Annotated in this window: 223 protein-coding genes, 7 tRNA genes and 1 riboswitch (2 of these 231 running past the window's edge); of the genes, 131 read left to right on the plus strand and 99 right to left on the minus strand. The window is 48.7% G+C overall.

Going from position 1 to position 229392, the window contains the following annotated elements:
• Nucleotides 1-512 carry the 5' portion of an AraC family transcriptional regulator gene (locus tag K9N75_RS02320; RefSeq protein WP_224452193.1) on the minus strand. Its footprint begins 349 nt before the window's first position, so the window shows 512 of its 861 coding nt (coding positions 1-512); its start codon is at nucleotides 510-512; the stop codon falls past the left edge of the window.
• A gap of 226 nt (nucleotides 513-738) precedes the next feature.
• Here K9N75_RS02320 and K9N75_RS02325 point away from each other — a divergent pair, with 226 nt between their 5' ends.
• The 3 genes from K9N75_RS02325 to K9N75_RS02335 are packed head-to-tail and all read left to right on the plus strand — an operon-like array spanning nucleotide 739 to nucleotide 5154.
• The gene (locus K9N75_RS02325; protein ID WP_224452194.1) at nucleotides 739-2568 is read left to right on the plus strand and encodes a DUF2264 domain-containing protein; all 1830 of its coding nucleotides are present in this window, start codon (nucleotides 739-741) and stop codon (nucleotides 2566-2568) included.
• A 46-nt stretch (nucleotides 2569-2614) separates the two neighbouring features.
• Nucleotides 2615-3904 carry an oligosaccharide MFS transporter gene (locus K9N75_RS02330; RefSeq protein WP_224452195.1) on the plus strand — a complete coding sequence of 430 codons (1290 nt, stop codon included), beginning with the start codon at nucleotides 2615-2617 and terminating at the stop codon, nucleotides 3902-3904.
• Between the two features lie 59 nt (nucleotides 3905-3963).
• Complete coding sequence (locus tag K9N75_RS02335; RefSeq protein WP_064575210.1) at nucleotides 3964-5154, plus strand: glycoside hydrolase family 88 protein; 1191 nt, start codon at nucleotides 3964-3966, stop codon at nucleotides 5152-5154.
• 44 nt (nucleotides 5155-5198) lie between these two features.
• On the opposite strand, the gene dhaM is transcribed toward K9N75_RS02335, so the two are convergent.
• The 4 genes from dhaM to K9N75_RS02355 all read right to left on the minus strand — a co-directional run bounded on the left by dhaM (nucleotide 5199) and on the right by K9N75_RS02355 (nucleotide 9613).
• Nucleotides 5199-6674 carry a dihydroxyacetone kinase phosphoryl donor subunit DhaM gene (gene dhaM / locus K9N75_RS02340; protein ID WP_224452196.1) on the minus strand — a complete coding sequence of 492 codons (1476 nt, stop codon included), beginning with the start codon at nucleotides 6672-6674 and terminating at the stop codon, nucleotides 5199-5201.
• 34 nt (nucleotides 6675-6708) lie between these two features.
• Nucleotides 6709-7338 (minus strand): dihydroxyacetone kinase subunit DhaL, encoded by a 630-nt coding sequence (dhaL, locus tag K9N75_RS02345; RefSeq protein ID WP_004093526.1) that lies wholly within the window; start codon nucleotides 7336-7338, stop codon nucleotides 6709-6711.
• A 1-nt stretch (nucleotide 7339) separates the two neighbouring features.
• Nucleotides 7340-8410 (minus strand): dihydroxyacetone kinase subunit DhaK, encoded by a 1071-nt coding sequence (gene dhaK, locus K9N75_RS02350; protein WP_008814815.1) that lies wholly within the window; start codon nucleotides 8408-8410, stop codon nucleotides 7340-7342.
• 102 nt (nucleotides 8411-8512) lie between these two features.
• Nucleotides 8513-9613, minus strand: coding sequence for a glycerol dehydrogenase (locus tag K9N75_RS02355; protein ID WP_004093530.1), 1101 nt, complete (start codon nucleotides 9611-9613; stop codon nucleotides 8513-8515).
• A 517-nt stretch (nucleotides 9614-10130) separates the two neighbouring features.
• Here K9N75_RS02355 and K9N75_RS02360 point away from each other — a divergent pair.
• Nucleotides 10131-10814: a DUF1190 family protein gene (locus tag K9N75_RS02360; RefSeq protein ID WP_004093532.1), complete on the plus strand. Its 684-nt coding sequence runs from the start codon at nucleotides 10131-10133 to the stop codon at nucleotides 10812-10814.
• A 2-nt stretch (nucleotides 10815-10816) separates the two neighbouring features.
• The gene (locus tag K9N75_RS02365; RefSeq protein WP_224452197.1) at nucleotides 10817-11977 is read left to right on the plus strand and encodes a glutathionylspermidine synthase family protein; all 1161 of its coding nucleotides are present in this window, start codon (nucleotides 10817-10819) and stop codon (nucleotides 11975-11977) included.
• Nucleotides 11978-12056: 79 nt separating this feature from the next.
• On the opposite strand, the gene cadA is transcribed toward K9N75_RS02365, so the two are convergent.
• Both cadA and cadB read right to left on the minus strand, forming a co-directional pair.
• The gene (gene cadA / locus K9N75_RS02370; protein ID WP_008814817.1) at nucleotides 12057-14276 is read right to left on the minus strand and encodes a lysine decarboxylase; all 2220 of its coding nucleotides are present in this window, start codon (nucleotides 14274-14276) and stop codon (nucleotides 12057-12059) included.
• 90 nt (nucleotides 14277-14366) lie between these two features.
• The gene (cadB, locus tag K9N75_RS02375; protein WP_008814818.1) at nucleotides 14367-15692 is read right to left on the minus strand and encodes a cadaverine/lysine antiporter; all 1326 of its coding nucleotides are present in this window, start codon (nucleotides 15690-15692) and stop codon (nucleotides 14367-14369) included.
• Between the two features lie 814 nt (nucleotides 15693-16506).
• On the opposite strand from cadB, the gene K9N75_RS02380 reads away from it, so the two are divergent.
• The 8 genes from K9N75_RS02380 (at nucleotide 16507) to ruvX (ending at nucleotide 21892) form a co-directional block, all read left to right on the plus strand.
• A complete protein-coding gene (locus K9N75_RS02380; RefSeq protein WP_130962071.1) occupies nucleotides 16507-16740 on the plus strand; it encodes a hypothetical protein in 234 nt (77 codons plus the stop codon).
• 102 nt (nucleotides 16741-16842) lie between these two features.
• Complete coding sequence (locus K9N75_RS02385; protein WP_008814820.1) at nucleotides 16843-17340, plus strand: hypothetical protein; 498 nt, start codon at nucleotides 16843-16845, stop codon at nucleotides 17338-17340.
• A 233-nt stretch (nucleotides 17341-17573) separates the two neighbouring features.
• On the plus strand, nucleotides 17574-18107 hold the full coding sequence (locus K9N75_RS02390) for a SprT family zinc-dependent metalloprotease (RefSeq protein WP_039187826.1): 534 nt from the start codon (nucleotides 17574-17576) through the stop codon (nucleotides 18105-18107).
• Between the two features lie 128 nt (nucleotides 18108-18235).
• Nucleotides 18236-18946, plus strand: coding sequence for a deoxyribonuclease I (endA, locus tag K9N75_RS02395; RefSeq protein WP_064575201.1), 711 nt, complete (start codon nucleotides 18236-18238; stop codon nucleotides 18944-18946).
• Between the two features lie 123 nt (nucleotides 18947-19069).
• The gene (gene rsmE / locus K9N75_RS02400; RefSeq protein ID WP_008814823.1) at nucleotides 19070-19801 is read left to right on the plus strand and encodes a 16S rRNA (uracil(1498)-N(3))-methyltransferase; all 732 of its coding nucleotides are present in this window, start codon (nucleotides 19070-19072) and stop codon (nucleotides 19799-19801) included.
• Between the two features lie 9 nt (nucleotides 19802-19810).
• The gene (gene gshB, locus K9N75_RS02405; protein WP_008814824.1) at nucleotides 19811-20764 is read left to right on the plus strand and encodes a glutathione synthase; all 954 of its coding nucleotides are present in this window, start codon (nucleotides 19811-19813) and stop codon (nucleotides 20762-20764) included.
• A gap of 142 nt (nucleotides 20765-20906) precedes the next feature.
• Nucleotides 20907-21470 (plus strand): YqgE/AlgH family protein, encoded by a 564-nt coding sequence (locus K9N75_RS02410; protein ID WP_039188014.1) that lies wholly within the window; start codon nucleotides 20907-20909, stop codon nucleotides 21468-21470.
• A complete protein-coding gene (ruvX, locus tag K9N75_RS02415) occupies nucleotides 21470-21892 on the plus strand; it encodes a Holliday junction resolvase RuvX (protein ID WP_008814826.1) in 423 nt (140 codons plus the stop codon). Before K9N75_RS02410 ends, ruvX begins: the two co-directional genes overlap by 1 nt.
• Before the next feature lie 35 nt (nucleotides 21893-21927).
• On the opposite strand, the gene K9N75_RS02420 is transcribed toward ruvX, so the two are convergent.
• Nucleotides 21928-22953, minus strand: a complete 1026-nt coding sequence (locus K9N75_RS02420) for a type IV pilus twitching motility protein PilT (RefSeq protein ID WP_008814827.1) — start codon at nucleotides 22951-22953, stop codon at nucleotides 21928-21930.
• A 22-nt stretch (nucleotides 22954-22975) separates the two neighbouring features.
• Between K9N75_RS02420 and K9N75_RS02425 the strand changes: the two genes are divergently transcribed.
• From K9N75_RS02425 to hemW, 5 genes are all read left to right on the plus strand, one after another.
• On the plus strand, nucleotides 22976-23689 hold the full coding sequence (locus tag K9N75_RS02425; protein ID WP_061059268.1) for a YggS family pyridoxal phosphate-dependent enzyme: 714 nt from the start codon (nucleotides 22976-22978) through the stop codon (nucleotides 23687-23689).
• A gap of 66 nt (nucleotides 23690-23755) precedes the next feature.
• Nucleotides 23756-24310, plus strand: a complete 555-nt coding sequence (locus tag K9N75_RS02430) for a YggT family protein (protein ID WP_004093560.1) — start codon at nucleotides 23756-23758, stop codon at nucleotides 24308-24310.
• Nucleotides 24311-24315: 5 nt separating this feature from the next.
• Nucleotides 24316-24615: a DUF167 family protein YggU gene (gene yggU, locus K9N75_RS02435; RefSeq protein WP_008814829.1), complete on the plus strand. Its 300-nt coding sequence runs from the start codon at nucleotides 24316-24318 to the stop codon at nucleotides 24613-24615.
• A 52-nt stretch (nucleotides 24616-24667) separates the two neighbouring features.
• Nucleotides 24668-25261 (plus strand): RdgB/HAM1 family non-canonical purine NTP pyrophosphatase, encoded by a 594-nt coding sequence (gene rdgB / locus K9N75_RS02440; protein ID WP_008814830.1) that lies wholly within the window; start codon nucleotides 24668-24670, stop codon nucleotides 25259-25261.
• A complete protein-coding gene (hemW, locus tag K9N75_RS02445; RefSeq protein WP_008814831.1) occupies nucleotides 25254-26384 on the plus strand; it encodes a radical SAM family heme chaperone HemW in 1131 nt (376 codons plus the stop codon). The genes rdgB and hemW overlap by 8 nt, the downstream gene beginning before the upstream one ends.
• A gap of 92 nt (nucleotides 26385-26476) precedes the next feature.
• Here hemW and epmB read toward each other — a convergent pair whose 3' ends face one another.
• Nucleotides 26477-27511 carry an EF-P beta-lysylation protein EpmB gene (gene epmB / locus K9N75_RS02450; protein ID WP_096080024.1) on the minus strand — a complete coding sequence of 345 codons (1035 nt, stop codon included), beginning with the start codon at nucleotides 27509-27511 and terminating at the stop codon, nucleotides 26477-26479.
• Nucleotides 27512-27555: 44 nt separating this feature from the next.
• Here epmB and efp point away from each other — a divergent pair, with 44 nt between their 5' ends.
• The 4 genes from efp to sugE all read left to right on the plus strand — a co-directional run bounded on the left by efp (nucleotide 27556) and on the right by sugE (nucleotide 29066).
• Entirely contained in the window at nucleotides 27556-28122 is a 567-nt protein-coding gene (gene efp / locus K9N75_RS02455) for an elongation factor P (protein WP_004093570.1), read from the plus strand.
• 88 nt (nucleotides 28123-28210) lie between these two features.
• Nucleotides 28211-28342: an entericidin A/B family lipoprotein gene (locus tag K9N75_RS02460; RefSeq protein ID WP_008814833.1), complete on the plus strand. Its 132-nt coding sequence runs from the start codon at nucleotides 28211-28213 to the stop codon at nucleotides 28340-28342.
• 96 nt (nucleotides 28343-28438) lie between these two features.
• The gene (locus K9N75_RS02465; RefSeq protein ID WP_008814834.1) at nucleotides 28439-28570 is read left to right on the plus strand and encodes an entericidin A/B family lipoprotein; all 132 of its coding nucleotides are present in this window, start codon (nucleotides 28439-28441) and stop codon (nucleotides 28568-28570) included.
• 178 nt (nucleotides 28571-28748) lie between these two features.
• Nucleotides 28749-29066, plus strand: coding sequence for a quaternary ammonium compound efflux SMR transporter SugE (gene sugE, locus K9N75_RS02470; protein WP_004093577.1), 318 nt, complete (start codon nucleotides 28749-28751; stop codon nucleotides 29064-29066).
• Nucleotides 29067-29095: 29 nt separating this feature from the next.
• Here the strand turns inward: sugE and blc are convergent, their stop codons facing one another.
• The 5 genes from blc to frdA form a co-directional block, all read right to left on the minus strand.
• The gene (gene blc, locus K9N75_RS02475; protein ID WP_175320120.1) at nucleotides 29096-29644 is read right to left on the minus strand and encodes an outer membrane lipoprotein Blc; all 549 of its coding nucleotides are present in this window, start codon (nucleotides 29642-29644) and stop codon (nucleotides 29096-29098) included.
• A 110-nt stretch (nucleotides 29645-29754) separates the two neighbouring features.
• A complete protein-coding gene (gene frdD / locus K9N75_RS02480) occupies nucleotides 29755-30111 on the minus strand; it encodes a fumarate reductase subunit FrdD (RefSeq protein ID WP_130954379.1) in 357 nt (118 codons plus the stop codon).
• Nucleotides 30112-30128: 17 nt separating this feature from the next.
• Nucleotides 30129-30527, minus strand: coding sequence for a fumarate reductase subunit FrdC (gene frdC, locus K9N75_RS02485; RefSeq protein WP_008814836.1), 399 nt, complete (start codon nucleotides 30525-30527; stop codon nucleotides 30129-30131).
• Nucleotides 30528-30541: 14 nt separating this feature from the next.
• Nucleotides 30542-31276 (minus strand): succinate dehydrogenase/fumarate reductase iron-sulfur subunit, encoded by a 735-nt coding sequence (locus tag K9N75_RS02490; protein ID WP_004093586.1) that lies wholly within the window; start codon nucleotides 31274-31276, stop codon nucleotides 30542-30544.
• Nucleotides 31269-33068 (minus strand): fumarate reductase (quinol) flavoprotein subunit, encoded by a 1800-nt coding sequence (gene frdA / locus K9N75_RS02495; protein WP_004093588.1) that lies wholly within the window; start codon nucleotides 33066-33068, stop codon nucleotides 31269-31271. Before frdA ends, K9N75_RS02490 begins: the two co-directional genes overlap by 8 nt.
• A 413-nt stretch (nucleotides 33069-33481) precedes the next feature.
• Here frdA and epmA point away from each other — a divergent pair, with 413 nt between their 5' ends.
• Nucleotides 33482-34459: an elongation factor P--(R)-beta-lysine ligase gene (epmA, locus tag K9N75_RS02500; protein ID WP_008814837.1), complete on the plus strand. Its 978-nt coding sequence runs from the start codon at nucleotides 33482-33484 to the stop codon at nucleotides 34457-34459.
• A gap of 331 nt (nucleotides 34460-34790) precedes the next feature.
• On the opposite strand, the gene mscM is transcribed toward epmA, so the two are convergent.
• The 3 genes from mscM to rsgA all read right to left on the minus strand — a co-directional run bounded on the left by mscM (nucleotide 34791) and on the right by rsgA (nucleotide 40449).
• Nucleotides 34791-38108 (minus strand): miniconductance mechanosensitive channel MscM, encoded by a 3318-nt coding sequence (gene mscM / locus K9N75_RS02505; protein ID WP_039187840.1) that lies wholly within the window; start codon nucleotides 38106-38108, stop codon nucleotides 34791-34793.
• 112 nt (nucleotides 38109-38220) lie between these two features.
• Nucleotides 38221-39165 carry an archaetidylserine decarboxylase gene (gene asd, locus K9N75_RS02510; protein WP_224452583.1) on the minus strand — a complete coding sequence of 315 codons (945 nt, stop codon included), beginning with the start codon at nucleotides 39163-39165 and terminating at the stop codon, nucleotides 38221-38223.
• Between the two features lie 246 nt (nucleotides 39166-39411).
• Entirely contained in the window at nucleotides 39412-40449 is a 1038-nt protein-coding gene (gene rsgA, locus K9N75_RS02515; RefSeq protein WP_224452198.1) for a small ribosomal subunit biogenesis GTPase RsgA, read from the minus strand.
• Nucleotides 40450-40686: 237 nt separating this feature from the next.
• Here rsgA and orn point away from each other — a divergent pair, with 237 nt between their 5' ends.
• From orn to K9N75_RS02535, 4 genes are all read left to right on the plus strand, one after another.
• Nucleotides 40687-41232 carry an oligoribonuclease gene (gene orn / locus K9N75_RS02520; RefSeq protein WP_008814841.1) on the plus strand — a complete coding sequence of 182 codons (546 nt, stop codon included), beginning with the start codon at nucleotides 40687-40689 and terminating at the stop codon, nucleotides 41230-41232.
• A 291-nt stretch (nucleotides 41233-41523) separates the two neighbouring features.
• A tRNA-Gly gene (locus tag K9N75_RS02525) sits at nucleotides 41524-41599 on the plus strand.
• Nucleotides 41600-41654: 55 nt separating this feature from the next.
• Nucleotides 41655-41730: transfer RNA gene (locus tag K9N75_RS02530), tRNA-Gly, on the plus strand.
• A gap of 59 nt (nucleotides 41731-41789) precedes the next feature.
• Nucleotides 41790-41865 (plus strand) — tRNA-Gly (locus K9N75_RS02535).
• Nucleotides 41866-42174: 309 nt separating this feature from the next.
• On the opposite strand, the gene queG is transcribed toward K9N75_RS02535, so the two are convergent.
• The gene (gene queG / locus K9N75_RS02540) at nucleotides 42175-43320 is read right to left on the minus strand and encodes a tRNA epoxyqueuosine(34) reductase QueG (RefSeq protein ID WP_061059262.1); all 1146 of its coding nucleotides are present in this window, start codon (nucleotides 43318-43320) and stop codon (nucleotides 42175-42177) included.
• Here queG and nnr point away from each other — a divergent pair.
• The 15 genes from nnr (at nucleotide 43319) to K9N75_RS02615 (ending at nucleotide 62139) form a co-directional block, all read left to right on the plus strand.
• A complete protein-coding gene (nnr, locus tag K9N75_RS02545) occupies nucleotides 43319-44827 on the plus strand; it encodes a bifunctional ADP-dependent NAD(P)H-hydrate dehydratase/NAD(P)H-hydrate epimerase (RefSeq protein ID WP_130962075.1) in 1509 nt (502 codons plus the stop codon). The two genes, queG and nnr, sit on opposite strands and share 2 nt — an antisense overlap.
• A 91-nt stretch (nucleotides 44828-44918) precedes the next feature.
• Nucleotides 44919-45389: a tRNA (adenosine(37)-N6)-threonylcarbamoyltransferase complex ATPase subunit type 1 TsaE gene (tsaE, locus tag K9N75_RS02550; protein WP_130995712.1), complete on the plus strand. Its 471-nt coding sequence runs from the start codon at nucleotides 44919-44921 to the stop codon at nucleotides 45387-45389.
• A gap of 3 nt (nucleotides 45390-45392) precedes the next feature.
• Entirely contained in the window at nucleotides 45393-47159 is a 1767-nt protein-coding gene (amiB, locus tag K9N75_RS02555; RefSeq protein ID WP_096080019.1) for an N-acetylmuramoyl-L-alanine amidase AmiB, read from the plus strand.
• A gap of 54 nt (nucleotides 47160-47213) precedes the next feature.
• Entirely contained in the window at nucleotides 47214-49130 is a 1917-nt protein-coding gene (gene mutL / locus K9N75_RS02560) for a DNA mismatch repair endonuclease MutL (protein ID WP_130974381.1), read from the plus strand.
• A gap of 23 nt (nucleotides 49131-49153) precedes the next feature.
• Complete coding sequence (gene miaA, locus K9N75_RS02565; protein WP_008814847.1) at nucleotides 49154-50104, plus strand: tRNA (adenosine(37)-N6)-dimethylallyltransferase MiaA; 951 nt, start codon at nucleotides 49154-49156, stop codon at nucleotides 50102-50104.
• A gap of 230 nt (nucleotides 50105-50334) precedes the next feature.
• Nucleotides 50335-50640: an RNA chaperone Hfq gene (hfq, locus tag K9N75_RS02570; RefSeq protein WP_004093606.1), complete on the plus strand. Its 306-nt coding sequence runs from the start codon at nucleotides 50335-50337 to the stop codon at nucleotides 50638-50640.
• Nucleotides 50641-50738: 98 nt separating this feature from the next.
• Nucleotides 50739-52019: a ribosome rescue GTPase HflX gene (gene hflX, locus K9N75_RS02575; RefSeq protein WP_004093608.1), complete on the plus strand. Its 1281-nt coding sequence runs from the start codon at nucleotides 50739-50741 to the stop codon at nucleotides 52017-52019.
• Between the two features lie 70 nt (nucleotides 52020-52089).
• Nucleotides 52090-53349: an FtsH protease activity modulator HflK gene (hflK, locus tag K9N75_RS02580; protein ID WP_008814848.1), complete on the plus strand. Its 1260-nt coding sequence runs from the start codon at nucleotides 52090-52092 to the stop codon at nucleotides 53347-53349.
• 3 nt (nucleotides 53350-53352) lie between these two features.
• Nucleotides 53353-54351 (plus strand): protease modulator HflC, encoded by a 999-nt coding sequence (gene hflC, locus K9N75_RS02585; protein WP_004093612.1) that lies wholly within the window; start codon nucleotides 53353-53355, stop codon nucleotides 54349-54351.
• 128 nt (nucleotides 54352-54479) lie between these two features.
• On the plus strand, nucleotides 54480-54680 hold the full coding sequence (locus K9N75_RS02590) for a DUF2065 domain-containing protein (protein ID WP_016361118.1): 201 nt from the start codon (nucleotides 54480-54482) through the stop codon (nucleotides 54678-54680).
• A gap of 98 nt (nucleotides 54681-54778) precedes the next feature.
• Nucleotides 54779-56077 carry an adenylosuccinate synthase gene (locus K9N75_RS02595; protein ID WP_004093621.1) on the plus strand — a complete coding sequence of 433 codons (1299 nt, stop codon included), beginning with the start codon at nucleotides 54779-54781 and terminating at the stop codon, nucleotides 56075-56077.
• Nucleotides 56078-56472: 395 nt separating this feature from the next.
• Nucleotides 56473-56898, plus strand: a complete 426-nt coding sequence (gene nsrR / locus K9N75_RS02600) for a nitric oxide-sensing transcriptional repressor NsrR (RefSeq protein ID WP_008814850.1) — start codon at nucleotides 56473-56475, stop codon at nucleotides 56896-56898.
• 41 nt (nucleotides 56899-56939) lie between these two features.
• Nucleotides 56940-59492, plus strand: coding sequence for a ribonuclease R (rnr, locus tag K9N75_RS02605; protein ID WP_224452199.1), 2553 nt, complete (start codon nucleotides 56940-56942; stop codon nucleotides 59490-59492).
• 119 nt (nucleotides 59493-59611) lie between these two features.
• Nucleotides 59612-60346, plus strand: coding sequence for a 23S rRNA (guanosine(2251)-2'-O)-methyltransferase RlmB (gene rlmB, locus K9N75_RS02610; protein WP_061059257.1), 735 nt, complete (start codon nucleotides 59612-59614; stop codon nucleotides 60344-60346).
• A gap of 158 nt (nucleotides 60347-60504) precedes the next feature.
• A complete protein-coding gene (locus K9N75_RS02615) occupies nucleotides 60505-62139 on the plus strand; it encodes an isovaleryl-CoA dehydrogenase (protein ID WP_224452200.1) in 1635 nt (544 codons plus the stop codon).
• A gap of 10 nt (nucleotides 62140-62149) precedes the next feature.
• Here the strand turns inward: K9N75_RS02615 and K9N75_RS02620 are convergent, their stop codons facing one another.
• Together K9N75_RS02620 and bsmA are read right to left on the minus strand one after the other, a co-directional pair.
• On the minus strand, nucleotides 62150-62425 hold the full coding sequence (locus K9N75_RS02620) for a YdgH/BhsA/McbA family protein (protein ID WP_008814853.1): 276 nt from the start codon (nucleotides 62423-62425) through the stop codon (nucleotides 62150-62152).
• Nucleotides 62426-62597: 172 nt separating this feature from the next.
• Complete coding sequence (gene bsmA / locus K9N75_RS02625) at nucleotides 62598-62906, minus strand: biofilm peroxide resistance protein BsmA (RefSeq protein ID WP_004093636.1); 309 nt, start codon at nucleotides 62904-62906, stop codon at nucleotides 62598-62600.
• Between the two features lie 179 nt (nucleotides 62907-63085).
• Here bsmA and yjfP point away from each other — a divergent pair, with 179 nt between their 5' ends.
• Nucleotides 63086-63835: an esterase gene (gene yjfP, locus K9N75_RS02630; RefSeq protein WP_039187853.1), complete on the plus strand. Its 750-nt coding sequence runs from the start codon at nucleotides 63086-63088 to the stop codon at nucleotides 63833-63835.
• Nucleotides 63836-63983: 148 nt separating this feature from the next.
• Here the strand turns inward: yjfP and K9N75_RS02635 are convergent, their stop codons facing one another.
• A complete protein-coding gene (locus K9N75_RS02635) occupies nucleotides 63984-64259 on the minus strand; it encodes a YdgH/BhsA/McbA family protein (RefSeq protein WP_004093640.1) in 276 nt (91 codons plus the stop codon).
• A gap of 376 nt (nucleotides 64260-64635) precedes the next feature.
• On the opposite strand from K9N75_RS02635, the gene rpsF reads away from it, so the two are divergent.
• The 5 genes from rpsF (at nucleotide 64636) to K9N75_RS02660 (ending at nucleotide 66574) form a co-directional block, all read left to right on the plus strand.
• Nucleotides 64636-65034, plus strand: a complete 399-nt coding sequence (rpsF, locus tag K9N75_RS02640) for a 30S ribosomal protein S6 (RefSeq protein WP_004093642.1) — start codon at nucleotides 64636-64638, stop codon at nucleotides 65032-65034.
• A gap of 8 nt (nucleotides 65035-65042) precedes the next feature.
• Nucleotides 65043-65360, plus strand: coding sequence for a primosomal replication protein N (gene priB / locus K9N75_RS02645; protein WP_008814855.1), 318 nt, complete (start codon nucleotides 65043-65045; stop codon nucleotides 65358-65360).
• A 4-nt stretch (nucleotides 65361-65364) separates the two neighbouring features.
• Nucleotides 65365-65592 carry a 30S ribosomal protein S18 gene (gene rpsR, locus K9N75_RS02650; RefSeq protein ID WP_000135199.1) on the plus strand — a complete coding sequence of 76 codons (228 nt, stop codon included), beginning with the start codon at nucleotides 65365-65367 and terminating at the stop codon, nucleotides 65590-65592.
• Between the two features lie 39 nt (nucleotides 65593-65631).
• A complete protein-coding gene (gene rplI, locus K9N75_RS02655) occupies nucleotides 65632-66081 on the plus strand; it encodes a 50S ribosomal protein L9 (RefSeq protein ID WP_004093647.1) in 450 nt (149 codons plus the stop codon).
• Nucleotides 66082-66211: 130 nt separating this feature from the next.
• Nucleotides 66212-66574, plus strand: a complete 363-nt coding sequence (locus K9N75_RS02660) for a DUF488 domain-containing protein (protein WP_008814856.1) — start codon at nucleotides 66212-66214, stop codon at nucleotides 66572-66574.
• On the opposite strand, the gene K9N75_RS02665 is transcribed toward K9N75_RS02660, so the two are convergent.
• Nucleotides 66571-67263 (minus strand): OapA family protein, encoded by a 693-nt coding sequence (locus K9N75_RS02665; protein ID WP_224452201.1) that lies wholly within the window; start codon nucleotides 67261-67263, stop codon nucleotides 66571-66573. The genes K9N75_RS02660 and K9N75_RS02665 overlap by 4 nt on opposite strands.
• Nucleotides 67264-67510: 247 nt before the next feature.
• Here K9N75_RS02665 and bamJ point away from each other — a divergent pair, with 247 nt between their 5' ends.
• The gene (gene bamJ / locus K9N75_RS02670; protein WP_004093653.1) at nucleotides 67511-68131 is read left to right on the plus strand and encodes a BamJ family beta-barrel-assembly machinery protein; all 621 of its coding nucleotides are present in this window, start codon (nucleotides 67511-67513) and stop codon (nucleotides 68129-68131) included.
• A 294-nt stretch (nucleotides 68132-68425) separates the two neighbouring features.
• On the opposite strand, the gene ytfE is transcribed toward bamJ, so the two are convergent.
• Complete coding sequence (gene ytfE, locus K9N75_RS02675) at nucleotides 68426-69097, minus strand: iron-sulfur cluster repair protein YtfE (protein WP_224452202.1); 672 nt, start codon at nucleotides 69095-69097, stop codon at nucleotides 68426-68428.
• A 130-nt stretch (nucleotides 69098-69227) separates the two neighbouring features.
• Between ytfE and K9N75_RS02680 the strand changes: the two genes are divergently transcribed.
• Complete coding sequence (locus K9N75_RS02680) at nucleotides 69228-70031, plus strand: aminoglycoside phosphotransferase family protein (protein ID WP_224452203.1); 804 nt, start codon at nucleotides 69228-69230, stop codon at nucleotides 70029-70031.
• Between the two features lie 32 nt (nucleotides 70032-70063).
• Here the strand turns inward: K9N75_RS02680 and K9N75_RS02685 are convergent, their stop codons facing one another.
• Nucleotides 70064-72025, minus strand: coding sequence for a bifunctional 2',3'-cyclic-nucleotide 2'-phosphodiesterase/3'-nucleotidase (locus K9N75_RS02685; protein ID WP_375374040.1), 1962 nt, complete (start codon nucleotides 72023-72025; stop codon nucleotides 70064-70066).
• 237 nt (nucleotides 72026-72262) lie between these two features.
• On the opposite strand from K9N75_RS02685, the gene cysQ reads away from it, so the two are divergent.
• Nucleotides 72263-73003: a 3'(2'),5'-bisphosphate nucleotidase CysQ gene (cysQ, locus tag K9N75_RS02690; RefSeq protein ID WP_114445299.1), complete on the plus strand. Its 741-nt coding sequence runs from the start codon at nucleotides 72263-72265 to the stop codon at nucleotides 73001-73003.
• Between the two features lie 4 nt (nucleotides 73004-73007).
• Here cysQ and K9N75_RS02695 read toward each other — a convergent pair whose 3' ends face one another.
• Nucleotides 73008-73565 carry a YtfJ family protein gene (locus K9N75_RS02695; RefSeq protein WP_008814862.1) on the minus strand — a complete coding sequence of 186 codons (558 nt, stop codon included), beginning with the start codon at nucleotides 73563-73565 and terminating at the stop codon, nucleotides 73008-73010.
• Between the two features lie 331 nt (nucleotides 73566-73896).
• On the opposite strand from K9N75_RS02695, the gene K9N75_RS02700 reads away from it, so the two are divergent.
• Nucleotides 73897-74103, plus strand: coding sequence for a stringent response modulator YtfK (locus K9N75_RS02700; RefSeq protein ID WP_004093669.1), 207 nt, complete (start codon nucleotides 73897-73899; stop codon nucleotides 74101-74103).
• 119 nt (nucleotides 74104-74222) lie between these two features.
• On the opposite strand, the gene paeA is transcribed toward K9N75_RS02700, so the two are convergent.
• Entirely contained in the window at nucleotides 74223-75569 is a 1347-nt protein-coding gene (gene paeA / locus K9N75_RS02705; protein WP_004093671.1) for a polyamine export protein PaeA, read from the minus strand.
• A gap of 253 nt (nucleotides 75570-75822) precedes the next feature.
• Nucleotides 75823-76452 (minus strand): peptide-methionine (S)-S-oxide reductase MsrA, encoded by a 630-nt coding sequence (msrA, locus tag K9N75_RS02710; protein ID WP_224452584.1) that lies wholly within the window; start codon nucleotides 76450-76452, stop codon nucleotides 75823-75825.
• A 263-nt stretch (nucleotides 76453-76715) separates the two neighbouring features.
• On the opposite strand from msrA, the gene tamA reads away from it, so the two are divergent.
• From tamA to K9N75_RS02725, 3 genes are read left to right on the plus strand one after another with little or no spacing between them, the layout of a single operon-like run.
• The gene (gene tamA, locus K9N75_RS02715) at nucleotides 76716-78452 is read left to right on the plus strand and encodes an autotransporter assembly complex protein TamA (RefSeq protein ID WP_224452205.1); all 1737 of its coding nucleotides are present in this window, start codon (nucleotides 76716-76718) and stop codon (nucleotides 78450-78452) included.
• Nucleotides 78449-82378 carry an autotransporter assembly complex protein TamB gene (tamB, locus tag K9N75_RS02720; protein ID WP_224452206.1) on the plus strand — a complete coding sequence of 1310 codons (3930 nt, stop codon included), beginning with the start codon at nucleotides 78449-78451 and terminating at the stop codon, nucleotides 82376-82378. The genes tamA and tamB overlap by 4 nt, the downstream gene beginning before the upstream one ends.
• Nucleotides 82378-82731, plus strand: coding sequence for a gamma-glutamylcyclotransferase family protein (locus K9N75_RS02725; protein ID WP_004093677.1), 354 nt, complete (start codon nucleotides 82378-82380; stop codon nucleotides 82729-82731). The genes tamB and K9N75_RS02725 overlap by 1 nt, the downstream gene beginning before the upstream one ends.
• Before the next feature lie 75 nt (nucleotides 82732-82806).
• On the opposite strand, the gene ppa is transcribed toward K9N75_RS02725, so the two are convergent.
• Both ppa and fbp read right to left on the minus strand, forming a co-directional pair.
• Nucleotides 82807-83337 carry an inorganic diphosphatase gene (gene ppa / locus K9N75_RS02730; RefSeq protein ID WP_004093679.1) on the minus strand — a complete coding sequence of 177 codons (531 nt, stop codon included), beginning with the start codon at nucleotides 83335-83337 and terminating at the stop codon, nucleotides 82807-82809.
• Nucleotides 83338-83609: 272 nt separating this feature from the next.
• Nucleotides 83610-84614 carry a class 1 fructose-bisphosphatase gene (gene fbp, locus K9N75_RS02735; protein WP_004093680.1) on the minus strand — a complete coding sequence of 335 codons (1005 nt, stop codon included), beginning with the start codon at nucleotides 84612-84614 and terminating at the stop codon, nucleotides 83610-83612.
• A 168-nt stretch (nucleotides 84615-84782) separates the two neighbouring features.
• On the opposite strand from fbp, the gene mpl reads away from it, so the two are divergent.
• On the plus strand, nucleotides 84783-86162 hold the full coding sequence (mpl, locus tag K9N75_RS02740; RefSeq protein WP_039187866.1) for a UDP-N-acetylmuramate:L-alanyl-gamma-D-glutamyl-meso-diaminopimelate ligase: 1380 nt from the start codon (nucleotides 84783-84785) through the stop codon (nucleotides 86160-86162).
• Nucleotides 86163-86356: 194 nt separating this feature from the next.
• On the opposite strand, the gene yhcN (K9N75_RS02745) is transcribed toward mpl, so the two are convergent.
• The 3 genes from yhcN (K9N75_RS02745) to argR all read right to left on the minus strand — a co-directional run bounded on the left by yhcN (K9N75_RS02745) (nucleotide 86357) and on the right by argR (nucleotide 87920).
• Nucleotides 86357-86620, minus strand: a complete 264-nt coding sequence (gene yhcN, locus K9N75_RS02745) for a peroxide/acid stress response protein YhcN (protein ID WP_004093682.1) — start codon at nucleotides 86618-86620, stop codon at nucleotides 86357-86359.
• Nucleotides 86621-86755: 135 nt separating this feature from the next.
• Nucleotides 86756-87019, minus strand: coding sequence for a peroxide/acid stress response protein YhcN (yhcN, locus tag K9N75_RS02750; protein WP_004093683.1), 264 nt, complete (start codon nucleotides 87017-87019; stop codon nucleotides 86756-86758).
• 430 nt (nucleotides 87020-87449) lie between these two features.
• Nucleotides 87450-87920 (minus strand): transcriptional regulator ArgR, encoded by a 471-nt coding sequence (argR, locus tag K9N75_RS02755; RefSeq protein ID WP_008814867.1) that lies wholly within the window; start codon nucleotides 87918-87920, stop codon nucleotides 87450-87452.
• A gap of 467 nt (nucleotides 87921-88387) precedes the next feature.
• Here argR and mdh point away from each other — a divergent pair, with 467 nt between their 5' ends.
• Nucleotides 88388-89326 (plus strand): malate dehydrogenase, encoded by a 939-nt coding sequence (mdh, locus tag K9N75_RS02760; RefSeq protein WP_008814868.1) that lies wholly within the window; start codon nucleotides 88388-88390, stop codon nucleotides 89324-89326.
• A 63-nt stretch (nucleotides 89327-89389) separates the two neighbouring features.
• Here mdh and K9N75_RS02765 read toward each other — a convergent pair whose 3' ends face one another.
• The gene (locus K9N75_RS02765; protein WP_008814869.1) at nucleotides 89390-89689 is read right to left on the minus strand and encodes a helix-turn-helix domain-containing protein; all 300 of its coding nucleotides are present in this window, start codon (nucleotides 89687-89689) and stop codon (nucleotides 89390-89392) included.
• A gap of 209 nt (nucleotides 89690-89898) precedes the next feature.
• A complete protein-coding gene (ispB, locus tag K9N75_RS02770) occupies nucleotides 89899-90870 on the minus strand; it encodes an octaprenyl diphosphate synthase (RefSeq protein ID WP_008814870.1) in 972 nt (323 codons plus the stop codon).
• 259 nt (nucleotides 90871-91129) lie between these two features.
• On the opposite strand from ispB, the gene rplU reads away from it, so the two are divergent.
• The 4 genes from rplU (at nucleotide 91130) to cgtA (ending at nucleotide 93993) form a co-directional block, all read left to right on the plus strand.
• Nucleotides 91130-91441 (plus strand): 50S ribosomal protein L21, encoded by a 312-nt coding sequence (rplU, locus tag K9N75_RS02775; RefSeq protein ID WP_004093692.1) that lies wholly within the window; start codon nucleotides 91130-91132, stop codon nucleotides 91439-91441.
• A gap of 18 nt (nucleotides 91442-91459) precedes the next feature.
• Complete coding sequence (gene rpmA / locus K9N75_RS02780) at nucleotides 91460-91717, plus strand: 50S ribosomal protein L27 (protein WP_004093693.1); 258 nt, start codon at nucleotides 91460-91462, stop codon at nucleotides 91715-91717.
• Nucleotides 91718-91806: 89 nt separating this feature from the next.
• Nucleotides 91807-92748 carry a DMT family transporter gene (locus K9N75_RS02785; protein WP_008814871.1) on the plus strand — a complete coding sequence of 314 codons (942 nt, stop codon included), beginning with the start codon at nucleotides 91807-91809 and terminating at the stop codon, nucleotides 92746-92748.
• A 66-nt stretch (nucleotides 92749-92814) separates the two neighbouring features.
• Complete coding sequence (gene cgtA, locus K9N75_RS02790) at nucleotides 92815-93993, plus strand: Obg family GTPase CgtA (RefSeq protein ID WP_004093695.1); 1179 nt, start codon at nucleotides 92815-92817, stop codon at nucleotides 93991-93993.
• A 104-nt stretch (nucleotides 93994-94097) separates the two neighbouring features.
• On the opposite strand, the gene pmrB is transcribed toward cgtA, so the two are convergent.
• From pmrB to dacB, 3 genes are read right to left on the minus strand one after another with little or no spacing between them, the layout of a single operon-like run.
• Complete coding sequence (gene pmrB / locus K9N75_RS02795) at nucleotides 94098-95171, minus strand: two-component system sensor histidine kinase PmrB (RefSeq protein WP_039187871.1); 1074 nt, start codon at nucleotides 95169-95171, stop codon at nucleotides 94098-94100.
• Nucleotides 95168-95830, minus strand: coding sequence for a two-component system response regulator PmrA (gene pmrA, locus K9N75_RS02800; protein WP_061059247.1), 663 nt, complete (start codon nucleotides 95828-95830; stop codon nucleotides 95168-95170). The genes pmrB and pmrA overlap by 4 nt, the downstream gene beginning before the upstream one ends.
• A 45-nt stretch (nucleotides 95831-95875) precedes the next feature.
• A complete protein-coding gene (dacB, locus tag K9N75_RS02805) occupies nucleotides 95876-97309 on the minus strand; it encodes a serine-type D-Ala-D-Ala carboxypeptidase (RefSeq protein ID WP_064575319.1) in 1434 nt (477 codons plus the stop codon).
• A 278-nt stretch (nucleotides 97310-97587) separates the two neighbouring features.
• On the opposite strand from dacB, the gene greA reads away from it, so the two are divergent.
• Nucleotides 97588-98064: a transcription elongation factor GreA gene (greA, locus tag K9N75_RS02810; RefSeq protein ID WP_004093704.1), complete on the plus strand. Its 477-nt coding sequence runs from the start codon at nucleotides 97588-97590 to the stop codon at nucleotides 98062-98064.
• Nucleotides 98065-98203: 139 nt separating this feature from the next.
• On the opposite strand, the gene yhbY is transcribed toward greA, so the two are convergent.
• Nucleotides 98204-98497 carry a ribosome assembly RNA-binding protein YhbY gene (gene yhbY / locus K9N75_RS02815; RefSeq protein ID WP_004093705.1) on the minus strand — a complete coding sequence of 98 codons (294 nt, stop codon included), beginning with the start codon at nucleotides 98495-98497 and terminating at the stop codon, nucleotides 98204-98206.
• Nucleotides 98498-98637: 140 nt separating this feature from the next.
• Between yhbY and rlmE the strand changes: the two genes are divergently transcribed.
• The 19 genes from rlmE (at nucleotide 98638) to yedF (ending at nucleotide 118397) form a co-directional block, all read left to right on the plus strand.
• A complete protein-coding gene (rlmE, locus tag K9N75_RS02820; RefSeq protein ID WP_008814875.1) occupies nucleotides 98638-99264 on the plus strand; it encodes a 23S rRNA (uridine(2552)-2'-O)-methyltransferase RlmE in 627 nt (208 codons plus the stop codon).
• Between the two features lie 56 nt (nucleotides 99265-99320).
• Nucleotides 99321-101267 (plus strand): ATP-dependent zinc metalloprotease FtsH, encoded by a 1947-nt coding sequence (ftsH, locus tag K9N75_RS02825; RefSeq protein ID WP_008814876.1) that lies wholly within the window; start codon nucleotides 99321-99323, stop codon nucleotides 101265-101267.
• Between the two features lie 110 nt (nucleotides 101268-101377).
• Nucleotides 101378-102211: a dihydropteroate synthase gene (gene folP, locus K9N75_RS02830; protein WP_008814877.1), complete on the plus strand. Its 834-nt coding sequence runs from the start codon at nucleotides 101378-101380 to the stop codon at nucleotides 102209-102211.
• A 7-nt stretch (nucleotides 102212-102218) separates the two neighbouring features.
• Entirely contained in the window at nucleotides 102219-103556 is a 1338-nt protein-coding gene (gene glmM, locus K9N75_RS02835; protein WP_004093709.1) for a phosphoglucosamine mutase, read from the plus strand.
• 221 nt (nucleotides 103557-103777) lie between these two features.
• Nucleotides 103778-104113, plus strand: a complete 336-nt coding sequence (gene secG, locus K9N75_RS02840; protein ID WP_224452207.1) for a preprotein translocase subunit SecG — start codon at nucleotides 103778-103780, stop codon at nucleotides 104111-104113.
• A gap of 127 nt (nucleotides 104114-104240) precedes the next feature.
• Nucleotides 104241-104327, plus strand: a tRNA-Leu gene (locus K9N75_RS02845).
• A 56-nt stretch (nucleotides 104328-104383) separates the two neighbouring features.
• Nucleotides 104384-104460, plus strand: a tRNA-Met gene (locus tag K9N75_RS02850).
• Nucleotides 104461-104675: 215 nt separating this feature from the next.
• Nucleotides 104676-105128 (plus strand): ribosome maturation factor RimP, encoded by a 453-nt coding sequence (gene rimP, locus K9N75_RS02855; protein ID WP_071603080.1) that lies wholly within the window; start codon nucleotides 104676-104678, stop codon nucleotides 105126-105128.
• A gap of 21 nt (nucleotides 105129-105149) precedes the next feature.
• Entirely contained in the window at nucleotides 105150-106637 is a 1488-nt protein-coding gene (nusA, locus tag K9N75_RS02860; RefSeq protein WP_004093713.1) for a transcription termination factor NusA, read from the plus strand.
• A 24-nt stretch (nucleotides 106638-106661) separates the two neighbouring features.
• Nucleotides 106662-109364 carry a translation initiation factor IF-2 gene (gene infB / locus K9N75_RS02865; protein WP_004093714.1) on the plus strand — a complete coding sequence of 901 codons (2703 nt, stop codon included), beginning with the start codon at nucleotides 106662-106664 and terminating at the stop codon, nucleotides 109362-109364.
• A 72-nt stretch (nucleotides 109365-109436) separates the two neighbouring features.
• On the plus strand, nucleotides 109437-109847 hold the full coding sequence (gene rbfA, locus K9N75_RS02870; RefSeq protein ID WP_004093715.1) for a 30S ribosome-binding factor RbfA: 411 nt from the start codon (nucleotides 109437-109439) through the stop codon (nucleotides 109845-109847).
• A complete protein-coding gene (gene truB, locus K9N75_RS02875; RefSeq protein ID WP_039187876.1) occupies nucleotides 109847-110797 on the plus strand; it encodes a tRNA pseudouridine(55) synthase TruB in 951 nt (316 codons plus the stop codon). The genes rbfA and truB overlap by 1 nt, the downstream gene beginning before the upstream one ends.
• A 128-nt stretch (nucleotides 110798-110925) precedes the next feature.
• On the plus strand, nucleotides 110926-111195 hold the full coding sequence (gene rpsO / locus K9N75_RS02880; protein WP_004093717.1) for a 30S ribosomal protein S15: 270 nt from the start codon (nucleotides 110926-110928) through the stop codon (nucleotides 111193-111195).
• A gap of 335 nt (nucleotides 111196-111530) precedes the next feature.
• A complete protein-coding gene (gene pnp, locus K9N75_RS02885) occupies nucleotides 111531-113645 on the plus strand; it encodes a polyribonucleotide nucleotidyltransferase (protein ID WP_008814882.1) in 2115 nt (704 codons plus the stop codon).
• A gap of 123 nt (nucleotides 113646-113768) precedes the next feature.
• Nucleotides 113769-114653 (plus strand): lipoprotein NlpI, encoded by an 885-nt coding sequence (gene nlpI / locus K9N75_RS02890; RefSeq protein ID WP_008814883.1) that lies wholly within the window; start codon nucleotides 113769-113771, stop codon nucleotides 114651-114653.
• Nucleotides 114654-114757: 104 nt separating this feature from the next.
• Nucleotides 114758-114832, plus strand: a complete 75-nt coding sequence (gene yrbN, locus K9N75_RS22805; RefSeq protein ID WP_102961607.1) for a protein YrbN — start codon at nucleotides 114758-114760, stop codon at nucleotides 114830-114832.
• Entirely contained in the window at nucleotides 114825-116735 is a 1911-nt protein-coding gene (locus K9N75_RS02900; RefSeq protein ID WP_008814884.1) for a DEAD/DEAH family ATP-dependent RNA helicase, read from the plus strand. The genes yrbN and K9N75_RS02900 overlap by 8 nt, the downstream gene beginning before the upstream one ends.
• Nucleotides 116736-116949: 214 nt before the next feature.
• A complete protein-coding gene (yedE, locus tag K9N75_RS02905; RefSeq protein WP_224452208.1) occupies nucleotides 116950-118161 on the plus strand; it encodes a selenium metabolism membrane protein YedE/FdhT in 1212 nt (403 codons plus the stop codon).
• Nucleotides 118158-118397 (plus strand): sulfurtransferase-like selenium metabolism protein YedF, encoded by a 240-nt coding sequence (yedF, locus tag K9N75_RS02910; RefSeq protein ID WP_008814886.1) that lies wholly within the window; start codon nucleotides 118158-118160, stop codon nucleotides 118395-118397. Before yedE ends, yedF begins: the two co-directional genes overlap by 4 nt.
• A gap of 30 nt (nucleotides 118398-118427) precedes the next feature.
• Here the strand turns inward: yedF and K9N75_RS02915 are convergent, their stop codons facing one another.
• Nucleotides 118428-119450 carry a luciferase-like monooxygenase gene (locus tag K9N75_RS02915; RefSeq protein WP_224452209.1) on the minus strand — a complete coding sequence of 341 codons (1023 nt, stop codon included), beginning with the start codon at nucleotides 119448-119450 and terminating at the stop codon, nucleotides 118428-118430.
• Between the two features lie 630 nt (nucleotides 119451-120080).
• Here K9N75_RS02915 and K9N75_RS02920 point away from each other — a divergent pair.
• Nucleotides 120081-121406: an SLC5/6 family protein gene (locus K9N75_RS02920; protein WP_224452210.1), complete on the plus strand. Its 1326-nt coding sequence runs from the start codon at nucleotides 120081-120083 to the stop codon at nucleotides 121404-121406.
• 76 nt (nucleotides 121407-121482) lie between these two features.
• The gene (locus K9N75_RS02925) at nucleotides 121483-122799 is read left to right on the plus strand and encodes an L-cysteine desulfidase family protein (RefSeq protein WP_174705381.1); all 1317 of its coding nucleotides are present in this window, start codon (nucleotides 121483-121485) and stop codon (nucleotides 122797-122799) included.
• Nucleotides 122800-122865: 66 nt separating this feature from the next.
• Here K9N75_RS02925 and K9N75_RS02930 read toward each other — a convergent pair whose 3' ends face one another.
• Together K9N75_RS02930 and ubiU are read right to left on the minus strand one after the other, a co-directional pair.
• Nucleotides 122866-123744: a U32 family peptidase gene (locus K9N75_RS02930; protein WP_008814890.1), complete on the minus strand. Its 879-nt coding sequence runs from the start codon at nucleotides 123742-123744 to the stop codon at nucleotides 122866-122868.
• 11 nt (nucleotides 123745-123755) lie between these two features.
• Nucleotides 123756-124751 (minus strand): ubiquinone anaerobic biosynthesis protein UbiU, encoded by a 996-nt coding sequence (ubiU, locus tag K9N75_RS02935; RefSeq protein ID WP_008814891.1) that lies wholly within the window; start codon nucleotides 124749-124751, stop codon nucleotides 123756-123758.
• 302 nt (nucleotides 124752-125053) lie between these two features.
• Between ubiU and ubiT the strand changes: the two genes are divergently transcribed.
• Both ubiT and K9N75_RS02945 read left to right on the plus strand, forming a co-directional pair.
• Complete coding sequence (ubiT, locus tag K9N75_RS02940) at nucleotides 125054-125575, plus strand: ubiquinone anaerobic biosynthesis accessory factor UbiT (RefSeq protein ID WP_008814892.1); 522 nt, start codon at nucleotides 125054-125056, stop codon at nucleotides 125573-125575.
• Nucleotides 125569-126087 (plus strand): GNAT family N-acetyltransferase, encoded by a 519-nt coding sequence (locus K9N75_RS02945; RefSeq protein WP_064575168.1) that lies wholly within the window; start codon nucleotides 125569-125571, stop codon nucleotides 126085-126087. Before ubiT ends, K9N75_RS02945 begins: the two co-directional genes overlap by 7 nt.
• An 80-nt stretch (nucleotides 126088-126167) precedes the next feature.
• Here the strand turns inward: K9N75_RS02945 and K9N75_RS02950 are convergent, their stop codons facing one another.
• The 4 genes from K9N75_RS02950 to K9N75_RS02965 form a co-directional block, all read right to left on the minus strand.
• The gene (locus K9N75_RS02950; protein ID WP_064575166.1) at nucleotides 126168-127475 is read right to left on the minus strand and encodes a cytosine permease; all 1308 of its coding nucleotides are present in this window, start codon (nucleotides 127473-127475) and stop codon (nucleotides 126168-126170) included.
• Between the two features lie 81 nt (nucleotides 127476-127556).
• Nucleotides 127557-128246, minus strand: coding sequence for a helix-turn-helix transcriptional regulator (locus tag K9N75_RS02955; RefSeq protein ID WP_004093744.1), 690 nt, complete (start codon nucleotides 128244-128246; stop codon nucleotides 127557-127559).
• A gap of 25 nt (nucleotides 128247-128271) precedes the next feature.
• On the minus strand, nucleotides 128272-128682 hold the full coding sequence (locus tag K9N75_RS02960) for a GNAT family N-acetyltransferase (RefSeq protein ID WP_008814895.1): 411 nt from the start codon (nucleotides 128680-128682) through the stop codon (nucleotides 128272-128274).
• Between the two features lie 330 nt (nucleotides 128683-129012).
• Nucleotides 129013-129387, minus strand: a complete 375-nt coding sequence (locus K9N75_RS02965) for a GIY-YIG nuclease family protein (protein ID WP_008814896.1) — start codon at nucleotides 129385-129387, stop codon at nucleotides 129013-129015.
• A gap of 68 nt (nucleotides 129388-129455) precedes the next feature.
• Here K9N75_RS02965 and K9N75_RS02970 point away from each other — a divergent pair, with 68 nt between their 5' ends.
• On the plus strand, nucleotides 129456-129890 hold the full coding sequence (locus K9N75_RS02970) for a YhbP family protein (protein ID WP_008814897.1): 435 nt from the start codon (nucleotides 129456-129458) through the stop codon (nucleotides 129888-129890).
• Nucleotides 129891-130012: 122 nt separating this feature from the next.
• The gene (locus tag K9N75_RS02975; RefSeq protein ID WP_004093761.1) at nucleotides 130013-130642 is read left to right on the plus strand and encodes an NAD(P)H-binding protein; all 630 of its coding nucleotides are present in this window, start codon (nucleotides 130013-130015) and stop codon (nucleotides 130640-130642) included.
• Here the strand turns inward: K9N75_RS02975 and phnP are convergent.
• The 14 genes from phnP to phnC form a co-directional block, all read right to left on the minus strand.
• A complete protein-coding gene (gene phnP / locus K9N75_RS02980; RefSeq protein ID WP_130995723.1) occupies nucleotides 130627-131415 on the minus strand; it encodes a phosphonate metabolism protein PhnP in 789 nt (262 codons plus the stop codon). The two genes, K9N75_RS02975 and phnP, sit on opposite strands and share 16 nt — an antisense overlap.
• Nucleotides 131416-131417: 2 nt before the next feature.
• The gene (gene phnO, locus K9N75_RS02985) at nucleotides 131418-131861 is read right to left on the minus strand and encodes an aminoalkylphosphonate N-acetyltransferase (protein WP_224452211.1); all 444 of its coding nucleotides are present in this window, start codon (nucleotides 131859-131861) and stop codon (nucleotides 131418-131420) included.
• 15 nt (nucleotides 131862-131876) lie between these two features.
• A complete protein-coding gene (gene phnN, locus K9N75_RS02990; RefSeq protein WP_061059241.1) occupies nucleotides 131877-132440 on the minus strand; it encodes a ribose 1,5-bisphosphokinase in 564 nt (187 codons plus the stop codon).
• Nucleotides 132440-133576 (minus strand): alpha-D-ribose 1-methylphosphonate 5-triphosphate diphosphatase, encoded by a 1137-nt coding sequence (gene phnM / locus K9N75_RS02995; protein ID WP_061059240.1) that lies wholly within the window; start codon nucleotides 133574-133576, stop codon nucleotides 132440-132442. The genes phnN and phnM overlap by 1 nt, the downstream gene beginning before the upstream one ends.
• A 12-nt stretch (nucleotides 133577-133588) precedes the next feature.
• On the minus strand, nucleotides 133589-134278 hold the full coding sequence (phnL, locus tag K9N75_RS03000; RefSeq protein WP_064575160.1) for a phosphonate C-P lyase system protein PhnL: 690 nt from the start codon (nucleotides 134276-134278) through the stop codon (nucleotides 133589-133591).
• 9 nt (nucleotides 134279-134287) lie between these two features.
• Complete coding sequence (phnK, locus tag K9N75_RS03005) at nucleotides 134288-135094, minus strand: phosphonate C-P lyase system protein PhnK (RefSeq protein ID WP_008814903.1); 807 nt, start codon at nucleotides 135092-135094, stop codon at nucleotides 134288-134290.
• Nucleotides 135091-135939, minus strand: coding sequence for an alpha-D-ribose 1-methylphosphonate 5-phosphate C-P-lyase PhnJ (locus K9N75_RS03010; protein WP_008814904.1), 849 nt, complete (start codon nucleotides 135937-135939; stop codon nucleotides 135091-135093). Before K9N75_RS03010 ends, phnK begins: the two co-directional genes overlap by 4 nt.
• Nucleotides 135932-137017 carry a carbon-phosphorus lyase complex subunit gene (locus tag K9N75_RS03015; RefSeq protein WP_039187897.1) on the minus strand — a complete coding sequence of 362 codons (1086 nt, stop codon included), beginning with the start codon at nucleotides 137015-137017 and terminating at the stop codon, nucleotides 135932-135934. The genes K9N75_RS03010 and K9N75_RS03015 overlap by 8 nt, the downstream gene beginning before the upstream one ends.
• Nucleotides 137001-137600, minus strand: coding sequence for a phosphonate C-P lyase system protein PhnH (gene phnH / locus K9N75_RS03020; RefSeq protein ID WP_114444967.1), 600 nt, complete (start codon nucleotides 137598-137600; stop codon nucleotides 137001-137003). Before phnH ends, K9N75_RS03015 begins: the two co-directional genes overlap by 17 nt.
• Nucleotides 137600-138073 (minus strand): phosphonate C-P lyase system protein PhnG, encoded by a 474-nt coding sequence (phnG, locus tag K9N75_RS03025; RefSeq protein ID WP_008814907.1) that lies wholly within the window; start codon nucleotides 138071-138073, stop codon nucleotides 137600-137602. The genes phnH and phnG overlap by 1 nt, the downstream gene beginning before the upstream one ends.
• Nucleotides 138074-138799, minus strand: a complete 726-nt coding sequence (gene phnF, locus K9N75_RS03030; RefSeq protein ID WP_004093784.1) for a phosphonate metabolism transcriptional regulator PhnF — start codon at nucleotides 138797-138799, stop codon at nucleotides 138074-138076.
• Nucleotides 138800-138817: 18 nt separating this feature from the next.
• Nucleotides 138818-139612 (minus strand): phosphonate ABC transporter, permease protein PhnE, encoded by a 795-nt coding sequence (gene phnE / locus K9N75_RS03035; RefSeq protein ID WP_008814908.1) that lies wholly within the window; start codon nucleotides 139610-139612, stop codon nucleotides 138818-138820.
• 83 nt (nucleotides 139613-139695) lie between these two features.
• Nucleotides 139696-140712, minus strand: coding sequence for a phosphonate ABC transporter substrate-binding protein (gene phnD / locus K9N75_RS03040; RefSeq protein WP_096079999.1), 1017 nt, complete (start codon nucleotides 140710-140712; stop codon nucleotides 139696-139698).
• Between the two features lie 35 nt (nucleotides 140713-140747).
• Nucleotides 140748-141551 carry a phosphonate ABC transporter ATP-binding protein gene (phnC, locus tag K9N75_RS03045; protein WP_004093798.1) on the minus strand — a complete coding sequence of 268 codons (804 nt, stop codon included), beginning with the start codon at nucleotides 141549-141551 and terminating at the stop codon, nucleotides 140748-140750.
• A gap of 132 nt (nucleotides 141552-141683) precedes the next feature.
• Between phnC and K9N75_RS03050 the strand changes: the two genes are divergently transcribed.
• Nucleotides 141684-141821, plus strand: coding sequence for a hypothetical protein (locus tag K9N75_RS03050; protein ID WP_193763741.1), 138 nt, complete (start codon nucleotides 141684-141686; stop codon nucleotides 141819-141821).
• On the opposite strand, the gene nrdG is transcribed toward K9N75_RS03050, so the two are convergent.
• The 3 genes from nrdG to K9N75_RS03065 all read right to left on the minus strand — a co-directional run bounded on the left by nrdG (nucleotide 141813) and on the right by K9N75_RS03065 (nucleotide 145689).
• Nucleotides 141813-142277: an anaerobic ribonucleoside-triphosphate reductase-activating protein gene (gene nrdG, locus K9N75_RS03055; RefSeq protein ID WP_020303460.1), complete on the minus strand. Its 465-nt coding sequence runs from the start codon at nucleotides 142275-142277 to the stop codon at nucleotides 141813-141815. The two genes, K9N75_RS03050 and nrdG, sit on opposite strands and share 9 nt — an antisense overlap.
• 188 nt (nucleotides 142278-142465) lie before the next feature.
• Nucleotides 142466-144604, minus strand: coding sequence for an anaerobic ribonucleoside-triphosphate reductase (gene nrdD / locus K9N75_RS03060; protein WP_039187898.1), 2139 nt, complete (start codon nucleotides 144602-144604; stop codon nucleotides 142466-142468).
• A gap of 392 nt (nucleotides 144605-144996) precedes the next feature.
• Nucleotides 144997-145689 (minus strand): pirin family protein, encoded by a 693-nt coding sequence (locus K9N75_RS03065; RefSeq protein WP_061059235.1) that lies wholly within the window; start codon nucleotides 145687-145689, stop codon nucleotides 144997-144999.
• 110 nt (nucleotides 145690-145799) lie between these two features.
• Here K9N75_RS03065 and K9N75_RS03070 point away from each other — a divergent pair, with 110 nt between their 5' ends.
• A complete protein-coding gene (locus K9N75_RS03070; RefSeq protein ID WP_008814912.1) occupies nucleotides 145800-146693 on the plus strand; it encodes a LysR family transcriptional regulator in 894 nt (297 codons plus the stop codon).
• A gap of 29 nt (nucleotides 146694-146722) precedes the next feature.
• Nucleotides 146723-147574 (plus strand): DMT family transporter, encoded by an 852-nt coding sequence (locus K9N75_RS03075; protein WP_008814913.1) that lies wholly within the window; start codon nucleotides 146723-146725, stop codon nucleotides 147572-147574.
• A gap of 48 nt (nucleotides 147575-147622) precedes the next feature.
• Here K9N75_RS03075 and sstT read toward each other — a convergent pair whose 3' ends face one another.
• The 3 genes from sstT to K9N75_RS03090 all read right to left on the minus strand — a co-directional run bounded on the left by sstT (nucleotide 147623) and on the right by K9N75_RS03090 (nucleotide 151317).
• Nucleotides 147623-148864, minus strand: a complete 1242-nt coding sequence (gene sstT / locus K9N75_RS03080) for a serine/threonine transporter SstT (RefSeq protein WP_008814914.1) — start codon at nucleotides 148862-148864, stop codon at nucleotides 147623-147625.
• A gap of 349 nt (nucleotides 148865-149213) precedes the next feature.
• Nucleotides 149214-150182: a TerC family protein gene (locus K9N75_RS03085; RefSeq protein WP_039188024.1), complete on the minus strand. Its 969-nt coding sequence runs from the start codon at nucleotides 150180-150182 to the stop codon at nucleotides 149214-149216.
• A gap of 412 nt (nucleotides 150183-150594) precedes the next feature.
• Nucleotides 150595-151317 (minus strand): glutamine amidotransferase, encoded by a 723-nt coding sequence (locus K9N75_RS03090; RefSeq protein ID WP_008814916.1) that lies wholly within the window; start codon nucleotides 151315-151317, stop codon nucleotides 150595-150597.
• A gap of 181 nt (nucleotides 151318-151498) precedes the next feature.
• Between K9N75_RS03090 and K9N75_RS03095 the strand changes: the two genes are divergently transcribed.
• The gene (locus K9N75_RS03095; protein WP_008814917.1) at nucleotides 151499-152422 is read left to right on the plus strand and encodes a DMT family transporter; all 924 of its coding nucleotides are present in this window, start codon (nucleotides 151499-151501) and stop codon (nucleotides 152420-152422) included.
• Between the two features lie 41 nt (nucleotides 152423-152463).
• On the opposite strand, the gene K9N75_RS03100 is transcribed toward K9N75_RS03095, so the two are convergent.
• Nucleotides 152464-153501: a Gfo/Idh/MocA family protein gene (locus K9N75_RS03100; RefSeq protein ID WP_008814918.1), complete on the minus strand. Its 1038-nt coding sequence runs from the start codon at nucleotides 153499-153501 to the stop codon at nucleotides 152464-152466.
• Nucleotides 153502-153593: 92 nt separating this feature from the next.
• Nucleotides 153594-154097, minus strand: coding sequence for a M48 metallopeptidase family protein (locus tag K9N75_RS03105; RefSeq protein WP_039187900.1), 504 nt, complete (start codon nucleotides 154095-154097; stop codon nucleotides 153594-153596).
• Between the two features lie 158 nt (nucleotides 154098-154255).
• Here K9N75_RS03105 and rlmG point away from each other — a divergent pair, with 158 nt between their 5' ends.
• Nucleotides 154256-155422 (plus strand): 23S rRNA (guanine(1835)-N(2))-methyltransferase RlmG, encoded by a 1167-nt coding sequence (gene rlmG / locus K9N75_RS03110; protein WP_008814920.1) that lies wholly within the window; start codon nucleotides 154256-154258, stop codon nucleotides 155420-155422.
• A 153-nt stretch (nucleotides 155423-155575) separates the two neighbouring features.
• On the plus strand, nucleotides 155576-156739 hold the full coding sequence (locus K9N75_RS03115; RefSeq protein ID WP_039187903.1) for a pyridoxal phosphate-dependent aminotransferase: 1164 nt from the start codon (nucleotides 155576-155578) through the stop codon (nucleotides 156737-156739).
• 591 nt (nucleotides 156740-157330) lie between these two features.
• On the opposite strand, the gene qseC is transcribed toward K9N75_RS03115, so the two are convergent.
• Together qseC and qseB are read right to left on the minus strand one after the other, a co-directional pair.
• Nucleotides 157331-158689: a quorum sensing histidine kinase QseC gene (gene qseC / locus K9N75_RS03120; RefSeq protein ID WP_039187905.1), complete on the minus strand. Its 1359-nt coding sequence runs from the start codon at nucleotides 158687-158689 to the stop codon at nucleotides 157331-157333.
• Nucleotides 158686-159348 (minus strand): quorum sensing response regulator transcription factor QseB, encoded by a 663-nt coding sequence (gene qseB, locus K9N75_RS03125; protein ID WP_039187907.1) that lies wholly within the window; start codon nucleotides 159346-159348, stop codon nucleotides 158686-158688. The genes qseC and qseB overlap by 4 nt, the downstream gene beginning before the upstream one ends.
• Nucleotides 159349-159575: 227 nt before the next feature.
• Between qseB and K9N75_RS03130 the strand changes: the two genes are divergently transcribed.
• Entirely contained in the window at nucleotides 159576-159983 is a 408-nt protein-coding gene (locus K9N75_RS03130; RefSeq protein ID WP_008814924.1) for a YgiW/YdeI family stress tolerance OB fold protein, read from the plus strand.
• A 54-nt stretch (nucleotides 159984-160037) separates the two neighbouring features.
• On the opposite strand, the gene K9N75_RS03135 is transcribed toward K9N75_RS03130, so the two are convergent.
• Nucleotides 160038-162059, minus strand: a complete 2022-nt coding sequence (locus K9N75_RS03135) for an oxidoreductase (protein ID WP_224452212.1) — start codon at nucleotides 162057-162059, stop codon at nucleotides 160038-160040.
• A 198-nt stretch (nucleotides 162060-162257) separates the two neighbouring features.
• Between K9N75_RS03135 and K9N75_RS03140 the strand changes: the two genes are divergently transcribed.
• Nucleotides 162258-162788 carry an isochorismatase family protein gene (locus K9N75_RS03140; RefSeq protein WP_061059231.1) on the plus strand — a complete coding sequence of 177 codons (531 nt, stop codon included), beginning with the start codon at nucleotides 162258-162260 and terminating at the stop codon, nucleotides 162786-162788.
• 87 nt (nucleotides 162789-162875) lie between these two features.
• On the opposite strand, the gene K9N75_RS03145 is transcribed toward K9N75_RS03140, so the two are convergent.
• A tRNA-Ile gene (locus K9N75_RS03145) sits at nucleotides 162876-162951 on the minus strand.
• Between the two features lie 139 nt (nucleotides 162952-163090).
• Here K9N75_RS03145 and mug point away from each other — a divergent pair.
• A complete protein-coding gene (mug, locus tag K9N75_RS03150) occupies nucleotides 163091-163585 on the plus strand; it encodes a G/U mismatch-specific DNA glycosylase (protein WP_008814957.1) in 495 nt (164 codons plus the stop codon).
• Between the two features lie 67 nt (nucleotides 163586-163652).
• On the opposite strand, the gene rpoD is transcribed toward mug, so the two are convergent.
• The 3 genes from rpoD to rpsU form a co-directional block, all read right to left on the minus strand.
• Nucleotides 163653-165485 (minus strand): RNA polymerase sigma factor RpoD, encoded by a 1833-nt coding sequence (gene rpoD / locus K9N75_RS03155; RefSeq protein ID WP_004846659.1) that lies wholly within the window; start codon nucleotides 165483-165485, stop codon nucleotides 163653-163655.
• A 268-nt stretch (nucleotides 165486-165753) separates the two neighbouring features.
• Nucleotides 165754-167502, minus strand: coding sequence for a DNA primase (gene dnaG, locus K9N75_RS03160; protein WP_004846663.1), 1749 nt, complete (start codon nucleotides 167500-167502; stop codon nucleotides 165754-165756).
• 215 nt (nucleotides 167503-167717) lie between these two features.
• On the minus strand, nucleotides 167718-167933 hold the full coding sequence (gene rpsU, locus K9N75_RS03165; RefSeq protein ID WP_001144069.1) for a 30S ribosomal protein S21: 216 nt from the start codon (nucleotides 167931-167933) through the stop codon (nucleotides 167718-167720).
• 280 nt (nucleotides 167934-168213) lie between these two features.
• On the opposite strand from rpsU, the gene tsaD reads away from it, so the two are divergent.
• Nucleotides 168214-169227 (plus strand): tRNA (adenosine(37)-N6)-threonylcarbamoyltransferase complex transferase subunit TsaD, encoded by a 1014-nt coding sequence (gene tsaD / locus K9N75_RS03170; RefSeq protein ID WP_224452213.1) that lies wholly within the window; start codon nucleotides 168214-168216, stop codon nucleotides 169225-169227.
• A gap of 57 nt (nucleotides 169228-169284) precedes the next feature.
• Here tsaD and plsY read toward each other — a convergent pair whose 3' ends face one another.
• Nucleotides 169285-169944 (minus strand): glycerol-3-phosphate 1-O-acyltransferase PlsY, encoded by a 660-nt coding sequence (plsY, locus tag K9N75_RS03175; RefSeq protein WP_008814960.1) that lies wholly within the window; start codon nucleotides 169942-169944, stop codon nucleotides 169285-169287.
• A 153-nt stretch (nucleotides 169945-170097) separates the two neighbouring features.
• Between plsY and folB the strand changes: the two genes are divergently transcribed.
• Both folB and bacA read left to right on the plus strand, forming a co-directional pair.
• On the plus strand, nucleotides 170098-170454 hold the full coding sequence (gene folB, locus K9N75_RS03180) for a bifunctional dihydroneopterin aldolase/7,8-dihydroneopterin epimerase (protein ID WP_004846669.1): 357 nt from the start codon (nucleotides 170098-170100) through the stop codon (nucleotides 170452-170454).
• A gap of 137 nt (nucleotides 170455-170591) precedes the next feature.
• Nucleotides 170592-171410: an undecaprenyl-diphosphate phosphatase gene (bacA, locus tag K9N75_RS03185; RefSeq protein WP_020303470.1), complete on the plus strand. Its 819-nt coding sequence runs from the start codon at nucleotides 170592-170594 to the stop codon at nucleotides 171408-171410.
• A gap of 63 nt (nucleotides 171411-171473) precedes the next feature.
• Here bacA and K9N75_RS03190 read toward each other — a convergent pair whose 3' ends face one another.
• The 4 genes from K9N75_RS03190 to K9N75_RS03205 all read right to left on the minus strand — a co-directional run bounded on the left by K9N75_RS03190 (nucleotide 171474) and on the right by K9N75_RS03205 (nucleotide 175732).
• Nucleotides 171474-172724 (minus strand): multifunctional CCA addition/repair protein, encoded by a 1251-nt coding sequence (locus K9N75_RS03190; RefSeq protein ID WP_114445133.1) that lies wholly within the window; start codon nucleotides 172722-172724, stop codon nucleotides 171474-171476.
• Nucleotides 172725-172895: 171 nt separating this feature from the next.
• Nucleotides 172896-173513 (minus strand): TIGR04211 family SH3 domain-containing protein, encoded by a 618-nt coding sequence (locus K9N75_RS03195; RefSeq protein ID WP_004846672.1) that lies wholly within the window; start codon nucleotides 173511-173513, stop codon nucleotides 172896-172898.
• 220 nt (nucleotides 173514-173733) lie between these two features.
• Entirely contained in the window at nucleotides 173734-174999 is a 1266-nt protein-coding gene (locus K9N75_RS03200) for an inorganic phosphate transporter (protein ID WP_004846673.1), read from the minus strand.
• Nucleotides 175000-175051: 52 nt separating this feature from the next.
• Nucleotides 175052-175732, minus strand: coding sequence for a TIGR00153 family protein (locus K9N75_RS03205; protein WP_008814963.1), 681 nt, complete (start codon nucleotides 175730-175732; stop codon nucleotides 175052-175054).
• A 159-nt stretch (nucleotides 175733-175891) separates the two neighbouring features.
• Between K9N75_RS03205 and K9N75_RS03210 the strand changes: the two genes are divergently transcribed.
• From K9N75_RS03210 to K9N75_RS03225, 4 genes are all read left to right on the plus strand, one after another.
• Entirely contained in the window at nucleotides 175892-177196 is a 1305-nt protein-coding gene (locus K9N75_RS03210) for a CYTH domain-containing protein (protein ID WP_199372258.1), read from the plus strand.
• Nucleotides 177197-177320: 124 nt separating this feature from the next.
• A complete protein-coding gene (gene glnE / locus K9N75_RS03215) occupies nucleotides 177321-180164 on the plus strand; it encodes a bifunctional [glutamate--ammonia ligase]-adenylyl-L-tyrosine phosphorylase/[glutamate--ammonia-ligase] adenylyltransferase (protein WP_224452214.1) in 2844 nt (947 codons plus the stop codon).
• Nucleotides 180165-180249: 85 nt separating this feature from the next.
• Nucleotides 180250-180495 (plus strand): type II toxin-antitoxin system CcdA family antitoxin, encoded by a 246-nt coding sequence (locus K9N75_RS03220; protein WP_008814966.1) that lies wholly within the window; start codon nucleotides 180250-180252, stop codon nucleotides 180493-180495.
• On the plus strand, nucleotides 180495-180815 hold the full coding sequence (locus K9N75_RS03225) for a CcdB family protein (RefSeq protein WP_008814967.1): 321 nt from the start codon (nucleotides 180495-180497) through the stop codon (nucleotides 180813-180815). Before K9N75_RS03220 ends, K9N75_RS03225 begins: the two co-directional genes overlap by 1 nt.
• Before the next feature lie 57 nt (nucleotides 180816-180872).
• Here the strand turns inward: K9N75_RS03225 and K9N75_RS03230 are convergent, their stop codons facing one another.
• Nucleotides 180873-181802, minus strand: a complete 930-nt coding sequence (locus K9N75_RS03230) for a Kdo(2)-lipid IV(A) acyltransferase (RefSeq protein ID WP_039187937.1) — start codon at nucleotides 181800-181802, stop codon at nucleotides 180873-180875.
• Between the two features lie 107 nt (nucleotides 181803-181909).
• Here K9N75_RS03230 and hldE point away from each other — a divergent pair, with 107 nt between their 5' ends.
• On the plus strand, nucleotides 181910-183340 hold the full coding sequence (gene hldE, locus K9N75_RS03235) for a bifunctional D-glycero-beta-D-manno-heptose-7-phosphate kinase/D-glycero-beta-D-manno-heptose 1-phosphate adenylyltransferase HldE (RefSeq protein WP_008814969.1): 1431 nt from the start codon (nucleotides 181910-181912) through the stop codon (nucleotides 183338-183340).
• A gap of 30 nt (nucleotides 183341-183370) precedes the next feature.
• Nucleotides 183371-184615 carry an L-methionine/branched-chain amino acid transporter gene (gene yjeH, locus K9N75_RS03240; RefSeq protein ID WP_224452215.1) on the plus strand — a complete coding sequence of 415 codons (1245 nt, stop codon included), beginning with the start codon at nucleotides 183371-183373 and terminating at the stop codon, nucleotides 184613-184615.
• Between the two features lie 91 nt (nucleotides 184616-184706).
• Here the strand turns inward: yjeH and ubiK are convergent, their stop codons facing one another.
• Nucleotides 184707-184982 carry a ubiquinone biosynthesis accessory factor UbiK gene (ubiK, locus tag K9N75_RS03245; RefSeq protein WP_008814971.1) on the minus strand — a complete coding sequence of 92 codons (276 nt, stop codon included), beginning with the start codon at nucleotides 184980-184982 and terminating at the stop codon, nucleotides 184707-184709.
• A gap of 206 nt (nucleotides 184983-185188) precedes the next feature.
• Nucleotides 185189-185368: riboswitch (FMN riboswitch) on the plus strand.
• 119 nt (nucleotides 185369-185487) lie between these two features.
• On the opposite strand from ubiK, the gene ribB reads away from it, so the two are divergent.
• Nucleotides 185488-186141, plus strand: coding sequence for a 3,4-dihydroxy-2-butanone-4-phosphate synthase (ribB, locus tag K9N75_RS03250; RefSeq protein ID WP_004846689.1), 654 nt, complete (start codon nucleotides 185488-185490; stop codon nucleotides 186139-186141).
• A gap of 61 nt (nucleotides 186142-186202) precedes the next feature.
• On the opposite strand, the gene zupT is transcribed toward ribB, so the two are convergent.
• Nucleotides 186203-186976 carry a zinc transporter ZupT gene (gene zupT, locus K9N75_RS03255; protein ID WP_008814972.1) on the minus strand — a complete coding sequence of 258 codons (774 nt, stop codon included), beginning with the start codon at nucleotides 186974-186976 and terminating at the stop codon, nucleotides 186203-186205.
• 252 nt (nucleotides 186977-187228) lie between these two features.
• Here zupT and ygiD point away from each other — a divergent pair, with 252 nt between their 5' ends.
• Nucleotides 187229-188014, plus strand: coding sequence for a 4,5-DOPA-extradiol-dioxygenase (gene ygiD / locus K9N75_RS03260; protein WP_061059226.1), 786 nt, complete (start codon nucleotides 187229-187231; stop codon nucleotides 188012-188014).
• Between the two features lie 115 nt (nucleotides 188015-188129).
• On the opposite strand, the gene K9N75_RS03265 is transcribed toward ygiD, so the two are convergent.
• The 9 genes from K9N75_RS03265 to K9N75_RS03305 all read right to left on the minus strand — a co-directional run bounded on the left by K9N75_RS03265 (nucleotide 188130) and on the right by K9N75_RS03305 (nucleotide 199287).
• Nucleotides 188130-189350, minus strand: a complete 1221-nt coding sequence (locus K9N75_RS03265) for an MFS transporter (RefSeq protein ID WP_224452216.1) — start codon at nucleotides 189348-189350, stop codon at nucleotides 188130-188132.
• 231 nt (nucleotides 189351-189581) lie between these two features.
• Complete coding sequence (locus K9N75_RS03270) at nucleotides 189582-191417, minus strand: IucA/IucC family protein (RefSeq protein WP_166712920.1); 1836 nt, start codon at nucleotides 191415-191417, stop codon at nucleotides 189582-189584.
• A complete protein-coding gene (locus tag K9N75_RS03275) occupies nucleotides 191414-192016 on the minus strand; it encodes a GNAT family N-acetyltransferase (protein WP_215757910.1) in 603 nt (200 codons plus the stop codon). Before K9N75_RS03275 ends, K9N75_RS03270 begins: the two co-directional genes overlap by 4 nt.
• Entirely contained in the window at nucleotides 192013-193353 is a 1341-nt protein-coding gene (locus tag K9N75_RS03280) for a lysine N(6)-hydroxylase/L-ornithine N(5)-oxygenase family protein (protein ID WP_008814977.1), read from the minus strand. The genes K9N75_RS03275 and K9N75_RS03280 overlap by 4 nt, the downstream gene beginning before the upstream one ends.
• A gap of 189 nt (nucleotides 193354-193542) precedes the next feature.
• Entirely contained in the window at nucleotides 193543-195717 is a 2175-nt protein-coding gene (locus K9N75_RS03285; RefSeq protein ID WP_008814978.1) for a TonB-dependent siderophore receptor, read from the minus strand.
• A 456-nt stretch (nucleotides 195718-196173) separates the two neighbouring features.
• On the minus strand, nucleotides 196174-196551 hold the full coding sequence (locus K9N75_RS03290) for a DUF805 domain-containing protein (RefSeq protein WP_008814979.1): 378 nt from the start codon (nucleotides 196549-196551) through the stop codon (nucleotides 196174-196176).
• Nucleotides 196552-196657: 106 nt separating this feature from the next.
• On the minus strand, nucleotides 196658-197047 hold the full coding sequence (locus K9N75_RS03295) for a DUF805 domain-containing protein (RefSeq protein WP_130954737.1): 390 nt from the start codon (nucleotides 197045-197047) through the stop codon (nucleotides 196658-196660).
• A gap of 113 nt (nucleotides 197048-197160) precedes the next feature.
• Entirely contained in the window at nucleotides 197161-197952 is a 792-nt protein-coding gene (gene fhuF / locus K9N75_RS03300; RefSeq protein ID WP_114445140.1) for a siderophore-iron reductase FhuF, read from the minus strand.
• A 270-nt stretch (nucleotides 197953-198222) separates the two neighbouring features.
• Nucleotides 198223-199287 (minus strand): GGDEF domain-containing protein, encoded by a 1065-nt coding sequence (locus K9N75_RS03305; RefSeq protein WP_008814982.1) that lies wholly within the window; start codon nucleotides 199285-199287, stop codon nucleotides 198223-198225.
• A 300-nt stretch (nucleotides 199288-199587) separates the two neighbouring features.
• On the opposite strand from K9N75_RS03305, the gene K9N75_RS03310 reads away from it, so the two are divergent.
• Nucleotides 199588-199878, plus strand: a complete 291-nt coding sequence (locus K9N75_RS03310; RefSeq protein ID WP_039187953.1) for a DUF1435 family protein — start codon at nucleotides 199588-199590, stop codon at nucleotides 199876-199878.
• A gap of 103 nt (nucleotides 199879-199981) precedes the next feature.
• Here the strand turns inward: K9N75_RS03310 and K9N75_RS03315 are convergent.
• Nucleotides 199982-200068: transfer RNA gene (locus K9N75_RS03315), tRNA-Leu, on the minus strand.
• Nucleotides 200069-200307: 239 nt separating this feature from the next.
• Nucleotides 200308-201348: a 16S rRNA (guanine(1207)-N(2))-methyltransferase RsmC gene (rsmC, locus tag K9N75_RS03320; protein WP_008814984.1), complete on the minus strand. Its 1041-nt coding sequence runs from the start codon at nucleotides 201346-201348 to the stop codon at nucleotides 200308-200310.
• Nucleotides 201349-201556: 208 nt separating this feature from the next.
• Between rsmC and K9N75_RS03325 the strand changes: the two genes are divergently transcribed.
• The 8 genes from K9N75_RS03325 (at nucleotide 201557) to K9N75_RS03365 (ending at nucleotide 209410) form a co-directional block, all read left to right on the plus strand.
• Nucleotides 201557-201967, plus strand: a complete 411-nt coding sequence (locus tag K9N75_RS03325) for a DNA polymerase III subunit psi (protein ID WP_004846719.1) — start codon at nucleotides 201557-201559, stop codon at nucleotides 201965-201967.
• The gene (gene rimI, locus K9N75_RS03330; protein ID WP_008814985.1) at nucleotides 201936-202403 is read left to right on the plus strand and encodes a ribosomal protein S18-alanine N-acetyltransferase; all 468 of its coding nucleotides are present in this window, start codon (nucleotides 201936-201938) and stop codon (nucleotides 202401-202403) included. Before K9N75_RS03325 ends, rimI begins: the two co-directional genes overlap by 32 nt.
• Nucleotides 202404-202562: 159 nt before the next feature.
• A complete protein-coding gene (gene prfC, locus K9N75_RS03335) occupies nucleotides 202563-204152 on the plus strand; it encodes a peptide chain release factor 3 (RefSeq protein ID WP_004846728.1) in 1590 nt (529 codons plus the stop codon).
• 524 nt (nucleotides 204153-204676) lie between these two features.
• Nucleotides 204677-205291, plus strand: a complete 615-nt coding sequence (gene osmY / locus K9N75_RS03340) for a molecular chaperone OsmY (protein WP_004846732.1) — start codon at nucleotides 204677-204679, stop codon at nucleotides 205289-205291.
• A gap of 127 nt (nucleotides 205292-205418) precedes the next feature.
• On the plus strand, nucleotides 205419-205580 hold the full coding sequence (locus K9N75_RS03345; RefSeq protein WP_004846733.1) for a DUF1328 domain-containing protein: 162 nt from the start codon (nucleotides 205419-205421) through the stop codon (nucleotides 205578-205580).
• Between the two features lie 310 nt (nucleotides 205581-205890).
• On the plus strand, nucleotides 205891-207105 hold the full coding sequence (locus K9N75_RS03355) for a patatin-like phospholipase family protein (RefSeq protein WP_008814986.1): 1215 nt from the start codon (nucleotides 205891-205893) through the stop codon (nucleotides 207103-207105).
• Nucleotides 207102-207917 carry a TatD family hydrolase gene (locus K9N75_RS03360; protein ID WP_020303473.1) on the plus strand — a complete coding sequence of 272 codons (816 nt, stop codon included), beginning with the start codon at nucleotides 207102-207104 and terminating at the stop codon, nucleotides 207915-207917. The genes K9N75_RS03355 and K9N75_RS03360 overlap by 4 nt, the downstream gene beginning before the upstream one ends.
• 227 nt (nucleotides 207918-208144) lie before the next feature.
• Nucleotides 208145-209410, plus strand: coding sequence for a NupC/NupG family nucleoside CNT transporter (locus tag K9N75_RS03365; protein WP_172635526.1), 1266 nt, complete (start codon nucleotides 208145-208147; stop codon nucleotides 209408-209410).
• Nucleotides 209411-209452: 42 nt separating this feature from the next.
• Here the strand turns inward: K9N75_RS03365 and K9N75_RS03370 are convergent, their stop codons facing one another.
• From K9N75_RS03370 to uxaC, 4 genes are all read right to left on the minus strand, one after another.
• The gene (locus K9N75_RS03370; protein WP_008814988.1) at nucleotides 209453-209986 is read right to left on the minus strand and encodes a YgjV family protein; all 534 of its coding nucleotides are present in this window, start codon (nucleotides 209984-209986) and stop codon (nucleotides 209453-209455) included.
• Nucleotides 209987-210093: 107 nt separating this feature from the next.
• Nucleotides 210094-211584, minus strand: coding sequence for a UxaA family hydrolase (locus K9N75_RS03375; RefSeq protein WP_224452585.1), 1491 nt, complete (start codon nucleotides 211582-211584; stop codon nucleotides 210094-210096).
• A gap of 27 nt (nucleotides 211585-211611) precedes the next feature.
• Nucleotides 211612-213087: a tagaturonate reductase gene (locus tag K9N75_RS03380; protein ID WP_039187956.1), complete on the minus strand. Its 1476-nt coding sequence runs from the start codon at nucleotides 213085-213087 to the stop codon at nucleotides 211612-211614.
• 109 nt (nucleotides 213088-213196) lie between these two features.
• Nucleotides 213197-214606, minus strand: coding sequence for a glucuronate isomerase (uxaC, locus tag K9N75_RS03385; RefSeq protein ID WP_039187957.1), 1410 nt, complete (start codon nucleotides 214604-214606; stop codon nucleotides 213197-213199).
• 628 nt (nucleotides 214607-215234) lie between these two features.
• On the opposite strand from uxaC, the gene K9N75_RS03390 reads away from it, so the two are divergent.
• The 12 genes from K9N75_RS03390 to K9N75_RS03445 all read left to right on the plus strand — a co-directional run bounded on the left by K9N75_RS03390 (nucleotide 215235) and on the right by K9N75_RS03445 (nucleotide 223780).
• Entirely contained in the window at nucleotides 215235-216530 is a 1296-nt protein-coding gene (locus K9N75_RS03390; protein ID WP_004846755.1) for an MFS transporter, read from the plus strand.
• Between the two features lie 185 nt (nucleotides 216531-216715).
• Nucleotides 216716-217489 (plus strand): transcriptional regulator ExuR, encoded by a 774-nt coding sequence (gene exuR, locus K9N75_RS03395; protein ID WP_008814992.1) that lies wholly within the window; start codon nucleotides 216716-216718, stop codon nucleotides 217487-217489.
• A 364-nt stretch (nucleotides 217490-217853) separates the two neighbouring features.
• Nucleotides 217854-218249, plus strand: coding sequence for a fluoride efflux transporter CrcB (gene crcB / locus K9N75_RS03400; protein WP_008814993.1), 396 nt, complete (start codon nucleotides 217854-217856; stop codon nucleotides 218247-218249).
• A 258-nt stretch (nucleotides 218250-218507) separates the two neighbouring features.
• Nucleotides 218508-219002 (plus strand): hypothetical protein, encoded by a 495-nt coding sequence (locus K9N75_RS03405; protein WP_224452217.1) that lies wholly within the window; start codon nucleotides 218508-218510, stop codon nucleotides 219000-219002.
• A 92-nt stretch (nucleotides 219003-219094) separates the two neighbouring features.
• Complete coding sequence (locus tag K9N75_RS03410; protein ID WP_008814995.1) at nucleotides 219095-219772, plus strand: DedA family protein; 678 nt, start codon at nucleotides 219095-219097, stop codon at nucleotides 219770-219772.
• A gap of 1 nt (nucleotide 219773) precedes the next feature.
• Nucleotides 219774-220175, plus strand: a complete 402-nt coding sequence (gene mzrA, locus K9N75_RS03415) for an EnvZ/OmpR regulon moderator MzrA (protein ID WP_004846770.1) — start codon at nucleotides 219774-219776, stop codon at nucleotides 220173-220175.
• A 263-nt stretch (nucleotides 220176-220438) separates the two neighbouring features.
• Entirely contained in the window at nucleotides 220439-220828 is a 390-nt protein-coding gene (locus tag K9N75_RS03420; RefSeq protein ID WP_008814996.1) for a DUF1090 domain-containing protein, read from the plus strand.
• A gap of 136 nt (nucleotides 220829-220964) precedes the next feature.
• Entirely contained in the window at nucleotides 220965-221270 is a 306-nt protein-coding gene (locus K9N75_RS03425; protein ID WP_004846778.1) for an ElaB/YgaM/YqjD family protein, read from the plus strand.
• Entirely contained in the window at nucleotides 221270-221671 is a 402-nt protein-coding gene (locus K9N75_RS03430) for a phage holin family protein (RefSeq protein WP_008814997.1), read from the plus strand. Before K9N75_RS03425 ends, K9N75_RS03430 begins: the two co-directional genes overlap by 1 nt.
• Nucleotides 221668-221961 (plus strand): YqjK-like family protein, encoded by a 294-nt coding sequence (locus K9N75_RS03435; RefSeq protein ID WP_008814998.1) that lies wholly within the window; start codon nucleotides 221668-221670, stop codon nucleotides 221959-221961. Before K9N75_RS03430 ends, K9N75_RS03435 begins: the two co-directional genes overlap by 4 nt.
• A 301-nt stretch (nucleotides 221962-222262) precedes the next feature.
• Entirely contained in the window at nucleotides 222263-222658 is a 396-nt protein-coding gene (locus K9N75_RS03440; RefSeq protein WP_004846785.1) for a DoxX family protein, read from the plus strand.
• Nucleotides 222659-222793: 135 nt separating this feature from the next.
• Nucleotides 222794-223780, plus strand: coding sequence for a glutathione S-transferase family protein (locus tag K9N75_RS03445; RefSeq protein ID WP_064575103.1), 987 nt, complete (start codon nucleotides 222794-222796; stop codon nucleotides 223778-223780).
• 261 nt (nucleotides 223781-224041) lie between these two features.
• Here K9N75_RS03445 and K9N75_RS03450 read toward each other — a convergent pair whose 3' ends face one another.
• Both K9N75_RS03450 and K9N75_RS03455 read right to left on the minus strand, forming a co-directional pair.
• Nucleotides 224042-224905, minus strand: coding sequence for a YjjW family glycine radical enzyme activase (locus K9N75_RS03450; protein WP_224452218.1), 864 nt, complete (start codon nucleotides 224903-224905; stop codon nucleotides 224042-224044).
• Nucleotides 224877-226439: a YjjI family glycine radical enzyme gene (locus K9N75_RS03455; RefSeq protein WP_114444302.1), complete on the minus strand. Its 1563-nt coding sequence runs from the start codon at nucleotides 226437-226439 to the stop codon at nucleotides 224877-224879. The genes K9N75_RS03450 and K9N75_RS03455 overlap by 29 nt, the downstream gene beginning before the upstream one ends.
• Nucleotides 226440-226884: 445 nt before the next feature.
• On the opposite strand from K9N75_RS03455, the gene deoC reads away from it, so the two are divergent.
• The 3 genes from deoC to deoB form a co-directional block, all read left to right on the plus strand.
• On the plus strand, nucleotides 226885-227664 hold the full coding sequence (gene deoC, locus K9N75_RS03460; protein ID WP_004846795.1) for a deoxyribose-phosphate aldolase: 780 nt from the start codon (nucleotides 226885-226887) through the stop codon (nucleotides 227662-227664).
• A 232-nt stretch (nucleotides 227665-227896) separates the two neighbouring features.
• On the plus strand, nucleotides 227897-229219 hold the full coding sequence (gene deoA / locus K9N75_RS03465) for a thymidine phosphorylase (RefSeq protein WP_039187962.1): 1323 nt from the start codon (nucleotides 227897-227899) through the stop codon (nucleotides 229217-229219).
• A gap of 108 nt (nucleotides 229220-229327) precedes the next feature.
• Nucleotides 229328-229392: the beginning of a phosphopentomutase gene (gene deoB, locus K9N75_RS03470; RefSeq protein WP_008815003.1), read on the plus strand. The gene runs 1159 nt beyond the window's last position; only the first 65 of its 1224 coding nucleotides appear in the window; the start codon lies at nucleotides 229328-229330; the stop codon falls past the right edge of the window.

Genomic DNA, 229392 nt, shown 5'->3' on the forward strand with positions numbered 1-229392 from the left:
GGATGAGTGGCCATGCTTTCCGGTAGCAACTCTAACATCTGCATTAAAAGTAGAGAGAGCTCGGCGAGTTGATGGCTTTGTTGTGGTTCACGTTGATCAAACTGCGCAAGCAACCGTTCCATAAAGTCAGCATCGGCTTCCAGATCGTAAACCTGAGTCAGCCCTTGTGAGTTGCAAATATGACGAAAGTGCTCTTGCTGGCGAGGAAAAGGGGCGAGGAAGCTTTCCACTATGGTGTGATCCACATGGATCGTCGTTCGGTGGTAGATATTACGATCGTCCTGCTCAACATGAACTTTGTGTAATCGAAAAGGAGGGAATATAAAAAGTCTTCCCGGTTTTGCCGTGTACTGCTGATTATCGACAATCACAATGCCGTAGCCCTGACTGACGAATAACAACTCTAGGCACTGATGCCAATGGTAGTAGTTAGCACTCATGTTATGCATACGGTTAAACGATACAAAACGTTCATTCAGAGTAATACGTTCGAGAAGATCTTGCTGCTTCATGCTTTGCCACCATGACAACAGATTATAATTTTTAGCGTTTATTTTGTAATTTAGCGCATTAATGAGCTTATTTATCAATCGGAATTTAATAATGATGATAAAAGTGTGAGCATCATAACAATTCAACCTAATGTCTAGCGTCTACTATTCCTGTCACGCAATATTAAACATAACTGTTAATTCTATAATCCTCTAACTGAGGTAAAAAATAGAGCGAGACCATATCGTGCAACCAACTAATATCACGTTAAATCCAAGTTTAGAAAATAAGAATGATACTGAGTTAGCGCTAAAAGAAATGGTTGCTGCACTTTCACCTTTAATGCAGGTAGAGCAAAGTGGTTTAGATATTGCGAATACCACAACGCATTACGGCGCTGAAATTGCTAAAATGGAAGGTTTCTCTCGCGTTTTATGGGGGTTATTTCCATTAATTCACGGTGGTGGTAATTGTGAACAGTGGGAGTTTTTCATTCAAGGTATTCGTTGTGGTACTGATCCTAATCATCCAGCCTATTGGGGGGATATTAGTGACTACGATCAGCGATGTGTTGAAATGGCGGTCTATGGTCTTGGTCTTGCGCTATTAAATAAAAAACTGTTGTCTTATTTCACCTCAAAGGAACAAGAGAATATCTATCTTTGGTTGAACCAAAGTGCGGAGGCAGAAATACCCGATAATAACTGGAATTATTTTCCTATATTAGTCCAGGTTGGTTTTTTGAAGGCAGGATTACCGTTTAATAAAGATGCTGTGGAAAAAAGGTTTTCCAGTATGGAGGCCTACTATATTGGTAATGGTTGGTACTCCGATGGACCAGATCGTCCTCGTGATTACTATATTTCCATGGGCTTTCATTATTATGGTTTGCTTTATGCAAAGATGATGGAAAAAGAGGATCCGCAGCGCTCACAAGAACTGCGTCAGCGAGCTACCCTGTTTGCTCAGGATTTCATTTGGATGTTTGCACGGGATGGTTCTGCGGTGCCTTTTGGTCGTAGTCTCAGTTATCGATTTGCAGAGGCCGCATTCTGGAGCGCGGCGGCATTTTCTGATCTCAATGTTTTAGATAAAGGAACAATTAAGGGGCTTATTTTACGTCATCTGCGTTGGTGGATGAAGCAACCGATCTTTGATCGTGATGGCATCCTTAGTATCGGTTATGCCTATCCTAATCTGATTATGGCTGAGGATTATAATGCTCCGGGCTCACCATATTGGGCATTCAAACTCTTTCTTATTTTAGCGTTGCCTGATTCAGATGCCTTTTGGCAAGAGGCTGAGAAACCATTACCTACGATGAACGGCGGTCATGTGATTCACGAGGCCGCACAAATATTGACTCATAACGATGATTCTCGCCATGTGTGGATGACAACTTCCGGCCAGCGCGAATTGAATAATTTTGTGAATACGGATGCAAAATATACCAAGTTTGCCTATTCCAATCGCTTCGGCTTCACGCTCGATCGCGGTCGATATGGGCTAAGCCATGCGGGTTGTGACAGCGCCTTATTGCTGAGTGAATGTGATGGTTACTATCGTTCTCGACGCGTTTGTGATGCGATATTGACTCATGATGACTTTATTTATAGTCGTTGGCAGGCATGGCCTGACGTAAGTGTAGAAACGTGGCTGATTCCGGTTAATCATTGGCAAGTCCGAGTTCATCACATTATTAATGAACGCCATCTAGAAGCCATTGACGGAGGGTTTGCACTTAAATACCGTCCTCTTCCGAAGGTGAAAACTGAAGACGATCGGGTACAAATAACCACCGATGACGATTTCTGCATCCTACGTTCATTCTCCCGTGGAAGCGCGGCTGACACGGTAATAACTCCGCCGAATAGTCATATTCTCTTTGCGGATCGAGCAATAATTCCGGTATTGAGAACGAGTTTGGAACGTGGAGAACATTGGTTGATGAGTGCCATAGGGGCTTTCCCATCAGAGGAATATAAAAGTGAAATTAACGTGCGTTTAGAGAAGCATCATTTATCTATTACGGTTAATGGTGAAAACAAAATAATATTACTTACGGTCATAAATTAAAAACTCGCGTTTAACGTTCCGTTTGCCAATTTCTCAGGAGATGGCCATGAAAAGTATTTCTGAAATTAATCGCGGTGCTTATTACCGCATAAGCACTTTCATTTTTCTTTATTTCTTTACATGGTCATCTAGCTTTGGTTTGTATGCATTATGGCTGAGTCAAAAGGTTGGGCTAGATAGCGTAACTATTGGTAGTGTTTTTGCAATTAATGGTGTTTTTGCCGTGATATTAAAACCGATATACGGTTATATCATGGATAAAATTGGTATGAGTAAAAAACTACTCTATTTTGTAATCGTTATTTCGGCATGTATGGCTCCCTTTTTTGTTTACCTATATCTGCCTCTGTTATTGACTCATACTTTTGTTGGGATTGTTGTGGGGGCTCTCTATCTAAGTTTAGGTTGGTATGCGGGTGTAGCGGCGTCAGAGTCTTATGCAGATCGTTTCAGTCGACTATACAAAATGGAATTTGGCCAAATAAGGATGTGGGGCTCTCTCGGTTGGGCATTAGCTGCATCGGTGTCTGGCATATTATTTAACCTTACGCCAACTTATAACTTTATGGTGAGTAGTATCACTTCATTATTGATGTTGTTGGTGATGGTTAGTTTGAAAATTAGCGATGAAAAGTTAAAAAATAATAACGTTATTTCCAATGATAAAATTGTTTTTTCTGACGTTATTGCGCTCTTAAAAAACCATAAATTCTGGATGTTTTGTCTTTACGTTGCGGGCGTTGCATGGATGATGTTTATTGCTGAACAACAGTTTCCTCGCTACTTCGTTTCTTTTTTTGCCAGTAAAGAGCAGGGCAATGCCATGTATGGCTATTTGAGCACTGCCCAATCCGGTACCGAATTTTTGATGATGATGGTGATCCCGTGGGTGGTGAATCGTTATGGCGCTAAGAAAACGCTTCTAATGACGGGATGTGTTATCGGGGCGCGACTGATTGCCTCGGGGCTAACTAGCGATCCCATCATGATCTCTTTCATTAAGCCTCTCTATGGACTGGAAATCTCTATGCTGCTGATTTCAGTGTTCAAATATATCGCTGAGCATTTCGATAAGCGCGTTAATGCCACCATGTATTTGCTCGGCTATCAGGCCATGATTTACGTCGGCTCCATCGTTGTTGCCCCGCCAGCAGGCTACCTGTATGACCGCATTGGTTTTGAGCACACCTATTTATTAATGGGCTCTTGCGCTCTGGTATTCACGTTAATTTCCGCCTTTACCTTGTCGGAATGTCATTGCAGCCGTTCTAAACCGACGATTTTGCCTGAGCCTAGTACCGCAGAGACTGACGCTATTCACGGTTCAAAGGCGTAGCCTTTTTACCTCAGCACTTGAATGATTTAGGGCTATCGATAACTTAAGGGAGATAACTGGTGTTAATTAATCTTATTAAAGAGCCCTTGCGGCCAATAGAGTTAAATCGGATTGATCGCGCTGCGCTCAAGCACCAATTACAGCTGGCTCAGAGTTGCGTTCTGCAAAAGCTGTCGCATAATCTCCATGCTTTCGGTGACAAATTCCCCGCAGAAACCTGTGAGAAAGGACGCTATAAGCTGACTGAAAACGAGGAATGGACAACCAGTTTTTGGACGGGACAACTTTGGTTGGCGTGGGAGCTGAGTGGTCGTGAAGAATTTCGGCTAGCGGCAGAAAAACAAGTGCGTTCTTTTGGACATAGAATCACTCATCGCATAGATACCGACACTCACGATCTTGGTTTTCTCTATACGCTCTCTTGTGTGAGTGCGTGGCGATTGACCGGTAATCGTGATGCTCGCTGCTTTGCTTTGCATGCGGCAGAGGCTCTGCTTGAGCGCTATAGCTCCACGGCGCAGATCATTCAAGCATGGGGAGATCTTAACGATCCAGATCAGCATGGACGTATGATCATCGACTGCAATATGAATTTGCCGCTGCTGTACTGGGCGAGTGAGCAGACGGGGGATCCACGTTTTGCGGCAGCCGCGCAGGCCCATGCGCATCAAGCGGCGAAATATATTATTCGGCCAGACGCTTCGACCTATCACACATACTATATGGATACCGTCAGCGGGGAGCCTCGTTATGGCAATACCCATCAAGGCTATGCGGATGACTCTTGTTGGTCGCGAGGGCAGGCATGGGGAATCTACGGTTTTTTGCTGACTTATCACTACACAGGGGAGTCTGAGTTCGTTGAGATCTCACGTCGTTTAGCACATTACTTCTTGAATCGCTTACCGGAGGATGATGTATGCCATTGGGATCTGGCACTGCTTGGTACAGATCAGTATCGCGATAGTTCGGCTGCTGCGATTGCTGTCTGCGGGTTGCTGGAGCTGCTTGAGACGTTACCGGTTCTCGATCCTGAGCGTGCTTATTATGAAGAAATGGCGCTGAGGATTTTATCTTCATTGACGCAAAATTATTTAGCGGGTGATGAAGACCAAACCGATGGCCTATTGAAGCATTCGGTCTATCACCTCAGCGGAGGGAAGGGGATTGATGAGTGCTGCAGTTGGGGGGACTATTTTTATCTCGAAGCGTTGGTGCGAGCAACGCGAGTTTGGAAGATGTATTGGTAAGACGGTAGGAATCGTGGCGGGGAGAGAACCCCGCCGGATGAATATTAATGGCCCAAAATGACTTCGCCGCGTGCCGCATTCAGGGTGATTTTTTGCCCTTCCTGTGCTCGTTTCAGGCTATCGCCAACGCCGACAATCATTGGGATACCTAGCGCATTAGCTAAAATAGCGGAATGGGACAGCGCATTTCCCTGAGAGAGCACGATACCTTGCACCAGACGACGGTCTAACATAATGGTATCTGAGGGCATGAGCTCGCGAGCGAGAAGAATAGACGGAACGCTCGGGTTTTGAATTTCCTGTGTTTCACCGGCCAGATGAAGCAGGGTACGCTGCAAGATATCTCGAACGTCGAGCTCACGCGCCTGCAAATATTCATCATCTAGCTCACGGTAAGCATCTGCCATCTCGGTGAGCTCCGTTTGCCAAGCGATTTCTGCGCTGCACAAACTGCTGGCGATGCGGCTAAACGCTGAATTTTGCAAGTCGGGATCGTCAATTAACATGCTGTGTGCACCGAAGATCCCTGCGTGCTGTTTGCCGAGCAGTTGATTTGTGCGATCCGCGAGTCGGCTAAGATCTTGCAAGGTTTTGGCGATCGCCTGACGCAGCCGTTGTTGTTCAATCTCAATTCGATCGGATAAGATCTGGCGGTCGGGCACTTCGACATCTTGCGTGGGTAGCACAAACGCGGGAGCGCTGACCTGAGTATCCATAACGGATTTACCCTGTAATATTTGCCCTGCGTTTGTATCAGGCGCGATCGTATCAGGCGCGATGTTTTCACCAAAATTGCTTTCTGCGAGTTGTTTAAATGCGGCTAAGGCTTCTTCGGCCTGTGAACCTTTGGCAACTAAGCGGATCTCATCGTCTTTGCGTATCTGCAATAAAGCTAGCTGGTTAAGACTACGAGGATCGGCATGGCGGTTGCCTTTGACGCTATCCAGCTTGTATAAAACCAACTCAGCGTCAAATGAAGCCATCGCCGTTGCTAGCTTAGCGGCAGGGCGAACATGCAATCCATTGGGATTGTTAATTTTCCAGCTAACGCCACGCTCGTCGCTACGTAGCGTGGGTGACTCACTGGTCATTTCTTTTGCTTGTGGTTCTTTCTCGCCGAGCTGTGCTTTTTTTGCCTGCAATGCCGACTGGGCTTCACGTTCCACCTCTGCTAATGAAGCCCCTGCTGAAGCGGCAACCACCGCCGCCAAAGTTCCTTCAACGATGGGGGCAGAGCAGGCTTTCACTCTAGCGCTCATTTCAGGATCGAGCAGTTCTAGCGCGGTTTCGGTGCTTAACAATGCGCTTCCGAGATCCATCATGATCAATACGCCTGAAGGATCGAATACTTCTTCGATTGCCTGCATCACTTTAATGGCATCGGTCCCGATGGGATGATCGGGATCGTCTACCCCAGCGGCGACGACCAGACGGCAGCCGTTTTGCGTCATCTGAGCGGCCAGCTCAGCGACGCCATCGGCCAGTTTGGCACTGTGCGAGACTACAACGATGTTGACCATACTTTATCCCTAGAGCAGTGAACGGAATACACGACTAATGTGTGACTTCAGCCAAGGTTTGCATCATCAGCCACGCTGAAGTCGCACCAGGGTCTTGATGGCCAATACTGCGTTCGCCTAAATAGCTAGCGCGACCTTTACGAGCCTGCATGGTAATCGTGCCTTCGAGTGCCTGACGCGCCGCATCAACGGCCAGATCCAAAGCCTGTGGTACTGACAGATCTTTTTGACTAGAGGCTTCCAGCGATGCCACTACTGGCCACCAAACGTCGCACATGGTTTTGTCATTCGGTTCTGCTTTGCCGCGGCTAACGACACCTTCAACACCCTCTTTGAGCATTTGGGTCAGCTCACTCAGTGATAAACTTTGTTTGGCCGCGGTGCTTTGTGATGCACGAATAAAGAAGGTACCGAAGAGGGGGCCGCTGGCTCCTCCTACGCTAGAAAGCAGCGTCATCCCGGTGTTTTTCAAGATAAAGCCAATGTCTTTGTCTGCGAACGATGGCAGCTTCTCCACGACTTTATTGAAGCCACGGTTCATATTGAGACCGTGGTCGGCATCACCGATTTCAGTATCGAGCTGAGTCAGAAAGTCTTTTTGTTCGGCAAAAACTTCGCCGCAGCGCATGAGCCAGTTAACAATTTGTTGTTTAGTCAATGACATATTACATTCCCCAACGCAAAGCCGGTGTATTGACGGGCGCATCCCACAGGGATAGCGTTTCAGTGTCAGCTTTCAGAAGCGTGATTGAGATACCCTGCATATCGAGTGATGTGCAGTAAGAGCCTACTAATTTACGTTCGATGGTGATGCCAAACTCAGTGCAACAGTGTTGCAGGCGATGATATACACCATAGAGTTCAGAAAGCGGTGTTGCTCCCAGATTGTTGACCAATGCAATGACGCGGTCGCCTTTTTGCAGGGGGTGTTTAGGCTGTGTTTGTTCTTTCCACTCACCAGCCTTACGGTCCCAAGAGCGCAACGTGCGCTGATATTTTCCGTGTGCAATCAGGGTTGCAAACATCTCGTCAACGGTTTGGTTGAGCGTGGTAAATTCACGACGCTCAATACCCGGCTCACCGTGGATGCCGACGCCGAATTCCATAACATTTTCAGGCAGTACAAAAGAGGGCTTACCGGCCGCAGGAACGGTACATGCCTGAAGTGCGATGCCGATAGAGTGGCCTTCGTTATTGAGTTTATGTCCGAGCTCGACCAACTGGTCGAGTGAGTCACCGCGCGCAGCGGCTGCCCCGAGTAATTTTTCAATCAATACGGTGTTTGCTACGCCACGACGCCCAGCGGTATATAAGCTATCCTTTACGGCAACGTCATCGTCAACCAGAATGGTTCCTACCTGAGTGCCACTGTCGTGCAGTAATTCCGCCGCAGTTTCAAAATTCAAAACGTCGCCAGTATAATTTTTGATGATCATCAAAACGCCTTTGCCACCGTCAATAGCTTGGCCGCATTCGAACATCTGATCGGGTGTGGGCGACGTGAAGATTTCCCCCGGACATGCTCCATCCAGCATACCTTCCCCGATAAAGCCGCAGTGCATGGGCTCATGACCGCTGCCGCCGCCGGACAGTATTCCGACCTTGCCTACCACTGGCGCATCGGCGCGAGTCACAAACACGGGCTCTTGGTGTAGCGTTAATTCAGGATGGGCTTCCACCAATCCAAGAATTTGTTCCTGCAAAACGGTTTCGACTTGGTTGATTAGCTTTTTCATTAAAAAAGGCTCCGAAGAAATCTGTGTTTGATAGACCCTTCCCTGAAAATCAAACAGGGAAGGGGTTGCGGTCGTTCACTTTGATTTACGTGGACCAGTGATTTACTTCAGCCAAGCTTGGCCCAAGCGGTCTGCCGCGAGAATGGCAGCGAATACCTGTTCTGGAGTGACTTTGAACGGCATGTTATGGATGGTTTCGCCTTCGGCACAGCTCGCTTTAGCAACAGCCATGATTTTCTCTTCCAGCTTATCGTCGGCTTTCACGCCCATCTCTTTCAGCGTAACCGGCAAACCAACCTGCAAGCAGAAGTCGAGGACGGTTTCGATCTGTTCGCTGCTGCTGTTTTGCAGAACTAACTGGGTCAGGGTACCGAACGCCACTTTTTCGCCGTGGTACAGGTGGTGGCACTCTTCTAACACGGTAAAACCGTTGTGGATGGCGTGAGCAGCCGCTAAACCTGAGCTCTCAAAACCGATGCCGCTCAGATAGGTGTTGGCTTCAACGATGCGTTCTACTGCCGTGGTCGCCACGCCAGCTTCAACCGCGAGCTTGGCTTTATAACCTTCCTCAAGCAGTGTTTCGTAGCACAGACGCGCCAGCGTGACCGCCGCAAGCGTGGATTCACCACCGGCCATGCTAATAGCATGCGCATCGTAGCAAGCTTGGGCTTCGAAATAGGTAGAGAGCGCATCACCCATACCGGCCACCAATAAACGCACAGGCGCTTTGGCGATAATAGCCGTATCCATAATCACCATGTCTGGGTTGGTTGGATACATCAGATATTCTTCGAACTCGCCCTCTTCACTATAGATGACAGAAAGGGCACTCGTCGGCGCATCGGTAGATGCAATGGTTGGAACCACGATTACCGGCAGTTTTTGATAGAACGCGATAGCTTTTGCGGTATCTAGTGTTTTCCCCCCACCAATACCGATGACGCCTTTGCAGCCATGTTTTTTCAGCTCAGCAATCAGGCGGTTAATTTCTTTATGGCTGCATTCGCCGCCGAACAGGGCGAAATGACTTTCTACTTCGTGCTGCTTTAAGCTGCTGCCGACCGTGTCGCCAGCCAGTTTCATGACAAAATCATCGGCAATGACGAAGTAGTTATTTGCCAGCATTTTGGCGTACTGACCGATAGACTGCAGCGCGTTTGCACCTTGAATATATTTGGATGGAGATTGGATTACTTTCAACATAATAAAGCTCCTCAATAAATCACTAAGCAATCGGATTAGAACTTAAGCGCGTAGCTTCCATACTTCGGAAGCGGGATATTTATTGGTGCTGTTATTTCTCTGTTGATGACTATACGGCGAAAAAAAGAACAAAAAACAAAGCGGATTTACGTTTCATATTGAAACGCATAGTGAGGGATGTTGTTTCGAAATGGAACGATAAAAAGGACGGAAAGCGAGAAAGAGAGACCTATCGCACATTCCTCTTTCAGGCTGTGTAAATCACGCGATGAATAGGCGGTTACGCTTTAAATTTAATCAGCTTTAACCTATGCTAACGGGTATCTGGGGCACATAGGCACAATTTTTGTATACCCTTCTTATTTGAGACTGTTCCTGCGTTGGTGGCTTACGCTCATCCGAATCGCTTATTGAGGTAAGCTTGTCGGGGGTTACTCCATTGCCGCCTTGACGCCGTTCCAGCTCATTTGGGTATGTATAAAGTAAGCAGGCCTGTGAAATAAGAGGAAATCCACAAATGAAACGGACTAAGAATATTAACCGCGCTGCTTTCCGCAAGAGCTGGCGTTTTGCGCCAGTAGCGATTGCGGTGAGCGCCGTGTTTATGCTGGCAGGCTGCGAGAAGACGGATGAGACGGTTTCTCTGTATCAAAACGCAGATGACTGCAGCAATGCGAATCCTTCCATGAGCGCGCAGTGTAAAGAGTCATATCAAAACGCACTGAAAGAAGCTGAAAAAACGGCACCAAAATACGCATCGCGTGAAGACTGTATTGCTGAGTTTGGCGAAGGCCAGTGTACTCAGGCACCCGCTCAGGCAGGTATGGCTCCTAGCACTAACGGCGAAACTCAGGCTCAGCCACAACAGAGCGGCAGCTTCTGGATGCCTCTGATGGCGGGTTACATGATGGGTCGTATGATGGGCGGCGGCGCTTATAACCAACAGCCGCTGTTTAGCTCTAAATCAGCAACCAGCCCGGCTAATGGCAAATTTGTGGATGCGACCGGTAAGAGCTATGGCCCTGCCACCGCAGGCGGACGCACTATGAACGTGCCAAAAACCGCGATGGCACCAAAGCCAGCCACAACTTCAACCGTTACCCGCGGTGGATTTGGTGAGAGCGTTGCAAAACAGAGCGCGATGCAGCGTAGCAGCGCCGCGACCAGCAGTAAATCTGGCACCCGTAGCATGGGTGGCTAAGCATGAAACGTGTACCTATTAGTGAGCGTCCGGACTGGCGCGAAAAAGCCACTGAGTATGGTTTCCAATTTCACACTATGTATGGCGAGCCCTACTGGTGTGAGGATGCGTTCTACCAGTTCAGCCTAGCGCAGGTGGAAGAGCTGGAAGAAACCACAGCGGAACTCCATCAGATGTGTTTGAAAGTGGTCGAGAAGGTGATCGCCAGCGATGAGCTGATGACTAAATTCCAGATCCCTAAGCATGTTTGGGAGTTTGTGCGTAGTGCTTGGCGTACCCAGCAGCCTTCTCTTTATTCGCGTCTGGATTTGGCCTACGACGGTGTTAATCCGGCTAAGCTGCTGGAGAACAACGCGGACACGCCGACATCTTTATATGAATCGGCCTTCTTCCAATGGATCTGGCTGGAAGATCAGATAGCTGCTGGCAAACTGCCGCAGGACGCTGACCAGTTTAATAGTCTGCAAGAGAAACTGATCGAGCGTTTTGCCGAGCTGAAAGAGGCTCATGGTTTTGGCCTACTGCATATGGCTTGCTGTCAGGATACTGATGAAGATCGCGGCACGGTGCAATATTTGCAGGATTGTGCGCATGAAGCAGGCTTAGCGACCGAGTTTGTCTTTATTGAAGATATTGGCTTAGGTGAGCGTGGTCAGTTCACGGATACGCAGGATCAGGTGATTAGCAACCTGTTTAAACTGTACCCGTGGGAATTCATGATGCGCGAGATTTTCTCTACCAAGCTGGAAGACGCCGGTGTGCGTTGGTTAGAACCCGCGTGGAAGAGCATTATCTCCAATAAAGCGTTGTTGCCGATGCTGTGGGAAATGTTCCCTAACCATCCTAACCTGTTACCGGCCTATTTTGCCGATGGCAATCAGCCCGAGCTGGATCATTATGTGGTTAAGCCGTTGTTCTCCCGTGAAGGTGCCAATATTCGCATTGTGGAGAATGGCAAGGAAGTGGCTAGTGTCGATGGCCCTTACGGTGAGGAAGGCATGATCATTCAGCAATTCCATCCGTTGCCTAAATTCGGTGACAGCTATGTGCTGATTGGTAGCTGGCTGGTCAACGATCAGCCTGCGGGAATGGGTATCCGTGAAGATCACAGCCTGATCACCCAAGATCTGTCGCGTTATTATCCGCATGTAATTGTAGATTAATGCTGAATTAGCAGTTGTCTCACGATACACGATGAAGAAACCCGCCATAAATGGCGGGTTTTTTTACATCTTCAAACGGTTATTTTTTCTTAGCGGCCGAAGGTTTTTTCCCCGGTGCCTTTTTCACCGTATCACTCGGTTTATCACCGGGCTCATCCGCGCCTTCTTTCAATACTACCACCATGTATTTACCGGTGCTTCCATCGCGATGGACGCCGTGGATATCGGTTTCAAAGCCTGGGTAGTGTGCGCCAATTTCACACAGCATTTGCAGGAAACTCAGTACTGGGCGGCTCTCTTTTGTGAGCATTTCCCCTGGCATAACCACCGGAACGCCCGGAGGATACGGTAGGATCATATTCGCACTGACTTTACCTAGCATGTCATCAAGCGCACAGGGTTCGATGTTGCCGCGTACTTCCTCTTGGAATGCGTCGTGCGGCGTCATCACCAACTGCGGTAATACTTCAAAGGCTCGGTACATGAGATCGGGCAAATTATGATGTTTTACCAGTGCATGGATGCCCTGTGCCAACTCCTGAATCCGCATCTCTTTATAGAAATCCGGTGCCTCGTTATACAACGATGGTAAAACGTTCTTCACCCGAAGATTGAGATCGTATACGCGTTTGAAGTCGGTCAGTGCACGCAGCAGGCTGAGCGCTTTGGTTTTGTCGATCCCGATGCTGAATAGGAACAGCAGGTTATATGGCCCCGTTTTTTCCACGATAATACCGTGTTCGTCCAAGTATTTGGAAACGATCGATGCAGGGATCCCTTCATCCTCTAATGTGCCGTTCGGGCTAAGCCCTGGAGTTAATAGGGTAACTTTGATGGGATCAAGATACATATGATCGCTGTCGATATTCGGGAACCCGTGCCATTCATTGCGCGGGTTCAGCGGCCAGCATGCGACTTCGTCGATATTGTCCGGCTGCCAAACATCAAAGAACCAACCATCGGATTCGGCACGCAGGCGGCGGATCTCTTTACGGAAGCGAATTGCTCGCTCAATTGAGCCATTGATCAAACGCTTACCTGCATTACCTCTCATCATGGCCGCTGCGGTTTCCGTTGATGCAACGATACCGTAATGCGGTGAAGTGGAGGTATGCATCATATAGGCTTCGTTAAACGTCTCTTCGTTAATTTCGCCCTTCACGTGGATCATTGAAGCTTGCGAGAACGCCGCTAGCAGTTTATGCGTGGACTGTGTTTCATAAATGATTTTGCCTGGAACACGTTCACCGCTCATCCCCGCTTTGCCTTGGTAAATCGGATGGAAGTTGGTATAGGGAACCCAAGCGGAGTCGAAGTGAATCGACTTAACATCCAGCGTTTTTTTAATGTACTCGGTATTGTAGAACAGGCCATCGTAAGTGGAGTTGGTTATCACAGCATGCACGGGCCACGTTGCGTTTGGCGTGTTTTTCACTTTTTCTTCAATGCTGGCACGGGTGAATTCGCTTTGTGGAATACCGCCGAGAATGCCGTAGGCGTTACGCGTTGGGCGCAGATACACCGGAACCACGTTGCTCATCATCATTAGATGGGTCAAAGATTTATGGCAGTTACGGTCAATCAGAATGGTGGCACCGGCGGGCGAGGAGTACATACCGACGATTTTATTGGCTGTTGAAGTGCCGTTGGTGACGATATAGCTGCGATCGGCATTAAACGTACGTGCAATGTACTCTTCTGCATCACGATGTGGCCCACTGTGATCGAGCAGCGACCCCAGTTCAGATACGGAGATCGAAATATCTGAACGCATAGTATTTTCGCCAAAGAAATCGTAGAACAGACTGCCGACGGGGCTTTTATCGAAGGCGGTGCCGCCCATGTGTCCGGGGGTACAGAACGTGTATTTCTCTTCTTTAACGTATTTGAACAGCGCTTTAGTTAACGGCGGCAGAATGGTGTCGATATATTGATCCGTACTCTGGCGAATCTTGGTCGCAATATCCTGTGCGCTGCCTAGCGCATATTCAAAGAAGCGAACATTCAGGCGAAGATCGCTCATGTTAACGTCAAGCGTCGAGTAAGTGTTTGCGAATGCGTAAATAGGGAGCAGCTTGTTGAGTTCGCTGATTTCAGCGCTTAACTCAAGATTGTATTTATCCCAATCGAAAATAACGCCGCACAGGCGAGAGTTGTTTTCAATAAGCTTCAGAAGATCACTACGGTCTTTTGGATAGGCGATACGGAATCCTTCCTTTTCCAATTCTTGATGCAGTTCGCGCAGTGGTTCTTCCTTAAAATAAGCGCTTAAGTCGTTCATGATGGCAATGATATTCATGCAAAACTCTCCAGACTTCTGTGGGCTGGGTTATTAACACCGAAGGCGCGAAGGCCTTCGGTATCATGTATTAGCAAATTTAGATCTTAGTTAGGATTGGCCACCGGTGGTTGCGCTGGCTTCTTTATCACGCCCCATTTTACGTGAGTAGAACATCAGGATAATCAGGCTGATGATGAAGGTACCGGCGAGTTCGAACGAGTTGGCGCCCATCAGGGCGATAAAGCAGAACACGCATCCCAACACTGAAGCAATCAGGCTCAGGATGTTTTTCAGGTTTGCACCGTCAAAGCGAATCAGGTCGATACAGGAGTAGAAGTACGGCAGCATGGTCAGCAAGACGGCAATCCCTGTCAGCTCACCGAACAGATCTGAGGCTTTACCGCCGCTGGCATTCATCACGGTGATCAGAATCATCAGCACCGTCATTTTTATGGCTGCTAAGAATAGCCCCTTGCGCGGAATACCATCTTTATCCATTTCGCCATACACTTTCGGGAAGTTCCCATCGTGGGCAGCACGAGCGCCGGCTTGACCAACCAGCATCATCCATGAGCCTAATGATGTTAAGCAGGCAAAGGCGGTAAATGCAGAAACAACTGGGCCAGCCCAGCTACCGACCATCGTCGAGGCGCTGACGGCAAACGGAGCGCCGGATGCTGCCATCTGAGAGGCGGGATACATACCGGCAATCACCTGTGTTGCGGCGATGTAGACAATACCGGCAAGGAATGTCCCCAGCATCGTTGCGATAGGAACGTTACGTTTTGGGTTTTCTACCATACCGGTACTTACCGCCGCAGACTCAACGCCGATAAAGGCCCACAGACATAACAGAATACTTTTAATGACGGCGTGATAATCGGTACCGCCCGAGGTATTCCAGTTAGCTTGATAGGTTCCCATATCAAACCAGTACCAGCCCGCGATACCTGTACCGATAACGGGAATGAGTACGAGAACCAGACCTATGGTGGTTAAACGACTAACCCATGCGCCACCGAGCATATTGACGAAGGTAAAAATCCAGACAATCGCGATACAGGCGATACCGGCGGGTATCGGGCTGTTAAACATAGGGAAAAAGGTAGAAAGATACGATACGGCGGTAATACCTATCGCAAGGTTACCAATCCAGTTTGCATGGTAATAGAGTACCCCGGTTTGAAAACCGAAGGCCGGACCGATTTCACCCGCGTAGGCGATAGGACCACCTTCCTGAGGGTTTTTGGTTGCTAATCTGGCGTAAACATAAGCTAATGAAATTGCACCAATTAGTGCAACGATCCAACCAATAATAGCGATAGACCCTAAGCTTGCGAGGTTAGCGGGTAGTAATGCTATGCCGCTTCCCATCATATTACCGGCAACGACACCAGTACAGGCAATGAGGCCAATTTTCTTTGCAGATGCCATAAACTGCCACTCCCATAAGAATATTAAGCTCGACAAATAGACGTAATCTTATTGCGTCAATTGCTTAGCAATACACACCACGAAAATAAGTATAGGTAATAATCAATATTTTGCTTTAGTGAGTATCATTTTTGATGGCGGCTTTTTATTCAAAAAAATCAGCAAGCTATATGCTATTAGCATATGTATGATTTTATTAAAAATAATATTTCATGGTCATTATGGGAATGTTTTATCGTAATGATAAATATGAATTTAATTATTTTGAGTGGTTTTATGTAAGTATTAATATAATTGTTATATTACATAGCTGTCTGTGCATGATGGGGCATGATTGGTCGTCTTTCAGTCCGCTGCCACAGTATCACCTTCATTGTTATAGCGCTGGCACCTGCGTGACTTCTCAGCATTGCTTGTCGAGGTTGTATCTCGGGTGAACACGTTTTGAGCTGTCATGCTGATGATTCTTGGAGTGAACGTTTCGCCGTGTTAACAATAATTAATATATGAGATAAGTTGTCAGCAAGAAAGAAATAAATATGATTTATTCTACATCGGTGGGTAGGTAGATGAGGCGGTTATACGGCCGTAGATTTTCAGGAAGATTAAAAATAGAGTGGATAGTTATTTTTAATACGATATGAATTACCCTTAATATATATGTAATAGTTATTTGTAATGGGAAAGCATGCTATTTATAGTTGTTTTTATTTTATTAAAGCCTAATATTGCTGCAGGCGTTTTGGTCGATGGATATAATTACGGTATATATTTTCTTTAATAGAAAATCAACATGGATGTATAGGTGATATGAATGGCGAAGTTTTTAAGGAATTCTCTGATAGGTATTCTTTCATTATCCGTTGTTGGGTGTGCAAATTTCAGCGGAGACGATTTTAAAACCTTAGGGGCATTGGTCCTTATCGTGGGTGTTGTTGCTGCCATTGCGGTAAGTGACTCAGGTGATGATAGTAATTATGATAGTAGTGATAGCTATGACCATCATGATTATCATCACGATGATAAACATCACCATCATGAACATTGATAATATTTATTATGACTCTGTCTTGCAGGTATATTGATTATGAAAACGTCTGCAAATCAGTCAGCTATGCCTGTAATTTAATTGTGGTACATAGGAGAACGAATGACGAAGGATCTTGTTATTTTATTGCTGTTGGCTAGCGTGTCTTTGAAGGCAGGTGCCGTTCTTCCTTCTGATTTTTATCAGACAGAAGCGGGTAAGGTATTTTCTGCATTATTAAAAAATGATAGAAAAAATTTCGACAGCGGAAATAAAACTGTTTTTAAATGGTCTAAGGATATAGATGAAAATACGTTAATGAGCAATGCGTTGTCGGGACGTAAGTCTGTTGAAATATATGCAATATACAGTGTGATTAATAATCATCCTGATACTTTTTCCTTTGAAAATTTTAGACAGAAAAAAACAAGTAAAATGGATATGTTGAAAAATTTCTCAAATAAGTTCGCCGAAGATGTTTCCGCTATTTGCGGCCGCTATTTTAAAGATAGCAAAGCATTTTCGATGCCCAGTATATCTTCAACTGAGTGTGATGCACGTGTTTCAAATCTACAACAAAGAGTTGAAGCCGCATCAGAAATAAAAAGCGCTCAACGTTAATGATCTCATCGTAATAAAGATGTAATTGGTTAGATTCTCAACCCTATTGGCTGGAGCAGACATTTAACGATGAAAGGCTTCAAAGATATCTACAAGATAATGTTCAGATATTCTTTAGTGTTTAATGTTTTTACTGATTGGTGCAATGATGCATAGGCGCTGTGTGACCCTGCGTCATTGTCTCAAAACTATGGGGCTTGCGAGCGACTCTTTCTCTGATTATCCTAATACGCATGACACAACGCGCTCTTGTTTCCCGAAGACTTCCTATTGCTTTACAGCAGGCTGTCATGCAGTGCTTACGTAATGCGTTGGCTCGAGCAAATGCACAGCTAAAAACTCAATATCCTGAACCCAAAATCAGCTACCAACAGCGTGGCACCACTGCGGGAACCGCATGGCTGCAAGATTGGGAGATTCGTCTAAATCCAGTCTTATTACTAGAGAATGGTCAGGCGTTTATTGATGAAGTGGTGCCACATGAGTTGGCACATCTTTTGGTCTATAAACAGTTTGGTAAGGTTTCCCCTCATGGCCGTGAATGGCAGTGGATGATGGGGCATGTTTTGGGTATCGAACCGCGTCGTACCCATAAATTCGGCGTGGAGTCAGTGAGTGGTAAGACTTACCCTTATCGCTGTGCCTGCCAACTGCATCAGCTGACCGTGCGTCGTCATAATAAAGTGATGCGCAAGGAGTCAGAATATCGCTGTCGACAATGTGGTCAAGTTTTGAGTTTCAGCCCCGGAACGATTGCTGAGCGTTAAAGCTTTCCTAAAATGTGCAATAAACATCCAAATCTTCATTTATTAACAATTTAATCTCTTCAAAGTTTGCGTGACTAAGGCGGATTGTCTACCCTGCGGCCTTTCCGTTTTTATGTTGTTTTTGGAATATGCTTCGCAAATTTTATTACGCGCTGACGTTATCGACGCTTCTGGCTTACCCGTTTTCGGGGCAGGCACAAAAAATTAATAATTTCACTCAAGCAAAAGCGGCTGCGGTTAAGGTTAATCAAGACGCACCCGGTTCGTTCTACTGTGGCTGCAAGATTGAATGGCAGGGGAAAAAAGGTATTCCCGACCTTGAAAGTTGTGGCTATCAGCCGCGTAAAAACCTGAACCGTGCCTCACGCATTGAATGGGAGCACGTTGTACCGGCATGGCAGTTTGGTCATCAAATGCAGTGCTGGCAGGATGGGGGGCGAAAAAACTGCGCCAAAATTCCCCAGTACGTGAAAATTGAAACTGATTTACATAATTTACAGCCTGCCGTGGGAGAGGTTAACGGTGACCGCAACAACTTTATGTATAGTCAATGGCGCGGTGGAGAAGGGCAGTATGGCCAATGTCCGATGAAAGTTGATTTCAAAAACAAGCAGGCGGAGCCACCCGCCCGTGCTCGTGGTGCTATTGCTAGAACCTATTTTTATATGCGTGACCAGTACAATATTAGGTTGTCGAAACAGCAAACTCAGCTATTTGATGTATGGAATCGGCAATATCCAGTCACGAAGTGGGAGTGTCTGCGTGACCAGCGGATTGCAAACATGCAGGGGAATCATAACCCTTATGTCCAGCAAGCCTGCGAGAATCTTAAAGGCTGAGTTTTAACGGTTTGACGTGATGATTAGCATTGTCGCTACTCCAGCCTTTATAATCCCGTATATCTTTTTTAGCAGCGCTGCGTTGCGGCGCTTATCTCGTCATTCATAAGGATGAGCCATTTCATGCGTATCCCTCGTATTTATCACCCTGAACGCCTTGAGGCGCCTTGCGAAATAGACCTGAGTGAGGAGGCTGCCAATCACGTGGGTCGAGTTCTACGCATGAGCGAAGGCCATGAGATTCAACTGTTTGACGGTAGCAATCAGGTTTTCGTGGCACATATTGTTGCGGCCAGTAAAAAAAACGTGCGTGTGAAGGTGCAGTCAGGTGTGCTTGAAGATCGTGAATCCCCGCTGCATCTGCATTTAGGACAGGTAATTTCCCGCGGTGAGAAGATGGAGTTCACTATTCAAAAATCCATTGAATTGGGGGCTAGCATTATTACTCCGCTGATTTCCGAGCGTTGTGGCGTTAAGTTAGACGCTGAACGTATGGCGAAAAAGTTGGGGCAATGGCAGAAAATTGCTATTGCAGCGTGCGAGCAGTGTGGACGTAACGTGATCCCTGAAATTCGCCCGACGATGCTTTTGGAGCAATGGTGCGCTGAACAGGATGATTCTCTGAAGCTGAATTTGCATCCACGCGCCAATGCGAGTATCAACACATTACCGCTTCCTGTTGAACGCGTTCGTCTGCTGATAGGGCCAGAAGGTGGATTATCGGCCGATGAAATTGCTATGACCGCAGGTTACCAATTTACTGATATTCTGTTAGGACCTCGTGTATTACGCACTGAGACCACCGCGCTGACAGCCATAACCGCACTTCAGGTTCGCTTTGGCGATTTAGGCTAGGAGAAAAGAATGATTAAGCTTGGCATTGTGATGGACCCGATTTCTTCCATCAATATCAAAAAAGACACCAGCTTTGCGATGCTGCTAGAAGCACAGCGCCGTGGCTATGAGTTGCACTACATGGAAATGAACGATCTCTACATGTATGTCGGCGAAGGGCGCGCGCGTACTCAGTTGCTGAGCGTGAAGGAAGATAAAGCGGGCTGGTATGAGTTCCACGGCGAACAGGATATTGCTCTGTCCGATCTCGACGTCATCTTAATGCGTAAAGATCCTCCGTTTGATACCGAGTTTATTTATGCTACTTATATCCTTGAGCGCGCTGAAGATAAAGGGACGCTCATTGTCAACAAGCCGCAAAGTCTGCGTGATTGCAACGAAAAGCTGTTTACCGCGTGGTTTGCCGATCTAACGCCGGACACGTTGGTGACGCGTAAAGCCGAGCACATTCGTGAGTTCTATGCCAAGCACGGTGACATCATTCTTAAACCGTTAGACGGTATGGGTGGTGCATCTATTTTCCGTGTGAAAGCAGAAGATCCTAACCTGTCTGTCATTATCGAAACGCTCACAGAACATAGTAGTCGCTTCTGCATGGCGCAGAATTTCCTGCCAGCGATTAAAGATGGTGACAAACGTGTTCTGGTGGTTGATGGTGAGCCGGTCCCATACTGTTTGGCTCGTATTCCTAAGAGCGGAGAGACTCGTGGTAACTTGGCCGCGGGTGGCCGTGGTGAAGCGCGCCCACTGACAGAAAGTGACTGGGCTATTGCTCGCAAAGTCGCCCCAGTACTGAAAGAAAAAGGCCTGATCTTTGTTGGTTTAGATATCATTGGCGATCGCTTGACAGAGATTAACGTTACTAGCCCGACCTGCGCTCGCGAGATTGAAGCTGCCTTCCCTGATGTGTCTGTGACCGGCATGTTGATGGATGCGATTGAAACTCGTATTAGTAAGAAATAGTTTTTCCTCCTGTGAGTCTGCTCGCGATATGTTTGAGCGAGCAGACAGATAGGGGGCTTCTCCCGTGACATCCAGCCAAAAAATTCGCATACTGAAAATTCAGTCATCACATAAACAAATACAGCGAGTTGAAGCCATTACGATGAATTTAGCGCATCATTTTCTTATAGCAATGCCTTCTATGCAGGACAGCCGCTTCAAGCGCACCGTTCTCTATGTGTGTGAGCACAATAGTGAAGGCGCAATGGGTTTAGTCATTAACAAACCGTTGGAACAGCTCACTCTGGAAACACTATTGGAAAAGCTAAAAATCACGCCAGAGCCGAGAGATACAAAAATTCGTTTGGATAAGCCGGTGATGTACGGTGGTCCATTGGCCGAAGATCGCGGCTTTGTATTGCATACTCCACAACCTGATTTTGGTTCCAGCGTCGCCATTTCTGCTGAGTGTATGATGACGACTTCACGCGATGTCCTAGAAACGCTTGGCACGAAAGATCAACCCAAGGATGTTCTGGTTACATTAGGTTATTGCAGTTGGGATGCGGGTCAATTGGAGCAAGAACTGTTAGATAATGCTTGGCTTACCGTTGAGGCTGACGCCAATCTGTTATTCCACACACCAATCTCAGAACGCTGGGTTAACGCGGCTAAAAAGCTGGGCGTAGACATTCGCAATATGGCCACTTCAGCAGGACATGCTTGATGGGTAACAGAACTATTATCGCTTTCGATTTTGGAACAAAAAGTATTGGTGCGGCCATCGGGCAGGAAGTCACCGGTACCGCACGCCCATTGGCTTCGTTTAAAGCCAATGAGGGATCGCCAGACTGGTCGAAAATAGAGAAAATGTTAAAAGAGTGGCAGCCGGATCTTGTTGTTGTCGGCCTACCACTCAATATGGATGGCACGGAACAGCCTGTCACCGCTCAAGCACGTAAGTTTGCCAACCGGATTCATGGTCGTTTTGGGGTGCAAGTTGCTTTGCATGATGAACGCCTTAGTACCGTAGAAGCTCGTGCCCATCTTTTTGCTGGTGGAGGCTATCGTGCCTTGGACAAAGGCAGCGTAGACGCCGCTTCAGCGGTGATCATTTTGGAAAGCTGGTTTGAACAACAGGTTGTCTAAAACTGATTAATGAGAGTATCGGCAAGGCAGGATAATTAGCCTGTCTTGTCAGGTGTTATCTTCCTATTTTTATACAGTTTCCCCTCGTTTTCTAAGTGGGTAAGATGCTGCTCGAAGCTTTGCATGCCTTGCCGCTGGCCGGTTTGAAGAATAGAGGCAATCTGGTGGGCTTTATCTTCGCGGATTAAATTGCTCACCGCGGACGTATTCAGCAGCAGCTCAAAAGCGGCGACCCTGCCGCCACCCTGTTTGGGCAAAAGCTGCTGTGCTAAAACGGCTCGGAGGCTTCCTGCAATTTGTGTGCGTACAAAGTTTTTTTCTTCGGCTGGAAAAACATCAATTAGGCGTTCTACCGCTTGTGCTGCACCTCGAGTGTGTAACGTTGCCAATACTAGATGCCCTGTTTCAGCCGCTGTGAGAGCCAGACGAATGGATTCTGCGTCGCGTAATTCACCGAGCAAAATGACATCAGGATCCTCTCGCAGTGCGGCACGCAATGCGTGGTGAAAGTTAATCACGTGGCTGCCGATTTCGCGCTGTTGGATAAGCGATTTGGACGGCGTGTGAATAAACTCCAGCGGATCTTCGAGCGTAATAATATGCCATGGCTGATGATGATTAATTTCATTAAGCATGGCTGCTAGCGTGGTTGATTTCCCACTGCCGGTCGCACCGCAAACCAGTATCAACCCTGATCCTTGGGCAAGCTGCTCTTGAAGCACCTCTGGCGTAGCGAGAGACGCTAACGTGGGGACTGTGCTGGGAATGAGCCGCAGCGCTAGTGAAGGGCCATGTAATTGTTGGAAAGCATTGACTCTGAGCCGAGTGCCCCCATTTAGATTTAAGGCGAAATCAACCTGATGTTGTTGTCGCCATACAACGTCAGCTTCAGAGGGAAGGTTCATTGTAAGCCATGACTCGATTTCGCGAGAGGTTATCGCCTCAGTTCCTAGCGTTTGTAATGCGCCATCGATACGCAAAACGGGTGGATATCCGGTGCAAAGATGCAGATCTGATGCGTTTTGCTTTACACTACGGGCCAATAAATCACAAAAATCCATTTAACCTCCTGAGCCAAAAATTATGAACAGCAATATCCAACAAAATTTAGAGGCCGTCAGGAGCCGTATCAGCGCTGCGGCTCAGGATTGCGGCAGGTCTCCAGAAGAAGTTACTTTGCTTGCAGTCAGTAAAACCAAGCCTGTGAGCGATATCGAAGAAACAATCGCGGCAGGACAGCGCGCTTTTGGTGAGAATTACGTGCAAGAAGGCGTTAGCAAGATCCAGTATTTTGCTCAGACTCCGCATGCAGACGAGCTAGAATGGCACTTTATCGGCCCACTTCAGTCGAATAAAAGCCGTTTGGTCGCGGAGCATTTTGATTGGATTCATACCGTCGATCGTGTGAAAATTGCTCAACGCCTGAGCGAACAGCGTCCTGCAGATAAAGCTGCACTCAACGTGCTGATCCAAATTAATATCAGCGATGAGAGCAGTAAATCGGGCATTGACCTGGAAGCGTTAGATGCACTTGCTGCTCAGGTTGCTGAAATGCCGAATTTGCGTCTGCGTGGCCTGATGGCGATCCCTGCACCAGAAGAAGATCCTGTGAAACAGAAAGCGGTGTTTGATCGGATGGAACAGGCGTTTTTAGCGCTTAAAAAGCAGTACCCGCATATTGATACGCTGTCGATGGGGATGACTCACGATATGGCGGCGGCGATTACCGCCGGTAGCACGATGGTGCGCATCGGAACGGCAATTTTTGGCGCACGTGATTACGGCACAAATACATAATAATTATCAGTTAATGTACTGATTCTTTTTTCTTTACCTTACCATTTAACGGATAAAGGGTTTTTCATGCTGACACTGACTTTCTTGGTCAAAACCGTCATTGACCTCTACGTCATGATTTTATTGTTGCGTATCTGGATGCAATGGGCACGCACCGACTTTTACAATCCGCTGTCACAGTTTATCGTGAAAGTTACGCAGCCGATCGTTGGGCCGCTACGTCGAGTGATTCCGTCCTTGGGGCCGATTGATTCTTCTTCGCTGCTGGTGGCGTTCTTACTTATGACCATCAAGTATCCGCTGCTATTACTGATCCAAAGCGGAGAAATTTCTCTAAGCCCATATAACCTTCTATTTGGCCTGATTTCAGTAATTAAATCAGCAGGGTATCTGGTGTTCTGGGTCATTATCATTCGTTCGATCATGAGCTGGATCAGCCAAGGCCGTAGCCCAATGGATTATGTGCTGTTACAACTGACTGAGCCGTTGATGGCACCGGTACGCCGCATTATTCCTGCGATGGGCGGTTTAGACTTCTCTGCTATGGTGGTGATTTTAGTGCTGTACATGCTGAATTATCTGGGTATGGATCTGTTAGGGCAGCTCTGGTTCCTGCTGTGATCGCGATGAGTACAGATGCTGTAAAGTATGAGAAAGAAGCGCTGGTTTTGCGGCTGTATATTCAGCCTAAAGCCAGCCGTGACCAGATTGTTGGGCTACACGGTGATGAGCTAAAAGTCGCCATCACCGCACCACCGGTAGATGGGCAGGCAAATGCGCATTTGCAAAAGTTTATCGCCAAACAGTTTCGGGTTGCGAAAAGTCAGGTGGTGATTGAAAAGGGGGAGCTGGGGCGCCATAAGCAAGTGCGCATCAGTCAGCCTCAACAAATCCCAGAGGTTGTCTCAGCGCTACGCTCTCAGTAACCCTCTCCTACCGGCAGGCTTTGGCCTGCCGGTGCTATATATAGGATTTATCATGCAAAAAATTGTATTAGCAACTGGAAACGCGGGCAAAGTACGCGAGCTCGCAAGCTTGCTGGCTGATTTCGGTTTAGATGTTGTGGCCCAGACCGAGCTGGGTGTGGATTCTGCTGAGGAAACGGGGCTGACCTTCATTGAGAATGCGATTCTGAAAGCACGCCACGCCGCGCAAATCACAGGACTCCCTGCGATTGCCGATGACTCTGGACTTGCTGTTGATGTGCTGGGTGGGGCTCCGGGGATTTATTCTGCGCGTTATGCGGGTGAAGAGGCGAGCGATCGTCAAAATCTCGAGAAACTGCTGGATGCGCTGAAAGATGTGCCTGCAGATCAACGCCAAGCTAAGTTCCACTGTGTGCTGGTTTACTTACGCCATGCAGAAGACCCAACGCCGCTGGTGTGTCATGGGAGCTGGGCGGGTGAAATCAGCTTCGCGCCATCAGGCGACGGTGGTTTTGGTTACGATCCTATTTTCCACGTGCCTGAACTGGGCTGTTCTGCTGCGCAACTGACTAAAGAGCAGAAAATTGCGGTTTCGCATCGTGGGCAGGCATTGAAGCTGTTGCTGGAAGCCATGCGTAATGCTTAAGCTTCCCCCGCTCAGTCTCTATATTCACATCCCGTGGTGTGTGCAGAAATGCCCATACTGCGATTTCAATTCTCATGCTCAAAAAGGAGATATCCCGTCTACGGAATATGTCGACCATCTGTTGGCCGATTTGGACGCTGACGTGGCATTCACTTCTGGGCGTGAAATTGGCACCATCTTTATTGGTGGTGGAACTCCAAGTTTGTTGAGCGCAGAAGGTATGCAGCGCTTGATGGATGGTGTGCGTGCGCGTTTGCCTTTGGCACCAAATGCCGAGGTGACCATGGAGGCGAATCCGGGAACGGTTGAGGCCGATCGCTTCAGCGCCTACCAAAGAGCCGGCATCAATCGTATATCCATCGGTGTGCAAAGCTTTAGCGCGGAGAAGTTAACACGGTTAGGCCGCATACATGGGCCAGAAGAAGCTAAGCGAGCGGCACATCTGGCGCAAGGATTAGGGCTACGCAGTTTTAATCTTGATCTGATGCATGGTTTACCCGATCAGTCGCTGGATGAAGCGCTGGATGATTTACGGCAGGCTATTGAGCTTAATCCTCCACACCTATCATGGTATCAACTGACGATTGAGCCAAATACGCTATTTGGTTCGCGTCCTCCAAAATTGCCAGATGATGACGCGCTGTGGGATATTTTCCAGCGAGGTGACGAACTGCTGCGTGCTGCAGGATATCAGCAGTATGAAACGTCGGCCTATGCCAAACCCGGTTACCAGTGTCATCACAATCTGAATTATTGGCGTTTTGGCGACTATCTTGGCATTGGCTGTGGCGCTCATGGCAAGATTACGTTTGAGGATGGCCGTATTCTACGTACCGCGAAAACGCGTCATCCGCGTGGATATATGCAGGGGCGCTATCTGGATAAGCAGCATGAAGTGGGAAATGACGATCGTCCGTTCGAATTCTTTATGAACCGCTTTAGATTGCTTGAACCAACGCCGCGCGCGGAATTCCAGCTGTATACCGGACTTGGTGAAGCGGTTATTCGTGCTCAGCTCGACGAAGCGCTGTCACAGAATTATATAGTAGAAACCGATGAATATTGGCAAATCACCGAGCACGGCAAGCTGTTTTTAAACTCGCTGTTGGAGCTATTTTTATAGAGCAGCTGTTTTTGTAGAGCAGATTGTCGCGTTATCGATTCTGTGAGTTCCCCCATCGAGCCCTTACCGGGATTAGATGGGGGATATCAGAATCAACGCTGACGTAAGCCTAAATCAATCGGGGTTTTACTCGGCTCACCGCCGATTTCTCGCGTAAGTTTCGGCACCATATAGCCAGAAACCTTTGTCATCAACTCTCGCATAATCACGCGTGCCTCATCGTCAGACACCATGAAATGTGCTGCGCCCTGAACTTTATCGAGCACATGCAGGTAATAAGGCATAATTCCTGCGTCAAACAGCGCGTTGCTGAGCGCCGCAAGCGTATCCGCATTATCATTCACGCCGCGCAGTAGTACACCCTGATTAAGCAACGTTACACCCGCATGTTTTAGCCTCGTCATGGCATCGCACAATTCGCGATCGATTTCGTTGGCATGATTAATGTGCGTGACAAGTAGGATCTGAAGATGTGACTGCGAGAAGCGTTTTGTCAGTGTTTCGGTAATGCGTGCAGGGATGACGACTGGCAAACGACTGTGGATACGCAAGCGTTTGATGTGGGGAATCGCTTCGATTTCGTCGAGTAACCAAGCTAGCTCGTGGTCTTTTGCCATCAAAGGGTCGCCACCGGAAAAAATTATTTCATCCAGTTCTGGCTGTTGGCGAATATAATCTAGTGCCTGCCGCCAGTTAGCCTTATTGCCCTGATTATCTTGATAGGGAAAGTGACGGCGGAAGCAATAACGGCAGTTAACCGCACAGCCGCCTTTGACCAATAGCAGGGCTCGGTTAATATACTTGTGCAGCAGTCCCGGCACGGCAATGGCATCATCTTGCTCCTCCAGTGGGTCGGTCGAATAGCCTGGCGTTGTAATAAATTCGCTGGCGGAAGTCATGACCTGAAGTAGGAGAGGATCGTTGGGGTCGCCCTTTTTCATGCGTCGCGCAAAGGCGTAAGGAACGCGCAGGGCGAAAAGACGCCGCGCATCGTGGCCTTTTTGCCATTCAGGGCTGTCGGAAAGTGCTAAATATTCAAGCAATTCTGCCGGTTCAGTAATAACATCGGCAAGTTGTTGCAGCCAATCTTCTCTAGACTGCGTATTTTGAGTTACAATATGTGCCATTTTTTTGGCTAAGCTACCAGTTATAAATAATTCAGAGGGCCTTTATGGCGACTTATTCTAGCAACGATTTCCGTCCCGGTCTTAAAATCATGTTCGAAGGCGAGCCTTATGCTGTAGAAAGCAGTGAGTTCGTTAAACCAGGTAAAGGCCAAGCCTTTGCTCGCGTGAAAATGCGTCGCCTGCTGACCGGCACCCGTGTTGAAAAAACCTTTAAATCTACTGACTCCGCAGAAGGCGCGGACGTTGTCGATCTGAACCTGACTTACCTGTACAACGACGGTGAGTTCTATCATTTCATGAACAACGAAACCTTCGAGCAGCTGGCTGCCGATGAGAAAGCGATTGGCGATAATGCTAAATGGCTTCTGGATCAGGCTGAGTGCATTGTTACTCTGTGGAATGGCCGTCCAATTCAGGTTACTCCTCCAAACTTCGTAGAGCTGGAAATCGTTGATACCGATCCAGGTCTGAAAGGCGATACCGCGGGTACCGGCGGTAAGCCTGCAACCCTGAGCACTGGCGCAGTGGTTAAAGTTCCATTGTTCGTACAGATCGGCGAAGTGATCAAAGTTGACACCCGCTCTGGCGAATACGTTTCTCGCGTTAAGTAATTGCGAAAACGGCTAATTTGCTTTAAAAAACCGCGTATGACGCGGTTTTTTTTTGCCTGAAAGGCTCGTTTGAGGAACGGTAATAAGCATGATGAAGAAAATAATTATGTTGGCTTTGATGGTGGTGGCGTTCGCAGCGCTCAGCGGCTGCAATACCGCGCGCGGTTTTGGTGAGGATGTACAACATCTTGGTGGCGCGATTTCTCGTGTAGCCAGCTAATCAATTAAGATAAATGATGAATTTTTCTCCCGTGCTGGATTTCTTGTCTATGCTTAAAAGGCATTATTTTTAAAATCGCAGATAAGGAAAATAGCAATGATTAAGAAAAGCATCGCATTAGTATGTTCTCTGTTAGTTCTTGCCGCTCTGGCTGGCTGTAATACCACTCGTGGTGCCGGTGAAGACGTTGAAGCGGGTGGTCAGGCAATTCAGCGCGCTGCGCAATAGTTCTCTTTGCCATTCCGATAAGGGCGTTGTCGTGCAGTCTGCGCCCTGATCCTATCAGTCTTAACTTTTATGCAAAAACATCGTATCCTAATTCCGCTTTACCATTCCAAAAACTACGCAGGACGACCTGTGTACGTATCATAATTCGGGGACGACCCCATCGTTGTGGATAAATCGCATGTCTTGGATCATTCTGATGGTCGCTGGCCTCTTAGAAGTTGTCTGGGCCATCGGCCTAAAATATACCCATGGTTTTTCTCGTCTAACGCCCAGCATTATTACTATCGCTGCAATGATAGTGAGTATGCTGTTATTGGCGCATGCGATGAAAACACTGCCAGCAGGTACAGCCTATGCTGTGTGGACCGGTATTGGCGCGGTGGGGGCGGCCATTATGGGTATCGTATTGTTGGGCGAATCAGCCAGTCTGCCACGCATCCTCAGCCTGTGCCTGATCGTGATTGGCATTCTTGGTCTGAAGTTTAGCAGTCACTAATCGGCAACTGTGATGGTCATAGCTCGCCTCTAGCGAGGCGAGTTCATATCGATAGGGGATTGATTTACCCAAATCAGATCCTGTGTTTTAAATCCATATTTCTGTGCCGTTGCTAATAACCGTTGTTTCACCGCATCATCTAGCGTTGGCGTGCGTGAAAGTATCCACAGGTAATTTTTATTGGGGCCACAAATCAACGCATAGCGATACTGTTTATCAAGTTCGATGACGTTATAGCCGCCGTAGAATGGGCCGAAGAAGGAAACCTTAAGCGAGGCAATGTTTGGCGTTTGAGTGAAATAGGCCTTACCGATGCTCTCTTTCCACTGCTTTTTCTCAACGTCGTATCCGCGATTAACCACTTTGACTCCGCCATCGCTACGCATGCTGTAGTGCGCTGTGACGTGGTCTAATCCTTTCTCGAAAGGGTGGTTTAAGCGGGCAATTTCGTACCAGTGACCTAGATATTCTGGCAGTTGAAAATCGCTGATAACGGTGACGTCAGACGGGGGTTTAGTGCTGCAGCCTACGGAAAGCAGAGCGGTAACAATGGCGGCAAAACGTGACCAACGGGACATAAACGCTCCTTTTCAAATGGATACCGTTTAAGTGTAGACCCGATAGAGGCAATCTCACCAATAAAAAAGCCTCCTATAAGGAGGCTTTCATAGTACGTTGTAGTGGCAACTTACAGCGTGAATACGCCGATCAGCGCAACAACGCTTAAGATCGCAGCCAAACCGTAGAATACCCATTTACCTGCTGGTACATGGATTTTCAGGTCATGCATCATGTGATGCAAACGGTGCAAGCCACACCACAGTGGCAGAATGATCATCAACAGCCAGAAAATACGGCCGATGAATGTCTGACTGAAGTTCAGTGCGCGTTCGAAGGTCAGCGCGTCAGGGAACCAGCCTAGAGGCAGCATGATGCCAACAATCAGGATAACTACAGGCGCAACGATTGCACCCCACATACCGCCTGCACCAAATAGCCCCCAGAAAACCGGCTCGTCAGAACGTTTGTATACTTTATTATTCACAATGTTCTCCTTTACGGTTATAGCAGGGTAACGGCCAAAATGACCACGGTTACGATGATGGTCACTACCCACAGGGCTTTGATCACCGGACCTGGGCCCATTTTCGAGTCACCAACCACGATATTGGCCGCTTTGGGTGCAAGTTCAAACCAGGTTTTGGTATGAAGTGCTGCCAGTAGCAGAGAGATGATGTTCAGGATCAGCACCAGTGGATTCTGCAAGAAGGCCACAAAGCTTTCCCAACCAGCAGCGCCATCTTTCATGGAAAAAATCCCATAAATCAGCACGATGCTGAACCATACGTTGCCGAGAGCTGAGCTCTCACGCAGCATATAGAACTTGTAGAAACCCAGCTTCTGCCACCAGTTTGCCTGCATACCGCGCACATAAGGTTTGCGTTTAGTTGAAGTCGTCATTGATTCATCCTCCCTTATTGCGGTTTCAGCATCGCGATCATGAAGTCTTTCGCACTTTCAACTTTACCCTGCTGGATAGCAGCGGCTGGGTCGACGTGTTTCGGACAAACTTCTGAGCAGTAACCGACGAATGTACATGTCCAAACACCGTTATCGGAGTTCAGTACAGGCATACGCTCTTTCTGCCCGTGATCGCGGGTGTCCAGATTGTAACGGTGTGCCAGAGTGATAGCGGCTGGGCCGATGAACTCAGGATTCAGACCAAACTGTGGGCAGGCTGCATAGCACAGACCACAGTTAATGCAGCCGGAGAACTGATGGTATTTTTCCATCTGAGCTGGAGTCTGCAGGTTGGTGCCGTCTTCTGGTTTGCGGTTGTTGCCGATGATGTAAGGCTTAATCGCTTCTAAGCTTTCGATAAAGTGGGTCATATCGACCACTAAATCACGCTCGATCGGGAAGTTGCCCAATGCTTCAACGCGCATACCGGTTGGGTAGTCACGCAGGAAGGTTTTACAAGCCAGCTTAGGCACGCGGTCAACCATCATGCCGCAAGAGCCGCAGATTGCCATACGGCAAGACCAGCGGTAAGACAGGTCGGCAGCCAGATTATCTTTGATGTAGCCTAACGCATCCAGCAGGGAAGTCGTTTCGTCATACGGGACGTCATACGTCACGAAATGCGGTTCGGCATCCTGTTCTGGGTTATAGCGCATGACTTCCATTTTCAAGATTTTCATCTCAGCCATTCGCTTGCTCCTTATTCTTTGCATCCTGAGCGTCTGCTTCAGCACCGTAAACACGTTTTGCTGGTTGCAGCTTGGTAATTTTCACATCGCTGTATTCAATTCGTGGGGCAAGGCCGTCAGCGCTTTTGAAGGTCAGAGTGTGTTTCAGGAAGTTAACGTCATCACGTTCGGTGCAACCTTCATCCAGACGCTGGTGTGCGCCACGAGATTCTTTACGGTTGATTGCCGAGTGAGCCATACATTCAGCAACGTTCAGGCCGTGACCCAGTTCGATGGTGTACAGCAGATCGGTGTTAAAGACGCTTGAGTTATCAGTGATTTTGACGCGTTTGAAACGTTCTTTCAGTTCGGCCAATTTATCAACGGTTTTCTGCATCAGCTCAGTGGTACGGTAGATACCACAGCCTTCTTCCATTGACATGCCCATCTCGTCACGGATTTTCGCCCAGCTTTCAGTACCTTCCTGATTAGCCAGCGCGTGTAGACGTGCTTCAACGTCTTTAGCCTGTGCATCGAGCGCACTGCCGTTAGCCGGAGTGGCTTCCTGCGAACGCTGAACTGCGTGTTCGCCCGCAACGCGGCCAAATACCACCAGCTCTGCCAGAGAGTTAGAGCCCAAACGGTTTGCACCGTGCAGACCAACAGAAGAACATTCACCTACGGCGAACAGACCCTGAATACGCGTTTCGCAGTTTTGGTTGGTTTCGATACCACCCATGGTGTAGTGAGCGGTAGGGCGCACTGGGATGGGCTCTTTAACTGGGTCAACGCCAACGTAAGCTTTCGACAGCTCACAGATGAACGGCAGACGCTCCAACAGTTTTTTCTCACCCAAATGACGCAGATCCAGATAAACAACGTCGCCGCGCGGAGTAGAAATTGTGCGGCCTGCACGCCATTCGTGCCAGAAGGCTTGCGAAACTTTGTCGCGTGGACCCAATTCCATGTATTTATTTTTTGGTTCGCCCAGTGGCGTCTCAGGACCCATTCCGTAGTCCTGCAGATAGCGGTAGCCATCTTTGTTGACCAGAATACCACCTTCACCACGGCAGCCTTCGGTCATCAGGATACCTGAGCCTGGCAAGCCAGTTGGGTGGTACTGAACAAATTCCATATCACGTAAAGGAACACCGTGATCCAACGCCATGCCCATACCGTCACCGGTCACGATGCCGCCGTTCGTGTTATAGCGATAGACACGGCCAGCGCCGCCAGTTGCCATAACGACCGCGTTGGCGCGGATCTGAACTAATGTACCTTCCATCATATTCATCGCGACTAGGCCGCGCGCTTTGCCTTCGTCGACCAGAATGTCGAGAACGAAGTGCTCATCAAAGCGTTGAATCTGTGGATATTTTAAAGAGGTTTGGAAAAGAGTGTGCAGCATATGGAAGCCGGTTTTATCCGCGGCGAACCAAGTACGCTCAATCTTCATGCCGCCGAAACGACGCACGTTGACGGAGCCATCTGGTTTACGGCTCCAAGGGCAACCCCATTGCTCAAGTTGAGCCATTTCGCGAGGGCAATTATGGACGAAATGATCGACCACATCCTGTTCGCAAAGCCAGTCACCACCGGCAACGGTATCGTTGAAGTGGTAATCAAAAGAGTCGTGAGCCTGAGTAACGGCTGCTGATCCACCTTCTGCGGCCACGGTGTGACTACGCATTGGGTATACTTTAGAGATAAGCGCGATCTTCAGTTGAGGGTTGGCTTCCGCTGCTGCAATTGCTGCACGTAAACCAGCACCCCCTGCCCCGACGATGGCAAGGTCTGCGTTAAAGGTTTGCACTGCATTCCTCCGGGTGATCAATTGTCAATATCAATTAAAATGAATAACCATTCCAAATGTCGTACTACAGAGAGGTTTAGCAGAGTTTCTGACATTTGTTCTCTTTAATACGCACAGGGAATGGCTAAGATTTATAAATTCGAGTGATGAAAGTATACCTAATACGAAGTAGTGGAAACTTGATGTGATCGATTGTTTTGCTGTTTTTCCCTACTGACTGTAGTACAAAAACGTGATCTCAACGCTATTTTTCCCTGAGTCAGTGGTTTTTATGTATTTTATGTTCTTTTTATCCAATAAAGAGCAGTTAATAGTTTGGCATTGAAGTTATTAGCTCACTAACCGAGCGCTATTTGTTTGCCTGCGGCGATACGAGTAGACTGCACATCCTGTTTTATAGCGGAGTAATTATCATGAGCGAAACGGCAAGCTGGCAGCCTAGTGCTCCAATCGCCAATTTGTTGAAGCGCGCGACAATAATGTCCACCATCCGTCGATTCTTTTCAGACCGCGGTGTTTTGGAAGTTGATACGCCAGCGATGAGTCAAGCAACGGTAACGGATATTCATCTTGTTCCATTCCAAACTCATTTTGTGGGGCCTGGGGCGGCACAGGGTATGACGCTGTACATGATGACGAGCCCGGAATATCACATGAAGCGCCTGCTGGCTGCCGGTAGTGGCCCTATTTATCAGTTGGGAAAAAGCTTCCGTAATGAGGAGTCTGGCCGTCACCACAATCCAGAGTTCAGCATGTTGGAGTGGTATCGCCCACACTACGATATGTATCGTTTGATGAATGAAGTGGACGATCTTCTACAACAGGTATTGGAATGTGATAGCGCAGAAACGCTTTCCTACCAACAGGCGTTTATTCGTCATCTGGATGTCGATCCGCTGTCTGCCGACAAAATCCAACTGCGTGAAGTGGCAGCAAAGCTCGATCTGAGTAACGTAGCCGATCAGGAAGAAGATCGTGATACGCTGCTGCAACTGCTATTCACCTTCGGCGTGGAACCGAATATTGGCCGTGATAAGCCAACGTTTGTTTATCATTTTCCAGCGTCTCAGGCCTCTTTAGCGCAAATCAGTACTGAAGATCATCGTGTCGCCGAGCGCTTTGAGGTGTATTACAAAGGCATTGAGCTGGCCAATGGTTTCCATGAGCTCACCGATGCTCGCGAACAGCGTATGCGTTTCGAGCAAGACAATCGTAAACGTGCTGCACTGGGCTTGCCACAGCATCCTCTGGATGAAAACCTGCTGGCTGCATTGGAGCATGGTTTACCCGATTGTTCTGGTGTCGCGTTGGGCGTAGATCGTTTGATTATGCTGGCGCTGAAGGCCGAGCGATTGAGTGAGGTGATAGCGTTTCCGGTGGATAGGGCGTAGGTCATTTTTGGCTGAGCGCCGCCGCCTTGTATCTAGAATCTTTTATGTGATAGCAGTGAAAGATTTCGTCCGCCCGTGATCATATGCGTTTCCATGAAACCGCTGGCATAGGCGTTCGAGAAGAGGTTGCCAGCGCGCAACCTCTTCACTCTCGCGCTTTTTACCGAGTCGTTTGGCCGACTGTTCTCGGAGCGCACGTCCTATGGGCCCTTAATCTGCCACCAGCATCCCTGCTGGCGGAGTTTGGGGCGCCCTGGATAGGCGAACGAAACCTTACACCTTCATGACATATACGACAGACGGAATTTCTGGATAATCGAGCCATAAAAAACTATAACCCTCCAGTCGTAAACGTTCTTCTCATACTGTTACGTGACTGCCGCAACGTATCGGTACTGACTTGGAACGGTGGGAATGGCAGTTTGAGATCGTGCTGCTGGAAGCCAGCCAAGATCAACTGATGGATCTCGTGGCGCAGTGGCATACGGTGCGCCATTTCAGCGGCGTAAATACGCAGCTCGAAAATTTGGATTCCTTGCTGTATATCCACAAGATAAGCTTCTGGCGCAGGCGTATCGAGTACCAACGAGCATTTTGATGCCGCCTCAAGTAAAACATCAGTCACTTCTTGGCTATTGGCGCTCGCTTCGGCAGGAACGGTGAGCACCACGCGGGTTACTGCATCGCTTAACGACCAGTTAATGAACTGCTCGGTGATAAACGCCTTGTTCGGTACGATGATCTCTTTACGGTCCCAATCCGAAATCGTTGTCGCACGCGTATTGATCTTGGTCACTGAGCCGGTGAGATCGCGGATGGTCACCGTATCGCCAATACGGATCGGCTTTTCAAACAGAATGATCAAGCCAGAGGCAAAGTTAGCGACGATCTCCTGCAAGCCGAAGCCCAAGCCTAGGGTCAGCGCGGCGACGAGCCATTGTAATTTGGCCCATTCAATTCCCAGCATAGAGAAACCAATCAGACCACCAAACAGCAACAGCAGATATTTGGTGATAGTGGTAATGGCGTATCCGGTACCTGGAGTTAAATCTAGGTGTTGCAGTAGGCCGAGTTCCAACAGCGCGGGCAGATTTTTAACCAACTGTACGGTAACAATCATTACCAGTATGGCAATAAGCACAGCGCCTAAGGTGATAGGCTGGATGCTTTCCACCCCTTTTGCCGAAGACGTCACATCCCATAGGCTAATGTTTTCTAGAAATGCAAAAGCAGAATGCAATTCAGACCACAGCCAGATGAGTGACACTAACGCCACCATGGTCAGAATTGAACGGACTAAGCGCAGAGACTGTGCGCTGATGGCATCAAGATCGACGACGGGTTCTTCAATATCCTGACTGCCTTCCACGCTGTGCGGCGTGGACTCCTCTTCGCCTTTAGTTCGTTTTTCAAGACGCTCTGCACGGCGCTGTTTGGCGCGTTCGAAAGCGATGCGGCGACGCTGAATCAGCATCCAACGGCGAATGATGTAGTACACCACGAGCAAAATAAACCATATCGCAACCGAGCTCTCTAAGCGGGCTAATAAAATCTGTGCGGTGTTGAAATAGCCAAACAGTGAGGCAAAAGCGGCGACTAACGGAGCACAGAGTAAAATCCACCACAGTGCGTGGTTGATCAGATTCTCACCGTCGCCCTGCTTATTCAGATAGAGCGGAATACCTGCTCGTTTCAGGCTAGTGGTTAGCAGGCTGAGAGCCACGCAGAGCATGATAAAACAGGCTCGCCCTAGCGATCCGGCAAAGGCTCGATCGTCCATATTGTCAAAAGTGACCAAGGCCATCAGTAGCGGCACGATCAACCAGATAGACATTCGGTAGTAACGCATTGCGCGCTTAACCTGCTGTTCTTCCCAACGGAAGTGGGCAATGAACAATCCGTTTGGATGGGCGAATGCAGCGCTGATCATAAATGCCCACAGCACGGGGAGTGCGGCGGTTACGCCATCACCGATTGCCACAGCCATTGGATAAGGCCATGCATTTTGCAGTCCATAACCTAAGGCTGCCCAGAGAACAGGGAGCGGTAATGCGACCAGTATCGACCAGAAAACGGTGCGCAGAGTGAGCGAAATGTGGTCTTGGGTGACTTTGCCTACCTTGCTGCTCGCACGTTCCATGAATGCCTGATAGTGGCGGCGAGAATAGAAGCTAAAACCCACCAGCAGCAGGGCACCAAACAGCGGTAACAGGGTTTCCTTAGAGGTCAGCATCATCAAAAACGCTTTGCTGAGCTGCGATAGGGTATCAAGCGACAATAGCCGATTCAGGCTCTGAATTACGTCTAACGGCGCGGCAACGCTAAGAGGATCGACGTCAGCCGCCCAGAAGAGATAGCGGTGGGTTGCATCCTTGATCTCTGTGAGCGCATCGATGAGCTGCGTGTTGGCAACTTTAAGCTTGGTCAGCTCTAAGATTTGTGAATCGCAGCCAGAGAGAAGCGAGTTGAGCAATTCGCGCTGGGTGGTGAGCTGTGGCTGTAGCAGGCGTTGCTGCGCAGCGGTTAAAGGCTTACCGTCGTTTTGCTTATAGTCGGCAACGGGTTCGATTTTGTTGAGTAGGTTTTCAAAGTGCAGTCGCTGTACACGCAGTTTTGCCATGTCACCGTCAAGTTGCTGAGGTTTAGGCATATCTGGCAGACGAGCGACCTGCGCACGTAGCGTTTCACCCAATGCGGTTGAAACTCCTAGCCACTGAGCCTGTTCACGGATGGTGCTGAGCGCCTGACGAACCTGAATCGTTTGTGTTGCAGCGATACGTTGCTGGCTGGCAATGTCATCCATGCGAGCCGCTTGTTGATTCAAAGCGCGCGATAGTTCTTGGTTTATTTTTAGTTGTTCAGCGATAGATCGCGGGAGATCACCGCTTTGTTCTACCAGTTGCTGAGTGCGTTCCAGTGCCTGTTCTGCTTCACGTTGACGCTGAGAGTTGAGGGTGTTGCGTAAATCTTGCAGCTGAAGATCGAGCCGCTCGTGGCGCTTGCGTAATACATCGGCTTGCAGACGTGCGAGCTCTTGACGATTGTTCGCTGAAAGCTGCTCAAGTTCTAATTCATCTACCAGCGCCTTACGTGCGGCTACTTCGGCCTGTAGTTGATTAGATTGAGCCTGCGATAGCGGGGTGCTGGTGGTGGTCAGATTTTGTAACCGACGTTCTGCTTCGGTTAAGTCTTTACGGGCCGTTGCCTGCTTTTGTGGAACCTGACCGAGTGAGTCACTGATTTCACGTGATCGATCCAACTCTTGCTGTAACTGTCGAGAAACTTCCAGCAGTTGGCTGCTAATTTGCAGAATTTGCTGCTCCGCTTCATTGGCCGGTATGGCGGATGCTGGCAGTGGCGGCGTACTTTCATCGCTAAGCTGTTGGCGCAGTTCACGCGTCAGCTTAGGGAAGTCGCTGATGGACTTTTGGTATTGTTGGGTGCGCTGCGCTGATTCTTTACTTTCGTTGAGCCAATTGAGGGCGCTCTGTAGCGTCTCAACAATTTCAGCCTGATTTGGGGCGTTTTTGTTGTTCTCGGCCTGTTTTAATTCTTGGGCGAGCTGTTTTTCATTCAGCGCTGCGTTCGCGCCGAGCGGAAGGGATAACATCAGTAACCCGGTTATCAACAATTTGGTAATCAGGCGCATAGCTCTTCCTTCCTTTTGGCGAACGTTTCTCTGATTAACCCTTTTGAAAAAAGAGTTAAAGACGGGAAAGATGGCAAGTACTGATAATTCAGTAGCTTGCCACTAAAGCGTTTTACTCGGCGGCAGGTGTTTCCGGCTGCACTTTGGGTTCTACTTCCGACTCTTCCTGCATGATCACTGATTCAGTTGGCACCGCAGTTACGCTATGCGCAAACTCAGCGCCCATCAGGGTATTAGAACCGCTGGTAAGCGTTGGCGTGAACTGGACACGGTTAGCTGCAAACAGGTTGATCACCGTGGACCCCAGTTTAAAGCGACCCATTTCTTCACCTTTTTTCAGGGCTACAGCACCTTCGCCAGCGGTTGGGTAAGTCCAACGCTGAATGATACCTTCGCGGGTCACGTTAACGGTTCCAGACCATACGGTTTCGATACTGCCGACGATCGTTGCACCGACCAAAATCTGTGCCATAGGGCCAAAATCGGTATCGAAAATACAGATCAGGCGCTCGTTACGAGCAAACAGATTAGGAACGTTAGCCGCCGTAAGCGGATTAACGGAAAAGAGATCGCCGGGCACGTAAATCATTTCACGCAGTACACCATCGCATGGCATATGAACGCGGTGATAATCACGTGGCGACAGATAGGTGGTCGCAAACTGGCCATCTTTGAACTCTTCGGCTAGCAGGTAGTTACCTGCTAAAAGTGCCTCAAGGGAGTAGTCATGGCCTTTCGCCTGCAAAATTTTACCTTGTTCAATTTTGCCTAACTGACTAATTGCGCCATCGGCTGGCAATACTAAGCCGTCAGCGTGATCGGCAACTGGGCGCACACCATTACGCAGCGGGCGAACAAAGAATTCGTTAAATGTTTTGTAGTGCTCAGGGTTTGGATAGAGCGCTTCTTTCATATTTACTTTGTAATAGGCGACAAAGGCTTTGATGACCGCCTGAGTTAGCCAGCCGGCCTGTTTGTTCGCGCCCCAACCAGCGAGACGAGTTAAGCCCTGCTTAGGCAGTAAATATTGAAGTTTAATTTTAATGCTATCGAGCACGTTAGCCTCTTCCAATAGGTCAGTGTTCGGGCGGCTCATGAAAAAAGTATGCGCCGTCGAAATACATTCTCAAAAATTGGTTTGCTTTTTAACATTTCGCATATGGTTTTTCCACCTTATAAAAAACGGTGGATAACCTACTACTAAAGCAAAACCGTGACGTTTTTGTGGTGACTCAAGTCACATAGAAACCGCGCCAGATGGGCGCGGTTGGCTATCGATAAATTAAAAATTCATCAATACACGCTAGTCTTCGTTAAAGAAATTTTTACGCGTTTTTACCTGAGACATACTTTCCAGAATGCGGTGATAATTATCAAAGCGTTCTTCAGCAATCTCTCCCTTCTCGGCCGCTTCACGTAGTGCACAGCCCGGATCGTTGTCGTGTTTGCAATCGCGGAATTTACAGCCGCCCAGATATTTGCGGAACTCGATGAAACCCAACGTAACCTGTTCTGGATCGAGATGCCATAGTCCAAATTCTCGAATTCCAGGCGAGTCAATAATATCGCCGCCCTGTGGGAAGTGATACAGGCGTGCAGCCGTTGTCGTGTGCTGGCCTAAACCCGAGTTATCTGACACCGCGCCAACGAGAATTGGATTGAGCTCAGGTAGAAGGGCGTTTAGCAAGCTGGATTTACCCACGCCGGATTGGCCAGCAAAAATACTGATTCGGTCGGTAAGCGCATCCTGTAATTCGACGATGCCTTCCTGAGTTTGGCTTGAAACCATCAGCACGCGATAGCCAATATGGCGATAGATATCCATCGCCTCTTCGACAAACTCACGTCCTGCTTCATCAAGCAGGTCGATTTTATTGAGCACGATTAAGGGCTCAATTTCTAGGGTTTCGCAGGCCACCAGATAGCGGTCAATGATGTTCAGAGACAGCTCGGGCAAAATAGCCGAAACAATCACGATTTGGTCAATGTTGGCCGCGATAGGCTTTAAGCCGTCATAAAAATCAGGGCGAGTTAGCATCGACGTGCGTTCATGCACGGCTTCAACAATGCCTTTTACGCCAGGTTGAGCACCAGAACGCCACACAACGCGGTCGCCAGTGACCAGTGAACGGATAGTTCGACGGATGTTGCAGCGATGCTGAGTGCCATCGGTGGCTTCAACGTCGGCATGTTTGCCGAATCGGCTGACAACGATCCCTTCTTGTGGCTCGCCAAACAGGGAGTCATCCAGTTCTGGTTTATTATCAGTTTTGGTCAGGCGACGCTGATGGTTTGCCTGAACCCGTCGTTGTTGGCCTTTCGATAGTTTGTTTTTACTCACTGCGCCTCACTCATTTGTTTGAACGAACTCGACGTTAGTCTGAAGCTACGCCGCTTTGGGTAAGCATTCAAACCTATACCCGTCATACTTCAAGTTGCATGTGCGTTACCGCTTTCCTGCCACTTGAATCATTTAGGGTGTACATCAAAAACGAATCTGCAATTGACGACCATCGCTCGTTGTCGCCAAAAAGACTATGATACACGCTATTGATGAATAAGAAGAGCCGAGGCCGAAATGAGTGGAAGTGAAACGAATTTAATCTGGATCGATTTGGAAATGACGGGGCTAAACCCTGAAGTCGATCGCATCATTGAAATCGCAACGCTAGTGACCGATGCCAATTTGAATATTCTGGCCGAGGGGCCGGTTATTGCGGTACATCAATCGGATGAACAGCTTGCGTTGATGGATGAATGGAACGTTCGTACTCACACTGGCAGCGGTTTGGTGGAACGCGTCAAAGCCAGTACTTTTGATGAAGCGACTGCTGCGCAAAAAACCATTGAGTTCTTGCAGCAGTGGGTTCCTGCGGGTGTCTCTCCCATTTGTGGTAACAGTGTTGGCCAAGATCGTCGTTTTCTATTCCGCTATATGCCTGAGTTAGAACAGTACTTTCACTATCGTTATCTCGACGTCAGCACCTTGAAAGAGCTGGCGCGCCGCTGGAAGCCGGAAATCCTCGCTGGCTTCAAAAAGCAGGGAACTCATCAGGCGCTGGATGACATTCGCGAATCTGTCGCTGAACTTGCTTATTACCGTGAGCATTTTATTCAGCTTTAAACCATGAAGTATCGGGGGTGGTAGCGAAGTCTAATGGCTTGCTTTCACCTCGGTATTTTCACCAGCATTTAAGGAATTGTTGTTTTTTATCCGGATGTTGGCGATAATTCGCCCTCATTGCCGCTTTTATCGGCAAACGAACGAAAATTAAAAATTTTTCTGGTTAGGGGCTTGCAGGGGAAAGAATTTCTCGTATAATGCGCTCCCCGTACCGATACGGATTTACGAGTTCTTCGAATATCGTTTTATCCAGCGTGAAAACGAAAAGTTTGGTACGAAAAGCACGACAATGCGGGAATAGCTCAGTTGGTAGAGCACGACCTTGCCAAGGTCGGGGTCGCGAGTTCGAGTCTCGTTTCCCGCTCCAAATTTAGAAGGTCGCTCTTGCGGCTGAATGAAAAAAGCAGCACCGATACCAAGTTGCGGGAATAGCTCAGTTGGTAGAGCACGACCTTGCCAAGGTCGGGGTCGCGAGTTCGAGTCTCGTTTCCCGCTCCAATTTCAAACGCCGTTATTACTGACCCAGTAGTAAGGTGTCGATGTTAAAAGCATCATATGCGGGAATAGCTCAGTTGGTAGAGCACGACCTTGCCAAGGTCGGGGTCGCGAGTTCGAGTCTCGTTTCCCGCTCCAATTTTCTTCTAAAAAAATTCTCAATTCAGAAACGCCTTTCTTAGGGCATTTTCTTATTTGTCACAGACTGAATAAATTTCATGAACAGAGTTATCCACAGGTCAACCTGTGAATCTTTGTCGTACCTTCCTAGAACCAGAACAAGACCATTAAACCAACTGATTGATTTTAAATAATTAATTTAAAGTTAAAAATGCAGTATGGATCACTTGCACTTTGTCTTGCCGTTGAATATCCAAATAATTTTATTTTTATACACAGGGAAGGGTGACAAAATTTAACGCTGAGAATTTCACGTTTATCAGTGGGTCATGCGTCTCTTGGTAGACCTTTTTCTACTGCCCTTATCAGACGCTTCTGCTGGCTAGTCTGGATTTCAATGGCGTTTTCCCCACGTTTTTCCAACTGCTGTTTCACCGCCCATACGATATGTTCATCTAAAACGTCAGACATCCCTAAACGAGATTCAAGTAGTGGGATGATTTGCGCTTCGTAAGGGGCATTGCCTAATGCCACACTGATGTTACGTAACCAGCGTAAATGTCCAATACGACGAATGGCCGAGCCCTCGGTAATTTTCAGAAAGGTAGGCTCGTCCCACTGGAATAGCTCGATGAGCTTCGGGGTATGTAATTTTTGTCGTGGGCTGAAATCGTCTTCATTGGTTAGCTGAGAGAAACGGTTCCAAGGGCAGATCATTTGGCAGTCATCGCACCCATAGATCCTGTTGCCCATGAGCGGGCGAAATTCTTCCGGTATGGCGCTTTCCAATTCAATGGTGAGATAAGATATGCAGCGGCGCGCATCTACCACGTAAGGTTCGACGATAGCTCCCGTCGGGCATGTCGTCATGCAGGCAACGCAACGGCCACACTGTTCTTCCAGAGGCTTATCGACTGGTAGAGGAAGATCGATTAGCAACTCGCCCAAAAAGAACCATGAACCGGCTTCCTGATTTAAAATTAGTGAGTGCTTGCCAACCCAACCGATTCCCGCCTTTGCGGCCAATGGGCGTTCTAATATCGGTGCTGAGTCGACAAATGGGCGAAAGTTTATGTCTATGCCTTCACAATATTCTTGGATCATCTCCCCCAGTCGCTTAAGGCGATTACGCAGCAATTTGTGGTAATCACGCCCCAACGCATAACGACTAATGTAGCCTAACTGCGGGTTTTTTAAGGTTTTAGCAAAGAAAGCATGAGCGGGTAAGTAGTTCATGCGCACGCTTATTACGCGCAGTGTTCCGGGCTGTAGCTCATGAGGGCGCGCGCGCATCATGCCATGACGCTCCATCCAAGCCATTTCTCCGTGGTACTGCTTATCGAGCCATGCTTTTAGGCGTGGTTCCTCCACAGACAAGTCTGTGTCGCAAATCCCAACCTGCTGGAATCCTAGCGATTGCCCCCATTGCTTGATATGTTGGGCTAACTGATTGAGATCGAGGGGGTGTGTCATGACGGGCCATTATCGGAAACAGTTCAGTTCCAGTTTATCATACTCTGCTTATCCTGCGGATAGCGTCCGTCGCCTTGAGCAGCGTGCGGTATCTGAGCTGGGGCTTTCTTTGTATCAGCTAATGGAACGTGCTGGTTACGCCGCTTTTCAGCGAGCACGACAATATTTTCCGACAACGCGGCGCTGGTTGGTGTTATGTGGTCATGGTAATAACGGCGGCGACGGTTATGTCGTTGCGCGCTTAGCCCGACAGTCTGGCATTCAGGTTACGCTTATTGCGGTTGAACATTCGAAAGCATTACCGTATGAAGCACAGCAGGCTCAGGATGCATGGGTGGGTGCTGGAGGGCAGATCTTCGGTTCTACGTCTGATTTTCCTGAGGATGCTGACCTTATTATTGATGGCTTATTAGGTATTGGATTAAATGCGGCGCCGCGGGAGCCTTATGCCTCTCTAATTTTGTCCGCCAATGCGCACCCAGCGCCAATTCTGGCGCTAGATATTCCCTCTGGCTTAAATGCGGATACAGGACAGGCTGCTGGTGCGGTAATCCATGCGCAACACACGCAGACCTTTATTGTCTGTAAGCCAGGGTTGCTCACGGGGCAAGCCCGTGATTATGTTGGTAAACTGCATTGTGATGCGCTGGGATTGTCAGATTGGCTCGAAAAACAGAATGCGCCGATTGCGCGGCTAGATGCTAGCTTGCTGAATACGTGGCTACATCCACGACGTCCTTGTTCGCACAAAGGCGATAATGGTCGACTCGTTTTGATCGGCGGCGATCGCGGTATGGCGGGGGCTATACGTATGGCCGGAGAAGCCGCGTTGCGTAGCGGTGCTGGATTGGTGCGAGTACTCACTCACATTGAGCATGTATCACCTTTATTAACTGCGCGTCCTGAAATGATGGTGCAGGAGCTCACTGACGAGTCTGTTAACGCCGCATTGGATTGGGCTGATGTGATCGTCATTGGTCCTGGTTTGGGGCAGTCGGAGTGGGCTCTTGATGCAGTCAAGGCGCTGCAGCGTTTTGATAAACCGATGCTGTGGGATGCTGATGCACTTAATCTTTTAGCGAAATCTCCGAATGTAAACCCTCTGCGAGTGCTAACTCCGCATCCCGGAGAAGCTGCTCGCCTGCTGAATTGTAGCGTGGCCGATATTGAGCTAGACAGAGTGAAGGCAGCCACCCGTATTCAGCAAAAAATGGGTGGTGTTGTCGTTCTAAAAGGTGCTGGAACGCTGATGGTCAGCGAGAATAAGGTCTCCATTGCCGATGTTGGCAACCCAGGAATGGGAACCGGTGGGATGGGCGACGTTTTGTCTGGTATTATCGGAGGTTTGCTGGCACAAAAGCTTCCGCTGTATGATGCAGCCTGCGCAGGTTGTGTGGTGCATGGTGCTGCTGCCGATGAAATTGCGAAAGCATTTGGCGAGCGAGGTCTACTGGCGACGGATCTGTTTGTTGCTATCAGACGATATGTGAATCCTGATTGGGCTTGAAAGGCCAAATTCCAGCCAGCCTCGAATTGTTATTGACGTACACTGATCCTAAAGAAAAACCTTAATAAAGAACCAGTAAGAAATAACTATTATGAAAAACATCGTACTTTCTCTGCCGGATGAAACGGCAACCATCGCATTGGGTACTTCACTGGCTGCAGCTTGTGATAGTGCGACCGTTATTTACTTATATGGTGATCTAGGTGCAGGTAAAACCACCTTTAGCCGAGGTTTTTTGCAGGCGTTAGGCCACAAGGGTAACGTTAAGAGCCCAACGTACACGTTGGTCGAGCCTTATGCACTCACGCCAATGAACGTTTACCATTTTGATCTTTATCGCTTGGCCGATCCGGAAGAACTCGAATTTATGGGGATCCGCGACTATTTTGATGAGAACGCGATTTGCTTAGTGGAATGGCCACAGCAGGGCGAAGGTTTTTTACCCAAACCCGATCTTAGCCTGCATATTTCCTATCAGGGTGAAGGCCGCGAAGCCACGATTGACGCACACACGCCGCATGGTGAGTTGATTTTGACACGATTGAACGGGCAACAAGGGTAGTCGATGATGCGCATGTGGAAGCGAATCTGTACGGTAACGTGGTTAGGAATGGTGGGACTGCTGCTTTCTGGTGTGGTTAATTCGGCGCAGCTCACAAATATTCAGGTTTCGAATGGAAAAAATGAAGCGCGCGTAACGCTGAGTTTCAACGGACAACCCACTTACACTTATTCTTCTCAGCCTAGCTCAAATAGGGTGTTGGTGAATATCACTGAAACCAAGAAAATCACCAGTGGGTTGCCCATGACTTTCAGCGGTGAGAATATGCTGAGCCGCATTCGTGCGGGTAATGTCTCCGGCGATAACACCGTTCAGTTAATTTTTGATGTGACACGCAAAACGAAAGTGAGCGCGTCTAATCAGGGGCAAATCGTTGTCTTTACGCTGCAATATGATGCACCGGTGGCTGCACCTAAACCGGTCTTTACTCAGCCGCGTACCTCCACTTCTCATAGCGCTGCGCGTAGTGCTCCTGCGACAACGTCCAGTACAAAAGGCGCTAACCCGTTTAATCCAACTAAACCGACCGTAGTGACTACGACAGAAACACCGGCGGTACCGGTTTCACGCCGTAATACACGCTATGATGGTTCCAAAATTGTGGTTGCCATCGATGCTGGCCATGGTGGACAAGATCCGGGAGCCATTGGCGGTAACGGGCTGCGTGAAAAGAATGTCACGTTGGCGATTGCCAAGCGCTTGCAAAACTTAATGGATGCCGACCCGATATTTCAACCGGTTCTAACCCGTACCGGAGACTATTTTATCTCGGTGATGGGACGTTCTGACGTCGCGCGTAAGCAGCAGGCTAACCTGCTAATTTCTATCCATGCGGATGCAGCACCAAACCGAAGTGCGACCGGATCGTCGGTTTGGGTATTGTCGAACCGTCGTGCAAATAGCGAAATGGCGGGCTGGCTAGAGCAGCATGAAAAACAGTCTGAATTGCTTGGCGGTGCGGGGGATGTGTTAGCTAATAGCGGCGATGATAAATATTTGAGTCAGGCGGTTCTTGATTTGCAGTTTGGTCACTCACAGCGAGTGGGCTATGACGTGGCGGTACAGGTTATTCGCCAAATGCAGTCAATTGGTAACCTACATAAACGCCGCCCTGAGCATGCCAGCTTGGGAGTTTTGCGCTCCCCGGATATTCCTTCACTTTTGGTTGAAACTGGGTTTATCAGTAATGCCGGTGAAGAACGCTTGTTAGGCAGCGCCGCCTATCAGGAGAAAATCGCGCAGGCTATCTATAAGGGGGTGCGAAACTATTTCGTAACGCATCCATTGCAAAACGGCCCAAAGGTCGAAAACCGGCCGCAGAGATTAGTGTCGGCCGGTAGCTCCAACCCAGTAACAGAGCCTCAGCGTGTTGTCAGTAATAACCGTACGTCGAATAGCAGCACCAGCGCTGGAGCAACGCAAATTCACGTGGTGAAACGCGGTGAGACGTTGCTAGGTATTGCAAACCGCTATGGCACCACAATGACCAAGTTGATGCAGCAGAATAGCCTGAAGAAAGAGGGCGTTTGGGTTGGTCAGAAGTTAAAAGTACCGGCAGGTAGCAACATTGCCGCTACGGCGACGTCAACGGCAAAAAGCAAGACCGCGAGCAGCAAGCCAAAACGTGTTACACATACGGTCAAGCGCGGCGATACCTTAACCAAGATAGCCGCGAGTTATGGGGTTAGTATGAGTAAAATACAGCAGGCGAATAAAATGAAATCCGGCGAAGTTCAGATTGGGCAAACGTTGGTGATCCCGCAGGCTTAAACTCGACTTGATCCTGTACTTTGTTATTTAGGTTCTGTAAACCAAGGAAATCATATGCCGATTCAGGTTTTACCTCCGCAGCTTGCCAACCAGATCGCCGCTGGTGAAGTGGTGGAACGCCCTGCTTCGGTGGTTAAAGAGCTGGTTGAAAATAGCTTAGATGCCGGAGCTACACGTATCGATATTGAGATAGAACGCGGAGGCGCTAAGCTAATCCGTATTCGCGATAACGGCTGCGGTATTAACAAAGACGAACTGGCATTAGCATTAGCGCGCCATGCGACGAGCAAAATCACCTCGTTAGATGACCTTGAGGCGATCATGAGTCTGGGATTTCGCGGTGAAGCGCTGGCAAGCGTCAGTTCGGTGTCGCGTTTAACCATGACTTCACGCACCGCGGAGCAGAATGAGGCCTGGCAGGCCTATGCTGAAGGTCGTGACATGGCGGTAACGGTCAAGCCTGCGGCTCATCCGGTTGGTACTACGGTTGAAGTGTTGGATCTTTTCTACAACACTCCCGCGCGCCGCAAATTTATGCGCACTGAGAAAACGGAGTTTGGGCATATTGATGAAGTCGTGCGACGCATTGCATTGGCTCGATTTGATGTGACTATCCAGCTTCACCACAACGGGAAAATGATACGCCAGTACCGTGCGGTGAAAGAAGATGGGCAAAAAGATCGCCGTCTTGGCTCAATTTGCGGTACGGCCTTTATTCAGCATGCGCTAGAGATTAAATGGGAACATGGCGATCTGGCTATTCACGGCTGGGTCGCCGATCCTGTAGGTTCCCGTCAACTGACCGAAATGCAGTATAGCTATGTAAATGGCCGCATGATGCGGGATAAGCTCATTACGCACGCTATCCGGCAGGCATATCAGGATCAGTTGCAAGACGATCAACAGCCTGCTTACGTATTGTATTTGACCGTTGATCCGCATCAGGTTGATGTGAATGTCCATCCGGCCAAGCATGAAGTTCGTTTTCATCAGGCGCGCTTAGTCCATGATTTTATTTATCAGGCTGTTATTTCTGTTCTGCAACAGTCTGAACAACCGGCTTTACCTGAAGTGGCAGCGGACGAGGCTCCACGCTGGGAACCCGAAAATCGAGTGGCTGCAGGCGTGAATCAGTTCAGTAAAACCCCGTTACGCGAGGCCTCTCCGGCATACGGTCACTCTTCAACCCAAGGGCAGGCGTCTGATAAGAAAAAGCCAAGTGACAACCGCCATTTCTCCAGCGGCGATGGCTATCAGAAGCGAGAAGGGCAGCTCTATCAACGTTTGATGCAGGTACCCGAAAAGCGGATGCCTCAATCACAGGAGATACAGAGTAGCAGCGAGCTTTTCCCCGTCGTGAACCCGCGCAAGCCTGAACTGTTTCCACAGCCAGCGCCTGCGTTGTTTGAACACGGTGAGAGTAGTTTCGGTCGTGTTCTCACTATCTGTGAGCAGCATTTTGCTTTGCTTGAGCGTCAACACGGCATAGCGCTATTGAACTTGGATGCGGCAGAAATAGAATTGCGTCGGGTACAGCTATTGCCTGGAACAGAAGGTTTGCGACCACAGCCGCTGCTGATCCCCGTCAAACTCACGCTGAGCGCCGATGAAATTAAAGGCGTGCAAAGCTGTAGCGAGAGGCTTAAACACTTAGGCATTGATTTGGTGCTTGAGCGTCAGCGAGTGACATTACGCGCCGTACCTTTGCCGCTACGCCATCAAAATTTACCCCAGCTGATTCCCGCATTTCTGAGCTTTTTGGCCGAGCAGCCTAACGCCGAATCAGAGACGATCAGCAAGTGGCTCGCCAGCCATCTGATCACTGAACGTGAGCAATGGACTGTTTCTCAAGCGATTCAACTGTTGGCTGAGCTTGAACGACTCTGTCCTGAGTTGGTAAAGTCGCCGCCTTCCGCACTACTGCACCCTGTAGATTTAAAGCCGGCGATGGTTTCGTTGCAGGCCGATTGATTAAGAGCTGAATAAGATATTTTATGACTAACAACGCCAACCATATTTACCCCCCAGCCATTTTTATTATGGGGCCTACGGCGTCAGGAAAAACGGCGTTAGCGATGGCGCTACGTCAACGATTTCCTGTTGAACTTATTAGCGTTGACTCTGCTCTAATCTACCGTGGAATGGATATTGGTACTGCCAAACCGACTGCTAAAGAATTAGCTGAGGCTCCGCATCGATTGATCGATATTCGCGATCCTGCGCAAAGTTATTCTGCCGCTGATTTTCGTGCTGATGCGCTGCGTGAAATGGCATCCATTACCGCAGAGGGAAAAATTCCCCTGCTTGTTGGTGGAACCATGCTTTACTTTAAAGCATTGCTTGAAGGACTTTCGCCCTTGCCTGCGGCGAATCCACAGATTCGTGAGCAGATAGAAAAGCAGGCGCAAGAGCTGGGCTGGGATGCGTTGCATCGCCAATTGCAGCAGGTTGATCCGGTCGCTGCGGCTAGGATTCATCCAAATGATCCACAGAGACTGAGTCGTGCACTGGAAGTTTTTCTCATTTCGGGTAAAACTTTAACTGAACTGACTAAAATTTCAGGTGAAACGCTACCCTACAATGTGCATCAGTTTGCGATTGCACCTGCAACTCGCGAACAGTTACACCAGCGGATCGCCCTGCGTTTTGAGCAGATGATGGCTTCGGGTTTTGAAGCCGAAGCCAGAAAACTGTTTGAGCGTGGTGATTTGCACACAGACTTACCTTCTGTACGCTGTGTCGGTTATCGCCAGATGTGGTCATATTTTGAAGGCGAAATCGATTACGATGAAATGGTCTACCGTGGAATTTGTGCGACGCGTCAGTTGGCTAAACGTCAGATGACTTGGTTGCGCGGTTGGGAGTCAGTGCAGTGGCTAGATAGTGACAAACCTGCACAGGCTCTGGAAAGTGTGGCACAGGTTGTTAGTGCATCGCTTGATTGATTGTGTACAATTGAGGTGATTGGGCCGTAATTAGGCCGATGGGTACTTGAATCAGGGAGATTCGTGCTCCATATACTCATCATAGTTCCAGTTTCAGGTGTATTGCTTGGCGCTAGAATATTGAGAGTAAAGTACTCAGTGCGCAAATTTTTACGCAGTTTATTTTGATTAGAACCACTAGGGTTCTTAGTAACATACAACAAACAACTAGCAAATAAGGAAAAGATAGAATGGCTAAGGGGCAATCTTTACAAGACCCGTTCCTGAACGCACTGCGTCGTGAACGTGTCCCAGTTTCAATCTATTTGGTGAATGGTATTAAGCTGCAAGGCCAGATTGAGTCTTTTGATCAGTTTGTCATTCTGTTGAAAAACACTGTTAGCCAGATGGTTTATAAGCACGCAATTTCTACCGTTGTTCCGTCTCGTCCGGTTTCTCATCATAGCAATAATCCGGGAACTGGCGGCAGCAGCAACTACCACGGTAGCAATCAGGCGCCTTCACAGTCGTCTCAGGACAGCGATGACGCTGAATAAGCCGCATCGTTTGTTATCTCAGTCGGAGAGTGTTGATGATCGTTTGTCATTGATGCTCTCCGTTCTCATCGGTCCGATCCGTTTGAGAGGTTTCACGTTTGTTTGACCGTTACGAAGCCGGCGAGCAGGCCGTATTGGTTCACGTCTATTTCTCCCAAGAAAGAGATATTGAAGATCTCAGAGAGTTTGAGTCCCTGGTCTCCTCAGCGGGCGTTGAAGCATTGCGCGTTGTTACCGGCAGCCGCAAGGCCCCGCATCCTAAATATTTTGTTGGCGAAGGCAAAGCTGAAGAAATCGCTCAGGCGGTTCAGGAAACAGGTGCCTCCGTCGTCCTTTTTGATCATGCCTTATCTGCTGCTCAAGAACGCAATCTGGAAAAATTATGCCAGTGTCGTGTTATTGATCGCACCGGCCTGATCCTCGACATTTTTGCCCAGCGTGCGCGTACCCATGAAGGTAAGTTGCAGGTTGAGCTTGCCCAGTTACGCCATTTGGCCACGCGTTTAGTGCGGGGCTGGACTCACCTTGAACGTCAAAAAGGTGGGATTGGTTTGCGTGGACCGGGGGAGACCCAGCTTGAAACAGACCGCCGCTTATTGCGCGATCGCATCAGCTTGATTTTGTCTCGTCTTGAGCGTGTTGAAAAACAACGCGATCAAGGACGCCGTGCGCGTAGTCGCGCAGATGTTCCAACGGTGTCACTGGTGGGTTACACCAATGCTGGAAAATCAACGCTGTTTAACCATATTACTAAGGCAGATGTGTATGCTGCCGACCAACTGTTTGCTACGCTTGATCCGACGCTGCGTCGTATTGAAGTGGCCGACGTCGGTACAACGGTTTTAGCCGATACAGTCGGGTTTATTCGCCATTTGCCACACGATTTGGTGGCTGCTTTTAAAGCAACGTTGCAAGAAACTCGTCAAGCATCGCTTTTATTGCACATAATTGATGCATCTGATGCGCGTGTTGATGAAAATATTGACGCGGTGAATACTGTATTAGCAGAAATCGAAGCAGATGAAATTCCTGTACTGCTTGTGATGAACAAAATTGATATGCTGGATGAGTTCGAGCCGCGTATCGATAGGAACGATGAGAATTTACCTGTGCGGGTTTGGGTTTCGGCACAAACCGGGGTAGGAATTGATTTGTTGTTCCAAGCGTTGACCGAACGCTTGAGCGGTGAGATTGCTAGCTTCGAGCTGCGATTGCCGCCTGCGGCAGGACGTTTACGTAGCCGTTTTTACCAGCTTCAGGCGATAGAAAAAGAGTGGGTTGAGGAAGATGGCAGTATTGGATTACAAATCCGCCTCCCAATTGTGGAGTGGCATCGACTCTGTAAACGTGAACATGAATTACTAAAGTATATTATTTAGTAACACTTGGTTAATATCACTTACTCAAATGAGTCTGAAGAACACCAATCATTGAAGAATGGAGCGAAACATGGCGTGGAATCAGCCCGGTAATAACGGACAGGACCGCGACCCGTGGGGGGGCAGCAAGAATGATGGCGGCAACTCCGGCGGAAACAACAATAATGGTAACAACAATAATCGAGGTGGCCGCGATCAGGGGCCGCCAGATCTAGATGATATCTTCCGTAAACTGAGCAAAAAGCTGGGTGGACTGGGCGGTAAAGGCACGGGTTCCAGCAATTCAGGTAATCCACGCGCACCTATGGGTGGCAAAGTGGTTGGCCTTGCTGTCGCAGCCGTTGTTGTCATCTGGGCCGCAAGTGGTTTCTATACCATTAAAGAAGCCGAACGTGGCGTCGTGACACGTTTTGGTAAATTCAGTCACTTGGTGCAGCCAGGTTTGAACTGGAAACCGACTTTTGTTGATGAAGTGACCCCGGTAAACGTCGAATCCGTGCGTGAACTGGCGGCGTCTGGCGTGATGCTGACTTCTGATGAAAACGTGGTACGCGTTGAGATGAACGTGCAGTACCGTGTGACTAATCCAGAAGAGTACCTGTTTAACGTCACCAATGCGGATGATAGCCTGCGTCAGGCAACTGATAGCGCGCTGCGTGCAGTCATTGGTAAATACTCGATGGATAAAATCCTGACTGAAGGCCGTACCATTATTCGTACGGATACTCAGAAAGTGTTGGATGAAACCATCAAGCCTTACAAAATGGGGCTCACCGTGCTGGACGTAAACTTCCAGGCTGCGCGTCCGCCTGAAGAAGTTAGAGCTGCCTTTGACAAGGCGATTGCTGCACGTGAAAAAGAACAGCAGTCGATCCGTGAAGCTGAAGGTTACGTCAACAAAGTTCAGCCAGAAGCTAACGGTAAAGCGCAGCGTATTCTTGAAGATGCCAAAGCTTATAAAGATAAAACTATTTTAGAAGCTCAAGGTGATGTCGGCCGTTTAGCGCTGTTGCTGCCAGAATATAAAGCGTCTCCACAGATTACCCGCGAGCGTTTGTATCTGGAAACGATGGAGCACGTGCTGGAGAATTCTCGTAAAGTGCTGATTGATGATAAGAGCAATAACCTGATGGTATTGCCACTAGATCAACTGATGCGCGGCGGTAAATCTGGCACAACGACCACGCCGAGTACCGATATGGATAGTGCAAGTCCGGCACCATCTGTAACCAAGCCATCAAGTAACGTAGATTTAAGCGGCGATAGTGTGATGGACCAGCGCCGAGCGAATGCTCAGCGTAATGATACCAATCGTCAGGGAGGAGAATAACTAATGCGTAAGTCTCTGTTACTAATTCTCATCGTTATTCTGGTGGTATTGTACTCATCGCTGTTTGTGGTTAACGAAGGCCAGCGCGGCATCATACTGCGCTTTGGTAAAGTGGTACGTGATGATGAAAATAAACCTCTGGTGTATGCACCGGGTCTTCATCTGAAAGTGCCATTTATCGAATCAGTCAAAATGCTGGATGCCCGTATCCAAACTATGGATAACCAAGCTGATCGTTTCGTGACCAAAGAAAAGAAAGACCTGATTATTGACTCTTATATCAAGTGGCGTATCAGCGATTTCAGCCGTTACTATCTGGCCACCGGCGGTGGCGATGTTCTGCAGGCCGAAGTGCTGCTGAAACGTAAATTTAGTGACCGTCTGCGTTCTGAGATCGGCCGTCTGGATATCAAAGATATCGTTACAGATTCCCGCGGTAAGCTGATGGAAGATGTGCGTGAGGCTCTGAATACGGGGTCAGTTGATGATGCAGGCAGCGAAGCAGATAATGCGATTGCTAATGCAGCAGCTCGGGTTGCGCGCGAAACCAATGGTAAACAACCAGAGGTTAACCCAAACAGTATGGCTGCTCTGGGTATTGAAGTTATCGACGTGCGTATTAAGCAGATCAACCTGCCAGCCGAAGTTTCAGATGCAATTTATAACCGTATGCGTGCAGAACGTGAAGCTGTAGCTCTGCGCTACATTTCACAAGGTCGGGAAGAAGCTGAGAAACTGCGTGCAACAGCTGACTATGAAGTCACTCGTACACTGGCAGAAGCAGAGCGTCAGGGGCGTATTACTCGTGGTGAAGGTGATGCGGTTGCGGCGAAACTGTTTGCTGACGCATTTAGTCAGGATCCAGACTTCTTTGCCTTTATTCGTAGTCTGAAAGCTTACGAAAACAGCTTTAAAAATGGTCAAGACGTTATGGTTCTGCGCCCAGACAGTGATTTCTTCAAATACATGAAGTCACCAAACGGTAATGCTGCTGCCAAATAATGTTTGCCTGAGTGACTCTGAATAAAAGAACGTTTTTAGAAACAGAGCGCTCAATATTGATGAGAAGGCCCGTTCAGCGGGCCTTTTTTTTGCTCGTTTTTTGATTTTGCCGACGTTCAGAGAGAGATATGAACTCTACAATTTGGATGGCTTTAGGGTTGGTTTTGATCGTGGAAGGGTTAGGTCCAATGCTTTTTCCACGCATTTGGCGGCGCATGATTGCAACGATGGCTCAATTACCTGACGGCGTTTTACGGCGTTATGGTGGAGGTCTAGTGGTTGCAGGCCTAGTTATATACTACATGTTGCGTAGCCGTATGGGTGGCTAAAGGCGTAAGACATTTTTTGCGCAATCGTGTGCTAAAAAGTGCTGAAAGCTCCTAAATGTGATGGTAGAATCCATTTTTAACAACGTGGTGATAGTGAAATGGGTAAGAATGTCGTCGTACTAGGCACCCAATGGGGTGACGAAGGTAAGGGCAAGGTCGTAGACCTATTAACCGAAAGGGCCAAGTATGTTGTGCGCTACCAGGGCGGTCACAATGCAGGTCATACACTAGTCATTAACGGTGAAAAAACCGTTCTTCATTTGATTCCGTCAGGAATTCTGCGCGAAAACGTAACCAGCATTATTGCAAACGGTGTGGTATTAGCACCTGACGCTCTGATGCGTGAAATGACCGAACTGGAAGCCCGTGGCATCCCTGTTCGCGAACGTCTGTTACTCTCCGAAGCTTGTCCTCTGATCCTGCCATATCATGTGGCTTTGGATAACGCGCGCGAAAAAGCACGCGGTGCGAAAGCTATCGGTACAACTGGTCGTGGTATCGGGCCTGCGTATGAAGATAAAGTCGCTCGTCGCGGTCTACGCGTTGGCGATCTGTTCAACAAAGAAACCTTTGCAGTTAAGCTGAAAGAGATTATGGAATACCATAATTTTCAACTGGTTAACTATTACAAAGTTGAGGCTGTTGACTATCAGACCGTGCTGGATGAAGTTATGGCTGTTGCCGACATCATCACTGCTATGGTGGTTGACGTTGCTGATCTGCTGAACAAAGCTCACAAGAAAGGTGAGTTTGTGATGTTTGAAGGCGCACAGGGTACTCTGCTGGATATCGATCACGGCACCTATCCATATGTGACTTCTTCCAACACCACTGCTGGTGGCGTAGCTACCGGTTCTGGCGTAGGTCCACGCTGTGTTGATTACGTTCTGGGTATTGTAAAAGCTTACTCTACTCGCGTAGGTGCAGGTCCGTTCCCAACTGAACTGTTTGATGAAGTCGGTGAATTCCTGTGTACTAAAGGCAACGAATTCGGTGCAACTACCGGTCGTCGTCGTCGTACCGGCTGGTTGGACGCTGTTGCTGTTCGCCGTGCCGTAGAGCTGAACTCTCTGTCTGGCTTCTGCATGACCAAACTGGACGTGCTGGACGGCTTAGACGAAGTGAAGATCTGTGTAGGTTATCGTATGCCGGATGGTCGTGAAATTGACACCACTCCGCTGGCCGCTGAAGGCTGGGAAGGCATCGAGCCAATCTACGAAGTGATGCCAGGTTGGAAAGAAACCACCTTCGGCGTGAAAGAGCACAGTAAATTGCCTCAGGCGGCACTGAACTACATCAAACGTGTAGAAGAAGTGACCGGTGTTCCAGTTGATATCATTTCTACTGGTCCTGACCGTGAAGAGACGATGATTCTGCGCGATCCGTTCGACGCATAATCGTTAGCATCGTGCTGTCTCTTGATGAACCGGGCTCTGCCCGGTTTATTACTTTTAGCCCCTTCCGACTTGAAATTTGGCGCTTAGACGCCAAATATCCCGAGAAATATACTCTTCATGCTATACCCGTCATACTTGAAGTTGCATCGGCGTTGGCTGCGTTCGTTCACCCGAATCACTGACTAGAGTAAGCTCATCGTGATTTTCTCGCTTGCCGCCTTGATGCAGCTCCAATTATTTTGGCTTAAATAGCTAGTCGCTTTTGCTGTGGCTGGTTTATTATCCAAATAGATAGATCTGTTTTTGGGATGAATCCCCGAAATTGATCTCTATGATTAATTCGTTTTTATGCTGGGTTATCGTGAGATAACGCCAAGCTAGACTCAGAGGTCGCCGTGCAGTTAACAAGTTTTACTGATTTTGGTTTACGGGCGCTAATTTACATGGCATCCCTGCCCGCCGATCAGATGACAAACATCACCCAAGTCACCGATGTTTACGGCGTATCTCGCAACCATATGGTTAAAATTATTAATCAGCTGAGTCGTGCCGGCTTTGTCACCGCCGTTCGAGGTAAGAACGGAGGCATTCGTTTAGGACGAGCAGCGAAAGATATTCGTATTGGTGATGTGGTGAGAGAGCTTGAGCCCTTAACGCTAGTTAACTGCTCTCACGAGTTTTGCCATATCACGACAGCCTGCCGCTTGAAGCAAGTTCTGCAAAAAGCCACGCAGGCTTTTCTGGCCGAGTTGGATCAATGCACTCTGGCCGATTTAATTGAAGAAAACTCACCGCTTTATAAGTTGCTGCTGGTTGAATAATCAATTCAGCGGCAATTGCTGATGACTACGGAGGAACCGCAATGTCACAAGATCCTTTCCAGGAACGCGAAGCAGAGAAGTACGCCTCACCGATCCCAAGCCGCGAGTTTATCCTGACGCATCTGTCGCAGCACACCACGCCCGTTAGCCGTGAGGAGATCGCGCGTGAACTAAATCTGACCAGCGAAGAGGATTTAGAAGCTCTGCGACGCCGTCTGAGAGCGATGGAACGCGACGGACAGCTCATCTTCACCCGACGTCAGTGCTATGCGCTGCCAGAACGTCTTGATTTGAAGAAGGGAACCGTTATTGGCCATCGTGATGGCTACGGTTTCATTCGCATTGAAGGAAGCAAAGATCGTGACGATCTCTACCTCTCTTCAGAACAGATGAAGCTTTGCATTCACGGCGACGTCGTGCTGGCACAGGTTGTTGGTACCGACCGAAAAGGGCGTCGCGAAGCTCGCATCGTACGTGTGCTTGAGCCTAAGCAGAGCCAAATTGTTGGCCGCTATTTCACTGATGCTGGCGTTGGTTTTGTTGTGCCAGATGATAGCCGCCTAAGTTTTGATATATTGATCCCGCCTGACTCGATTGCCGGTGCTCGCATGGGGTATGTGGTCGTTGTCGAACTGACGCAACGCCCAACGCGTCGTACTAAAGCCGTGGGGAAAATTGTTGAGGTCCTAGGCGACAATATGGGCACCAGCATGGCGGTGGATATCGCTCTGCGTACCCATGAAATCCCACATACTTGGCCTGAACAAGTGGAGAAGCAGGTCGCTGATTTAAGCGAGCAGGTGCCTGAAGCGGCGAAAAAAGGTCGTGTTGATCTGCGTGATTTGCCGTTGGTGACTATCGATGGCGAAGATGCCCGTGACTTTGATGACGCGGTTTACTGTGAGAAAAAACGCGGTGGTGGTTGGCGTTTATGGGTAGCGATTGCTGACGTAAGCTACTACGTGCGCCCAAATACCGCTCTGGATCATGAAGCGCGTAGCCGTGGTAACTCGGTTTACTTCCCGTCGCAGGTTGTCCCTATGCTGCCGGAAGTGCTGTCGAACGGCTTATGTTCGCTAAACCCACAGGTCGATCGTCTGTGCATGGTGTGTGAGATGACCGTTTCTGCAACAGGTCGCCTGACGTCGTTTAAATTCTACGAAGCGGTGATGAGCTCACATGCTCGTCTGACTTACACTAAAGTCGCGCATATTCTGGCGGGGGATGAGGACCTGCGTGAGCACTATCGTCCGTTGGTTAAACCGCTGGAAGAGTTGCACAACCTTTACAAAGTACTGGATCATGCACGCGAAGTGCGTGGCGGTATTGCGTTTGAGACCGAAGAAGCCAAGTTCATCTTCAACGCTGAACGACGCATCGAGCGTATTGAACCCACCGTACGTAACGACGCGCATAAGCTGATTGAAGAGTGCATGATTTTGGCGAATATTGCCGCTGCACGTTTTGTAGAGAAAAACGAAGAACCGGCTTTGTACCGTATCCATGACCGTCCAAGCGACGATCATTTGACCTCGCTGCGTAGCGTGCTGGGCGAGCTGGGTCTAACGTTGGGCGGCGGTATGAAGCCTGAGCCAAAAGATTATGCCGATCTGATGGATGAAATTGCCGATCGCCCTGACCACGAAATGCTGCAAACGATGTTGCTGCGTTCCATGAAGCAGGCGGTATATGATCCAGAAAACCGTGGTCACTTTGGTTTAGCTCTGTCGGCGTATGCCCACTTTACCTCTCCGATCCGCCGTTATCCGGACCTTAGCCTACATCGTGCTATCAAGTATCTGTTGGCGAAAGAACACGGTGGCGACCATGCTGGTTGGACTAAAACCGGCGGTTGGCACTACAACGAAGAGCAGATGCTGCAACTGGGTGAACACTGCTCTATGACAGAGCGCCGTGCGGATGAAGCCACCCGTAACGTAGCTGATTGGCTGAAGTGTGACTTCATGCAGGATCATGTCGGAGAAACCTTCACCGGTATTATCTCTAGCGTGACCGGTTTTGGCTTCTTTGTGCGTCTGGACGACTTGTTCATTGATGGCTTGGTGCATGTGTCCGCGCTGGACAACGACTATTATCGTTTCGACAATGTAGGACAGCGACTGATAGGTGAATCTTCCGGTCAAACCTATCGCTTAGGCGACAAGGTGGAAATCCGCGTCGACGCTGTGCATATGGACGAGCGTAAGATTGATTTTGTTCTGCTTTCTAGCACGCGCACTCCGCGTGGTGCAGGTAAAACCGAGAAAGATCGCGCTAAACGTACTCTAAGAGAAGACAAAGCGCCTTCTCGTGGGCCGCGCCGCGGTGGTAAGATGCCTGCTAATTTCGAACCGGATAGTGCATTCCGTAAAGATAAAGACGGTAAGCCCGCGAGAGCGGGTAAAGCGGGCACAGGGAAAAAGGATAAATCAGTGAAAATTGATAAATCCGGCAAACCTGCCAAGCCGGCGAAAAATGCCAAAGATAAAGATCTGACTAGCACTAAGCCAAAAGCTAAAAAAGTTTCGGCGAAAACCAAGAAAATTGCGGCGGCAACCAAGGCCAAACGTGCTGGGAAAAAAGCTGCAGAGTGATAGTTTGATTTAAATAACAGGCAGTAATGCTTCACTATTTACTGCCTAAAGTTAAATTCCCGCCTGTGCCTGTGCGAAAGCTCGGACACAGGCGGCTGACGTTATAGCGTTTTAAAATTATGAGCGAAATGATTTACGGTATTCACGCAGTTCAAGCGCTGCTTGAACGCGATCCACAGCGTTTTCTTGAAGTCTTTGTGATGAAGGGACGCGAAGATCGTCGCTTGATGCCATTGATTGCAGAACTTGAGCAGATGGGCATCGTCATCCAGGTGGCAAACCGTCAGTGGCTGGATGAGAAAGTGGAAGGCGCAGTGCATCAGGGCATTATCGCTCGTGTGCGCGAAGGGCGTCAGTATCAGGAAAATGATTTACCTGCGTTGCTGGAAAATCTGGATAAGCCGCCATTCCTATTGATTCTGGACGGCGTAACCGATCCGCACAATTTGGGCGCCTGTTTGCGTAGCGCGGACGCCGCAGGTGTGCATGCGGTTATTGTGCCACGCGATCGCTCCGCACAGCTAAATGCAACTGCCAAGAAGGTCGCCTGTGGTGCCGCGGAAACTGTTCCGTTGATCCGTGTGACTAACTTGGCGCGTACTATGCGCTTCCTGCAAGAGCAAAATGTCTGGATCGTTGGCACTGCGGGTGAAGCAGATCATAATCTATATCAAAGCAAAATGACTGGCCCAATGGCGCTAGTGATGGGCGCTGAAGGTGATGGCATGCGTCGTTTGACTCGTGAACATTGCGATGAGCTGATCAGCATTCCGATGGCGGGGAGCGTTTCTTCTCTGAACGTTTCTGTTGCGACCGGTATCTGTTTGTTCGAGGCTGTGCGTCAGCGCGGATAGTTTTTCAGTGCTGAAAACTACGCGAGTTTTTGTAAGGGTGGCTGTGGCCACCTTTTTTTATGAATTTCTTTTGTGAAGTGACTACCAGCAAAAACAGCCTAAGCGATCATACTTAGAGACCTAGCCCTGTTGGTGGGGCGACGTTAGGGACTATGACTATGACGTGGCAAACGCATACGGTTTTTAATCAACCCAATCCCCTAAGTAACAGTAATCTTTATCTTTCCGATACCCCTTTGCAAGAGGCCGTTGTCCGCGAGCAGGCGGGATGGGATAGCGCTTTACTCAGCGCCGTTGGTCTGCAACTTGGATCTGCCGAGTCACTCGAACTTGGTCGGATGGCGAACGCCAATCCACCAGAGCTTTTACGATATGACGCAGCTGGTCGCCGTGTGGATGAGGTGCGTTTCCATCCATCGTGGCATATGTTGATGCAGGGACTGACAGAAAATCGGGTGCATAACTTACCTTGGCAAAACAATGCGGTTAGCGGATCTTTCGCCGCACGCGCAGCGCGTTTTTTACTGCATAGTCAGGTTGAGGCTGGCACGCTGTGCCCGATAACCATGACATTTGGTGCTATCCCGCTGCTGCAAAAATGCCTGCCTACGTCAATGAATGGCTGGCTGATGGGATTGGCATCCAATCGTTATGATCCACACTCACTGCCCGCTGAGCAGAAAAAGGGTTTGCTGATTGGGATGGGAATGACGGAAAAACAAGGCGGTTCAGATGTCCTCACCAACACGACACAGGCAATCGCTCTGGAAGGTCAGGGGAGTGGCAAGCCTTACCGTCTAGTCGGGCATAAATGGTTCTTCTCCGTACCTCAAAGTGATGCTCACCTAATTTTGGCTCAGGCCAGCGGTGGTATTTCCTGCTTTTTTGTTCCTCGTATTCTTCCTGATGGAACGCGTAACGCGATTCGCATCGAAAGGCTGAAAGAGAAGTTGGGTAATCGCTCAAATGCCAGCGCTGAAGTTGAATTTCAGGATGCCACTGGTTGGCTATTGGGCGATGAGGGTGATGGTGTACGTCTGATATTACAGATGGGAAGTGCGACTCGTTTTGATTGCGCGCTCGGCAGCCACGGTCTGATGCGTAGAGCTTTCACCGTTGCTTTTTATCATGCCTTACAACGGCAAGCATTTGGCAAATCATTGGCAGAGCAGCCGCTGATGCGTCAGGTATTCGCTAAAATGGCACTCAGGCTAGAAGGGCAAACCTCGCTGTTATTTAGGCTCTGCCGCTCTTTAGAGATGCCTGATGTCCAAGGCGAAAGGCTGTTTGGTCGTTTGATGACGCCTGCGGCCAAATTTGCTGTTTGTAAGCAAGGTATCCCCTTTGTTGCTGAGGCGATGGAGGCTTTAGGAGGTATAGGTTATTGCGAAGAAAGTGAACTGCCTCGTCTGTATCGAGAAATTCCGGTGAACAGTATTTGGGAGGGTTCTGGCAATATCATGTGCTTAGACGTATTAAGGGTATGGCGTAAAAATCCGCACATGGAGGAGATGCTGAGTCTGGAGCTGGCTGACGTAAAAGGACAGAACGTGTTATTGGATAAAGCTTGGCGAAATTTGCTCAAGCGACTGCATAATCCAAGTGAAGCAGAAGCTCGAATCATCAGCGATGAGTTATTTAATATTAATGCAGCGGCACAACTGCTGCGCTTTGCGCCTACAGAGGTGGCAGAGGCGTGGTGTCAGCAATATCACTCATCTGATGGTGCAAGGGTGATCGATAATCGAACTCAGGATCTTTTGTTACAGCGCGCGATGGGACTTGGCTGCTAGAAGCCCCACGTTAACTATAGAGTGCCGCTGTGACATGCCAAGTATGCTGCGGCATATTTTCGTCCATGCTCAGGATGCGGTAGTAGCTCGCTCCTTGCTCATCGGCTTTTAGTGCAATGAGGCGCTCGACATCGTGAGGTTCGCCCACAACCCCTTGTACTGAGATCACGCCGACTTGGTTTAGCCCTGTGGTGAGATCGGCATTCACGTTTTCCGCGGATTGAGCGGTTGCGCTGATTAAGCCAATAGAAAGCAGCAGGGTAGTGAGTACAGGGGATCTATTCATCAGCGAACTCCTTATGCTTATTTCATCATCCAGATTAAAATATTAAGGTGTGTTAACGTCTCCATAACACCGTGATCATAAAAAAAAGTCTACGCACTTTGCCTAATAATGAGACAGAACGCGTAGACTTTTATCGATACCGTGTAAAATTTGTTAAATAAAACCTGCAGTTTTATTTATATAAAATGGCTTGAGCGTACCACTGTCCCGGCACGCCGGTTTCATCCACCATGATCACGTAATAGTAAGTTGCACCAGCTTCATCGGCTTGTTTTTGCAGTACTTCTTGAGCATTCATTGGACTGCCATATACCTGAGCACTTATTGTCCTCATGCGTGTTAGCGTGCTGGTTTGATCGCGACGAATTTCCTGTGCGTGTGAGCTCGGCGCTGGTGGTGGAACGGGTTTGCTGTTCATCACGCCACAGGCGGTTAAAAACAGCGTAAAGAGGATTACGAGGGAAAGTTTAATTTTTTTCATCCTGATGGCCTGCGGTAGTTAGGCAAGTCTTTCAATTGTATCCTGTATGACGCGGAAATGACCAGTAAGCACGCGGGAATTCATCAGTAGTTCATAACTTAGAACCAGAAGTGATTGTTTCTGCTCAGCCTCCGGCTCATTATTTGTCACTTAATCGCAAAACTCGGGAGGATAAAAGAATGATTGAGATGTTTGATGAAGTGGTCGATGGGCTTCCTGTTTTGCATGCCGCGCCGGCGGGTAAGCAGGGGAAGCCTTTACCAACTCTCTTTTTCTATCATGGTTTTACCTCTTCTAAAGAAGTGTATTCCTATTTTGGTTATGCATTTGCGAAGGCGGGTTTTCGCGTTATTTTGCCTGAGGCCAATTTGCACGGTTCGCGTTTTAACGGCGACGAGGCATACCGTATGGCTCATTTCTGGAACATTCTTAGATCAAACATAGATGAACTGCCTGCCATTTATCAGCATTATCAGCGGCAGGGTTTAATCTTGGACGATCGGGTTGGCGTGTGCGGTGCATCCTTGGGAGGAATGACGACGCTGGGAGCAAAGGTGCGCTATCCGTGGATTCAGGCCGCAGCATCATTTATGGGCTCGGGTTATTTCGAATCCTTGTCACAAACGCTCTTCCCGCCGTTTGACGTAAAAACCGTTGAAGATCGCCAACGACTTAGCGCTGAGCTGGGCTTTTTAGCCGAATATGACGTTAGTCACCAGTTGGAAAAATTGGCAGATAAGCCATTACTTATTTGGCATGGTTTGGCTGATGATTTGGTGCCAGCCGAGGAGAGTCGGCGTTTAATTCGCGATCTGGCGGAACACCGTTTGCTGGAACATATTCGCTTTGAAACGGAAGCCTCCATTGGGCATAAAATTACGGTTTCTGCCTTAGATGTGGGCGTGCAGTTTTTCTCTCGCCATCTATAAGTATAAGGTGAAAAAAAGCCCCGTATGATGGGTGTCATAAGGGGCAACGTAGCGATGTTTTCGTTGTTATTATTGGCAGGGTTGTCACAATTTTTGCTGGGTTTTTCTCTGGTGTGGCACGCGTCGTTTGTTCTAATAGAAACCTATTTTAGCGGAACAGAGCTGCGCTGACGTGCATCTGACCGTTGCTTTCAGGCTCATGCATTACAATCACTTGATAATATTTTGCGCCTTGAGCGACAGCTTCCTGCTGTAGTTGCGGTAGCGCTTCCTGCACGTTTTGTACGTCATGGTTTACGCTGACAACTGCGTATTGATTGGCAATCAGCGAGTTTGCCTGACGGCCTGTAATCTCAGTTGCTGCGAGTGCGTTGGTGGCGGCAAACAGGGTTAATGTCGTCACGAGGGCGATGATAGATTTCATCGGATTCTCCTCAATCTTATTGATATACGTTGAATAACTTTTCGTAAAGCACGTGTGATGTGAACAGCATTATCCGTTGCCGATATAACTAGTTTAGTCCTCATTTATTCAATTGATAGCTACATTTTTTGCTCTATAAATTCAAAAAAACTGAATGTCTTTAACCATAAATGCGGGATACCTGATCCAGCTCACTCGAGCTATAAATCTAGACCTGACTTATTCTCGACAATAATTTCACCAATTGCCTTGAGTTTCCTACCCCACGCAAGTATGATTACGCGTCATTTTTCAGCCGCACACAAACACGTTCCTTGCCTCCATGGGCCGCGGCTGACCCTATCAGGAGGCTGAATAATCCGTAAGGAGCAATTCGATGCGTCATTACGAAATCGTTTTTATGGTCCATCCTGACCAGAGCGAACAGGTTCCGGGCATGATCGAGCGTTACAGTGCAACCATCACTAACGCTGCTGGTCAGATTCACCGTCTGGAAGACTGGGGCCGCCGTCAGCTGGCTTACCCGATCAACAAACTGCACAAAGCCCACTACGTTCTGCTGAACGTTGAAGCTCCGCAGGAAGCGATCGATGAGCTGGAAACTAACTTCCGCTTCAACGACGCCGTTATCCGTAGCATGGTTATGCGTACTAAACACGCGGTAACCGAAGCTTCACCAATGGTTAAAGCGAAAGACGAACGTCGTGGCGATCGCCGCGAAGACTTCGCTAACGAAACCGCTGATGATGCTGATGCTGGGGATTCTGAAGAGTAATTGCTGCAATGACCTCAAATCGTCTGGTTTTGACTGGCACAGTGTGCAAAGTTCCCATTCGAAAGGTCAGTCCCTCTGGGATCCCGCACTGTCAGTTTGTGCTTGAGCACAGGTCGATACAGCAGGAAGCCGGATTTAGCCGACAAGCATGGTGCAGAATGCCTGTGATTGTTAGCGGACAAGCATTTCAAGCAACTACCCACAGATTAACGGTCGGCAGTATGCTAACGGTTCAAGGTTTCATTAGTAGCCATCAAGGCCGCAATGGTTTGACCAAGTTAGTGTTACATGCCGAGCAGATTGAATTGATAGATTCTGGAGACTAGCCATATGGCACGTTATTTCCGTCGTCGCAAGTTCTGCCGTTTCACCGCGGAAGGCGTTCAAGAGATTGACTATAAAGATATCGCTACGCTGAAAAACTACATCACCGAAAGCGGTAAGATTGTACCAAGCCGTATCACCGGTACCCGTGCGAAGTACCAGCGTCAGCTGGCTCGTGCTATCAAGCGCGCACGTTACCTTTCTCTGCTGCCATATACTGATCGTCATCAGTAATCGGCTGCTGTCCATTAACGACTTTAAGAGGATAAGGTAATGCAAGTTATTCTGCTTGATAAAGTAGCAAACCTGGGTAGCCTGGGTGATCAGGTTAACGTTAAAGCAGGTTACGCACGTAACTTCTTGGTTCCACAGGGCAAAGCTGTTCCTGCAACTAAGAAAAACATCGAGTTCTTCGAAGCACGCCGTGCTGAACTGGAAGCCAAACTGGCTGACGTTCTGGCAGCTGCTGAAGCTCGTGCTGCTAAGATCAACGAACTGGGTGCTGTAACCATCGCTTCTAAAGCGGGTGACGAAGGCAAACTGTTTGGTTCAATCGGTACTCGTGACATCGCTGATGCAATTACTGCAGCCGGTGTTCAGGTAGCGAAAAGCGAAGTTCGCCTGCCGAATGGCGTTCTGCGTACTGTTGGTGATCACGAAGTTCACTTCCAAGTACACAGCGACGTATTCGCACAGCTGAATGTCGTTGTAGTTGCAGAGTAATAGCTGAAAAGCTGTTAACGATGTAACTCGTCAAAGCGCCGGCCTTGTGCCGGCGTTTTGCATTCTATTCTGGTTATCCCCAAATAGAAAAACGGCGTAGACTATGATGAGTTCTGTTCAGGAGGATCTCATGTCAGCCGTTATCCATGTAGCTCGCGTTTATGATGCCCACCCCCCATATCCCGCCAATACATTTCTGACCGATCGCCTATGGCCCCGTGGTATTTCCAAGGCTCGTCTTGAGGGCGTTGAGTGGCTTAAAACCGTTGCACCCAGCAGCGATCTTCGCCATGCGTTTCACGAACAACGGGTGTCTTGGGATGAGTTTGGTGTTTTATATCGCGCTGAGCTTGACGCTAATGATGCCAGAGATGCTTTGCTCGCCATTTTAAAACGTGGCGAACCACTCACGCTGCTGTACGGTAGTCGAGATGAGCAGCACAATCAGGCCATTGTGCTGCGTGAATATCTGTTGGAAAGAGTGAAATCTTAGCGAATACGGCGGAAGCTGCCATCAGCCTCGCGACGGAACTCAATTTGCTCGTTGCTAATGGTTTTAATTTTTAACGCAATCACTTGTCCTTGCGCATTATGCTGAATCTCAACGTCCTGTCCCGCTTTTAAATTGCTCAGTGGTTTATCGTTGCCTTCAACCTGTGCCATCGCAAAGACATCATTGACATTCAATTGGTTGTCGCGGAAAAGCTGAGCCAAGGTTTGCCCTGCTTGAATATGATACTCCTGCCAGCCATTTTGCTCGGCTTGGCTCGTATTCTCTACTCGCGGCGGTGGAGGAGCGTCATTGTTATCCATACCCGCTTGCATAGGGACTTCGTTTTCCTGCTGTGGTTCAGGTGAATAACGTAAGTCTTGGGGATCTGAATAAGGCCAGAGAAGTGACAGCAGAAGTACCACTGTGGCGACAATCACCCAGCGGCGGTGGAAAGGGGGTAAAGGCTCCATCCAATCGAAACGGTCAGGCATATGCCACAGGTTATAGAGATGCTGTGTAACGACTTTCAGCTTATCTGACAGTTTGGAAGACATAGGACGCTCCGTTTCCTGATCCTGCGGCTCCAGTAGTGCTGGGGAGTTCCGCTGACGTAGGTTGAGCCATGTACGCAACATGGGTTGATAAACCCTCGTACTTCTTCTTCTTCTTCTGGGCGTGATTCTGCCCATGATGACCTCTCTTGATGGTGCCTTAGTCGTTAGCGTAGAGAAAATCGACGCGAAATGACAGGTTAATACTCTGAAAATGAATATATACAGAACGGGTGTAATAACCTGCATTTATCTTATCAAGTAAATGAACTGTTATTGTTTCTTTTTACTCGACAAAAGTCATCCTTCTGGATGCAAGATTTTACCCTAGGCTCAAGCGCTGCTATGCTTCGCCTTCTACATTTTAAAGATTAAAGGAAACACCATGTCGACCCCTTCTTTTGACAGTATAGAAGCGCAAGCAAGTTATGGGATTGGTCTGCAAGTCGGCCAGCAGCTGAATGAGTCTGGTCTGGAAGGTTTACAGCCTGAAGCCCTGTTGGCAGGCCTGCGTGATGCGATGGAGGGGAATGCTCCGGCGGTTCCTGTTGAAGCCGTTCATCGTGCGCTGCGTGAGATCCACGAGCGTGCTGATGCGGTACGTCGTGAACAGCAGAAAGGTTTAGCGGAAGCGGGTCAGAAATTCTTGGAAGAGAATGCCAAGAATGATGATGTCACCGTTACTGAATCTGGCCTGCAGTTCAAAGTGCTAGAAAAAGGCGAAGGTACTATTCCGGCTCGTCAGGATCAGGTGCGTGTTCACTATACGGGGCGTTTAGTTGACGGTACCGTATTTGATAGTTCTGTTGAACGTGGCCAGCCTGCTGAGTTCCCAGTTAATGGCGTGATCCCTGGCTGGATTGAAGCACTGACCATGATGCCAGTCGGTTCAAAATGGCAGCTGTATATCCCGCATAACTTAGCTTATGGGGAACGCGGCGCAGGTGCAGCAATCCCGCCATACAGCGCATTGGTATTTGACGTTGAATTGCTGGAAATCCTGTAAGTCAGGCGATTAAGCAGCGTTGAATAAGACGAAAGCCGGCATTTGCCTAAGGCTGATTGTTTAAGAGATTGAGATATTCGGGGCTAGCACACCGTGGGGCGGTTATGGAACACATTCATGTGTTCCCCCCTAAGGGGCAACGCTAAAGCGTTGTTCAACTTTGCTCCCTGCAAAGTTGTCGGCAGCTAAAGCTGCTACGACCCCATCGGTGTACTTCCCCTAAAATCGTGCTTAAGTAACCAGTATTAGGTATTTTCCGGCTTTTTGCTTTTTTTAAACGGTAGGGCAATGGTTTCATTCGCCACGCAGCGCGCGTGGGAATAGCAGGTTATTCTCGAGGCTGATGTGTTCCATCAGATCGCTAATGAATTCATTAATGCCTGCATACAGTGCCTGCCAGGTATTGCATGCACCTTCAGGTGGAACGACGTTGTTTGTCAGGAATTTGATCACTTCTAACTGTTCTCCAGCCTCATCATGCTCGCTTTCCATTACCGAAATGGGGCCACCGGCTTGAGCCCCCATATCCTGTTCAATCAGTGGGAATAAAATACGTTCTTCCTTCATCATATGCTGGCTGAGATCTTGGTAGATAAGGTTCAGCTGTTTAGCTAAGCCTTTTGGGCAGGCAGGTTTTTCAGCGTGCACTCGTTCAACCTTTTCGGCCATAAGAATCAGTTCAGGCAGTTGTTCGCGGTGGCGATCGTGATAGCGCTTAACGATAAATGGCGTAATTTCTGCTAGCGGTGTATTCCGCCAGTCGTGCGCGGTTTCATTATTTAGTTCATTTTTTAGGTTTTCCAGCGCAGCCTCGAGTTCATCGACATTGAGGTTTTTCTTGGTCGCCACACGTAGCAGCGTTTGTTTGCCACCGCAGCAAAAGTCCATGTCATGCTGGCGGAACAGAAGGGTGGCGCGTGGAATGGTAATTGCTAATTCGCCCAGTGATAAATCGCGTAGTGCCATGATGAACTTCCTCTGAGTACCTAAAATTTATAAAATGCATTTTAAATGCACTTTATAAAATAAGCCATAACTCTTTGGGGGTTGTTCTGGGTTTTGCAATACTGATACAAACTTTAGGTGAGGAGTTTAGATGTTTACCCACTGGCTAACATTGTGGAATTTGCAGGTCGATGGCGAGCTGATTAAGACACATAACGCTCAACTCTTGCCGGTATTATGTGATGGCGCACCTCTGATGTTGAAACTGGCAGGGGTAGAAGAGGAGCGCCGCGGTGCTGAACTGATGCAGTGGTGGGACGGAGACGGCGCGGCTCAAGTGGTGGCGCGGCAGGATGACGCTTTGCTGATGGAGCGTGCATGTGGTACGCAAAACCTGATGAGCATGGTTAATAATGGCCAAGACGATGAGGCAAGCGAAATTATTTGCCGCGTGATATCTCGTTTGCATCGTGCTCGAACATACCAAGCGCCGCCATTGGAAACGTTATCCCAGCGTTTCGGCGCATTGCGCATTGCCGTGCTACAAAGCCACGATCCGCTGTTGTCTCTCTGTGGAGTAATGGCTGAGCAGCTACTTTCAGACCCCCTTGAGGAAGTGGTGCTGCACGGTGATATTCATCATGGCAATATTTTGAATTTCGAAGCGCGTGGCTGGTTGGCAATCGATCCCAAAGGTTTATACGGTGAACGCGGCTATGACTATGCCAACTTATTTTGCAATCCAGAGCTATCAATCGCGACGAAGCGGCCACGATTTTTACGCCGATTAGAGGTGGTGACCCAAACGGCAAAAATCGAAAAACAGCGATTGTTGATGTGGATTATGGCTCATGCCGGTTTGTCTGCCGCGTGGTTCTTAGAAGACGATGATTTGGATTTATTTGCCGGCAGAATGGCTATTGCTAAGCTAGCGGCAGATGAAATGGGTTGCTAAAAGCCCCCACTAGAGTGTAGTGGGGGCTGAGGTTATTTCTGTAGGTTAATCTGATAAAGCGCAAAGCCTAAGTTATCTTGCCCTTTGTTTGTCAGCGGATACTGAGCATTTTCAGTGATAAATTTGCTGGCTTTTTCACTTGGCGAAGTTTCAAAGCGGATGTCTAACGGCGTTTGGCTGCGAATTTTCGCCAACCGCCAGTTGTTGTCGACCTGTGGTGTTACCGCACCATGTTTTTTAGTTTCTGCGCGAATGTAATCAGCCAGCACCGCACGGTTTTCATCGGGTGACGCGAATGCAATATGCTGGTCACCGGTGCCTGCAAATTTCCCGCCGTAGGCGCGATAGTTGTTGGTTGCGATTAGGAACTGGGCGTTAGGAACAATAGGTTTGCCATTGAACGTAAGGCCTTTGATGCGCTCTGATTTTGGATTAATTAAGGTACATTCGCCGTCATAGCGAGCAGGTTGGCTGACATCCACCTGATAATTCACACCATCGATAATGTCGAAGTTATAGGTGCGGAAACCATCCCAGTTGATGAGCTCCTGCGGCTTATTACTGTTGACGTCGATTTGGTTGTATTGCCCAGCAGAGCACTCTAGCCACTCTTTCACATCGGCACCGCTGGCTTTTACCACCACCAGCGTATTTGGATATAAGTATAGATCGGCGGCATTACGGAAGGTCAGTTGGCCTTTTTCAACTTCAACATAGCTAGCTGGATCGTTTTTACGGCCACCGACTTTAAAGGGTGCAGCGGCCGATAGCACAGGAATATCGGCTAAATCGGGATCGCCCTGAATATAGTGTTCCACATAGGCGCGTTGGGCATTATTGACGATTTGCACCGTAGGATCGTCTTGAATCAGCGCCAGATAGCTATACATATTGCCGTTGGATTTGCCGATAGGTTGGCTGACAAAATCACGAGTGCCCTTGTGATCTTCTTTTAGTACTTTAATTAAAGAGGCATCCTCGGCGGCTAACGATTTTTTATTCGCCAGATCGTAAATCGGGCGTGCCTGTGCTTTGGCATCTTCAACGGTCCATTTGCCTTGATCGTTGTTGATGACCAGATCGACCAAACCTAAATGATCTCCCCACTGCCCAGGCATCACAGCCGGAATACCGTTAAGTGTCCCTTTATCAAGATTGACGCCTTTGATATCAGCAAAATCTTTGCTTGGGAACACGGCATGGGAGTGGCCAAACATGATGGCATTGATGTCAGGTATCTGACTTAAATAGTAAACCGAGTTTTCTGCCATAACTTGATAGGGCAGACTGGATAAGCCTGAATGGGGAATAGCGACAATCAGGTTAGCGCCTTCTTTTTTCATCTTTGGCACATACTTGCGAGCGGTTTCTGTGATGTCATTCACCTTCACTTTGCCAGCCAGATTAGCTTTATCCCATGTCATGATCTGCGGTGGTACAAAACCAATGTAGCCGATGCGTAGCGTATGCATTTTCCCATCGCGGTCTTTTACCTGCTTTTCTGCGATTAGATAAGGTTTCCAGATTGGCTCACCGGTTTTTGCATCAACCACGTTGGCATTGATATAAGGGAATTTTGCGCCAGCTTGAGCTTTCTTCAAATAATCCAATCCATAGTTAAACTCGTGGTTACCGATGTTTCCTACCGTGTAATCCAGCGTGTTCATGGCTTTATAAACTGGATGCACTTCTCCCTTTTCTAATCCCTTTGACGCCATATAGTCACCCAAAGGACTCCCTTGAATCAGGTCACCGTTATCAACCAAAACACTGTTGGTGGCTTCATGGCGAGCGTCGTTGATAAGGCTTGCGGTGCGCACTAGGCCGAACTTTTCAGTTGGCTGATCTTTGTAATAATCGAAATCCATCATATTGCTGTGCAAATCGCTGGTTTCGAGGATACGTAAATCAACGGTGGCAGCCTGTACCGAGCCGGCAATGAGTAACGCTACCAGCGAGTAAGAGAAGGGACGAGCGGACATGGTAATCTCCATGAGTGTATTTATGACAAGCATCGCAACTAAACGTGTAATTTCGATGAAGGTATTCCCAGAACTGTGAACTCTGCCAGATAAAGAAAGGGGTGTCCGTGGGGGAGTTCACAGATGAGGGCGCGGTTATTGGGGGATGAGATTTTGTACGTGAGTATATAGGTAGCGTAAGTGAAAGATGGCTATTCACCGCAAAAAAAACTAGTCTTCTAGAAGAAGCCGTTGTTTAAAGAGGTAAATATGTTAGAGCAAATTTCCCGACTGGCGCGTGAGGCCGGAGAGGCAATAATGGCGGTCTATCAAGACGATAAACCTCTTAATGTTGAGCATAAATCTGATGATTCACCGGTCACGGCAGCTGACCTTGCTGCACACAGAGTGATCCGCGATGGGCTGTTGCAGCTAACGCCAGATATCCCTTTGTTGTCTGAAGAAGATCCTCCGTCGTGGGACATTCGTCAGCATTGGCAGCGTTATTGGCTGGTTGATCCTTTAGATGGTACCAAAGAGTTCATTAACCGAAACGGTGAGTTCACCGTGAATATTGCGTTGATTGAAAACGGTATTCCGGTGATGGGCGTGGTGTATGCTCCGGTCAATGACGTGTTGTATAGCGCAGAGCACGATAAAGCATGGAAAGAAGAGAAGGGCGTTCGTGAGCAAATTCATGTGAGCAATGCTATACCCCCGCTGGTGGTGGTGAGTCGCTCGCATGCGGATGATGAGCTAAGAGACTATTTAGCGCAGCTGGGCGATCATCAAACGGTTGCTGTTGGCTCATCACTTAAATTCTGTTTGGTTGCAGAAGGTAAGGCTCAGCTTTATCCACGATTTGGACCCACTAACGTCTGGGATACCGCTGCTGGGCATGCTGTCGCGCGGGCTGCAGGCGCGAAAATTCATGACTGGCAGGGTAAGACGCTGGATTATACCCCGGCAGAATCCTTCCTGAACCCGGGGTTCCGTGTTTCTATATTTTAGTTTTTTAAGAACCTAACAGTTGATGCAGCAGGGCTATGACCTGCTGCACTTCCTGCGGTGTTAATGCGCCATCTTTCGCAAATTTCACGTTTCCTTGTTTATCTAACACCACGATAGCGGAGCCTTTCGGCTGTAGATCCCATGCCTTTTTAGCGGCACCAGTGTCATCAACGATAAACTGTGACCAAGGGAATTCTTTCTTACTACTTTCTATGCTGCTACGAACAAACGGCCCAGTGCCGATGATGGCGTCGTCGGTATTCACAATGGTGGTCGTTTGGTATTTATCATGCGGCAAACCCGCTTTTTTGATGGCTTCAATCAGTGGGTCATTCATGTCTTTGGCAGACGTACGACCGGCAATATGCTGGATAACGCGAACCTTTCCACCAAGCTGAGCTGAATTCCAGTTTTTGTAGCTAAACTCGTTGTTTTGATAATTGAGTTCGCCACGGTCACTGATACCCACTGGTGCGACGCGCTGATTCTGCTGAAAGTTGTGCGCGGATACTGACATGGATAACAGTAGCAGAGGAAGAAGATAGTGTTTTTGTAGTTTCATGCAGGCTCTCTAAATAAACAGTCAGAGTGATCGTGTCAAAAGCATAGATTGTGATCGGAGGTCTGTCCTGTTTTGATGTGTTAGTGAAAGTTTTATTCTGTAAGGCCAAAACCCCATTTTTTGCGTGATTATTTCATGCTGAGTATGACTTTTTGCATACCATTCTGTCAGCTGAGGTAAATATAGTGAAAAATAGCGCTTAATGGGAACCCAAAGTTGTGAATAGGGTCTATATTTATAGTCCATTACGCGGATAGGGTGAGTGCAGCCGTTTTGGCTGAGTGAATTTTTATACCCTGCCGCATGTCATTACCGGGAGGTAAACACAACAATGAAAATCTTCCAACGCTACAATCCGCTTCTTGTTGCCAAGTATGTGAAAACCCTGTTTCGTGGACGGTTATACATCAAGGATGTCGGTGCTTTCGAGTTTGATATGGGGAAGGTTCTTCCTCCGAAAGTGCGAGACAAACGCCATCTCAGTGCGATGTCTGAGATTAATCGTCAGGTAACGCGACTGCAGGCCGAAATGGCATAGGCAGATTGGGAAGAGCTCCCAGCAGTGTTAGTCCAGAGTAAAAATGATAACGGCCCTTACGGGCCGTTTGTGTTTATGTTGTATCGCGGATTTAAGCGGTCAGCGAAGCACTGTGGTTACTAGGGATTAGCTTCTTTGGCTTTCTCTAGATCGCCTGCGGCATCAGGAATAATAGGCGCAGGGCGTTCGGTCAAACGTGTAACCAGCAATTGGTCGATCTTATAGCTATCAATATCAACCACTTCGAACTTATAGCCAGCGTATTTAACGTAGTCAGTACGTTTTGGAATTTTGCGCAGCATGTACATCATGAAACCACCGATGGTTTCATAATTGCTGTTTTGCGGGAATTCTTCGATGTCCAGTACGCGCATGACGTCGTCAATTGGCGTAACACCTTCAACGAGCCAAGAGTTTTCATCACGGGCAATAATCTGTTCTTCTTGGCCTTGGCCAACCAGATCGCCCATCAGCGTGGTCATGACGTCGTTCAGCGTGATGATACCGACCACCAGCGCGTATTCGTTGAGGATAATAGCGAAGTCTTCACCGGCGGTTTTAAAGCTTTCCAGCCCTTCAGATAGGGTCAACGTATCTGGGATGATAAGCACGTTGCGGATTTGCACACCGCTGCTCAGTACCAGACTCTGGTTACCCAGTACTCGGTTAAGCAGGTCTTTCGAGTCAACGTAGCCAACCACATGATCGATTGCGCCATCACAGACCAAGAACTTGGAGTGAGGATGGGTAGAAACTTTCTCTTTAATGCTCTCTTCACTTTCGCTGAGGTCGAAGTAAATGATGCTTTCACGCGGCGTCATAGAAGAAGGAACCGTGCGCGATTCCAACTCAAATACGTTTTCGATGATTTCGTGTTCCTGCTTACGCAGTACGCCCGCAAGCGCACCAGCCTCAACGACGGCATAGATATCGTCGGAGGTAATGTCGTCTTTGCGCACCATCGGCAGTTTAAACAAGCGGAAGATCATATTGGCAAGGCCGTTAAAGAACCACACCAAAGGTCTAAATATCAATAGGCAGAAGCGCATCGGGTTGACGATCCGAACGGCGACCGTTTCAGGGGCGATCATACCGATGCGTTTCGGTGTTAGGTCGGCAAATAAGATAAAGCAACTGGTGACCAACACGAATGAACAAACAAAGCTGACCTGTTCCGAAATTTCTGGCGACATAAAGCGGTCAAACAGAATGCGGAAAGTGGGAGAGAATGCAGCGTCACCGACGATACCACCAAGGATAGCAACGGCGTTTAGCCCGATTTGAACTACGGTGAAGAAGTAACCTGGCTGTTCTTGTAATGCAATGACACGAGATGCGTTGATATCACCTTCGTCAGCCATTGTTTTCAGTTTCATCTTGCGAGAGGCGGCCAGTGAAATTTCCGAGATGGAAAAAAAGGCGCTTATCGCGATTAATATCAGGATCAGTAAAATACTGTTTAACATAATTTATCCGCTTCGACCGGTGTTGGTTCCGGGGAATAGAGAAGGGCAGTGATTAATAGAAATTTAACAAAATACGACATAGTCTTTGCGTACTACATCGCGCACTAACTACTAGTAATAGGGCCACATTTCTGTGACCCACGTCTAGTATAGCAGCAGCCATGAGAAACCAGCTAGCGATTAAAAGGTGCTCACTTCGTCATAAACCATTGCTATTAGCCAATTTTAATGGCGAAACGAGCGACCTTCAATCCTAAAGCTGAGGTGGCAAGCAGACGCCAATGCCACCCAAACCGCAGTAGCCATGCGGGTTTTTATACAAATATTGCTGGTGTTCATCCTCAGCATAGTAGAACGGTTTGGCGGCACTGATTTCTGTCGTAATTTCACGAGAATCGTTGGCTTCACGCATCGCTTTCTGGAAGCGCGCTTCGCTGGTTAACGCTTCAGCTTGTTGTTGAGGCGTTAACACAAAGATCGCAGAACGATATTGGCTACCAATATCATTTCCTTGGCGATCCCCTTGCGCCGGATCGTGGTTCTCCCAGAAGAGCTCAAGCAGTTTTGCGTAGCTAATGATTTTTGGGTCGAAAACGATGCGAACGGCTTCAGCGTGTCCGGTTTGGCCTGAGCAGATTTCACGGTATGTTGGATTAGGGGTAAAACCACCGCTATAGCCTGCAGCGGTGCTATAAACCCCCTGTTGTTGCCAAAATAGGCGTTCTACGCCCCAGAAGCATCCCATCGCGAAAATGGCTGTTTCCATACCTTCCGGTACTTCTGTCATCGAATGACCATTGACTGCATGTGTTTTTGCGATGGGCATTGGCGTGTTTCGGCCAGGTAATGCCTGTTCAGCAGTCAGAGTTTGAGTGTGGTGAATTGTGTTTGCCACAGGTGGCTCCTGTCTTAGATTTATACATCACGTTGTGGTTATATCTATAGCTTTAGTGATTGCACGTTTGTAATCAATTCGGTCATTAGTTGTATCTCATACTTACTTTGCGCACAATATGCCTAATTATTGCAACCATGTACTAATGGCAATGCAAACTAGTGCAATTGCACATTTTTGAGTTCCGTCAGATAGCAGTCCCCCTGACAGGCGGAATGTTTTACAGGTAGGGTTAAACGTTAGGAGTTCGCGTGCCACGATTTCGTGTCTTTGGCTTTATATGCCTATTTTTGGCATCCCCATTGGCCAATGCAGCGCAAGTTCGCTTAAAGGTTGAAGGTTTAAGCGGGTCGCTCGAACAGAACGTACGGGCCAGTCTTTCCACCATCGAAAGCGATGAAGTCAGCAATGATGGCCGTTTTCGCGCCCGTGTTGATGAGTCTATCCGTCGTGGGCTGAAAGCGCTCGGCTATTATCAACCGACAATTGAATTTGATTTTCAGGATCGTAAACCGCCTGAGCGTCCGCTATTGATCGCGAAAGTGAAGGCGGGTGAGCCTGTGCTTATTGCTGGCGTTGATGTGAAAATCCAAGGACAGGCGAAGGATGATGAAGCGTATAAAGAGCTTTTGAAAACCGGTGAGCCTAAAATTGGCACCGTGCTTAACCACGGCACCTACGATAGCTTTAAAAATTCGCTGACGTCTATCGCGCTGCGACGAGGTTATTTCGATGCCACAATGCCAGTACACCAACTCGGCGTGATTGAAGATGAGCGCAAAGCATTTTGGGATATCGATTTTGACAGCGGTAAACGTTACCGCTTTGGTGATGTAACTTTCGAAGGATCGCAGATCCGCGAAGAGTATCTGCGCAATTTGGTGCCTTTCAAACAGGGTGAATATTATACGTCCGAGGAGATGGCTGAGTTTAGCCGTCGCTTGTCAGCGACTAACTGGTTTAACTCGGTGGTCGTTTCTCCAGATTTCAAACAGGTTACGTCAGAAAAAGAGCTGCCGTTAGACGCAGTGCTTTCACCAAAGGTGCGTAATACCGTAGAGCTCGGTGGCGGCTATGCCACCGATGTCGGCCCGCGCGTACAGGCAACGTGGAAGCGACCGTGGATAAACTCTTATGGCCACAGTTTTGAGACCTCGCTTAACCTTTCTGCCCCTGAACAAACAGCTGATTTCAGTTATAAAATTCCTCTGCTGAAGAATCCAATCGAGCAATATTATCTGTTGCAGGGCGGATTTAAGCGAACCGATCTCAACGATACCGAAGAAGATACCACGACGTTGAACGTGGCGAGATATTGGGAGCTTTCGAGCGGTTGGCAGCGTTCGGTTAACCTGCGTTGGAGCCTTAACCACTTTACTCAGGGCGAAGTTACCAACAATACCATGCTGCTCTATCCAGGGATCATGTTAAACCGAACCCGCTCGCGTGGTGGGTTGATGCCGGTGTGGGGAGATAGCCAACGTTATTCATTTGATGTTTCTGATACCACGTGGGGATCGGACGTCGATTTTGCTGTAGTGCAGGCGCAACAGGTTTGGATCCGCACCTTAGTCGAAAAACATCGCTTTGTTGTACGCGGTAACGTGGGGTGGATTGAAACCAACGACTTTGAAAAAGTTCCACCTAACCTGCGTTTCTTCGCCGGTGGCGATCGCAGCATTCGTGGCTATAAATACAAATCCATTTCGCCGGAAGATAGCTCTGGCAAGCTGACCGGTGCCTCTAAGCTGGCGACGGGCTCATTAGAATATCAATATAACGTCACTGGTAAATGGTGGGGTGCCACCTTTGTGGACTCTGGTGAAGCGGTGAACGATATCAAACGTAGTAATTTCTACACCGGTGCCGGTGTTGGCGTACGTTGGGAATCTCCGGTGGGGCCCATCAAGCTAGACTTTGGGGTACCGGTGGGTGACAAAGACAACCACGACCTACAGTTTTACATCGGATTGGGGCCTGAACTATGAGACGTGTTATCAAATTCAGCCTGAGTTTTCTGCTGGTTGTTGTGCTACTGGTGGTTGGTCTGATAGGAACAGTCATCAGCACACCGGGTCTTCATTTTGTTATTAACAGTGCGGCGCGTTGGGTGCCGGGATTAGATATCGCGGGAGTGACCGGTGGCTGGCGTAATCTAACGTTAACCGGTGTTTCCTATCAGATGCCGGGCGTGAAAGTGAAGGCCGGAGAATTCCATCTAGCGGTTGATGTAGGGTGTCTGAAAAAGAGTGAGCTGTGTCTGAATGCGCTGACGGCGAATCAGATCGATGTTGCTATCAACACTCAAGAACTCGCACCGTCAGAACTCGCTCCAGAAGAAACTAACAGTGAACCGCTGACCGAGCTGAAAGCACCTTATCCGGTCGCGATTCGTTTACTGCGGATCAATAACGTGCATGTTACCGTCGATGATACCGCCATTTCACTGGATGAGTTTCGCACTGGTGCTGAATGGCGAGATCGCGGCCTGACGCTGTTGCCGACTCATATTCAATCTCTGCTGGTGGCGTTACCGAAAACGCCTGCCACCCCGGTGCAGGATCAGGTTGTTGCCGTTGCTATCAAAGATAAGCCGGTCACTCAGGCTGCCATGGATGCGGCGTCCGAGAGTGCCAAACAGGCGGCGAGTGATGCTGCGGAGCACGTGGCGAAACAGGTCGTCAAGCCAGAGCAGGCTAAGGCTGATGCACAGAAAGAGGTTCAGGCTGAAGCGGAAAAGGCGGCGCCCGAGAAACCGTTAGGAGAAGTGCTGGCGGAGCTATTTGCTAAACCGCTACTTCCGGATCTGCCTGAACTGCGTTTGCCATTGGATCTTACCGTTAAGCGTATTTCCGGTGACCAACTGCGTGTTACCGGTGATAGCGACATTGTGGTGAATACATTGTTGGTGAGAGCCGTCACTAAAGACAGTGCGCTGCGTTTACATACGCTTGAGGTTCGCTCGCCGCAGGGTAATGTGTCGATGCATGGTCAGGCGACATTGAGCGATCAATGGCCGATGGATTTCCGTCTGAATGCGGATTTGAACGTTGATCCCGTCAAGGGAGAAAAGTTGAAGTTAGGTATTAAAGGTAACCTGCGCGATGTATTGACGCTTGATGCGAATCTCTCTGGTCCGTTGAAAGCCACGCTGGCGGCTGAAACTCAGTTGGCTAAGGCTGGTCTACCTCTGGCACTGACCTTAGAAAGCCCAGGAGTACAGTGGCCGCTGACGGGAGCCTCTGAATATCAGGCAAAAAATATCCGAGTGCGCCTGAACGGTAGCGGAAAAGCCTATGCGCTATCAATGCGTACGGATGTTAGTGGCAATGAGCTCCCAGCAGCTAAAATTACGCTGGATGGTAAAGGTACCGACCAGCAGTTTAATTTGAACCGCCTACGTGTTGCCGCGTTACAGGGGAATACCGATTTATCGGCGTTGGTTGATTGGAGTAAGGCGATTAGCTGGAAAAGCAAGCTAACCTTAGACGGCATCAATACCGCGAAACAATGGCCTGAGTGGCCCGCGAAGCTGAATGGCAAGATTGAAACTCAGGGGAGTCTGTACGGTGGCAATTGGCAGCTACGCGTGCCAGTGCTTCAGCTTGCGGGCAACGTGAAGCAAAATCAGGTCGATGTACGTGGCAACTTGACGGGAAATCAGGCAGGGCAGTGGAAAATCCCTGAAATGCATATCGGTCTGGGGCGTAACAAGATTGATATCACCGGCGAGCTGTCAGATAAATGGGCATTGGATGCGGTTATCGATGCTCCTCGTCTGGATGGTAACCTGCCTGGGTTGGCGGGAACCGCAAAAGGTACGCTGAAACTGCGTGGCAATCTTAAGGCGCCTCAGGTACTCGCCGATCTCACCGCGTCAGGTTTGCAGTGGCAAACGCTGACGATCAACCGCATTAAGCTTGACGGCGATGTTCGCTCCGCTGAACAAATTGAAGGTAATTTGAATGTGCGTGTCGAACAGCTTAAACAGGATGATTTCCTGATTAGCTTACTCACACTGGACGCTAAGGGCAGCGAGAAGCAGCACCAACTACAGTTGAAAATCAATGGCGATCCCATTTCGGGGCAGTTAGCGCTGAAAGGTAGCTTCGATCGGGCTACAGAACGTTGGCAGGGAACGTTAAACGATACACGTTTTGATACTCCGGTAGGGGAGTGGCGTTTAACGCGCCCAATTGCCCTCGACTATCTCAATGCCCAGCAAAAAATTAGCGTTGGCCCTCACTGTTGGCTGAACCCGAATGCCGAAGTTTGCGTGCCTAAGACCATAGAAGCGGGAGCCAGTGGTAATGCCAGCGTTGTGCTTAACCGTTTTGATTTGGCAATGATTAAACCGTTCTTAGGCCCAGACACTGCGCTAAACGGCGTGTTTACCGGTCGCGCGGATGTGAGCTGGAAAGAGGGGGAAGCATTACCTGAAGCAAAAGTGACTCTGAGTGGTAAAGGGGTCAAGGTTCAACAGGTCGTGCAGGGGAACCCACTTCCTATTGCTTTTGATACGTTGAATTTGAACGCCGCGCTGAATCATGGTCGTGCTCAGCTTGATTGGCTGATAAAGATTGCCGGTAACGGCCAGTTAGACGGTAATGTGCAGGTTGCGGATCCTCAGGGGCGGAGAAATCTGTCGGGGAACGTTAATATCAAGAACATTTCGTTGGCGATGTTGAATCCAGCATTGATGTCCGGCGAAAAAGCACAGGGTATGCTTAACGCGGCTCTCCGTTTAGGCGGTAATGCGCAACAGCCACAAATTTATGGTCGTATGGCGCTGGATAAGGTGGATATTGACGGTCAGTTTATGCCGTTTGATATTACCGACGGTAATTTGGCTGTGAACTTTGAAGGAATGAGCTCAGCGCTGCAAGGGGTGATTAAAACGTCTCGCGGGCAGCTAAATCTCACCGGTAACGCCGATTGGCGCGTAATTGATGCATGGCGAGCGCAGATTGCAGTGAAAGGAGATCGTGTTCGCGTAACGGTACCGCCGATGGTGCGTTTGGATGTCTCACCGGATATTGTGTTCGAAGCAACGCCGAAAATGTTTGCTCTGAATGGTTCAGTGGCCATTCCATGGGCTCGCATCACGGTGCAGGAATTACCGGAGAGTGCGGTCTCAGTCTCTTCGGATGAGGTGATGCTGAATAACGATCGTCAGCCGATCAAACCAGCAACGGCGTCTATTCCGATCAATAGCAACCTAAACATCAGTATTGGGCCGAATGTTCGCTTGGATGCGTTTGGTCTGAAGGCGAGATTGCAGGGTGATCTGAAGATGGTGCAGGATGAGCACGGACTTGGTTTGAACGGTCAGGTGAACATCCCTGAAGGGCGTTTTGCGGCTTATGGACAGGATTTGTTGATTCGTAAAGGGGAACTTATCTTCTCCGGACCGCCAGAACAACCGCTGCTCAATATTGAGGCGATTCGTAATCCAGACGCTACGGAAGATGATGTTACTGCCGGTGTTCGTGTCACAGGGCTTGCCGATCAGCCGAAACTAGAAGTATTCTCAGATCCTGCCATGTCACAACAGATGGCTTTGTCTTATCTGCTGCGTGGTCAGGGATTAGAAAGTTCGGGAACGGACAGTAATGCGATGACTTCAATGCTGATTGGTATGGGGGTCGCGCAAAGTGGGAAGCTGGTGGGTAAAATCGGCGAAACATTTGGCGTAAGCAATTTATCTCTGGATGCTCAGGGCGTTGGGGACAGCTCACAGGTTGTGGTGAGTGGTTATGTACTACCAGGATTACAGGTAAAATATGGGGTAGGGATATTTGATTCGTTGGCAACGCTGACGCTACGTTATCGCCTGATGCCTAAATTATATCTGGAAGCGGTGTCTGGACTCGACCAGGCACTCGATTTGCTCTATCAGTTTGAGTTTGAGTGATGCGAATTATTGTATACGGAAGTCTACGTCGTAAGCAGGGTAACAGTCACTGGATGACTAACGCTATGCTGCTAGGTGAACATGAGCTCGAAGGCTACGAGATGTACGATCTCGGGCATTATCCAGCGGTAGTGCCTGGCGAAGGCAAAGTCTTTTGCGAGGTTTATCGCATTACCTCTTCTATCTTAGCCGAGCTAGATGACTTAAAAAGCAACAGCAAGGACTATCGTAGAGAGCTAATCAAAACGCCATTTGGCAGCGCATGGATCTATATCTATCTATACTCGGTAGAAGGTTTACCGCGTATTAAATGCGGTGATTGGCTGAAGCGTGGTCAGGAGTGCGACGAGTAAAGCGTCGCTTTCCGACCAGAAAGACATAAAAAAACACCGCCATCAGGCGGTGTTTTTTCGTGCGGAGAAAAACAATTATTTGTTTTTAGCGCGCTCGAAAGAGGCAACGATTTCAGCTTTAGCCGCTTCAGCGTTGTCCCAGCCTTCAACTTTAACCCACTTGCCTTTTTCCAGATCTTTGTAGTGTTCAAAGAAGTGGGAGATTTGGGCACGCAGCAGTTCAGGCAGATCGTTCACATCTTTGACGTGATCGTATTCTTTGGTCATTTTGCTGTGTGGAACAGCAACCAACTTCGCATCTTCACCTGCTTCGTCAGTCATTTTCAGCACGCCAACTGGGCGGCAACGAATAACTGAGCCAGGCTGCAGTGGGTACGGAGTTGGAACCAAAACGTCAACCGGGTCGCCGTCCAGAGACAGAGTGTGGTTGATGTAGCCGTAGTTGCAAGGGTAGAACATGGCAGTAGACATGAAACGGTCAACGAACAGGCAGCCGGTTTCTTTGTCTACTTCATATTTGATTGGATCAGCGTTAGCTGGAATTTCGATAACTACGTAGATATCTTCTGGCAGGTCTTTGCCAGCAGGGACATTAATCAAGCTCATGTCGGTTTCCTTTAATCAAACCAGAAATGGAGTGACGGCTATTATAGCGGTCACTCCACAAATGAACAGCCTATACCCATCATACTTGAAGTTGCATCTGTGTTGGCTGCATTCGCTCACCCTAATCACTTACTCAAGTAAGCTCATCGGGACTCACTCATTTGCCGCCTTGATGCAACTCCAATTATTTGGGGTATATACCCGCCATACTTCAAGCTGTAGGTCGCGTCGCGAGCCTAATGTCACTTAAAACCAAACGGGTACTGGCAGGATTATGCGTCTGGGAAATCACTCATGAAGCGCTCAGCGTCTTCAACCATTGAACTGGTACCAACGAAGAACGGTGCACGTTGATGCAGTTTTTCAGGTGCGATGTCCAGAATACGGCGGAAACCATCGGTCGCTTTACCCCCTGCTTGCTCAGCTAAGAACGCCATAGGATTGCATTCATACAGCAAACGCAGCTTGCCACTTGGATGGCTTGCAGTGCTTGGGTAGATATAAATGCCGCCTTTGAGCAGGTTGCGGTGGAAGTCGGCAACCAAAGACCCAATATAGCGAGAGGTGTAAGGACGCTGTGTGGCTTCGTCTTGTTCTTGGCAATATTTGATGTATTTCTTCACACCGAGAGGGAATTTAATGTAGTTCCCTTCGTTGATAGAGTACATATTGCCTTTTTCAGGGAAGCGTACGCGTTCATGCGACAGGCAGAAAACACCGAGCGATGGATCGTAGGTAAAGGCGTGAACCCCGTTACCAGTGGTGTACACTAGCATCGTTGAAGAACCATACACCACGTATCCTGCGGCAACCTGACGATTTCCCGGTTGCAGGAAATCCTCTTCAGTCACCGGTTGTCCGATGGGCGTAATACGGCGATAGATTGAGAAAATCGTACCTACCGAAACGTTTACGTCGATGTTAGAAGAGCCATCCAATGGATCCATCAAAACCACATACTTACCATTGTTGGCACGGTCGCCTTCAAAGATGACAATATCGTCTTCTTCTTCTGATGCGATACCAGCGACCTCGCCGCGCGCTTTTAAGGCGGCCTTGAGTTTTTCGTTGGCATAGAGATCCAGCTTCATCTGAACCTCACCCTGCACGTTTTCCGCACCACTTGCACCGAGAATATCCACTAAGCCCGCTTTGTTGATATCGCGGTGAATAATCTTGGCACCCAGTTTAATTGCGGAGAGGAGAGCGGTTAGTTCGCCAGTAGCGTGTGGAAAATCTTGCTGCTTTTCGACGATAAACTCGCCTAAAGTTTTCATGACACATTCCCTGATTCTGCGAAGGAGTAGCGATTTATTTACAAACCGCCAACGTTTTCGCAGCTATTCTAGCCAATGTATAAAGTGATTCCTAGGTAATTCCATTTCGCGTCAGCCGTTCTCAGCGTTAGAATGTGAACTGACTCGATGTAATCAACTGGAAACGATATGCGCATTCATATTCTTGGAATCTGCGGCACATTTATGGGCGGCCTTGCTTTGCTGGCTCGGACGTTAGGACATGAAGTGACGGGTTCTGATGCCAATGTTTATCCGCCGATGAGCACGCTACTAGAAAAAGAAGGGATCACGCTGATGGAAGGATACGATCCTTCACATTTGGATCCTGCACCTGACTTGGTGATCATTGGTAACGCGATGACGCGTGGTAACCCTTGTGTTGAAATGATTTTGGAGCAGGGAATTCCATACGTTTCTGGTCCACAGTGGCTGCATGATGAAGTATTGCGTCATCGCTGGGTGATTGCGGTTGCGGGAACGCACGGTAAAACCACCACCGCGGGTATGGTCACATGGATTCTGGAAGAGTGCGGTTATGAGCCAGGCTTCGTGATTGGTGGTGTGCCAGGTAACTTTGATGTTTCAGCTCGGATGGGCAATAGCCCATTCTTCGTGATTGAAGCCGACGAGTATGACTGTGCCTTCTTCGATAAACGATCCAAGTTTGTGCATTACTGCCCGCGCACATTGATCCTCAATAATCTTGAGTTCGATCATGCCGATATCTTTGACGATCTTAAGGCCATCCAGAAACAGTTTCATCATCTGGTTCGTCTGGTGCCAGGTAAAGGCCGCATTATTTCACCCGCCAGCGACGCAAACCTGAAGCAAGTCATGGCTATGGGGTGCTGGAGTGAGCAAGAGCTTAGTGGAGAAGATGGAACGTGGAATGCACGTAAGCTGAATCCAGATGCTAGCCATTTCGAAGTGCTGTTGGATGGCGATGTGGTGGGAGAGGTAAACTGGGGGTTAGTTGGCGAACACAATATGCATAATGGTTTAATGGCGATTGCGGCAGCTCGTCATGTCGGTGTATTGCCCGCGGATGCCTGTCGTGCTTTGGATTCCTTCATCAATGCCCGTCGTCGTTTAGAGCTACGCGGTGAAGCCTTTGGTGTAAAAGTTTATGATGACTTTGCCCACCATCCGACGGCAATTTTGGCAACGCTTTCTGCTTTGCGCAGCAAAGTAGGTGGAACCGCACGTATTTTAGCCGTGCTGGAACCTCGCTCTAATACCATGAAAATGGGCGTATCCAAAAACGATCTGGCTCCGGCACTGGGGCGAGCGGATGAGGTCTTTTTGTTCCAGCCTCACCACATTCCTTGGTTAGTGACTGAAGTAGCCGAAGCCTGCGTTCAGCCGGCTCATTGGAGTGCGGATATTGACGTATTGGTCGATATGATTGCGAAAACGGCTCAGCCTGGTGATTATATTTTGGTCATGAGTAACGGCGGCTTTGAGGGCATTCATAGCAAGCTGTTGAAGGCGCTAGAACACAAACAAGAGATTAGCGAGCAAGAATAAAATCATTCTATTGCTTTCGCTGATGTAAAAAGCCGTGGCTCTGCCCACGGCTTTTTTGTCTTTGGTGAGGGCAAAAAAAAGCCTTCGCAAGCGAAGGCAATGGGGTTCGTCTGGTTAGACGAGGGTATTAGTCAACGAGCTCAAGTTAGACACAGGAAACGTTGACCTTATGATGAAACGGTTAGAGCAATTAATTAGCGATAGATCTCTGCGGTAGCGTGGTAGTTACCATCGATACGAGCTTCAATAATGTGATAAGCAGTAGCTCCCTTTGCGTCGGCTTTATCAGAAAGCTGTGCTTTGATATCAGAAGGTGAACCATCAATACCGCTGGTGGTAATGGTGCCTAATGACTGCATAGAGGAAGCCTGCTCTGCGCTGATGGACTGTGCAGCAAATGCACCAAAAGAAACCATTGAAAGAAGGCCTAAAGCAGCGACGGTAGTTTTAATTTTCATGATTATTTTCCTGTTCTATTTCTGCCGCAGTACTTCGATCTTAGATTCAATGACGATTTTCTTTTTGGTCACTGCGGTTGTTAACGATTTTGACTGGCGAAGCTTTATGCTTCGTCTTGCAGGTGAAGCGGAATCTTATTTATAGATTTCAGCGGTTGCGTGGAATGAACCTTCATTACGCGCTTCAACGACACGATAGGCAGTTGCGCCTTGTGCATCCGCTTTGGCTGATAATGCTGCTCTGATATCGCTAGGTGCAGCGCTGACACCGCTAACACTGATAGTGCCGATAGGCTGCATGTTAGAGGCTTGAGCGTTATCGACTAGCTGAGCGGCGAATGCACCGAAAGAAAGAGATGAGAGAATAGCCAGAGCTGCGATAGAAGTTTTAATTTTCATGATGTATGCCTCAGAGATTATCTTATTTAGTTATTGAACTGTGATTCATGTCACGAAAAGAAGTGTACACCTAGTAACTATAAAAATTAATAGCTAGCTAATTGTTTTTTAGGTTTATTTGTTTGGTATTCACGTAGTAAATATATTCAATTGGAATAAAAACAGAGTGAATTTTGTTCTTTTTGGCTTAAATACTAATAAGATCAATAAAATGACATCATGTTGCAAAACGTGCGGAACATGGAGTTTACCCCCTGTCGCAGTACGTATGTTGACTGAAAAGACCATCATTATCATTAGGTGCAGAGTATTGTGCCGTACACATACGCTAAACTAGCAGAAAGGAGAGATCAGCTGAGCCAGAGGGGGGGAGAGGGAAATCAGGTAGGAAATGAATAGGCCCGACAAATAATCAGGCCAGAGAGTGGGCTTAAAGCTCTTGATCGAATAGTGACAAGATAGCGTCGTGCAGCTGTTCTACTGAAAAACCTTTGGCTGGCGTGGTGAAAATTGTGTCATCGCCTGCAATGGTTCCCAGAATGCCTTCTGATTTGCCTAATGAGTCTAATAAACGTGCAATCAACTGTGCTGCGCCTGGGCTGGTATGGATGACAACCACTGAATCGTTGTAATCGACGTCGAGCACGAGATTTTTCAGAGGGCTGCTGGTCGTTGGGACGCCAAGTTCAGCAGGCAGACAATACACCATCTCCATCTTTGCATTTCGCGTGCGCACTGCACCAAATTTGGTCAGCATACGAGATACTTTGGATTGGTTGATATTCTCAAAGCCTTCATCTTGCAGTGCCTGCACGATCTCACCCTGAGAGCTAAATTTCTCTTCCTTGAGTAGCGCCTTGAATGCCTTGATCAAGTCTTCTTGTTTTGTTGGAGTTCGCATTCTTCACCGTAGAAATAGAAATAGAGAACATTATTATGCGCAATAATGAATTTTTATGCAATTTAAGTGCAAAAAATATTAAGTCGGCCATTAAGAAATCAAACCGGCAAGGGCGTGATTTTATCACCTTGCTCATAAAATGAATATGTTAGTCGAATCTGTGACTAAGTCTTCATCATTGGTAAATGGTTTGTTATTAAAATGATGTTGTTGTGATGTAAAGGAAGGGTGTAATGTAACGGCCGGGTAATCAGCTGTGATAAGTGCGCAACGAATTCCTACTTTGTAACCCTATGCCTTTCATGCATAAGCTATTTTTTATTATAAACCTTGCAGTAGGACATGGAATTAGTGCGTCATATCCCAATCTTTGTGTTAACAGATTGTTTTTTAAGACATGATGGACTAAGGTGCGCGGTAATGCATTCACGGCACTCTTAAATTAAAGATAAATCAAGGAGTATAGAATGAAAGTTGCAGTTCTCGGCGCAGCCGGCGGTATTGGTCAGGCTCTCGCCCTTCTTCTTAAAACTCAGCTTCCTTCAGGTTCAGAACTCTCTCTTTATGACATTGCGCCGGTGACTCCGGGCGTTGCTGTCGATCTCAGCCACATCCCTACAGCAGTTAAAATCAAAGGTTTCAGCGGTGAAGATGCGCGTCCAGCATTGGAAGGCGCAGATATCGTGTTGATTTCTGCGGGTGTTGCACGTAAGCCGGGTATGGATCGTTCTGACCTGTTTAACGTAAACGCAGGTATCGTACGCAATCTGATTGAACAGGTAGCGAGTACTTGTCCGAAAGCCTGTATCGGTATTATCACTAACCCAGTTAACACGACAGTAGCAATCGCTGCTGAAGTGCTGAAAAAAGCGGGTGTGTACAATAAAGATAAGCTGTTCGGTATTTCTACATTGGACGTTATCCGCTCCAATACCTTTGTTGCCGAGCTGAAAGGTAAGAACCCAGCAGAAGTCGAAGTACCTGTAATTGGCGGTCACTCTGGTGTGACAATCCTGCCTCTGTTGTCTCAGATCCCAGGTGTGACCTTCTCCGAACAGGAAGTTGCCGATCTGACTAAGCGTATCCAGAATGCAGGCACTGAAGTTGTTGAAGCTAAAGCCGGTGGCGGGTCTGCTACGTTGTCTATGGGGCAGGCTGCCGCACGTTTTGGTCTTTCTCTGGTTCGCGCTATGCAGGGTGAAAGCAACGTTGTTGAATGTGCTTATGTTGAAGGTGATGGCAAATATGCTCGCTTCTTTGCACAGCCTCTGCTGTTGGGGAAAGAAGGGATCGTTGAACGTAAATCCATCGGATCTTTAAGTGCTTTTGAACAAAAAGCACTGGAAGGTATGCTGGAAGTTCTGCATAAAGATATCGAGCTAGGCGAAAACTTCGTTAACAAGTGATTGTTAATAGAAAACGGGTGGTTATAAACACCCGTTAATTTAGCTTAAATCTAACCGCTGACCTTAATCGTCAGCGGTTTTGTTTTTATTCGATCTTCGTGCACGCATGAGTAGCTGTCTATCAATAGGCTGATGAGTGGCGACATCATAATAGCGGCTTGGCCATATCTCAGAGGGATGAATACCTAGCGCTTGAGCAATAATAAATTCGCCTTTAGGCCAAGGACGCGTTAATGCATTAGAGAGCGTGGTGCTAGAAAGCCCTGAGGCTCTTGATAGTCCACTGAGCGTAATTTTCCGTTTGTGCAATGCAGCAATAATATCTGCGTGATGCCAATCTTCATGGCATTGACTCTCTGTCATAATCCATTCCTTTGCGATGACACATTTACAGGGTAAGAAAAATAAGGCTTGTATACATCGCTACTATCTAAAAACACTCTTTAAATTTCAATTAATTTCCAATTACTTCAATAATAAGAAAGCCATTATTTATGGCTTATTTATTGTTTTATATGTTCTTTAAAAGAAAAAGAGCCTTTCGGCTCTTCATTTATTTCTAAAAATAAGAATTAGAATTTTCGATCGACCGCCATATTAGCCAGCCCAATAAGCGCTTCTTTATAAGGCGATTCCGGCAAGACATCTAATGCTGAAATTGCTTTATCAGCTTCTTCTTCGGCTCGCTGACGGGTATAAGTCAGCGAGCCGACTTCATGCATGGTTTCGAGAACGGGTTCAAGCAAATGACGCCCATTGCCTTCTTCAATAGCTTTACGAATCATGGCTGAGCGTTCTGGAGAGCCGTTCTGCATAGCGTGAAGCAGGGGTAATGTTGGTTTACCCTCGTTCAGGTCATCACCCGTATTTTTACCCAGTGTCTTTCCATCAGCATCATAATCCAACAGATCATCGATCAGTTGGAAAGCAGTGCCGAGATAACGCCCATAGTCTTGCAGAGCGATTTCCTGCTCATGTGTGGCACCCGCCAAGATCGCTGATGATTGAGCTGCTGCTTCAAACAAACGGGCCGTTTTACTGTAAATGACTCGCATGTAGTTTTCTTCAGTGATGTTCGGATCATTGACGTTCATCAACTGCAAAACTTCACCTTCAGCGATAACGTTGGTGGCCTCAGACATCAGTTCCAGCACTCGCAATGACTGCAGGCTGGTCATCATCTGGAATGATCGTGTATAGATAAAATCACCGACTAATACGCTCGCAGCGTTACCAAAAGCCGCGTTAGCGGTGGCTTTGCCCCGACGCATATCGGATTCATCAACCACGTCATCGTGCAGCAAGGTTGCTGTATGAATAAATTCAATCAACGCTGCTACGGTGATGTGTTTATCACCCGTATAATTTAATGCTCTAGCCGACAACACGGCGATCATCGGGCGAATCCGTTTACCTCCACCGCTGATAATGTAGTAGCCCAACTGATTGATTAAGCTCACTTCAGAGTTCAGTTGCTGAAGAATCGTTGCGTTCACATCCGCCATATCCTGCGCGGTTAACTCAGTAATTTGTTCTAGGTTCATTGTATTAATTCAACTGTGTTTCCATTTTCCGCCGGGCGAAAGCCCGCATGCAGGCTGTCACAAGCCACCAACTATAGTATGATTGTACTTGAAAAACGTATTAGATAAACGGCGCGAAGAGAACTGTGTTTTTTTTCTTCTTTTCTCCCGATTCTACCCTTGTCTTCTGAATGATTTTTGCGTAGAATTCGCGCCCTATTGTGAATATTTATAGCGCGTATTGGGCAACGAACCATGCGTGCGGAAATGCGGAGTTTATATGTACGCGGTTTTCCAAAGTGGTGGTAAACAACACCGAGTAAGCGAAGGTCAGACTATTCGCCTGGAAAAGCTGGACATCGCAACTGGTGAAACTGTTGAGTTTGACCAGATCCTGATGGTCGCTAATGGCGAAGACATCAAGATTGGCGTTCCATTTGTTTCTGGTGGCAAAGTTAAGGCTGAAATCGTTGCTCACGGTCGTGGCGAGAAAGTAACTATCGTTAAGTTCCGTCGTCGTAAGCATCATCGTAAGCAGCAGGGTCATCGTCAGTGGTTCACTGATGTTAAGATCACCGGCATCAGCGCTTAATTCTAGGAGAGCAGATTAATGGCACATAAAAAGGCTGGCGGCTCGACTCGTAACGGTCGCGATTCAGAAGCTAAACGTCTGGGCGTAAAACGCTTTGGCGGCGAAGCAGTATTGGCAGGTAGCATCATCGTTCGTCAACGTGGTACTAAATTCCACGCTGGCAACAACGTAGGTTGCGGCCGTGACCACACTCTGTTTGCTTTGGCTGACGGTAAAGTCAAGTTCGAAGTTAAAGGCCCGAAAAACCGTAAGTTCATCAGCATCGTTGCTGAATAAGTTTTTCGCGTCTAAATAGATGTAAGGCCCCGCAATAATCTTGCGGGGCTTTTTTACGTTTAGGGCCAAATAGGCCAAGGATGCTGAGTATGGAAAGCAATCAGAACGTCAGGGTGGGAATATGCCTTGCTCTCACAACGGCGATTTTCTGGGGTGCATTGCCTATTGCAATGAAGCAGGTTCTACAGGTGATGGAGCCTTATACCATTGTCTGGTATCGCTTTTTAATCGCATCAGTTGGATTGTTTTTCATTCTTTATTCTCGTAAGCAATTACCACCGATGCGTGTATTCAAGCATCGACGTTGGTTGGTCCTGCTCATTATTGCGACCTTTGGCTTATTAGGTAACTTCGTTCTGTTCAGCAGTTCGTTGCAGTATTTAAGTCCTACGGCGTCTCAGGTAATAGGGCAGCTATCTCCTGTTGGGATGATGTTTGCCAGTGTTTTGATTTTAAAAGAAAAAATGCGCATCACTCAGGTGATTGGCGCATGTATGCTGATTACTGGACTGCTGTTGTTCTTTAACGTCAGCTTGAAAGAAATATTTACTCAACTGACGGCATATACTCTGGGTGTGATCTTAGGGGTGGGAGCCGCAACGGTTTGGGTAAGCTATGGTGTCGCTCAGAAAGTGCTGTTACGGCGATTAGCATCACAACAGATCCTTTGGCTGTTGTACACTTTATGTGCGATATGTTTATTTCCGTTGGCGAAGCCTGCGGTGATTTTTCAGCTGGATGGCTGGCAGTTAGCCTGCTTGATATTTTGTGGGGCCAATACGTTAATTGGTTATGGCGCGCTGGCTGAAGCTATGGCGCGCTGGCAGGCAGCTCAGGTCAGTGCGGTGGTGACGTTAACCCCGCTGTTTACCCTGATGTTCTCTGACTTGTTAGCTTTGGTATGGCCAGATCTGTTCCTTTCCCCATCGCTTAATACGGTGGGCTATATTGGAGCATTTGTGGTGGTAGCCGGAGCGATGTTTTCCGCGGTGGGTCACCGTTGGTGGCCGCGTCGGGCCGAACAAAACTAGCTTACAGCTTACACAGCTAGGTTGCTCAGCTTAAGCAGCCCGGTAAATGATTTACGGAGACAGTAAATGAAATTTGTAGATGAAGCAGCGATTCACATCGAAGCCGGTGATGGCGGCAATGGCTGCGTCAGCTTCCGTCGTGAAAAATATATTCCGCGTGGCGGCCCAGACGGTGGCGATGGCGGTGATGGCGGTGATGTTTATTTGCTTGCCGATGAAAACTTAAATACTTTGATTGACTACCGCTTTGAGAAATCTTTCCGTGCCGAGCGCGGTCAGAATGGCCAAAGCCGTGACTGTACTGGTAAACGCGGTAATGACATCACGATTAAAGTGCCAGTGGGAACACGTGTTGTCGATCTAGACACCGGTGAAGTGCTGGGCGATATGACTCGCCATGCTCAAAAGCTGATGGTGGGTAAAGGCGGCTGGCATGGACTGGGCAATACCCGATTCAAGTCATCAGTAAACCGTGCTCCGCGTCAAAAGACGATGGGGACCAAAGGTGACAAGCGCGATCTGAAGCTTGAACTGCTGCTGCTGGCCGATGTGGGCATGCTGGGGCTGCCGAATGCGGGTAAATCTACCTTCATCCGTGCTGTATCTGCAGCAAAACCGAAAGTTGCTGATTATCCATTTACCACGCTGGTTCCAAGCCTTGGCGTTGTGCGTATGGATCATGAGAAGAGCTTTGTGGTTGCAGACATCCCAGGCTTGATTGAAGGCGCATCAGAAGGTGCAGGCCTTGGCATTCGTTTCCTTAAGCATTTGGAACGCTGCCGTGTACTGCTTCATCTCATCGACTTGGCGCCAATTGACGAAAGCGATCCTATTGAGAACGCGAAAGTCATTATCAATGAACTTGGACAGTACAGCGAAAAACTGTCTCAGAAGCCACGCTGGTTAGTGTTCAATAAGATCGACATCCTTGATCCTGAAGAAGCTAAACAGCGCGCACAGGCGATTGCAGATGCACTGGGCTGGGAAGATAAACATTATCTGATTTCTGCGGCTAACCGTGAAGGTGTGAACGCTTTGTGCTGGGACGTCATGCACTTCCTAGATACGCAGCCACGCGATGCTGAAGTGGAAGAAGAGAAAGAAAAAGCTAAGAAAGCTGAGTTCATGTGGGATGACTATCATCGTGAACAGTTGGAACAGGCAGAAGCCGAAGCTGACGAAGACTGGGATGATGATTGGGATGAAGATGACGACGAAGGTGTCGAAATTATTTATCAGAAATAATCCTGCATTATCTTAACGATATTGTTTGAAAAACATACGTTGAAGAATAGCAAAAGGCTGCCGATGGCAGCCTTTTTAATGCATTTAGCTAAGTGTAAGTTCGGCTAAAACTTGGCTAAAACATTGTGCGGTAGCCAGCAGCTGGCGATAAGACCTGAACCGGCTGCGCTATCGACGTTTTTCAGCGTAAGTTTTCCCTGATGTAGCTGAATAATTCTAATGATGATATTGAGCCCCAAGCCACTGCCTCCATATCGCTGATCCATACGGCGGAACGCCTGAGTCAGCTCGCCTGCTTTGGATTCATCAATACCAGGGCCTTGATCGATCACCCGTAATTCAACGCCTTTTTCATTACATAATGCCACGATGCGAATAGTCGAATTTTCCGGGCTATAGCGGTGAGCATTTTCAACAAGATTACGTAGCATCAGACGAATGAGTACCGCATCGCCGAGCACCTCAGCCCTAGCCGGTATATCTATTTCAAGCCTCTGGTTCCGTAACTTCAGCATTTCGACCAGTTCCACCTCTAGTGGTGGAATGACATCTTTACTAATATCAATGGTTTGGTAGTGCCCGCTGGCGAAGTTTTGCCCTGCTCGAGACAGCATAAGCAATTGTTCAACCGTATGCATCAGTTGATCAATTCGCGTCACTAGCGCTCGAGCTTCGGCAACACCACTTTGCTCCAATAATTCTAGATGCAGCCGAATTCCCGCCAATGGCGTGCGTAGCTCGTGGGCCGCATCTGCAGTAAATAATCGCTCTTGTTGGATGGTATGGCTAAGCCGACTGAATAGCTGGTTCAGTGTGCCGGTAACGGCAGCAATTTCCAGCATATTGCTATCGAGTGTGATGGGCGTGAGATTGTCAGCAGAACGTTTATCCAGCCTCTGTTGCAGCTTGTTAAGCGGGCGGATAATCCAACTGATGGCGATAGCGGACAAAATAAGCGTAAAAGACATCATGACGAGGGAAGGAACCAGCAGTGATGCAATCGCTTCGCGGATCTCTTTTTCGACATGTGCGTCGCGCGCTCTCGCGCTCAGGGTTTCGTTCACTAGAAAGCTGATTTGCTCGCGGCTTTCGTGCCAGAGCCAAAGTGCGCTTGCCAACTGGGTGATTAGCAAAATAAGCGCGAGCATGATTAGCAAACTACGCCGCATGCTGATCATAGCTGGCTTTCCAAACGGTAGCCTACGCTACGTACCGTTTTAATCCGTTCTTTGCCTAGCTTTCGGCGCAGGTTATGAATATGCACTTCGAGCGTATTTGAACTTAAATCATCCTGCCAAGAATAGAGATCTTGCTGCAATATCTCGCGGTTTACCGTCTGACCTGCACGCATCATTAGACGAGAAAGCAATGCAAATTCTTTGGGGGTGAGTTCAATTTGGCTTCCGTCAAACAAAACCTGCTGGGTTGAAAGGTTGAGAATAATATTCTCAACCTGTAACAGATTATCGCTATGTCCTTGAAAACGGCGGATGAGTGCTCTGACACGCGCTTGCAGTTCGACTAATGCAAAAGGTTTAACCAGATAGTCATCTGCGCCAGCATCCAGCCCCTCAACGCGATCTTCTATAGCATCACGAGCGGTGAGCACTAACACCGGTATATCAACTCCGCTGCGTCGCCATTGGCGTAGCAGTGACGCGCCATCCAGATCGGGTAACCCTAAGTCTAGAATGATCAGGCTATATTGCCCAACCTGCTGCAAGCTTTTGGCCTGTGCAGCCGTAGATGCGCAATCACAGGCGTAGCTTTCGTTGCCAAGGGCTTTTGCAAGCCCCTGCTGGATCAGCTCATCATCTTCAACAATCAGTATCTTCATAGACTTTATTCTATACGTTCGGTATGGCCTGTTGAGTTAGAGAGATTAATTATTTTGGTATATGTCTCTATAAAGCCTGCTTTCGAAACGAACCAATGGAGCACGACGGATTTTTTGATCCTGTGGCGGAACCGCATATCCAGAAAGATATTGAACAAACGCCATTCGCTGCCCGCTGGCCGTAGTGATAAAACCAGCCAGATTATATACCCCTTGCAGGGAGCCGGTCTTCGCTGAGACTTTACCGTCCACGCCCGCTTCATGCAGACCGCCACGATACTGCAAGGTACCATCGTGGCCTGCTAATGGCAGCATTGAGATGATATTCAACTGCTGATCGTTTTGCGCAATGTACTGTAAAACCTGCATCATAGTTGCGGGCGAAATCAGGTTATGGCGGGATAAGCCTGAGCCATCAACAAGAATGGTATTGCCAAGATTAATACCCGCTTTCTGGCGCAAAATTTGGCGAACAGAATCAGCGCCAGCTCGCCATGTGCCAGGAACACCTAAACGTTCGTGGCCAATAGTGCGGAATATTGTATCGGCAATCATGTTGTCAGATTTTTTTAGCATTGTGCGCAACAGGCTGCTCAGCGGTGCTGACTGGGTCTGAGCGAGAATTGTTGCTGCGGTATTGGGTGTGGTCTGGCGGCGTAGGTTACCGTCGATTTGAATCTCGGCCTGACGCAGTTCGTCTTTGACAATAGCACCTGCATAACTCGCGCCGTCTTGAATAGCAAAGGCGAGCGGAAGAGGCTCAGAACGCTGAGTTAGGCAACCCGTGACGGTAAAGCGATTTAGCTCGCCGGGTACCACGTCAAGCTCACAATATTGAGCATCGGGCGAGCCTTTGGCCAGCGTGCGTACTTCGCTAAACATATGTACTGGATAGTAGGACGCGACACGAATAAACGCGTTATCACCGGCTTTAGGCGCGCTATACAGTGAGATAGAGAAACAGTTACGATCGACAATTGCTGCGGCCGGTGGGGCACTGAAACACTGAGTCATGTCATTCCATGGCCAGCCCGGCGCTTTATCGTGGCTAGCAAATACGGATGTGTCGATGAGAATGTCACCCGTAATTTCATTAATGCCCTGTTTTTTCAGTGCGGTAACCATGTTACGAATATGCTGGCGTCGCAGTGTTGGATCGCCGCCGAAGCGTACAATCAAATCACCCTTTAGTTTGCCATCACTGATTGAACCACGTGTTTCCATTGTGGTAGAAAAGCGGTAATCGGGACCGAGCTGAAGCAATGCAGCCAGTGCAGTGATGACTTTTTGCGTACTGGCAGGCAGCGCCATTTGCTGCCCATGAAAGTCAATGGCAGGCGTTGGCGAGCCTATTTTTTGAACCAAAAGGGCTAAGTTGGCGCCATCTGGTAAATATTGAGTGTAATCTTGGACGGGTGCAGCTTGAGTACTAAAAGCTAAGGCACAAGCCAATCCACTGATAATTCGTGAAAATTGCATAATCCCAGGATAACTGCAGAGTAACGTGACTGTCATACTACGGTGCATCTAGGGTTAAAGTAAACGATGATACTTACTGAACTCTACGTTAAAATACCCGTCAAAATGCAAAACCGATCTTAACTTGGGTTTTTTAGCCCGAGTTAGTATTTTTTTATTCAACGCCAAGGGTGAGGGACGCATTTTGCGAACCTGTGATCCGATCGCTTCCTGTCATCATGAGATGACGTCAGGATGAGGGCGACTTAAGCAGAATAGATTTCAAGGTGACTAATATTATGAATCAGATTCCGATGACGTTGCGTGGCGCAGAAAAACTGCGCGAAGAGTTGGAGTACTTGAAGGGTACTCGCCGTCCGCAAATTATTGCTGACATTGCCGATGCCCGTGAGCACGGTGACCTGAAAGAGAATGCTGAATATCACGCAGCTCGTGAACAGCAAGGTTTTTGTGAAGGTCGTATTCAGGAAATCGAAGCGAAACTTTCTAATGCAAACGTGATTGACGTTACCAAGATCCCAAATACTGGCCGCGTAATTTTTGGTTGCACCGTAAGCGTTGAAAACCTCGATACTGAAGATAAACAAACTTATTCTATCGTTGGTGATGATGAGGCAGATTTTAAACAAAATCGCATCTCAGTAAATTCGCCAATTGCGCGTGGCCTGATTGGTAAAGAGCAGGGCGATATCGTCGTGATTAAGACGCCAGGCGGCGAAGTTGAATTCGAAATTCTGAAAGTCGAATACATCTGATTTTTATGAAAATTGCTGAGAATTTGCACAACCAGCAATGACTTTTGTAAAGATAAGAAAAAGGCCGCATCGCGGCCTTTCTATTAGGGTGAGAAAGCATCTCAATTTGTGCTATATCTTTTCTTTATACGAAAAGGTATTAACGCGGTAAACTGATCTTGCGTTCTTGGCTTGGACGGTAAATGACTAATACGTTACCGATTAGCTGTACTTGACACGCACCAGTTTCTCGGACGATGGCGTCAGCAATCAAGGTCTTGGTATCGCGCTCTTCAGCGGCAATTTTCACCTTGATGAGTTCATGATGCGCTAGCGCCTGTTCAATTTCAGCGAGAACACCTTCGGTCAAACCGTTGTTGCCTAATTGCACAACAGGTTTAAGCGGATGGGCCAAGCTTTTTAGGTGCTGTTTTTGCTTGTTATTCAGATTCATCGTCTTTTTTGCTTAGGTTGGGATTGAAAACGGTACATTCTACCGCCATCTCCAGTGTATCACCAAATCGGTCTTACATTGTCATGGACACTCCGAAGCAGCTAGGTGGATGAAACTGTTGTTTAGAGAGTTAATATCAGATGGGTAAAAAACGTTCCGCCAGCTCAAACCGCTGGATGCACGAACACTTTAGTGACAAATATGTAATTCAGGCACAGAAAAAGGGACTTCGTTCTCGTGCTTGGTTTAAACTTGATGAAATACAAAGCACTGACAAGCTATTTAAACCGGGAATGACCGTCGTTGATCTCGGCGCTGCGCCAGGAGGGTGGTCACAGTATGTGGTCACGCAAATCGGAAACAGCGGGCGGGTGATTGCTTGCGATATTCTGCCTATGGATCCTATCGTTGGTGTCGATTTCCTTCAGGGCGATTTTCGTGATGAATTAGTTCTCAAAGCGCTGACCGATCGCGTGGGCGAGGACAAAGTGCAGGTTGTGATGTCAGATATGGCTCCCAACATGAGTGGTACGCCATCGGTAGATATCCCGCGTTCAATGTATCTGGTTGAATTAGCACTGGAAATGGCGAAGGATGTCTTAGCTCCTGGCGGCAGTTTTTTAGTGAAAGTGTTTCAGGGAGAGGGCTTTGACGAGTATCTTACGCAGATTCGCTCCCTGTTTACGAAGGTTAAGATTCGTAAGCCTGATGCGTCCCGAGCACGTTCGCGGGAAGTATACATCGTAGCGACAGGGCGGAAACTATAGTACCCTGATGCTTATTGTTAACACAGTTGTAATATGAGGTTAATCCCTTGAGTGACATGGCGAAAAACCTAATCCTCTGGCTGGTCATCGCAGTAGTGCTGATGTCCGTGTTCCAGAGCTTTGGGCCCAGCGAATCGAATAGCCGTAGGGTGGATTACTCTACGTTCCTAACTGAGGTTAATCAGGATCAGGTGCGTGAGGTCCGTATCAATGGACGTGAAATTAACGTTACCAAGAAAGACAGTGGTAAATACACAACCTATATTCCGGTTAACGATCCTAAACTGCTGGATTCTTTGTTAACTAAGAATGTGAAAGTTGTTGGTGAACCACCAGAAGAACCAAGTTTCTTGGCGACTATTTTTATCTCTTGGTTCCCAATGTTGTTGCTGATTGGGGTCTGGATCTTCTTTATGCGTCAGATGCAGGGCGGCGGTGGCAAAGGTGCTATGTCGTTCGGTAAGAGCAAGGCTCGTATGCTGACCGAAGATCAGATTAAAACCACTTTTGCCGACGTCGCTGGTTGTGACGAAGCAAAAGAAGAAGTTGCAGAATTAGTTGAATATCTGCGTGATCCAAGCCGTTTCCAGAAACTGGGTGGTAAGATCCCGAAAGGCATCCTGATGGTGGGGCCTCCAGGTACAGGTAAGACCTTGCTGGCTAAAGCTATTGCCGGTGAAGCTAAAGTGCCATTCTTTACTATTTCAGGTTCTGACTTTGTTGAAATGTTCGTCGGTGTGGGTGCATCCCGTGTCCGTGACATGTTTGAGCAGGCGAAGAAAGCCGCTCCATGTATCATCTTCATTGATGAAATTGACGCCGTAGGCCGTCAGCGTGGTGCAGGTTTAGGCGGTGGTCATGATGAACGTGAGCAGACGCTGAACCAGATGTTGGTTGAAATGGATGGCTTCGAAGGTAACGAAGGTATCATCGTTATCGCCGCGACTAACCGTCCTGACGTGCTGGATCCCGCGTTACTGCGCCCAGGCCGTTTTGACCGTCAGGTTGTGGTTGGGTTACCCGATGTCCGTGGCCGTGAACAGATTCTCAAGGTTCATATGCGTCGTGTGCCATTGGCAACTGACATTGATGCTTCCGTTATTGCTCGTGGTACACCTGGTTTCTCCGGTGCGGATCTGGCGAACTTGGTCAACGAAGCCGCTCTGTTTGCAGCTCGTACCAATAAACGTGTGGTATCTATGGTCGAGTTTGAAAAGGCCAAAGATAAGATCATGATGGGCGCAGAGCGTCGTTCAATGGTCATGACCGAAGAGCAGAAAGAATCTACTGCGTATCATGAAGCAGGCCATGCGATTATCGGTCGACTGGTTCCTGAGCATGATCCAGTACACAAAGTCACTATTATCCCACGTGGTCGTGCGTTGGGTGTGACCTTCTTCCTGCCACAGGGCGACGCAATTAGTTATAGCCGCCAGAAGCTGGAAAGTATGATTTCCGTTGCTTACGGTGGACGCTTGGCTGAAGAGCTGATTTACGGCGTTGAAAATGTTTCTACTGGTGCATCACAGGACATCAAACAGGCAACGACCATTGCCCGTAACATGGTGACCCAATGGGGCTTCTCAGAGAAACTGGGTCCATTGCTGTATGCGGAAGAAGAAGGCGAAGTGTTCTTGGGCCGTTCAGTCTCCAAGACTAAACACATGTCTGATGAAACCGCCCGCATCATCGATCAGGAAGTGAAAGCATTAATTGAACGTAACTACGCACGTACCCGTCAGTTACTGGAAGAAAATATGGATATCATGCATGCAATGAAAGATGCATTGATGAAATATGAAACAATTGATGCTCCACAGGTTGATGACTTGATGGCTCGCCGTGAAGTTCGTCCGCCGGCTGGTTGGGAAGAGGATCAAAACAACCGTTCAGACAACAACGGTGGTGCTCCTCAGGCGCCAGTGAATAAGCCAGCAGAAGAGCAGTTGAATACGCCTTCTTCTGACGACAACATTACGACTGGCAACACTGGCGAAAAATAATTGCCGTGTACCGAGTACATAGTGTGCTGCTAGACAAACCCCGACTTGCTCGGGGTTTTTTTTTGCGTTCAAATACCGCATCAAAATAAAAAATAACATATGGAGACGGCATGCAGCTGAAGGCGCAAGGATTAACTCTGGATTTGACCTATCCGCAGGTAATGGGAATTCTTAACGTAACGCCGGACTCTTTTTCCGACGGGGGTAAACACAATGGTCGCGATGCCGCTCTGCGCCATGCTGAGGCCATGATTAGCGCTGGTGCAACGATTATTGACGTCGGCGGCGAGTCTACTCGGCCGGGGGCTGCGGAGGTGAGTACTGAAGAAGAGCTCGACCGCGTAGTGCCCACTGTTGAGCTGATTGCCCGTTATTTTGACGTTTGGATCTCAGTGGATACGTCCAAGGCTGAAGTGATTACCGCAAGTGCAAATGCTGGGGCTACGCTAATTAATGATATCCGCTCACTCAGCGAGCCTGGCGCGCTAGAGGCGGCGGCTCAGTCGGGTCTGCCGGTGTGCCTGATGCATATGCAGGGCGATCCCAAGACCATGCAGCATAAACCCGTTTATACCGATGTCGTGGCTGAAGTGGATAGCTATCTGGCCTCTCAGATTGAGCGATGCATGGCGGCTGGCATTGATAAAAGCCGCCTGTTGCTTGATCCTGGTTTTGGTTTTGGCAAGAATCTAGAGCATAATTACCAACTTCTGGCTCACCTTGCACATTTCCACCATTTTGGTTTACCGCTTCTCGTCGGCATGTCTCGTAAATCAATGGTTGGTCAGCTTCTGAAAGTCGGCCCGACACAGCGTGTAGCGGGAAGTCTGGCGTGTGCAGTGATTGCCGCAATGCAAGGGGCCCATATTATTCGGGTCCATGATGTTAAAGAGACGGTTGAGGCGATGCGTGTCGTCGAAGCTACACTTTCAGCTAAGGGATAAAAGATTTATGAGCGAGCGCAAATATTTTGGTACGGACGGGATTCGCGGAAAAGTGGGTGACTGCCCGATTACTCCTGATTTTGTGTTAAAGCTCGGCTGGGCTGCGGGTAAAGTTTTGGCTCGACACGGTTCGCGTAAAATTATTATTGGTAAAGATACGCGCATTTCCGGCTATATGCTGGAGTCTGCGCTAGAGGCTGGCCTCGCTGCTGCGGGTTTATCTGCGTCTTTTACCGGTCCAATGCCAACGCCTGCGGTGGCTTATTTGACGCGTACCTTCCGCGCCGAAGCCGGTATTGTTATCTCAGCGTCGCATAATCCTTATTATGATAATGGCATTAAATTTTTCTCCATTGATGGCACTAAGCTGCCAGACGAAGTTGAAGAAGCGATTGAAGCAGAAATGGAGAAACCGCTGACCTGCGTAGAATCTGCCGAGTTAGGTAAAGCTAACCGCATCGTTGATGCGGCGGGGCGCTATATCGAGTTCTGTAAGAGTACTTTCCCTACAGAGCTGAGTTTGAGTGGTCTGAAGATTGTTGTTGATTGTGCTAACGGCGCGACCTATCACATTGCGCCAAGCGTGCTGCGTGAACTGGGTGCAACGGTAATTGCCATCGGCTGTGAGCCTGATGGGATGAATATCAACAAAGAGTGTGGCGCCACGGATGTTCGCCAGCTTCAGGCTCGCGTACTGGCAGAAAAAGCGGATGTGGGCTTGGCCTTTGATGGTGATGGCGACCGTGTGATGATGGTTGACCATCTGGGTAACAAAGTAGACGGTGACCAGATTCTATATCTGACCGCCCGAGAAAACCTGCGTCAGGGCAATCTGCGCGGTGGTGCTGTAGGCACGCTGATGAGCAATATGGGCTTGGAGCTGGCGCTTAAGCAGCTGGGAATCCCTTTTGCACGTGCAAAAGTGGGCGACCGTTACGTGCTGGAAATGATGGCGGCGAAAGGCTGGCGTTTAGGTGCTGAAAACTCAGGTCATGTGATTATTCTTGATAAAACAACGACTGGTGATGGCATCGTTGCTGGCCTACAGGTACTGGCCGCAATCGTACGCAATCACATGACATTGCACGATTTGTGTAGCGGTATGAAGTTGCTGCCTCAGGTGCTGGTGAATGTCCGTTTCTCAGGTAATCACGATCCTCTACAGGCGGAAAGCGTTAAAGCGGTGACCGCGCAGGTTGAAGCGCAGCTCAACGGTCGTGGTCGCGTGCTCTTGCGTAAATCAGGCACCGAGCCGTTGATTCGCGTCATGGTTGAAGGCGAAGATGACGCGCAGGTCACAGAAATGGCAAATCGTATTGCCGACGCAGTAAAAGCGGCTGGATAAGCGCGGTACAATAAAATCGCATCGGGTTATGCGATGAAAAACCAGTGAAACTTAATGTTTTGCTGGTTTTTTCTTCAATCGAACTACGCATCATAAATTGCTCTTGCACGGCTTGGCAGCATTGGGTAGTATTCACACCCGCTTCAGTAGACTTATTTTCGTCTGCTTTAATGGTTGAAGCTTTTGGCTGCGGAAACCCCGCAAGGAAAACAGGTACGACTATGTATGAAGCTCTTTTAGTAATTTTCCTGCTGGTGTCTATTGGCTTAGTTGCCATGGTTATGCTGCAGCAAGGTAAAGGTGCTGATATGGGCGCTTCATTCGGCGCTGGCGCATCTGCAACTTTGTTCGGTTCCAATGGCTCGGGTAACTTCATGACCCGTACGACAGCTGTCTTAGCGACACTGTTCTTTGTACTGAGTCTGGTTTTGGGTAACCTGAGCGGTCAGCAAGGCAAGAAAGGCAGTGAGTGGGAAAATCTGGGTACGCCAGTGAAAACTGAGCAGCCTGCTGTACCAGCAGCTCCGGCAGCCCCAAGTAGCGATATCCCACACTAATCGCACTCGCTTGAAGCCAGCAGTAACCAAGAAGTACAGAATTAAGCAGTAAAGTTTTTAAAATCGATATTTTAAGAACTGTTGTAAAAGGTGATAAGTTTTGAATACGGCTTATCACTTTCGAAATGCCGAGGTGGTGGAATTGGTAGACACGCTACCTTGAGGTGGTAGTGCCCAATAGGGCTTACGGGTTCAAGTCCCGTCCTCGGTACCAATCCTAGATAACTTGTTTTTTCAACGTTATTAGAGTAGTATTCGCCACGATTCGGACGCGGGGTGGAGCAGCCTGGTAGCTCGTCGGGCTCATAACCCGAAGGTCGTCGGTTCAAATCCGGCCCCCGCAACCACTTTCCTAAAGTATCTTTTTTCAAATATACTGTTTACGTTCAGCCAACGACTCAAACGGGTATTTTGAAAAAAATATTGTCAGAAAGCGGCACTGAATTCGTTCGGCAGTATATAGGGTCCAGTTGCATAAAGCCCCGATTTTTCGGGGTTTTTTGTTATCTGACAACAGAATCACTGGGCTATTTAGCCCTTTTTTTATGTCTTGGGGGTGGGCTTGTCCACATTAGAGCAAAAATTGACAGAGATGATTTCGGCGCCGGTTGAGGCATTAGGCTTCGAATTGGTAGGTATTGAGTTCATCCGCAGTCACCATTCAACGCTACGTATCTATATTGATAGTGACGAAGGGATCAATGTTGATGATTGTGCTGATGTCAGCCACCAGGTCAGTGCCGTTCTTGACGTCGAAGATCCAATTACGGTTGCATATAACCTGGAAGTTTCATCTCCTGGCCTTGATCGTCCAATGTTTACCGCTGATCACTACGTTCGTTTTATGGGCGAAGAGGTTTCACTGGTATTACGTATGGCGGTGCAGAATCGTCGCAAATGGCAGGGTATTATTAAAGCTGTCGAAGGCGAGATGATCACGGTTACTGTAGATGGAAAAGACGAAGTGTTCGCGCTGAGCAACATCCAGAAAGCGAACCTGGTACCCCACTTTTAAAGTTTGGATGAGGCCACTAGGATGAACAAAGAAATTCTGGCTGTTGTTGAGGCAGTTTCCAACGAAAAATCGCTTCCTCGCGAAAAAATTTTTGAAGCACTGGAAACTGCACTGGCGACTGCCACCAAGAAGAAATACGAACAAGAAATCGACGTTCGTGTTTGCATCGATCGCAAAACTGGCGATTTCGATACTTTCCGTCGCTGGGTTATCGTTGATGAAGTTACTCAACCAACCCGCGAGATTACTCTTGATGCCGCTCAGTTTGAAGATCCTGCTCTGCAACTAGGTGAATACGTTGAAGATCAGATTGAGTCTGTCACCTTTGACCGTATTACCACTCAGACTGCAAAACAGGTTATCGTACAGAAAGTACGCGAAGCCGAGCGCGCTATGGTGGTTGATGCATTCCGTCAGCACCAAGGCGAGATCGTCACTGGTGTCGTTAAGAAAGTAAGTCGCGACAACATCTCATTGGATCTGGGCAGCAATGCCGAAGCCGTTATTGGTCGTGAAGACATGCTTCCGCGTGAAAACTTCCGTCCAGGCGACCGCATCCGCGGTGTGCTGTATGACGTGCGTCCAGAGGCTCGTGGTGCTCAGCTGTTTGTGAGCCGTTCACGCCCAGAAATGCTGGTTGAGTTGTTCCGCATTGAAGTGCCGGAAATCGGCGAAGAAGTCATCGAGATTAAAGCCGCAGCCCGCGATCCGGGTTCACGTGCGAAAATTGCGGTGAAAACCAACGATAAACGTATTGACCCGGTAGGGGCGTGTGTGGGTATGCGCGGTGCGCGTGTTCAGGCCGTTTCTAGCGAACTGGGTGGCGAACGTATCGACATCGTATTGTGGGATGATAATCCAGCACAGTTCGTTATCAATGCTATGGCGCCAGCCGACGTGGCTTCCATTGTTGTGGATGAAGACAAACACACTATGGACATCGCGGTTGAAGCAAGCAATCTGGCTCAGGCAATTGGGCGTAATGGTCAAAACGTTCGTCTGGCGGCTCAATTGAGCGGCTGGGAATTGAACGTCATGACCGTTGATGATCTTCAGGCTAAACATCAGGCTGAAGCTCACGCAGCTATCGATACATTCACCAAATATCTCGATATTGATGAAGACTTCGCAACCTTATTGGTTGAAGAAGGCTTCTCTACTCTGGAAGAACTGGCCTACGTTCCTGAACAGGAATTGTTAGCCATTGACGGTCTGGATGAAGATACGGTAGACGCTTTGCGCGAGCGCGCAAAAAATGCGTTAACCACTCTGGCGTTAGCTCAGGAAGAAAGCCTGGGCGATCAGAAACCGGCTGAAGATCTGCTGGCTCTGGAAGGTCTGGACCGTGGTATCGCCTTTAAAATGGCCGCTCGTGGGGTTTGTACGCTGGAAGATCTTGCCGAGCAGGGCATCGACGATCTGGCGGATATTGAAGGCCTGAATAGTGAGAAGGCTGGCGAGCTGATTATGGCCGCGCGCAATATCTGCTGGTTTGGCGATAGTGAATAATGAACTGTAGCGGGAAGGAACAGCATGACAGAAGTAACCGTAAAATCACTGGCAGCAGAGATACAGACTTCCGTTGATCGCCTGGTACAGCAATTAGCTGATGCAGGGATCAAGAAGTCAGAAAATGATTCTGTGAGCCCACAGGAAAGAGAAACATTATTAGCTCATTTAAATCGTGAGCATGGCAGCGCATCAGGTAAACTGACGCTGCAGCGTAAAACACGCAGCACATTGAATGTTCCAAGCACTGGCGGAAAAAGCAAAGCCGTGCAAATCGAGGTCCGCAAAAAGCGCACTTATGTAAAAGGCGATGCGGCAGCTGAACAGGCTGAAGCAGAAGCACAGGCACAGCGTGAAGCGGAAGAGCAGGCTCGTCGTGAGACTGAAGAAAAAGCAAAACGTGAAGCAGAAGAAAAAGCGAAACGTATTGCTGAAGATCAGGCGAAACGTAACCTGGAAGAGCAAGCCAAACGTGAGGCCGCTGATAAAGCTAAGCGTGGCGCAGCGGAAAGTGAAAAAGTGACGAATCAAAATACCGACGAAAAAACCAAAGCTGCGCATGCTGAAAAAGCGCGCCGCGAAGCCGAAGCTGCTGCACTGAAACGCAAAGCCGAAGAAGAAGCTCTGCGTAAGCTTGAAGAAGACGCTAAGCGTGTTTCTGAAGAAGCTCGCAAAATGGCAGAAGCTAACGAAGGCAAAGCGCCTGAAGCTGAAACAACAGAAGATGCTTCTGACTACCACGTAACCACTTCTCATCATGCTCGCGAAGCAGAAGATGAAAACGACCGTCAGGTTGAAGCAGGGCGCGCTCGTGCACGTACCGCAACTAAAGCGACCAAGCAGAAGAAAGGCAATAAGCTGTCTGAATCTAAAGCCGATCGCGAAGAAGCACGTGCCCAGACCCGTGGTGGTAAAGGCAAACGTAAGCCAAGTACTCTGCAGCAAGGCTTCAACAAGCCTGCTCAAGCGGTAAACCGTGACGTCATCATTGGCGAAACCATTACCGTTGCTGAACTGGCTAACAAAATGGCTGTTAAAGGTTCCCAAGTCATCAAAGCAATGATGAAGATGGGCGCTATGGCTACCATTAATCAGGTCATCGATCAGGAAACTGCTCAGATGGTTGCTGAGGAAATGGGCCACAAAGTTATCCTGCGTCGTGAGAACGAGCTGGAAGAAGCCGTAATGAGTGACCGTGATACCGGTGCTGCAGCAGAGCCTCGTGCTCCAGTAGTGACCATCATGGGGCACGTTGACCACGGTAAAACTTCTCTGCTGGACTACATCCGCTCCACGAAAGTGGCATCGGGCGAAGCCGGTGGTATTACTCAGCATATCGGTGCGTACCACGTACAAACTGACAATGGCATGATCACCTTCCTGGATACCCCAGGTCACGCCGCATTTACTTCAATGCGTGCTCGTGGTGCTCAGGCAACGGATATCGTTGTTCTGGTTGTTGCGGCTGACGATGGCGTGATGCCACAGACTATCGAAGCAATCCAGCATGCTAAAGCGGCAAAAGTGCCGGTTGTTGTTGCTGTGAACAAAATCGATAAGCCTGAAGCAGACATGGATCGCGTTAAAAACGAACTGTCTCAGTATGGCGTTATGCCAGAAGAGTGGGGCGGTGAGTCTCAGTTCATCCCTGTGTCTGCTAAAGCAGGTACGGGTATTGATGATCTGTTGGACGCAATCCTGTTGCAGGCAGAAGTTCTGGAGTTAAAAGCGGTTCGCAGCGGTATGGCGAGCGGCGTAGTTATCGAATCCTTCTTGGATAAAGGCCGTGGTCCGGTTGCCACCGTTCTGGTTCAAGAAGGTACTCTGAACAAGGGCGATATCGTTCTGTGTGGCTTCGAATATGGCCGCGTACGTGCGATGCGTGACGAAATGGGCCGTGAAGTGACCTCAGCAGGTCCTTCTATTCCTGTGGAAATTCTGGGTCTGTCCAGCGTTCCAGCCGCCGGTGATGAAGCTACCGTTGTTCGTGATGAGAAGAAAGCTCGCGAAGTTGCTCTGTATCGTCAGGGTAAATTCCGTGAAGTTAAACTGGCTCGTCAGCAGAAATCTAAACTGGAAAACATGTTTGCTAACATGAGCGAAGGTGAAGTTTCTGAACTGAACATCGTACTGAAATCTGACGTACAGGGGTCTTGCGAGGCGATTTCTGATGCCTTGTTAGGTCTGTCTACCGATGAAGTGAAAGTGAAAATTGTTGGTTCCGGCGTGGGCGGCATCACTGAAACTGATGCGACCTTGGCCGCTGCATCTAACGCGATCATTCTTGGCTTTAACGTCCGTGCCGATGCTTCTGCTCGCCGCGTGATTGAAGCTGAAAGCTTGGATCTGCGTTACTACTCCGTCATCTATAATCTGATCGATGAAGTTAAGCAGGCAATGAGCGGTATGCTGGCTCCTGAATATCGTCAAGAAATCATCGGCCTGGCTGAAGTTCGTGACGTGTTCAAATCGCCTAAATTCGGTGCGATTGCCGGTTGTATGGTTACTGAAGGCGTGGTTAAACGTCATAACCCAATCCGTGTACTGCGTGATAACGTGGTTATCTATGAAGGTGAGCTGGAATCTCTGCGCCGCTTCAAAGATGACGTTAACGAAGTTCGTAACGGCATGGAATGTGGTATCGGTGTTAAGAACTACAACGACGTTCGCTCTGGCGATATGATCGAAGTATTCGAAATCATCGAAGTTAAGCGTACCATCGAGTAATTAAGTAAGCGCCTAGCTTATAATATCTTTGGGGGGCTTAATGCCCCCCGATTCGTCTTGGAGGACGCCATAATGGCAAAAGAATTCAGCCGTACTCAGCGTGTATCTCAAGAGATGCAGAAAGAGATTGCGATCATTTTGCAACGCGAAGTTAAAGACCCGCGCATTGGTATGGTGACGGTTTCTGGCGTTGAAGTTTCTCGCGATCTGGCTTATGCCAAAGTGTTTGTCACATTTTTGAATGACAGCGATCCGAACGCGGTTAGAGTTGGACTGAAAGCGCTGCATGAAGCTTCTGGTTTCATCCGTATGCTGATTGGCAAAGCAATGCGCCTGCGCGTTGTTCCTGAGTTGACTTTCTCGTACGACAACTCGTTGGTTGAAGGTATGCGTATGTCCAACCTCGTCACCAGCGTTGTGAAAAATGACGAAGAGCGTCGTGCTGCATCAGGTAACGCTTCAGGTAACACTGAGGAGGAATAATGTCACGACCTCGCCGTCGCGGCCGTGATATTAACGGCGTTCTGTTATTAGACAAGCACCAAGGTCTATCTTCAAATGACGTTTTGCAAAAAGTAAAACGCATCTATAACGCCAACAAGGCAGGACATACCGGTGCGCTAGATCCTTTAGCGACCGGCATGCTGCCTATTTGTTTGGGCGAATCGACCAAGTTTTCCCAATTCTTGCTGGATGCTGATAAACGCTATCGCGTTATTGCTCGTTTAGGGCAAAGAACGAACACCTCTGATGCCGATGGCGAAGTGGTTCAGGAACGTCCTGTTGAGTTTTCACAGGAACAACTGGATGCGGCGCTGGAGCAGTTCCGAGGTGATAGCCAGCAAGTACCATCGATGTATTCTGCACTGAAATATCAGGGTAAGCCCCTATACGAGTATGCACGTCAGGGCATTGAAGTCCCTCGTGAAGCTCGTGATATTACCGTCTATGAGTTGCAGTTTATCCGTTGGGAAAATGATGAGTTAGAGTTAGAGATTCATTGCTCTAAAGGCACCTATATCCGAACTATTATTGACGATTTGGGTGAGGTTTTAGGCTGTGGTGCGCACGTTATCTATTTACGTCGTGTGCAGGTTTCTAACTATCCGTCAGAGCGCATGGTGACTTTGGAACAACTACAGCAAATGGTTGCCGCAGCCGAAGAGGCCGGCATTGAACCTAAGACGGTTCTTGACCCGCTGTTGTTGCCGATGGATACCGCGGCGTCTCATCTGCCGGAAATAAATCTTACCGATGTTGTTGCCGCTTATGTTCTACAAGGACAGCCGGTGCAGGTGCAAGGTTTGCCTGCTGAAGGTATGGTGCGCATCAACGTTGGCGAGAAACGTCGATTTATCGGCGTTGGCGAAGTGGATGACCAAGGACGCTTGGCACCACGTCGCTTAGTTGTAGAAGAGCGCGTTCCTGAGTAACGAGTCATCAGGTGCTTTGTTGCGATCTTTTTGCGCTCAGAGTAGAATAGCGCGGCTTATGTATTAGGCAGCTGAATTAGAGATCGGCGCCTGCTTTTTTAATCGTTTTATGAATTTGGAGTTCTATAATGTCTCTAAGTGTTGAAGCTAAAGCTCAAATCGTTGCTGACTTCGGTCGTGACGCTAACGACAGCGGTTCCACCGAAGTTCAGGTTGCTCTGTTAACTGCACAGATCAACCACCTGCAAGGTCACTTCGCTGAACACAAAAAAGATCACCACAGCCGTCGTGGTCTGCTGCGTATGGTTTCCCAGCGTCGTAAGCTGCTGGATTACCTGAAGCGTAAAGATGTAGCTCGCTACACCAGCCTGATTGAACGTCTGGGTCTGCGTCGCTAGTCCAAACGATTTTCAGAAGTAAAGGGGCCTAGATTGGCCCCTTTCTTCTAGGAAGCAATCACAAATAAGGTTAATGTACTGTCATTAACCAAATTACGGCTGCTAAAATCGTTGTGGTTAAAGAAAGAAGCGTTAAAAATAGAGTCGATTGGCTCTTGTTGATAACGTCTGCCGTTTGACGATCCTTTTTGCAGATGTTCGCGCGGCTAATGCAAGTCTCTGGAGTGCCAGTGATTTCCATTAGTCGCGAGAATGCAACGAAGTGATCGAAGGCAAATAATGAGGAGTAGCGCTGCGTATGGCGTTACTGAACTTACAAAGATAAGGAAAATACTTTGCTGAATCCTATCGTTCGCAAATTCCAGTACGGTCAGAATACCGTAACTCTGGAAACTGGCATGATGGCTCGCCAAGCCACTGCTGCTGTCATGGTTACCATGGACGACACCGCGGTATTCGTTACCGTTGTTGGCGCTAAAAAAGCTAAAGAAGGCCAGAGCTTCTTCCCTCTGACCGTTAACTATCAGGAGCGTACCTACGCTGCTGGTCGTTTCCCAGGTGGTTTCTTCCGCCGTGAAGGCCGTCCTGGTGAAGGCGAAACTCTGATTGCGCGTCTGATTGACCGCCCAATTCGCCCACTGTTCCCAGAAGGCTTCCTGAACGAAGTTCAGGTTGTCGCTACCGTTGTTTCCGTAAACCCGCAGGTTAGCCCAGACATCGTTGCGATGATCGGTGCTTCTGCTGCCCTGAGCCTGTCCGGTATTCCGTTCAATGGCCCAATAGGCGCAGCTCGCGTTGGTTACATCAACGACCAGTATGTGCTGAACCCAACGACCGATGAGCTGCAAGAAAGCAAGCTGGATCTGGTTGTTGCAGGTACCGAAGGCGCAGTGCTGATGGTTGAATCCGAAGCTCAGCTGCTGAGCGAAGACCAGATGCTGGGTGCCGTTGTATTCGGTCACGAACAGCAGCAGGTTGTTATTGAAAACATCAAGGCGCTGGCTGCAGAAGCGGGCAAACCTCGTTGGGAATGGACTGCACCTGCGGTTAACGAAGCCCTGCATGCACGTGTTGCTGCACTGGCTGAAGCTCGTATCGGTGATGCATATCACATCACTGAAAAACAGGCTCGCTACGCTCAGATTGACCAGATTAAAGCTGACGTTATCGCTGCGCTGCAGGCTGAAGACGAATCTCTGAACGCGGGCGAAATCGCAGACGTTCTGGGTTCACTGGAGAAAAATGTCGTACGTAGCCGTGTGCTGCGTGGCGAGCCACGTATCGATGGCCGTGAAAAAGACATGATCCGTGGCCTTGATGTGCGTACCGGTGTCCTGCCGCGTACCCACGGTTCTGCACTGTTCACCCGTGGTGAAACTCAGGCTCTGGTGACCGCAACTCTGGGTACAGAACGTGATGCTCAGAACATTGATGGTTTAACTGGCGAGCAGACTGACCGCTTCCTGCTACACTATAACTTCCCTCCGTATTCCGTAGGGGAAACCGGCATGATGGGTTCACCTAAGCGTCGTGAAATTGGTCACGGTCGTTTGGCGAAGCGCGGCGTGTTGGCTGTAATGCCTAAGCAAGACGAATTCCCGTACACTGTTCGTGTGGTTTCTGAAATCACCGAATCTAACGGCTCTTCTTCAATGGCTTCCGTTTGTGGTGCTTCTTTAGCACTGATGGACGCAGGTGTTCCGATCAAAGCTGCCGTTGCCGGTATCGCGATGGGGCTGGTTAAAGAAGACGAAAACTTCGTCGTACTGTCTGACATTCTGGGTGACGAAGATCATCTGGGCGACATGGACTTCAAAGTTGCGGGTAGCCGCGAAGGTATCACTGCTCTGCAGATGGATATTAAGATTGAAGGCATCACCCGCGAAATTATGCAGGTGGCCCTGAATCAGGCTAAGGGTGCACGTTTGCACATTCTGGGTGTGATGGAACAGGCGATCAATGCGCCACGTGGTGATATCTCTGAATTCGCTCCACGTATCCATACCATCAAGATCAATCCTGAGAAGATCAAAGATGTTATCGGTAAGGGCGGTTCCGTTATTCGTGCACTGACTGACGAAACGGGTACTACCATTGAAATCGAAGATGACGGTACTGTTAAAATCGCAGCAACCGACAACGAAAAAGCGAAACATGCTATTCGTCGCATCGAAGAAATCACTGCTGAAATCGAAGTTGGCCGTATCTATCAGGGTAAAGTAACCCGTATCGTTGATTTCGGTGCATTCGTTGCTATCGGTGGCGGTAAAGAAGGTCTGGTGCATATTTCTCAGATCGCCGATAAGCGCGTTGAGAAAGTGACCGACTATCTGCAGATGGGTCAGGAAGTTCCTGTTAAGGTACTGGAAGTTGACCGTCAGGGTCGCGTCCGCTTGAGTATTAAAGAAGCAAGCGCGCCAGAACAGGCTGCTGCTCCAGCTGCTGAATAATAGCTTATTCAGTACTACGGCTTCCTGCATATGCGGGGAGCCGTTTATTACGCAAACACAGGATGTGTTTTGCTTATTGGATGATAGGAAATCAATCCGATGTTGGTCTTCGGGAGTTGGGAAATGAAGCCTATCTTGCGCTGGTGTTACGTTGCGACAGCAATTCTGCTGGCAGGATGCAGCAACCTTGATTGGCGTAAAGACGAAGTACTAGCAATTCCGTTACAGCCTTCGCTGCAACAGGAAGTCATGCTGGCACGCATGGAACAGATCCTTGCGAGTCGTGCATTGACAGATGATGAACGCGCACAGCTTTTATATGAGCGCGGAGTACTGTATGATAGTCTAGGACTGAGAGCTTTAGCGCGTAACGATTTTTCGCAAGCGCTGGCTATTCGTCCTGATATGCCAGAAGTTTTTAACTATCTGGGGATTTACTTAACGCAGGCTGGCAATTTTGATGCTGCCTATGAAGCGTTTGATTCTGTACTAGAGCTTGATCCAACTTACAACTACGCGCGTTTAAACCGAGGCATCGCACTGTATTACGGTGGTCGATACTCGTTAGCGCAGGATGATCTGCAGGCGTTTTATCAAGACGATCCCAATGATCCATTCCGTTCGTTATGGCTTTACCTTGTGGAACGTGAAATCGATCCAAAGAAAGCCACTGCCTCGCTGGAACAGCGATATAACAAGGCGAACAGGAATCAATGGGGATGGAATATTGTCGAATTCTACCTGGGCACCATCAATCAGAAAACATTGATGACACGCTTACAGGAAGATGCAACGGATAACACTTCGCTCGCTGAGCATCTCAGTGAAACTGACTTCTATTTAGGTAAACATTACCTGAGTCTGGGGGACAAGAGCAGTGCCTCTGCGCTGTTCAAACTGACGGTTGCCAACAACGTACATAACTTCGTTGAGCACCGCTATGCACTGTTGGAATTGGCGCTTTTGGGCCAAGAGCAAGACGACCTATCAGAATCGGACCAGCAATAGCTGACGAACAACTACGCCTATATTTTTAATTGCTTTATCACCTCTTTGAGGTGAGGGCTTTTTGTTCGTTATTTAATCTAATTTGAGCCGGTTCACACTTTTCAATGAAAATCATTGTCCATTTTCTAGACGAGTTATGTAGACTGGCCGCCATCAATGAGGCACGTGTACATGGCTGAGTTCGAAACTTCTTTTGCTGACCTAGGGTTAGCTGCACCAATTATCCAAGCCCTGACCGATCTGGGCTATGAAAAACCGTCTCCAATCCAGGCGGAATGTATTCCTCACCTTTTAAATGGCCGTGACGTTCTGGGTATGGCTCAGACCGGTTCCGGTAAGACTGCAGCGTTTTCTTTGCCGCTGCTGCACAATATTGACCCAAGCCTGAAAGCACCACAGGTGCTGGTTCTCGCTCCAACTCGTGAGCTGGCGGTTCAGGTTTCTGAAGCGATGGCTGACTTCGCTAAACACATGAACGGCGTAAACGTTGTTGCTCTGTACGGTGGCCAACGCTACGACGTACAGCTGCGTGCTTTGCGTCAGGGACCACAGATTGTTGTGGGTACTCCTGGTCGTCTGCTAGACCACCTGAAGCGTGGCACCCTGAACCTGTCTAACCTGAGTGGTTTGGTTCTGGACGAAGCTGACGAAATGTTGCGTATGGGCTTCATCGAAGACGTTGAAACCATCATGGCGCAGATCCCTGCACAGCATCAGACTGCGCTGTTCTCTGCAACTATGCCTGAAGCCATTCGTCGTATTACCCGTCGCTTCATGAAAGAGCCTCAGGAAGTACGCATTCAGTCTAGCATTACGACTCGCCCAGACATTAGCCAGAGCTACTGGACTGTGTTCGGGATGCGTAAAAACGAAGCGCTGGTTCGATTCCTTGAAGCTGAAGATTTTGATGCTGCAATCATCTTCGTACGTACCAAAAATGCGACTCTGGAAGTTGCTGAAGCATTGGAACGTAGTGGTTACAGCAGCGCCGCTCTGAACGGTGATATGAATCAGGCGCTGCGTGAGCAGACTCTAGAACGTTTGAAGGATGGTCGCTTAGATATCCTGATTGCAACTGATGTTGCTGCACGTGGTCTGGATGTGGACCGTATCAGTCTGGTTGTTAACTATGACATCCCGATGGACTCTGAGTCTTACGTTCACCGTATCGGCCGTACCGGTCGTGCTGGCCGCGCTGGTCGTGCGTTGCTGTTCGTTGAGAACCGTGAACGTCGCCTGTTGCGTAACATTGAACGCATCATGAAGCTGACCATTCCAGAAGTTGAAATCCCTAATGCAGAACTGCTGGGTCAACGTCGTCTGGCTAAGTTTGCCGCTAAAGTTCAGCAGCAACTGGAAAGCAGCGATCTGGATAAATACCGCGATCTGCTGACTAAACTGCAGCCGGAAGATGAACTGGATATGGAAACTCTGGCCGCAGCACTGCTGAAAATGGCACAGGGCGAACGTCCGCTGATCCTGCCACCTGATCCGGTTATGGAACGCCGTCCACGTCGTGAATTCCGCGATCGTGACGATCGCAATGAACGCGGTGGCGATCGCTTCGCTCGTCGTGGTGACCGTGAGCCACGTGAAGCCCGTGAAGGCGCCCCACGTCGTGAACGCCGTGATGCTGGCGATATGGAACTGTACCGTATCGAAGTGGGTCGTGATGATGGTGTTGAAGTTCGTCACATCGTTGGTGCTATCGCTAACGAAGGTGATATTAGCAGCCGTTACATCGGTAACATTAAGCTGTTTGCTTCTCACTCAACGATCGAGCTGCCAAAAGGTATGCCAGGTGATCTGCTGTCTCACTTCACCCGTACCCGTATCCTCAATAAGCCGCTGAATATGCAGCTGATGGGTGATGCTCCAGCACGTGAACCTCGTCGCGAACGTCCTGCAGGCGATCGCGGTGGCCGTAGTGCCGGTGGCGAGCGTCGCAGCTTCGGTGGACGTGATGGCGCACCTCGTCGTGACGACCGTCGCGGTAACAGCGATCGTAGCGCAGCACCGCGCGGCCCACGCCGTGATGATGCAGCACAGCCGCCACGTCGTCGTACTACTAACGACGCGTAATAACGCTGTTCTGAACTCAATGACTAAGCCAACCTCAGGGTTGGCTTTTTTTATGCCTATTATCCCCCGTGGTGGCTTATTGCATGGTTCTTCATTGATCAGCTTGTTTCTTGCCTTTGAAATACGTTTTATCGGCGTATGATGCTTGGCGATTGAGGTTCACAACCTCAAGACAGTTCCCCGGTCGGGGGCTGTAATCACAAGGGGATAATTCATGTCTTGGCAAAACTTCAAACAACAATATTTAATAAAATTCTGGGCTCCGCTCCCTGCGGTTATCGCTGCGGGGATTTTATCAACTTACTATTTTGGTATTACTGGCACCTTTTGGGCGGTAACCGGCGAATTCACCCGCTGGGGTGGGCATGTATTGCAGCTATTTGGTGCACATCCAGAGCAGTGGGGCTATTTCAAAGTCATCGGTCTTGAAGGCTCGCCTCTGGATCGCATTGACGGCATGATGATCATCGGTATGTTCGGTGGTTGCTTCGCCGCCGCGTTATGGGCCAACAACGTTAAACTTCGTATGCCGCAGCACCGCATCCGAATTCTGCAGGCGATTCTGGGCGGCATGATTGCAGGCTTTGGCGCACGTTTGGCTATGGGGTGTAACCTCGCGGCCTTCTTCACTGGCATTCCACAGTTTTCGCTGCATGCGTGGTTTTTCGCACTAGCGACTGCGGTCGGCTCTTATTTTGGCGCGCGCTTTACGCTGCTACCGATGTTTCGCATTCCGGTCAAACTGCAAAAGGTCAGCGCAGCCTCTCCACTGACTCAGAAGCCTGACCAAGCTAAACGACGCTTCCGCTTAGGGATGATTATCTTCTTTGCGGTAGTTGCATGGGGCGGATTAACCGCGATGAATGCGCCTAAGCTCGGTCTCGCCATGTTATTTGGGGTTGGTTTTGGGTTGCTGATTGAGCGAGCCCAGATTTGCTTTACTTCGGCATTCCGTGACCTGTGGATCACCGGCCGAACTCATATGGCGAAAGCGATTATTATCGGGATGGCGGTGAGTGCTATCGGTATCTTCAGTTATGTACAAATGGGACTCGCGCCAAAAATTATGTGGGCTGGCCCCAATGCAATAATCGGCGGTGTGCTGTTTGGTTTTGGTATTGTGTTAGCCGGTGGTTGTGAAACGGGCTGGATGTATCGTGCCGTCGAAGGACAGGTGCATTTCTGGTGGGTTGGGCTTGGCAATATTGTGGGAGCGACCATTCTTGCGTATTACTGGGACGATCTGGCTTCGTCACTAGCGACCTCCTACGATAAAATCAACCTGCTGCAAACCTTTGGTCCACTGGGTGGTTTGCTTGTGACTTACCTCATGTTGCTGGCCGCATTTTTGTTGGTCGTTGCATGGGAAAAACGTTTCTTCCGTACAAAAAATCAGGTAAATAACGCCGTTAAGGAGATTGCATGAAACCTACAGATATTGTTCCAGATTATCGTTTGGATATGGTAGGGGAGCCTTGTCCTTATCCTGCGGTGGCAACGCTTGAAGCGATGCCAAACCTTAAAGTGGGTGAAATTCTCGAAGTGGTTAGCGATTGCCCACAGTCGATCAACAACATCCCGTTGGATGCCAAAAATCACGGTTATACCGTACTTGATATCCAACAGGATGGACCGACCATTCGCTATCTCATTCAGCGCTAATTTCCTTTCAGCTAAGGTGCGCAATGCACCTTAGCTGATACGTTCGGCTGCGTTGAGCTGCTGTTTGATTTCAGCAACAATTTCGAAGGAGCGTAAACGAGCCTGATGATCGAAAATTTGCCCGTTAACCATCACTTCATCCGCCTGTGTTTCTCTTAGCAAAGCTTCCAATCCGCTTTTCACCTGCAGTGGATCGCCGACTACTGACATTCTAAGCGCCTGCTCCACGCCGTATTGTTCACCAGCGCTCCAATAGGCTGAGATATCTGTTACCGGCGCGGGGAGCGGCCCTGGTTGTCCTCGACGCAAATTAATGAACTGCTGCTGCATCGAGGTAAACAGGAAGCGTGCATCGCGCTCGCTGTCTGCTGCAACCACGTTGATACAGACAATAGCGTACGGTTGCGCTAATGCCTTCGATGGCTGAAATTGGCTGCGGTACATGGCCAGCGCTTGATGAAGCATATCCGGAGCAAAATGTGAGGCGAAAGCAAAAGGCAGTCCGAGTTTTGCGGCGAGTTGTGCACTATAGAGGCTAGAACCTAGAAGCCAGATAGGAATATGCAATCCCTGTCCGGGTACGGCCTGCACATGCTGTCCTGCGGCCACTTCACCGAAGTAACGCTGTAGCTCAGCGACATCTTGCGGAAAGTCATCAATTTCGCCATGCAGGCTACGGCGTAACGCCATCATGGTGCGCTGGTCTGAGCCTGGAGCTCGGCCTAGCCCTAAATCTATGCGGCCGGGATAAAGTGATTCCAGCGTGCCAAATTGTTCTGCGATAACTAAGGGAGCATGATTAGGCAGCATGACACCACCAGACCCAACGCGAATAGTTTGAGTCCCTCCTGCGATATAGCCGATCAGCACTGAAGTGGCGGCGCTGGCAATACCTGTCATGTTGTGATGTTCAGCCAGCCAATAACGATGGTATCCCCAATCTTCAGCGTGTTGGGCCAGACTTAATGAGCGATGAAAAGCATCACGAGCCGTTGCTCCTGTGGGAATAGGGGAGAGATCGAGAACTGAAAAAGGTACGTTTTTGGCAGCCATCACATGATTCCTATAAATAGACCAATCGGTCTGGTTTTTAGGTTGATGTTAATCGTATGTGATAATTAATCAATAGCTGGCTGTGTTAATGCGTGCTACAGCGAAAGCAACGTTATCTGGAGGAGAGGTCTATGAAGCTATGAGAGAAAATGCAGTTTAAGATTCTATTTGATTTCATTTTTATAACAAAATAAAGATGGTTGTGCTGAATAGCTGTTTTGCCTTGCTAGAGATGTGATGTCCATCATGTTAGTAAGGTTTTGTTCTTTGATTTTCTACTAAGGGTAATCTGCTGGACTTCACAAAAATTATCCCAGTGGCGATTACGTTACATCAGTTAAAAAGACGCATAAAATAAAATATCTTTTAAATTCATCATATTGTAGATATCAGGGTGTATCCCAAGTTATGGATTTCATAAAGTAGCTATCTGGGAGTTAAAATTTTTAGTGTTATCCTCTTTTGGTAGAAATTTTTTCTCGCAACGTGCCGTTACTTGGGTGTGAGTTGAAAAAATATTCTCCAGAGAGCAGCGTATCATTTTTGCATAATAAAAAAGCCTGCAAATTACGTCTGTACATTAAAAAGAAAATAAAACCTACACTTATAATATTGCGAGCGAGAGCTATTATGGAAACCGCAACAGAGAATAGCAGTGTCGTTGTTAATGATTATCCTTCAGATAGTCGTGGAGGAATGACAGAAAGCGAATGGAAAGCAGCAACAAAGTTTGATAGCACTGATGCCGGTTGGATTATTATGAGCATCGGGATGGCTATTGGCGCGGGTATTGTATTTTTACCCGTACAGGTAGGGCTGATGGGGTTATGGGTATTCTTACTCTCATCCATTATTGGCTATCCAGCGATGTATTTGTTTCAGCGCTTATTCATTAACACCTTAGCGGAATCACCAGAGTGTAAAGATTATCCTAGTGTTATTAGCGGATACTTAGGTAAAAACTGGGGGATATTATTAGGCGCATTATATTTTGTTATGTTGGTTATCTGGATGTTTGTTTATTCCACTGCGATTACCAACGATAGCGCTTCATACTTACACACTTTTGGCGTAACAGATGGACTACTTTCTGAAAACCCATTCTATGGTTTAGTCCTTATCTGCATTTTGGTTGCCATCTCTTCACGGGGCGAAAAGCTTTTATTTAAACTGTCTAGCTTTATGGTTCTCACCAAGTTGTTGGTCGTAGCCGCCCTAGGCGTATCCATGGTGGGCATGTGGCATTTATATAACGTGGGCTCTTTGCCGCCGATGGGACTGCTCATTAAGAACGCGATTATCACGCTGCCGTTTACTTTGACGTCTATCCTGTTTATTCAAACGCTGAGTCCGATGGTGATCTCGTACCGCTCTAAAGAGAAATCGCGTGAGGTTGCTCGTTTTAAAGCATTGCGAGCGATGAATATTGCCTTTGGTGTTTTATTTGTCACGGTATTCTTTTACGCAGTTTCTTTCACCTTAGCGATGGGGCATGACGAAGCAGTTAAAGCCTATGAGCAGAATATTTCAGCATTGGCGATTGCAGCGCAGTTCTTTCCTGGTAGCTGGGCGACCGTGGTTAGCGTTATTTTAAATATCTTTGCGGTCATGACTGCTTTCTTTGGTGTTTATTTAGGCTTCCGTGAAGCGACTCAGGGCATTGTTATGAATATCCTGCGTCGTCGTATGCCGGCTGAAAAGATCAATGAGAAATGGGTACAAAACGGAATTATGCTGTTTGCCATTTTATTGGCATGGAGTGCAATTATTCTGAATGCGCCAGTATTAAGCTTTACTTCAATTTGCAGCCATATTTTTGGGATGGTCGGGTGTTTGATTCCGGCTTATTTAGTCTACAAAGTACCCGCTCTACATAAATACAAAGGTACTTCACTCACCATTATCATTATTACCGGGTTGCTGCTATGTGTGTCTCCATTCCTAGCATTCTCCTAATAAGTTAAAAACTGAATATTTTTGTAGTCTTGTTATTAAGGTCTGAATTATGAGCAAGTATGAAAGCGAAAATCTGTTGTGTACCGAATCGCGTGATGAATTGTGGAATGAGTTTATCCGTGCGGTACAGCAGGAAGTCAAGCCAGCTGTGGGCTGTACCGAGCCGGTATCTTTGGCTCTGGCCGCTGCTATTGCCGCTTCATATCTTCCTGAGCCTGTTGAGCGTATCGAAGCGCGCGTATCTCCTAACCTAATGAAAAATGGTATGGGGGTGACAGTCCCAGGTACTGGGATGGTCGGCCTCCCGATCGCCGCGGCAGTTGGAGCGACCGGGGGAGATCCCAAAGCAGGATTGGAAGTGCTCAAACATGCGACGCCACAGGCCGTTGAGGCAGGGAAGTCTCTTCTGGCTAGTGGGGGTGTGTCGGTTTCTATTCAGCAGCCGTGTGAGCATATTCTGTTTTCTCAGGTCACAGTGTTGGGTGCAACGGAATCGGCCTGTGTCACCATTGCTGATGGGCATACCAACGTCATTAAAATTGTGAAAAACGGTGAAGTGCTGTTTGACGCACGGCTGCACTCCGATGAATCCTCTGATGCGCCTTGTGCGGAAGGGTATTGTCTGAAGAAAGCATCATTACGTCAGGTATTCGATTTTGCCGTTAATGTCCCGCTAGAACGCATCCATTTTATTTTGGAGGCTGCGACGTTAAACAAGGCGCTATCGTTGGAAGGATTGAGCAAGCAGTATGGTTTGCACATTGGTGCAACGCTCCAGCGCCAACGTGACCGTGGTTTATTGGCTCGTGATCTACTGTCGGATATTATGATTCGCACGTCCTCTGCGTCTGACGCACGTATGGGAGGCGCCGTGATGCCAGCCATGAGCAACTCAGGCTCTGGTAATCAGGGAATCACTGCCACGATGCCTGTTGTCGTAGTGGCTGAATATCTTGGTGCGGATGAAGCGCAATTGACTCGAGCTTTAATGTTATCGCACCTGACCGCGATATACATCCATAGCCAGTTGCCTACCCTGTCAGCGCTGTGCGCGGCGACAACGGCGGCGATGGGCGCTGCTGCTGGGATTGCGTGGCTGATTGAAGGCCGTTATGAACCGGTTGCGATGGCGATTAGCAGCATGATCGGTGATGTTAGCGGTATGATTTGCGATGGAGCTTCTAACAGCTGTGCCATGAAGGTTTCGACCAGCGTTTCGGCTGCCTACAAAGCGGTGCTGATGGCGTTAGATGATAGCTGTGTGACGGGGAATGAAGGGATTGTAACCGACGATGTGGACCGCTCTATTGCCAACCTTTGTGCTCTGGCCTGCCATTCCATGCAGCAAACCGACACTCAGATTATTGAGATAATGGCAAAGAAAGCCTCATAACAGGTAACGACTTGAAGCCTTTTAAAATGGGAGCCTCGGCTCCCATTTTTACGACAATATAAAAGCTTACTGTATTAACTCTAAGCCAGCGACTCGCTGCCAGTACCCGTTACAGTCGGCGCGATTTTCCAACGTTAGTGGTTCAAGCCCTCGCTCGTTAGCGCGGAATTGGCTTAGCACGTTCAGCGTGTCCATGCTCTCCGGCGATAGGCGCACGATATCAACTAATCCCTGCATTTCTAGCTGATTATTGCCGAGGTTATAGCAATAGCCACTTTGTGTCTGAATACCGTTAAGCACGAAAACTTGCTGGTTTTCCTGTGATAAAACGCGGCGTCCTTGGGGGTATTTAATGCAGCAGGTTTCGCACTGATCTTTCGGCAAATCTTCTGAACGGGCGGTAAAGCAGCGTGCGGAATAGGCCAGTGGCAGGTGCCCGTAACTCAGAACTTCCACTTCAAACTTATTGCGAATGCCTAAGCTTTCACACTGGTCCATCACGTTTTTCAGCCAGTCGTGGGAGAGTTCAACCGGCATACACCAACGTACCATTCCCTGTTTTTGTAACAGACGCAAGGTGACCGCGTTGTAGCAGTTCAGCGCGTGGCCGGCTACAAACGGCAGTTTACGCTCCGCGGCCATATTCACCGTGCCTAAGTCGTTGGCTTCAATTAAAAAATCGCCGTTTTCGACATAGCGCTTCAGCTCATTAAGCTCGGAGGGCGCTTGCAACAGCGCCAGAGTAGAGATCACCACCTGCTTGCCTGAGTGCGCTACTTGCTTGGCCACATCCAACCAGTCAGCAACTTTCATCTCACGACGTTTTGAACACACGGTTTCACCGAGATAAATGATGTCAGCTTCACTTTGCGCGGCAGCCTGATAAAAAGTTTCTATTTCATTTTTTGGCCAGTAATAGAGCACGGCCCCTAAAGAATATTTCACGATTTTGTTCCTTACTGCCATTTCCGGTGATAGGCACCCAGCGTGGTTTGGGTGCCTTCAGCCATCGCGCCAAGGCTATCCATCCAGCTCTGTTCTGCTTTATAGCCCTCAGGATCTTTCTGACAACGGTCAATGGCTTGACGCCATACTTTTGCCACTTGGCTGACATAGGCAGGGCTACGTTGACGTCCTTCAATCTTCACTGAGGCAATATTCGCGCCCATCAAATCGGGCAGCAGTTCGAGCGTATTTAGGCTGGTGGGCTCTTCCAGCGCGTGATATTTCTCGCCATCGACCAAATAACGCCCTTTACACAGCGTTGGATAACCTGCGTTTTCACCCTCTTCGTAGCGGTCAATCAGGACATCATTAAGGCGAGATTCCATTCCCTGTGGCGTTTGCTGCCAGCGAACGAAACGAGCCGGAGAGCAGGCACCTACGGTATTAGGTGACTCACCGGTGAGATAAGAGGAGAGGTAGCAACGGCCTTCAGCCATGATACACAGGCTGCCGAAAGCAAAAACTTCCAGCGGTACTTCGCTAGTGCGAGCCAATTGTTTCACCTGATGAATTGACAGCACACGCGGCAATACCACGCGCGAAACATCGAAGTGTTGTTTGTAGAAACGAATAGCTTCATCATTCGTTGCCGATGCCTGCACGGAAACGTGGCGCTCAACCTGTGGGTAGCGCTCTGCCGCGTATTCCAACATGGCGAGATCGGCTAAAATAAGTGCATCGGCGCCTAACTGTGCTGCCATATCCACGGCTCGTTCCCAGCGAGCGTAGCCATCAGGATGAGCAAACGTATTGATAGCGATATGCAGCTTACGTTTATGGTTATGCACGTAGCTCACGGCTTCTTGGAGCTTTTTCTCAGTAAAATTCAGGCCAGCAAAATGGCGAGCGTTAGTATCATCTTTTAAGCCGATATAAACGGCGTCTGCGCCGTTATCAATAGCTGCCTTCAGAGCAGGCAAATTTCCGGCGGGGCAAAGCAACTCCATATATCATTCCTGAACGGGCCACGGTAGCGATGAGTGGCAATTAATGACAACAGGTGATCGGTTGAACCCTGAGTGATAATTTTAATGGCGATCATTCTAGAGAACCCATTCATCGGCTGTTTTGATTTGAGGCAGTTTCTCGTGTGTTGACAGCAGCAACACGACGGTTATTCTTTATCCAAATTTTTGTTGGCCTATCGACTTACTTGGCTAATAAGGGTGCATTTTGTTGATATAGCGCGCGGTCTTGTGCTGCTGATGTGGCAAAATACCAACAACCAGTATTATGAGGAGTCACTCCAGTGTTGGAACAATTACGAGCACGTTTAGTGCGTCAAGGTCCGGCGTTTTTAAGCGTCCCGTTAAAATTCACGCCGTTTGCTCTACAACGGCAAGTGCTGGAACAACTGCTTGGCTGGCAATTTCGTCAGGCGCTCGCAGACGACGAATTAGAGTTTCTGGAACAGCGTTGGCTGAAAGTTGAAGTGCGCGATCTCGGCCTTAAGTGGTTTGTCACCGTAAACGAAGGCAAGCTGCAAGTGAGCCAACATCAGGATGCTGACGTGAGTTTCAGCGCCGATGCTAACGACTTAATCTTGATTGCTGCGCGCAAGGAAGATCCTGATACGCTGTTTTTCCAACGTCGTTTACGCATTGAAGGTGATACTGAGCTTGGCTTATATGTCAAAAACTTGATGGATGCGATAGATTTGGATGCAATGCCTAAACCATTACGGTTTGGTCTGCTACAGTTGGCAGAGTTTGTTGATGCTGGAATGAAAGAAGTATCTACGTCCGCTACCCAAGAGGTTTCACCATGCTAATCCGCGTTGAAATTCCTGTTGATGCTGCAGGTATTGACCGGCTGCTACGCAACGCGTTTCCCTCGAGCGAAGAGGCTGAGCTAGTGCATCGCCTGCGCGAAGATGGTCTGCTGACGCTAGGCGTCGTAGCGACTGATGAAGAGGGCGGTGTGATTGGCTATGCGGCGTTCAGTCCCGTTTACGTCGATGGTGAAGATCGCCAATGCGTTGGGCTGGCTCCGGTCGTGGTTGATGAAGCTCATCGCCGTCAAGGACTTGCGGAACAGATCATTTATGAGGGGCTAGATTCTCTGAATGAGTTTGGCTATTCGGCTGTCGTTGTACTCGGTGAACCGGCCTATTTCTCTCGCTTTGGTTTCCAGAACGCCGCTCAGCAAGGGTTACGTAGCCATCTGCCAGGCACTGAGGACTCCTTTCTGGTGTATCCATTAGCCGGTGGTGAAATGGAGAATTGCAAAGGCGTGGTGGAATACTCAGCGCCTTTTGGGCGTGGTGAGTCCACCACGTTCTAGATAAAGTGTTTTTCTACGGATACCCCCGTAGCTGGGAGTATCCGCGTATTTATTGCACCGTTATTGCACTACAAATTTCACTACAGCGCCTTTTCAGGTTCAACGGTTTTTTGGCTGCGATTGACAGCCAACGTGGCCAACCAATAGATCAGACTGGCGGCAAGCAATGAGTTGATAGTCGGAATTCCCCATTCAGTCACTAATCCAACAATACTGCCAACAATGCTGGCGATAATGGCTATCCAGCCAATAGCAGGCGTTTGAACGTCATCTGGCAGCTTTCCTTCTGACCGGCTCAGATCCAAAATCTTACGGTGAGAGCGCACCACAAAATAGTCGACCAGCATGATGCCGATGATCGGTGGGAATACCACGCCGAGTACGGTTAAAAAATCAACAAATCGATCCAGTATACCTAGCACGGAAAGCGTGGTTCCAAGGATGCCAATCACTAACGTCGTTGAGATATATTTGAGTTTTTTACCCGTTAGCCCTTCGACAGCGTTCACAATGCCCAGCGACGAAGAATAAAGGTTAAGGTCATTCACCCTCAGCGTTGAGAACACCACGACTAACAGGCCAGCACCACCCGCAGCCTGAGCCATAATAGTCACAACATCAGCTGTTCCCAACGTCTTGGCGATCAAAATGGCCAGACCGTTGATGATAAACTCACCAGCAACAATGGTTAAAATCGTTACGCCTAATACATGTTTACGATTTTTAGAGTAACGCGTTAGATCGGGAGTCATCAGGCTCGCCACAATGGCGCCGCCGACAACGATAGTGATACCTGCGCTAATTGAAATGGGTTCACCGGGAGGCAATAACTGCATGATTTCAGGCAGGTTATGTCCAGATAAAACATTAAAGGAAATATACGCTACCAGTGAAATAAACATGGGTACTGCTATTCTTGCCGCAATGCGCAATGCCTTGAAACCAAATGCGACCAATATCGTCAAAAAGCTACCAGATAAAGCCGCCGCCCAGCCAAAGCCCAATTTATGGTTAAGGGCAAAATCCAGTGATTTAGCAAAAATAGCGTTTTGTATTCCAAACCAACCAAGTAAACTGACGGCAACAACTACCCCGATCAGCACCGAGCCTAAGCGTCCAAAGCCGCACCATCTCGCTAATAGACTACCGGAGATCCCTTCGCGCATTCCCGCCAGCCCAAGACCATAGGTCACAATTCCAAATATCACGCTGCCGATGAGGATGGCGGTAAACGCATCAGTCAATGTCATGGAGTTACCGAGTACAGCGCCAAGCATGAATTGATCCAGCGCGGTCAACATGCCCATATGAACGATAGCGACGCTTAAAAATGAAACCCTTTTATCCTGTGGCACTCTGCTCAGTGGATAATCTTCAATTTTGATCACGATAAGGTATGCCTTTTATGGTTTATTCCCGTCATATTTAAAGTTGCATATGGGGTACCTACAACTTAAATTATTTAGGGTTTAGATAAACTGAATTCCCTTTGCTACCAGTCTGTCAGGAATATAGTTGTCCAATTGCTCAAATTGACAGAATTCCTCAAATTGCTGCTGTGTATGGACGTCACATTTTTGATAAATCGTATAGATTCTGTTTTCTATTGTTTTGGTGCTGATGTTATATATTTTTGCAATCTCTTTCACTGAAAGCCTTTGTAGCATTAGGAATATAACGTCGAGCTCCGCACGGGTAAAAGTCTCACTATTAGTTTCGGTGGTTAGAATACTTGGCTTTTGATGATTTATATATTTAAGCGGCGATAAGCTATTAAGCGGTTTGGCGTTCCACATCACACCAATTAATTCTTTTTTATCATTATAAATGGGCAGCTTCTCGCTAATAAATGGCATGAGGAAATCTTTCCCATACCAATAATGCGTTTCTATTACGGTAACGCGATCTTGAGATTCCTCAGTTCTTTTATCATGCTCGATAAATTCAGGTGAGAATTCAGCCCAATGAGCAGGAAACTCATTGTCCAGCTTACCTTCAATATCAAAGTCTAATGGCGTATTGGTATAGAGATAAGCCGCTTTGTTCATATAGATATGGCGGGATTGGCGATCTTTAATGCCCCATGGCTCACTCAGGTGTTCCATCATGGCAATGAGGCCCTTGAAATAAATTTCATTATTCTTTTCGGGCAAATCCATTTCAACCTCACCGCGCAACGAAGGGTTAAATTTCTTTAGCTAGGTAGTGTCGTGTGAATTTTTTTGCATAACCGTCTAAATTACCATAAACGCGATAGCCTAATTTTTCATAAAATCCTCTGGCCTGAAAATCGAAAGTATCAACATAAGCCATATGGCAACCGCGTTTTGATGCTTCTGCCTCCGCTCTTACCATTAACTGACGGCCATATCCGCATTTACGATATTTATCGCTAACCCAAAGATATTGAACTTCAAGCCCTCCCCACCACGTTCTTGCTACCAGCCCGCCAACGATTTCTCCATTATCGTCGGTAACGGTCAAAAATAATGGATGGATATCGACGGCTTCGGTTTTGCTGTTATGAGCCCAAAGACTGTCAATCACATACTCTTCATCCTGTGGGTTTGGTGCATCCGTAACATTGATCTTCATTATGAAATATACCCTTGCATGTGAATAATTAAATACGAAACTAATTAATTAAATTAAACCACGTTTAATATCACTTTCCTTAACGTGTTACAAGAGTGGTTTTCACCCGTTCCTACAAGGGACAAAAGTGTCTATATTGACTGTGACAGAGTTAAAAGAAACCAGCTTAACTTATAAAAGTTATCTGCTAGGGCTGCTCTGTCTGGAAATGCTGATTTCGCCTCACCAGGGCACCGCTAAAAAAGAATAACGAGAACGTATGACTTCACCAGTAGAGCAAATGCAAATTGCCGAAGTGGAGTAGGTTGTTTACGTCTTGATTTATAAGATTTATTGCTTAGTTGTTTGTTTTGCAGACAGTTGCGTTGAACTAAGACGTCTGCCTGAAACTGCCGATTTACCGCTCAAGATAGCTTCTAACCATACTTCTAGTAATGCTGGTTTTTCAGCAACCAATCTTTCTTTCTGCTTTTTATTCAGTTGCTTAATCCGATGTTCTAGCCGCAACGCCTGTCCTTGTTCACCGACTAAGTCGCTGAATGCCAGCTGCAGCGGTCCTTTGCCGCGCAATGCTTTGGCTCCTCGCCCTGTTTGATGCTGCTGATACCGGCGCTCCACGTCGGTGGTAATACCGGTATAAAGCGCACCAGAAGCGGTTCGGATTAGATAGAGATACCAGAGGGTTTCGTGCGGTTCAGTGGTCATTAGGGTAAGGCCAATTAACGTCTTTATGGCATTATACCCTCCATCAAAGGATCTTGTGAGGCCAACGAATGACAACCGATAAAGAGCATATTTGCCGCTTTTTGAATGCTCAGCATGTGCTCACGCTAGCGACCTGTTGGGAAGGCGAGATGTGGTGCGCTAACTGCTTTTATGTGTTTGATGAGGTGCGGATGGCGCTCTATTTTATGACTGAAACCCGCACGCGCCATGGTGGGATGCTGCTCAATAATCCTAAGGTTGCTGGCACCATCGCACACCAAACTAAAACCATTGCGCTGATTCGTGGCCTACAATTCTCTGGCGAGGCGGTTCAATTGCAAGGGGAAGAGGAACAGCGCGCGCGTAGTCTCTATTATCAACAGTTTCCGGCTGCGAGGCTCATGTCTGCGCCGGTGTGGCAGCTTTCGCTTCATCAGATCAAAATGACGGACAACAAACTGGGTTTTGCTAAGAAAATTCACTGGGAGAGGGATCCCGAATAAGAATAATCCAGCTTCATCGGTTTAGATGTCACAATACTTAGATATGTATCACTGAAACTTAATGTCTGAAGTTCATACCCTCTGCTTTTCTAGCGTTATACTCAAGAGAGGGAGGATAACGGATGAAAACTTTATTGTTAGGCGCGACCGGTTTGGTCGGAAGTGAACTACTCAAACTTCTAGAGCAAGATCCGGGCATCAGCAAGATATATGCCCCAACGCGGAAGCCACTGCCGCCATCAGAAAAACTGGTGAATCCAGTTGCAGACGATCTCTGTGCCACGATGGCAACATGGACGACCCCGATCGATATCGCGTTTTGCTGTTTAGGCACCACGCGCAAAGATGCTGGCAGTGATGCTGCGTTTCGCTACGTTGATTATACGTTGGTCGTTGAATGTGGCTCTGTGGCGTTGAAAAATGGTTGTCAGCACTATGTGGTGGTGAGCGCGTTAGGTGCGAATCCACAGTCATCATTCCTTTATAGCCGCACTAAAGGGGAAATGGAAAAGGCGCTGGAGCTACAGGCGTGGCAATTCTTAACGATTTTGCGTCCTTCGATGCTACAGGGCGGACGCTCAAAACCACGACTGTTAGAACAGATTTCGGAGCCTATCTTTAAGCTGCTACCTGAAAAGTGGAAGGCGGTTGAAGCCTCGGCCGTTGCCATGGCGATGCTGAAATCAGCGCGTAATCCACCACCGTATCGTTTGCAGATTATTGAATCCGAGCAGATTCAAAAATACGCGTAGTCATACCCGTCAGCTTTTGCGGTCAGCGTTAACCCATCTCTGGCCGCTTCAATCCCCTTGGGTAGCGCATTTTCCATCATCCATAAATCGAACTGATGACTAATATGTGTCAGCCATATTTTCTGGCAGCCAATTTCTTTCTGTAATTCAACCACTGTATTGAGGTCGTTATGATTTTTCGGGGTGAAAGCCCGCGGCTCATGGCTACAATCGATAATGATGATTTCCGGTGGCTGGTGGCGTAAGACGTTTAACGTTGACTCGGGTAATCCGGCAGTATCTGTCAGATAGGCAATGCGGCGATCGGGCGTTGCCAGAAGATAGCCAAATGTCAGCTTGGAGTGATTGAGCGGCAGCGGCGTCACCTGCAACTCCTGTAAATAAAATGGCTCAAATGCGTTCAACCGATGGTTAAAATCAAGCATCCCCGGGTGTTTGAATAAATCGTCGCAGCCCAGTTCATCTGGGGGGCCATAAACTGGAATGGCCGCCCCCATTCCCCAACGTAAAGGAAATAATCCTTGGACATGATCCATATGATAATGCGTCAGCAGAAATTGGCTAATTTGTGTAGGCGTGAAACGTTCAGTGAGATCGTGTAAGCCGGCATCAAGCAGCGTGAGCGCGCCGTTATATTCCAGCATCGCGCTACAGGGTTTTCGTCGATAAGACGGTTGCTGCTGGGCTCGCAGGCAGGCTGCACATTCGCAGCCAAAGGCTGGAACCTGTTGTGCACCGCCGGTGCCTAAAAACGTCAGCTTGAGAGTGCTCATTGCTACAGCTCCGACAACGGCTTAACGAAACGGAAGTGGGTATGTAGATAGCCCTCACGCAGATAAAAACGGTGGGCGTCGTGGCGTGTCGCGCGGGTAGACAGCTCGATCTGCTCTGCACCTAATTCACAGGCGATATTCTCCGCCCAGCGCAATAGCGCTTTTCCAACACCAGCGCCGCGAGCCTGCGGTGAGATAACCAGTTCTTGAATTTCAGCAATCCAGTTCACATGGTGCAAATGGTATTGCAGATGGATACCGATAAAACCCAGTATCTCATGACCTTGCGTGGCTAAGGTGTAATGCACATGTGGATTAGCCAAATTCATCGCATAGCCTTTGGCGAAGGCGACGGAATCAAATTCACACTGTTCCAGTTCGCAAATTAACCGGTAAACGGCGGCTTCATCCAACGCGGTGGCGGGGCGTAAAATAATGTCAGACATGAAAGAGCCTCTAATTTATGCTGAAACGGATACGGGCGTCGTTTCAACCATCAAGCGTAAAAAAGCCTGAACCGTGTGGGACAAGCCATCATTATTGTTCAAATAGTAGCAACCCGCGTTTTCAGCTAGCTGATAATCTCTCGCTCGCTGTAAACGTTGCTCAATTTGCTGAGGAGTTTCACGTCCTCGAGCCTGTAGCCGTTGACGGAGTATGTTAGGAGAAACTTGTAAGCAAACCGCCAGCATAGCGTTACCGTAGCGTTCACGTGCGAAAGGAAGATGGGCACGTGAGCCGTTCACCACCACGTTAATCCCCTGTGCCAACCACTGATCGATTTCGATTCCCAGTGCATAGTAGTGCTGGTTAGCCTGCCAGTTTAGCGCGAAAAGCCCTTGGCTCCGGCGTTGCATAAATTCGGTTTCACTCAGCTCAATATGGTTTTCAGAGCCTGCATTGCAGGCTCGAGTGATATAGCGATGCGCAACCAGCAGTGGGATGGTTTGCTGCTGGCGTAGCGCCTGCAGCAAACTGTCTTTACCCGATCCCGATGCGCCAACCAGATAAATTAATTTTCCCATCAGAATACCCGTATGCCTTCGCGCCAGACATGATTGACATGAACGTGCTCGCCATGACGCTGTGCTAACACCAGATCGGCTCTTTTGCCTTCAGCCAGTATGCCACGGTCGGATAACCCGAGGGCTTTGGCTGGGTTACGCGTCACTAAGGATATAGCCTGCGGCAGCGTAAACGCATTGCTGTCGCAGGCTGCTACGCTGAATGCGGCATCAAGCAGGCTTGCGGGGTAGTAGTCAGAAGAGAGGATATCCAGCACGCCCAATGAGGCGAGCTCGTGAGCGGCGACATTCCCAGAATGCGAGCCACCACGCACGATATTGGGGGCTCCCATCATGACCTGTAAACCGCGCTGGTGTGACGCATGCGCGGCTTCGGCGGTAGTCGGGAATTCGGCTATCACGCTGCCCAGTTTATGTGATTCGTCTGCGTGCGCCTCGGTGGCATCATCATGGCTGGCAAGTGCGATACCTCGTGAGCGACAAAGCTCAGCAATGGCATGTCGATTAGGCTGTGACCAACGCTCGGCGTTTTCCAACTGCTCGCGTTCATAGGTATCCATCTGCTCATCGCTGAGATGATATTTGCCTTGGAAATATTCGCGGTATTTTTGCGGATTGACGAACTGACGCTGGCCGGGGGAGTGATCCATCAGCGAAACCAGAGAGACGCCACGTTTCTCAATCAACTGTTGAAGCAGCGGCAACGTACTGTGATGCGGAAGTTCACAACGCAGGTGCAGACGATGCTCAGCACGATTCACTCCGCGTTGCTGGCTATCGATCACTGCGTTGATCATCTTTTCCAGATTGTCTAAACGGTCGCCGCCGTCGCGTACATCACCGAGCGCCACCGCATCGAGTACGGTAGTAATGCCGCTGGAAACCATTAATGCATCGTGGCTGCTCATGGCTGAATGCGCTGGCCAACTGACTTTGGGGCGCGGAGTAAAAAACTTATCGAGATTATCGGTGTGCAATTCAATTAGCCCAGGTAGAAGCCAGCCACCGTTGCCGTCTAGCGCTTCGGGTAAACGACTATCGCTGTCGGCAACGGTGCGGATCACGCCATCTTGAACCTCGATCGAACCCGTAACCACTTCGTTTTCCAGCACCAGTTTGACGTTATTAATGATCATGGTTTTGCTCCGCTATTCAGTCATCACATGCAGACGATCTGCTACGTGATTGCGTACGGCTTCATCGTGGAAAATACCCACAATGGCAGCCCCACGCGCTTTGGCTTCGTCAATCAGGCTTACAACAGCCGCGCTGTTGGTGGTGTCCAGCGATGCGGTGGGTTCATCAAGTAATAAAATGGGGTAATCGACGACAAATCCCCGCGCGATATTTACCCGCTGTTGTTCACCGCCGGAAAAGGTAGAGGGCGCTAAGTGCCACAGGCGTTCGGGGACGTTGAGGCGAGTTAACAGAGCGGCGGCTTTTTGCTCGCAGGCTTGGCGTTCAAAGCCAAGCTCCAGCATGGGCTGCATAACCACCTCTAAAGCGCTAATCCGCGGGATCACGCGTAGAAACTGGCTTACCCAGCCAATGGTTTTGCGGCGTACCGCAAGAATTTGTCGTGCCGGAGCCTGAACCATATCCAGCCATTCGCCTTGATGATTCACCCAGATGCTGCCCTCGTCAGGAAGATAATTGGCGTAGAGTGAACGCAATAGCGTTGATTTTCCGCTGCCTGAGTGGCCATGCAACACTACACATTCGCCAGAGTGAACCTCTAATGATGCGCCCGCTAGCACTGGCAAATGGATGCTATTCTGATGATGCAACACGAAGGTTTTACTCAGGTTTTCAACGCGTAAGCGTGTCGTTGTAGTCATAATTTTCGCTCAGTTTTGTAAGACAGAAGAAACCAGCAGTTGGGTATAGGGATGGTGCGGATCGTCAAGCACACGATCTGTCAGACCACTTTCCACCACTTTTCCCTGCTTCATCACAAGAAGACGGTGTGCTAGCAGACGCGCAACGCCAAGATCGTGGGTGACGATCACCACCGCAAGTTGCAGATCCACCACCAGCGTGCGCAGGAGATCCAACAAACGAGCTTGAACAGAAACGTCGAGCCCGCCGGTGGGCTCGTCCATAAACACCACGCGTGGATGCGTCACCAGATTGCGTGCAATTTGCAGACGCTGCTGCATACCGCCAGAAAAGGTGGTAGGCAGATCGTCGATGCGGGTTGCTGGGATCTCTACGTCTTCTAGCCAGCGCATCGCTTCCGCACGGATATTGCCGTAGTGCCGTTGTCCCACGGCCATCAGGCGCTCGCCGATATTGCCACCGGCTGATACGTGGGGGCGTAAACCATCGAGAGGATGTTGATGTACCACGCCCCATTCGGTACGTAACAGACGCCGGCGATCGCTTTCGCTCATGGCATATAAATCGCGTACGCCTTGAGTACTTAGGTAACGAATGCTGCCTTGTTGTGGCGTGAGTCGGGCTGAGATCGCTTTAAGCAGCGTTGTTTTTCCTGAGCCTGATTCACCGACGATCCCCAGCACTTCTCCTGGATAGAGATCGAAGGTGACATCGCTAAAACCTTTACCCGGCGCATAGAGATGAGTCAGGTTATTCACGGAAAGCAGCGGCAGGTCACTCTCTGGCGCGGAGAAAATCGAATCTGTGTTATTCATTGCGCATTGGCCTCACTGTGCTGGCGGCAGAAATCGGTATCCGAGCAAACGAACATGCGTGCGCCTTGATCGTCGAGGACCACTTCATCCAGATAGCTCTGCTTCGAGCCGCAGATTGCACAGGGTTGATCCCACTTCTGGACGCTAAAGGGATGATCGTCAAAGTCGAGACTTTCCACTTTGGTGAACGGGGGAACCGCATAGATTCTCTTTTCACGACCGGCACCAAATAGCTGTAGCGCTGGCATCATGTTCATCTTTGGATTATCAAATTTAGGGATCGGCGATGGAGCCATCACATAGCGGTTGTTCACTTTGACCGGATAGTCATAGGTAGTGGCGATATGTCCAAAGCGCGCAATATCCTCATACAATTTCACCTGCATCACGCCGTACTCTTCCAGAGCATGCATTTTGCGGGTTTCAGTTTCGCGAGGTTCGATAAAACGCAGCGGTTCAGGCATTGGCACTTGATAAATGATGATTTGATCTTCCCGCAGCGGCGTTTCAGGAATGCGATGGCGAGTTTGGATCAGCGTGGCGTCGGCGGTGGTTTCGGTCGTCTTCACGCCGGTGACGCGTTGGAAAAAGCGACGAATAGAAACCGCGTTGGTGGTGTCATCTGCACCTTGATCGATCACTTTTAGCGTATCTGACTCACCAATGACGCTGGCAGTTAGCTGGATCCCGCCGGTTCCCCAGCCGTAGGGCATTGGCATTTCGCGACCGCCAAAAGGAACCTGATAGCCGGGGATCGCGACCGCTTTAAGGATAGCGCGGCGGATCATGCGCTTGGTTTGTTCATCCAGATAACCAAAGTTATAGCCGGTTAGCACGTTAGTCATGTGCGTTCTCCTGACGGTCATTGAATTCCTGCTGCAAGCGATTGAGCAGCTCCAGTTCAGCTTGGAAATCAACGTAGTGAGGGAGTTTGAGATGTGAAACAAAGCCTGCGGCTTCCACGTTGTCGGCGTGAGCTAAAACAAACTCTTCATCCTGCGCAGGGCCTTTGACCTGTTCTTGGTAATCAGGAGCTTGAAGGGCGCGATCGACTAACGCCATCGCCATCGCTTTACGTTCGCTCATGCCAAATACCAGACCATAGCCGCGCGTGAAGTGTGGGGGAGTATCCTGTTCCGCGACAAAGCCGTTAACCATTTCACATTCGGTAAGCAACAGCTCACCCACGTCAACGGAAAATCCGAGTTCTTCTGGCGTAATGCTGAGCTTCACGAAGCCGCTACGAATCTCGCCGGCAAACGGGTGATTGCGCCCGTAACCGCGCTGGGTGGAATAGCCTAGCGCCAGTAGATACCCCTCATCGCCGCGCGCCAATTGCTGCAAGCGTGAGGCGCGTGAGCAGGGATAAACCGGCGGATTTCGGGTGATATCATCGGGTTCGTGGCCGTCATCGTGTTCTTCACGAGCCAGATTTTGCTGCGCCAACATGCTGAAAACATGTGGGCAGGGAATTTCTTCTGCTTCGGAAACTTGTTCTATGTTAGGCATTTCGCCGTTTGCCAGCAGCGTAAAATCCAGCAGGCGATGGGTATAGTCATAGGTTGGGCCCAACACCTGCCCACCGGGTAAATCTTTGTACACCGCAGAAATTCTTCGTTCTAGCCGCATCTCACCCGTATCCAGCGCGTTGCTGATCGCCAAACGAGGTAGCGTGGTGCGATAGGCTCGTAGTAAAAAGATCGCCTCAACCAGATCGCCGCTGGCCTGTTTGATCGCCAACGCCGCCAGTTGTCTGTCGTAGATCCCGCCTTCGGTCATCACCCGATCGACCGCCAAAGCCAATTGCTGCTCGATTTGATCGACGTTGAGTTCGTCAAACTGCGTTGATCCGCGACGCTTCTGTTCTTGCAAACGGTGGGCCGCTGCAATGGCTTTTTCTCCCCCTTTAACGGCTACGTACATCGAACACCTCCACATGAGTCGTGCGGGGTATGGCAAGCAGACGTTCTCCACAGGTAAAGATAAAATCGCAGCCTAGCGGGAAAGCGTGTAAACGTTCGGTTAATGCGTTGAGTACAACGTCTGAAATCTGCGGTGCAATCATGCGCTCTTCAAGAATTCCGGGACCGGTCAGGCGTAGCATGTGGCCGCCGCTAAGGCTTTTCACCTCAACAATCACCGTGGCGCTGGCTTCCGGTGAGACATCTTCTCCCTGTGCGAAATCATTGAGTTGCTCAGCGCGTACCTGATCATTCACAACGGTAAAGGTGGCCTGTGATGGTTCGGTGGCGAGCACTGCTCCGGTATGAAAACGCAGATTCTGGCAGGCAGTTTCCGAGCATAATTCAGGCGCTAACCATACCGGTGTATCTTGGTCGCTTAGGGTGAGCAATACGCTGGTGGTTGCACTGTTCAACGGCTGCCAGCCCTCTGGCGTGTTATTCAAACTCACTATGACACCCGGCTCGCTCATGGCTTTGAGCAGGCGGCGAAAATGGTGTTGTGCATCCTGCACAGGTAAGGTAAAGGCGGTCATCAACGTCATTAGTTATCTCCGCGAACCAGAGTGAAGAAATCTACTCGGCTGGCTGCAATTTCTTGAGCGCGCTGCTGGTGTCGTTCTTGTTGCAGCGCGGCGAGGGGATTAATCAGGTTTTCCAACAGATGTGGCGCGTGCTCCCGCTTTTGCAGTAGAGCGTCAATCAACGCGCAACGTTCGGCGTGTAACTTATCGCGCCCCAATAGATAGCTATAACCGTAGGTACCACACTCCAACTGGATAACCGCACGGGTCAGCGTGGCATCACCAAGGAAAAATCGCTGGCCGCGGGCTCCCGCGCGAGCCTGAATCTGAACCAACCCGGTTTCTGCTGAGCGGATATTTTTCCATTCCACGTGGGGAAAGTGCATGACATCCCACAATGGATTGAGGTCGTCCGGTTGGCTGTGCGCTAGAGTCGCCATCCAGCGCTGGCGTTCAGCAAGGGAGAAATGTGCATGAGTGTGTGAGGCGTCCATCTAGTGCTCCATAGTCAGTTCAATCATGTCGGCGCGCGTCAGGCTGACGGAGTATTCCGCTGGCTGAGACTGGCCTTCACGGTGATTCAAGGTACGCACACACATCAGCGGTGCATGGGTGGCAATTTCTAATAATCGGCTCTCTTTGGCCTGAGCTCGGCGAGCGCTGATGCGGGTTTGTGTTCGGCTAAGTTCACAGCCGAGATGTTGTTGAATGTAGTCGTGCAGCGATCCGCTGGTGAATTGTTGCAGCGCGCCCCACCAAGTGAGGTCTGGCAGAAAGTGGTCGATAACGCATACCGGCACGCCGTTGACACGGCGCAGGGTGCGTAGATGGATCACCTGCTGCCCTTCCTCCATACCTAATGCATCGGCGATGTGGCTAACCGTTGGGCGCAATACGGAAATCAAACGTTCGCTGGTGGGATGGCTTCCTTGCTCCAGTAAGTTCTGGCTAAAGCGCGCCTGTGAATGCAGCGGATAGTCAAAAGGACGCATTAGAACTAAAACACCGACGCCCTGACGGCGTTGTACCCAGCCACGTACCACTAATTCGTCGATAGCGCGGCGTAGGGTGTGACGATTAACGTCATAATGTTCGGCCAATTGATGTTCGGCTGGGAGATAGTCACCACACTGATAGTTCTGGCGTAGTTCAAGCTCCAACAGGGCGGCAATTTCCTGATAACGCGTTGGATAGCTGGTCGGATGTCTAGATAAGTGCATACAAACAAAGCCTCTTAATCAGATGAAGTGCTTGCGTAGACGTTGAGACATGAAATCCAGCAGGCTGACGGTGACGATGATGAACACCATCAGCGCGCAGGTTTGCTGAAATTGAAATCCGCGGATCGCTTCCCACAGCGTGACGCCGATGCCGCCGGCACCCACCATTCCCACCACGGTGGCGGAGCGGACGTTAGATTCAAATCGGTAGAGTGAATAAGAGATCCACAGCGGCATGACCTGTGGCAGTACGCCGTAAATAATTTCTTCCAACTTGTTGGCACCGGTGGCTTTTACACCTTCGATTGGGCCAGGTTCGATGGCCTCTACCGCTTCGGAAAACAGTTTTGCCAAGACGCCAGTGGTATGGATAAACAGTGCCAGTACGCCGGCGAATGGGCCAAGACCTACCGCAACCACAAACAGCATGGCGAACACCATTTCGTTAATCGCGCGGCAGGCATCCATCAGACGACGGGTCGGTTGATAGATCCACCACGGCACAAGGTTTTCAGCACTCATCAGGCCGAGTGGAATTGAAAGCACAATAGACAGGGCTGTGCCCCAGACGGCGATTTGCAGCGTAACCAGCATTTCACCAAGATATTGCTGCCACTGGCTAAAATCGGGAGGGAAGAAATCAGCGGCAAAGGTGGCCATGTTTCCTGCATCACGAAATAGGGTCAGCGGAGCCATTTCTGCACCGTGCCAAGACCAAGCCAGTACCGCAATTAGAATTGCCCAAGTGAACAGGCTAAACCAACTTCGTTTTTGCTCCGGCACTGCTGGCGCGGTGGATTGAGTGGTTTGCATTTGTTTCTCCAATTCGGTGATGTGTGAGCTTTCATCCGTCTTGCAGCCTCTGTCGAGAGGCTGCTATGAGGATTTACGCCTCATCACTGAGTCGCTGTTTTCAAACTATTCATCGCGTTAAGGGCAGAACTTAGGCGATCGAGATCGTCCATTTGAGCCTGTAGCGCTGCGGTTTTTGTCGCTTTGTCTGCAGGACTTAACCCTGCGTTGGCTTTGATCGTCTGGCTCTGTTTAAACAATGAAAGCTGACGGATAGGGACGAGCTGTAGGTCGCTAGAGGGACGGAACGGTGCCCAGCTCAGGCCCTTTAATACCTGCTGTTCTTCGGGGGTTTTGCCGTAGTTCATAAAGAAGCCATAGATCTTTTGTTTAGTCTCTTCAGGGAGATTTTTGCGCCACACGATCGGGTCGCCCGGAATCAGAGGGGATTTCCAGATCACCTTCAGATCTTTGAATTTTTCAGGTGCGGTGATCTTCAGACGATCGAGGTTTTCAGTGTTATTGGTTGCGACGTCGACCTGCTTATTGGCGACGGCTAAGGCGTTGGTTTCATGATTGGCGTTGACGGTACGTTTGAAGTCGCTGGCGGCAGTGTTGTTTTTGGCAAAAACGTAGTAACCGGGGACCAAATAACCGGAAGTGGAATTAGGATCGCCGTTGCCGAAGGTCAGATCTTTCTTCTTAGCGAGCATTTCTTGAACGTTGTTGATTGGGCTATCTTTGTTAACGATTAATACGCTCCAGTAGCCTGGGGAACCGTCTGCTGCCACGGTTTGGGCAAAGACCTGACCGTTGGCGCGATCCACTGCTTCCATTGCCGATAGGTTGCCATACCAAGCAATATCAACCTTGTTGAAACGCATTCCTTGGATAATGCCCGCGTAGTCCGGTGCGAAGAAAGCATTCACCTTCACGCCCAGCGTTTTCTCCATATCCTTCAGGAATGGATCCCACTGGGGTTTTAGGTTTTGTTGTGATTCTGTAGAGATGATGCCGAAGTTTAATGCTGGAGCCTGATCGTCTGCGTGTGCAGTGCCGAAAAGAGTACAGACGCTGAAAGCCAGTGCGGCTACGGTTTTGCAAGCTACCTTGTAAGTCATGACAACTCCATATGAAGTTTGGTAAAGGTTGTTATTTAGGCCGCAACGGCTTCGGCTTCTGGATTCGGTACGTCAACGCGGTTAACACCACGGTAGAGATGTTCGATTTGTTCACGCTGTAGATGGGCGCTTGCACCGTCGTAGAACACATGACCCTGACGTAACGCAATCACGCGTTCGCAATAGCGCAGTGCGTAATCAACCTGATGCAGAGTCACCACCACGGTGATGCCATCTTTTTGATTAATATCCAGTAGGGTTTCCATCACGATGCGGGCTGATTCTGGATCGAGCGAGGCAATGGGTTCGTCGGCAAGAATGACTTTGGCTTTTTGCATCAAGGCTCGGGCGATCGCCACGCGTTGCTGCTGTCCGCCAGAGAGTGTGGACACTCGCTGTTGGGCAAATGACGCCATGCCTACGCGGGTAAGTGCCTGCATCGCTTGCTGTTTTTGTTCTTGGGTAAACCAGCCGCAGCAGGTACGCCAAAACGGCGTAGCGCCTAATGCACCGATCAACACGTTTTCCATAACGGTAAGACGGTTAACCAAATTGAACTGCTGGAAGATATAGCCGATATGGCTACGGCTGCTGCGGATGTCTGAGGCTAGGCGTCCCTGTTTTTGAATGGTTCGTCCGAGTAATTCGATGTGGGAGTCGTCGCGACGGTCTCCGGTGATAAGGCCACTCAAATGGCGCAATAAGGTTGATTTTCCTGAGCCAGAGGGGCCAAGCAAAGCGACCATCTGGCCTTGCTGAACTTCTAAACCAACGCTGTGAAGCGCCTGCTGACCTGCAAACGTCTTGCTTAGATTCGTGACGCGGATGATCGGTGACATGGCGTAACCCCCATTTGTGGGTTGGGCGAAATTAAGTTGCGCTCATGGTGCCGTTCGAAAATGACAGAATGGTTATTTATATGTTGCAGAAATATGAATAGTTAAAGGCGGTCAGATGACAGGAATGAATAGATGAGAGGCTACAGGGCGATGGATGCAGGCCAACCGTGGCTTAAATCGAAGATATCCGTCGGTACCGGTATCTTCGAAGAGAGTGCCACTGGTGAACCATTGATGGATGGCTTTTTTATATCCGAGTTTTTAGCGTAGTTTATGGATCACTTGATTGCTGCTACCGCGCCAGATCAGCATCGGATCTTTGAGGTCCTGAACGAATTTTCCGTCGACCAGAACGTTGATCAGATCAACCACTTCTTGTTGAGCGGCGTTGAGCTCGTCTAGCTTATAGCCAGTCCAGACCCAAATGTCTTTGCCTTCACATTCGGCACGCACGCGTTGTACGAGCTTAAGTATAAAAGGCACATTTTGTGGATGCAGTGGATCGCCGCCGGAAAGGGATAATCCTTGGCGGCGAATACGGGTATCGTTCAGATCGTTGATGATCTGATCTTCCATTTCTTGGGTAAACGGTAGGCCTGAATTCAAACGCCATGTGCTTTTGTTGTAGCAACCTGGACATTCATGCACGCAACCAGAAACAAACAGCGTGCAGCGCGTACCCGGCCCGTTGACGACATCGACGGGGTAATATTGATGGAAATTCATTGAAGGTTTGCCCATTAGGCTATGTTACTTGCCGCTTATGGATTCGGGCTGCGCTGACTTTCTTGCAAAAAATCGGTTCATGTACGTGCATGCTCCGGAGCTTCTGCGCAGGCCGTATTCAAATTGGCGGAGACAATAACGCTGACTGAACAAGCCCAAAACAGAACCTGTTCAGTCAGTTCGCGATATTAACCAATCTGTCCGTTATTCAAATGCTTAACGCGACGTTTAACTTCTTCCTGCTTACCAGCGTTGAACGGACGAGCATCCGGGCTACCAAGATAGCCACATACGCGGCGGATCACTGAGACTTTGGCCGAGTCGTGATTGCCACATTTCGGGCAGGTGAAGCCTTTACTGGTACATTCGAACTCGCCGGTGAAACCGCATTCGTAGCATTCGTCAATTGGCGTATTGGTGCCGTAGTACGGCACGCGACTGTAGCTATAGTCCCATACGTCTTCCAGCGCTTTCAGATTGTGCTGTAAGTTTGGATATTCGCCGTAGCAAATGAAACCCCCGCTCGCCAATGGCGGGTAAGGTGCTTCGAAATCCAATTTGTCGTACGGATTAACTTTTTTCTCAACGTCCAAGTGGAAGCTGTTGGTGTAATAGCCTTTGTCGGTGACGCCCGGTACTACGCCGAATTCAGCGGTATCTAAGCGGCAGAAGCGGTCACACAGGTTTTCGCTCGGCGTGCTGTACAGGCTGAAACCGTAGCCGGTTTCTTCTTTCCAGCTGTCTGTCGCCTGCTGCAAACGGGCAACAATGGCAACGGCTTTTGCACGCAGCGCTTCGTCATCGAATACGTGAGTCTGGTTGCCAAACAGCGCATTGATAGTTTCATGAATACCGATGTAGCCCAGTGAAATAGAGGCGCGGCCATTCTTGAAGATATCAGCGATGTTATCGTCGGCTTTCAGACGCACGCCACACGCGCCTTCCATATACAAAATGGGGGCAACGCGGGCTTTAATGCCTTCCAAACGCGCGATACGCGTCATTAAAGCTTTCTTAGAAAGTTCTAAACGTTCGTCCAGAAGTTTCCAGAATGCGGCTTCGTCACCTTTAGCTTCTAATGCGATGCGCGGCAGGTTTAGGCTAATGACACCGAGGTTATTACGGCCTTCATGGATCATCTCACCGTTTTCTTCATACACGCCGAGGAAGCTGCGGCAGCCCATCGGGGTTTTGAAGGAGCCGGTCACTTTAACAACTTGATCGTAGTTAAGAATATCGGGGTACATACGCTTGCTTGCGCACTCTAATGCCAACTGTTTGATGTCGTAGTTAGCATCGCCAAACTTGTGGTTTAGGCCATCGCGGATGGCAAACACCAGTTTAGGGAAGACGGCTGTTTTGCGATTTTTGCCCAAGCCCGCGATACGGTTTTTTAGGATCGACTGTTGAATCAAGCGTGATTCCCAGCTGGTTCCCAGACCAAAGCCAAAGGTAACAAATGGCGTTTGACCGTTAGCGGTATGCAATGTGTTAACTTCATATTCCAGCGATTGGAATGCGTCGTAGCACTCTTTTTCCGTACGTGTTTTTGCATAGCCGTCGGCGTCAGGGATGTTCCACTCTGCGGCGGTCTGACGATGCTTTTCAAAGCTGGCGGTCACAAACGGCGCTAGAACTTCGTCAATTCGATTAATGGTAGTGCCGCCATAAATATGGCTGGCAACCTGCGCGATGATTTGCGCGGTCACGGCGGTAGCAGTGGAGATGGATTTAGGGCGCTCAATTTCAGCGTTCCCCATCTTGAAGCCGTTGGTCAGCATGCCTTTAAGGTCAATCAGCATGCAGTTGAACATAGGGAAGAACGGAGAGTAATCCAGATCGTGGTAGTGAATTTCACCACGCTCATGCGCTAGCACAACGTCACGAGGCAAAATATGCTGCGTCGCATAGTGCTTAGCCACAATACCCGCTAATAGATCGCGTTGGGTTGGGATAACTTTACTGTCTTTGTTGGCGTTTTCGTTGAGCAAAGCCGCATTGCTTTGTTCGACCAGGCCACGGATTTCCTGATTAAGACGGCCGCGTTGTTCACGAGAGACGTCACGGTCATGACGATACTCAATGTATGCGCGCGCAAGCTGCTTATAGTTGCCTGCCATCAGTTGGTTTTCTACGGCGTTTTGAATCACATGGATATCAACACGTTCGAGATCCGCCATCTGCATAGCGACTACGCGGGCGACGGTTGCACAATAGTCGGTATCATCAACGCCTGCCGCTTGGGCAGCGCGCACCACAGCTTCTTTGATTCGCTGTTCGTCAAAAGGTACCTGACAACCGTCCCGTTTAATCACTATAGGTTTCACCGCTTCGCTCCTTTTACCCGGTTCATGTGTTATCCACAGCCGAAATCCGCATGCTATAAGTCCTGGCGGACTTTTGTGGATGCTTTGTGGATAACTACTACATATGGGTGCTATCTAATGTGTTGGACACTATATATGGTATTTGTTTTTTGTGAAAGCACAGTAGTTTGACTTAGCGCAAAGATTTTTATATTCGGTAGAAACGTTATACAAACCGAGAGCGAGGTCGATTTTCTCAATGTAAACGAGGTTGTTTGCAGGTGGTACTTAGGTGGTTAATGAGGTGTGATGTGGCTGTAGAATACAATAGGATTTGTATGGGGTTTAGGACTCTTTCATTCGTCGATATGACTCTCTTATCATTTTACAAGAGAGCCACATGTCAGTTCAAATTACACCGGCAGGTCAATGACCAGTGCACGCAGTGGAGTGACGGCGGTGAGGGTTAGGTCTTCTTCATCATTGATAAAGGCACCGTCGCCGCAGGCCAGCAATTCGGTGCTATCTTGCGTTTTGTAGCTCCCATGAATCGATTGCACATAGGCGCGCGATCCGTGCAACGGTAACGTATGTTTTTCGCCTGGTTTAAGATCCAAATGATGGATCCACACTTGCTGGCGTAGCTGTAGACTGCCGTTGTCGCCTTCGGGCGAGGCGAGTAATCGGTAAGGTTCTTCAGTCAGCGTTAGGCGCTGAATCTCATCATTTTCTCTTTCAGGACAGACATTCAGCCATAGCTGCATTCGCGTTAGCGGTTTATCGCTGTTGAGGTTGTGTTCGCTGTAGCTAATGTTTCCCTGTGTCGCCAGCAAAACGACGTCGCCTGTATGCGCTTGGGTATGGCTGCCCTCGCTGTCACGATACTCAACGTCACCATCAAGAATGATATTTAACACGTCGACGCGTGGAAAGGTACGCGGCTGGAGTGACGCGCCGGGGGCGAGCACATCTTGATTGAGAACGCGCAGCGATGCATATCCCATCAGTTTGGGATCAAAATAGTGGCCGAATGAGAATGTATAGCGGGACTTGAGCCAACCATAGTCAGCGTGTCCACAGTTTTGGGCTTTTCGTTGTGTAATCATGGCGCTCAAGGCTCTTAATTATGGATATAACCATGGTAAGCGTCTGGACGTAAGATTGTTAGCCAGTTAATCTGGTCGGTATATTCAAATTTCCTGAATAGAAGGATGCTATGAGTAAAGATCGCGCGCTGACATTGGAAGCACTGCGGGTCATGGATGCCATCGATCGTCGTGGAAGTTTTGCTGCGGCGGCAGACGAGTTAGGCAGAGTCCCTTCAGCCTTAAGCTATACCATGCAGAAGCTGGAAGAAGAGTTGGACGTGGTGCTATTCGACCGCTCTGGGCATCGAACCAAATTTACCAATGTAGGCCGTATGTTGCTCGAACGTGGGCGCATTCTACTCGAAGCGGCAGATAAACTGACTACGGATGCAGAGGCTCTGTCCCGTGGTTGGGAAACGCATATTACCGTAGTGTGCGAAGCCTTAGTGCCAGCGACCCAGCTATTCCCTTTGGTGGATAAACTGGCGAAGAAAGCCAATACTCAGCTGTCATTGATGACGGAAGTGTTAGCCGGTGCATGGGAGCGTTTAGAGCAAGGAAGAGCAGACATCGTGATTGCGCCAGATATGCACTTCCGCTCATCCTCGGAAATTAACGTGCGCAAACTGTATAAAATCATGAGCGTTTACGTGGCGGCTCCAGAGCATCCTATCCATCTGGAACCAGAACCGTTGTCAGACGCTGTTCGGGTGAAATATCGGGGTATTGCCGTGGCGGATACCGCCCGTGAGCGTCCGGTTCTCACGGTTCAACTGCTTGATAAACAACAGCGCTTAACCGTAAGTACTATTGCGGATAAACGCCAAGCGCTGATCGATGGTTTAGGGGTGGCCACCATGCCGTATCCGCTGGTGGAGCAAGATATCGCGGAAGGACGTCTACGCGTAGTGAGCGCGGAATATAGCCATGAAACTGACATTATTATGGCGTGGCGTCGTGACAGTATGGGTGAGGCCAAGTCTTGGCTGCTGCGTGAGATCCCTAAACTATTGAGCCGCTGATCCTTCAGCAAATTTTTTGAGGAGTGAGCATGGATCGTCGCCGTGCGCTATGGCTAATGCACGGTGCTACCGTGCTATTCGGTATTTCAGGTATTTTCGGCAAGCTGATTGCCAGCAGTGCCGCCGTCTTGGTATTTGGCCGCGCGATTTTTGCGTTGGCCGCCATGTCATTGTTATTAATGAAGCTTAAACGTTTACCGTGGCGCGATCTCGACTTGCGCAGCGTGGGACGCCTGTGCGCCTGCGGTGCGCTACTGTGCGCACACTGGGTCACGTTCTTCATTGCGGTTAAAGTCGGTGGCGTCGCAGTGGGAACACTCGGCTTTGCCTGTTTCCCAGCGTTTGTCGCCATTCTGGAAGGGCTGCTATACCGAGAGAAATTGTCGTCGTCGGAGTATGTTTTAATACTGTTGGTGACGATAGGGTTAGTGTTGGTGACGCCAAGCTTTAACTTTGAAAACAGTGCGACCGAAGGTCTGCTGTGGGGCGTTCTATCTGGTTTAATTTATGCGATCCTCGCGTTAGCAAATCGCCACTCAGCGGCCAGCGTCAACGGTACACAGGTTTGCTGGTGGCAAAATCTGGCTGTGATCGTGTTGCTGTTACCTTTCACTTACCACGAGCTACCTCAGGTCAGTGCTATGGATTGGGTGTGGATTGCCTGTCTTGGTTTGATTTGCACGGGGCTTGCATACAGCCTATTTATTAGCAGCTTACAGGCATTAAAAGCGCGTATGGCGGCGATGATTATTGCGTTAGAGCCGGTGTATGCGATTCTGATCGCGTGGGCGCTATTTCATGAAGTACCCAGTTTACGGATGGTTTCTGGCGGGTTGCTGATTATTTTGGCCGTAGCATGGTCTGCGCGACGTAAAAGCTAACCTGAGTGAATGACCGCTCCCGTAAATAGGGAGCGGTAAACTTGATGATTAGCTCAGCTCTGGCTGCTTCGCTAATTCTTTCGCTTCTTCCGCCTGACAGGCTGCCGCGGTGAACAGCACATCAGTAGACGAATTCAGCGCGGTTTCACAAGAATCCTGCAGCACGCCGATGATGAAGCCGACGGCAACCACCTGCATCGCCAAATCGTTATTGATACCAAAGAGGCTACAGGCCAGTGGGATCAACAGCAGTGACCCTCCCGCCACGCCAGAAGCCCCGCACGCACAGATTGAAGCCACTACGCTTAACAGCAGCGCTGTCGGCAGGTCAACGGTAATACCTAAAGTATGCACCGCCGCCAGCGTTAGCACGGTGATCGTAATCGCCGCGCCAGCCATATTGATGGTGGCACCTAAGGGAATCGATACTGAATAGGTGTCTTCGTGTAGTTTCAGCTTTTTGGCCAGTTCCATGTTCACCGGAATATTTGCCGCCGAGCTGCGGGTAAAGAACGCCGTCAGACCGCTTTCGCGCAGGCAGGTGAACACCAGTGGATACGGATTACGGCGGATCTTCCAGAACACGATCAGCGGGTTCAGCACCAGCGCTACGAGCAGCATCGCGCCAATCAAAACAGCCAGCAGTTGCGCATATCCCCACAGTGCATCAAATCCGGTTTCTGCCAACGTAGAGGCCACCAGACCGAAAATACCGAGCGGTGCAAAACGGATCACAACGCGCACGATAAAGGTGATGCCGTAGGAGAGATCGCTGACCACCAGTTTAGTGGTGTCAGATGCATGACGTAGCGCCACACCTAAACCAATTGCCCAGGCCAGGATGCCGATAAAGTTACCGGTCGTTAGGGCACGGAATGGGTTATCGACGACGTTCATTAGCAGAGAGCGTAATACTTCGACGATCCCTCCCGGTGGAGTGATGTCAGTATTACCCGCCACCAGCGTTAACGTAGATGGGAAGGCGAAGCTCAACAACACTGCTACCAATGCGGCAGAGAAGGTGCCCAGCAAGTAAAGGAACAGAATCGGACGCATATTGGTGCGCTGACCTGCTTTATGATTAGCGATGGAGGCCGCAACCAGTACAAAAACTAAAATAGGTGCAACGGCCTTTAGCGCACTGACGAACAACGAGCCGAGCAGACCAACCTCAATAGCTGCATTTGGTGCGATGCTTGCTAATAAAATGCCGAGTACTAACCCGACAAGTATTTGCCCCACCAGACTACCGCGCGTAATGAAACGCATGAATCCAGACTGTTTTTCCATAATGTTTACCTGTTTCTTTTTATTGTCGTCCTTGAGCGCTAGCTCACAGACATGTAACTAATTGTGTTTGCCAAGCCAGTATAGGGAAACTGTTTAAATAAGAAACGGGAAAAGTATAAAATTCTGCTCAGCTTAAAATATTAAAACATTAAATTAACATTCATGTGTTGTTGGTAACAAAAATGGTAAAAATAGGGCGATTTTGCGTGCGGAGTAGATAGTTCTGGTATTAGTGGTAGATAAAAATAGCGTAAAACACTTTTAAACGATTATTTATACAGATTATGACAATGTAGAGAGTGGGGACATTTTTGCTAAGAAAAGCCCCGGACAGGCCGGGGCAAAAATATTAAATCTGTGATTTCAAACGGTCGTTGCGGCGGTTAACCAATACGTTAATCACCAGCGTGAGTACCAGAATACCGGCCACCACACTCAGGGAAACGGCAATCGGAATATGGTACAGATCCATAATCAACATTTTGAAGCCGATAAATACCAGAATCACTGAGAGGCCATACTTCAGCATTGAGAAGCGTTCTGCGACGCCGGCCAGCAAGAAGTACATAGCGCGCAGGCCTAAAATCGCAAACAGGTTTGAGGTCAAGACCAAGAACGGATCGGTGGTCACCGCAAAGATCGCAGGGATGCTGTCTACGGCGAAAATAACGTCGCTGAGCTCAACCAGTATCAGTACCAGCAACAGCGGAGTAGCAAACAGCACGCCGTTTCTGCGGGTAAAGAAATGTTCGTTTTCGATTTTATCGGTCATGCGCAGATGGCTACGGATCCATCGCACCAACGGTTTATCACCGATATCGCCGTCGTCCTCTTTCGCCAAGGCCATTTTCACGCCGGTGAACAGCAAGAAGGCGCCGAATACATACAAAATCCACTGGAACTGAGTGACTAACCAACTGCCCGCGAAAATCATAATAGTACGCAGAACGATAGCACCAAGAACCCCAAACACCAGCACGCGGCGCTGTAGATTTGGCGGCACAGAGAAATAGCTAAACAACATCAGCCATACAAACACGTTATCGACGGCCAGTGCTTTTTCAATCAGATAGCCAGTCAGGAACGCCAAAGCCTGTTTATCGGCTACGGCGCGCCCCATGGTTTCACTGAGATACCACCACAGACCGGCGTTAAACAGCAGAGATAAGCTTACCCACACCAGCGACCAAATGGCGGCTTGGCGTAGTGTCATGGTGGCTGCACCGCGACGTCCCTGCAACAGCAGATCGACGGCGAGCATAATGACGACAATGACGGCAAAACTGCCCCAGAGCAGGGGAGAGCCAATGGAGTTGATCATGGGAGTATCCTTCGTAACACTCATTAAATACAAAAATCACGATGACGGAGGACGACAGCGACGACTCTTGTCTGAGTTTTAAGCGCACCTCGCCTTCCGGCAAGGTCTCACTTACAACTCGATACCTCTGCCATCAATGAAACAGCGCAATTAGCTGTACTCAATGAATGACATGGGTATTCATCTAAGCAGGGCGCTTAGATACATTTTAGCTCATCGCTAAAATGTGTTGCCTGGCAACCGGGTACGTAGCACGCACCGTAATGACGATTAACCAGCAATGAAGTTACTCCCCTTTGCGTGTGAGAAAATAATGCAAAATGTTTCTAAGGTCAATCTTTCAAGAGAATTAGGAAAGCTAAAACTAGCGTCATGGCTTTACACATTGTAAAGCCATGACGCGTGATATTTATAAACCGCTGACGAATTCGCGTAGCAAAGATTGGCTGACGGGGGTATTGCTGGTTCGACGCTGAATATCGAGATATTTTGTCTGATGTTCTGGTTCTAACTCGGCAATCCAGCTCATGTAGCTGTGCATTATCGGCCCATTAAACTCAGGGTGAAATTGGGTGCTCATGACATTATCTCGGTAACGGATAATTTGGTGGGGATCTTGCGCAGAGCGCGCCAGTGCGATGGCACCTTCAGGCAGACGTAGTACGGTTTGTGAATGGATCAGGTTGGCATAAAAACGTGGTGGATAGTATTGCAGTGCAGGATCGTTTTTGGCCTCCGGCAAGAGCTCTATTTCTAACGTACCGATCTCCATTCCTTGTGGATGATAGCCCACTTCGCCGCCCAGTGCGTGAGCGAGTAATTGATGTCCATAGCAAGCACCAAAAATAGGTAATCCCATACCGACGGCATCGCGCAGCCAAACGGCAGCCTGTTCGCTCCACGGCAATAATTCGGTCACCATCGCCGCTGAACCGGTAATGATTGCGCCGCGATAGTGCTCAGGGCTTAACAACTGTTCACCGGCCGGAAGATTGACTACCACTACGCTGGCTGGGTTTATCTCACCCTGTTGCAAAAACATGTCGGTAAAACCGCCGTGCTGCTGGCGAATGACATCCGGAGCATCACCGGTCTGTAGAATGACAAAGGGCTTCACTTCAAACTCCGCCATAGAATCTCCTGAGTACTGCGCCGTTGGATATTTTCCAGATAATTGAAGACTACAAATTAGACGTATTTGGCCAATATTTCTAATGCCATTGTGAAATATACAAAGTAGATTTCATGAGCGGTAATGAGAGATGATAGAGGAAGTGATAATAAGCACGATTGATAATAATTAGGAAAACGAAATGTCTGTTGCAGGAAAAACCGACCCGCTGGCGTTTGTCGGGCTGGTGTTGCTTACGCTGATCTGGAGCTATAGCTGGATCGCGATGAAGCAGGTCACGTTGTATATCGGTGCCTTTGATTTTACTGCGTTACGCTGCGTGTTCGGGGCCATACTACTTCTGGTGGTATTGAAGCTGCGCGGACGCGGCATGAAACCGACGCCTTTTCTCTATACGCTGGCCATTGCCGTGTTGCAGACCTGCGGTATGGTTGGCTTGGCTCAGTGGGCACTGATAAGCGGTGGCGCCGGCAAAGTGGCTATTCTGACTTATACCATGCCGTTTTGGGTGGTTATTATGGCAGCGCTGTTTTTGGGCGAAAGAATGCGCCGAGTGCAGTATCTGGCCATTGTGGTAGCGGCTATCGGACTGTGCTTGGTGTTACAGCCGTGGAAGTTGACGGGAGAGTCACTGAAAAGCGCAGTACTGGCGATCCTTTCCGGCATAAGTTGGGGGGCGAGCGCCATCGTAGCGAAGCGTCTGTATCAGCGATATCCCAAAGTGGATTTGCTGTCGCTCACCACATGGCAAATGGTTTACGGCGCGATCATTATGAGCGTTATTGCGTGGCTGGTACCCGAGCGTCCCATCGTATGGGATCCCTATGTTTATTTTGCTCTGTCATACAGCGCTATTTTGGCTACCGCTTTGGCATGGACGCTGTGGCTATTTGTATTGAAAAATCTCCCCGCGGGTATCGCAGGGCTGAGCACCTTAGCGGTACCGGTCTGTGGAGTGCTGTTTTCTTGGTGGTTACTGGGTGAAAATCCTGGCTCGGTCGAAGGAAGTGGCATTGTGTTGATTGTGCTTGCCTTAGCGGTATTAAGCTTTGGCGGCAAACGACCTATAAAAGCGCCAATTCAACAGGTCAAAAGCTCTCGTTAGGAAGCGTAGGCCTCTCTTCTGGAAAGAGAGGCCTTATGCGATCAACCGCGGGTATTAGGGACAACCACCGTCTCTGGCGGAATTGCGGCATCGGCAGGGAACTCTACTCCGGTCAGGGCGCGAATCTGTGTCAGAATTTTGGCTGTGCTACGTGATACGTTAATCCCAGCGTGTTCTACGCTTTGATACTGCACCAGCTTGGCGAAAACTTCGGCCTCGTAATACATCGTATTTTCATGCTGTGGCTGAGAAATAATCTCAGGCTGTCCACCACGCGGCGTGAATGTCACCTTTTGGCATTCAGAAATTTTTTCGATAACTAAAGTGCCATCTTCACCTTGAATTTCGCTTGGAATATCTGAGTTGCTGACTTTGGAGTGGAACAGCACAACATCAAATTCACCATTTGCATGGTTCGCTGAATAGTTCATTCCTACGTGCCCGTGAGCATCGACGCCAGAATCTAACAGTGTCGCGCTTGCCGTCAGCGTTTCAGGTTCACCGAACAGCGATATCGCGCTGGCGAGGCAGTAATAGCCAATATCCATAATCGAACCATTTGAAAAGGCCGGATTAAAGGTATTTGGATTCTCACCGTCTAAATAGCGCTGGTAGCGCGATGAATATTGGCAATAGTTAAGAAAGACTTTACGTAATTTTCCCAGACGTGGCAGGGCTTGCTGAATAACAGAGAAATTGGGCAGATAAGCGGTTTTAAACGCTTCAAATAGCACCACCTGATTTTCATGTGCACATGCGATCATGCTTTCGACTTCTTGCAGATTGGAAGCCAACGGCTTTTCACAGATAACGTGTTTTTTATGCTGTAGCATTGCCAGCGTGTGTGGGTAATGGAAAGAGTTTGGGCTGGCAATATAGACCGCATCAACATGCTCACAGCTCCCGAGATCGTCGAGCGAGTCGAAAAAATACTGGGCTTTATTGGGCTCACCAAAGGTATAGGCCTGAGCCAGATGGCGCGAATAAACGGCGGTAAGCTGCATCTTGCCGGTAGCATGAGCGGCATCAATAAAGCGTTGAGTAATCCAGTTAGTTCCAATAACAGCAAAACGGATCATGGGCGGCTCCGATCGGGAAAGTGAGATTTTCCACAGAGTAGCATTTCTTGGATTAATACGGTTATTGCATTAATACGACTCAGCCCAGCAAATTAATACAGAGCGCCCACCAGTTCTAAATGCGTGAGATACATTCGGGTATCAAACTCAAGCTGGTGATAGGCCGGTTCCATATGACAGCACAAATTATAAAATGCCTTGTTGTGATCTTTCTCGCGCAGATGAGCCAACTCATGCACCACTATCATGCGAAGAAAGGCCTCTGGCGCATTTTTGAATACGGTAGCAACGCGGATTTCAGCTTTTGCCTTTAACTTGTTACCCTGCACACGCGAAATCGCGGTATGTAATCCTAATGCGTGTTTGAGCACCTGAATTTTGCTGTCATAACCCACTTTGTTAATTTGTGGCGCATTGCGAAGAAACTGATTTTTCAGGTCGGTGGTGTATTGATAGAGCGCGCGATCGGTGGTGAGCTGGTGTGGCTGCGGGTAGCGCTGCAATAAAACCGTCCCCAGACGTTGCTGGTCGAGTAGCTGGCGAACCTGCGTTTGCAGATGTTCCGGATAGCCGGCCAAGTAAGTCAAAGACGTCATATTCAATTCCTTCAGGTACAATAGCGGACTATTGTACGTCATGCGCGTGACATAACAATTCTGAGCATGATGCGTCGGCGGTGAAAGACCGTTGCGTCTGAACGATCATTTATTTTATTCGTCCATTAAATCAAATGGATAGAGTTTTTGGAGGGGCGATGAGCCAACTCGAACCGATCTCCGGTTTTTTTGAAGAAAATGGCCTTGAGCTAGAACGCTACCCACAGCAGTCTGATGATCCAACGTTACAAGCGTGGGAAGCCGCCGATGAATATCTGTTGCAGAGCTTTGAGCTGCCACAGACAGAAGGTCGTCCGGTGATCGTGTTTAACGACGCCTTTGGCGCGTTGGCCTGTGCACTGCATGGACAGCCGCTATATAGCGTGAGTGACTCCTATGTGAGCCAGTTGGCAACGCGTCATAACCTTGGTCTGAACGGCATGGATGACGATACCGTAACTCTGCTCGATAGCCTTGCACCTTTGCCAGAGTCGCCTGCGCTGGTGTTAATTAAGGTGCCGAAAGCGTTAGCGCTGCTTGAGCACCAACTGCGTGCACTGCGTGAAGTCGTTGCTCCAGATACCGTGATTATTGCAGCGGCCAAAGCGCGTGATATCCATACTTCCACGCTGCAGCTGTTTGAAACCATCCTCGGTGATACTCATACTTCGCTGGCGTGGAAAAAAGCGCGTCTAATTCATTGTAAAGTGGCCGAACGTAATCCTGCTCCGGCACAGCCAACTACCGTGTGGCCCTTAGATCTGTGCGGTACGGACGAACCTTATCAGATGCATAACCATGCATCCGTATTCTCGCGCAGCAATTTAGATATCGGTGCTCGTTTCTTCCTTGAGCATTTGCCGAAAGATATTGAAGGATCGATTGCCGATCTCGGCTGTGGTAACGGTGTGATCGGGCTGAAGGCATTAGAGCTCAATCCAAACGCTGACATGCTGTTCTGCGATGAGTCATACATGGCTGTCGCATCAGCACAGATGAACGTTGAAGTGAACCGCCCAGAAGATATGGATCGCTGTGCTTTCCGTGTCGGTAACGGTTTTTCAGGCGTGGATGGCGGTAGCCTGAACGCGGTACTGTGTAATCCTCCGTTCCATCAGCAGCATTCCATCACCGATCAGGTTGCTTGGGATATGTTTGTTGGCGCTAAGCGCTGCCTGAAAATTCACGGTACGCTATATATTGTGGGTAACCGCCATCTGGATTATTTCCACAAGCTTAAGCGTTTGTTCGGCAACTGTACAACGATTGAAACCAACAAAAAGTTTGTGGTTTTAAAAGCGACAAAACTTCCTCCACGTCGTTAATTTCATACGTTAATGTGAATTTATAGTCATAAAAAGTGCATAATATATTGTGTTGTGCACTTTTCCTCGGTTATGCTCTGTCCTACAGCCGCCTGACGGCTGATCAAAAAAACGCTTCTTAAAATAAATAATGCTGCTGACAGGGACTTTGCCATGGATCGTCGTACTCTTCTTAAATCTTCAGGTGCTATTCTCGGTGGATTAACGCTAAGCGGTTTGATTAATCGCGCACAGGCTGCAACGCCCGTAAAAGCGGCTGAAATCTCGTTTCCTACAGAACAACATCCGTTGTTACTGAATTTCAATGAGAACTCGTTAGGGATGTCTGTGCAGGCTAAACAGGCCGTAGTGGACTGTTTGCCGACGGCATTTCGTTATCCTGACGCCGCGCGCGCAGAACTTATCGAACAACTGGCTGGGCAATTTAATCTGAAGACAGAAAACGTCACTCTGGGCAACGGTTCCTCAGAGACGATTCAGGCTGCCGTGCAGGCTATTGTTTTACAGGCACAACAGCAGCAGAAAAAAGTACAGGTGATCGTTCCCGATCCCACGTTCAATTATGCTGAGCTATACGCTAAACCGCTGGGTGCAGATATTGTTAAAGTGCCGCTGAATGACAAACTTGAGTTTGATTTGGCCACTATGAAGCAAAAAGCCGACGGTTTCTCTGGTAAATCGATTGTTTACCTGTGCAATCCGAATAACCCGACGGCGACGATTACGCCTGCGGCCACGATAGAGAGTTGGATTAAAAACGCGCCGGCAGATACGTTCTTTATCGTCGACGAAGCTTACGCCGAATTTGTTAACGATCCGCGTTTTAAAAGCGCGATAGGCCTTGTACAAAGCGGGCAGAAAAACCTGATTGTAACGCGCACTTTCTCGAAAATTTATGCACTGGCCGGATTACGTATTGGCTACGGCATTGCTGCCCCTTCGGTGATTGCCGAGGTGGAAAATTTTGTCTCGCTGGATAACACCAATGCCGCTGGCGCGGTTGCCGCACTGGCATCGTTAAAAGACAAAACTTTTGTGGCCTTAAGCCGTAAATCTATCGATCTTTCTCGTCAAATAGTGACCTCAATGCTTGATGAGTTAAATTTGGAATATGTTCCGTCACAGGCAAACTTCATTTTCCATAAGGTCAACGGTGATGTGAAAACTTACCAAGAGCGTATGAAACAGCAAAACGTCTACGTTGGCCGCGAATTCCCCCCAGCCGTAGGCTGGAACCGCCTAACGCTAGGCACCCCGCAGGAGATGCAGGTGTTTGTGAGTGTGTTGAAGTCGTTTAGGGCGAAAGGGTGGGTGTAGGTAGTTATGCCTGTTCTGGTATTGCGGTGTAAGGTTCCGCTCGTCTGTCGTTTATCGTCTATGCGGTTACAGTGCAAGGTTCCGCCCGCCTGTCTATACCGAGTTTCATTGATACTCCGATGAAGGCGTACGGGCAGAGACCACCAGCGCGTGGTCTCTGCACTCGCGCGCTTTTTACCGCGTCGCTTGGCCGACCGGTCTCAGAGCGCACATCCTGTACGCCCTCGACCTACCGCCATCTTCCCTGATGGCGGTTCTATCATGCATTTCATTCAACACGAAAAAGACACTGTAATATTGTTTTGTTTGTGTCTTTTTAATTGTTTAAGTCTTGGTAGGGAGAGCCGGCACGACAGGGATGTCGTGCCGGAGTTTGGGGCGCCCTGGATGGGCGATACCAAACCGGAGCGGAAATGACATCTCGGATAAAAGCGCACGGGTGCCGGGTGCGTGCGCTGGCGCACCCGGCTCGAACGCCTTCTATTGAAGTTACGGATGGTCACTGTCATTGATAGGCGGTCGAAACCTTAAACCGTTCTTACATAAATCAGGTACAAAACCTTACACCACACACATAAAACACTTACCCTCCTAAGTAAAAGCCACCTCCACCCTAAATCCTCCGTTTTCCCCGTCACTAAAGCTGGCCGTCATCCCATGCAATGTCGCGATGCGTTGCACGATGGAAAGCCCTAGACCGCTGCCCGTTTTTTCTTGACCAGGTGGGCGGAAGAAGCGTTCGCCGATGCGTTTTAGATACTCGGGGCTGACGCCGGGGCCGTTGTCTTCGACGCTGAAATGCGTTGCGGTTAACGTGATTTTGACCGTGCTGCCGCGTGGGCTGTAGCGGATGGCGTTATCCAGCAGATTACGTACCAGCAGTGCCAGTAACAGCGGCTGAGCGCGGCGAGGCGGCGGTGTTTGGCGAATATCCAACATCAGTTCCACACCGTTGGCCTGTGCCTTATGGTAGTTATCCATTACGCCGGTTTGCAGGATATCCGCGATGGCGATCTCCTGTACGTCATCCAAGCCAGACAATGAATCCAAGCGTGAAAGCGTGAGCAACTGATCGACCACTCGCGTTGCGCGATCGATACCTTCTGTGAGGTTCGTCAACGCGTGCTCGCGCATAGCGGTATCATCTCCGGCGAGCTGAGCAACTTCGGTCTGTACTTTCAACGCGGCCAGCGGACTGCGTAGTTCATGAGCCGCATCGGAGGTAAATCGACGCTCCCTTACCAGCATTTCACCCGTTCGAGCAAATAGGCTGTTAAGCGCTTCAACCAACGGTTTCACTTCACTCGGGAGTGACAGTAATGGTAACGGCGTTTCATCTTCCGGCTGACGTTGGTGCAACCGTTTTGCTAAGCGCTTGAGCGGTGCGAGTTCGCGAGTGACTAACCAAATCAGCAGCAAAATCATGATGGGAAGGGCGATAATCCATGGCACAAGCTGCGCTTTAACGATATCAATCGCCATATCGTGGCGATAATCCCACTCTTGCCCAACCACTACGCGGTATTTGCCGTCGGGAGTGGTTAGCCATACCAAACGCCACAGATCTTTATCACCTTGCAACTGGTCGTCGGTAAAGCCGTCGCGTCGGTAGTGATATTGCAAATCGGGGCCGTTATCTCCATCGTTCAGCACCATTTTTCCGTCAGTGGTGAAAATGGCAAAGGTGAGCGCGTCATCGTCTAGATCGCCATGGCTGTGGCGCACGATCTTTTTGCTACGCGGTAGCTGTGGGCTTTTAAGCGTAAGATCGCTGATGTTGAGCGCCGTTAGGCGTTTGGCAAACAGCATTTGCTGAGTATCAAAGAGCTCATCGATGTTATTGCGGGTTTGATTCCACGCCAACAGACTCGCGCAGACCCAAGTAATGGTGATGAGTAGGATGAACCCGATGATCAACCGCAGTCGCAGGCTAAGCGTGAGCGATTTCATGTTGCTTCTCCCAGCGTGTAGCCGATGCCGTGAACGGTTCGAATAAAGCTGCTGCCGAATTTTTTACGTAAATGATGGATATGAACCTCAATGGCATTGCTGGAGACATCGTCGTCCCAGTTATAAATTTTTTCTTCGATGAGCGGACGGGGTAACACGCGTCCTTCGTTGCGTAGCAGTAGTTCGAGCAACGCAAACTCCTTCGGCTTTAAATAGATCGCTTCACCCTCGAGAGTGACGGTGAGATTAATGGGATCGAGTGAAACCGGGCCGTGAGTTAATGTGGTTTGAACTTGTCCGTGACGGCGGCGGATCAGCGCCTGTAAACGAGCGGCGACCTCAATGAGTGCAAAAGGCTTACACAGATAGTCATCAGCACCCTGTTGCAGTCCTGCAACGCGTTGCTCCAAGGCGTCACGTGCGGTGAGGATGAGTACCGGCTCGTCGTGTCCGTTTTGTCGCCATTTGCGCAGGATATCTAATCCGTCCATGCCCGGCAGGCTGAGGTCGAGTACCACAGCATCGTAAGGCGCAGAATCTAACGCGTTGAGTCCTTGCTTACCTTCGGTAAACCAATCGACGCTAAACCCCATCTTTATTAAACCTGCTTTGATTCCGTCGCCGATCAGTTTGTCATCTTCAATGAGTAATACCCGCATAACCGTGTCCTTTATGCTGCGCTGTATGGTTTTATCTAACTATTTGGCAAGGGCTTTGTACAGCCTAACACTGCGCGGATCCAGCCTAATAGGCAGTTTTTAAAAATATAATTGGTTAAACTGTATGCTTAAGATCTTGTTAAGAACTCTTTGGTGTAATGCTTTCCGAAGAGCAAAAACAGCAACTGTTTCTGCAGAGATTAATACAATAAAGAGAGAGAAAAATAATGAAAAAGACAGCAGCTTTATTAGCCATCCTTGCCGTATGTAGTGCGCCTGTTCTGGCTCAGAACGGTGGCTTTGTAGACCCGAACGCACCGGCCACTCAAACCACGCAAACGACCCAGGCAGCCGGTGGTTTCAATGGCCCTAGCGCAGGAGCGATGACCGTAGAGAAAGCCAAAACGATGAGTGACGATACTTGGGTGACCCTGCGCGGTAACATCGAGCAACGTATCGGCGGCGATCACTACACCTTCCGTGATGCAAGCGGCACCATGAACGTGGATATCGACCACAAACGCTGGAATGGGCAAACCATTACCCCGAAAGATACCGTTGAGCTGCAGGGGAAAATTGATAAAGATTGGAACTCTGTTGAATTAGATGTGAAGCAGATTACCAAAGTAAAATAGTGCTTATCGCTGAAAGGGCTGGAGATTCTCTCCGGCCCTTTTTTTATGGGAAAACTAAATCGTTAATGCGAGTCGGGTACCCTGATCGATTGCGCGGCGAGCATCTAGCTCACGAGCGACGTCGGCGCCGCCGATGAGATGGACGGTTTTTCCCATATTTTGTAGCGGAGCCAGCAGCGCCTGCTGCGATTCCTGACCGGCGCAAATAATCACATTATCAACGGGCAGGCATTCTATTTGCCCATCTCGAATGAGGTGGAGACCATGTTCATCAATATGATGATATTGGGCACCGTTTATCATGATTACGCCACGTTTTTGCAGACTAACGCGATGGATCCATCCGGTCGTTTTCCCCAATCCTTCACCGACTTTGCTGGTTTTGCGTTGCAGCAAATAGATTTTTCGTGGGCTGTGCGTTGGATGCATCCCATCCTTAGCCAATCCGCCACGCTGTTTTAGCTGCAAATCAATTCCCCACTCTTCGGCGAAAGCCGCGCTGTTTAAGCTGGTGGATTGCCCAAACTGGCTGAGATACTCCGCGGTATCGAATCCGATCCCGCCTGCGCCAATAATCGCGACCCTTTTACCGACCGGTAGTTTATCGCGCAAAACCTGCGTGTAGCTGAGAACGTGTGGCATATCGCTACCCGGCAGATCTAAATGGCGTGGCACGATCCCCGTTGCGAGGATCACTTCATCGAATTCACTTAGATCCGCGGCTTCTACGCGCTGCCCCAAGCGTTGCTGAATATTGTGGATAATCAGCAACCGTTTGAAATAGCGCAGCGTTTCATGGAACTCCTCTTTGCCGGGGATCTGTTTGGCGATATTAAATTGACCACCAATTTGATTGTCAGCGTCGAACAAGGTTACGTGATGTCCACGCTGGGCGGCGGTGGTGGCAAAGGCTAATCCTGCGGGACCTGCGCCTACCACGGCGAGCCGTTTAGGTTTCTCGGTGGCGGTGAGCACCAGTTCAGTTTCATGGCAAGCACGAGGGTTAACTAGACATGAGGTGAGCTTGTGCTCAAAAATTTGGTCTAAACAGGCCTGATTGCAGCCGATGCAGACGTTGATCTCATCGACTCGTCCGCTTGCCGCTTTTTGCACAAAGGCAGGATCGGCCAAGAATGGGCGAGCCATAGAAACCATATCCGCACACCCATCGGCCAGCACGGCTTCCGCAACGTCTGGATGATTGATGCGGTTGGTGGTGATAAGCGGAATCGACACTTTCCCCATCAGACGGCGTGTTACCCAGCTAAATCCTGCACGCGGCACCATGGTCGCGATGGTTGGAATGCGAGCTTCATGCCAGCCAATACCGGTGTTAATTAATGTCGCCCCTGCGTGTTCCACCTGAACGGCTAACTGCTCGATCTCTTTCCAGTCCGAACCTTCCTCGACTAAATCCAGCATCGATAATCGATAGATGATGATGAACTCTCGTCCAACGGCGGCGCGCACACGGCGCACACATTCCACCGCGAAACGCATACGGCGCATGAAATCGCCGCCCCATTCATCATCGCGCTGATTGGTGCGAGCCGCTAAAAACTGATTAATGAGATAGCCTTCTGAGCCCATGATTTCCACGCCGTCATAGCCTGCATGCTGTGCCAAACGTGCACACTGGGCAAAATCAGACAGCGTTTGCTGGATCATATCTTCCGTCATTTCAATGGGTGGATAAGGGTTGATAGGGGCTTGAATGGTTGAAGGCGCATGAGGTTGAGGCTGATAGCTATAACGACCAGTATGCAGAATTTGCAGGGCTATTTTTCCACCTGCCTGATGCACCGCATCGGTAATAATTTTATGATGCGGGATCTGATTCTCATGATCGAAAATAGAGGCACCGGCATGAACCACGCCGTGCTGATTCGGGGAGATACCGCCAGTCACGATTAAGCCTACGCCCGCACGTGCACGTTCGGCATAAAATGCGGCCAAGCGTGCGCTGCCATTAGGATGCTCTTCTAGCCCAGTGTGCATCGAACCCATCAGAACTCGATTCTTCAAGGTTGTAAACCCGAGATCCAATGGGGCAAGCAGGTGAGGGTAGTGGTTCATGCGGCTTTCCTTATTTCGCGCAGGCTAAACGGTAGCTTTCTGGTCGGATGAGTTCTTTAAATCTAGTCTCTCCACGTTGCTTTGAAAGTTGTATGTTAATGAAGTGTGATTGTTCTCAACATTGTTGCGGTGCAAGAGTGAAAACAGTGACCTGCATCAATCATTTACCCTAGTGTCTATTCTGATATGGAGATAAGCATGAGTCGTGTTTTACTGGTTGTTGATATGCAAAAGGGCGTTTTTTCAACTCCGAGAATGGATCGCATTGGTCGCGTAGAACGAATTAATCAACTGAGTCGCGCTGCTGAACGGGTGATTTTTATACTTCATAATGAAGCTGACCTCCCGCTAGGTAGCGATGAATGGGAACTGTTACCTGAACTCTACCAACCGGAAGGCAGCATCTATGTGGATAAAACGGCCTGTGATGCATTTTATCGCACCACGCTCGCCGATGAACTAGCGGCTCTGGATGCAAAACACATCACGATTTGTGGCTGTGCAACGGATTACTGCGTTGATACTACTATCAAAAATGCCGCTAGCCGTGGTTATGCTCTAACCATCGCGAGCGACGCCCACACCACCGCCGATCGCGGCTCTCTGAAAGCCGAACAGCTGATCCCTTATTTCAATGAGGTATGGGCAACGTTAGCCATTCCCGGAAACCGAATTGAAGTAAAAACCACCGCAGATATTTTGCAGGAATGGGGGCACTCGGTGGGCTGAGGGGATGCTTTTGCGACACTTTTCTTCAGGCACAAAAAAGCCACTTCGCAGGAAGTGGCCTAAATGACTGAATCTAAAGCTAAAATTTGGTGGCCCCTGCTGGACTTGAACCAGCGACCAAGCGATTATGAGTCGCCTGCTCTAACCACTGAGCTAAGGGGCCGAGTGGCGGGGATTATAGAGTAAAAGAGGGCATGAGATCCAGTGGCTTTGTTGTGGTTGCGGTTTTTTTGCGCATAGCTAGATCGTTGTAATTTCTGTAAGATTTTAATCATTCTGAAATTGAATAGGATGTAAGACAGATGATTCAGGACATAATAGCTCCCGATCTGCGCGTTGTATTTTGTGGCATTAACCCTGGGTTGAGTTCGGCACATCAGGGATTTCACTTCGCTAATCCCACTAATCGTTTCTGGAAGGTGATTCATCTGGCAGGATTTACTCAGCGTCAGTTGGCTCCGCAAGATGAGAAGCATTTACTCGATACCGGTTGTGGTATTACGGCGCTGGTATCAAGACCAACCGTCACTGCGGCTGAGGTTACCCGCGAGGAGCTACGAGCGGGCGGTGAAGCGCTTGAAGAGAAAATCCTGAGCTACCAGCCGCAATCTATCGCTATCCTCGGTAAACAGGCGTACACGCAGGCATTTGGTATTCGTAAGGTCGATTGGGGCCGTCAAGACAAGACGATAGGAAACACGCAAATTTGGGTGTTACCCAATCCGAGTGGCTTAAGCCGTATTACCGTAGATGAACTGGTGGCGAGCTATCGAGTTCTAAACGAAGCTCTAGGCTGATTAGTCATTATTTCAGATAATAAAAAACCCGCACTAGGCGGGTTTTTTTAGTCCTAAGCGGAAGACATTAATCGTCTAGGAAGCTACGCAATACTTCAGAACGGCTAGGATGGCGCAGTTTACGCAGTGCCTTCGCTTCGATCTGACGAATACGCTCACGGGTAACGTCGAACTGTTTGCCCACTTCTTCCAGAGTATGGTCAGTGTTCATATCGATACCGAAACGCATACGCAGGACTTTCGCTTCACGTGCGGTGAGGCCAGACAGAACGTCGCGAGTTGCAGAACGCAGGCTCTCGGAAGTGGCAGAGTCCAGCGGCAGCTCCAGCGTCGTATCTTCAATGAAGTCGCCCAGATGTGAATCTTCATCATCACCGATTGGGGTTTCCATTGAGATCGGCTCTTTCGCGATCTTCAGCACTTTACGGATCTTATCTTCCGGCATCATCATGCGTTCAGCCAGCTCTTCCGGCGTCGGCTCACGACCCATCTCTTGCAGCATCTGGCGGGAAATACGATTGAGTTTGTTAATTGTCTCAATCATATGTACCGGGATACGGATGGTACGTGCCTGATCCGCGATAGAACGAGTAATCGCCTGACGAATCCACCATGTAGCATAAGTTGAGAACTTATAACCACGGCGGTATTCAAACTTATCAACCGCTTTCATCAGACCGATGTTACCTTCCTGAATCAGATCCAAGAACTGCAGGCCACGGTTGGTGTATTTCTTCGCGATGGAAATAACCAGACGTAAGTTCGCCTCAACCATTTCTTTCTTCGCACGGCGCGCTTTCGCTTCACCGATAGACATACGACGGTTGATATCTTTGACCTGCTCGATAGTCAGACCGGTTTCTTCTTCAATCTGATGCAGTTTTTGCAGGCTGCGCTCAACGTCTTCGCGCACGTCTTTCAGCTTCTCGCCCCATGGCTTAGCCATTGCCAGCGCAGCGTCAAACCAAGTGGTGTTGGTTTCGTTGCCGGTGAACAGGGTGATGAAGTTTTTCTTAGGCATTTTGCTTTGTTCAACACACAGCTTCATGATCAAACGTTCTTGAGTACGAACGCGATCCATCATCTGACGCATGTTGTTGACCAGATAGTCAAACTGCTTCGGCACCAAGCGGAACTGTTTGAAAACTTCAGAAAGATTCAGGATCTCTTCTGCCGCTTTCGCATGGCTGCGGCCATGAGTTTTAATCGCTACGCGTGTTTTCTCATACTGCTCGCGCAGTTCAGAGAATTTCTGGCGAGCCAGTTCTGGATCGATGCTGTTGTCATCTTCGCTGTCGTCGTCTTCGTCCTCTTCTTCATCGTCGTCATTCAGATCTTCTGAAGAGAGTTCAGAACCGACGTTGGTCGCGGTTGGCGCCAAATCTTCTTCTGCGTTAGGGTCGACAAAGCCGGTAATGATATCGGACAGACGCGCTTCTTCTGCTTCAACACGATCGTATTGTTCAAGCAGGTAGGTAATGGCTTCTGGGTACTCGGCAACAGAGCACTGAACCTGATTGATACCGTCTTCGATACGTTTAGCGATGTCGATTTCGCCTTCACGGGTCAGAAGTTCTACGGTACCCATTTCACGCATATACATGCGGACGGGGTCAGTAGTGCGGCCGATCTCGGATTCTACGCTTGATAGCACCTGCACAGCAGCTTCGGCGGCATCTTCGTCAGCGATGTTTTCTGCCAGCATCAAATCATCGGCGTCAGGTGCTTCTTCCATCACCTGAATACCCATGTCATTAATCATCTGGATGATGTCTTCGATCTGGTCGGAGTCGACGATATCTTCCGGCAGATGGTCATTGACCTCAGCATAGGTCAGGTAGCCTTGCTCCTTGCCCTTGGTAACAAGAAGTTTTAGCTGTGACTGCGGGTTTTGCTCCATAAGACGGTATCCACACTTCAGAGTTTAAATCGGTGTTGGGCAGTAGAACCGCCAACAATAACTGACACGGGTTTTTTTGATTGCGCGCCGCTCCCCGGTATTGCGGCATTATGCGGGGGCTTGTCCCCGCTTTTCATCGGCACTTAAGCCGTAATTCAGATTTTAAACGCTAATCCTGCTTCTTAGGTTTGGGAAGTGTTTGCCATTCCTAGCTAAAACAAGGTGTTGCGCTTAAAATAAATAGGTTTTATTCGTTATGTCTTGGTGATTATGTTTTTTTTGCCAGTGCTTGATTGAGGGCCCACAGTTCTCGTCGCTGATCGGCATTTAAGCCTTGGGTTCGATCCAACGCGATGAGTTCTTCCTGACGCTGTTCGAGCATGGAGTCGTAGAGACTGCCTAATGTATCGACGAACGTTTGATGAACCATGTCCTCAACAACCATGTGGTTCCAAGTTGCCAAAGTTTCAAGCTGTTGAGCATATTTATTATCACGATATAGCTCAATCAACTGGCCGGTAGTTAGCCCCGGCTGTGCCAAACAGGTTTCTACCAGTTCAATAAATAATGGCAATCCCGGCAATGGATGTTCCCGCAAACCTTCAAGCGTTGGAACTTCAGCTGCCAGCGATGGATTTTGTACCAGTAATCCTATAAGTATACGCATAGTCGTGCGTTTTAGCTGAGGCTGCTGGTAACTATTTCCCGTTTCGGCCTGACGCGGCAGCAGTTTTTCAAGCTGACTATCGTCGAGAATGCCTAATTTTTGTCCTAAAAACTGCCGTAGGTACAACCTTAGGGTTTCACCTGGGATCTGTCCAATCAGCGGTAAAGCTAAAGCACTGAGCTTAGTACGCCCATCGGGAGTACTCAAATCGACCTGTGGCATCAACGTATCAAATAAGAATGCTGACAGCGGTTGGGCTTGCTCAATGCGTTGTTCAAATGCCGCGGTACCTTCTTTGCGCACCAGCGTATCCGGGTCTTCACCATCGGGCAGGAACATAAACTTCAACTGCCGACCATCGGATAGAAACGGCAGCGCGGTTTCCAGCGCACGCCATGCGGCTTCACGTCCGGCGTTATCGCCGTCGTAGCAGCACACCACGGTATCGGTGGTGCGGAACATTAACTGAATATGTTCTGATGTGGTCGAGGTTCCTAGCGAGGCTACGGCATAATCGATGCCGAACTGCGCCAGTGCCACCACATCCATATAACCTTCAACAACCAGCAGGCGAGCCAATTCAGGGTGGCGCTGCTGTGCTTCATACAGGCCAAATAGCTGGCGGCCTTTATGGAAAATATCGGTTTCAGGGGAGTTAAGGTATTTAGGCGTACCATCACCCAAAATACGGCCACCGAAAGCAATAACTCGCCCGCGTCTGTCGCGGATAGGAAACATCACGCGGTCGCGGAAACGGTCGTACGTGCGGCCATTATCATTATTGACCAGCATGCCCGCATCATTAAGCGCAGTGCGGCTAGCAGGATCACGGCCAAAACGCTTGAGTGCGTTATCCCAACCAGCAGGGGCATAGCCGATAGCAAAGTGATCAATAATTTCCTGGCTCAGTCCGCGCTGCATCAAATATTGCTGCGCCGATTGGCTACTCGGCTGACGTAAAGCCTGCTGATAGAAATCGCTTAGGCCGTCCATCAACTGATACAAATTTTGACGTTGGTGACGCTCGATCTGGCTGGGGCCGGTTCCTGCTTCATAAGGAATCTCTAGGCCTGCCATAGTAGCCAGTTCTTCGACGCTCTCGACAAACTCAAGTCGGTCGTAGTTCATCAAAAAATCGATGGCGTTACCATGTGCCCCACAGCCGAAGCAGTGGTAGAACTGTTTGTCCGCGTTAACGGTGAATGAAGGCGTTTTTTCGTTATGGAATGGACAGCAGGCATGGTAGTTCTTGCCCTGCTTTTTTAATTTCACACGCGCATCGACCAGATCGACAATATCGGTCCGAGCTAGCAAGTCATTTATGAATACACGTGGGATTCGTCCTGCCATAAGCCCTTACATTATTAGTCTGTTTGCGCGACTGCAAAACCGCCAGCAGCGTTGACAATTTTTCAGCCTATAAACGAGAACAAGCCGCGCATTCCTTTCGGAAGGCACGGCCTTCGTATGTTGCTGCACATCAAAATAGAGCTTCTTAAAACACTACTACGACAGACAACAACATGGTCTGTGAACCATTTGTTGGGGCTTTCACCCCGAACAAACTAGTACAGACGGGTGCGACGTGCGTTTTCGCGAGCCAGTTTCTTGGCGTGACGTTTTACTGCAGACGCTTTAGCGCGTTTACGCTCAGTAGTCGGTTTTTCATAGAATTCACGACGACGAACTTCAGCTAAAACGCCCGCTTTTTCGCATGAACGTTTGAAGCGACGCAGAGCTACGTCGAACGGCTCGTTTTCACGTACTTTAATTACCGGCATGTGCCTCTCACCTCGATATAAATCGGTCTTTTCGCTGACCTAGTGTCAGCTGTTCAAAAATGGTGCGGAATTTTAATCCGAACAGCACCGCTTTGTAAAGCAATGATGCGCTAATGTCCACAGGATTTTCACTATCCAACTGTTACGTTGACTTGTTACAGCAAGGATAGCAGGTGGTTTTTAGTCGGTTAATTTGCCACAGCACGAAAGCGGAACAGTATAGCTGAATTGTGCTATTATGCGCCACCTTAGTTGTTGGAGAAAAGTTGTTGGAGCCGCCATGCGCATTCTGGGCATCGAAACATCCTGTGATGAAACCGGTATCGCCATTTATGACGATGAACAAGGTATTTTGGCTAACCAGTTGTATAGCCAGATAAAACTACATGCTGATTACGGTGGCGTTGTCCCTGAACTGGCATCTCGCGACCATGTGCGCAAAACCATTCCCCTGATTCAGGCGGCCCTAAAAGAAGCCAATTTAACGGCAAAAGATCTCGATGGCGTCGCATATACCGCAGGGCCAGGTCTGGTTGGTGCGTTATTGGTAGGCGCGACCGTGGGACGTGCGTTGGCATTTGCATGGGATTTACCTGCGGTTCCTGTTCATCATATGGAAGGTCACTTGCTCGCTCCAATGCTGGAAGATAATCCTCCTGCGTTTCCGTTTGTTGCGCTACTCGTTTCTGGCGGGCATACCCAGCTCATCAGCGTAACCGGTATGGGGCAATACGAATTGTTAGGCGAATCTATTGATGACGCCGCCGGTGAAGCTTTCGATAAAACCGCTAAACTGCTGGGGTTAGACTACCCGGGCGGCCCAATGTTATCGAAAATGGCGCAGCAGGGAGAGGCCGGACGCTTTGTTTTCCCTCGCCCAATGACCGATCGCCCCGGCCTTGATTTCAGTTTTTCCGGTTTGAAAACCTTCGCCGCGAACACTATCCGTAATAATGAGGCCGACGAGCAAACGCGCGCAGATATTGCACGTGCATTTGAAGATGCCGTAGTTGATACACTGGCGATTAAATGCAAACGTGCATTAGAGCAAACAGGATTCAAACGTTTGGTGATGGCCGGTGGGGTTAGCGCTAACCGTACGCTGCGAGCTCGTCTGGCCGAAATGATGAAAAAGCGCTGTGGTGAAGTCTTTTATGCTCGCCCTGAGTTTTGTACCGACAATGGCGCGATGATTGCGTACGCCGGAATGGTTCGACTGAAGAGCGGTGTAAATGCCGACCTGAGTGTTTCCGTTCGTCCACGTTGGCCTTTAGCTGAGCTGCCAGCGGTGTAACGTTGATAGCTAGCAATATGTGAATCTGAAAATGGCGACCTGTAGGTCGCCATTTTGCTATTGGTCGGTATGCTTTTTCTCAGAAGCCGAGTCTTCAGAAGTCGGGTCGGCTTCTTTTGTTGGCTTTTTGAGTTTCTTCCAGATTTTGCTTTCTTGTCCGCGCCACAAACGTTGGATGTTGTCGTGGTGACGCATCAGAATTAAGCAGGAAAGCATTGCAACCGGAAACGTAAACTGGGGGGTGAACCACCATACATAAAACGGAGCAACCAGCGCGCTGACGATTGCGCCAAGTGAAGAATAACCACTCAGCAACACGGTGAGCAGCCATGTTACGGTCATGAGACCGGTAAGATCCCAACCGATAGGTGCGATGGCTCCGAATGCTGTCGCCACGCCTTTCCCACCGCGGAAATGAAAAAATACCGGGTAGATATGGCCTAGGCAGGCCGCTATTGCGGTCAATCCAAGGTAAAGAGGTGCAACGTCAAATTTATAGGCTAGCCAAACGGGTAGCATACCTTTGAGCACATCAAAAATTAGCACAGCAGCGGCGGCGGTTTTGCCCCCAATGCGTAACACATTGGTGGCTCCCGGATTTCCAGAGCCGTTCTCACGTGGATCGGGTAGACCCGCCACTCGACAGACGACAATAGCGCTGGAAATGGAGCCGCACAGGTATGCGAGAATAATCATGCCTAACGCAGTCGCACTCATAACTCAGCTCCGTCTTACGTTCGTTGTTTTTTACATCAAAAGACATAAAAGGGTATAAAGGTTAAGGGTCGTTTTAACAACCATATCTGTGGATAATACGCACATTCAAACAGAAGTGGTATCCAACCAAAGGCAAAAACCGAGAATCACGTGATGGACATCGTATTTATTGAAGAATTAACCGTCATTACCACAATTGGTGTTTATGACTGGGAGCAAACCATTCGCCAAAAGCTGGTATTTGATATAGAGCTGGCGTGGGATAATCGCAAAGCAGCGCTGAGTGACGATGTGTCTGACTGTTTAAGTTACGCCGATGTCAGTGAAGCCGTCATCAAGCATGTTGAGCCGAATCAGTTTGCTTTGGTTGAGCGAGTTGCGGAAGAAGTGGCTGTGATGCTGATGGATAGATTTAATAGCCCTTGGGTACGAATTAAAGTGAGTAAGCCAGGGGCGGTTGCCCACGCCAAAAGCGTTGGCGTACAGATTGAACGCGGAAAGCGGATTTAATTTGTGAGAACAGTGTGATTTTTATGTCATATTGGCGAAACTTTATTGATTTAGCCTAGTCACAGTCTTACATCATAAGTGGCGCAATAGCGTCACTTTTTTGCGTTTATTGCGCGTTTAAAAAGGGTAGTGCTTTTATGGATCTGCATTTGCTGATCAATGCGTTTATTCTTGGGGTTGTAGAGGGTGTTACCGAGTTTTTGCCCGTTTCGTCAACGGGACATATGATTATTGTCGGGCACTGGCTGGGATTTGAAGGTGATAAAGCGAAAACCTTTGAAGTTATCATTCAGCTAGGCTCGATTTTAGCCGTTGTAGTGATGTTCTGGCGTCGCTTGTTTGGTTTGATCGGCATCCACTTTGGTCAGCCTCCCTTGCATGAAGGAAAAACTCAGGGGCATTTAACGCTAGGGCATATTATTCTGGCGATGATCCCTGCGGTGGTGATGGGGTTAGTGTTTCACGATGCGATTAAGACGCTCTTTGCGCCACGTACCGTTGTGTATGCTTTGGTTGTTGGCGGTTTTCTGCTGTTGGCCGCAGAATGGCTTAAGCCGAAGCAGCCGCGAGCGGTAGGGCTGGATGATATTACCTATCGTCAGGCGTTTATGATCGGTTGTTTTCAGTGTCTTGCGCTTTGGCCTGGCTTTTCCCGCTCAGGAGCCACTATTTCCGGCGGTATGCTGATGGGCGTGAGCCGCTTTGCTGCGTCTGAATTCTCTTTCATTTTGGCTGTACCAATGATGATGGGTGCAACGGCGTTAGAGCTGTATAAAAGTCTGCCGTTTCTCTCAGTGGCTGATTTGCCGATGTTTGCGGTGGGGTTCGTCACGGCGTTTATCGTGGCGCTGATTGCGATTAAAACCTTCCTCAGCGTGATTAAACGTATCTCTTTTGTACCATTCGCGATTTATCGTTTTATCGTTGCGGCAGTGGTCTATATGGTGTTCCTGTAAGGGATTTCTGATGAGATGAAAAAAGGCCTCTGGTTTATACCGAGGCCTTTTTGATCTGGTGTTCTAGCGACTATTTGTGTCTTCTTGAGGCGAAGCTTCTTGTTTCCACGTTTTTAGCGCATGCAGACGGCGTTGCTGTAACTCTTCACGAATTTGCTGCCCTTTGAATCCCGCATCCACGACGTCTCGTACAGATACACCTTCGGCCACTTTATAGGCTGCCCGCAGATAATCACCCTGTGGATAGGGATTATTTTCAAAACCGGTTCTGCCTCGCGCATCGGCTTCGCTGGTCATAATCATTTGATCCAAACGATGAGGTTTGCGCCATACATCAATAGAATCAAATAATTTGAGCAGAGTGACTGGCCGTAATTTTTCCACGGTATGGATAAGATCGTGATATTCAGCCACAATTTTTGCTAATTCTCGAACGGCATTAGGAACGCGCATACGTTGGCAAAGTGCTTCCACCAGTTTCACGCCCGCAGGGCCGTGTCCATGGTGATGTGGCCAGAGCTCAGGCGGTGTTAGGCCTTTGCCTAAATCATGCGTTAGCGTGGCGAACCGTACATCAACCTCTTCAGTGAGTTTAGCGGCCATTGCAAGCGCCATTAGCGTATGTATTCCGGTATCAATTTCCGGGTGCCACTTTTCTGGAGCCGGTACGCCAAACAGATTATCGATTTCCGGAAATAAAATGGCCAGCGCACCGCAGTCGCGCAACACTTGGAAATAGATCTGCGGGCTTTGCGTCATCAATGCTTTTTCAGTTTCACGCCAGACGCGCTCTGGAGTGAGATTCTGCAACTCGTTGTCAGTGGTCATTTGCGTCATCAACGCTATGGTTTCTGCTGCAACATGGAATCCTAGATGGGCAAAGCGAGCAGCAAAGCGAGCGACGCGCAAAACGCGGAGTGGGTCTTCATGAAACGCATCCGAGACGTGGCGTAACACTTTGTTATTTAAGTCGTCTAGGCCGCCATAGGGATCGATAAGCGTGCCATCAGCGCTTTCAGCCATGGCGTTTATGGTGAGATCGCGGCGCAGCAAATCCTGCTCTAGCGTCACATCGGGAGCGAAGTAGGTGACAAAACCAGTGTAACCATGGCCTGATTTACGCTCAGTACGCGCCAGCGCATATTCTTCGTGAGACTTTGGGTGTAGAAAAACGGGAAAATCTTTCCCAACTTGCTCAAACCCCTGCGCAATAAGTTCTTCTGGGGTTGCACCTTCAATCACCCAGTCGCGATCATAAACCGGTAAATTTAATCGTTTATCGCGTACGGCTCCGCCGACCAAGAAAATCTTCAAACTTACTTCCTCAGAGATACCCCACATATTTGCTGCAACGTTATCGTCACTCAAGATATGAAAGGAATAAAACAATTGTTTGGAACAGATGATTTGTTAACTATAGGTTACGACAAACCTTACGAGTGCAGAAACAAAAAACGCCGCAAGCGGCGTTTTTTTCATGAGTGATTAGTTCATCCAGCGATCTTTTTTCCGGCGCGGGATTAGGCGCGGTAAAAGCAGGCCTAGCAGCAGGCCACCACCTGCGACGCCGCCGCCGTAGAGGAACCACTCCATGAAGATGGCGCGTTTTTTATCATCCAATTGGGTATCGATGACGCTCATCTTTTTTTGGGCGCTAGCCAGTTGTTCTTTCAGATTTTGATTCTCTGATTTTAGGCCGTTGATGGTGTTGTCACTGTTAGCGACTTTTTGCTGCATTTCGGCGGTGCGCTGGTTCCAACTGTTATCGATATTGGTTAGCTTGTCCGTTAAGGTTTTGACCTGCTGTTCCAACTCTGGAACACGGCTACGTAAACTGGGTTCGGTACTCAGTTGTTCCATCGGTAGCCACACGGTACGGCCTTTAGCGTCGCGCACCTGACCATATTTGTTATCTGCATTAACGCTCAGCAGCTCAACTTCTTCACCCGCATTCAGTGTTCCGACAATACGATACTGGTTACCTGGGCCACTGTGGACATAAGTATTCAGTTCGTCGGAAATGTAGCGCTTCTCTTCAGCATGGGCGTTCAGCGTAAAGCAGGCGGCGAGTAGTGTTAAACAAACTAAGCGAAATTTATGCATCTGATTTTCATTTTTAAGTGGATGAAGAGACAAAATACTACGGGGAACAGTGTGGCGACGCAATGAAAAATCCGAAATGGGAACTTTCTGACTTCTAACGCTGATAGCGACAACGTTCCACGCCAGTCTCTAAAAATAAACAGGCCTAATAATTGCTTATCAGACCTGTGGTTTTATCTATTTATTTGGCTTTCAGTGGTGGATTAACTAAAAGCGCAGATTAGCCAAAAAGCGCCTGCAAAATATAAAACAGAACGATCGACAATCCAGCACCGGCTGGCAGCGTAATGATCCACGATGCGACGATGTTGCGTACAACGTTGAGATTTAACGCCGCTATACCGCGAGCAAAACCTACGCCTAACACGGCACCCACCAGCGTTTGCGTGGTTGAGATTGGCAGCCCAGTCCCTGATGCAATAACCACGGTAGACGCGGTGGCAAACTGCGCGGCGAACCCACGGCTTGGCGTGAGGTCGGTGATGCCGCTGCCTACGGTTTCCATAACACGACGTCCCATCAACGCTAAACCAATCACGATGCCAATTCCACCCAGTGGTAATATCCACCAAACAATAGGTGAGGTAGACGCTAGTGCGATGGGATCATGCACAATCGCAACGATGGCGGAAAGTGGTCCAATCGCATTGGCGACGTCATTGGAGCCATGGGCGAAAGCCATCGCGCAGGCGGTAATGACCATTAATAGGCTAAATACTTTTTCTACGCCGCGGAAATGGTCTTCTTCATCGGCATTATCGACGAAGGATTTCCGCGCGAGGTAGAAATAGCCGCCAACCATCACCAGAACGGAGAGGGCGATAGAGATAAGCCACGTTTCGCCGTTGGTCAGGTGTAACCCAACGTGTTTTAACCCTTTTTTGATGGTCACCAGTAAAATGACCAGCGACGTCAAAAACATATAAATAGGGCCATAGCGGCGGGCGTTGGCAAACGGTTTATCGGTATTAAAGATCAGGCGCTGAGCGCTGAGGAAAATACCGTAGGCCACTACGCCCGAAATGAGAGGCGTAATGATCCAACTGCCGACAATGCCTTTCACGCCGCCCCATTCGACAGCATCAGGCCCGACGGATACGCAGGCAAAACCAATAATTGCACCAATGATGGAGTGGGTCGTTGATACCGGCCAGCCCATCATCGAGGCTAAGATGAGCCAGATACCAGCGGCTAGCAACGATGACATCATGCCGAATATCAGCACGTCCGGCTGAGCGCTAAACGCGCTAGTATCAATAATGCCATTACGAATGGTTTGCGTGACTTCACCACCGGCCAAATAGGCTCCGGCGAATTCAAATATCATGGCGATAATAATCGCCTGACGGACGGTGATAGCGCGGGCGCCAACGGAGGTGCCCATTGCGTTTGCAACGTCATTAGCCCCGATACCAATCGCCATCAGCAAGCCAAAAAATGCAGCGATGAGGATCAGCAAAGTGCCGTGGTCAGCAATAATTGCCATTTATGTGAGTCCAAAATATAAAAGATTAAAGTTAACAATAAGATACCAAGGGTTAGCCGCGAGCCAGCATCATCTCAAGGCGAGAACCGACGCGCAGAGATTCGTCGGCAAGACTGCCAATCCACTCCATGACCTGATACAGGCACATCACGTCGATAGGGTTATGCTGTGGTTCGAGGACGAGCAATGCTTGACGCAGTAGGATCTGCTGATGATCGGTGTCATCTTCAATGTGATCTAACTCCATCACCATTTGCTCTACTAAGGATGCTTCGCGTCCACGGAAGCCGGTTTCTAAAAGTTCGTCCAGTTCGTGGATCACTTTATTCGCCTGCGTGGTAGCATCTAGGCAACGCTGTAGGTAGACCATGAAATCTGCCTGCATTTGCTGTGGTACCTGCAAATTGCGACCAATGACACGACCCGCAATATCCTTGGCGCGATTGGCCAAACGATCCTGCTGGGTGACTAAATCAAGCATGTCGGAGCGGTCAACCGGCAGAAATAGGCCGCGCGGTAGCTTGAGGCGAATTTCCCGTTTAAGCACGTCAGCCTGCTTTTCCAGAGTAGAAATCAGCTCACGAATATGTTGGGCTTCATCCCACTGCTGTTGAGCGGTGGCTTGAAAGAAAGGTACCAGCAGCGAGCAGCATTCATGCACGCGGCTAGCATGTTCCTGAAGCGGTTTCAGGGGAGACTTGGCAAACAATCCTAAAATAGTATTTACTGGCATCACTCATGCACCTTTTGATGGTTTTCTGCGCAAAAGTTGTCAGAAGGGTGCGCATGTTAACTGATGTGTTTTGTGTTGCACACAATTTTTGTATTTCAAACTGAACTTATTGATATAGTTCGGTAAAACCTTAATGTGAATGAAACTATGACCGAAGTTATGACCGTAGAAATCGAACTAAAATTCATCGCTACGCCAGAAGTCGCGGAACAACTATCTGCGCGTTTGGCCCCGTGGCCAAATGTACATACGGCGGCTCAAAAACTGACCAATATCTATTATGAGACGTCTGAAAACACGTTACGTGGCTATGACATGGGATTACGCGTTCGTGGCTATGGCGATCGCTATGAGATGACGCTCAAAACGGCGGGGAAAACCATTGGTGGCCTGCACCAGCGACCTGAGTTTAACGTTGAACTGAAAGGCGCCGATTTAGATATTCGTCTGCTTCCACCAGAAGTTTGGCCGAAGGGTTGCGATGTTGATGCATTGCAAGCTGCGCTATCTCCCGTATTTAGCACGCATTTTGCGCGTGAAAAGTGGGTGGTTACTTACCGTTCCAGCGAGATAGAGGTTGCGTTGGATCAAGGCGAGGTCAAAGCCGGCGAGTTGAGCGAGCCGCTATATGAGATTGAGCTGGAGCTGAAATCGGGTAGCCGCGAAGATTTGCTGGCCTTTGCGCAGGAGATTACCGCCGAAGGGGGACTTCGCTTAGGCAGTTTAAGTAAAGCCGCGCGGGGTTATCATTTGGCAAAAGGCAATCCGCAGCGTGAAATTGTTCCGCTTGGAATACTGAAAGTGGCGCCTAAAGCCAGCGTCGAACAGGGCATGACCGACGCCTTTACCTTCGCACTACGTCACTGGCAAGCCAACGAGGAAGTTTGGTTACAGGGTGACCGTAAAGCGCAGAAAATCGTACTTGAAGCGGTTGAACTGCTGCGACAGATTTTTGTGCTGTTCGGTGGATTAGTACCGCGTAAGGCAAGCACTGAGCTGCGTGCGGGGCTGACCGCGCTGGAAGAACAATTGGCGACGCCGCGTTTAGATGCACAAAAGGTCTGTTTTAGCCCGTTGTATCTGAATACCCAGTTAGCACTTACTCGCTGGATAGCGACCGCAGGCTGGCGTTCTTTTGTGAATGAGAAAACTCAAACTAAATTGAATGCATCCTTCAAACGCTTTGCTGACATCATGTTAGGTCGTGCAGGTGCTGAGCTGAAGGAAGCCTTTGACCATGTGCATCATGGCGGCGAATATCAGGATAAATATACGCGTTTGGTTCGCCAGCTGCTGTCGTTTCATGTGCTGTCAGGTGCATATCCCGATGAGGATGTTGCGCAATATTTATCTGGTTGGCAGACGCTGCAACAAGCCATCATCCAGAAACAGGAAGCATATATTGAATCTACCCGTAAGCATGCCATGGATCAGCCCGTATTTTGGTTGAATGGTACTCATTGATTCGTCGCTCCTTCTTTGGCATTGAGTCATACGCCTCCTCTCCAGTGAGCGCTGGAGAGAGCAAAGAAGGAGAGTTCTGCACCGTTTTCCGCCTGAATACAGGCGAATGTTCAAGGGAGTGTCTATGTCTGCGTTTGCTTCCCGCCCGCTTCCCTCTTTGTTGCAGGCTCAGGCCACGCAAATCTCGGAGCGTTTGGCCGTTTCCTCTCCTGAGGAGCTTTGTGCTCTCGCGCTAAGCGACTTCATGAGTGAAAATTTCATTACGCATCCCGAATGGTGGCAGCAACTGCATGACACCCCTCCAACGCCTAACGAGTGGCAAAATTATGCTAATTGGTTAGACGAACAATTAGTAAACGCTCTCGATGAAGCCAGCCTAATGCGCGGACTACGGCTGTTTCGCCGACATATGCTGGCGCGTATTTCATGGATGCAATCGCTTAATCTGTGTGAAACGAGCGATACGTTGCGCCAACTAAGCGAACTGGCTGAAACGCTGATTATTACTGCTCGCGATCGCCTCTATCAAACATGCTGTGCCGAATGGGGAACACCGTGTAATTCCCAGGGCGAGCCACAGCCGCTGTTGATTTTAGGTATGGGAAAATTGGGCGGTGGAGAACTAAATTTCTCCTCGGATATCGATCTGATTTTTGCTTATCCAGAAAGCGGCGTAACTCAGGGAGGACGGCGTGAGTTAGATAACGCGCAGTTCTTTACCCGCTTGGGACAGCGTTTGATCAAAGCGCTCGATCAGCCCACGGTAGACGGGTTTGTCTATCGCGTTGATATGCGGTTGCGTCCGTTTGGCGACAGTGGTCCTTTGGTGCTGAGTTTTGCTGCGTTGGAGGATTATTATCAGGAGCAAGGGCGTGACTGGGAACGTTATGCCATGGTGAAAGCACGGTTGATGGGGGGCAGTGAAGATGCCTACAGCCAAGAGCTACGCCGTACTTTACGCCCGTTTGTCTTTCGCCGCTATATTGATTTCAGCGTGATTCAGTCGCTGAGAAACATGAAAAGCATGATTGCCCGTGAAGTACGGCGCAGAGGTTTGAAAGATAACATTAAGCTTGGGGCGGGGGGCATTCGTGAGATTGAATTTATTACCCAAGTTTTCCAATTAATCCGCGGTGGTCGTGAACCCAGTTTGCAACAACGGGCGTTGCAGCCTTCTTTACGTGCTATTGGCCAGCTAGGTCTGCTCCAGCCGGAACAGGTTGAATCTTTGCTCAGCAGTTACCTGTTTTTGCGTCGTCTGGAAAATCTTCTGCAGGCCATCAATGATGAGCAAACCCAAACGTTACCGACAGATGAGCTGAATCAGGCGCGTTTAGCGTGGGGAATGGGGTTTGGTGATTGGCCGGAACTCATGGCACAGCGAGATCAGCATATGCGCAGTGTTCGTTTAATTTTTAACGAGCTTATTGGCGATGACGAGGGGAATGAAGGCGGTGAGACGGCACCTAGCGAGCAGTTTGCTGCGCTGTGGCAGGATTCGCTTGATGAAAGCGATCTTGACCCTTTTACTCCGCAGCTAGAGGGCGAATCGCGTCAGTTACTGCTCAGATGCATCAATGATTTTCGTAATGATGTGGATAAACGCACCATCGGTCCGCGTGGTCGAGAAGTGCTGGGCCAGTTAATGCCAGAGTTGTTAGGTGAAGTTTGTGCCCGAGAAGATGCCGTACGTGTACTGCAACGTCTAACACCTTTGTTATTAAATATCGTAACGCGCACCACTTATCTGGAACTGTTGGTCGAGTATCGCGCTGCGCTGAGCCAGCTTATCCGCCTGTGTGCGGCATCGCCGATGGTGGCGACGCAGTTGGCTCGTTATCCGCTGTTGCTGGATGAGTTACTTGATCCCAACACGCTGTATCAACCCGTGCCGCAGGATGCTTACCAAGATGAATTGCGCCAATATTTGATGCGTGTTCCCGCCGATGATGAAGAGCAAAATCTTGAGGCGTTGCGCCAGTTTAAGCATGCACATCAACTAAGAATTGCTGCTAGTGATATATCTGGTGCGCTGCCGGTGATGAAAGTTAGCGATCATCTCACCTATTTGGCCGAAGCGATGATTGATGCCGTAGTACAACAGGCATGGACTCATATGGTTGCGCGCTATGGTCAACCGACTCACTTGCAAGGACGAGAAGGGCGTGGGTTTGCGGTGCTTGGCTACGGTAAGCTCGGTGGCTGGGAGTTGGGATACAGTTCTGATCTGGATCTGGTTTTCCTGTTGGATTGCCCTTCTGATGTGATGACCAGCGGAGAACGTAGCATTGACGGGCGTCAGTTCTATCTGCGTTTGGCGCAGCGCATCATGCATCTGTTCAGTACCCGAACGTCCTCTGGCATTTTATACGAAGTGGATGCTCGCCTGCGCCCATCGGGGGCGTCGGGAATGTTGGTTAGTACCGTGGAGTCTTTCGCAGAATATCAGCGTAACGAGGCCTGGACATGGGAACATCAAGCTTTGGTGCGCGCCCGCCCAGTCTACGGCGATACACAAATCCATCAGCAGTTTGACGCCATTCGACATGAGATCCTATGCCGCCCTCGAGTCGGCGATACGCTGAAGATCGAGGTGCGTGAGATGCGCGAAAAAATGCGCCAACATTTAGGGGGCAAGCATCGCGAGATGTTTGATATTAAAGCAGATGAAGGCGGCATCACTGACATTGAGTTCATTGCACAATATCTCGTGTTGAACTACGCGGCCCAAGAACCTCGGCTTACTCGCTGGTCTGATAACGTACGTATTTTCGAGTTGATGGCAAACTACAACATCATGCCTGATGATGAGGCCGCGGCGCTGACCAAAGCATATGTCACGATGCGTGATGCGATCCATCACTTGGCTCTGCAAGAGCAGTCAGGAACGGTTGGGTTGGATATGTTTGTTGCCGAGCGTGAGCAGGTTCGTCAAAGCTGGGCCAAGTGGCTGGGTGAGAAAATATAATCTTTGAGAAGTTGTGCGCAAATTTTATTCATTTGTCTTTTTGTTGTTCTATAATGCGCATAATTTATGCGCATGAGATTTTAGTATGAAACGTAAAACACTGCTAACGGGCAGCAAAAAGGCGGTTAATGTGAGCATCGATCAAGGACTGATACAGCAGGCAAAGGCACTCAATATCAATTTATCTGCAGTGATGGAGGATGCACTGCAACGGGCAGTGATTGCCAAAGGGCAACAGCAGTGGCTGGCAAATAATCGTCAAAGCATTGCTGCGTACAATCAGGATGTGGAAGAGCATGGCGTATTCAGTGATGGCCTGAGGTCTTTCTGATGAGCCAGTTTTGCGTATATGCAAACCGGGATCGCGCGTCGGCAAAGCGCTTTCCCTATCTTCTGGATGTTCAGCACGATTTTTTGTCATCTCTGTCTACTCGAATGGTCATCCCGCTGGGATTGAGAAATCCATCATCGCCGTTGGCTGAGCAAGAACGTTTGATCTTGAGCTTTAAGATTGAAGGACAAGAGGTGCTGTTGATGACGCCGCAGATGTCGGGGGTTGCCCTGTCCCAACTGGGTGAGCAAGTCGATGACTTGAATTATTGCCGAGATGACATTGTTGGGGCGATGGATTTCTTAGTCTTTGGGTATTAGTGGCTTCGTCCTTGAAACCGTTGCCGTGTATCTATTTAGCTATTCATTATCTGGCTGCTAATAGCGCGAAGGCATTCCTTTCGGGCGAGTCTTGAAGCGGCGGTGCATCCACATATATTGATTCGGCGCGCGTAAAATTTCTTGCTCAACGACTTTATTCATCGCTGCTGCCGCTACGGTTTCGTTTTCTAGCGGGAAATCTTCCAAACGTGGCTGAATAATCATGGTGTAGCCACTGCCATCTTCGGCTCGAATGGCATTGAACGGAATAATCGCAGGTTTTCCCATACGTGCCAGAATGTATGTGCCGGTGGTGGTCGCAGCCTGTTCTACGGCAAATAGTGGCACGAATACGCTGCTGCGGGGGCCGTAATCGTGGTCTGGCGCATACCAGACAATTTCGCCCTCTTTCAACGCTCGGATCATGCCTTTAACGTCTTTTCGATCCAGCATATATTTGTTAGATCGTAGACGTCCCCAAGTTTGCATCCAGTCGACAACTTTGTTGTCGTTCGGGCGATAAACACCCACGCCGGGATTGTGAACGCCAAAAATGCGAGCGCCCAATTCCAGCGTGAGAAAATGCAAACCAATCAGCAAAACACCTTTTCCTTCCTGTTGTGCTTTGGTGATGTTTTCTAGCCCTTCGGCTTTACACCAGCGGTTAATTCGCCACGTTGGCCAAAACCAAGCCATGCCGGTTTCAATAAGCCCCATACCTACGGACTCAAAATTTTTGGCAACTCTTTTTTTGCGCTCAGACTCTGACATTTCAGGGAAGCAGAGCTCCAAATTACGCAAAGAAATTTTTACCCGGCGTTTCATAAACTTCATCGCAGTTCTGCCTAACCACGTTCCTAATTTAAACAGCCACGGATAGGGCAAGAGGACTAAAATGTATAGCACTCCGAGCCCTAGCCAAGTTAACCAGTAACGTGGGTGCAGTAGTTCGCGCTCGAATTTCGGGTAAACGTGATTGTCAGCCATAACGGAGAAACCAGAACCTCGGTCAATGAATTGAGAGCCTATTGTAATAGAAATAACGGCGCTTGTGATAATATCGCCGCCATCTTAGTCTGTTTTGGAGTCTGGGGATGAAAGTAACCCTACCTGATTTCCGTCATGCCAACGTACTGGTTGTGGGTGACGTAATGTTAGATCGCTACTGGTATGGACCCACCAGCCGTATTTCACCGGAAGCGCCAGTGCCTGTCGTAAAAGTGGATACCGTTGAGGAGCGTCCTGGCGGTGCGGCTAACGTGGCCATGAACATTGCATCCCTTGGTGCAAACGCCCGTTTGGTGGGTTTGACCGGCATCGATGATGCGGCCAGAGCGCTGAGCGCGAAGCTGGGTGAAGTGAATGTTAAATGCGATTTTGTCTCTGTGCCGACGCATCCGACAATTACAAAACTGCGTGTTTTATCGCGTAACCAGCAACTGATTCGTCTCGATTTTGAAGAGGGCTTTAGCAGTATTGATCCTCAACCGATCTTCGACAGAATTCAGCACGTATTGCCAAAATTAGGTGCGCTAATTTTATCCGATTACGCGAAAGGCGCTCTGAACTCCGTCCAGCAGATGATTCAATTAGCGCGTGCGGCGAATGTACCTGTGCTGATTGATCCGAAAGGTACCGATTTTGAGCGCTACCGCGGTGCCACGTTGTTAACGCCAAATCTGTCTGAATTTGAAGCCGTTGTTGGTCGCTGCAAAACCGATGAAGAGTTGGTCGAACGTGGGTTACAACTGATGCGTGAATTTGAGCTGACGGCGTTGTTGGTGACGCGTTCTGAGCAAGGCATGACGCTACTGCAGCACGACCAGCCACCTTTGCACATGCCGACGCAGGCGCAGGAAGTTTATGACGTAACCGGTGCGGGTGATACGGTTATTGGTGTGTTGGCAACGTGTATTGCCGCAGGCACTTCATTGGAAGAAGCCTGTTTCTTGGCGAATGCTGGCGCCGGTGTCGTGGTTGGCAAGCTGGGGACGTCAACGGTTTCTCCGATTGAATTGGAAAATGCTATTCGTGGACGCAGCGAGACGGGCTTTGGCGTAATGAGTCAAGACGAGCTAAAGGTGGCCGTCGCTAATGCTCGCCAGCGTGGTGAAAAGGTCGTTATGACCAACGGCGTTTTTGACATTCTCCACGCGGGACATGTCTCTTATTTAGCTAATGCGCGTAAGCTTGGCGATCGCCTGATTGTCGCGGTTAACAGCGATGCATCAACCAAACGACTAAAAGGCGAAGAGCGTCCGGTGAATGCGCTGGCGCAGCGTATGATTGTGCTGGCGGCGTTGGAAGCGGTGGATTGGGTTATCTCGTTTGAAGAAGATACTCCGCAGCGCATTATCTCTGAAATTTTGCCAGACCTGCTGGTCAAAGGTGGCGATTACAAGCCGGAAGATATTGCTGGTGGCAAAGAGGTTATTGCTGCAGGTGGTGAAGTGCGTGTGCTGAACTTTGAAGATGGCTGCTCAACCACCAATATTATAAAAACCATTCGTCAGGGGCACGAGTAAAGGCCTGACGCACGACAATCGGAACACACTGTGAGTGGATTAAAGCAAGAGCTGGGATTGGCTCAGGGCGTGGGGCTACTGTCGACGTCATTGTTAGGAACGGGGGTATTTGCCGTTCCTGCGTTGGCGGCATTAGTGGCGGGCAATGATAGTTTATGGGCTTGGCCCATTCTGATTGTGCTCGTTTTTCCGATTGCTATTGGTTTTGCCGCGCTAGGGCGTCATTTTCCTAGCGCCGGTGGCGCTGCCCATTTCGTCGGTATGGCATTTGGGCCGCATATGGCCCGAGTCACGGGCTGGCTATTTCTTTCGGTTATCCCCGTTGGTTTGCCTGCGGCATTACAAATTGCAGCAGGCTTTTGGCAGGCCATGTTCGGCTGGCATGGTTGGCAGCTACTGTTGGTCGAGGTCGGAACTCTGAGCGCGGTGTGGTTTCTCGGTACGCGAGGCGCCGGTTCCAGCGCTAACCTTCAGACGTTGATTGCTGCACTGGTTGTGGCACTTGTGGCTGCTATTTGGTGGCGCGGGGGGATCTCTCCTGCCGAAATTCCATTCCCTCAACCGTCTGATGTTAGCCCTAGTAATTTATTCTCCGCTTTGGCAGTGATGTTCTGGTGCTTTGTGGGCTTAGAAGCCTTTGCTCATTTGGCTTCTGAATTTAAGCATCCTGAACGTGATTTCCCGCGGGCGCTGATAATAGGTTTGCTGTTGACTGGGATTGTCTATTGGGGATGTACGGTTGCCGTACTGCACTTCAATGCTTTCGGCGCGGAAAAAGCAGCGGCTGCGTCATTGCCGGGGATTGTGGTTCAACTGTTTGGACAGAAAGCGCTTTGGGTCGCCTGTATCATTGGCTATCTCGCCTGTTTTGCTAGCCTGAATATTTATACTCAAAGTTTTGCTCGTTTAGTTTGGTCACAGGCTCAGCTAAAGCAGAACAGTCGTTTGGCGAAACTTTCTGCACGTCAGGCGCCGGTTAATGCGTTAAATGTGGTTCTTGGCTGTTGCTTGGTATGTGCGGTTGGCATTTTCACGCTAGGTATCGCTTTAGATGAATTGATCATCTATGCCAATGGTATTTTTATTATGATCTATCTACTGTGCATGTTGGCGGGGTGTCGATTGCTGAAAGGGCGTTCACGCCTGATGGCGGCAATAGGTGGAGTATTATGCTTACTGTTGCTGTACATGGTGGGATGGAAAAGTGCGTACGCCATGGTTATGTTAGCCGCTCTGTGGGCTTTCCTGCCGAAGCGCGCCGTCGCGGGTGCCTAGATTCGTATTAGTACTGTTGTTTTCTCCTGCATATTGAACAAACAAAAAACGGAAGCCTAAGCTTCCGTTTTACTTTTGGGGCCGAGTTGGATTATTCCGCGTCTTTGGTCGTCGTCTCTGTTGCCGCCAGTTTTTCTTCTAGCGCAGAAAGGCGTTGTTCCATCAGGGCGAGTTTCTCGCGGGTACGCATGAGAACTTGAGTCTGCACGTCAAACTCTTCACGGTTGACTAAATCCATACGGTTGAACTGTGCTTGTAGGATTTGGCGTATCTTCTTCTCGACATCATCCCCGAACTCACGCAGTCCTTTTGGCATAGATTCATGCACCTGACGAGCAATTTGTTCAATTTTCTTCGGGTCAATCATGGAGTGTTCCTTGGTCGTTATGGTCATGCGTTGTGGCTTCACACCACGATCAGAACGAATGACGATGATATTGAGCTGCGGCATAGCCGTGATGCTTTAAGTCCATAGTGTAATGCGAGTTGGCTAACGGATAAACCTCTGTGATCGTTCTTGGATAATCAGGAAAGCCGATTGCCCAAATTAGTCATTAGCGTTATAGTTGGCCTGCTTATTCTCAGGGCGGGGTGGAAGTCCCCACCGGCGGTAAATTTATGCATAACGCATGCCTTTAAAGGCGTGGCGAAATCATAAAAAGCCCGCGAGCGCTTACGCTGCAAAGTGTAAGGACAGCAGATCTGGTGTAATTCCAGAGCCGACGGTTAGAGTCCGGATGGGAGAGAGTAACGATACCTGTTGGGTTTATCCCACTCGCGTTATTAGGCGCGTAGGCCGTAGGCTTGCGTTTGCCACTCCTCAAAGCTGCCCTGATTCTGGTAATCCATATAATTAATGAGGTTTTTTTACCATGAATCAGACTTTACTTTCCGATTTCGGTACTCCGATGGAACGTGTTGAACGTGCGCTGACTGCGCTGCGTGAAGGACGTGGTGTGATGGTGCTCGACGATGAAAATCGTGAAAACGAAGGCGACATGATTTTCCCTGCTGAAACCATGACTGAAGAACAGATGGCGATGACCATCCGTCATGGTAGCGGCATTGTGTGTCTGTGCATCACTGAAGAGCGTCGTTTGCAGTTAGATCTGCCAATGATGGTCAGCAATAACACCAGCCACTACGGCACCGCGTTCACCGTGACTATCGAAGCCGCCGAAGGCGTTACTACCGGTGTTTCAGCCAAAGACCGCTTGACCACCGTGCGCGCGGCGAGTGCAGAAGGTGCTAAGCCTTCTGATTTGCATCGCCCAGGTCATGTATTCCCACTGCGTGCGCAAAACGGCGGTGTGTTGACGCGTCGTGGTCATACCGAAGCCACTATTGATTTAGTCACTTTGGCTGGCTTCCGTTCCGCGGGTGTACTGTGCGAACTGACCAACGACGATGGCACTATGGCTCGCGCTCCAGAGGTGATTGTGTTTGCTAACAAACATAATATGCCCGTTGTGACCATCGACGATTTGGTTGCATATCGTCAGTCTCAAGAGAAAAAAGCGAGCTAAATGCTTGCTAGCCAAACGAAAAAGGACAGCCTAGGCTGTCCTTTTTGCTATTCATACTGGATTAACCTAATGGGCTGCTCTGAAGCAATGTTAGGCTAAACCCCATTACGGTCATACCGCACAAAACGCCATAGCTCGGGTTATTCTGCGGATCGATTTCTTTCGCCAACGGCATAAGCTCATCGACTGACAGCGCGACCATAATCCCGGCCACCATCGCCATAATCGATGCCATGAATACTGGAGAGATAGCCGGTCCCAGCAGGAAGAATGCTAGCAGTCCCCCTAAAATCTCAGCAAAACCTGAAATACTTGCCCACCACAACGCTTTAGTTTTCGAACCTGTTGCGGCGTAAACGGGTCCAGCTACCGCAAGACCCTCTGGAATATTGTGAATAGCAACGGCTAACGCAATTCCCATTCCGAGTTCGAGATCGGAGCTTGCGGTGACAAAGGTGGCTATCCCTTCTGGAAAGTTGTGCAGGCTGATGCCTAATGTCAGCAGCATAGCCGTGCGGCGCAGGTTGCGCGTTTTTCCCGCTTTAGGCGCATCCATCAGGTCGTGAGCATGTTGATGAGGCAACATCCTGTCCAATAGGAAATAGCCCACTAAGCCAATGATAAACATGCCGTAACCCAGCATAGGCGACATGCCTTGGGTATCTAGCGCGGCGGGTAGCATTTCCATTAACGAAATCAGCAGCATAATCCCTGCTGCAAAGCCGAGCGCAAAGGCTAAAACCCGGTTAGATGGTTTTTGCCCGACGATGGCTAACAACGCGCCGACAAACGTGGCACCGCCAGCAAGCAGAGTCAGAATGAGTGGAACTGACATAGCGCCTCCATGTTGATAATGATTCCTATTATTGTTTTAGCCTATCAGTAAGTAAATAGCGAATACAACGTTATTACCAATAGAACTAATAACTCAACCTCATCGTGAGGCGAAAGACTTTGGCAAGCAGAGAATATTCAAATTTACTGACAATCATCATCATGGTTATCCGGCAGACGATTTGCTGAATTGTGAGTACTGTAGAGGGATTCGGAGGCAGCGCCCTCCAGTAGATAAGAAAAGGATAATGTTATGACGACCTCTCGTATGCCTGCGTTGTTTCTCGGTCACGGTAGCCCGATGAACGTGCTGGAAGAAAATGATTACACGGCGGCTTGGCGCGAGTTGGGTCGAACGTTACCGCGCCCAAAAGCGATTATTGCCGTGTCTGCCCATTGGTTTACACGTGGTACTTTTGTTACTGCGATGGAACAACCGCGCACTATCCATGACTTTGGCGGATTTCCACAGGCGTTGTTTGATACTCAATATCCCGCTCCGGGTGCCCCTGAGCTGGCTCGTCGAGTTCAGCAATTGCTCGAACCGGAAATGGTGCATTTAGATCACAGTGAGTGGGGATTGGATCACGGTACTTGGGGCGTGTTAATTAAAATGTACCCTGATGCTGATATTCCAGTCATTCAGCTTAGCATCGACGGAACACAGCCTGCGGCTTATCACTTTGCCTTAGGTAAAAAATTATCGGCTTTACGCGATGAGGGAGTGATGATTGTGGCGAGCGGAAACGTGGTGCACAACCTGCGTATGGTGAAATGGCAAGGCGACGCTGAACCTTATCCGTGGGCATTCAGCTTTGATAATTTTGTGCGTGAGAACCTTGCGTATAAAGGTGAGGATCATCCACTGGTTAACTTTATGCAGCATGAGGGAGCTGAATTATCCAACCCTTCGCCAGAACACTTTCTGCCGCTGCTTTATGTCCTAGGTGCTTGGGACGGTGAAGAGCCAATCCGTGTCCCCGTTGACGGCATCGTTATGGCGTCGCTGAGTATGCTATCCGTCGTCGTCGGTGAGTGAACCCTGTTTATCGTTTGGGCGCGCGAGGGGCGCGCCCATATATTGTAATAATGGCATTCGAAGAAATTTGCCCGAAGGCTAGAACGACGGAGTTGTGCGTTATTGAATGTTAACTTTATGCTGGCGCATCAGGCTTTTTTCTCAGGAATATCCACATCAGTCCCAACCAAACCAACCCGCTGATAAGCCCATACACATTAAACACGCCGCTTCCTGCCCAAAGATAAATACGTTTTGCCAGCTCGATTCCCAATGCGTAGATACCGATGGTTGTCATACCCAGTGCCGCCGCGACGGTACCTTTGCGCATATCGCTGGCAAACAGTGTTAGGCGATAAAGCCCTGCGTTGATAAGACCCGTACCGAACGCGTAAAGACTTAAGCCAGCGATGGTCCAAAGATAGGCATGCGGCGTAAACACGGTGCCAAAAGCCGCTAGCGCTAGTCCTGCAATGATGGGGGGAGCGCCAAGCCAAAGCGGTTTTTCAATCGGCATTTTGCCGGCAATGCGTGCCAGCACTAAATTTCCGGCAATGAGCGCAATGAAAATCGGCACCTGTAGCCAGCCGTAAGCGACTGGTGTCAGACCTTCTCCATCGATAAGAATGACGGGCGAAATAGCCACCCAGGCCAATAGCGGCAGAGCAGAGAAGCCAATTGATGCGGCGCCGCAGACAAAGCGTAAATTACCAAATACCTGACGGTAATCAGCCAAGAGAGACTTTAGACGTAGTTTTTCTCCCTGAGACTGCGCGGTTTCCGGCATGCCTTTCCACAGACCCAACCATGCGACAAAAGCAACCAGCGCGAATACGGCAAACATGCTTTTCCATGGCGCAAATTGGATGAAGGCAGCGCCTGCCAATGGGCCAATCAGCGGTGCAATCAGAGCCACGTTTGCCATTAGCGCCATTAGCTTAATGCTGAGCGTTTGGTCGAAGGCCTCTTGCACAGCGGCATAGCCTACTGCACCGATAAAGCACAGACTGATTCCTTGAATGAAGCGCATCAGGATAAATTGCTCAATGTTGCTGGTAAACAGGGTCGCGATACAGGCGACAACGAATAGCATGACACCCGTGAGCATGACTGGTCGACGGCCAATCCGGTCAGATAACGGCCCAAGCAACCATTGCAGCATCATGCCGCCAAATAAGTACGCAGTTAATGAGGTTGGAACCCAGCTCACGTCAGCATTGAAATCACGCACGACATGGATCATGCCCGGTTGAATCATGTCGTGGGCGATATAGGTCGCAAACTCGAAAAGTACCAGTGCGAGAGGGAACAGCACGGCACGGCGAGTGAGCTTAGAAGCAGCAATATAGGATGGCATCTCGGGTGATTACTCGGTTATTTATATCCGTCATACTTGAAATTGCATATGTGTTGGCCGCGCCCGCTCCCCCGAATCACTTACTAGAATAAGTGATTCGGGGTTATCTCGCTTGCCACCTTGATACAACTCCCATTATTTTGGATATATATCCATTGGTTAGGATATAAGACTCCAGAAGACGAGCCCCCGCCCTTTATGGGCTTGGGGGCTTTACAGTATTTAAACCCGTTATTTAAAAACCACTAGCGGGTTATCTAACTGACCAGCAAACTTCAGGTTTTGCGATGGATCGCTGAGATTGATCATCTGGCGATTGTTCGCTAACTGTAGGCGGTTTAGGCAAGAGTGAGTAAACGCAGGGCTGAACATATCGTAGCGTGCGAAGCGCTCCGCTAACTCAGGATGCGCTTGCTGATAGTCAGTCACACATTCTGCGACTCGATGCCAGAATTGTTCCTGAGGATAGCTGCCTTGTTCGTGGAGGATCGCGGCCATGAAGCGGAAGAAACCGTCGAAAACATCGGTGAATATCGACAGAATCTTCAGCTCATCGGGAACAAATACCGCCACACGTTTGGCTTTTTCCGGCAGATTGGCGTCGGGATCCATCACCACGATTTCTTCGGCGATATCCTTCATGAAAACGTGTACTGGCGTGTGGTTTTCCAGCACTAGAATCAGATTTTCACCGTGTGGCATAAAGGCGAGATCGTAGGTGTATAAGCAGTGCAACAGCGGGCTAAGGTAGCTTTGCAGATAGCGTTTCAGCCATTCGCCCGTCTCGAGGCCAGAAGCTTGAATCATTGCAGGTAGTAGAGCGTTACCTTCACGATCTTGATGCAACAGCGCCGCCATCGTCATAACGCGTTGATTTGGCTGGATCAGCGCTAGTGGGCTTTCGCGCCACAGTGCCGCCATCATTTTTTTGTATGGCGTATCACCGCTTACTGCGCTTTCGTAATAGTGATTGTGATAGCCGATGGTGGCCACTTCGCGCAGCATACGGAAACCATAGTCGCGCAGGCAAGCGTCATTATCGATGAGCTCGGCCAGCCATTCATTGATACCCGGAGTGGTTGCCATGTAATACGGCGATAGTCCACGCATGAAACCCATATTCAGAATCGATAATGCGGTTTTGACATAACGCTTGCGGGAATTGCTGGTGTTAAAGAAGGTGCGGATCGATTGCTGTGCCTGATAGTTATCATCACCGATACCTAAATAAACCAACTCACGTTTAGCGATATCGGGTGCGAAAATCCCTGTCAGCTTGTTCTGCCACTGCCATGGATGAACCGGCATGAATATATAATCGGTAGGATCCAAATCTTGTGCCATGAGCTGTTGGCGGAAATCATCCACCACGCTTGGGGTGAGCTCTTCTTCCAGCAATTGCTGATAACTTAGTTCTTCAATACTGGCGAAATGGGCTTTGCTTTTGTGCGCGGCGAGCCAGACGAAATTGATGGGGGCTGCGGCTTCAGGTGCGTAGGCTTGATAGTCAAAAGCGTCAAAACCGATACGGCCATTGTTTGCCACAAAGGCGGGATGGCCTTCCATCATAGCGCCTTCCAACGTTTGAAAATCGGCGTCCAGTAGCTGTTCAATCAAAACGCCTTCACGCAGATGTTTAAATGCGCTGCTGTAAAGCGTGCTGGTGATCTCTTCCATGTAAGTCGGTAGCATTTCTTGAGGAATACCAAGCACATCTTTGAATTCAATGATAAAGCTCAGAGAGTCTAATTCCTGTTCAACACCTGCTTGGGTCTTACGCAGAGATTCGGCATCGATGGCCCAATGCTCTAATGCTAGACGACGTGCGCGGAAGTGATAAACCACGTCGCCCTGTGGCGCAGCAAGCTGGTAGTCGGCAAGTTCTTCAGGAGACGCTTCATGACGAATGCATTTTGGCGTAATCAAACGCTCGTGAGCAAACTCGGCAATGGCTTTGCGAACGTGTAGGCGATTGGCTTTGCTCCACAGTTCTGGGGTCAGATGCGCGATAACGTGACGATTTTGTTCAGATACGGGTAAATGAGAAAATTGAGTATGAGCGGTCATGCGTGGGTCTCCTGACGGGAAACTGAGTGATATTGCGCATCATGGCGCAGAGCGGCGGCGTGCTGGTCACGGTCACAGAAAGCCAGCCATGCCGTTTTATTTGCCAGCTCGATTTGATGTTGGTAGACGAATCCGGCACGTTTATTTAGGCGATGGATTTTCTCGTTGCGCACGTCGGGTTCCACCACGATACGGGCTACGCGCTCGTCGCTGAACATAAAGGCAACGATGGTCTGGAAGACCGCCCAGGTAAAACCGCTGAGGGGTTTATCCGCCGGAGCGACCAAAATGTGCATACCATAATCGCTGCTTTGTGCTGGATAGCACTGACCCACCGGATCGTGGATTGCCTGATATCTCTCTAATAAAAACGCAGGCTTGCCTTGATATAGGCCAATAAACGCGCCGTCAGGGTGGTGCTTGAGCAGATCCAGATAGAAATCTCGTACCTGCTCTAGCGATTGTTCCATCATGCCCCAATAGCGTGCATAAGGTTGACTGACCCAGCTATGCAAAAGCTCGGCATCTTGAATTGCGTCCAACGGGCGAAGTGCGAAATCCCCGACTTCAGCCACCTGATGTTCAAAAACATAACTCATAACAAATCTCCGGTTTGCGGAGCAGCAAACTGTTGGAAGGCAATCTGTTCTTCAATGGGATAGTGCTCAGTGCCGGTTATTTCTCGCAGGATCCATGAATTGCGATAGCAGGCCATGCCGAGATCGGGGGTGACAAAACCGTGCGTATGTAACTCGGCGTTTTGGACAAAAATCTCATTGTGCTGGGTGTCGATCGAATAATTTCGAGCCACGTCATAGCGGCCTTTTTCATCCCATGCAATTCGGTCGTGGATCGGTTGTAAAAACGCCGGTGGCTGGTGGCGATATCCGGTGCACAGGATCACTGCCTCGCTGTTAATGGCGAAGTGTTGATCCTGTTCATGCTGATGTAGCGCCAGATTCAAGGTTTTACTCTTGGTCGTGTTCTGTACGCCGGTTAGTGCCGTGTTGGTGAACAAGCGGGTGTTCACGTGCCCATCGAGACGTTTGATATACAGCAGATCGAAAATGTCGTTAATCAGACTGCTGTTAATACCTTTGTAGAGCTGTTGGCTCTGCATATTGAGCTGGTCACGCTTTTCGGCAGGCAGTTGATGGAAGTAATCCACATATTCTGGTGACGTCATTTCAAGCGTGAGTTTGGTGTATTCCAGCGGGAAGAAGCGAGGTGCACGCGTGACCCAGTTTAACTGATAACCATATTTATCAATTTCGGAGAGCAGATCGTAATAGATCTCGGCCGCGCTTTGCCCGCTGCCGACCACCGTAATTGAGCGGCGGGTTTGCAGTTCCTCTTTGTGGTGTAGATACTGGCCAGAATGCACCATGCGTTCAGCCATTGGCTGGCAGCAGTCGGGAATGACAGGGGAAGGGCCAGTGCCGAGAACTAGGCGGCGAGTTTCAAACTTCAGTTTCTGACCGTTGCGAGTATCACTGCAATGAACGTGATAGCAATGACTATCTTGATCGTATTCCACACGTTCAACTTTGGTATTAAATCGCAGATTGCTCAGGCGTTCAGTAGCCCAACGGCAATACTGGTTGTACTCCTTGCGCATCAAGAAGAAGCTTTCGCGGATGTAAAATGAGTAGAGTCGTCCCTGCTGTTTGATGTAATTGAGGAAACTCAATGGGTGCGTCGGATCTGCCAGCGTCACCAGATCGGCCATAAACGGCGTTTGCAAATGAGCACTTTCCAGCATCATGCCAGGGTGCCAATCAAAGCCCGTGTTTTGGTCGAGAAAAAGCGCATTTACCTGCGATAGCGGCTGAGTCAAACAGGCTAGTCCCAGATTAAATGGCCCAATGCCGATGGCGATAAAATCGTAAGGCTGCGTTGCCGCGCCGGTCTGAGAGGATAAGGAGAACTGGGTCATAGATCTTACCTTAGTTAGGTATTCACGAGTGGTAACAGTACAAAATCGATGCTCAGCATTTTTCCAGCGTTCTAGATTTCGGATACGGGCGGTGGAGCTGGCGTTAAATGACGCCATGACGTTAATTTAAAAGATTTAGTTTTTATAAAAGGGTGCCGGTATATCCGGCATCCCTGTTTTAGAAGGTGCTTAGAAGGAATATTTCACGCCGACGACCACAGAACGTTCTGCGCCGAACCAGCAGTTATTGCTGTCATAGCAACTGGCAACATAACGTTTGTCAGTGATGTTGTTCACGGCCATTTTGAGTGTGGCGTTATCTAATGCTGGAGTTAGGTTACCAAGCTCATATGACGCGGCCATGTCATACAGCGTCACGGCTGGCAGTTGCTCAGTATTGCTCTGGTTGGCTTCCATACGGCCAATGTAACGAATACCCGCACCAATGGTGAGACCACGAAGGAAAGTGTCGTCAATGGTGTAGTTAGCCCATGCGCTGGCGTTATCCTTCGCTGTTTGTACCGGACGGTTACCAATCAGTGACTTGTTGGCATCCTCGGTGATTTTCACGTCGGTGTAGGCATAGTTTGCCGTTAACAGCAGGTTTTCTAGCGGTGAGGTACGAATTTCGAATTCATAACCTTTCGACTCAATTTCACCACTCTGGTATTTCTCGTAAGGGTCTACGCCGTTCGGATTGGAGGTTAGCGCATTCTCTTTTTTGATATCAAACACGGCGGCCGTGAAGATAGTGTTTTGGCTTGGTGTTGCAAATTTCACCCCACCTTCCCACATCTTGCTGGTTTCAGGTTTGTAAGAACCCCCGCTTTTGTTACGTCCTGCTAAAGGCTCAAAGCCTTCGGAGTAGGCAACATACGGAGAAATACCGTTATCAAAGTGGTACATCGCGCCATAGCGTTGGGTGTACTTACTCTGGCTGAAGGTTTCGTCAGTATCGGCACCGTATTGCAGGCCGTAGGTGCGTTTTTCGTATTGGTCATAGCGACCACCGGCGAGAATCGTTAGCTTGTCGAGATCGATTGAATCCTGCCAGTAATAACCATTCTGATGCATGCTGTAGCGCACGTTGGTTGCCAGAGAGGGATCCCATGCAATATTGCCACGATTAATTTCACTGTTGTCGCGGTCAAAGATATCGATGCTTGGTGCCACGGCATCTTGATATTCAGTCTTGTTGTTCTGCCACTGATAATCGAAGCCCAACAATACGTTATGGCGCAGGAATGCGGTATCAAACTTACCGGCAATCTGGTTATCAATATTGAAGGAATCCATGCTTTCGTCAGTCATATACATACGACGGCCTAGAGTACGGCCATCAGCAGCCAATCCAGTACTGTAAGTATTTTCCTGATAAGCCGTGATGTGCATGAAGCGGGCTTTCTGGGTGAATGACCAATCATCATTGAAGCGGTGGTCATACTGGTAGCCAACAGACTCTTGTTTGCGTTTGTACGCTTCCCAATTGTGGTCACCTAAATAGACATCCGTAGGCAATTTGCCATAAGGCGAGTATTTAAATGTGCCTTCGCCCGGCAGGGACGTGTATACACCCGCCTTAGGATCGTTTTGCAGGAACGCTTGTACTAACAGACTATTATTATCGTCGATATCCCAACGTAGCGAGGGCGCTAATAAATAACGTTCATTCTTGGAGCCTTCAGCCTGTCCATCAGATGCGCCCGCTAAACCGACAAAACGATAGCTGACATCGCTGTCGCCAATTTGTCCGGTAGAGTCGATTTTTCCCTCACGGCGATTATCGCTGCCGGTATCAAATTCAACGTCGGTATTTTGGATTTTCTGCGGTTTCTTGCTGATCATATTCACGATACCGCCAGGCGAGGCGTTACCGTATAAAACGGATGCTGGGCCTTTCATCACTTCGATGCGATCCAACATGTAGGTATCTACCTGGCCCTGAATGTTCCATTCGTTATAAGGCAGTTGTAAGCCATCGAGGTAGTTTTCGCTGTTTTTAAAACCGCGAATGGTGAATTCGTCAAAGCGGGTGATTGCACCGCCACGGTTTTCGGTGGTGACACCAGACACATAGCGCAATGCTTCGTTGAGTGAGCTAATCCCACGCTCGTCCAGTTCTTGTCCTTCAACAGTATTGATTGTCTGAGGAGTATCCTGAGCGGTCAGATCTGATTTAGTCCCGGTGTTTTCATAGCTTCCTAGAGGAGGAAGACTGGCTTTGGCGCTAACGACGATTTTGTCTTCATTGCCAGAGGTTGCTGTATCAGCTTCTGTGGCCGCAAAGGCACTCAAAGGGAGGAATAAGCAGCCGATGGGTAACGCGGCTTTTAACGAAGAGCAAATAAACGCATTGTATTTCATCTAATGATCCCTGCTTGAAAAGCACGAAAATCTAATAATTAATTGTGAGCTCTCTGGCCATCGCTGGTTGTTATCCAGTCAATGACATCGCTTTATTAAATGCGATACAGAATGATAATTATTCTCGTTAGCTTTGGTAGCTTTTATTCAGGGAAAAAAGGAAAAACTATTTTTCTTTGTGATCTTTGTCACATATTAATCATTGTTTATCATGATTAACCTTATAAACATCATTGAATTTAATGAGTTAGTGTCATTAAAACGCAATATCTTAATGTGTTTTTAATCTAAGGAAATGCTGTTTTAGCTGAGGGGTTGCATGGCTAAGAGATAAACTAACAAGAGGGGATACAAAATATGAGCGAGTTACGATGATATAGGTTGAAGATATCAACCTATATCAAAGAAAGCTTAGTTAACCGTTGCATGAACTAGAGTTCAGCGATGCAAGACTGACTAGATTAAATCACCAGCTTTTGGATCGGCACCATATTGGTTGTCTCCGCGAGTACCTTCTTTGCAAAGAGTAATCAGCATGATGATAGGGCCAACAAGCGGTATCAGGGCAATGAAATAAAACCAGCCTGAATGGTTGGTGTCATGCAATCTTCTGGCGATGACAGCCAGACTTGGGATAAGTATGACTAATGAATAAAGTATCGATAATATGCTAAAGATAATAACCAGCATACTATCTGAAAATATACTCATTAACACAAATAATACAATGCTGATAATGGAAGAAAACAGGGTAAACATCCAATATTCTTTGCGGCGAGCACGGCCATTGAAATTAGCGTAATTTTCTTTTACTACTTTGAGAAACCATTCCATGTCTAAAACTTCCTTGCGAATAAGTTGAAATAACATGGCTATAATAGTTTTTTTTTAAAGAAGTTTTTCTTATTTCAACATGAAGTGATGCTTAAGTTTAACTGGGTTATTGAATGATAAAATTATTTTTTAGCTGTTCTATTTTTGTATCCAGCCCATAGTGATTATCTCCTTTTGTTCCTTCTTTACAGAGAAAGATAAGCAGAACGATAGGTCCAACAAATGGAACGAAAGAAATAAAATAAAACCAGCCGGACTGGTTGGTATCGTGTAGCCTTCTGACGAGAACGGCTAGATGTGGGATTAGCGTGACAAGCATATACAGTATGAAGAGAATAGCGGTGAAACCCGAAACATCAGTTTCAAATGTCATGGAGATATATAGAGTGAGTACCAGTATAAGCGTATGGAAGAGTGAAAACATCCAATACTCTCTACGGCGAGCGCGGCCATTAAACGTCGCGTAATTCTTCAATACATTAATATACCAATTCATCGAATCAAATCCCTTGATTTAAAGAGGGGATAGGATACTCGACAGATAACCAATAAGCCTGACCTTGATCAATAAGCCAGCTATTTTTAATGGCATTTTTAACGCAAAAATAATTACTCTAAATTTAATGGGCAATCACCGCACTCTTTCATTTTAGGCAGCTTATAGCGTTGGCAGCAGGTGCGGCGCTGAATAGTACCATTACGCATCAGAACAGTACGATAGAGTGGATTCTCTTGCCCATTTGGAAATGCGGCAGTGAAGAATAGCGCATGTTCTAGCTGAGAAAAGGTGGCATCGCCAAGAAGCGGGCGAAGTTCCCCCAAATACCAGTGCATCACATAACCAATGTTGCTCCACATGAGCTTGGCGTTTAAAACCCCCTGCCGTGCAATCGCATTGACTGCCGGAAGCAAATGACGTTCAACCAGTGACACGATCCTCTGCAGAGGTGTGCTATTGCGAGTCTCGCCGGACATCAATTTTGGATAATAGATAAATGCCTCAGGCCGTCCACTATCGTGGAAACGGACTTTGAACTGGCGGATATGTGGATCTAAAGGCGCAGAATGCTGGAGTAACAGCAGCATCATGGGCGGCACCAGCAACCCAAAATACCACTGAGCCCACAGTGATTCTAACGGTTTGGCTTCTGGGCTTTTGTCCGGAAACTCGGCGTAGTGTTCATGTTGATAGCGCGACATCAGCTTGGCGTATGTTCCTGTAGCGGACCACTGCATAGCGGATAAATCATGGCTAGACGCAGTTTCATCAATCAAAAACGTTGTCAGGAAATGAGGATAATGCTGGCTGAAAAGCGCGGTTAACTCTTCCGCTTCTGGCGGAAAAGCGGGAAATACCGCAGGAAGGTAGGTATCGAACTCAGTCAGCGCAGTTATCTTCACCAAAGCATCCTAGAAAGCATGGATAAAAACGCAATAATACTGATAACCATTATCAATCGCAAGAATGCGAAGCGAAAAATGCGGTGAGGGTAGAAAGGGATAAATGTTAGCGCGCTAAGAGTGTGCCCTTGGCTGCATAGCGTTACGGATATAGAAAAGGTGGAAATAATTCTATTTGATACTATGAAAAATAGAATTATTTAAGACTCGGTGCTGCTGTCTATATTTGAGTGATTGACCTGCGGTCATATCCGTAGCGTATATAAACAGCTAGGCTACTTTTTGCAGTGAAACTCTATTACGACCTTTTTGCTTAGATAAGTACAGTGCCTGATCGGCGCGAGCGATAGCATTCTCTAAATTATTATTGTACATCTCTGAAAGACCAGCCGAAATGGTGACTACGCTGTACCCATTTGGCTGGTATTCATTTATCAGTGCTAATTGTTCCACATGCGAACGAATATGTTCACAGATTTGGATAGCTAATGTCTCAGATGCATCGCGTAAAATAAGTAAAAACTCTTCGCCGCCGTAGCGAACCGCTAAATCTCTACTGCGTACGGCTTCCTTGATAATCTGAGCAATGGCCGTCAATGCGGTATCACCATACTGATGTCCATAATGATCGTTATAAAGCTTAAAAAAATCGATGTCTATCATCACAACAAAATCTTTGTGCTCAGTCGCACAGTCGTTACTCATGTGATGAAATTGAAATTCTAGACCACGACGATTAAGTAACGTAGTGAGTGGGTCAATCATGCTGAGATCGCTGAAACGGGCCTTATCGCGTTCAAGCTGGTTTACTAATTGACGTGTGAAAGCCTCGCGCCTGCGAGTTATAACGCGGTGAAGGGATAGCGCGATAATGGGCAGTGCCAATACGAATAAGATACGCGTCATATTATGGAAATCTTCTAAAATAATGACGGTAATCGCTACAGGGATGGCATTTAGGCAAAAGGCCAATAAATTGTCAGAAAGAGTCACCGCAGCAATAAAAAAAACGCTGAACAAATTGATTAATAAAAATTCATGCCCGCTTACATCGACATGTCGATATTTTACCGCAATATGAAATGACCACAGTATCCCCAATACCAGTGCAGCAATATTGAGTTTTAACAAGTATTTTTCACGATGCCATATCAAAGATATGGCAGAAAGTAGGCAAAAAGCAAAAATGCTGACTCCTGCAATCGTGTACGGTGGATCTGTTTGTAATGGATTTAGCAACGCATAAAACGATGTAGCACCATTTAACAGAATAAATAACAGGAATGTCATATGGCTTTTGCTATTTAATAACTCATCGTAACTTTTTGCGTTCATTAAAAATGGGCTCGTGGCTGTCAATATTGCTCGGATTAGGAATTTGAAATGACGTGATGTTCTAAGTATTAGAAAAAAACTTCTGAGATTATTCTTATTCGACCATAAAAGTAACAGTTTTGATCGGAGAAGTCATGTGCTTGTAATTAATGTGGGTTACAAGGAGACAAAGTGGATAAAAAAACACCATTTTTGCTCTTGTACGTGATGAGAGTGAGGTACACATACAGAATTCATGGATGAAAATTAAAAAATCTCAGCCTATGATATTGGGAATTATTATCATCTATGGTGCGATTTATGCTGATAGTATCGATAGCGTTGCTGGTGGTGTGGGGGATAAGTCTATGGGCATGGCGGTCATTGAGCGGAATTTGGGGGATTAGTCTACCAACATTGGTTTTACCCTTGCTGATCGTCTCGAATCTGAATTTATCTTTTTTAAAAGGCATGATGGTTCTAGCTATGCTAACAACGCTGGCTATGCTGTTTAATCCACGTTTGCGCGATTATATTTTACTGCCGTCCGGTTTAGCTCTGGCGGGAGGACTTGCGACAATTTCTTTAAATTACAATTACTTTGGCGTTTAACTACTGGGAGGCGACTGAAATACATGTGTACAAAGAGGAGAGGGAAGTCGTTAAAGCTCTGGGAGATGCAAGGATAAGGCAGGATAAGAAAGAAACAATCTGTTGGTGCGAAGAGAGGGACTTGAACCCTCACGTCCGTAAGAACACTAACACCTGAAGCTAGCGCGTCTACCAATTCCGCCACCTTCGCATACCGTTTTATATTGCTTTGCAGCAACATAACCACGGAGGCGAATTCTAGAGATTTTCGCGGTTACGTCAACACTTATTTCCCCATCGATGTATGTTTGGGGCGTGTTTGGTGAAAATGTGGACATTTATTTTGTAAATTGCGTTAGTGCCAGAAATTATTGCGATGAATGGTGGTATGGAGCAGGGCGGGGAAGGGAGCACGACTGATAGCCCGAGGGATATCAGTCGTAGAATTCATTAGCGTTTTTTCTTGGCAATAGCTGCGCGACCCAGACGGGCTGAGTAGACTTTGAAACGACCTGTTTGAGCTAGCACTTCATGTGAGCCAAAGACATCGTCAAGCAACTGTGGATACGGTAAGAAAGCGTTAGCCACGATGCGCAGTTCACCACCGATTTGCAGCTGTTTTGCCGCACCGCGGATCAAGGTTTCAGCCGCAGTTAAGCTAGTCTGCATTCCATCGTGGAACGGTGGGTTGGAAATGATCATATCAAAACGACCATTCACGTCTGAATAAACGTTGCTGGCGATCACTTCACCCTGAATGTCGTTAGCTGCCAGCGTTGCACGGCTGGATTCCAACGCCGCAGCGCTCACATCGGTAAGCGTCAGCTTAACTTTGGGTGACATTTTGGCCATTGCAGCAGATAACACGCCTGCACCACAACCCACATCCAGCACTTTGCCTTTCATGTGTGGTTCAAGCGAAGAAAGTAACAGGTGGCTGCCGATATCCAAGCCGTCACGGCTGAAAACACCCGGAAGGGTTGCGATAGTGAGGCTGCCTGTCTGGTAATTTTCCCACCAGTCTTCAAGATTGAAATCGCACTGTTTTTCTAAACGTCCATGATACAGACCGCAGCGACGTGCGCTGTCAATTTTCACCAGAGGCCCGAACGTTTCGATAATGCCTTCTGCACTACGCACGCCAGCGCGGTTTTCGCCAACGATAAACAACTCAGTGCCAACGGGCATTAGAGAGAAGAGGTTTTGCAGTTGAAACTGTGCTTCCTGTTTGCTCTTAGGCCAGTAATAAATCAGGGTATCGCAATCAGCGACTAAATCTGCATCTGCCGTTAAGCCAAACTGGCAACGTTCGCCCATGGTACGACTCAGTTGCTGCCAATGATGATATTGATTGGTATGAACGCGAACCTCTGCCGCTTCAAACTGTGCTGGCAGGGTATCTTGTAAATCGCCTGCAAAGAGGACTCGGCGTGGTTCGAATTCCTCGCTGTGGCGCAGAATGACTTCGCTGGCAGGGGTAAATAATGACATTAAACGTGTTTCCTTAGGTTAACTAGGCGGGGAGTATATACCCAAATTACGTGGAGTTGCAGTAAGGCAGCATAGAGAGGAAATTCGACGCAGAGGCAGTGTCACGTAAAGATGGGGAGAGCTTTAATGACGTAGGTTCGATAGGTTTGCTAGAATAACGCCGCAGATAGTCATCTTAACGTCTCTTTTTATCTACAAGCAGGACAGTATGGCCTCCCGACGCGATCTTCTTTTACAGCAGCTTGGTATTACTCAGTGGGTGCTGCGGCGTCCAACTGCGCTGCATGGCGAGATTGCGGTCAGCGTATCTGGCTCGACTCGCTTGCTAATTGTATCGGCTGAGCCGATTTCTCCTGATGACATATTACTGTGTGACGTACTCAAGGCGTTGATGCTATCGCCTGAACAGGCGGTGATCCTCACGCCAGATCAATACGCCATGCTAAGAGATAGCGAAAAATATCATGTCTGGTGGCTCGGTGAAACATCGACCACAGAACGTGACGGCGTGATGCTGCACTCTCCGGCGCTCAGCGCGCTTTATCATAACTCCGGTGCGAAACGCGCCCTATGGCAGCAAATTTGTCATGATGAACAACATTTCTTCCCTCAAGGGTGAGATCTCTCCACTCACCGAGGCCGATTTTAACGCTGCTTTTGAGATTGAGCGTGCAAGCCATGCATTTCCATGGACTGAAAAGACGTTCCTCAGTAACCATGGTGAACGCTACTACAATCTGAAACTAGAGTGTGATGGCGTATTAGCTGCTTTTGCGATTACGCAGGTGGTGCTAGATGAAGCGACATTATTCAATATTGCCGTTGCGCCAACCCAGCAGCGTAAAGGGCTGGGGCGCGGGTTGCTAGAAGCATTGATTTCCGATCTGGAGGAAAAAGGCATTGTGACATTATGGCTCGAAGTGCGGGATTCCAACCGTGCGGCAATAGCGCTTTATGAGTCGCTAGGTTTCAATGAAGTGTCGGTGCGACGTCATTATTACCCAACCGCTGATGGGCGCGAAGATGCGCGCATTATGGCGCTGCCGCTGGGCTGACCCCCTTCCTCAGATAATTACCATGATTGTGCGTTGTCTAACCTGTCTAAATCAGGGAAAATAGCGCGCTAAACCCTTTTTATTCCCACTTTGCGTATCAATAAATCGTCTTGATTATGGGCGTTGGCGCAGGGTGGCTAACGATAGAACGTGAAAAACATGTCTCCTAGTGAATATGCACGCGAAGTGGCTAAACGCCGTACTTTCGCAATTATTTCTCACCCCGATGCCGGTAAAACCACGATTACTGAAAAAGTTCTGTTATTCGGACAGGCTATTCAGACCGCAGGTACGGTTAAAGGTCGCGGTTCCAATCAACATGCCAAGTCTGACTGGATGGAGATGGAAAAACAGCGTGGTATTTCTATCACCACGTCCGTGATGCAGTTCCCCTATCACGACTGTTTGGTTAACTTGCTTGATACCCCAGGGCATGAGGACTTCTCGGAAGATACCTACCGTACGCTGACTGCGGTTGACTGTTGTCTGATGGTAATTGATGCCGCGAAAGGCGTCGAAGATCGTACCCGTAAGCTGATGGAAGTTACCCGTCTGCGTGATACACCGATCCTGACTTTCATGAACAAAGTCGACCGCGAAATCCGCGATCCGATGGAATTGTTAGACGAAGTCGAAAACGAGCTGCGTATTGTATGCGCTCCGATTACATGGCCAATCGGCTGTGGTAAATCATTTAAAGGGGTCTATCACCTCTATAAAGATGAAACCTATCTGTATCAGACGGGTAAAGGCCATACTATTCAGGAAGTGCGCATCGTTAAAGGTCTGGATAACCCCGATTTAGACGCGGCCGTTGGTGACGATTTGGCTGAACAGCTGCGTGGCGAATTGGAGCTGGTGAAGGGTGCTGCCGCGGAGTTTGATAAAGATGACTTCCTGAACGGCGAGCTGACACCGGTATTCTTCGGAACTGCACTGGGTAACTTTGGTGTGGATCATATGCTGGACGGCTTGGTTGAGTGGGCTCCTGCGCCAATGCCGCGTAAAACCGATACGCGTGAAGTTAGCGCTTCCGAAGAGAAATTCACCGGCTTTGTGTTTAAGATTCAGGCAAATATGGATCCTAAACACCGTGACCGAGTGGCCTTCATGCGCGTGGTGTCCGGTCGCTATGAGAAAAGTATGAAGCTGCGTCAGGTTCGTACTGGCAAAGACGTTGTGATTTCTGATGCGTTAACCTTTATGGCCGGTGACCGTTCACACCTTGAAGAAGCCTATGCTGGTGACATCATTGGTTTGCACAACCACGGTACTATTCAGATTGGCGATACCTTCACGCAAGGTGAAGATATGAAGTTCACCGGCATTCCTAACTTTGCCCCTGAACTGTTCCGCCGTATTCGTCTGCGCGATCCTCTCAAGCAAAAACAGTTGTTGAAAGGTTTGGTTCAGCTGTCAGAAGAGGGCGCCGTACAGGTGTTCCGTCCAATTCATAACAACGACCTGATCGTTGGTGCGGTCGGCGTGCTGCAGTTTGAAGTGGTGGTAGCGCGTCTGAAGAGTGAATACAACGTTGAAGCTATCTACGAATCTGTCAATGTCTCAACGGCTCGTTGGGTTGAATGCGATGACGTGAAGAAATTCGAAGAGTTTAAACGTAAGAACGAGCTTAATCTGGCGCTGGATGGTGGCGATAATTTAGCCTACATCGCACCAACGATGGTCAATCTCAATCTGGCAAGCGAACGCTATCCAGAAGTGAAATTCCGCAAAACACGTGAGCATTAATCTTTTTCCCGCATAGTTTTTCTGCTGAATTTGTTCAAAAACCGCACGCTTGTGCGGTTTTTTTATGCCTGAAATTCGCAGAATCGTCTTAATAAGCCGCTTTTTTGCACAAAAAAACGTCAGTTATTGTGATCTAAACTGCATTTTTTTGTTACTGGGCTATAGTTATTCCAGCGGCGCAAGACATCTAACGCCAAATGAATTTATTAGTTTGGCTTAAGTATTGAATGCACCACGGTAACAAGGTTGGAAATATAACACATTGATTTTGAATCAGCAGACTAACGATTGACTCTTCACTTTCAGGAGTGATTAACCAAGTTTTTGATGGTTTTCCAGACGTGATTTGTTAATCGTTTGTTTGTTAATTGCTGATTTGGAATTTTTCTAGCTTTGCCAAGGTGGTCTCTGGCTGCATTTTAAAGCATTAGCACAGCGAGTCTCCGATGAGACGATGTGAAAAGGGCCGAAAGCAATACGGTCCGCGGCGTACAGCCGTTACTGAAATCAAAAGGAAGAAATCGATGAAAAATACCAAGTTTGCACGTTCAATGATGGCGATTGTTTTAGGTTCCGTACTGGTTAGCGGTAGTGCTATGGCAGAAGAAACCTTAATGCAGAAAGCACAAAGCGCGGCTGACTCAACCGGTGCGAAAATCGATAGCTCCATGAAGAAAGTCGATGGCTATATGGATGACAGCGGCATTACCGCCAAGGTGAAAAGCGCGCTGGTCGATGCCAAAGACATCAAAAGTAACGACATCTCCGTCAATACCAGCAAAGGCGTAGTGACGCTGAATGGTTTTGTGTCTTCTCAGGATCAGGCTGAGCGCGCTGTGACGCTGGCGAAAGGCGTCGAGGGTGTTAAATCCGTCAGCGACAAGCTGCATGTGAAAGACAGCACCAAATCCAGCGTTAAAGGATATGCCAGCGACACGGCGATCACTAGCGAAGTAAAAGCTAAACTGCTGGCCGACGATTTGGTTCCATCACGTAACGTGAAAGTTGAAACCCAAGATGGCTTGGTACAGCTTTCCGGTACGGTGAAAACTAAAGCCCAATCCGATCGTGCCGAAAGCGTTGCTAGCGCGATTGAGGGTGTAAAAAGCGTTAAAAATGATCTGACAGTAAAACAGTAATCTGCTTTCCCCGAACGTACTTATCCAAGTACGTTCGGAGTGATTACCCTTTAGAAATAACTGAGAAAAGAGCAGAACACCTTTAGTTAGGCTCTTAATTTTTATTTAGGCAAGGTAAGGAGAGCATATGTTTCGTTGGGGAATTATCTTTTTAATCATTGCATTGATTGCAGCAGCATTAGGTTTTGGTGGCTTGGCCGGTACGGCAGCTTGGGCCGCTAAAGTGGTGTTTGTCGTCGGTATCATTCTGTTCCTGGTGAGCTTGTTTACAGGCCGACGTCGTCCTTAGGTAAGGATACCCTTGTTGGCTCATGGTTAGAATTTTTCGACAAGAGCCATTGGGGTATCGACACCAAACCCACCATCCGTGTCTGATGGAAAGCGCAATAGGTTTGTAAATATGAACGGTGACATTGTTGTTGGTAAGTGGAAGCAAATTCGCGGTCAAGTCAGGTCTACTCTGGCTGAATGGCTTGGTCATGACGGTGAATGGCTTGCTGGCAACAATGATTGCCTCCTCGGATTGTTGCAAGAGGATTACGGAATCGCGCAAGACAGGGTATCCTCGGAGGATGTAAAGATTCATTGAGGATGGATGGTTGGGATATAGAATACCGATTACGCTGGGTAATATTGAGCCATTAGCGTACAAGCCCTACCAGCCGGGAAAAATAGCGCTGGTATGTGAAGGCGGCGGACAGCGTGGAATATTTACCGCTGGCGTGCTGGATGAATTCCTACGCGCGCGCTTTAACCCCTTCGATCTCTATCTCGGCACTTCTGCTGGGGCACAAAACCTTTCTGCGTTTGTCTGTGGCCAGCCAGGCTATGCCCGACGCGTTATCACACGTTACACCACTTCCATTGATTTCTTTAATCCGCTGCGATTTGTGCGTGGGGGACATTTGATCGATCTTGATTGGTTGATCGAAGCGACGGCCAACGATCTCCCGCTGGCGATGGATTACGCAGAGCAGCACTTAGGTGACGATCGCCAATTGCTGATGTGTGCCAGTCGCAGTGAAGATTTCGCGCCAACCTATTTTCCTGCCAAGCGCGACAACTGGCTTGAGGTAATTAAGGCCAGCAGCGCCATTCCGGGATTTTACCGTTGGGGCGTTGAGCTAGATGGTGTGAGTTACCACGATGGTGGAATTAGTGATGCGATCCCCGTACGCGAAGCGCATCGACGCGGTGCTGATACTATTGTGGTGATCCGTACCGTTCCGTCACAAATGTTTTATACGCCCAAGTGGATGCGACGCATGGAAGCTATGCTAGGCGAAAGCAGCCTGCAGCAGATGGTTAAAATGCTGCAGTATCACGAGAAAAGCTATCGCCGCATTCAACGTTTTATTGAGAAACCGCCGGGAAAAGTGCGAGTCTTTGAAATCTATCCACCGAAACCATTAGCAAGCCATGCGCTCGGCAGTAAGGTCGCGGCGTTGAATGCTGATTACCATTTGGGACGACGTTGCGGCCGCTATTTCTTGGCAACCGTCGGACATTGGTTATTGCCCCGGGAAAATCATCCCAATACCAGCAAAAAACTTGCTTCACGCCGTTTGTTGCAGCCTTCAGATACTATCGCGCCTGAGGTGCCTATTGTTGCAGCCAGCCATTCGGCGGCTAAAGCCGGTATTTTACTGCCGGAACCACAAACAAATATGGTCGCTGAGAAATCACTGATTTTGCCTGATAGCGTTCATCTGGATAAGAGTACCCGACAAAAAGGAGCCGATCCTGAGGGTAGCGTGACACCAGCAAATCAGCAGCACACTGATAAGCCAACGTCGCAGGACAGCACGTCATGAGTGAGGGTATGGATGAAATGGGTCGCCATATTCGGTTTATCGATACCCACTGCCATTTCGATTTTCCCCCGTTCAGCGGGAACGAGTCTGACAGCATTGCATTAGCCTACGCACAGGGAGTGCGTCATATTATTGTACCTACCATCAGCGCAGAACGCTTTCAAAGAGTGCTAACGCTGGTGAATCTCCATCCTATGCTATTTGCCGCTGTCGGGCTTCACCCGCTTTATATCGAGCAGCATATCGAACAGGACGTCGAACATCTCTCTGATGTATTAGCAAGCAAGCCAAACAGGTTGGTTGCAGTAGGGGAGATCGGGCTCGATTTATTTATGGATAATCCCCAGCTTGAGCGACAGCTAGCCATACTGAGGGCACAATTAAAGTTAGCGAAGCACCATGATTTGCCGGTGATATTGCATTCCCGTCGCTCGCATGATCAGTTGTCTCGTGAACTTAGAGCGGTGAATTTATCTCGCGGCGGCGTTGTTCATGGTTTTTCTGGTAGCCTTTCTCAGGCACAGGCTTTTATTAAACTCGGCTACTTTATTGGCGTGGGTGGCACGATCACTTACGATCGGGCGCACAAAACTCGTCAGGTCATAGCGGAGCTGCCGTTAAGTACGCTACTGTTAGAAACGGATGCTCCTGATATGCCACTTTCTGGCTATCAAGGTCAGCCAAATCGTCCTGAACGTGTACGGAAAGTCTTCGAAGCACTATGTGAGTTAAGGCCGGAACCCTCCGCAATGATTGCGGAGACTATATGGCAAAACACCTGTAGATTGTTCGGCATTTCCGCATCATTTTAGATTCTTTGCTAACTATCCCAAAGGTGACTACGAAAACGTGTGCGTGATAATGTGATGCATATCTCTTTTTCGTGATTTTAGTTGCTTCCAGTTGTATAAAACTGTGACAGCCTTGACCAATATTTCCTCCCCCATCGGTATAATCGCCCCTCATCGGCGAGAGAGTTTTACGTCGGTATTCAACCTAAAATCTAACGCGTTACAGGGACTATTCCATGCAACTTATTATGAGCGTGGTGGGGATGGCGGTACTCATTCTGATTGCCGTGCTAATTTCAAGCAATCGCCGTGCTATTAACCTACGCACCGTGGCTGGCGCATTTCTTATTCAGGTCGTTATCGGCGCTTTCGTGCTTTACGTTCCGGCTGGGCGCGATGTATTAGGCGCAATGTCTTCTGGCGTCGCCAACGTTATTGCCTACGGAAACCAAGGGATTTCATTTATTTTTGGTGGACTGGTGTCTGACAAAATGTTTGAAGTCTTTGGTGGCGGTGGTTTCGTATTCGCATTGCGTGTACTGCCTGTTATCGTCTTCTTTTCTTCATTAATCGCCGTGCTCTACTATCTCGGCATTATGCAAATCGTTATTCGCCTGCTGGGCGGTGGCTTACAGAAAGTACTGGGTACTTCCCGTACTGAATCCCTATCTGCAACGGCAAATATCTTTGTTGGGCAGACAGAAGCGCCGCTGGTGGTTCGCCCATATATCTCAACCATGACTCAGTCAGAGCTGTTCGCCGTGATGTGTGGTGGTTTGGCATCGGTGGCAGGTTCTGTTCTTGCGGGTTACGCGCAAATGGGCGTTCCGTTAGAGTATCTGATTGCCGCATCATTTATGGCGGCTCCGGGTGGCTTGCTGTTTGCTAAATTAATCGTGCCTGAAACGGAAAAAACGCATGACAAAACTGATGCCGCGGAGTTGATTGCGGAAGAAGATCGTCCTGCTAACGTCATTGATGCTGCTGCATCAGGTGCGGCGTCAGGTATGCAGTTGGCATTGAATGTGGGTGCCATGCTGTTGGCATTTATCGCGCTGATAGCGTTGATCAACGGCATGCTGGGGGGGATTGGCGGCTGGTTTGATTACCCACAATTATCACTGGAACTCATTCTGGGTTGGGTATTCTCTCCTATTGCTTACCTGATCGGTGTGCCTTGGAACGAAGCGCAGATTGCCGGATCCTTTATTGGCCAAAAGATTATTGTGAATGAGTTTGTGGCATTCATGAACTTTGGTGAATATCTGAAGGCCGATGCGGAAGTTGCAGCGGCGGGCTTACAGGTGCTGTCTGACCACACCAAAGCTATTATTTCCTTTGCACTGTGCGGCTTTGCTAACTTGTCATCGGTGGCTATTTTGCTGGGTGGTCTAGGCAGCATGGCACCAACGCGTCGTCATGATATCGCTCGCTTTGGCCTGAAAGCCGTAGCGGCAGGTACCTTGTCTAACCTGATGAGTGCAACTATCGCTGGCTTCTTCTTGGCGCTTTAATCAGTCTAATTATCTCCAGCTCGATGAGCGGGCTGGAGGTTCTTACGCTTTCTTCTCTACCTTAAACGGATCGATCCCGCGTCGTTGCATACGGTGAAAACGGATGATATTAAATCCGTTCATCAGCAAAAAGCTCCCTTCAATCAGTGAACCCCCAATCGATCCTAGCCAGATATTGTGCGTGACCCAACAAGCCGTAGAGCACCACATAACACAGCGGGTGGTTAATCCTCGAGTTCGAAATAATGCCCATGTACTGGCGACAGTGCCAATAATCGGCAGTAACTCCATCGCATGTTGCAGACTATAGCCACCAAACCCTAACGTGAGCACAATAAAGACCAACATGACCCAGTTGCTACGTGTGCGGGTTGAAATCACCGTTCGTACCGCATTGAGCTCAGCGGCGGCACTGGCCGAGTGGGCGCCCATTAGAAAGAAATGCAGACCAATAATGGCGGAATAGATAGAGAGCTGATACTTAAAACGTAGTTCGTTACGATTGAAAAATGTGGTGATGCCAACCAGAAAAGCCACAACGCCTACGCCTTGTGCAAACCACTCGTAACTACTCATGAATTCATCCCTTTATTAAATAACAAAGCGACGTTCAGAAGAACGCCGCTCAAAGCTCAGTCTCGCATATAACCTTGTGTTTAACTTAGCCCACTACTTGTCATTCACTACAGCGTTACGCCGCTTTTAAATATTGCTAGCTCGCGGAAGTCATTAATTTCATTACGGGTTTGATGACCATTAGCAATATCGACGATCATATCTACGAATGAAATCAACAATTGAACCATGGTTTTGCCATGCAACAATTGTCCAGCATCGAAATCGATCCAGTGTGGTTTTTTCGTGGCGATTTCGGTATTCGTTGCCAGTTTGACCGTTGGAACAAAGCCGCCGTATGGCGTGCCGCGACCGGTACTAAACAGCACCATATGGCAACCGGCACCGGCCAGTGCGCTCGTTGCTACCGCATCATTACCCGGTGCGCTGAGTAGGTTCAGCCCTGGTGCCTTGAGTCTTTCTCCATAACGCAATACGTCAATCACTTGGCTCTGCCCAGCTTTTTGCGTACAGCCCAGAGATTTCTCTTCTAAAGTGGTGATCCCACCCGCTTTGTTGCCCGGCGAGGGATTTTCGTAAATCGGCTGATTGTGCTCAATAAAGTACTGTTTGAAGTTATTCACCATCTCAACGGTTTTTTTAAACGTAGCCTCATCACGGCAGCGGCTCATCAGAATACGCTCAGCACCAAACATCTCAGGGACTTCTGTCAGCACGCTAGTGCCGCCGTTAGCAATCACATAGTCGGAGAAACGACCCAGCAGCGGGTTAGCGGTAATTCCAGATAGTCCGTCAGAACCGCCGCATTCCAAACCAAACTTGAGCTCGCTCAGTTTGCCTGATTCACGACGATCGTTGCGCATGACCTGATATAGCTGGTGCAAATGCTCAATACCGGCTTCAACTTCATCATCCTGTTGCTGGCACACCATGAAATGCACGCGTTCGGCATCATATTCACCCAGCGTTTCACGGAATGCGGTAATTTGGTTATTCTCACAGCCCAACCCAACGACGAGGACAGCTCCGGCGTTAGGATGGCGCACCATGTTTTGTAGCATGGTGCGGGTATTGATGTGGTCGTCGCCCAACTGTGAGCAACCAAATGGATGAGTGAATAGATACGCACCGTCGATGCCTTCAGCATCACCCGTTTCTTTCATAAAGCGGGTTAACATCTGCCGCGCCATACCGTTCACGCAGCCTACGGTGGGTAAGATCCACAGCTCATTACGGATCCCAACGTCACCATTTTTGCGACGATAGATCTGTACTTCACGATCGGCCATTTGGGCTGGCAGATTGGCAAAGTCCGGCTGATATTGATACTGATCCAGATCGTTGAGATTAGTTTTCGCATTTTGCGAATGGATATGTTCACCAGCCGCGATTGCGGTAAGTGCATGGCCAATTGGCAGGCCATATTTGACGATCATATCGCCTTGCGCTATCGGCGTTAGCGCAAATTTGTGGCCACGAGCGATATCGGCTGGCAGCACAATAGAAAGGGATTCAACGTCGATGGTTTCACCCGCGCTCAGATCGCGCAGTGCCACCGCGACATTATCTAACGGATGAATTTTGATAACGCTTTGCATGTTTTGCATAATTTAATTCAGCTCTGCTTAGGCAACTGCGGACAATGATGAAACGGCAGAACGCATGCCTTGCTGATCGATTTGCTGCAAATAACCAGCAATCGTTTGTGTCATCTCAGGGATCTGATTCAGATCCTGACCCCAATGATCGGCGTCGCTCAGGATCGTATGCACGAGATCATTCAGGTTTTGGGAACCTGCTTGCACAGCGTCCCAGCCCGTACGATAGCGTTCAAGCCAGTGAGCGTCGTCTTGCAGTGGGTAAGTTTCGCCGTTACGTTCGCCACGGTAGAAAGCAATCAACGCGGCCAAAGCAAAGCACAAGCGCTGTGGTAGTTTGCCTGTTTTATGCTGATAAGCGATCACCTGAGGTAGAATACGGGTGCGGTATTTAGTCATCCCATTCAAAGCGATAGAGAGCAGTTGGTGTTGGATAAACGGGTTACGGAAACGGCTCAATACGGCATCAGCAAATGATTTCAATTCATCGGCAGGAAGATCTAATACTGGCATGATCTCTTGGCTAATCGCTTTTTCAACAAACTCTGTCACCTGTACGTCATTCATGCTTTCGCCTACGGTGTTCAGGCCTGCCAAAAATGCGACGGGAACGAGCGCCGTATGGGCGCCATTAAGAATCGCAACCTTACGCTCTTTATATGGCTTAATGTCGTCAACAATACGGATATTCAGCGGTTTATGATTTTTTGCAAATGCATCTAAACGTAGCTCTTGTGCCAGCGATTGTGGTCCTTGGATCACGAACAGATAGAAATGTTCAGCCGTATCTAAGAAGGCATCCTGATAGCCTAACTCTTCAGTTAAAGCTTCAACTTCACCGCGTGGGTATCCGGTCACAATACGATCCACCAGAGTAGAGCAGAAGGTATTATTTTGCTCTAACCACTGAACAAAGCGCGATGGCAGATCCCATTGTTGCGCGTAGCGCAGTACCAGTTCGCGCAGTGCTTCGCCGTTATAGTCAATCAATTCACACGGTAGCAATACCCAGCCTTTGTCAGCGGCACCGTCAAAGTGGCAGAAACGTTCGTACATCAGACGAGTGAGCTTCGCAGGGAAACTGGCTGGTGGCGTATCCGTGAGCTTATCTTCAGGCACATAGCTAATTCCAGCCTCGGTGGTATTCGAAAACACGAAACGGATATTGGCATCATGAGCCAACGCCAAATAAGCATCAAAATCCTGATACATATTGATTTCGCGGTTTACGCTGCGAATGATGCGTGATTCACGCACCGCTTCACCTTGCTCGTTCAGACCACGAATGATGGTGGTGAAAAGTCCATCTTGAGTGCTCAGTGAGGGGGGGAAATCGCTGTTCAGCGGGCGTACAACGACTACGCCAGCATTTAAATCGGTATGCTCATTCAGTAGATCTAATTGCCAATCCACAAACGCGCGCAGAAAATTACCTTCACCGAATTGGATAACTTTGTCAGGGTGCTGGCGGCCAGGGAAGTCACGACGATTAAGGGTTTGCATTTAGGAGCTACCTCAGAGCGTGACCGCCATGTTATGGCGGTCATCAACATATAAAATAAACAAGAATTGGGTCTTTAAAAAAATGGGCGGCTAAACCGCCCCAGGATTCTTACAACTCAATCGCAAAATAGTTTTTCGCATTATCGAAGCTGATGTTTTTCACCATATTTCCCAGCAGTTCAATATCTGCTGGTGCTTCGCCGTCTTCGACCCAGCGGCCAATCATTTGGCACAGGATGCGGCGGAAATATTCGTGACGGGTATAAGACAAGAAGCTGCGGCTATCGGTCAGCATGCCAACAAAGCGGCTGAGTAAACCAAGCTGTGCGAGCTGGGTCATTTGGCGCTGCATACCGTCTTTCTGATCGTTGAACCACCAACCTGAACCGAACTGCATTTTTCCTGCCATACCTTCGCCTTGGAAATTGCCGATCATGGTGCCGATCACTTCGTTATCACGTGGGTTTAGGCAGTAAAGAATAGTTTTTGGCAAGCCAGTAGAGCGGCTTTGTGCATCCAATAGACGCGAGAGCGCGAAGGCAACTGGCGCATCGTGTATTGAGTCAAAACCAATGTCTGGCCCAACCGTTTCAAACATGCGTGAATTGTTATTACGCAGTGCACCAATGTGGTATTGCTGAACCCAACCGCGTTTTTGGTATTCGGCTCCGAGGAACAGCAGTACCGCCGTTTTAAACTGGGCAACTTCCTGTTCCGTTGGCATTTTGCCTTCCAAACGACGGGCAAGAATGCCGTTTAACGTGGTTTCATCTGCTTCGCCATACATAACCACATCAAGCGCGTGGTCAGACACCTTACAGCCGTGAGCCGCAAAGTGGTCCATCCGAATTTTCAGAGCATCACATACATCGCTGAATTTGCGAATGTCCACGTCGGCTGCCGCACTCAGTTTCTGCATATATTCAGGGAAAATGGCGGCATCAATATTGAATGCTTTATCTGGACGCCAGCTCGGTAACACTTTCACGTCAAAGCTGCGGTCTAGTGCGATAGCTTTGTGATGGCTTAGATCGTCGATAGGGTCGTCAGTGGTGCCTACCATTTTCACGTTCATCTGTTTCATGATACCGCGAGCGCTGAATTCGTCGCGCTCCAGCAGTGCATTACAGCGATTCCAGATATCGTCAGCCGTATTGCCGGAAAGCAGCGTGCCTGTGATACCGAATGGACGGCGTAGTTCTAGATGAGTCCAGTGGTAGAGCGGATTGCCGATGGTATGAGGGACGGTTTCGGCCCATGCCTGAAACTTCTCACGATCGCTAGCATCGCCGGTGCATAGGCGCTCAGCGACGCCGTTAGTACGCATCGCGCGCCATTTGTAATGGTCGCCTTTTAACCAGATGTCATACAGGTTTTTGAACCGATAATCCTGAGCGATCTGCTCAGGTGGCAAGTGACAGTGATAGTCAAAAATTGGCTGCTCTGCCGCATAGTCGTGGTACAAACGGCGTGCAAACTCGGTATCCAGCAAGAAATCTTCGGTTAAAAATTGCGACATCATCGGGTTCCTCGAGAGCATAAAGCTTCAGTGAGCTATTCTTTGCGGCTAAAGTTATCACACCAATTATGGCGCTCGTCCAGAACTTTTTCCGCGTTTAACGTAATGAAAGCGATAAAACGGCACTATCACTTGGTGCTTTTGCTTATGTAGACACTTTTTAGTAGGGATTCTGCATAGGTTTATTATTCCTTAATCCAAAAATGGTTTTTGTGATGGCTCTCAACTTTTAAATCTGTATGACAAGTTATCTTAGCCACCGCTGCGAAATGAGTATTGCCCTAACCAATCATGAGCAGTGGTTTGACCAATGTTGATTGACCAAGTCATAAAAGTTAATTCAAAGTCGGAACAGGAACGTCCGAACTTTCCATCTGAGACTGTAGTTTTAGCGCTGTAGCACAGATGAATAAGGTAGATGGGTACCACGTAAGTAACGCCATCACCGTTTCAATATGGAGAGTTATTACGCGGCGCAGCCACAAGCGCGGTTCATTGCGGCCTTGCACATTTCGCCAAAGGCGTTCCACAAGGCAAAGTTCTATGCCCAAGCCATTTCAAGATGCAGGTCATCGGTTAACGCTGACGTAGCTTGAAACGTGACGGGATATACTGGGAGAGAGTTTAAATGCGTAAAATTAAAGGCTTACGCTGGTACATGATAGCCTTGGTTACCGTAGGAACTGTATTGGGTTACTTGACTCGTAATGCCATTGCTGTTGCTGCTCCGACCTTACAAGATACGATGCACATTACCACTCAGCAGTACTCTTATATTATTGCTGCGTACTCCGCGTGCTACACCATTATGCAACCAGTCGCGGGCTATGTGCTTGATGTGTTAGGTACAAAGGTGGGTTACGCACTGTTTGCCATCCTGTGGGCCGTGTTCTGTATGGGCACCGCATTAGCTAGCAGCTGGGGTGGTTTGGCTATTGCGCGTGGTGCGGTGGGTATGGCTGAAGCGGCAATGATCCCTGCGGGTCTTAAAGCCTCATCCGAATGGTTCCCAGCGAAAGAACGTTCCATTGCGGTGGGTTATTTTAACGTAGGGTCATCCATTGGGGGCATGATTGCTCCGCCGTTAGTGGTGTGGGCTATCGTTGCACACAGCTGGGAAATGGCGTTCATCATTACGGGTGCGCTGAGCCTGATTTGGGCCATTTGCTGGTTAATCTTCTACAAACATCCAAAAGATCAGAAGAAACTGTCTGACGAAGAGCGTGACTATATTCTGAGCGGTCAGGAAGCTCATCACCAGACCAATAACGCGAAGCGTATGTCTGCATGGGAAATCCTGCGTAACCGTCAGTTTTGGGGCATCGCACTGCCTCGTTTTTTGGCCGAACCAGCTTGGGGGACTTTCAATGCTTGGATCCCGCTGTTCATGTTCAAAGCCTACGGTTTTAATCTGAAAGAAATCGCGATGTTTGCGTGGATGCCAATGCTGTTTGCCGACGTTGGCTGCGTGTTAGGTGGTTATCTGCCTCCGTTATTCCAGAAGTACTTTAAAGTGAACCTGATTGTTTCTCGTAAGCTAGTGGTGACCATGGGCGCATTCTTGATGATTGGCCCAGGTATGATTGGTCTGTTCACAAGTCCTTATGCGGCTATTGCTCTGCTGTGCGTCGGTGGTTTTGCTCACCAGTCACTGTCAGGTGCTTTGATTACGCTCTCTTCGGATGTGTTTGGACGCAACGAAGTGGCCACTGCAAACGGGTTAACCGGTATGGCGGCGTGGACGGCAAGTACTCTGTTTGCGTTAGTCGTGGGAGCTTTGGCTGATACCATCGGCTTTAGTCCACTGTTTGCGGCGCTGGCTGTATTTGACCTACTGGGTGCGTTGGTTATTTGGACTGTATTGCAAAACCGTACCGCGGAAGAAGTTGAAATTGAAGCGAATCGCCAGAAAGCAACCGTATAGCGTTTAATGACGATGCCTCCGACTAAAAATCCGCCGTTTATCGGCGGATTTTTTTTACCTCAACGTTTTATCTCTCACTTGAGTGTGCATGGGGTCTCTGGTGAGATTATTGGAAAAGTGGTATAACAGATTCATAAATGTATGTATCACAACATTTGCCGATCAACCCTAATAGAGCACCCTAAATGGAATTCACAGAACCCAGAAGACTGTACCAACAGTTAGCCGCAGAGCTAAAGCAGCGCGTCGAGTCCGGCGTTTATCCTGTGGGGGAGAAACTGCCAGCCGAGCGTTTTATCGCTGAAGAGATGAACGTGAGTCGAACAGTTGTTCGCGAGGCGATCATCATGCTGGAAGTGGAAGGGTATGTGGAGGTTCGTAAAGGGTCAGGTATCCACGTTATTAGTAATCAACCAAAAACGTTGATTCAACCTAATAGCAATATTCAGTTTGCGAGTGCGGGACCGTTTGAGCTTTTACAGGCGCGTCAGCTTATCGAGAGTAATATTGCCGAGTTCGCGGCGACTCAGGTAACCAAACAAGATATTGTGGCGTTGATGGAGATTCAGGAGCATGCACGGCAGGAAGACCGTTTCCGTGATTCGGAATGGGATCTGAAGTTCCATGTTCAGGTCGCCTTGGCGACGCAGAACTCAGCAATGGCGACAATAGTTGAGCAAATGTGGAGTCAGCGTATCCACAACCCATACTGGTTGAAATTGCATGAACACATCGATGATGTCTCGATCGACAGCTGGTGTGAGGATCACGATAAGATCCTCAAGGCATTGATGCGTAAAGATCCTTACGGCGCAAAAGTGGCGATGTGGCAGCATTTAGAAAATACCAAGCAAATGCTTTTTCAGGCGACAACGGACGATTTCGAGTTTAACGTCGATCGCTATCTGTTCGCCGAAAATCCTGTCGTGCATTTGGATGGCGTTACCAACGGCAAATAAGCCGTAGGGTTAAGCGGTTGTGTCGAGTCACGAGCTTAACTTATACTTTAGTAAGGTGATGGTGTTCCACCTTTGGCTGTAAGATTTCTATTTGAGCTCTTACATAGCTAAAAACCGCCGAAAGAGTCCTCTCTTTTCCGCTGATGACGCCTGGCAGAAGTCTGAGTTTTATTTCTCTGTTATACCTTAAGTAATTCAAGTGGCATTGAGGCGGCAAGCGAGCGCAGCCAACAAAAAGGCAACTTGAAGTATGACGGGTATATACAGTGCGATAGCGCTTGGTTGCCGGGCAAGCATTTTTCCCCTGTAGCTAATCAAGTTGCCTTCGTTAATCGCCTTATCCGTTATTTTTGAGGAGTTCGCTATGAGCTATGGCTTAACGTTATTAATTGTTGCCTTTGGTGGCGCAGTGGGAGCTATTACACGTTTTCAAATTACCACTTGGTTCAGTGGTTGGTTCGGTACATCGTTTCCCTATGCAACGCTGACGGTCAACGTTGTTGGCTGTTTTATCATGGGAGTGCTGGTGGCTGCTTTAAACACAGGAACACTGATTGCGCCACATTGGCGTCCGTTGATTGCCGTCGGGTTTCTTGGGGCATTGACGACGTTCTCCACTTTTTCATTTGATACGTTCGCACTCTTCACGGAGGGATTCTGGTTACGCGCCGCTTTGAACGTGATCTTGAATTTAGTGCTATGTATGCTCGCGGTTGCGGCGGGATATGCACTATTAACTCGTGGCTCAATGCCGGGGTGAAAAACCTAATAATGCCGTGTTGACCCAGTATTTTGATGTAAGCACGGCAAATTTCATTTTACCTTTTATTCCCCACCTTGTTTTTCTTCCTGTGTTTGGCGGCACCTATTTGTTCAACCCAACTGAAACCAACTGTTAACGACCATCATTAAGGTAAAATTGGTCGTGGAAATTGCTCATTTTCTGCTGTTTCCCTGACGGTGATTTTGCTACAGTTAGCCGAGTTTTTTTCTGCATGTATCTGGAAGCAACAAAATATTGAAGCGTCTTTCGTCTGCCACCACGATGTTCCTATTGTTATGCTGGGCCAGTATGGCCTCTGGCAAGCAAACGGCTTGGCATTCGCACAGCGCTAATTGCTATTTCTCTCAAGTAGATAGCTACTTTGCTCAATCGCTAACAGATGTCTCATCCATATCAGTGATGCAACTCACTGGTGAAAGTGAACGTAGCCTTTCGCGTAAATCCAATACGCGTAAGCTGACCGCGCTGCTACGGGTTCACTTGAAGTCCTGTTCAGAACAGGGCCGGATTGCTCCTACACTTCCGGATGCCTCCCTACCCGCACATTCGGACACCGCCTTTTTTGATGTGACTCGCCAGTATCGCGACAAGGGAATTTCTTTGGCGCTGCTGCGAACGTTACAACTTCCCCCTCATCAAAATCGGCTGGGTGGCTGGAAAGAGAGTAATATTCTATACAGAGGCAAGCTGACGTATGACCAATCTGACGCCGAAGCGTACGTTGGTTAAACTTAGCTAGCTCCCTAATTCCATCGTCCTTTGTGACGTCCATGAGATGAGCTGGCGGATGGACCCTCCGAATTTTCAGTTAGGAATACTCGATGGATATGATTAACGAATTAATACATGCCCTGTGGCAGCAGGACTATGAGACGCTGGCGAACCCGTCGCTAGTGTGGACGATTTACGGCATTTTATTTGTCATTTTATTTCTGGAAAATGGTTTGCTGCCCGCAGCCTTTTTACCGGGTGACAGTTTACTGATTTTGGTTGGTGTACTGATTGCGAAAGGCACCATGGGCTTTGCCATGACGGTCTGTGTGTTAACCACCGCGGCCAGTCTTGGTTGCTGGGTTGGGTATATACAGGGACGATGGCTGGGAAATACACGATTAGTGCAAAAGTGGCTTTCCCATTTGCCCGCCCATTATCATCAGCGTTCTCATCATTTGTTCCACAAACACGGTTTATCGGCTCTGCTAGTCGGTCGCTTTCTGGCATTCGTGCGTACTTTGCTGCCGTTGATTGCTGGCCTATCTGGTTTAAGCAGTACGCGTTTCCAGTTCTTTAACTGGATGAGCGGTTTCCTGTGGGTCATGATTTTGACGACATTGGGTTATGTGTTGGGTAAAACACCGCTGTTCTTGCGCTATGAAGATCAACTGATGTTCCTACTGATGATGTTGCCACTGGTTCTGTTGGTGTTTGGTCTAGTTGGCTCGTTGGTCGTTCTATGGCGTAAAAAACATTCAACGACTCAGCCAGAGCAGAGGAAATAACGTGACTCTGCTACTTATTCAGCGGCTTGGCTGGAAACGAGCCTTATTGCTCTTAGCGTTGATTATTGGCGTATTTGCGTGGTGGATAGCTCCGCATCTAACTCATAAAGAAACAACGTTACAAATTAGCGCGACTCAGGCTGGGCTTGCGACACCGGATGGTTTTTTTGTTTATCAGAAACTAGATGAGCACGGCATTAGTATCAAAAGTATTACGCCTGACTCGAACGGTTTGCTGGTTCATTTAGCGAAGCCAGAGCAGCAGGAAGAGGCGATGCAGGTACTGCAAAGTGTGCTGCCGCGTGGCTACAGTATTGCCTATAAAACCCATCGACGCTCGCTGTTTCAATCAAGCGAAAGCGATGTCAAGGATCCTCCCAGGCAAGCGAGACTTAACAGCTAAGCAATAAAAGCAGAGCCGTATGGCTCTGTTTTTATTTATCAGTATTGTCTGATTTTTCCATTTTTTGGGCTCCTATCTTGATGTAACGCACCTATTATTTAAACTAAGTGATAAGTAATCGTTAATAATTACGGGTTATAGTTGTGAATGAGTGAGCACTGTTTTCGCTCATTCAATGGTTCATTTATATCCGAGTATTTGTTTTAACGATGAAAGGATATGTCCCCGGAGCGGGACAGTTCACTACTCAATAAGGACTTTTCATGACATTCAAAAAAACTGCAATTTTGGCTATTACCGTTGCTACTTTTGGCCTGCTGAGTACAGCGGCTAACGCCTCGGCAGTAACCTGTGCTAGCAAGCAGCAGAGTATTGAAGAGCAGATCCAGTATGCTCAGCAGCACAACAACACACATCGTGTGGCTGGTTTACAGAAAGCGCTAAGCGAAGTGAAGAGCCACTGTACTGAAGCGGGGCTACGTTCTGAACTGCAAAATAACGTGAAAGAAAAGCAGCAGAAAGTCGCTGAACGCCAACAGGAACTCGTTGAAGCGCAACAAACTGGCAAAGCCGATAAAATTTCTAAAAAAGAGAAAAAACTAGACGAAGCTCGTGCTGAGCTAAAAGAGGCACAGCAGGCGCTGGGACAGTAATTTACTGTGTCTAATCGCCGAGTTTTTTCATACCAAATACGGCAGATGCAGAAGGATATGTGGCAATTACCTTTGCGCTCATGGAAAAAGCTCGCTATGTTAAAAGACCATATCAGTAAAGTTAAGGAGTCTAGGAATGGCTAACGATTCAACTTCCGAGCAATTACGTGCCGAACTGAAGTCCCTCGCCGATACCTTGGAAGAGGTTCTGAATTCTTCCACCGACAAACCGAAGGCGGAGCTGGAAAAAATCCGTGCGAAAGCTGAAAGTGCGTTACAAGGTAGCCGCGCTCGCTTGAATGCGGCAGGTGAGAAAGTTGCTGCACAAACCAAAGAAATCGCAGATCGTGCAGATAGCTATGTTCATGATAATCCTTGGACTGGTGTTGGCATCGGCGCTGCCGTTGGTGTGGTGTTAGGCGTTTTATTGGCTCGTCGCTAATGTCTGCCGATAACACAACTTCTCAGGGCCCCGCTCGCGGGGTTCTGAGTACCGCTCAGCGTATTGTCACCATTATTGTTGGCATGGTTGAAACACGGCTGCGTTTAGCTGTGGTTGAGCTGGAAGAAGAGAAAGCGAACGTTATTCAACTTCTGATGATGGCGGGCGTCACACTGCTGTTTACCGCCTTTGGTTTAATGACGTTGTTGGTGTTGCTCTTCTTAGCCATTGATCCTGTCCATCGTCTGATGGCGTTGGGGATCACCACCGCAGTTTTGCTGGGGCTGGCATTGATCGGGGCAATCTGGACAATCACCAAAGCTCGACGCTCAACGCTGTTAGGGGCCACTCGCCGCCAGCTTGAGATTGATAGAGAGCTACTGGAAGAGGATCGCAAGTGAGCCGTAATCGTCAGGAACTCGCCTTGGAGAAAGCACGCTTGCTGCGTCAAATTCAGCAGCAGCGTCTTGATTTGGCCGGTGAACGTCGTTCGTGGTTACAGCTCACTGCGAAATTTGACCATCGTGTTTCCGCCGTGATGCGGTTACGCAAGTTCATGCTGTTAGGATCGAGTCTATTAGCACTCTATGGCGCTCGCCATCCTGCTAAAACGGCGCGCTGGACTCGACGTGCATTTAGCGTGTGGGGCATAGTGAAAGTAATACGTAACGCCTTTTACCCCAAGGCTTAATCTCCGCAGTTTCCCACAAAATATCTGTGCTTTTATCCCACCAACAACTAGTAACTAGAGAAATTACTTGCTTGCTACATTTTAACTTATTGTATTTAGTTATTTTCTTATAATTTTTTAGCTTCAGTTTTTTTGAAGAAATCCAGCAATTTTACTCGCTAACACTCTTTCAGTCTTTGTCCTAGTATTAGCTCCATCGAGAGACACGGGCTCCACGATTTGGTTTTAAGCCAGATGGAATGCACGCCTCATACCGAACAAAGCTGCTAAAGCGGCACCTTAAAATTGTCTGGAGTTAAAAATGAGCAACAAACTAGAAAATATCGCACTACTGGCTGCCCGCATCTTGATGCCAATCCTGTTTATCACCGCCGGTTGGGGCAAAATCACGGGATACGCAGGGACTCAGCAATATATGGAAGCGATGGGCGTCCCAGGGGCACTTCTGCCGTTAACTATTTTGTTAGAGCTGGGCGGTGGTTTAGCCATTTTGTTTGGTTTCTTGACTCGAACTACGGCGCTGTTTACCGCGGGCTTTACCTTGCTGACCGCATTCCTGTTCCACTCGAACTTTGCCGACGGCGTTAACCAACTGATGTTCATGAAAAACCTGACCATCGCTGGTGGCTATTTGGTTCTGGCTGTGTCTGGTCCTGGCGCATTTAGTATTGACCGTTTGCTCAATAAAAAATGGTAATACCCGCCACTCGAATTGTTTAGAGTAAATGGCGTTATGATTTAGAAATACGATAAAGGGGCAAACATGCCCCTTTATGCTTTTAAATGACAACATACTTGAGCTTATTGAGCCGAGTATCCATCTGGAGGATTTATGGGACAACTCGTTGAAGGCATCTGGCAAGATGTCTGGTATGACACTAAATCTACCGGCGGACGTTTTAAGCGTTCGAACGCGCAATTCCGTAATTGGATCACTCCTGATGGCTCTTTAGGCCCAAACGGTGAGTCAGGTTTTGCCGCTGAAAAAGATCGCTACCATCTCTATGTCTCCTTGGCTTGCCCATGGGCTCATCGCACGCTACTGGTTCGCAAACTCAAAGGATTGGAAAGCCTGATTCCGGTTTCTGTTGTCAGTCCTCTGATGCTGGAGAACGGCTGGACGTTTGAAACCAATTTTCCTGCGGCGACCGGCGATGAGCTTTATCACCACGATTTTCTCTACCAGCTCTATCTACAGGCTGACCCTCACTATACCGGACGTGTGACGGTACCGGTGCTTTGGGATAAGCAAACGCAAACTATTGTGAGTAATGAATCTTCAGACATTATCCGCATGTTTAATACCGCGTTTGACGAAATTGGCGCTAAACCTGGTGATTTTTATCCGCAGGAACTACGTACTGATATCGATGAGCTAAATAGCTGGATCTATGACACTGTTAATAATGGTGTATATAAAGCCGGATTTGCTACCGCTCAGGATGCCTATGATGAAGCGGTCAGTGCGGTATTTACCTCGCTGGATAAACTGGAGAACATTCTCTCCCGTCAGCGCTATTTAACCGGTACACGTTTGACTGAGGCCGATCTTCGATTATGGACGACTTTAGTCCGTTTTGATCCGGTCTATGTCACCCACTTTAAATGTGATTGGCAGCGCATCAGCGATTATCCAAACTTATACGGTTTCCTGCGCGATATTTATCAGATACTGGGAGTGAAAGAGACGGTCAATCTGGAGCACATTCGTCACCATTATTACCGCAGCCACAAAACCATCAATCCAACGGGGATCATTTCGATTGGGCCAAAGCAAGATTTAGAGGCTCCGCATGGCCGCGACAAGCCATTTAGCTGATTAATGATCAATTCCCCTAACCAAAAATGGAGGGGGAGTGCGTAATGCTGATCGATTAAGAGATCGAGATACACGGGGCTAGCACACCGCGGGGCGGTTATGGAACACATCCATGTGTTCCCCCCTAAGGGGCAACGCTAAAGCGTTGTTCAACTTTGCTCCCTGCAAAGTTGTCGGCAGCTAAAGCTGCTACGAACCCATCGGTGTACTTCCCCTAAAATCACGCTTAAGTGACCGGCATTAGGGGGAATGTCGAAACGGTTATAAATAGAGGGCTGGACGAGTGATTTGCTTAACGCCTCGTTGGGTCAGCGCTTCAGCCAGCGTTTCTATATCTTGTTGCGTCGCACTTTTCCATCCGCTTGCTTCTCCGCGTACGCCGTGGTGGTGAAATGCATTGAGGCGAACAGGAACATCGCCGAGAGATAAGATAAACTCAGCCAGTTCATCTGCATGCTGGAGGTGATCGCTATGCTCAGGGATCACTAATAAACGCAGTTCACTCAATTTTCCCCGTTTTGCCAACCATAGAATGCTTTGTTTAATCCGATAGTTATCTCGCCCCGTTAATGCTCTGTGGCATTCGTTATCCCATGCTTTGAGATCGAGCATTGCCCCATCTATCCAAGGCAACAGCTTTTGCCAACCGGTTTCTGATAAATCACCATTACTATCAACCAGACAAGTAAGATGCGCTAACTCTTGACTGGATTTTATTGCGGCAAAAAAATCACATAAAAAGGGAAGCTGGAGAGTCGCCTCACCGCCGCTGATGGTCACGCCATTGATAAACGGCGCGTTGCGTTTGACCTGAATCAGAAGGGCGTCAACGCTATAACTTTGCGTCATAGGGCTTGAGTGCTGGGTGCAGGTTTGTAGACAGGTATCGCACTGTTGGCAGACGTCAGCATCCCACTGCACTTTGCCACTCACCAAACTTAGTGCCTGATGAGGGCAGGCTGTCACGCAGTCGCCACAGTTATCGCACATCCCAATGGTGTACGGATTATGGCAATTTTTGCAGCGAAGATTGCAGCCTTGCAGAAAAATGGCCAGACGACTGCCTGGCCCATCGACACAAGAAAACGGTAAGATTTTACTTACCGAAGCGCATCGTCTGTTCATGGCTTATCACTCGTGGCTGGCGTTGCATGATACCGGTGTTTTTGGCTGCTTCTTCACCTAGCCATGTCGTATTTAGACGGGAACCTTCTGCTTTAAATTTTTCAATATCGGACAGGCGGACCATATAGCCGGTGATGCGAACCAGATCGTTGCCGCAGACGTTAGCGGAGAACTCACGCATTCCTGCGGCAAATCCACCTAAGCAAAGTTGCATCATGGCTTCAGGATTTCTCTTGATGGTCTCTTCCAGTGTCAAAATATCGCTGATGCCTGAGGTGTAATAAGCATGATGCGGCGCAACGGTCATCAGATGTGTGACCGGATCGGGCTCAGTGCCGTAGGGAATACGAGCTCCCGGCGTAGTGCCAATGTCAGAGCTAATCCCTGACTGCGCATGCAGCATCGCGCGTTGTTTCCATCCGTGTTGCACTGGTGTCTGTGCGACAAACTCAGCTAATTGATTGCTGATGCGATAGCCAAGTTGATTGGCTGCGTCGTTTTCGCCATAGCTTCCCGTCAGGCCATCTTTTTCCATCAGAATATTAACGGCTTCTGCTAGCGCATAAATGCCAAACATAGGGACGAAGCGCTGTGGATCGATTAACCCTTCGCTAACCAAGAAGCTTTGGGTGAAGAAGTTCGACTGGTTATAGAGGAAATCAGTACGTGCATTGATGATTTCAATCTGCTGACGACAGTAATAAGGCAACTGATGGGTAAAGAAATCTTCTGAGGATTCACTACGCAAGGCAACCTGCTTCAAATTGATACGCACCAGCGTATTTCCACCGCCGGCGAGAGGCAATGAGTTGTAGCAACTCACAATGCCATAGCCATTTTTTGTGAAAATACTATCATGAATAGGGCCGTTAGCGATGTGTGGTTTACTGCATTCACAGATGTTGCTGGCGGCTTGAAGCAGTAGGGATTGCGGAGTGATTTGCGGATCGTAAATAAAGGTTAGGTTTGGTGCAACCTGCTTGAGCTCTGCATCTACGCGTAAAATCAGACGCGTCAGTATGTTATCGCTAGGCCCGATGTTAGCGTGCATAAAGGCATCAGGTAAAGTGCGATCCAGATAACGCCAGAAACGTTTTATGCGGATATATAATTCGTTTTCTGTTAGAATTCCAACATAAGGCAGCAGTAAGCTGTCTAAGTGACCGAGAAACACCGGCATCGATGTGACGGAAGGAACATGGTGGTACAGGATGCACAGCATATTCAAGGCGTCGTCAAAATCCTGTGCTGGCTCTAGCTCCAGATACTCCGATCCCTGTGCCAGAAACTTGACGTAATCCGGCAGAACGTAACGTGGTTTGTACGGAGCATGGCCTTCGAACATATCGCAAATTACGCCGTCATCCAGTGCCTGACGCGCCTCTGGCGGTAGACTTGGATAGGGTAATGCGTTCTCGGCCTCAAGAGCTAAAAAGTGACGTTTTTGCTCTGGAGAGAGCGTTTCGCTAGTGGCAATTTGCTGGCAACGCTGTAAGAAAGAAGGTAGTGAAGTCGTATCGATGGAATTTGTCATAACGCCTCTCTGCGGGCAATAGTCCTGTTTGACCGTCATTCTAAAGATGATGAGCTGGCAATCTATTGATCCTGATATAGGCTGGTAGAAGGTAATGCCTTTTTCATCGATATAAGAGGTTATTTCGTGATGCTAATCACATATAATCTCGTGACGTTACAGTCTGTTTTTCATTGACTGTGATGTTGAGCACAAATGTGACGGAGGGTTTTTGTTCAAATAGTAACATATGATGTTGACCATGAAGGGCCATATGCGGTGAGAAGGATCTCAGTTGCTTTCCGGTCTTTAGCCGGAACAGTATCTTCAAGGAACCAAGTCCGCTCGCCAACGTATTGGGATACCTTCAAGGCTTACGCGTTTAACGTGAACAGTGAAGCCTCCGAACCCTAAATCATTGTGTCTGAATCTCGGCCAAGCCAGTTCAGCCAAGTTGGAGAGTAAAATGACTGATTTAAAAGTTGCTGCAAAACGTGCGTTACAGTTGATGGATCTGACCACTCTGAACGAAGATGACACTGATGAAAAAGTGATCGCCTTGTGCCATCAGGCAAAAAGCCCAGTTGGTAATACCGCAGCAGTTTGCATCTATCCACGTTTCATTCCTATCGCGCGTAAAACGCTGCGCGAACAAGGCACCCCTGAAATTCATATCGCAACCGTAACCAACTTCCCACACGGTAACGATGACATCGCTATTGCTCTGGCGGAAACCAAAGCGGCTATCGCTTACGGTGCCGACGAAGTTGACGTGGTATTCCCATACCGCGCACTGATGGCTGGCAACGAGCAGGTTGGTTTCGACATGGTTAAAGTTTGCAAAGACGCCTGTAACGAAGCTGGCGTATTGCTGAAAGTGATCATCGAAACTGGCGAATTGAAAGATGCCGCACTGATCCGTAAAGCGTCTGAAATCTCTATCAAAGCGGGCGCTGACTTCATCAAAACGTCAACCGGTAAAGTGCCTGTTAACGCGACTTTAGAAAGCGCTGAAATCATGATGACCGTGATCCGCGATATGGGCGTCAGCAAAACCGTTGGCTTTAAGCCAGCGGGTGGCGTACGTACCGCTGAAGATGCTGCCGAATATCTGGCTCTGGCAGGTCGTCTGCTGGGCGATGACTGGGCTGATTCCCGCCACTTCCGCTTCGGTGCTTCCAGCCTGTTGGCTAGCCTGCTGAAAACGCTGGGCTATGACACCAAAGGCACTGGCAGCGCTTACTAAGTCTGCTGGTTCTTGACGCTGATCTGCATGGTTTCTCATGCAACAGCGTCAATGAATGAGAGATTAAGCGAATCTTTTGCCGCGACGGTTTCGTCGCGGTCATTGTTAGTACTTGAATTGAATAGATGATGCGGGGCGTTCCGCAGAACATACCTCTTAACCTACACCTATATCTGATGTCTTGAGCTTTGACTCAACGAAAGAAGATATAAATCAGCAGGGGGATACAACCTTGTTCCTGGCACAAGAAATTATTCGTAAAAAACGTGATGGACATGCTCTGAGTGAAGAAGAAATTCGCTTTTTCATCAATGGCATTCGCGACAATACAATCTCTGAAGGTCAAATTGCCGCTTTAGCGATGACCATTTTCTTCCACGATATGGTCATGCCTGAACGCGTTGCGTTGACGATGGCGATGCGTGATTCCGGTACCGTTCTGGACTGGAAGGCATTGAACCTGAATGGTCCTATTGTGGATAAGCACTCCACCGGCGGCGTAGGTGACGTAACCTCTCTGATGCTTGGCCCAATGGTGGCCGCATGCGGCGGTTATGTTCCGATGATCTCAGGTCGTGGTTTGGGCCATACCGGTGGTACGCTGGATAAACTGGAAGCGATTCCGGGATTTGATATTTTCCCTGACGATGCGCGTTTCCGTAAAATTATTTCTGAAGTGGGTGTGGCAATTATTGGCCAGACCAACTCTTTGGCTCCTGCCGACAAACGTTTCTATGCGACGCGTGACATTACCGCGACGGTCGATTCTATCCCACTGATCACGGCATCCATTCTGGCGAAAAAACTGGCGGAAGGCCTAGATGCGCTGGTCATGGACGTTAAGGTCGGCTCTGGTGCCTTCATGCCAACCTTTGAGCTGTCCGAAGCATTGGCTCAGTCGATCGTTGGCGTGGCTAACGGTGCGGGTTGCAAAACGACGGCATTGCTGACGGATATGAATCAGGTATTGGCATCCAGCGCGGGTAATGCGGTTGAGGTGCGTGAGTCGGTTCAGTTCCTAACGGGTGAGTATCGCAATCCGCGTTTGCTTGAAGTCACTATGGCTTTATGCGTTGAAATGTTGATTTCTGGTAATTTGGCCGCAGATCAACAAGACGCCCGCAATAAACTGCAAGCGGTACTGGATAACGGCAAAGCGGCTGAAGTCTTTGGTCGTATGGTTGCCGCGCAAGGTGGCCCGGCTGATTTCGTTGAACGCTATGACAGCTATTTGCCAAAAGCGACATTAAGCAAGCCTGTCTTTGCTGAGCACAGTGGTATTATTACCGCTATGGATACCCGTGAATTGGGCATGTCTGTTGTTGGACTTGGTGGTGGACGTCGCCGTGCAACTGACAGCATTGATTACAGCGTTGGTTTAACCGATATGGTTCGTCTGGGTGATAACGTTGACGCTCAGCGCCCGTTAGCGATAGTGCATGCTTCCGATGAAGCCTCTTGGCAGCAGGCGGCTCAGGCCGTTCGCAGCGCTATCGTTCTGGGTGATAAAGCGCCGGCAGAAAATCCGGTTGTCTATCGCCGTATCACCGAGTAAACGCCATACTTAATGCGTGGACGTTAAGCCAGCCTAAGAATTAAAACCAAAGAGTCGCCAAGTTTGCATCGGCTCTTTGGCCACAGCGCTAAAGCGCAGGAGAGTAAGATGAAACGTACATTTATCATGGTATTAGACTCATTTGGTATCGGTGCGAGTGAAGATGCTGAACG

The organism is Hafnia paralvei (assembly GCF_020150375.1).
In the GTDB taxonomy this organism is placed as follows: Bacteria; Pseudomonadota; Gammaproteobacteria; order Enterobacterales; family Enterobacteriaceae; genus Hafnia; species Hafnia paralvei.

Excerpts from the sequence above, each read along its gene's own strand:
- K9N75_RS02330 (WP_224452195.1), top strand. The coding sequence starts at position 2,615 with ATGAAAAGTATTTCTGAAATTAATCGCGGTGCTTATTACCGCATAAGC.
- dhaM (WP_224452196.1), bottom strand. The coding sequence starts at position 6,674 with ATGGTCAACATCGTTGTAGTCTCGCACAGTGCCAAACTGGCCGATGGC.
- dhaL (WP_004093526.1), bottom strand. The coding sequence starts at position 7,338 with ATGTCATTGACTAAACAACAAATTGTTAACTGGCTCATGCGCTGCGGC.
- dhaK (WP_008814815.1), bottom strand. The coding sequence starts at position 8,410 with ATGAAAAAGCTAATCAACCAAGTCGAAACCGTTTTGCAGGAACAAATT.
- K9N75_RS02355 (WP_004093530.1), bottom strand. The coding sequence starts at position 9,613 with ATGTTGAAAGTAATCCAATCTCCATCCAAATATATTCAAGGTGCAAAC.
- K9N75_RS02360 (WP_004093532.1), top strand. The coding sequence starts at position 10,131 with ATGAAACGGACTAAGAATATTAACCGCGCTGCTTTCCGCAAGAGCTGG.
- K9N75_RS02365 (WP_224452197.1), top strand. The coding sequence starts at position 10,817 with ATGAAACGTGTACCTATTAGTGAGCGTCCGGACTGGCGCGAAAAAGCC.
- cadA (WP_008814817.1), bottom strand. The coding sequence starts at position 14,276 with ATGAATATCATTGCCATCATGAACGACTTAAGCGCTTATTTTAAGGAA.
- cadB (WP_008814818.1), bottom strand. The coding sequence starts at position 15,692 with ATGGCATCTGCAAAGAAAATTGGCCTCATTGCCTGTACTGGTGTCGTT.
- K9N75_RS02380 (WP_130962071.1), top strand. The coding sequence starts at position 16,507 with ATGGCGAAGTTTTTAAGGAATTCTCTGATAGGTATTCTTTCATTATCC.
- K9N75_RS02385 (WP_008814820.1), top strand. The coding sequence starts at position 16,843 with ATGACGAAGGATCTTGTTATTTTATTGCTGTTGGCTAGCGTGTCTTTG.
- K9N75_RS02390 (WP_039187826.1), top strand. The coding sequence starts at position 17,574 with ATGACACAACGCGCTCTTGTTTCCCGAAGACTTCCTATTGCTTTACAG.
- endA (WP_064575201.1), top strand. The coding sequence starts at position 18,236 with ATGCTTCGCAAATTTTATTACGCGCTGACGTTATCGACGCTTCTGGCT.
- rsmE (WP_008814823.1), top strand. The coding sequence starts at position 19,070 with ATGCGTATCCCTCGTATTTATCACCCTGAACGCCTTGAGGCGCCTTGC.
- gshB (WP_008814824.1), top strand. The coding sequence starts at position 19,811 with ATGATTAAGCTTGGCATTGTGATGGACCCGATTTCTTCCATCAATATC.
- K9N75_RS02410 (WP_039188014.1), top strand. The coding sequence starts at position 20,907 with ATGAATTTAGCGCATCATTTTCTTATAGCAATGCCTTCTATGCAGGAC.
- ruvX (WP_008814826.1), top strand. The coding sequence starts at position 21,470 with ATGGGTAACAGAACTATTATCGCTTTCGATTTTGGAACAAAAAGTATT.
- K9N75_RS02420 (WP_008814827.1), bottom strand. The coding sequence starts at position 22,953 with ATGGATTTTTGTGATTTATTGGCCCGTAGTGTAAAGCAAAACGCATCA.
- K9N75_RS02425 (WP_061059268.1), top strand. The coding sequence starts at position 22,976 with ATGAACAGCAATATCCAACAAAATTTAGAGGCCGTCAGGAGCCGTATC.
- K9N75_RS02430 (WP_004093560.1), top strand. The coding sequence starts at position 23,756 with ATGCTGACACTGACTTTCTTGGTCAAAACCGTCATTGACCTCTACGTC.
- yggU (WP_008814829.1), top strand. The coding sequence starts at position 24,316 with ATGAGTACAGATGCTGTAAAGTATGAGAAAGAAGCGCTGGTTTTGCGG.
- rdgB (WP_008814830.1), top strand. The coding sequence starts at position 24,668 with ATGCAAAAAATTGTATTAGCAACTGGAAACGCGGGCAAAGTACGCGAG.
- hemW (WP_008814831.1), top strand. The coding sequence starts at position 25,254 with ATGCTTAAGCTTCCCCCGCTCAGTCTCTATATTCACATCCCGTGGTGT.
- epmB (WP_096080024.1), bottom strand. The coding sequence starts at position 27,511 with ATGGCACATATTGTAACTCAAAATACGCAGTCTAGAGAAGATTGGCTG.
- efp (WP_004093570.1), top strand. The coding sequence starts at position 27,556 with ATGGCGACTTATTCTAGCAACGATTTCCGTCCCGGTCTTAAAATCATG.
- K9N75_RS02460 (WP_008814833.1), top strand. The coding sequence starts at position 28,211 with ATGATGAAGAAAATAATTATGTTGGCTTTGATGGTGGTGGCGTTCGCA.
- K9N75_RS02465 (WP_008814834.1), top strand. The coding sequence starts at position 28,439 with ATGATTAAGAAAAGCATCGCATTAGTATGTTCTCTGTTAGTTCTTGCC.
- sugE (WP_004093577.1), top strand. The coding sequence starts at position 28,749 with ATGTCTTGGATCATTCTGATGGTCGCTGGCCTCTTAGAAGTTGTCTGG.
- blc (WP_175320120.1), bottom strand. The coding sequence starts at position 29,644 with ATGTCCCGTTGGTCACGTTTTGCCGCCATTGTTACCGCTCTGCTTTCC.
- frdC (WP_008814836.1), bottom strand. The coding sequence starts at position 30,527 with ATGACGACTTCAACTAAACGCAAACCTTATGTGCGCGGTATGCAGGCA.
- K9N75_RS02490 (WP_004093586.1), bottom strand. The coding sequence starts at position 31,276 with ATGGCTGAGATGAAAATCTTGAAAATGGAAGTCATGCGCTATAACCCA.
- epmA (WP_008814837.1), top strand. The coding sequence starts at position 33,482 with ATGAGCGAAACGGCAAGCTGGCAGCCTAGTGCTCCAATCGCCAATTTG.
- mscM (WP_039187840.1), bottom strand. The coding sequence starts at position 38,108 with ATGCGCCTGATTACCAAATTGTTGATAACCGGGTTACTGATGTTATCC.
- orn (WP_008814841.1), top strand. The coding sequence starts at position 40,687 with ATGAGTGGAAGTGAAACGAATTTAATCTGGATCGATTTGGAAATGACG.
- nnr (WP_130962075.1), top strand. The coding sequence starts at position 43,319 with ATGACGGGCCATTATCGGAAACAGTTCAGTTCCAGTTTATCATACTCT.
- queG (WP_061059262.1), bottom strand. The coding sequence starts at position 43,320 with ATGACACACCCCCTCGATCTCAATCAGTTAGCCCAACATATCAAGCAA.
- tsaE (WP_130995712.1), top strand. The coding sequence starts at position 44,919 with ATGAAAAACATCGTACTTTCTCTGCCGGATGAAACGGCAACCATCGCA.
- amiB (WP_096080019.1), top strand. The coding sequence starts at position 45,393 with ATGATGCGCATGTGGAAGCGAATCTGTACGGTAACGTGGTTAGGAATG.
- mutL (WP_130974381.1), top strand. The coding sequence starts at position 47,214 with ATGCCGATTCAGGTTTTACCTCCGCAGCTTGCCAACCAGATCGCCGCT.
- miaA (WP_008814847.1), top strand. The coding sequence starts at position 49,154 with ATGACTAACAACGCCAACCATATTTACCCCCCAGCCATTTTTATTATG.
- hfq (WP_004093606.1), top strand. The coding sequence starts at position 50,335 with ATGGCTAAGGGGCAATCTTTACAAGACCCGTTCCTGAACGCACTGCGT.
- hflK (WP_008814848.1), top strand. The coding sequence starts at position 52,090 with ATGGCGTGGAATCAGCCCGGTAATAACGGACAGGACCGCGACCCGTGG.
- hflC (WP_004093612.1), top strand. The coding sequence starts at position 53,353 with ATGCGTAAGTCTCTGTTACTAATTCTCATCGTTATTCTGGTGGTATTG.
- K9N75_RS02590 (WP_016361118.1), top strand. The coding sequence starts at position 54,480 with ATGAACTCTACAATTTGGATGGCTTTAGGGTTGGTTTTGATCGTGGAA.
- K9N75_RS02595 (WP_004093621.1), top strand. The coding sequence starts at position 54,779 with ATGGGTAAGAATGTCGTCGTACTAGGCACCCAATGGGGTGACGAAGGT.
- rnr (WP_224452199.1), top strand. The coding sequence starts at position 56,940 with ATGTCACAAGATCCTTTCCAGGAACGCGAAGCAGAGAAGTACGCCTCA.
- rlmB (WP_061059257.1), top strand. The coding sequence starts at position 59,612 with ATGAGCGAAATGATTTACGGTATTCACGCAGTTCAAGCGCTGCTTGAA.
- K9N75_RS02615 (WP_224452200.1), top strand. The coding sequence starts at position 60,505 with ATGACGTGGCAAACGCATACGGTTTTTAATCAACCCAATCCCCTAAGT.
- K9N75_RS02620 (WP_008814853.1), bottom strand. The coding sequence starts at position 62,425 with ATGAATAGATCCCCTGTACTCACTACCCTGCTGCTTTCTATTGGCTTA.
- bsmA (WP_004093636.1), bottom strand. The coding sequence starts at position 62,906 with ATGAAAAAAATTAAACTTTCCCTCGTAATCCTCTTTACGCTGTTTTTA.
- yjfP (WP_039187853.1), top strand. The coding sequence starts at position 63,086 with ATGATTGAGATGTTTGATGAAGTGGTCGATGGGCTTCCTGTTTTGCAT.
- K9N75_RS02635 (WP_004093640.1), bottom strand. The coding sequence starts at position 64,259 with ATGAAATCTATCATCGCCCTCGTGACGACATTAACCCTGTTTGCCGCC.
- rpsF (WP_004093642.1), top strand. The coding sequence starts at position 64,636 with ATGCGTCATTACGAAATCGTTTTTATGGTCCATCCTGACCAGAGCGAA.
- priB (WP_008814855.1), top strand. The coding sequence starts at position 65,043 with ATGACCTCAAATCGTCTGGTTTTGACTGGCACAGTGTGCAAAGTTCCC.
- rpsR (WP_000135199.1), top strand. The coding sequence starts at position 65,365 with ATGGCACGTTATTTCCGTCGTCGCAAGTTCTGCCGTTTCACCGCGGAA.
- rplI (WP_004093647.1), top strand. The coding sequence starts at position 65,632 with ATGCAAGTTATTCTGCTTGATAAAGTAGCAAACCTGGGTAGCCTGGGT.
- K9N75_RS02660 (WP_008814856.1), top strand. The coding sequence starts at position 66,212 with ATGTCAGCCGTTATCCATGTAGCTCGCGTTTATGATGCCCACCCCCCA.
- K9N75_RS02665 (WP_224452201.1), bottom strand. The coding sequence starts at position 67,263 with ATGGGCAGAATCACGCCCAGAAGAAGAAGAAGAAGTACGAGGGTTTAT.
- bamJ (WP_004093653.1), top strand. The coding sequence starts at position 67,511 with ATGTCGACCCCTTCTTTTGACAGTATAGAAGCGCAAGCAAGTTATGGG.
- ytfE (WP_224452202.1), bottom strand. The coding sequence starts at position 69,097 with ATGGCACTACGCGATTTATCACTGGGCGAATTAGCAATTACCATTCCA.
- K9N75_RS02680 (WP_224452203.1), top strand. The coding sequence starts at position 69,228 with ATGTTTACCCACTGGCTAACATTGTGGAATTTGCAGGTCGATGGCGAG.
- K9N75_RS02685 (WP_375374040.1), bottom strand. The coding sequence starts at position 72,025 with ATGGAGATTACCATGTCCGCTCGTCCCTTCTCTTACTCGCTGGTAGCG.
- cysQ (WP_114445299.1), top strand. The coding sequence starts at position 72,263 with ATGTTAGAGCAAATTTCCCGACTGGCGCGTGAGGCCGGAGAGGCAATA.
- K9N75_RS02695 (WP_008814862.1), bottom strand. The coding sequence starts at position 73,565 with ATGAAACTACAAAAACACTATCTTCTTCCTCTGCTACTGTTATCCATG.
- K9N75_RS02700 (WP_004093669.1), top strand. The coding sequence starts at position 73,897 with ATGAAAATCTTCCAACGCTACAATCCGCTTCTTGTTGCCAAGTATGTG.
- paeA (WP_004093671.1), bottom strand. The coding sequence starts at position 75,569 with ATGTTAAACAGTATTTTACTGATCCTGATATTAATCGCGATAAGCGCC.
- tamB (WP_224452206.1), top strand. The coding sequence starts at position 78,449 with ATGAGACGTGTTATCAAATTCAGCCTGAGTTTTCTGCTGGTTGTTGTG.
- K9N75_RS02725 (WP_004093677.1), top strand. The coding sequence starts at position 82,378 with ATGCGAATTATTGTATACGGAAGTCTACGTCGTAAGCAGGGTAACAGT.
- ppa (WP_004093679.1), bottom strand. The coding sequence starts at position 83,337 with ATGAGCTTGATTAATGTCCCTGCTGGCAAAGACCTGCCAGAAGATATC.
- fbp (WP_004093680.1), bottom strand. The coding sequence starts at position 84,614 with ATGAAAACTTTAGGCGAGTTTATCGTCGAAAAGCAGCAAGATTTTCCA.
- mpl (WP_039187866.1), top strand. The coding sequence starts at position 84,783 with ATGCGCATTCATATTCTTGGAATCTGCGGCACATTTATGGGCGGCCTT.
- yhcN (WP_004093682.1), bottom strand. The coding sequence starts at position 86,620 with ATGAAAATTAAAACTACCGTCGCTGCTTTAGGCCTTCTTTCAATGGTT.
- yhcN (WP_004093683.1), bottom strand. The coding sequence starts at position 87,019 with ATGAAAATTAAAACTTCTATCGCAGCTCTGGCTATTCTCTCATCTCTT.
- argR (WP_008814867.1), bottom strand. The coding sequence starts at position 87,920 with ATGCGAACTCCAACAAAACAAGAAGACTTGATCAAGGCATTCAAGGCG.
- mdh (WP_008814868.1), top strand. The coding sequence starts at position 88,388 with ATGAAAGTTGCAGTTCTCGGCGCAGCCGGCGGTATTGGTCAGGCTCTC.
- K9N75_RS02765 (WP_008814869.1), bottom strand. The coding sequence starts at position 89,689 with ATGACAGAGAGTCAATGCCATGAAGATTGGCATCACGCAGATATTATT.
- ispB (WP_008814870.1), bottom strand. The coding sequence starts at position 90,870 with ATGAACCTAGAACAAATTACTGAGTTAACCGCGCAGGATATGGCGGAT.
- rplU (WP_004093692.1), top strand. The coding sequence starts at position 91,130 with ATGTACGCGGTTTTCCAAAGTGGTGGTAAACAACACCGAGTAAGCGAA.
- rpmA (WP_004093693.1), top strand. The coding sequence starts at position 91,460 with ATGGCACATAAAAAGGCTGGCGGCTCGACTCGTAACGGTCGCGATTCA.
- K9N75_RS02785 (WP_008814871.1), top strand. The coding sequence starts at position 91,807 with ATGGAAAGCAATCAGAACGTCAGGGTGGGAATATGCCTTGCTCTCACA.
- cgtA (WP_004093695.1), top strand. The coding sequence starts at position 92,815 with ATGAAATTTGTAGATGAAGCAGCGATTCACATCGAAGCCGGTGATGGC.
- pmrB (WP_039187871.1), bottom strand. The coding sequence starts at position 95,171 with ATGATCAGCATGCGGCGTAGTTTGCTAATCATGCTCGCGCTTATTTTG.
- pmrA (WP_061059247.1), bottom strand. The coding sequence starts at position 95,830 with ATGAAGATACTGATTGTTGAAGATGATGAGCTGATCCAGCAGGGGCTT.
- dacB (WP_064575319.1), bottom strand. The coding sequence starts at position 97,309 with ATGCAATTTTCACGAATTATCAGTGGATTGGCTTGTGCCTTAGCTTTT.
- greA (WP_004093704.1), top strand. The coding sequence starts at position 97,588 with ATGAATCAGATTCCGATGACGTTGCGTGGCGCAGAAAAACTGCGCGAA.
- yhbY (WP_004093705.1), bottom strand. The coding sequence starts at position 98,497 with ATGAATCTGAATAACAAGCAAAAACAGCACCTAAAAAGCTTGGCCCAT.
- rlmE (WP_008814875.1), top strand. The coding sequence starts at position 98,638 with ATGGGTAAAAAACGTTCCGCCAGCTCAAACCGCTGGATGCACGAACAC.
- ftsH (WP_008814876.1), top strand. The coding sequence starts at position 99,321 with ATGGCGAAAAACCTAATCCTCTGGCTGGTCATCGCAGTAGTGCTGATG.
- folP (WP_008814877.1), top strand. The coding sequence starts at position 101,378 with ATGCAGCTGAAGGCGCAAGGATTAACTCTGGATTTGACCTATCCGCAG.
- glmM (WP_004093709.1), top strand. The coding sequence starts at position 102,219 with ATGAGCGAGCGCAAATATTTTGGTACGGACGGGATTCGCGGAAAAGTG.
- secG (WP_224452207.1), top strand. The coding sequence starts at position 103,778 with ATGTATGAAGCTCTTTTAGTAATTTTCCTGCTGGTGTCTATTGGCTTA.
- nusA (WP_004093713.1), top strand. The coding sequence starts at position 105,150 with ATGAACAAAGAAATTCTGGCTGTTGTTGAGGCAGTTTCCAACGAAAAA.
- infB (WP_004093714.1), top strand. The coding sequence starts at position 106,662 with ATGACAGAAGTAACCGTAAAATCACTGGCAGCAGAGATACAGACTTCC.
- rbfA (WP_004093715.1), top strand. The coding sequence starts at position 109,437 with ATGGCAAAAGAATTCAGCCGTACTCAGCGTGTATCTCAAGAGATGCAG.
- truB (WP_039187876.1), top strand. The coding sequence starts at position 109,847 with ATGTCACGACCTCGCCGTCGCGGCCGTGATATTAACGGCGTTCTGTTA.
- rpsO (WP_004093717.1), top strand. The coding sequence starts at position 110,926 with ATGTCTCTAAGTGTTGAAGCTAAAGCTCAAATCGTTGCTGACTTCGGT.
- nlpI (WP_008814883.1), top strand. The coding sequence starts at position 113,769 with ATGAAGCCTATCTTGCGCTGGTGTTACGTTGCGACAGCAATTCTGCTG.
- K9N75_RS02900 (WP_008814884.1), top strand. The coding sequence starts at position 114,825 with ATGGCTGAGTTCGAAACTTCTTTTGCTGACCTAGGGTTAGCTGCACCA.
- yedE (WP_224452208.1), top strand. The coding sequence starts at position 116,950 with ATGTCTTGGCAAAACTTCAAACAACAATATTTAATAAAATTCTGGGCT.
- yedF (WP_008814886.1), top strand. The coding sequence starts at position 118,158 with ATGAAACCTACAGATATTGTTCCAGATTATCGTTTGGATATGGTAGGG.
- K9N75_RS02915 (WP_224452209.1), bottom strand. The coding sequence starts at position 119,450 with ATGGCTGCCAAAAACGTACCTTTTTCAGTTCTCGATCTCTCCCCTATT.
- K9N75_RS02920 (WP_224452210.1), top strand. The coding sequence starts at position 120,081 with ATGGAAACCGCAACAGAGAATAGCAGTGTCGTTGTTAATGATTATCCT.
- ubiU (WP_008814891.1), bottom strand. The coding sequence starts at position 124,751 with ATGGAGTTGCTTTGCCCCGCCGGAAATTTGCCTGCTCTGAAGGCAGCT.
- K9N75_RS02945 (WP_064575168.1), top strand. The coding sequence starts at position 125,569 with ATGCTAATCCGCGTTGAAATTCCTGTTGATGCTGCAGGTATTGACCGG.
- K9N75_RS02955 (WP_004093744.1), bottom strand. The coding sequence starts at position 128,246 with ATGGATTTGCCCGAAAAGAATAATGAAATTTATTTCAAGGGCCTCATT.
- K9N75_RS02960 (WP_008814895.1), bottom strand. The coding sequence starts at position 128,682 with ATGAAGATCAATGTTACGGATGCACCAAACCCACAGGATGAAGAGTAT.
- K9N75_RS02965 (WP_008814896.1), bottom strand. The coding sequence starts at position 129,387 with ATGACCACTGAACCGCACGAAACCCTCTGGTATCTCTATCTAATCCGA.
- K9N75_RS02970 (WP_008814897.1), top strand. The coding sequence starts at position 129,456 with ATGACAACCGATAAAGAGCATATTTGCCGCTTTTTGAATGCTCAGCAT.
- K9N75_RS02975 (WP_004093761.1), top strand. The coding sequence starts at position 130,013 with ATGAAAACTTTATTGTTAGGCGCGACCGGTTTGGTCGGAAGTGAACTA.
- phnP (WP_130995723.1), bottom strand. The coding sequence starts at position 131,415 with ATGAGCACTCTCAAGCTGACGTTTTTAGGCACCGGCGGTGCACAACAG.
- phnO (WP_224452211.1), bottom strand. The coding sequence starts at position 131,861 with ATGTCTGACATTATTTTACGCCCCGCCACCGCGTTGGATGAAGCCGCC.
- phnN (WP_061059241.1), bottom strand. The coding sequence starts at position 132,440 with ATGGGAAAATTAATTTATCTGGTTGGCGCATCGGGATCGGGTAAAGAC.
- phnM (WP_061059240.1), bottom strand. The coding sequence starts at position 133,576 with ATGATCATTAATAACGTCAAACTGGTGCTGGAAAACGAAGTGGTTACG.
- phnL (WP_064575160.1), bottom strand. The coding sequence starts at position 134,278 with ATGACTACAACGACACGCTTACGCGTTGAAAACCTGAGTAAAACCTTC.
- phnK (WP_008814903.1), bottom strand. The coding sequence starts at position 135,094 with ATGAATAACACAGATTCGATTTTCTCCGCGCCAGAGAGTGACCTGCCG.
- K9N75_RS03010 (WP_008814904.1), bottom strand. The coding sequence starts at position 135,939 with ATGACTAACGTGCTAACCGGCTATAACTTTGGTTATCTGGATGAACAA.
- K9N75_RS03015 (WP_039187897.1), bottom strand. The coding sequence starts at position 137,017 with ATGTACGTAGCCGTTAAAGGGGGAGAAAAAGCCATTGCAGCGGCCCAC.
- phnH (WP_114444967.1), bottom strand. The coding sequence starts at position 137,600 with ATGACGTTGATGACCGCCTTTACCTTACCTGTGCAGGATGCACAACAC.
- phnG (WP_008814907.1), bottom strand. The coding sequence starts at position 138,073 with ATGGACGCCTCACACACTCATGCACATTTCTCCCTTGCTGAACGCCAG.
- phnF (WP_004093784.1), bottom strand. The coding sequence starts at position 138,799 with ATGCACTTATCTAGACATCCGACCAGCTATCCAACGCGTTATCAGGAA.
- phnE (WP_008814908.1), bottom strand. The coding sequence starts at position 139,612 with ATGCAAACCACTCAATCCACCGCGCCAGCAGTGCCGGAGCAAAAACGA.
- phnD (WP_096079999.1), bottom strand. The coding sequence starts at position 140,712 with ATGACTTACAAGGTAGCTTGCAAAACCGTAGCCGCACTGGCTTTCAGC.
- phnC (WP_004093798.1), bottom strand. The coding sequence starts at position 141,551 with ATGTCACCGATCATCCGCGTCACGAATCTAAGCAAGACGTTTGCAGGT.
- K9N75_RS03050 (WP_193763741.1), top strand. The coding sequence starts at position 141,684 with ATGAGAGGCTACAGGGCGATGGATGCAGGCCAACCGTGGCTTAAATCG.
- nrdG (WP_020303460.1), bottom strand. The coding sequence starts at position 142,277 with ATGAATTTCCATCAATATTACCCCGTCGATGTCGTCAACGGGCCGGGT.
- K9N75_RS03065 (WP_061059235.1), bottom strand. The coding sequence starts at position 145,689 with ATGATTACACAACGAAAAGCCCAAAACTGTGGACACGCTGACTATGGT.
- K9N75_RS03070 (WP_008814912.1), top strand. The coding sequence starts at position 145,800 with ATGAGTAAAGATCGCGCGCTGACATTGGAAGCACTGCGGGTCATGGAT.
- K9N75_RS03075 (WP_008814913.1), top strand. The coding sequence starts at position 146,723 with ATGGATCGTCGCCGTGCGCTATGGCTAATGCACGGTGCTACCGTGCTA.
- sstT (WP_008814914.1), bottom strand. The coding sequence starts at position 148,864 with ATGGAAAAACAGTCTGGATTCATGCGTTTCATTACGCGCGGTAGTCTG.
- K9N75_RS03090 (WP_008814916.1), bottom strand. The coding sequence starts at position 151,317 with ATGGCGGAGTTTGAAGTGAAGCCCTTTGTCATTCTACAGACCGGTGAT.
- K9N75_RS03095 (WP_008814917.1), top strand. The coding sequence starts at position 151,499 with ATGTCTGTTGCAGGAAAAACCGACCCGCTGGCGTTTGTCGGGCTGGTG.
- K9N75_RS03100 (WP_008814918.1), bottom strand. The coding sequence starts at position 153,501 with ATGATCCGTTTTGCTGTTATTGGAACTAACTGGATTACTCAACGCTTT.
- K9N75_RS03105 (WP_039187900.1), bottom strand. The coding sequence starts at position 154,097 with ATGACGTCTTTGACTTACTTGGCCGGCTATCCGGAACATCTGCAAACG.
- rlmG (WP_008814920.1), top strand. The coding sequence starts at position 154,256 with ATGAGCCAACTCGAACCGATCTCCGGTTTTTTTGAAGAAAATGGCCTT.
- K9N75_RS03115 (WP_039187903.1), top strand. The coding sequence starts at position 155,576 with ATGGATCGTCGTACTCTTCTTAAATCTTCAGGTGCTATTCTCGGTGGA.
- qseC (WP_039187905.1), bottom strand. The coding sequence starts at position 158,689 with ATGAAATCGCTCACGCTTAGCCTGCGACTGCGGTTGATCATCGGGTTC.
- qseB (WP_039187907.1), bottom strand. The coding sequence starts at position 159,348 with ATGCGGGTATTACTCATTGAAGATGACAAACTGATCGGCGACGGAATC.
- K9N75_RS03130 (WP_008814924.1), top strand. The coding sequence starts at position 159,576 with ATGAAAAAGACAGCAGCTTTATTAGCCATCCTTGCCGTATGTAGTGCG.
- K9N75_RS03135 (WP_224452212.1), bottom strand. The coding sequence starts at position 162,059 with ATGAACCACTACCCTCACCTGCTTGCCCCATTGGATCTCGGGTTTACA.
- K9N75_RS03140 (WP_061059231.1), top strand. The coding sequence starts at position 162,258 with ATGAGTCGTGTTTTACTGGTTGTTGATATGCAAAAGGGCGTTTTTTCA.
- mug (WP_008814957.1), top strand. The coding sequence starts at position 163,091 with ATGATTCAGGACATAATAGCTCCCGATCTGCGCGTTGTATTTTGTGGC.
- rpoD (WP_004846659.1), bottom strand. The coding sequence starts at position 165,485 with ATGGAGCAAAACCCGCAGTCACAGCTAAAACTTCTTGTTACCAAGGGC.
- dnaG (WP_004846663.1), bottom strand. The coding sequence starts at position 167,502 with ATGGCAGGACGAATCCCACGTGTATTCATAAATGACTTGCTAGCTCGG.
- rpsU (WP_001144069.1), bottom strand. The coding sequence starts at position 167,933 with ATGCCGGTAATTAAAGTACGTGAAAACGAGCCGTTCGACGTAGCTCTG.
- tsaD (WP_224452213.1), top strand. The coding sequence starts at position 168,214 with ATGCGCATTCTGGGCATCGAAACATCCTGTGATGAAACCGGTATCGCC.
- plsY (WP_008814960.1), bottom strand. The coding sequence starts at position 169,944 with ATGAGTGCGACTGCGTTAGGCATGATTATTCTCGCATACCTGTGCGGC.
- folB (WP_004846669.1), top strand. The coding sequence starts at position 170,098 with ATGGACATCGTATTTATTGAAGAATTAACCGTCATTACCACAATTGGT.
- bacA (WP_020303470.1), top strand. The coding sequence starts at position 170,592 with ATGGATCTGCATTTGCTGATCAATGCGTTTATTCTTGGGGTTGTAGAG.
- K9N75_RS03195 (WP_004846672.1), bottom strand. The coding sequence starts at position 173,513 with ATGCATAAATTTCGCTTAGTTTGTTTAACACTACTCGCCGCCTGCTTT.
- K9N75_RS03200 (WP_004846673.1), bottom strand. The coding sequence starts at position 174,999 with ATGGCAATTATTGCTGACCACGGCACTTTGCTGATCCTCATCGCTGCA.
- K9N75_RS03205 (WP_008814963.1), bottom strand. The coding sequence starts at position 175,732 with ATGCCAGTAAATACTATTTTAGGATTGTTTGCCAAGTCTCCCCTGAAA.
- K9N75_RS03210 (WP_199372258.1), top strand. The coding sequence starts at position 175,892 with ATGACCGTAGAAATCGAACTAAAATTCATCGCTACGCCAGAAGTCGCG.
- glnE (WP_224452214.1), top strand. The coding sequence starts at position 177,321 with ATGTCTGCGTTTGCTTCCCGCCCGCTTCCCTCTTTGTTGCAGGCTCAG.
- K9N75_RS03220 (WP_008814966.1), top strand. The coding sequence starts at position 180,250 with ATGAAACGTAAAACACTGCTAACGGGCAGCAAAAAGGCGGTTAATGTG.
- K9N75_RS03225 (WP_008814967.1), top strand. The coding sequence starts at position 180,495 with ATGAGCCAGTTTTGCGTATATGCAAACCGGGATCGCGCGTCGGCAAAG.
- K9N75_RS03230 (WP_039187937.1), bottom strand. The coding sequence starts at position 181,802 with ATGGCTGACAATCACGTTTACCCGAAATTCGAGCGCGAACTACTGCAC.
- hldE (WP_008814969.1), top strand. The coding sequence starts at position 181,910 with ATGAAAGTAACCCTACCTGATTTCCGTCATGCCAACGTACTGGTTGTG.
- ubiK (WP_008814971.1), bottom strand. The coding sequence starts at position 184,982 with ATGATTGACCCGAAGAAAATTGAACAAATTGCTCGTCAGGTGCATGAA.
- ribB (WP_004846689.1), top strand. The coding sequence starts at position 185,488 with ATGAATCAGACTTTACTTTCCGATTTCGGTACTCCGATGGAACGTGTT.
- zupT (WP_008814972.1), bottom strand. The coding sequence starts at position 186,976 with ATGTCAGTTCCACTCATTCTGACTCTGCTTGCTGGCGGTGCCACGTTT.
- ygiD (WP_061059226.1), top strand. The coding sequence starts at position 187,229 with ATGACGACCTCTCGTATGCCTGCGTTGTTTCTCGGTCACGGTAGCCCG.
- K9N75_RS03265 (WP_224452216.1), bottom strand. The coding sequence starts at position 189,350 with ATGCCATCCTATATTGCTGCTTCTAAGCTCACTCGCCGTGCCGTGCTG.
- K9N75_RS03270 (WP_166712920.1), bottom strand. The coding sequence starts at position 191,417 with ATGACCGCTCATACTCAATTTTCTCATTTACCCGTATCTGAACAAAAT.
- K9N75_RS03275 (WP_215757910.1), bottom strand. The coding sequence starts at position 192,016 with ATGAGTTATGTTTTTGAACATCAGGTGGCTGAAGTCGGGGATTTCGCA.
- K9N75_RS03280 (WP_008814977.1), bottom strand. The coding sequence starts at position 193,353 with ATGACCCAGTTCTCCTTATCCTCTCAGACCGGCGCGGCAACGCAGCCT.
- K9N75_RS03285 (WP_008814978.1), bottom strand. The coding sequence starts at position 195,717 with ATGAAATACAATGCGTTTATTTGCTCTTCGTTAAAAGCCGCGTTACCC.
- K9N75_RS03290 (WP_008814979.1), bottom strand. The coding sequence starts at position 196,551 with ATGGAATGGTTTCTCAAAGTAGTAAAAGAAAATTACGCTAATTTCAAT.
- K9N75_RS03295 (WP_130954737.1), bottom strand. The coding sequence starts at position 197,047 with ATGAATTGGTATATTAATGTATTGAAGAATTACGCGACGTTTAATGGC.
- K9N75_RS03305 (WP_008814982.1), bottom strand. The coding sequence starts at position 199,287 with ATGAACGCAAAAAGTTACGATGAGTTATTAAATAGCAAAAGCCATATG.
- K9N75_RS03310 (WP_039187953.1), top strand. The coding sequence starts at position 199,588 with ATGCTGATAGTATCGATAGCGTTGCTGGTGGTGTGGGGGATAAGTCTA.
- rsmC (WP_008814984.1), bottom strand. The coding sequence starts at position 201,348 with ATGTCATTATTTACCCCTGCCAGCGAAGTCATTCTGCGCCACAGCGAG.
- K9N75_RS03325 (WP_004846719.1), top strand. The coding sequence starts at position 201,557 with ATGGCCTCCCGACGCGATCTTCTTTTACAGCAGCTTGGTATTACTCAG.
- rimI (WP_008814985.1), top strand. The coding sequence starts at position 201,936 with ATGATGAACAACATTTCTTCCCTCAAGGGTGAGATCTCTCCACTCACC.
- prfC (WP_004846728.1), top strand. The coding sequence starts at position 202,563 with ATGTCTCCTAGTGAATATGCACGCGAAGTGGCTAAACGCCGTACTTTC.
- osmY (WP_004846732.1), top strand. The coding sequence starts at position 204,677 with ATGAAAAATACCAAGTTTGCACGTTCAATGATGGCGATTGTTTTAGGT.
- K9N75_RS03345 (WP_004846733.1), top strand. The coding sequence starts at position 205,419 with ATGTTTCGTTGGGGAATTATCTTTTTAATCATTGCATTGATTGCAGCA.
- K9N75_RS03360 (WP_020303473.1), top strand. The coding sequence starts at position 207,102 with ATGAGTGAGGGTATGGATGAAATGGGTCGCCATATTCGGTTTATCGAT.
- K9N75_RS03365 (WP_172635526.1), top strand. The coding sequence starts at position 208,145 with ATGAGCGTGGTGGGGATGGCGGTACTCATTCTGATTGCCGTGCTAATT.
- K9N75_RS03370 (WP_008814988.1), bottom strand. The coding sequence starts at position 209,986 with ATGAGTAGTTACGAGTGGTTTGCACAAGGCGTAGGCGTTGTGGCTTTT.
- K9N75_RS03375 (WP_224452585.1), bottom strand. The coding sequence starts at position 211,584 with ATGCAAAGCGTTATCAAAATTCATCCGTTAGATAATGTCGCGGTGGCA.
- K9N75_RS03380 (WP_039187956.1), bottom strand. The coding sequence starts at position 213,087 with ATGCAAACCCTTAATCGTCGTGACTTCCCTGGCCGCCAGCACCCTGAC.
- uxaC (WP_039187957.1), bottom strand. The coding sequence starts at position 214,606 with ATGTCGCAATTTTTAACCGAAGATTTCTTGCTGGATACCGAGTTTGCA.
- K9N75_RS03390 (WP_004846755.1), top strand. The coding sequence starts at position 215,235 with ATGCGTAAAATTAAAGGCTTACGCTGGTACATGATAGCCTTGGTTACC.
- exuR (WP_008814992.1), top strand. The coding sequence starts at position 216,716 with ATGGAATTCACAGAACCCAGAAGACTGTACCAACAGTTAGCCGCAGAG.
- crcB (WP_008814993.1), top strand. The coding sequence starts at position 217,854 with ATGAGCTATGGCTTAACGTTATTAATTGTTGCCTTTGGTGGCGCAGTG.
- K9N75_RS03410 (WP_008814995.1), top strand. The coding sequence starts at position 219,095 with ATGGATATGATTAACGAATTAATACATGCCCTGTGGCAGCAGGACTAT.
- K9N75_RS03420 (WP_008814996.1), top strand. The coding sequence starts at position 220,439 with ATGACATTCAAAAAAACTGCAATTTTGGCTATTACCGTTGCTACTTTT.
- K9N75_RS03425 (WP_004846778.1), top strand. The coding sequence starts at position 220,965 with ATGGCTAACGATTCAACTTCCGAGCAATTACGTGCCGAACTGAAGTCC.
- K9N75_RS03430 (WP_008814997.1), top strand. The coding sequence starts at position 221,270 with ATGTCTGCCGATAACACAACTTCTCAGGGCCCCGCTCGCGGGGTTCTG.
- K9N75_RS03440 (WP_004846785.1), top strand. The coding sequence starts at position 222,263 with ATGAGCAACAAACTAGAAAATATCGCACTACTGGCTGCCCGCATCTTG.
- K9N75_RS03445 (WP_064575103.1), top strand. The coding sequence starts at position 222,794 with ATGGGACAACTCGTTGAAGGCATCTGGCAAGATGTCTGGTATGACACT.
- K9N75_RS03450 (WP_224452218.1), bottom strand. The coding sequence starts at position 224,905 with ATGAACAGACGATGCGCTTCGGTAAGTAAAATCTTACCGTTTTCTTGT.
- K9N75_RS03455 (WP_114444302.1), bottom strand. The coding sequence starts at position 226,439 with ATGACAAATTCCATCGATACGACTTCACTACCTTCTTTCTTACAGCGT.
- deoC (WP_004846795.1), top strand. The coding sequence starts at position 226,885 with ATGACTGATTTAAAAGTTGCTGCAAAACGTGCGTTACAGTTGATGGAT.